Source organism: Albimonas marina, from assembly GCF_029223255.1.
Lineage (GTDB): Bacteria > Pseudomonadota > Alphaproteobacteria > Rhodobacterales > Rhodobacteraceae > Albimonas.
In genome coordinates, this window is the sequence record NZ_JARHUC010000002.1 from 557,945 (window position 1) to 782,255 (window position 224,311).

Genomic DNA, 224,311 nt, shown 5'->3' on the forward strand with positions numbered 1-224,311 from the left:
TGATGCCGTAAAGAGCGACTCGCCCGCCGGGGTCCAGGATCGCGAAGCGACTGTAGCGCGCAAAAATTGGTGGCGCAGGCGCGCAAGGAAAGTGTCAGCACTTTTCGGGGCGTTGAACGGGCCTTGAAACCCTCTCAGCCGTTGGCCTCCTGAACCCGGATCTCGAACTGATCGAGCATCTGAGGCTCGCCCCCCAGCTCCAGCCAGGTCTGCACCCTCCAGCGCCCGACGGCGAGCCCACCGGCGGCAAAGGCGGCGTGGATCGTGTAGTTGTCGCCCAGGCTCGCGGAGGCGTTGACCAGCTGGCCGCCGACGCCCCCGATCTTCTCGGCCGAGGCGGTGGGTGTGCCGGCGCTGATGTCGAAGGCGCTGCCCGCCTCGTCGACGACGGGGACGGCCCAGGCGTAGGCCTCGCCCTCAGTGATCTCGACGATGTCCGTCATGTCCAGGTGGCCTCCGGTCGGGTCTGCCGCATGCGCCAGGCGGCGGCGGGTCTACTGGCACGGACGCGCCAGGGAGCGGCTGATCGGGCGGCCCGGTCGCGCCGCACGCCCAGCACGATGCGGTCCGGGTCGAAGCCGCTGACTGGCCCGGCCGGCCAGATTGCGACGATTTCGTAAGGCGGGACGCCTCCGGTCGGGGCGAGCGTGCCGAGGTCGATCTCGGCCCCGTCGAAGTCGGTTGCGCCGACGAGCGGGGAAACCGAGATCATGAGACTTGCAGCTCGAAGAGGATATGGTTCGAGCCGTACAGGACCGGCCCGCTCGTCACGCTCCAGGCGAAGGCGACCGGCGTCGCCGGATCAAGCACGCCAAGCGCAGCCTGAGTCCTTCCGCCCCACGAGCTATTGCCACCGCGCGCCCAGAACTCCGTTGCCGGGTACGGCCCATCATACGGGCCAACGGTGATGTCGCCGGGAGGGTCGGTGAAGGTGATTTGAGACGAAAAGCCGTGCCCACCGGTGAAGTGCACGTAATTCGGATGCGTCCGAGGGCGCGCCATCGACCCCGTGTAGGACGCCAACCCCCCCAAAAACATGCTGTCGAGCCCGCCATCCACATCCGGCGTCGCAAAGGGCAGGACCGTCGCACCGGCAGATCGGAGCGTCATGAGAATGAACGATCCGGGCAATATGCTGACTGGGATCGTGTAACCCGCGGCGTTGCTGGACGTGACAGGCTGCGCGTAGACCACGCCAATCGGAAGGCGGTCGTCGGTCCTGTACATATCCCAGTCCGGGATCTCAGGTATTCCACCGCCGTTGTAGGTGTATCCCCTGTTGACCACGTGCAGATGCATCACGCGCAAATCGCCCGGAGCCGCCGCCGGGACTACAATATCGACAGACTGCTCACCGGAACTCGTCGTGGTGCCGTACACGTTGTAATCCTGCGCCACCACGATCGGCGGGCCATAGTCCGCGGTCACGTCCACCGCCGCGAGATCCGCGAGCGCCAGCGCCCCGCGCTTGTCGCGCACCAGGCCGCGGAGGCGGGTTTGCGTGACCCCCTCGGCCCACGCGCCGTCGCCGCCCTGCGGGTCGAAGAACACCCGCCGCGCCGGCGTGACGCGGAACAGCCCGTGACCGGCCGAGCCCGCGGACGTCTTGTCGGTCATGCCGCCGCCCAGGCGAGCGCGTCGCGCAGGGCGGCGGCCTCGGTCCGCAGGATCGACAGCTCGGCCGAGGTCAGCACCCGCGCCAGCGGCCGCCCGCCCGTCGACCAGGCATAGGCGGGCGTCACGGCCGGGTCGCAGGCCGAGCCCCCCACCTTCGCCACCAGCGCCGCCCCGGCCGCGTGCGCGCCGGCGATCGCGTCGCCGAGCGAGCCCGGCAGAGCGCCCGGCCAGCCCCGCTCGGCCGCGGCCGCGACCGCCTCGTCGGGATAGGCGGCCAGGGCGCCGACCGTCTCCCACCCAAGCTGCAGGCGGTCCAGGTGCGCCGCCATGTCGGCGACGCTGATATCCGGCGCGGTCGCCAGCGCGTCGGCCGCGTCGTGCATGGCGCCGGCGGCGTTCATCGCCGACAGCACGGCGCGGTCGATATGGGGCAGAGCGGGCATGGCGGGTTTCCTTGGCTGCGGTCAGGCGAAGGCGGTGAAGAGGAGATGAGCGGCGATTCCGGCCAGCACCACCAGGCCGGCGGAGGCCGCGAAGGCGGCCAGCGGGTACATCTTCGCGACGATCCGCAGCGGGCTGGATCGCCACTTCCAGCGGTAGTTCGGGCGGGAGGCGATGAAGCCCTCCGCCGTCCGCACCACCGGCGAGACGTTGTCGAAGCGGTAGGGGCCGCTGGTCGTCTGCAGCTCGCCGACCGCGTGGCCGTCGTCGGGCGTCTCGACATGCCACAAGGCAGCCTCGCGCGTGATCACCAGGGCGCGCAGGACGCCCCAGGCGCCGCCGTAGAGGTCGGCCAGGACGGTGAGCGAGAAGTCCTCGCAATCGCCCCGGAGCTTGCCGTCGGCGTCGGGCGCGAGGATGCGCCAGCGGTCGCGGCGACCGTCCGGCGTGTAGACGAAGGCCTCCTGCACGCGGGCGACGGCGGCTTCGAGATCGGCAAGGGCGATGGACATGGGTGGCTCCTGTTCAGAACTCGCCGGAGAGGGGGAGAAGTTCGGCCGCCAGGACGCTCAGGGTGTCATCGCAGGCGAACGTCGTGCCGATCTTGAGGTGGATCGAGATCCGCACCGTGCAGACGTCCCTCAGGATCAGCGCCAGGTCCTCGGCGAAGAACCGCGTGTCGTAGGTCTCGAAGGCCTCCTGCCCGTAGCCGGGCTCGCCCTGGAACGCGATGGCGCAGTCGTGGATCGCGTAATCCTCGGGCGCGGGCGGGTTCTCGGGATCTTCTACCGGCGATGGCGGCCGGTTTGGATCGCTGATCACGATCTTCGCGCCCGGGTTCGGGTGACTCGTGCCCTCGGTGAGCTTCAGCTGCGCGCGCGCCAGCAGCCACTGGCCCTTCATGTTGTTGAGGACCAGGTCCCGGTAGATCGTCATGTTGCCGGTGGTGCCGTCGCCGGTGATCTTGATCACCGCCTGCCCGGGCTGCATCCACGCCGCGGGGTCCGTTCCGGCGGTGAAGGTCGCGACGGCCGGCGAAGCCGTCCAGCCGGTGGTCGTGCCGTCCATCAGGTTCAGCTTCGACCCGGACCCGCGCCCCGGAATGATCGAGTAGCCCGTGGTCGACATCTTCGACTGACCGGAGACGAAGGCCCCCAGGGCGCCGCCGCCGGCGCCGTTCTTGTCCCGGCTGAAGTAGGCGTTCTGCTTCCCGGTCGTCCCGGCCGCGTCGTAGGTCAGGGCGATCTGGTCGCGGAGCGTCAGGCCGTCGGGGTAGAACTTCCCGGTGCCGTCGAGGTTCAGCCACAGGGTCGTGCCCGTGCCGATCGCGTGCTCGGGCTGAGCGCCCTGCAGGCCGGCGCCCTCGCGGTAGACGATGGAGCCGCCGGTGTCGGCCGCGAACACCCGCTGGGCGTAGTTGTTCGAGAACTTCCGGGGGCTGTCGATGACGATGCGGCCCTTGTTCGACGCATAGAAGGCCTGGGCGGCTCGACTGGAGTAGTTGCCGGCGTTGGGGGCGGCGTTCCGCAGGCCCGTGTTCTCCAGGTAGCAGTGCGAGAGGGTCGTCGCCTGGTTGTCGGTGAACTTGCCGGCGGCGTCGTGGCGGACGTAGCCGAATTCGCCGGCGTTGAGCCGCACGCCGATCAGCGAGTTGCGGCCGGCGTCGGCGAGGCTCGGGTCGCCGTTCGCCTCGTTCTCGGTGGAGGTGAGCCAGCACCAGCCGGGGACGCCGCCCAGCTTGCCGCCCACCATCTTGCCGACGGTATCCGAGCGGACGCAGGCCGGGACCACGCCGGCAGGGGTGGCGACCGGCACGGGCTCGCTCTCGCCCGGATCGGGGCCGTCCCAGCGGCGCTCGATCAAGGTCCCGGTGATCTCGAAGTTGTCCGCCTGCGAGTGGAAGCGGGCGCCGTAGCGCATGAAGTCGCGGATCTCGCCGTCGATCAGGCGGGTGCCGCCGCTCTGGGTCTGGTTGCCGGCGCCCGACCCCTTCACCCGGATGGCGTCCCAGGCGTTGCGGTCGAGGTCGAAGTGCGGCTTGTCCCAGGTCGAACGCGGGCAGTCGATCAGCTCGATCAGCGCCGAGTCCGTTCCGCCGGGGCCGATGTACTTCAGCCAGGCGGCGCCGAAGAACCGGACGGTGAGGTCCTCGTAGCCGCTCAGGGCGAGGGTCTGCGCCAGGCCGAAGGTCTGGTTGTAGATGTGGACCTCGCGCCCCATCGCACCGGCGTACTGGCAGGCGGCGAGCAGACCGGCGTGGGCGTCGAGGACGCCGCCGGCGGGGGCCTGGAACATGGTGGGCGTGGCGACCGGGACCTCCAGCTGCCACCAGACCGTGCCGCCGTTGCTGTGGAGCTTGCCGGGGTGGGCCGGCTCCGTAGGCGTCCAGCGGAACACCATCGGCGCGCCGACATCGCCGTGCGCGGCCGCGCCCATCACCACGATGGCGAAGACGTCGACGCCGGCGCCCTCGATCGTGTCGTCCATGACCTCCTGGAAGGTCCGGTACTGCCGATAGGAGGGCGAGACGTCGACGCCGAAGAGGCCGGCGACGGTCTCGTCGCCGCGCAGGGTGCCGAGCGGCGACCAGAAGGTGCGCGGGTCGTAGAGCGACATCAGCCCAGCTCCTCGTAGTGGACCGGGACGCCGGATGGCGCGGCGATCGGGGAGCCGTCGGGCGAGAGCAGCGCGCCCCACGCGAGGACCACCTCGACCTTCCGCACGATCAGCGTGGCCGTGACGTCGTCGTGGCTCTCGGTGGTCCACTCCAGATCGAGACCAGTGGCGAACTCGGCGACCACGGACCGGAACGGCCGAGGATCTCCGGGCACACGCAGGGGAACCCGGAAGAGATCGACGCCGACCTCGTCCATGAACTCGACGAGCTGGACCCGTTCGGCCCGCGTCAGCCGCCAGGTCACCTCGCAGGTCATCGGAAGGGTCGCGAAGAGGCGACGGCTGCGCACGACGCCGCCGGTCATCCCGGTGCGGTCGAGGCCGAGATCGAGGTCGACCCTGATGGCGGGCAACGGCAGACCGGCGGGAAACACCTTCATGCCGCGACCTCCAGCTCGGCGCGGCAGCGCCAGCCGTCCGGGACCGCGGTCATCGAGACCGACGACGTGAAGCGCGCGAGCGCCGGAGTGGTGGCGTCGGCCTCGCCGGGCATGCGCAGGCTCAGCTCGAACCATTCGTCGGCATGATCGCGGGCGAAGAGCACGAAGTCGCGCGCCTGGTCCCGCGAGAGCGCCCAGGACGCGACGAGAGACTGCGGAAGGACCGTCGCCAGCCGCCGCGGCGCCGCATAGCCCGTGCGGAAGTCCTGGCGCGCCGCCGGCAGCGAGAGCTTCGGCGCGTAGGGCTCGACGAGCGGGTGGGGAATGGTTGCGGGCCACGTCGCCATCAGGTTTCCAGCTCCTCGTAGACGGTCCCGTCGAAGGCGCTCTCCAGGTAGCGGCGGGCGGTCACCTTGGCCCGGCCGCGCTCGGTGCGCGTCACGGCGTCCACGACCAGGTCGAGGAGGAAACCGGAGCCCTTGCCGATCGCCACGTGGGTGGGATCGCGATCGCCTCCGAGCGCATGGAGGGTGATCCCGGGATCGGCCGCGAGGGTGATCTGGCGCGGACCGGTCTTGCTCATCTGCACGGGACCGATCGTCCGGCCGCGATCGTCGCGCAGCGCCGCCCAGCGGTTGCCGCCGACGTCCGGAACCGGCCGGTCCAGGGTGAGGACGAGGCCGTCGACCTCGACCACCTGCGCGGCGTCGCCCCAGCCGAAGGTGGGCCAGCTGAGGCCGACCCGTTCGCCGCTTCGCACGATGCGGCTCTCGTTCTCGATCTCGAACTCGGCCAGCAGCTGGGCGCCTTCCCGCTGCCGCCAGCGGACCTTCGCCATGTCCAGCGCCGCGTCGCCGTCGGTCAGGCCGTAGATCTTCAGCTCGGTGGGGCGGACCGCGTCTTCGGGCCAAAGCGCGGTCTGCTCGGCCAGGCTGTCGGGGTTGCGCCAGACCACCTTCACGCCATCCGGGTCGCCGGCGCTCCGAAAGCCGAAGCGGATCCGCAGGCTGCCCGCCCGCACGTTGAGCGGGCTGAACAGGAGCGTGCGGGCGACCTTGGGGCCTTCCTGCCGGATGGTGACCTTGCCGCCGACCACGAGAGGCTTGGCGAGCGCAGGCTGCAGGGCGAGCTTGACGGCATCCCAGGCGCTGCTGCGGTCGGTGACCAGGTGATCGAAGGTCAGGCCCGCGGCTGCGTGAAGGGCCCGCGCCGCCCGGATCTCGGCGAGTTCGAGGAACACCGCGGGATCGAGGCCGAGACCGTACTCCGGGTTGCAGAGCATGTCGTACATCGCCCGCACTGGAGAGCGCGACCGCCCCACCTCGCTGCCGCTCCAGGGAGTGCGGATCGCGGCGAGCCGGCGGTGGGCCGCGACGCGCACTCGGCTGATGGCATCCTGCGAGAACCCGGCGCTGGCCTTGAACTCGACGGCGAGCAGGGTGACCGGGCCATAGACCGGGGAGGCCTGCAGCATGCGGTAGCCTTTCAGCTGAGCCCAGACGCAGCGGCTCTGATCCGCGGCCGCCGTCGATTCGGCGGTGATGCGGCGGCCGCGGACCTGCCATTCGCCGCCGCCGACCTCGATGGCGTGCGAAAGCCGGATCGCCTTGTTCAGCGGAACGCCGGAGGCGAGGTGGTCGCCGGTGGCGACGGTCAGGTCATGGGTCTCCCACTCGCCGACGGGGTTCCCGTCCGCATCGATCTCGCGGATCTGGAAGCGCAGGTCGACGCTGGTCGCCTCCAGCTCGCCCGTCGACGTGTTCGCCTCGTAGAGCCCCGAGGGGAACTCGAGATCCAGTTCGATCTTCTTGATGCTCTGGCCCGGCTTGGCGACGCGGAAGGGGCCGAGCCAGCGCGGCACGCCGGAGGTGTCGAAGGTCGGCGGCGGGTCGGTCTCGTAGACCGAGACGTTCGCGTAGCCGCCGCCGATCAGGTCCCCGCCGAGGTTCTTCAGCCGGAGCTGGTGCAGGCCGCCGTCGCCGGCGCCGTCCCCGCCCTCGGAGTCGACGTAGTAGTTGTAGCTCTCCACCGTGCCGTACTGGTCGACGCCCGAGGCGACGACGCGAGCGCGGTCGCCGGTCGCGATGCCGAGCGCGCCGCCCGGCGCTTCCTCTTCAAGCGTCCACTGCTGGCGAGCGCCCCGCGGAGAGGCCGTCCCCAGGTCGAACGTCCGCAGCAGGGTCTCGGAGAAGCTCTCGTCGGTCACGCCCGAGCCGACGTTCAGGACGGTCTTCGAGCCGGCGCGATTCCTGGAGACGATGGTGAAGGCGGCGTCGTTCGATGTCGTGCCAGAGACCGTGACGGTCCCGCCCACTTCGAAGGCGTCCACCGCGTCGCCGGTCGCATGGAGCCGGATGGTGTCCGGGGCGACGAACTCGGCGCCGAGGACATGGGTCTGGTCCGCGGTCGCGGAGCGAAGGTCGAGCCCCCGGACGTCGGTGCTGGTGACCACGTCCTCCCAGATCCCGAACTTCGTCCCGACGACGCCGTGGTCGCGGTTGTGGTCTCCCGGCCCGAAGGCCCTCCAGCGGGCGGCGCCGTCCGGCAGGCCGTCGAGGTTGGTCTCGCCGGCGTAGACCGCGTTCACGTCGCACTCGCCGCAGGTGACCGTCAGCAGCACGACGACGTAGTGCTCGTTGTCGGAGTAGAAGCTGTAGGGCATCGACGCGACGTCGGGCGCGTAGGTGAGCCGGCCGTAGAGGATCGGGAGCGCCTCGTGGAGCCTCGGCGTGTTCTGCGGGTAGCTGACCGAAAACACCGGCGAGGGCTTCTCCGCCTGGGCGAAGGCGGGCTGGTCCGGGGCCGGGAACAGCAGCATCGTCAGCGCGGTGAGCGCGACGCTGACCGCGATGCTGATCAGCACGCTCTTGGCGAAGGCGGTGATCGCGGCGATGGTCGCGGGGTCGAGGCCCTGCGGGGGCTGGAACACGAAGACGATCTCGTCCTCGTCGGGCACGAACCCCCAGTCGCTCTCGGGAACCTCCTCCTGCCCGCTGCGGCGCAGGACGAAGCCCTTGAACGGCTCCTGAAACCGCCCTTCGAGCCAGGCCTTCACCGTCCCGTCGATCCGGTGATGCTCGACCCGCTCGGGCGCGGTGGGGTCCTCGATGTAGGCCAGGTGCGCGCCCATCAGGGCCTCCATTCCATGAAGGTCGGGCTGGGGAAGCCGCAGGCGGACAGCTCCGAGGCCGGGTCGGCGCGCACGCCGTCAGCCCGCGTCGCGTGAACCACGTAGCCCCGCCAGAAGACGCCGGCGTGGGTGGGCTCGAGCATCACCAGGCAGCGGTCCCGCGGTGCGGCGAGCCGACGCCAGCGCTCGTCGCGCCAGCCCTTCGCGAACGCCACGGCCAGCTCCATGCGGGCCTGCGCATCGCCCGCGTAGTCGGGCACGCCCGGGATGCAGAGGAGCACCACGCCCCAGCAGTCGATGCCGCCGAGCGGATCTCGGCCGCCGCGCAGCCAGGGCGCTCCGACCAGGGCGGCGGGATCCATGACGCCGTTCATGCGCGATCCAGCCCCGGGTAAAGATCGACGCTGCAGGTCAGGCGCGGGAACATCATGCCGTCGAGGTTGGGCATGGAGGCGACGCCGGAGATGACGCCGGCGCCGGGATCGACGTCGAGCCCTGCGAGTTCGGTGAAGACGACCAGGCGCGGCACGAGTTCGTCGGAGATGTAGACGCGGTCGATCAGCGTCAGCGGAGCCGAGGACAGGGCCGAGGCCGCGACCAGCTCCTCGCAGACCTGCGGCAGGGTCGCGATGCGGATCTGCATCTCGCCCCGACCGCTCTCGTCGAGCCCGGCGGGGACGATCGCGATGGGGCCCGGCTTGTAGATGATGGTGGCGCCCGCTCCGTCGTCCGCGCCCCAGGCGTCGGGTTCCGTGGTCAGGTTCCAGGCCTGCGAGAAGCCGGGATGGATGAGCGAGACGCCTTCGCGCAGGCGCTTGCCGACGACGGCGCTGGCCAGGATCCGCTGCAGTTCGGGGTCGGACGTCATACCAGGTCCTTCCGCTTCGCACCGCGCTTGGTCAGGGCGCCGTCGATGGCCGAACCGGGGCTCTCGATCAGGATGCCGATGTCGCGCTTCAGCTCCTCGTCGCGGCGATCGAGGATTGCCGGGAGCTGCGCCGCCAGGTCCGGGCCGCCCTGCACCTGGATGGTGGTGGAGACGTTCACGGCGTGGCCGCCTCGGCCGCCGCCACCCGATGGCGGGGTCGGCACGAGGGTGGGGCGGGTCGCCTGCGCCCGGGCGAAGTCGCCGGCGCCGCCGTTGATCGCCTCCAGCAGCGCCATGTGGCGGTTGGCGGCCGCGGCGTTGACGACGAACTCGCCGTTCGAGAGCAGCGCCGGGATGCTGTCGGAGGTGCCGGTCCCTGGGCCGACGACGCGACCGCCGCCCGCCAGGGCGACCGCCCCGGTTCGGCCGAGACCGTAGCTTGCATACTGGTTCGCGACGTCGGCGGTGCTGTAGCCCGAGTAGGGTGAGGAGATGCCGCCCGCGAGGGCCCCGCCGGCGGCGCCGGCCACCCCACCGACGACGGCCTTGGCCAGCATCCCGAAGAGCCCGCCCGACTCCTTCGTGCCGAAAGCCCCGGCGAGGCCGCCCTCGCCAAGCAGCGCCGCTTTCCAGGCGGCCTCCGCCAGGGCGGCGGTCAGGTCGCGGACGACGTCGGTGGCGTCCTCGCCCTTCAGGATCAGCCCCTCAAAGGCGTCGTAGGCCGTGTCCGCGAAATAGTCCGCCGTGCGGTTCGCCTCGGCCTCCTCCTCGCGCGCCCGGATCAGCAGCTCGACCGCCGCGCGCTCCTCGTCGGTGGCGCCTTTGAGACGGTCGCGCAGGCGGATCATCTCCTGTTGGACCGGGTCCAGCTCGCGCATGACGTCCAGCTCTTTCTGGAGGCCGTCGACCATGTCCTGGACGCGGGCGGCGTCCGTGGCGCGGATGCGGGCGGCGACCAGACCCTCCAGCTTGGTCCGCTCGGCGGCGGTGGCGGCGGTCATGCGGTCGGCGACCGAGAGCAGCTGCTGGCGGACGGGGTCGGTCTCGCGCAGGACCGCCAGGCGTGTGCGCTCCTGCGCCAGCAAAGTCTCCACCGCCTGGCGCTCCTGGTCGAAGTCCCGCGCGCCGGACCGCGAGGTCGACAGCAGCTTGCGGCGGGCTTCATCGGCGGCGGCGATCTCGGCTTCGACCGCGCCGTAGGCGGCCGCTTGGGCATCCAGCGCCGCCAGCTCGGCCGCCGGAGCCGTCTCGCGCAGCGGCGCTTGGGTGCGCTCCATGGAGGCCACGCCGAGGCGGCGCGCCATCTCGACCGGGTCGCCGGCGAAGTCGCGGCGGATCTTCGCGTCCTGCAGGCGTGCCTCGGCGCTCTGACCCATGCCGCGGATCTCGGCCGCCGCGCGCGAAATCTCGTCGGCCAGCGCCCGGGCACGGTCGGCGGCGCGGGCGACGGGGGTCTCCATGTCGAGGGCGATGAAGGCCCGGCCCGCGCTCTCGGCTCCGATGAGGCTTTTGACGAAGCGCTGCTGAGCGTCGTTGAGTTTTTCCAGGCCGCCGTAGGTCTGAAGGACCAAGTCGTACATCGCCCGGTACGCGGCGACCTTCTCTTCGACGCCATCGGCCGACTCGAGACGCCGGTAGGCGGCGTAGAGCGCCTCCGCCTGCTGGATCGACAGCCCCAGCACCTTGTTCAGCGAATACGTAAGGTCGGTCGTGTTGGTGAACGTCCGGCGAAAGGTCTCCCAGTCCGTCGTGACCTTGCCGAAGGCCTCGCCGACGGAGCCCGCCACCGCCGCCTGCGTCTGGTTGAGCGCTTTCACCGCGTCGAGCTGGGCGAGGGCGCGCTGGGCCTCGAGCATCGAGCGGACCTGGCGGGTGACCTGGCCGTACTTCTCCTGCAGCTCGTCGAGCGCCCCGACCGACAGGCGTCGGCTCGCGGCGGTGAGGGCGTCGACGCTCTTCTCGGCGTCCTCCAGCGCCTCGCCGAGGTCGATCGTCTCGGGCACAGCCTCGCGCAGCCAGGAGAACAGCGCGGCTCCGGCGGCGATCGTCCCGATCGTGATCAGCGACATGGGGTTGAGCAGCGAAAGGAAGGCGGCGCCCAGCGCCCGGACCGCGCCGCCGGCGCCCATCGGGCCCAGCACCTGGCTGATCTGGGTGCCCTGCTGCAGGGCGAGCTGCAGGGGCGACTGGCCGGCGGCGAGCATGACGCCGATGTCGTTGAACTGCGCGGCGAGGTTGCCCAGCTGGGCGGTGCCGGCCTGCGAGGCCGTCCCGAGCTGGCGCATGCCGGTCCCGAGCGAGAGGTACTGCGCCTCTGCGACCTGCATCATCCGGTTCGCCTCGGCCTGCGTCGCCGCGCCGATCCGCACCGCATTGGTCGCCGTCTCGACCGCCGCCTCGTACTGCTTGGAGCTGCGGTAGACCGGGTCCAGCGCCATGCGCAGGTCATGGAAGCCGCGCGCCTGACGGTCGATCTCGGCGGTGAAGACCGAGGCGGAGGTCTCGGCCGATGCCGCCGCGGCGCGGACGCCGCCATAGGCGTTGACCACCTGCAGGATGGCGGCCTGCTGACGGCCCGCGGCGGCGGCCTCCTCGCGGCGGGCGGAGACCAGGCGCTGGATCTCCGCGGCGGCGGCGGTGGAGGCGGTCCCCGAGGCGCGGGTCGCCTCGGTCGTCTTGGAGACTTCAGACGCGGTTTCGCGCAGCACGCCCTTGGCCTGGGCGGCGTCGGCCGTGACCAGCAGGCTTGCGCGGAACGCCATCTACCTCTCCCTCCTCTCCCGTTCCTCGGCGATCGCTTCGCGCGCGCCGGCCTCGATCACCCGAACCTCGCCCCAGAGCGCGGGGCCCACGTCGAGGCCGGCCAGCTCGAACCCGGCGCGGGCGCCGGCGTAGTCCAGGCCACCGTCCCGCCACTGGCTGGCGACGGCCAGGAAGGCCCGGAGCGCCGCCTCGTTCTCCGCCCAGATCCCGTCGTCGGGATCGGGGTCGAAGGCGTCTTCCGGCAACTCCAGGCCCCAGAGGGCGGCCGTGCGGGCGGCCTCGTCCCGCCCGTCGTCGCCGAGCCGGCCGGTCGCCCAGGCGCGACCGGCGGCCTTCAGTTTCCCAGGCGGGCCTTGAGCTGCGCCTCGAAGTACCCGTTCACCAGCGCGTAGCGGATGTAGCCCCAGCCCAGCAGCGCCTCGATCAGCTCGGGCGACGAGCGCAGCTCCTCGCCGTCCTCGTCCTGGATGTCGTGGACCTCGGCCACTACGGCGCGGAGAAAGGCCTTCTCGCCCTCGGCCGACGTGAGGTCGAAGGTGCGGGCCTCGTCGTCGTGGAGGCCGCGATAAACGGTGCGGATGGTCTGGGCCGGCTCGTCGCCGGAGGCGGCCTTGACCGTCACGACGTGCGCGAAGCGCGGCTCGCGGATGAATTTCAGCATCGGTGCGTCTCCGGTTCAGGTCAGGACGAGGGTCCACTGGTCGTTGCCTGAGACGGGCTGCGGAGCCAGGCGCAGGGGCCACTCGACGATCTTCTGCTGGTTCTCGATGCCGGCCGGCCGCTGCATCTGCGCGGCCGGGACGTTTAGGGTGGCGATCGAGCCGGCGGCGTTCCCGTGAACCAGCTCCACCTCGATCGCCGTGCCCGCGGCGGCGAGGGCGAAGGGGTTGAGCGTGGTCATCGGCACGGCCTCGATCGTCGCCTCGATCATGTCGGCGCGGTCGACGATGACGATCGCCTCGGAGCCGATCAGCAGCCGCTGCTCGACCTGGTTGGCGAGGTCGAGCTGGAGGGAGCGCAGCACGTAGTCGTCGCCGTTGATGGTGAAGGTCGGGGTGTTGGCGCTGGTGGCAATCTGCGGCTTCTTGAAGCCGGTCAGCACCGGCGTGACCCGGGTCTCCTCGGTGGGCTGGGAGAAGAGGCCGGTGAAGGCGAACTGCAGGACCGGGATGCCCTGGGCGGTCACGCCGATCCGGCAGGTGCCGCGGGCGCCCTTCAGCACGTAGCGGGTGCTGTCGATCGCGAAGTAGATCGTCGCCGACTCGTGCCCGTCGGTGACCGGGTTGTAGGTGACCGAGACGCCGGCATCGACCGTCTCCGCGACGGCGCAGGCGCGCAGCAGCGGCCCCCAGGCCGGGGCGGTCCCGGCCGTGCCGGAGCCCTGCAGCTCGACGTTGAAGGACAGGGTCGCGTGCAGGCCCGCCGACAGCGTGCCCTGGTGGCCCATCCACGGGATCTCCAGGCCACGGTCGACGTCCTGCCCCTCCATGGGGGCGAAGCGGACCTCGGAGGCCTGGATGCCGTTGGCGGCGACCGGGCTCGCGTCCGTGCCGTAGGTGGTCTCGATCTTCGCGAGGATCGTCTGGCGGCGCCAATAGAGGGCCATGGCTCAGTCCTCCGTCTCGCCGGCCGGCTCGGCGGGCGCGGGGTTCGGGGTGGGCGCGGGGGCGGCCGGGGCGGCGGCGGGCTTCAGCCCTCCGTCGGGGGTGCGGGTCCAGCTCCCGCCGCCCGAGGGCAGCGCCGGCCGCGGCGCGGGCTTGGCGGGCTTGCGGGGCGTCTTGCTCATGCGGGGATCCTCAGCTGGTCGGCGATCACGAAGTCGAGCTGGTAGACGAGCACGCCGTCGCGGTTGTGCAGGAGGGAGCCGCGGGCCAGCTCGAAGACGCCCATGGCCTCGTCGGGGCCCCAGCCGGCGACGGCGACCAGGACGGCCTGGATCAGCTCGTCCAGCTCGGGCAGGTCGTCGCCGGCGGTGCGGTCGTAGGTCCGCAGGGTCAGCACCACGGCGACCATCTCGTGCAGCACCTGGGTGAAGAGGCCGACGGCGGCATGCGCCCCGCGGCCCTGCAGGCCGAGGGGGATCACATGCGCGGCCGGGGTGTGCTGGGGCCAGGCGCCCTTGCGGCTCAGCTCGGAGAGATCGGCCGCGCCCTCGATGCGCCCCGCCAGGCGCGGAACCTGCGCCTCGAGCCGGGCCTTCAGCTCCGCGATCATCAGATCCAGCCCTTCATGTTCGCCTCGGTCATCGGCCGCTCGCGGTCCGTGATCCGCACGCCCGAGGCGCCCGAGCTGGGCGGCTCGACGCCGGCGACGGGCAGGCGCGCGGCGCCCGAGGCGATGTCCTTCAGGGTGGCGCGGGCGTCCTTGTAGTCGGCCTCGATCTTCTCGTCGGCGGCCGAGGTGTGGAGGTTCCAGATCGCGATCCGCTGGGCGAGGTCGACGATCAACGGCGGCGTCTCGGCGAGCGGCAGCGCGTAGCGGCCGGCCAGGTAGCCGTCGATCAGCGCGTCGGCGTCCGCCAGGGCGCGGTCGACCGTGTCGCCGTCGATCTGGCGGGTGGCGGTCTCGCCGCGGTCCGTCAGCATCACGAGCATGCGCTCGCCGTAGCGGTCGGTCAGCTGCTGGAGGGTGGCGTAGGACATGGCGGCGGCTCAGGCGGTGATGTGGCGGACGGCGCGCATGACGGCGTCCTCGGCGTGAGTGTTGGCGAGCGCCAGGTCGCGGCTGGCGAAGCGATCGCCGGCCGGGTCGGTGCCGCCGATCTCGTGGAGCTTGGCGATGAAGGCCGCGCCGAGATCCTTCACCTCGACCATCTGCGCCTTCTCGGCCTCGGTCAGGACGCGGTAGGCATGGCGCACGCCGCTGTTCTCGGTGCGCTGGTCGCTCTCGCTGGGGACATGGTCGGCCATGGGGCTCTCTTCCTCGGGTGAACCCCGGCGGCGACGAGCGTCGCCGCCGGGAGGGCCCCTACGCCGGGCCGAGACCGCCGGGACGCATCCGTCGGCCGGACGTCACGGGCGGCGAGAGACCTCCGCGACGGACACGATCAGGACGGGGTCGGCGAGCAGCGCGGCCTTGTCGTCCTCGCTCAGCTCCTCCTCCGGGATGCGGACCGGCTCGGCGCCGAAGTGGCGACCGGCCCGCCAGCGGCCCCGCTTCGGGCCGACCACGACCACCTCCAGGCCGGAGGGCTCGTCGTCCTGGATGGCAGGCTCGGGAGCGCCTCCGTCCTCCCCCGAGGCCGCCGGCGCCGCATCGGCCTCCGGCGCCTGCGTCCCTCCCTCGGCCGAGGCGGAGGTCTGCGCCCCCTGGTCCTCGGCCTGCCCCTCGGAATGGGTGGCGGAGACGGTCTCGGTCGCCTCCGCCGTGGCCGGCTTCGTCGCCGGCTCCTGCTCGGGCTTCTCGGCCGCAGCGGAGGTCTTCGCCTCCTCGTCCGCGGCCCGCCCCTTGGTATTGGTCTTGCGCGTCATGTCCGGGCCCTCGGTCAGGCGAGCCAGGGCACGACGAGCAGCTCGGCGGTCCCCTTCCACTCGTTGGTGACGCCGCCGGTCCCGTACTCGGAGTTCAGGATCTTGCGGCCGGCGCTCTCCAGGGCGGGCGGCACCGCCAGGAGGTTGGGCATCAGGCCCAGCGGGCGGCCGTAGTCGCCCTTCATGCCGGTCATCGCCGCGCGGGCGGTGGCATAGGCCGAGGCGTCCAGCGTCTGCTTGGAGCCGTAGGCGATCTGCCAGAGGCTGTAGCCCACGTTCGCGTAGCCCTCGGCGCCGTAGACGAACTCGGCCCGATTGAAGACGTTCTCGTCGGTCGGGTTGTCCTTGGCGACGAAGTTGAAGTCCTTGCCCACCTGGTGGATCACAGGCAGCAGGAAGTGGTTCGTGTCGATCAGGAACCAGTTCGTGCCGGAGCCGCCGCCCGAGTTCGAGACGGTGGTCATCGAGCCGTCCTCGGCGATCACCGGGTGGTCGGTGTCGAAGTAGAACTGGCCATCGTAGCACTCGGTGGTGAAGCCCGCCTTCAGCGCGCCCCAGACCAGCGTCTCCCACTTCGACCCGGTGCTGCGGCCGAACGCCGTGAAGCGGGCGTTGAAGGTCCCGAGGTTGTCGGTTTCGATGTTCCGGCGGGGGACGCCGAGCGTCAGTTCCCAGGGCTTCTCGCGGATCGCGTAGTCGTGCTCCTTCAGGCTGTGGACCACGCGCTCGCCGACCCACTCCCGGACGTCGGGCAGCTCGCCGAGCCAGCCGTACTTCTCCTCCATGTGGGTGGAGTCGATCCGGGTGGAGATGCGCTCGCGCATCTGCGGGGCCATGCCCAGGCCGGCCTGGAAGGCCGTCTTGAAGCCGACGCGCAGCGCTTCGAGGTTGGCGTTGGTGATGAGCATCTGGGCGACTCCTTAGGCGGCCGCGGTCTTGGTGAGGGCCTCGTCCAGGCGGACCCAGACGCCCAGGGCGTCGACGTCCTCGACGATCCCGGCGGGCGAGCGGCTCGACGAACCGTTCGTCTTGGCGACGGTCTGGTCGTCCACGACGAAGCAGACGTCGCCGACCTCGGCGATCGTGATTTCGTCGGTGGAAGCCGAGTTGGCGAAGCGGAAGACGCCCGGCCGGAAGGTCAGCGTCGCGTCGCCCGCCGAGCCGGACGAGTTGTCGACCCGCGCCTCGGCGCGACCGACCCCGACGGAGCCGGTGGCGGTGGCGCCCTTGGTCAGATAGCCGGCGGCGTTGCGCATCACGAGCGCTCCGGCGTGGATCAGGACGCTGGCGGCGACCGGGCCGGCGCGATCGCCGGGCAGCCGCTGGGGCGTGTTGCGGCCCTCGGTGAGCGCGGTCATCGGGTCTGCTCCTGGCTGTCACGCGCCTGGCGCTCGGCGGCGAGCGTCTTCGCGTAGTCGTCGCGGGGGATGCCCAGAAGGCGGGCGGCGTCCGCCTGCTCGGCGTTGAGGTGGATCTCGCCGTCCTTCGACGGCGGATCGGCGGGCACGATGGCGCCGGCGCGGATCTTGGGCAGACCGGCGACCAGCTCCTCGGTGCGGGCGGGGTTCTCCATGTGCATGGAGACGTAAAGCTCGCGCTTGGGCGCCACGCCGTGACGGCCGTCGCGGATCGCGCCGTCGACGAAGGTCTCGGCCCGGGCCTTGGCGCCGTCGCTCTTCAGGGTCTCCAGCTCGGAGGCCATCTCGGTCAGCTCGGACTGGAGCGCGGCGATCAGCTCGCCCTCCTTGCCGCCGCCGGCCTTGGCGGTCTTCGCCGCCGCCAGCACGTCCTTGGGCGCGGCGTCCTTGGGCAGGCCCAGGACGACGCCGATCTCGCCCAGCTGCGACTGCAGCTCGGCCGAGGTCGCGGCCTTCGCCTTCTCGGCGGCGGCGGCGTCGATCACGGCGCTCAGCGAGCGGTAGATCTCCTCCGTCTCCGCATCCTCGGCGAGGCCGAGCATCTTCTTCAGCTTGGCGAGCACCTCGTCCATGAGGGCCTCCTCGGAATTGAGCGCGGCCAGCCCGCGCAGGTTGGGTCGGTTCACCAGGCTCGCGTTGGCGATCGAGGCGACGGTCTTGGAGCGATCGGCCATCAGCACCGGCGAGATCGCGCGATAGGCGCGATCGGCGACCAGGCGGCGGCCCTCGGGGGTCCAGTCGACGCGGCCCCAGATCCCGTCCTCGCGGGCCTGCATCTCGACGATCCAGCCGACCGCGTCCGACCGGCCGCCGTTCTTCGCGGCCAGGTAGGTGGCGTGGTTGATGTCGATCTCGATCTGGGGAGCGCGCTCGAAGCTGCGGTCGATGATCGCCTGCAGCTCGGCGCGCTCCAGCCGATAGGGGCCGCGGTTGTCGGCGGTCTGCAGCAGACCGTCCGCCGGCGCAGGCAGCAGGTGGATCCACTCCGGCGCGTCGCCGCCCTCCGCGGACGCGGGGAGCGGCTGCTGGGCCATCATGGCGATATGGGTGTGCGTCGGCATGGGCGAATCATCGCGGATTTCGCGCGCCGGCATCATCCGCAAGCGCTTGCGGATGGGTCATGGAAGCTGGCTTGAAAGGGGCTTGAACGCCGGGTTCGGCGGGCCTGAACCGCGGCTACCTCCCGAGCCTGCGGCGCCCGCGGCGGGCGGTCAACGCCCGCGCTCGGCCACGCGCTCCAGCCACTCTTCGACCGTGTCAGCGATGTTCTGCCGGTCCAGCTCGGAGAGGCCGAGGAACGGGCGGGCCGGGATGTCGCCCCAGGGGATCGACGAGCCGCGCTTCGTCTTGCCGAAGGCGCCCTTCTTCGCGCCGAACTGCATCACCGCCGACTGGATGGCGTTGGTGCCGATCTCCACGAAGCTCGGGCCGAACACGGAATGGAAGCTCCGCGCCAGCCGGATGCCCTCGCCGGGCCCCCAGAGCGGCCGGCGGTCGGCGGGCTTGCCGCGCCGCACGTAGGCGTCGATCGTCGTCTGCGACTTCGGCGCCCAGGGATGGCCCTCGGGATCCGCGCCCTGGTCGAACCGCGCCTCCGTCGTCTCCTGCAGCTGCTCGCCGATCTCGGCCATCACCGGCGTCATGTCGTCGAGCGCGCCCGCCAGGCGGTCGAGGGCGGCGAAGGCCGCATCGGCGTCGAGCTGAACCCGCAGCATCGGAGATCTCCTGTCAGGGGGCGCCGTCGACATCAGGCGGCGAGGCGCCTATATTCATGCGGGGCGCATCGGGAGACCGGATTGAACACCCGGTCGTGCTAAGGGCGTTGGCTCCTGGGGGCCCCTCCAACCTTCACCCGCCACATGGTGATCAGCGCCAGCAGCCGCCGATTGGCGCGGCGCTCGAAGATCGCGTGGACCCGCTCTCCGCCGATCGTCCTGCTCACCTGGATCCGCTCGGGCTCCTCTCCCGCCTTCAATTCGTCCCACCCTGCCAGAAGCAGCGGCAGGAGCCGGTAGTCGGCGGGACCGATCGCGATCTGCCCGCGGCGACGCTCGGTCTCCGGATCGCCATGGCGGGCGCGGATGTGCTCGACCGCAGGGGACGTCATCACGAAGTCGAACCCCGCCACGTCGCCGAGGATCGCGCCGACCTCGGTCTGCTGGTCCGACGTGAGCAGGCCGAGCGTCCGGGTCTTCTCCTGCAGGACCGGCCCGGCGATCGGCGCGCCGTTCCGCTCGCCCAACGCGCGCTCGGCATAGCGGCGCAGGTCGTCGGCGAGAGAGGGAAGGCGGCGGTAGGCCTGGGAGAGCGCGTCGGCCTGCGCCGGCGGCAGGGAGGTCATGTAGGCCTTGCCGATCTCGTAGGGCCAGCGGACCACCTTCTCGGCCGAGGCGCGGATCTCCGCCTGGACCGAGGCGCCCGGCGCATAGTCCCAGCCCTTGCCCAGCCCCTTCGGCGCGCCGGTCTTCGGGTCGATCGCGTCCCAGCCCTCGGGCAGCGCCTTGTCGGGATCGCCGCCCACCCGCCGCGCGCCGCGGCGGGAATGGGCGCCCCGGACCTTGCAGCCGCAGCCCCAGCCGTTGGGCGGGTAGTGCTGGGCCCAGAACGGATGGTCCGCCTCCAGCACCAGCCCGTTCCAGGACAGGTGGTCGAGCCGCGGGTGCTCGGCGCCCGAGTGGCGGTAGACCCAGAAGTCGAAGCCGCCGGCGCGCAGCTGGGCGTGACGGCCCGCGGCGTAGCTGGTCAGCATGTTGGTCTTGTAGATGGTCCGCGTGCGCCAGGCCTCGCCCGCCGCCGTCCCCTCGCCGGTCCAGCCGTGCCAGCCTCGACGCTCGACGATGGCGCGGAAGTCCTTCCGGAACGCCTCGATCCCGGTCCCTTCGGTCACCGCCCGGTCGACCGCCGCGGCGAGGTCGGCGAGCAGGTCCGCCTTCGCCGCGCCGGCGACCATGAAGGCCCGGTCGTGGGCCTCGCGCTCGATGTCGTCCCAGCGCGCCGTCGGGACCAGCTCGCCGAGGCGGAGGCGGTAGGCGGCGACCTGTTCCTTGAACGGCTGCCGCAGGACGCCGGCGGCGTTAACCATCCTCGCCCACCACCTCGGCGCGCCCCGCGCCCTGGGCGGCGAGCAGGCCGAGCGCCAGCGCGTTCGCCAGGCCCGAGGCGTCGAGCTTCGGGAAGGCGGCGAGGAACATCTCGCGCAGCTCGTCCATGTCCTGCGCGGCCTCGACCATCGCCTCGATCCGGGCCATCATCTCGCCCATGGCGGGCTGCGCCTCGACCGCGAGACGGTCGGCCAGGAGCGCCTCCGGCGAGACCCCCCCAAAAACGGCCCCAGGAGCGCCGTCTTCCATCTGGGGCGCTTCGGTACCCGGATCGGCCGCACCCCCTTTAATTTCGGCCGAGACGGCTTTCATGGGCCCATCCTGACCCGGGGCGCCCGGCGCAGGCGCGGCCGGCGGGGCCGGAGCCGCCCTGGGCACGAGGATCTCGTCGTCCGGCCCGGGGTCGGCGAGGCCGAAGCGGTCGCGCACCTCGCTCATCGACACGCGCACGCCGAGCGGCACCAGGATGTTCAGCGACTCGGCCAGCTGCTTGAGGTCCTCGGCCTCCGGCCGGGCGATGCGCAGCCGCGGGTAGCGCGCCTGCGGCCCGTACTCCAGATCCACCCACGGCCGGATCAGGTCGCGGTTCAGGATGCCCTGCAGGACCCGCGCGTCGGCGCGCTCGATGTCCTCCTGGACGAGGCGGTGCTCCTTCGAGACGGCGTGCCCGCCGGAGACCGCGTCGGTGGTGGTGGTCTGGCCCAGCACCGCCTTCGAGATCTGCCGATCGAGCCAGTCCGAACGCTGCAGGTACAGCTCGGAGCCCGGCCCGACGTTCTTCGACTCGATGAAGTCGATGGTCATGCTCTCGGGCACGATGGCCGCGCAGTCGCCGGCGATGTTCGCCACGGCCCGGAACAGGGTGTCCTTGTCGCCCTCGGTCGCGCCGGCCCCGAACTTGCCGATCCGCAGCGGCTGGCCATAGGTCTGCGTGAAGATCGCCCAGTCCCGCTGGGTGTAGGCCTTGAACATCCAGCCCCAGGCGGCCACCCGCGCCAGGCCGGAGCGCAGGACCAGGCCGCTCTTCGCCTTCATCGTAGCGAAGATGAACTTGAAGGGCGGCAGCGGGACCTCCCGGCCGCCCTCCTCCAGCATCACCGGGGTGGCGAGGTCCCGGCGCTCGAAGCGGAACCAGCGCGGATCGCGCCGCTCCAGCCGGGCGGGGCGCCAGTGGCCCTCGGAGGTGTCCCAGATGATCTCGGTGAAGCTGTAGCCCTTCCCCAGCGCGTCGAGAATGTCGAAGAGTTCGTCGGCCAGCTCGTCGCGGTCGAGCCAGTCGCGGACCATGTCGGCGATCTCGATGTCGCGGGCGTCGTCGGAGCCCGGCTCGACGGTGATGTCGATCTGGCTCACCGAGCGCCTGCGCGTGCCGAGCACCCCGAGGTAGTGCGGGTCGCGCTCCTCGATCGTCTCGGCCAGCTCCAGGTAGCGCACCGGGTCGCCCTGGTCGGCCTCGCGAAGGATGCTCGCCAGCCGGACCGGGTTCAGCCCGTCGGCCGGATAGCCGGAGATCGGCTGGCGCACGCCGCCGATGGTGGCCGCGGCCACCTCCTGCGTCAGGACGGGGCGCTGCACCGGACTGCCGTAGGCATCGAGCAGGACGGGGGGGCGGGCCATGGCTGCTTCCTTCACTCCAGCGCCGCACGCGCCTGACGGAGCGTGCTGGCCACATCGACCAAGCCGTACTCTCGCTCGAGCGATCGCTCCATGAGGCGGAGGACGGCCGAGTACTCGAGTTCGATCCGGTCCAGGAGCGCCGCCAGTACAGCGGCCTGGTCATCCTGCAGCGTCTTCATGCTGTCCTCCGGTTTCATAGCTGGATCAGAGATTCCTCATGCCCAGCATAGCCATGCGGCTTGAACTAGACCCGCACCACGTTCGGGGGCGGCGGTGCGGCGGGCGTCAGAAGCCTCCTCTGAGACCGCCGCCCAGCGGCGGCTTCCACCAGCTGCGGCCGGGGCCGCGCTCGTCGGGCAGATCGTGCATCTCGCCGCGGCTCCGGTCCGGGGAGCGGCCGACGGGCGTGTAGCCGTACTCGACCCAGCGCTGGCGGCTGGCGAAGTGGGCAAGCGCGAGGCCGATGGCGTAGTCGCCGTGGCGCTTCTTGCCCTTCTCGCCCTCTCGAGTCGGCGGCACCCGCGGCACGCCGCGGATCAGCTTCACGGTCCGAAGGTCGGAGAGGTGATGCTCGTCCGGCGAGAGGGCGATCATGTCGTCCTCGAACGCCGCCTTCACGGGCGGCATATGCTGGCGATACCAGTCCTCGGTGAACTTGATCGCCATCACCAGGCCGGAGCCCTCCTCGCCCTCGCGCAGCCCGAAGAGGCGGCCCATGTCCTCGGCGACCGTCCAGCCCATGCCGGTGGCGTCGAAGGCGGCGCCGAGCAGGCGGGCGCGGACATGCTCCAGCACCATGCGCACGATCGCCTTCTGCTCGTGGCCCGGGACGCCGCGCAGCTCGATCGAGAGCGCCTCGCGCCGGCGCAGGTTCTGCTCGATCGCCAGCAGCACGGCGACGGTCAGGTCGGCGACGCGGCCGAAGTCGAAGCCGAAGGCGAACCGCGGCGACAGGTCGAGCGCCGCGAGCGCCGTCTCCAGCTCCTCCATGAACGGGGTCAGGAGCGACAGCCGCTCGACGGTGGGCAGCTGCAGGAAGTTCGCCGGCAACTCCAGGCGCAGGACCGGGGCTTCGGCCGTCATGCGCGCCTCGATCAAGGGCGCGGGCAGCCAGGCGCCCGAGCCCATGGAGGGGATGCAGAACAGCTCCTCGTCCGCGCCCTCGGCGTAGAAGTCGATGATGTCCTGGCGCCAGTCGGCCTCCGCCTCTGGCGACCATTCGGTCCCGGTGACCAGGCAGATGCGCTGGTAGAGCCCGTCGCGCAGCGCCTGGTCGAGGTCGATGCGCTCGTGGGCGTAGGGCTTGCGCCCCGAGAGCACGTCCTGGACCAGCTCGTTGAACGGGTTCTCCGCGCCGTTGTGGGTGGAGCACACCACCACCTGGCCGCCCCACATCAGGAAGGCGAGGGCGGCCTTCAGCAGCTCGGGCAGGCTCTCGACGAAGGCCGCCTCGTCGATGATCACCACGCCCTGCTTGCCGCGCAGCGAGCGCGGGGCGGACGAGAGGGCGATGATTTCGAAGCCCGAGGCGAAGCGGATGCGGAAGGCCTGGATCGAGCGGTCGCCCTCGGCGTCGCCGTCCGGGAACAGGAAGTCCTCGGTCTCGAACGAGGCCATGGCGAAGGCCCGGGCCCACATGGCGCAGGCGTCTACGAACTCGCGGGTCATCTCCTGGGAGTAGGAGATGTACATGGCGTCCATGCCGCCGGCGGGCTTCTCGCGCCCGGCGCGCAGGACGGCGTAGGCCGCCAGCGCCCAGGTCACGCCGACCCGACGGCTCTTCTCGATGACCAGGACGCGGTGGGCGGCGGTGTCCAGGAGATGGACGGTCTTCGCCTGATAGGCCAGGAGCACTTTCGGCAGGCCGACCTCGGCGACGAGGCTGGGCATCGCCTCGGTCGCTTCGCGCCGCTGGCGCTCCCAGTCCTCCCTGGAGATGGGCGCGTTCATCGAGATTGCCCCGACTCAGAGAACGACGCAGGATGAACGGGACGCCCGGTCTCGCGGCCGGCTGCCCGCCCCGGCGATATCGGCCGCGCCCTCACGTACCCGGACCGGGCGTCATCCTCATCCCATCGAACATGGCGCCCCGAGGCGTTCACCTCCTCGATCCGCCAACCGGCACGGGCGAGCGAGCGCCAGATCTGGGCGCGCAGCTCGTCGTTGCTGCAGGCGTAGCCGGCGGCGCGGCGCACGGCCTCCAGGCGAGCGTCCTCGGGCGTGGCGCGGGAGGCGCCATGCCAGGGGCGCGGATCGGGCGAGACGGCGCGGAAGACGGTCACGTCGCCACCCCGAGGATCTGGGCTTTGATCGCCTCGGCGGTCTCGGCGGTGAGGCCCTTGGCGCGGGCGACGGTTTCGACGGCCTGGTCGAGCTTGCCCGCGAACTCCTTCTCCAGCTTCGCGCGGCGCTGGGAGCTGACGCTCTGCGCCTGCACGGCCGACTTGAAGGCGGAGGCGAGGAACATGGCCTCCTGCGGGGCCATCGACCCGTCCGCGTCGCCCAGCATGTTGAACACGAGGCTCTTGATCGCCTCGCCCGCCATGATGGTCAGATCGTCCGAGTCCTTCGCGTTGTAGCGGTCGGCCAGTGCCGCGACGATCTCGCGGGTGCGCTCCTGCTGCCGGATCATCCGGGCGAGCTGGGTGGAGTAGCGGTTGAACCCCTTGAAGGATGGCTCGTCGATCTGGATTTCGCCGCGGTACTCGGCCTCCAGCTCGCGGCACTTCTCGACGAACTCGGCGTAGATCTCCGTCTGGGTGCGCTCGCGCTTCGCCAGTTCCTGGGCCGCCCAGGAGATGATGCCGTCCGCCTCGGGCGGCATCAGGTCGATCTTGGAGAGGCGCCCCCGGCCGCGGGACCGCGCGCTGCGCGCCATGTCAGGCGCCCGGGCGCGAGGGACGCTTCACGCCCTCGATGGCGATCTCGCGCTGCAGGTGCCGGTGGCCCTTGTCGGTCAGGGTGGCGACCTGGACCGTGCCGGCCTCCATGACGGTAACGGCGCCGCGCTCGGCGAGCCAGGCCAGCTCGTCGTGAACCCAGCCGCGATCCTTGCGGATGCCGAACAGGCGCAGATGCTCGACCAGGATGCCGGAGTTCAGCGACTCGTCGACCTGCTCGGCCAGCGCCTTCAGGATCACCAGGCGGGCGTCCTCGCGGATCAGGGTCTGCATGTCCATCAGCGCTTGCCCTCCGAAAGGGCCTGCTCCTGCAGGCGCTCGGCGATGGCCTTCACCGGCATGAGGCGTTCGTTGAAGACCTCCATCTGACCTTCCATCCGCGCCAGCGTGACGAAGATCTGCTGCATCGCCTCGGGCGTCGGGCCGCGGTCGAGCTTCGCCTTGACCAGCTCAATCTCGCGCTCGACCAGGTCCAGGCGACGCGCGTGCTCCTCCAGCGTCTTTGCGTTGGTCCGCGCGCCGGAGGAGACGATGTTCCAGACCGTGGTCCCCAGCGCGACGAGGTTGGAGACGCCCGCTGCCCAGACGATGATGCTCGCGATCTCGGGAGAGGCGGCCGTCACGCGGGCCTCCCGAACCGCGAGGCGACCTTGCCGACCGCGTCCTTGACGGTGTGCCCGCCCATGTAGAGGCCGAGGAACAGCGCGGTGAGGTTGAACAGCTCGCCCAGCGGCATCTGCGGCAGGGCGATCTTGAAGATCGCGTTCAGGACGTGGAGCACGATCACGTTCCAGAACCAGAGCGCGCCGATCCCGTACATGCCCAGCGGCCGCCACGCCCAGGTCCAGCGCGGCTCCCTCATCTCGGCGAGCAGCAGGGTGGTCTTCGACTCCAGCTCCGCCGCGTACAGGGCGATCAGCTCGGGCGCCTCGCGCTCGGCCGCGGCGACAGCGGCCTCGAGCTTGTCCGGCGCATCGCGCTGCAGGTCGGGCAGCGCCTCCGGCTTCACGCCGGCATGGGTCGCGATGGAGCTGACGACGCCGGAGACGAGGCCGGCGTTCTCGGCTCCGATCCGCCCGGCGAGCACCCGCTCGATCAGGGGCGCACCGACCTGAGCGGCGACGGTGGCGAGCAGCGGGGCGATGACGGGCAGCATGATCAGATCCTCCGCAGGCGGGCGGCGACGCCGGGAGCCTTGCCCTGGACCCGCGCGGCGAGCGCGTCGCGGTAGCTCCAGGCCAACCAGGCGAGGCGGGCGACGGCGAGCGCCACGACCGCCCAGGCGACCCATTCGGCCCAGGCGGGGAAGTCGGCCGCCGCCGCGGCGGTCTCGGCGGCGATCGGCGCGGTGGTCCCGGCGCCGCCGCCGGCGACCGCGGCGGTCGCGACCTTCCGGCGGGCGTCGATCATGCGCTGGACGGTGGAGAGCGTGGCGCGCCCGATGATGCCGTCGACGGTCAGGTCATGGTCGGCCTGGAAGGCGCGCACCGCCTCCACCGAGACGCCCGAGAGCCCCTCGCCCGGATCGTAGCCCAGCGACGAGAGCGCCTCGCGCAGGGCGGCCACCTCGTCCGGGCCGAGCGGCACCACCTCGCGGGCGACGAGCGAAGCCGGATGCGGCACGGGAGGTTTGCCGTGGTACACGCCGAAGCGCAGCAGCGAGTACTCCTCCTCGCGGCGACGCTGCAAGCCGGGCAGCACCCTGCCGCCGCCATTGATCCAGAGAAGCATCTTCTCGCGGACTAGGTCCCATTCGCCGAGAACCCAGGCGTCGACCCAGGAGGCCTTCGCGATGGCGCCGGTGTTCCAGTGGAAGCTGACGCCGGCATCGAACTCGTGCTGGTTCGCCATGGGCATCTCGGCCAGCACCGCGGGCTCGTAGTTCCGCGCCAGCGCCAGGGCGGTGAGGCGCGCCGATTCCTCGGCGGTGATCACCATGCCGGGCTTCGGATCGACCACCCCGGAGGCCTTCGTCAGGCCCGGGCCGATGGTCAAGACGCCGACGACGTCGCGATAGGCCTTGAGGACGACGCCCTCGTGCCGTTCCAGGAAGGTCACCCCTTCGGCGCTCGTGTGCATGTCGCCCCCGTCCGATGCGATCTCGAAATTCGGGGGTCAGTATGGCGATGCCGGCGCCGCAGCATCATCCGCAAGGGTTTGCGGATGAGCCTCAGATCAGGCGGGGCTGGCGGGGATCTCCGGCGGCGCGACGAGCGGCGCGGTCGAGCCAGCCGCGGACCGAGACGTCGGTGACGTGCAGTCTGCGGGCGATCTCCGCCTTGGGCAATCCCTGTTCGGCGAGGCGCTCGGCGAGCCAGGCCTTCGCGGTCGGGATCCGCCGCTGGCGATCGGAGCCGAGCGTCGCCGCCAGCTCCGCCGCCTTCTCTCGGCCGACGATCCGGGCGAGCCGAGAGGACCCGTTGGAGCTGGGCGAGAGGTAGACCTCGGAGCCGCCGAGCGCGAGAAGCACCTCGACGGTCAGGTCGACGCCCAGCACCTGCACGTATGGGGCGACCGCTGATGGAGTGCCCGCGGGGACCTCAGCCATCGGCCGCCTCCCGGAACACGTGGGCCTTCGGGGCCCAGATCTCGCCCTCGGCCCAGGGCTCCGTGGCGAACAGCTCGCAGGCCCAGGCGTGGGGCAGCAGCCGGCGCAGCATCGCGCGCGCCTCGGGCGGCTTGCGGGAGTGCTCTCGGCGAAGGGCGTCGATGTGGTTGCGCACCGCGCGGTCGCGGATCTCCGGCGAGCCGAGGCTCGCGACGAGGAAGGGCTCCGTCGAGCTGCGCAGCAGGTAGCCTGTCCCGATGGCGACGCGCCCGTTCTTCGCCCGCTTCGTCCAGGCGCCGCCGGTCTTGTAGACGAAGCCCCAGGCCTCGATCACCTCCAGCGCCAACGACAGGTGCGGCCAGGTCGACCACAGGAACAGCAGGCAGTCCGGCCCCGCCAGGCGATGCACCGGCAGCGCCTTGATCTCTTCGATCGGCATCGTCTCGTAATGCGCCTCGGGGGAGCGGCCGTGGCCGGCCGCCGAGCGCATCTCGTAGGGCCACGGCGGGTCCGCCAGGATGGCCCCGTACTTCATCGGGACGAGGGGATCGAAGGGCCAGTTCATCGGGGTTTCAACGGCCGTGAACTTGGGCGGAACGCTCGTCTTGACCATCGCTCTGAAGGTCGAGGTGGGCGGGCTCGGCCGCGGCATGGGCCTCGGCGCGGGCGAGGGCGCCGACGGGCTGGGCCATGCAGTGGGTGTAGATGGCGTGGGCGTAGAGGATGACGCGGATCGCGTCCTCGCGCTGGGCGGGGGTCAGCTGGGTCATCCCTGGCGCTCCTCGGGCTCGAGGGCGATGGGTCCGCCCGCCTCGCCGGCGGCGACCAGGCAGGCGCGGCCGTCCGGGGCAGCGGACAGCCAGGTCCAGCGGCCGCCCGGACTGGCCCAGGCCTCGGCCACGAAGCCGCGGACGTCGAGCCCGCGGAACACGGGCGCCTCGCCGTGCGCGCGCAGCGCGGCGGCCATGGCGACGTACTCGCCGCAGACGACGGTCGCCTGGGCCTTCGCCGGCTTGACGGCGCAGCCGACCATCGCGACGGCGACCACAGCGGCCTCGATGGCGAGCGTGGGGATCACCCACCACCCGGGGCGGAAGTCTCGGTCGCACATGGCTCAGCCCTCCTGCGCCGCGCCTGCGCCCGCGCGGATGCGGGCGCCCCAGGCGTTGTTCACCGCGCGCCAGTCGAGCCGGCGCAGGGCGTGCAGGCCGCTGCGCGGCCCGGTGATCTCGAAGAGGGCGGCCTCGAACTCGGGGGAGGGCATGGGGCCCTTCCACTCGGGCCGCAGGCGATACCACTGCGCGACGGCGATCTTCGCCCCGTGGTCCTTCAGCCAGTGCGGGCAGCTGGTCCCGTCGTCCCAGCGGACCCCGCCGTCGCGGGCGATCCAGGCCTTCAGGCCCTCGATCGCGCGTGCGGCCGCGGTGGCGTCGATCAGGAAGCGGGTGTGGTCGACGCGAGCCTGGCGCTTCACGAAGGCCAGCAGGGCGGCGTCCTCGCGGCTGCGCACCAGGCCGAGGTTCCAGGCCGCGATCCACAGCGCCTGCAGCTTGGGCGCGTAGGGCCCTTCCAGGCGCTTCCGGCCGCCGGCGGGGCGGAACCCCATCCGGCGCAGTTCGGCGACCACGTCGGACTTCTCCGAAGGGGTCATGTCGCGGAGCCGGCGCTTGCCGGTCACACGCTCGTAGAGGGCGCGGCGATCGTCCTCCTCGGCGATGCCGAGCGCCCGGATCCCCGCGTAGATGGACTTCACCGCGCTCATCGGCTCAGGCCTTCGCCAGGTCGATGGTCACGGCCTGCCACTCGCCCTCGCGGCTCTCGCGGCGGTAGCAGCGCACGTAGGTCTTCGAGCCGACCACCCGCATCGCGTCGCGGATCGCCACCATGGCCGAGAGCCAGCGCTCGTCCTGGATGTCCAGGCGCAGGAGCATGAAGATCTCGGCGCGGTTGATCTGGCCCGCCTTGTCGGTGTTGAAGGCGCGGGTGACGATGGCGCGGATCTCATCGCGGGCGTCGGCCGCCCACTCGTTGAGGCACTCGTCGACCAACTCCTTGGCGATCTGCAGCTGGGGGCCGAAGTCGATCCGGTCGGCGACCTGGACCACCACCTTCATCAGCCCGTCGTGGGTCATGAAGGTCTTGTTGCCCTTCGCGCCGCCCTTGGTCGCCTCGTACTCCTGCGCCAGCAGCGCCTCGAAGTCGCCGAGGTCCTCGAACGTGTGGGCCTTGAAGCGGGCGACCTGTTCGGAGAGGGCCACGGCATAGCCCATCACCTTGCGGACCGTCTCGTCCTCGAGCAGGTCCTGCGGCTTGATCAGCGAGACCGGGACGAGCTTGCCCTTCGCATCGGGCAGGTACTCGTCCGCGCCGACGCGCACGCGGCCGTCGGGGATCTCGGCGGGGGGCGTCGCGATGGCAGCGGCGGTGGGTTCGGGGGCCATGTCAGGTCTCCTTGCGGTCGGGGGTCTTGTTGCGGGGGCAGCGATTGCAGGCGCGGTTCATCCGCACCCACGTCGGGTTGACGGAGGCGAACTTGGTCGAGCGCTTGCGCCAGAGCTGGCACTCGTCCGTGGGCAGCCAGCCCAGGGTCGGGCAGTTCACGGCGTCGCCCATGAAGGCGCCGCGGACGGCCTCCTCGACGGCCGCCAGGTCGCCGGGGTAGCTGTTGCGCAGCACCCGGCTCACCAGGCTCGGCGAGCGCTTCAGGCGGTCGCCGACCATGCGCTGGCTGGCGGCGGCGCACTCGCGGGCCAGCGCCTCGATCCAGTCGGGCAGCGGGTCGCCCCAGTGCTGGCGGGCGACGTCGAGCGGAGAGGGCGGCACGCGGGCGTTCACGACACGGCCTCTTCGGTCTTGGGAGAGACGGTCTCGCCGGTGTTGGGGTCCTCGAGCGTCCCGTCTCGGCGGATGCGCGGCGGCCGGGGGCCGGTGTCGCGGACCAGGACGTAGCGGACCTCCCCGCTGCCAGAGCGACGCGGCAGCGGACGCAGGTAGCCGGCCCGGGCGAGCCGGAGGCAGTACTTCTGGGCGCTCGACGGCGCGACGACGACGGGCGGCACGCTCGAATAGGCGGCGAGGTCCGTCGTGCTGAACTCGCGTGCGACCCGCATGGACCGCCACATGTTCAGTTGCCCCGATCCCTGCGAGGCGGGCGTCCCGTCGGCCCGCAGACGCGGCGCCTGCGGGCCCGCCTTGTGGGTGAGGCGGAAGCGCAGGCCGCGCTCGCCCTCCTCCCGGGCCGCGTAGCCGGCCAGCACCAGGCGGTCGGCCAGGTCCTTCACCGTCCAGCGGGGAATATCGGTCGCGCGGGTGATGTCGCGCACCGACCAGTCGTCGTCGCCCTTCGCGCGCATAGCGGCCCAGATCGCCGCCCGGCGCTCCTCGGCCGTCATCTCCTGCGGCTTGCGCTGCGCGGTCCGCCGGCTCATCGCGCGATCCTCCGCGGCGCCGGCGCTTCGCCCGAGAAGAAGCGCTCGCCCGCGAAGTCGGCGAGGCCGACCTGCTTCTTGCCCATCCGCAGGCCGAACTCCCGCACCCGGCCGAGGTTGATCGCGATGCGGCGCATGGAGGCGCGGGACTCGTCCAGCAGGCGCTCCTGCAGGTCGACGTCGAGATCGACGCCGCGGCTGTAGATCGGAACCAGGTGGCCCACGTCGTTGAGCGTCGCGGGCTCCGCGGCGACCCAGTCGGCCATGCGGCCGTGGACCCGCTCCCACTGCAGGAGCTTGATCGGCAGCTGCTCCTCGCCGATCAGGATCACCGTCGCGGCCGAGGACTCGTGGATGTCGCGCACCAGCTCGATCTTCTTCTGGTCGACCAGGTGATCGGCCTCGTCGATCAGAAGCGGCCGGCCGGAGCGCAGCAGGGACTCGGCGATCTGGTCGACCATGTCGGCGATGGTGCGGGCCGGCTGGACGCCGATGTCCTTCAGGATCGCCTCGCAGAGCTTCTTGCGCGTCCAGCAGCTCTTCACCTGGACGTGGTGCGCCCCGAAGCGGTTGACGGCGAACGCCGCGGCGGAGGTCTTCCCGTAGCCCGAGGGCCCGTGGAAGCAGGCCATGCCTGGCAGTCCGTCGAAGCGCGCCTGCACCCGCTCGATCAGCTCCGAAAGCGCCCGCACGTTGCGCAGGGGCGCGATGCTTCCGTAGGTCGGTGTGTCGTCCAACATTGCTCTCGCCTCTTCTTGGTGCGCCGCCGGCCCGCTTGCGTCCCGGGCCGGCGGCTCGTTCACCCGCTTTGCCGGGCGTGGTTCGGGAAGACCCTGTCGAAGCCGTAGACCTCGACCATGCCGTCGAAGCTCCGGCACTCGGGGGTGCCGGCGTAGCCGTCGAGCCAGAAGCGATCGTCGGCGGAGATCTCGCCGCCGGCGGCGATCCGCCGGCGCAGGACGTGGGCGCGCAGGTAGCGCTCCTCGTCCGTTTCGGGGCGGGGCTTCGGCTTGTGCAGCGGAAAGGTCGCCACGAAGGCGGCCTGCCGAGCTTCTTCGGCGGGGTCCGGCTTCGCGGGCTCGAACGTCTGGCGGCGACCAGCGGCCTCGGCCGCAGCGTCCAGCGCCGGCGTGGCATGGGCCTCGCCTCGCTGCGGGAACGCGACCAGATCAGCCGAAGGTCGGCCGACGCCGCGCACCTCCAGCCGAGCCAGCTCCCGCAGCTCGCGCTTCTTGCCGCGGATCTCGGTCATGGCGCCCGCTTCGGCCGCCTTCTGCATCGCCTTGGCGCGCGCCAGCACCTCGGCCGGATCGAGCCCGCGCAGTTCGGGGCAGATCGCCTCGCCCAGGAACGCGTCGCCCGAAGGCGTGAACAGCATCGCCCGGCCGAGGTCGTGGGGGTCCATGCGGACCAGCACGTCCATGCCGGGCTGAGCGCCCATCGGCAGGTACTGATGATGGTCGATCCGGACGCCCTGCTTGGTGACCCGCCGCAGGCCCCCGTTCGAGGCGAGCGGCGCGAGCAGCACGTCGAGCATCGCTTCGTCGGTCAGCCAGCGAACCGGCCCCGCGTAGGCCGCCGCCATCATGAAGGGCGTCCGCCGCCCGAGGCCCTCATGGGGCGTGTGGGCGAAGCGGTTCTCGGTCCAGTCGTCCGCCCAGGCCTGGAACTGCGCCAGGTCGAGCTGCACGTCGAAAAGCTCGACGTCGCTGGCGCCGAGACGGGCGTGGAATGCCTTGCGCCCCTCGATCCGCTTCCGGTCGGCGACCGAATGGCCGATGAAGCCCGGCATCACCTGCAGGTCGCGTTGGAACGTGCCGATCGTGCGCTCGACGATGCCCTTGGACTTCGGGTTGTAGGGCGGCGACAGCTCAACGTGGATGCCGGCGCTGTCGAACAGCTGACGGGTCTGGTGCGCGGTGAAGTCGGAGCCGTTGTCGGTGTGGATGCGCTCCGGCCACCCCCAGGTTTTGATGCACTTCCGCACGAGCAACCCGACTGCGGACGCGCGGGGCGTCGGCGTGACCAGCACGATGGCCCGACGGGAGTAGACGTCGACCGCCATGTAGATCGAGGCGCGGCCGCTGGTGAGCATGATGTCCGCGGGCGAGGCGTCGATCTGCCAGACCTCGTTCAAGCGGTCTGCACGCTGCGTTCCGGTCGCGACGAACTCCACCTTCGAGCGGTAGCCGTCAGGGTCGGTCAGCCGCATCATCTCGTTGCGGTAGGTCTTCTTCCACTCGCCGACCGCGACCTGGAACATGCGCAGGCTGGGCAGCGGCACGCGCTTCAGTTCGCCCGTCGCCTCGTCCATCACCTCCAGCGAGGCGCCGTATTTCCGGGCGATCTGCTCGCGCAGCTGGCGGGCGTTGATCAACGGGTGCTTCGCCATCAGAGCCAGGGCAAGATTGCGGACCTCGCCGCCGTCGGCCCGGTCGAGAACGCCAGACCCTTTCGGTCGCCCCCGCCGCCCGGGCGCGGCGCCCTCAGCCGCGGCCTTGCGCCAGCGCGCCAGCGTGCGGGGCGAGAGGCTCTGCGCCTCGGCCCGCACCCAGCCGGGAAGGTCCACGCGGTCGCCGTTGAACAGCGCGCAGAATATCGAATCTGAGGCCGTCTGGGACAGCAGCGTCTGCCAGCGGAACTTGTCGGCCAGCCGCACGATCACCCGCCGCGCGTCGAGCGCCGCGTCGACCGGGCCGTCGATCACCTCCAGGCGGACGTCCTCGTCGGTGACCTTCAGGTGATGGCTCAGCCAGGCGAGCTGCGCGGCAGGCGGCAGGAGGTCGACGTGGTACTCGAGTCCACCGCCCCCCTCCCGACCGCCGCGCAGGCGCGCCTGCGGGGTGGTCGCCCAGCCCTTGCGGTCGGCGAGGACGTTCACGCCCCGCTTGGTGGCAGGCATGCCAGGCATCAGCCCGGCCGCCGCCGCCTCCGCGATCTCCTGGGCCGAGAGCCACATCATCAGATCCAGCCCTCCGCGCGGGCCAGGTCGAGGATCTCGTCCTTGTGGTTGCGCACGAAGAGCAACCGCTCGTTCCGGTGCATCCGGCCCCAGTTGGCGTTGAGCCGGCTCATCAGGTTCTTGCCGCCCGCAGGCTTCTCCTTCCCGCGGACCAGGAAGACCGCGTCGGCGACGCTGGAGGCCTCGGGCTCGTCCGCGAACAGCACGTCGCAGACCTTCGCCTGGATCTCGGCGTCGAGCTTCGCCAGCGCCAGCAGCTCGCCTTGGTGGTCCTCGAACCGCGTGCCACGGACATGCTTCTTGGACTCGGGCGTCATCTTGCGCGCGATCTCGATCGCGATCTGCAAGGCGCGCCTGGAAAGCCCAACAGTTTCAGAAACATCGGAGCAAAGCGCAAAAATTGCGTCTTGATCGGCGGCTTTCGCTTCCTCCTCCCGTTTCGCCCGGACATTAGCGCTCCGGCGGTCGCCGCCGTGGCGCGCGCTGGGGTTCAGCCGCTTCCAGACCGCGTCCAGCTCGGCGAGGAACTCGGCCCGCTCCAGCTTCGTCAGCTCCTGCCGGTCGACGTTCTCCATGATCTCGGCGAAGCGCAGCTGCGCCTCGTCGAGGTCGCGCACCACCGTCGCCGGGATCTCCGCCCAGCCCAGCTCGCGCACCGCCGCCAGACGGTAGGCACCCACCACCAGGACGAAGCGCTCGCCCGCCGGCGCCACGACGATCGGCTGCAGCACGCCCTGCATGTCGATGTCGGCCGCGAGCACCTCCACCCGCTCCGGCTTCACCGGACGCAGGCGGTCGCCCAGGTCGATCAGGTCGACGGCAATACGCTGAAGGTCGTTCACAGCAGGTCTCCGATGGTGAAGGCGACGAGGATCAGGAGGATCACGCAGGCCAGGCCGAGCGCGTCGGCCTCGGGCGCTTCCTCGAGGCGGCGCACGAAGGCGCGAAGGCGGGTCATCACGAGACCTCCGACGCGAGGCGCTTCAGTTCCGCCTTCAGGTCGGCCGCGGCCTTGTGCATCGCCGACATGCTGGCGAGCGTGTCCTCGACCTCCAGCCCCTCCAGCGCCGCCAAGATCGCGGTGCCGGCCGCGTCCAGCTCCTGCAGCCGCAGGTTCAGCTGGTCCCGGGCCTCGGCCGACCAGGCGCGGGCCTGGTCGAGGATCTCCCGCGCCTTCACGCGCTGGCCGACGCTCGCCTTGTCGTGCGCCAGCTCCGGGGCGCCGCAGACGCGGGCCACCTTCGTTTCAAGCCGCATGATCGCCCTCCGTCAGTTCGCGCACGGCCAGCTCCATGGCGCGCCACTGGATCTCGGCGATCCGCCGGCCGATCGTCGAACCGCCCAGTTCCATGCCGAGCGTCATCGCCGTCATCGCGTGGGTCACCGCCGAGGGATGGCGCTCGAACGCCTCGCCCACCGCGGCGGTGGTCAGGTGGCCGCAGCGTCCGGCGGCCGCGAGGCCCAGCCGCCGCCAGCGCGCCGGCTCGCCCCGGCCGTGGCCCAGGATCTCCGCCTCGGAGACGCCCGCGGCCTGCGCCGTGGCCGTCACGAAGTGCCGGGCCGTGACGTCCAGCGGGCGGCCCTGCCACCAGACGCTGGCGGCGGACACCGGGCGCGCGGCCTCGCCCAGGGTGGGACGGGGGGCGGTCATCGGGCGATCTCCCGGCGCTTGCGCGCGTGCAGGCGCTGGCCCGCCTCCTGACCCTCGTAGGACGAGAGCGCGATGGCGCGGAGGAAGGCGGACATCAGGACGCCCTCCGCACGGCTTTCGCTTTCGGCCTCGGAACTTCACGCGGCCACTCGAGGCCATCCGGCCAGTTCAGGGCGAACCAATTCAAAGCCCGGCTTGCCGTCTTCGTCCGGCAGTCGCGCCCGTCGATGAGCCCCTTGAAGAAATCGCCCTTTCCGAAGATCCGCATGGAGATGGCGAAGTGGGTGACGCCCTGATGGGCGGCCATTCGCTCTGCAAGCGAAACGATATGCTGGCGCTGATCCATGGGGCGTATGATAGCCTGTTTAGGCTATCTCGCAAGCCTCTTGTGGCTATTCATTTCCGCCTTAGCCATTTTTGGCTATGGTCCTGCATGGATCCGATTCTGGACGTCATCGACGACGCGCTCAGAGAGAAGGGGCTGACCGACGCGGCAGCCTCTCGCTTGGCTGTTGGGCATCCGTCTCTGATCAAGAACATGCGGCTGCCCCGCTCCGGCGAGAAGCGATACAACTTGCCGGCGCTGCAGAAGCTCGCCGCCGTTCTGGGGCTGGAATTCTACTTTGGACCGCCTCGGGCAGCATTGCGGGCCGATCTGAGTGCCCAAGGAGCGCAGCGCTCCAACCCCAGCGATCGCGATCTTGCGGCAGCGTTACAAAACCTGGATGCCCGCGAACTCCGTCGCCTCTTCGAGGCGGCTTACGGTCCCGACGTGGCGCCGCCAGGCGAAGCCCTTCGCCCCCTGAGCAAGGACGAGGACTTCGCGCTTGTCCCGCTACACGATGTGGAGTTGGCGGCCGGAACAGGCTTCACTAATGACAGCGAGGAGGCTGGCGCTCATCTGCTCTTTCGCCGCGACTGGTTGCAGAAGGTCGGCCTGGCGACAAAGGATGCTCGGCTCGTCCGCGTACGCGGCGAGAGCATGATGCCGATGCTGTTCGATGCGGATGTTGTCCTACTGGACACTTCCAAGACCGAAGTTCCGGCCGGCCGAAAACGCGCTTCGGGCGCGCACACGAGATACCTAATTGCACTGGAGCAGGATGGCGAAGCGAGGGTGAAGTGGGCTGAACGGCCGAATGACGACACGCTTGTGCTCTCGTCCGAAAACAGCGTCGCCTACAGGCCGGAAGTCTACACTCGCTCGGAAATCGACGGAATGCGCGTTATCGGGCACGTTGTATGGTGGTGCCACACGGTTCGGGATTAGCCACCCTACTGCGCTTCCTCCAGGAGATTTGATAGGAGCATTAGAAAGTCTATCCCCAACTTCTCGCAAGAATAGATTTTCGATCCGGCTGCACTCAGCTCGACAACCTCGGACTCTGAGATGACGTAGTAGGTACCCTTGCGCTCCACGACGACGCGGTCACCGAGCTGAACTACCTTCTTGTGAAGCGGCCACGCATCAAGCTCCAGAAGTCCAGCGCTGTCCTCGGCAAAGACCAGGTAGGCAGGCCGTAGCCCCTCGCAGTGGATGATCGTCTTGTCCGCGACTACATCGCCGAGCCGAAGCACCGTCTCCGGCTTCGTCGCCGCTGCCTCTTCGGCCCAGCAGGCGGGCACGCAAGCAAGCAAAGCGCAGGCGGCGAGCAGGGCGGATCTCATGGCGTTCGTCCTTCAATGAACTTCGCTTTCTCATGGCAAGGCGACCAGGAATGCGAGACCAAAGGTTCAACTAGTCAGGTTGGTCGCCAGCATTTTCTGGCTCGCGAAGTACGCGTTCGCGGCATTCCACGACATCACGCTTTGGAGCCCAGTGGTTGCGGCCAAACGTATCGCAGAAGCCGAAATTGTCCAACTCATTCGTTTCAAACCAACTCTTCTCAAGAGGGAAGTATACAGCGAACTCCTCTCCTACCGCCAGCTTCTTTGGAAGCCCGCCACCGAAAGGACCATCAGTATCAAAGCCATGCGGGTATCGATTGTATGGGTAGAGAATGCCATACTCTCGCGCATTTCGGAAAACACGGGGCCGCTTGCGCGCAATCGCATGCTTCAACGTGACCTCTGTCGGTCCATAATTTGTAGCACGGATCGTAACTGCGGGTGGAGTCTGTTCCCAGCCCGGACCAAAAGCCTGGACGACAGACATTCCCACTCGCAGCCTCGGCTTTGGGTAGATGAATTTTGACCAGATGTTCCAGAACAGACTCGCGAGCGCAATGGCGGTCGAGCCCAAGCTCACGATCAAGGCCCAATCTGCGGTCGTCATTCTTGGCCCATCGCCCATAGCGTTGACTGGAGCGGCACCGGATCACGCTAGTGATTATCCGAGCCTGCTCAACCTAGATCTAGATCGTAGCGACGTTGTTCGGGACTTATCTGGAACCGATGTTCTTGATATGTTCTGGACCGCCTTCTCCTGCTTAGGTTTCAAAATGACCAGTGGCTTCGCCTCCCGTCACGTCGATCCCATCCGCCCCGTCGCCCCCTGGCTCGGCGGCAAACGCAACCTCGCCAGGCGCATCGTGGCGCGCCTCGCCGAGATCCCGCACGAGACCTATGCAGAGCCCTTTGTCGGGATGGGCGGGGTGTTCCTGCGGCGCTCGGCGCGGCCCAGGGCCGAGGTGATCAACGACCGCGGCCGAGATGTCGCCAACCTATTCCGCATCCTCCAGCGCCACTACCCGCAGTTCTTGGAGACGCTCCGCTTCCAGCTCACCACCCGCGCCGAGTTCGAGCGCCTGGTCGCCACCCGCGCCGACACGCTCACCGACCTCGAGCGCGCCGCCCGTTTCCTCTATCTCCAGCGCACCGCCTTCGGCGGCAAGATCGAGGGCCGCACCTTCGGCGTCTCCCGCGGGCGCCCCGGCACGTTCAACTTGACCACGCTGGAGCCGATGCTGGAGGACCTCCACACGCGCCTCGCCGGCGTGATCATTGAGTGCCTGGACTTCGGCGACTTCATCCGCCGCTACGACGCCCCCGCCACCCTCTTCTACCTCGACCCGCCCTACTGGGGCTGCGAGGACGACTACGGCCGCGCGCTCTTCGGCCCCGACGACTTCGCCCACCTCGCCGAGCAGCTCGCCGGCCTCCAGGGCCGGTTCCTGATGTCCATCAACGACGTCCCCGAAATCCGCGAACTGTTCGCCGCCTTCGATCTTCAAGCGGTCGAGACGACCTACGGCATCAGTCGTCAGGCTGCCGCAAAGGCCGCCCCTCGAAGAGAGCTTCTCATTTCGGGGCGCTGAGCGAATGCCTCCCCGATTTGGCGAGGCCGGGCGATCGGCTTGTTCGGATCTGTAGTGAACTAACCCGATGCTTCGTTATCCACCGCCAATCGGATGCGCTGGATCTGTTCTTCGTCCAAACTATCGAACGTGGCATGATGCCAACTTAGATCTCGGGCAACCTGGGCGGCCAGGTAAGCCCACCAGAGAGCATAGAGCGTCGAGCCCAACGTCAAAGCTAGCGCAATTCTATCAACCCAGATCGGGATCCAACCGACAAGCAATATTCCAAGGGAAGCTATTGCCATCAGTGCCGCCGCCGTCTGGACGCCATGAATAAACCCTAAAATAAATAGATAAGTTGAGAGCACTCCAGAGTGTTGCAGAAAACTCGAAAAACTGGGCGCCGCCAAGCTGTCGTAGACTCGACCAATACCACTCCATGCGAGCGCCATCGTGAGCGCATTGAAGGCGAGCAGGCCAGAATAGAGGGTCACCGACACATCCCAGCGGCGCGGATAAAAGAATGATGCTTCGATGTTCTGAGATACTAGAAAGCCCGCACCGCAGCAAATTGCGACCCGCCATGGCAAAACATGGATGGGTCCTCGGTCCCAATTGGCCCTGATGTCTTTGAGCCAAGCTTCACGCAGTGTCGGCGGCTGTTTCATCGCTCTCAAACAGCTCTCTTAGAGCCCTCACAATTTGCAGCTCTTCAGCCTCATCGCTGCCCATTTTCTCAACGGAGACGAACAGAACTTGAGGCCGCTCTTCGGCGGCTTGGTCCTTCTCACGATCCCCTTGCAGCTTCTTCTTCTTGTAGACGACTTCAGCGCCTTCCGAAGTTGTTGCTTTCAGGCCGAGGTGACCGTACGATTTCTGAGTTAGACCGTCGACTTCCGACACGAGGCCGCCGGAGTCTGGGACCATGTGCCCACCATCAGCGGGGCGGGCTTTCCCCGTGAACTTATCGACTTTCGCGATCGAGAGCAACTTGTGAAGTTCATCTCCTGGCACGCTCGGGTGCGGGTTGAATGGCCGAACTTCGAAAGTTAGCTCAATCAAGCGTAGTTTCTTAAGCGCCTTCGATACATCATTCCTATTTGCAGTTGCGATGTAATCGAACGCAATCTCGCCGTGGTGCTCAAATATTGCCCGAACCCGCCCAGCGCCACCCGTCGCACTGAGGTCATCCCCCGAGCCATCCCGGAATGCGCAGACGCCGTAGGCGGGCACGAAAACCGCACGCGTGTAGCGCATATCGTTGGCATCACGGTATACGGGCGAGATCTTCTCGGTGCGTGGGTTGAGCTGCCGCTCCAGGCGCTCCGTAATCTGGTAGCCCACGCCAAAGGAAAAGTAGTCCAGCCCGGAGAGCTTACTATCAGAGATGTCGAACACAAAATGTTTCTCGTCATTTTTCTCTGGGTCGCGCACCCTGTACGGGGCTTTTTTTCCTTTTATGTTATCGAATTCTGCGAGGTGGTGGCTATGGTCAATTTCTTCGCCCTCACTGTTACTCATGGTGTAACGAAAGATTGCAAAATTAGGCATCGCCGCCCCACAGATATCCTACCCTTTATCGTGAAAATGTCGCCAGAAACGAGATTCGTCAAACTTGGTCGCACTGGACCAGTTCATCGTCTCAGCGCGTCGCTGGCGTTGTCAGAGTGTTCCCGGTGTGAAGCCAGAGAAGGGGCCGGAGCCGCGGCCAGCCCATGACGCGAGCTGCTGATTTCGCGCGGCGCTTGAAAGCCCGGTTCATCGCCCTTTCCGGACGGCTGCGGGGCGCTCCCGCGAGTTCCCACCTTGCAGCCCCGCCCAAAGGGGCCATGTTGGCGTTTCCCAAATGATTTCCGCCGGTTAGTCGAGGCGGGAAGAATCCGACGCCCCGGCGATTCCGTTCCCACCTTCCGAGGCCCTCGGACTGTTTTCATTGCGCTTTTTCGGGCAACCTCTGGCGGCCGAAGCGCTCTCGGCGAAGATTTCTTTGCGCAAACCTCCGGAGCGCCTGGGCATCACCCTGTCAGGCTGCTCGCGGTAAGGCGTTGCTGTGCAACGGTTCTCGCCAGAATTCGTCTCTCGACGGCTGTTCTCGAAAATAGGCCCTCACTGCCACCATTTCCTGCGCCTTACAGCGACCCCGCCTCTTGGCGGGGCTTGTCCTTGACCCCGGCGGGCGAGTCGCTCAGGCATCTTCAGCGAGAGACGGATCAGAAGGACAGGCGCGGCCCCTGTTCTTTGGTGAGTCAGGAGCCCGCCGGAGGCTCCCGCCCCCTGCCCTTCCGGGCGCGCCTCCCGCAGGGGGCCCAAGCCCGCCCGCAGGGCGCCCGTAGACCGCCCCTCCCCCGCTCCCCGCCATTGAGCCGGGCCGAGCCCCGGTCTAGGAAGGCCCCACGCTTTCCGCCCCCCTTCGTCCGCCGCGCCCCGGAGTCCGCATGAGCCAGTCCAGCCTCGAGGCCGCTTCGGTTCCCGTCGCGCGGCGGCTGCGCTTCGGCTCGCGGCGCGGGCCGCGGGCGGCCTCGGCGCGGGGGCTGACCTGGCCCGCGTGGCTGCTGGCCGCGCTCTGCGCGCTGCCGGCGCTCTCGGTGGCGGTCACGGCGGTGCTGGGCGACTGGTCGCTGTGGTCGCTGCTGATGTCGACGGTGCTGCCGCGCTACGCCTTCACCACGCTGCAGCTCGCGCTGCTGGTGGCGGCCGGGTCGCTGCTGCTGGGGGTGGGCTCGGCGGCGCTGGTCACCGCCTGCCGCTTTCCGGGGCGGCGCTTCTTCGAGGTGGCGCTGATCGCGCCGCTGGCCTTCCCCGCCTACGTGCTCGCCTACGCCTACACCTACATGCTCGACCATCCCGGCCCGGTGCAGGCGGCGCTGCGGGCGGCGATGGGCTACGGGCCGCGCGACTACTGGTTCCCCGAGATCCGCTCGCTCGGCGGCGCGGCGCTGATGCTGTCGCTGGTGCTTTACCCTTACGTCTACCTGCTGACGCGGGCGGCCCTGCTGCACCAGTCGGTGACCGCGGCGCAGGTGGCGCGCACGCTGGGGCTCGGCCCCTGGGGGGTTCTGTTCCGGGTGACCCTGCCGATGGCGCGGCCGGCCATCGTGGGGGGCCTCGCGCTCGCGATGATGGAGACGATCGCGGATTTCGGCGCGGTCTCCCACTTCGGGGTGCAGACCTTCGCCACCGGGGTCTACCGGGCCTGGTTCTCGATGGGCGACCGGGTGGCGGCGGCGCAGCTGTCGCTGTGCCTGCTGACGCTCGCCGTGGCGCTGGTGGCGCTCGAGCGCGCCCAGCGCGGCCGCGCGCGCCGTCACCAGGCCGGGCGGCGCTACGAGCGGCTGACCGAGGTCGAGCTTCCCGGCTGGCAGGGCCGCGCCGCGGCGATCGCCTGCGGGATCCCCGTGGCCTTCGGCTTCGCGATCCCGCTCGGCATGCTGGGGTACATGGCCTGGACCTCCTGGTCGGGCCTGGGCGTCGAGCGCTACTGGGGCTTCGCCTGGAACACGCTGACGCTGGCGGGGTCTGCGGCGGCGCTGGTGATGGGGGCGGCGCTGCTGATCGGCTACGCGGTGCGCCTCGCGCCCGGGCCGGGGGCGAAGGCGGCGCAGCTCGCCTCCTCGGTCGGCTACGCGGCCCCGGGCTCGGTGATCGCGGTGGGGCTGCTGACGCCGCTCGCCTTCACCGACAACGCCATCGACGGCTTCGCGCGGGAGTGGCTGGGCGTCTCCACCGGCCTGATCCTGACCGGGACCGTGGGGGGCATCCTGCTCGCCTATCTCTCGCGCTTCATGGCCGCGGGGCTGAACGCCGTCTCGGCGGGGTTCGAGGGGCTGGGCCCGAATCTCGACGCCTCCGCGAGGGTGCTGGGCTGCAACGTCTGGGGCGTGGTGGGGCGCGTGCATGCGCCGCTGCTGCGCGGCTCCCTGCTGACCGGCGCGCTGATCGTCTTCGTCGACGTCACCAAGGAGCTGCCGGCCACGCTGATGCTGCGCCCGTTCGACTTCGACACGCTCGCCGTGCAGGCCTACCGCCTCGCCTCGGACGAGCGGCTGGCCGAGGCCGCGGCCCCCTCGCTCGCCATCGCGGCGGTGGGCATGGCCCCGGTGCTGCTGCTCGCCCGCTCGATCAGGAAGAGCCGGCCGGGGAGCTGACGCCCCCGGCCCGCCGCCGGACCAGCGCCAGCGCGCCCAGGCCCAGCGCCAGCAGCCCGCCCGCCGCGGGAACCGGCACGGCGGTCGAGAAGGTCCCCGGCTCGCCCGGCAGGGTCGAGCCCCCGAAATAGGCGAGGCTGGCCGCGGAGAAGGTGGTGGGCGGCTCTTCGGTCGAGATGGAGGCCGCCATCAGGAAGCCGCTGCTCGGGGCCGTGTTGCCGTTCCCGTCGTGCGCCGCGCCCAGGATATGCCCGAACTCATGCGCGAGCAGCGCGGTGCTGAACTCCAGCGAATAGCTGCCCAGCGCCTGGACGATGCCGAAAGGCGTGGTCCCGAAGGGCGACCCCACGTAGGCGAGGCCGATGGTCGAGCCCTCCATCTCCGGCGTGCCGCCGATGTAGGCGGTGTGCGCGGCGGCGGGCGGCGACAGGGCGTCGCGGAAATCGGACAGGGTCGGGTTGGGATCGACCTCTCCGCCCCCCCCGATCGTGAAGGAGAAGTTCAGAAGCTGGATCGGCGCCGGCAGCACGATCAGCAGGCCGGCGGGGTCGAACATCTCCTGCAGCAGCGTGGCGTCGACCTGCGGCGTCCAGCAGGTGACGCCGGCGTCGGTGCAGACCGAGACGCGCTGGATCGCCACCTCGCCCGTGTAGGAGGGCAGCGCGCTCGCCGCGCCCGCCCCCAGCCCGAAGGCCACGACAGCGCCCAGCGCGGCCCCTCTCAAGACTTTCGCGAACCCCATCGTTCCGACTCCCCTTCCCCTCGCTTCCCCCTGCGGAAGGCGCACCATGTCCCGGGGCGCCTGCACGCAAGATGAACGGCCCCGGGCGCGGCCGGAGGGGATCCGGGCGCCCGGGGCCGCGAGGGCCTGGGAAAGGCTCGGCCCGCCGGCGCGCGCCGGCGGGCGTCGGGCTCACTCGTAGCCGACGGAGTCGTAGATCATCTGCGCCGCGGCCTGGTTGCGGCCCAGCTCGGCGAGGTTCAGCTCGTCGGGCTTGAAGGCGCCCAGCTTCTCGGTCGAGGGGGCCTGCTTGGCGCCCTCGACGGCCGGATACTCGTCGTTGCCGGCCGAGAAGTACTGCTGCGCCGAGTCGGAGGCGAGATACTCGAGGAACGCCTTCGCCGCCTCGGGATGGGGCGCGTACTTGGCCATCGCGCCGGCCGAGACGTTCATGTGCGCGCCGGTCCCGTCCTGGTCGGGGAACACCCAGCCGATCTGGTCCACGTGCTCGGTCACGCCCGAGACGTCGGTGCGCAGCGCGCGGGCGAAGTAGTAGGTGTTGGCCAGCACCACGTCGCACTCGCCCGAGACGATGGCGCGCAGCTGGTCGGTGTCGCCGCCCTGCGGATCGCGGGCGCGGTTCTCCCACAGGCCCTTGGCCCAGTCGGTCGCGGCGTCGGTCCCGTCATGGGCGATGCGCGAGGCGAGCAGCGAGAGCATGTAGATGTTCGAGCCCGAGCGCGTGCAGACCTTCCCCTTCCACTTGGGATCGGCGAGCTCGGCGTAGGTCTGGGGCGGCTCGGTCACGTCCTGCTTGTCGAAGAAGATGATCCGCGCGCGCTGGGAGAAGCCGAACCACAGGTCGTCGGGGTGGCGCAGATGCGCGGGGATGCGCGCGTCCAGCACCTCGCTCTCGACCGGGGCGAGGATCCCGGCCTCCTCGGCGCGCCACATGCGGCCGGCGTCGGTGGTCAGGAACACGTCGGCGGGGGAGTTGCGCCCCTCGGCCTTCATCCGCTCGATCAGCTCGTCGGCGCCGGCCTCGATGCGGTTCACCTTGATGCCGGTGGCCTTTTCGAAGTCGGTGTAGAGCCGCTCGTCCGTGTCGTAGTGGCGCGAGGAATAGAGGTTCACCTCCTGCGCGGAAGCGGCGGCGGCGGTCAGCGCCAGCGCGCCGGCCAGCGCGGCGAGACGGGGGGAGAGGCGGGGCATCAGGGGTCGCTCCTGCGTTCGAACCGTCGGGTCGGGCGCGGCCGGGATCCGGCGCGCTCCGACGCGCCCGCGGGGGCGCGCCGGAATACCTGACGGTTTCGCCCGGTCATGTCAATTCCTACGCGTTTCGTCAGGAATTGGCCCGCGCGACCGGGCGCTTGGGCCGCCGTCTCAGAGCTCGACGCGGGCCTCGAACCCCTCGAACTCCGGCGGACCGAGGTAGAGGGACCGGGTCTCGCCGGCCTGCGCATGGGCCGCGCGGAACTGCTCGGACTTCGTCCAGGCCTCGAAGGCCGCGCGGGTGGTCCAGGTGGTGTGGGAGACGTAGAGGACGCTGTCCTCCGTCTCGGGGCCGCGCAGCAGGCGAAAGGAAACGAAGCCGGGCACTTCGCGGAGGCGGCTGTCCCGACGACGCCAGACCTCCTCGAATTCAGCCCCGCGCCCCGGCGCGACTCGAAAACGATTCATAGCGATAAACATGGGGTGCTCCTGATAACGGTCCCGGCCGAGCCGGTCCGCCGTCGAGCACGCCAAAGCCACGCCCCCGGGTCAAGATTGACGCGAACGGCGCAGAGCCCTGTTGACGCGACGAAATCGATCCGGCGCGTCCCCGTGCGCCCCCACGCCGCGGACCGGCCCGCGCGCCGGCGCCGGTTTCCGCCGCTCAGATGCGTCCGTCGTAGCCGCCGGGCGGGATCTCCGCCGCGATCACGGTGAAGCGGTCGGCCGAGAGCGCCTGCGCGAAGGCGGCGCGCAGGGCGGGCGCGTCGCGCACCGTCTCGCCCCGCCCGCCCAGCGCGCGCGCCACCGCGGCGTAGTCGGTGCGCCCGAAGGCGACGCCCGCCGGGGCGCGCCCCTCGCCCCGCTGCTTCAGCGCGATCAGCTCCAGCGCCCCGTCGACCAGCACCACCACCACGACCGGCCGGCCGAGGTCGCGCAGGGTGGCGAGCTCGCCCAGGGTCATGTCCAGGCACCCGTCGCCGATCACGCACAGCACCGGCGCCTCGGGCCGCGCGAGCTTCGCGCCCACCGCCAGCGGCAGCGCGCAGCCCATGGTGCACAGGCCCGAGGACTGCAGCAGCTCCCTCGGCGCGGCGCAGGTCCAGATCTGCGACAGCAGGATGCGATGCGCGCCGCTGTCGACCGTGGTCACGCAGCCTTCGGGCTTCATTTCATTGAGCACGTGCAGCGCCTGCGCCGGGCCCCACGCCGCGTCCGGGGCGAAGGCCTCGCGCAGGGCGGCGCGGACGCGGGCCGGCGCGCCGTCCGGCCAGGCGGCGGCGGGGGCGAGGCCCGCGCCCAGCGCCTCCACCCCCGCCGCGATCCCGCAGGTCCAGGACAGCGTGGCGTGGTGCAGGTACTGGCGGTCGGGAGCGGCCGCGATCTCGATCGCGCGGGCGGGATCCCAGGGGTCGCGCCAGCCCGCGCGCATCTCGATCGGATCGTAGCCCGCGCAGATCACCATGTCCGCCGCCCCCAGCAGCGGCAGGATTTCGGCGTCCGAGCGGGGGGAGAGCCCGTGGCCGCCCAGGCTGAGCGGATCGTCCTCGGGCAGCGCGCCCTTGGCCTTGTAGGTCGTCGCGACCGGGATGCCGCAGCGGGCCGAGAGGTCGCGCAGCGCCGCCACGGCGCCGGGTTCGGTCAGCAGGTCGAGGCCCGCGAGGATCACCGGCCGCTCGGCGCGGGCGAACATCTCCCGGGCCCGCTCCAGCGCCGGCCCCGGCGCGGGGGCCGAGAGGGCGGGCGCGGGGCGCAGGGGGGCGCCCGTCGCGCCGGGCTCGAGCGCCGCGGCCACCGGTATCGGCAGGTCGATGTGGACGGGGCCCGGGCGCGGGTCCAGCGCCAGGCGCACCGCCTTGTCGATCATCGGCGCGCAGGCGCCGGCGCGGGCCTCGAAGCTCGCCTTCACCAGCGGGCGCAGCACCGCCTGGTGATCCATCACCTGGTGCGAGTAGGTCAGCGCCTGCGCCTCGGGGATCCGGCCCGAGAGGGCGATCAGCGGCACCCGGTCCTGCTGGGCGTTGGCGATCACGTTGACCGCGTTGGCGATCCCCGGCCCCACCGTCGCCACCAGCACCGCCGGCGCCCCGGTCGCGTGCCAGGCGGCCTCGGCCATGAAGCCGGCGGCGTTCTCGTGCCGGGCGAGGTGGAAGGCGATGCCGTTGCGCTCCAGCGCCTCGATCAGGGCCAGCACCTCGCCGCCGGGCACCCCGAAGGCGTGGCGCACCCCGGCCGCGTGCAGGCGCATCGCGATGGCGTCGGCGGAGGTCGGGACGCCCCCCGTCGCGGCGGCGGAGAGGTCGGCGGTCGGCTGGACGGTCATCGGCGGGCTCCGTTGCGGTCGCGGCGATCCTGCCGCGCGCGGGGCCGGCGCGCGAGAGGGGGCACGCAAAGGTGAGGCGGCGGGAGGCGCGCCGCCCGGCGGCCCGCCCCGGGCGCCCCGGCACCGCAGGCGGCCCTGCGGTGCCCCCTCCGCGGCATGAGGTCCGCTGAGGACGTCCCTCCAGATCGGTGCGGCGCCGGCCGCGCGGAGGGCGTATGGTCCCCTGCCCGGTCTCGCCGCCCGCGAGGCCGGCCGCGCCGTCTGCGCGACGCCCCGCCCGCGGGGCGGTCGCCCGGCGCGACCGTTCCATCCGGGCGCAGGCCCGCCGCCGCCCCCGCGCGCGGCCCGCCTGCGCCCCCCATGCCGGGAGAGCCGCGCCATGATCGCCGTGATCTTCGAGGTCACCCCCAGGGAGGGCCGCCGCCAGCCCTATCTCGACATCGCCGCCGACCTGCGTCCGATCCTCGAGGAGGTCGACGGCTTCATCTCGGTCGAGCGGTTCGAGAGCCTGACCACCCCGGGCAAGCTGCTCTCGGTCTCGTTCTGGCGGGACGAGGAGGCGCTCGCCCGCTGGCGCGCCATCGACAAGCACCGCGCGGCGCAGAGCATGGGCCGGCGCGCGATGTTCGCCGACTACCGCCTGCGCGTGGCCGGCGTGATCCGGGACTACGGCATGACCGACCGCGAGCAGGCCCCGGCCGACAGCCGGGCCCTGCACGACGCCCCCGACGCGGGATGAGCCGCGCCCCCCGGACGGCGGCGGACGGATCCCCGGGCCGACTCGCCTCCGCCCCGGGCGCCCGCGCCCGACCGCCCCGCGGATCGCCCCGCCGCGCCGCGGGCGACCCGCCCCCACGGCAGGGGCCCGGAAGCGACCGGCGACGCTTCGCCGCTCCTGCGGGGCCGTATCGCAGGCGGGCGCGCGCCCTCGGCCTGCCGCCGCCCCGCCCGCGGCGACGGGCCGGCGGCGCGCGGGGTTGGCTTGCCCCGCTCGCCCCCATATTTTCCGCGCCACGCCGGCCGAATCGAAACGTCGCGCCCAGATCGGGCCCAGAGGTCGCAGAACGCGGCGCCGGCGCCGGGAGGTTTCCCAGGCCCCGGCCCCACAACAGGAATGGACGATGCTGAGCAGCCTCTTCGGGATGTTCTCGGCCGACATGGCCATCGACCTCGGGACCGCGAACACGCTGGTCTACGTGAAGGGGCGCGGGATCGTCCTCAACGAGCCTTCGGTGGTCGCGTTCGCCACCAAGAACGGCAAGAAGGAGGTTCTCGCCGTCGGCGAGGACGCCAAGCTGATGCTCGGCCGCACCCCCGGCTCGATCCAGGCGATCCGGCCCATGCGCGACGGCGTCATCGCCGACTTCGACGTGGCCGAGGAGATGATCAAGCACTTCATCCGCAAGGTGCATCGCCGGGGCTCCTTCGCCTCGCCGAAGATCATCGTCTGCGTGCCCTACGGCGCGACCCCGGTCGAGGAGCGCGCGATCCGCGAAAGCGTGATGGCCGCCGGCGCCCGCAAGGCCGCCCTGATCCCCGAGCCGATCGCGGCCGCCATCGGCGCGGGCATGCCGATCACCGAGGCGACCGGCTCGATGGTCGTGGACATCGGCGGCGGCACCACCGAGGTCGCGGTCCTGAGCCTGGGCGACATCGTCTACGCCCGCTCGATCCGCGTCGGCGGCGACAAGATGGACGAGGCGATCATCTCCTACCTGCGTCGCCAGCAGAACATCCTGATCGGCGAGAGCACGGCCGAGCGCATCAAGTGCACCATCGGCACCGCCCGCATGCCCGACGACGGCCGCGGCCGCGCCATCGAGATCCGGGGCCGCGACCTGCTGAACGGCATCCCCAAGGAGATCGAGGTGACCCAGGGCCAGATCGCCGAGGCGTTGGCCGAGCCCGTCATGCAGATCAAGGAAGCCGTGATGTCCGCCCTCGAGGCGACGCCCCCGGACCTCGCCGCCGACATCGTCGACCGCGGCGTGATGCTGACCGGCGGCGGCGCGCTGCTGGGCGACCTCGACCTCGCGCTGCGCGAGCAGACGGGCCTCGCCATCACCACCGCCGAGGAGCCGCTGAGCTGCGTGGCGCTGGGCACCGGCAAGGCGCTGGAGCACGAGAAGGACCTGCTCCACATCCTCAACTACGACCGCTGAGGACCCCGGCCCCGGCCGGAGACGAAGAAGGCGCCCCGCGGGGCGCCTTCTCTCGTTCCGGCCGGTCGCGACGCCCGCCTCAGGGCGCGAGCCCCAGCGCCTCCGCCTCGGGGGGCAGCTCGTCCAGCGGCAGCGCCCGGTCGGGACGGTCGAGCGTGGGGCGCCCGTCGCGGCCCGCGCGCAGCAGCCACAGCGTCGGGCGGTTCAGCTCCGGCTCGAAATCCGCGCTGGTCCGGATTCCGCCCGGGCCGCGCGGGGGCAGCGCCACGGCGAGGGTCTCGCCCGCCTCCGCCTCGCCCTTCAGCACCCGCTCGACCCGGATCAGCCCCTCCTGCGGGACCAGGCCCCGCGCGTCGGGGGCGAGGCTGCGCAGCGCGACCATCTCGCCGGTCACGATCGTCTCCGCCGTCTCGGCCCGCTCGGCGAGGGTCATCGCCAGCCAGTCGGCCGCCGCCGGCCCCGCGCCGGAGACGGCGAGGCAGAGCCCCGCCGCCAGCGCCGCCGCCAGGGCCCGCACGGGCCGAAGGGCAGCGCCCGCCTTCACGCCGCGGCCGCCTCGCCGCGCCGCCGGCGCAGACCCGCCAGCGCCAGCGCGCCCGCGCCCAGCAGCGCCATCGCCGGCGGCAGCGGCACGGCGGAGGCTGGCGCCTCGCGCAGGCCCACCGTCTCGATCAGGTCGGCGAACTCGTCGTAGGCGAACTCCCGGTCCAGCACGCGATGGGCGTTGGGCATGAAGGAGGGCGAGACGCCGGTGGCCATCACGCTCCAGTCCGACTCGCCCGGGTTCGTGCCCGTCCCCTCGGGATGCGGCAGCCCCAGCGCGTGCCCGATCTCGTGCGAGGCGGTGCCCGCGATCAGGTTGATCAGCTGGTCGTCGGAGGAGGCGAGCCCCGCCATCCCCGCGATGTTGTCGGTGTAGACGCCCGCCACGATCGAGCCCGCGGAGTAGGCCGCCACGCCGTCCAGCCAGGCGAGCCCCAGATAGCTCTGCCCCCCCTGCGCGACGCCGATCGAGACGTAGTAGTAATCGAGGTCCCCGTTCGAGGGCGACGCGCCGAAGGCGCCCAGCTCGAAATGGATGTCCAGCTCGTAGCCGTCGGGCAGCGGGCTGAGCGTGTCCTGCGACAGGCTCGGGTAGTTCAGGTAATGGTCCTGCACCGCCGCCAGCACCGCCTGCTGCGAGCTGGTCTGGGTCAGGGCCGAGAAGCCGAAGGGGGCGGCGTCGTAGTCGCTCATCTCATCGCCGTAGATGTCCTCGGCCGGTCCGAAATCAAGCACGAGGGTCAGGGCGGAGGCGTTTTCGCCGACGAGGCAAAGCGCGGCGCCGAACAGGGCCGCGCGCGACCGGAACAGGTCGGTCATGGTAGTCTCCCGAAGCAACAATATGTGGGACGTAAAAGACGCTTGCCCCTCCTCCATACACCATCGGCCGAAGGGCGCGAGGGGTGTTCGCCCCCGCCGCGCCGGTGTCGTTGCGGCGCCCAGCGCCGGCGCCACGGCCCTCCCTCGCGCGCCCGCGAGCGTGTCGCGGTTGGAGCGGCGCGGACTTGGGTGTATGGGACGCGCGAAGGTCCCGGCGCGCCCGCCGGGCGCGTTGACCGCCCCGCCCGCGCGCGACACTCTGGCGACGGGCGCGGCCGACGCCCGCCGGGCCGGGACGCCCCCGCGAGGCGGGGACGCGCGGCGACGGGAGAGGCCCCCGACGCCCCCTCGACAGGAGTTGCGACGCAGGCATGGCCAGGGACGAGGGCATCGCGGAAGGCGGCGCGGCGCGGGCGCTGCGGCGGATCCTGTTCGCCTGCCTGTGCGTCCTGCTGCTGGCGGTCTTCGTCTTCTGGCGCATCGACAACCCGCGGGCCGAGCGGATGCGCATGGGCGTCGTCGACGCGATGGGCCCGATGCTGGAGCGGGTCTCGGGCCCGCTCGACTTCCTCTCCGAGGCGACCGTCGACTTCGAGAACTTCGTGCGCGTCTACGAGCAGAACGATGCGCTCCGCCGCGAGATCCAGCGGCTGCGGGCCTGGCGCGAATCCGCCCTCCAGCTCGAGCAGGAGAACGCCCGCCTGCGTGCGCTCAACCACGTGCGCCTCGCGCCCACGCTGGGCTTCGTCACCGGCGAGATGATCGGGGATTCGGGCGGGCCGTTCCTGGCGACCGGCCTCGCCAACGTCGGCGCGCGCGACGGGGTCGAGGACGGGGCCGCCGTGATGGACGGCTCGGGCCTGGTGGGCCGGGTCGTGGGGCTGGGCCGGCGCGCGGCGCGGGTCCTCTACGTCACCGATTATTCCTCGCGCATCCCGGTGCTGATCCGCCCCTCCGGCCGCCGCGCGATCCTCTCGGGCGACGGCGCGCGCGCGCCGCGGCTCGACTTCCTCGAGGATCCCGAGGGCGTGCGCCCCGGGGACCGCATCGTCACCTCCGGCGACGGGCAGGTGTTCCCGCCCGACCTCGCCGTCGGCATCGCGGTGGTCGGCCCCGACGGCACGCCCCGCGCGCGGCTGGCGGCGGATCTCGAGCGGCTCGAGTTCGTGCGCATCCTGCGCTACCGCCCCGACACCACCATCGACCGCCCCGGCGGCCTGATCCGCAACGGCCCGCTGGAGGAGCCCGCCCCCTCGATCGGCGAGGATCCCGCGCAGGGCGAGGCCGGCGAGGCCGCCCCCGACGGGGCCTCCCCCGCCGCACCAACCCCCGAAGCCGCCGCCCGCCCGGCGCCGGCCTCCGGCGACGCCCCCGTGGCGTCGGCCTCGCGATGAGCGCGCCCGCCTCGGGTCCCGTCGCGGCGCTGCGGCGGCTGGGCGCGATGGGCGCGCTCTCCGGGCTGACGCTGGGCGGGGTGATGGTGCAGGCCGCCCCCATGGGTCCCCTGCCCGACGCGCCGATGCCCGACCTCGCCTGGTGCGTGCTGGCCTTCTTCGTGCTGCGCCGGCCCGCCGCCGCGCCGCTGGGCCTCGTCGCCCTGCTGCTGGTGATGCGCGACGCGCTGCTGGGCGGCCCGCTGGGCGCGGGCGCGCTGTCGCTGCTGCTCGCCTCCGAGGCGCTGCGCTGGCGCGCGAAGGAGCTTCCGCCCCCCCGCTCGGTCTGGGGCGACTGGGTCTGGGCCTCGCTCGGCTACGCCAGCGCGCTGGGCCTGCAATGGCTGCTGATGGCGATCTCGCTGGGCCACCCGCCCGCGCTCCTGGCCCTCGGGCCGCACCTGGGCGCGACGGTGCTGGCGATCCCGGTGGTGGCGGGGATCCTGCGCTACGGGATGCGCATCGGCGCCTCGCCGCGCCAGGACGAGGAGGGCCGCCGCCTGCCCGCCCGCCGCCTGCCCCCCCGGCGCCTGGGCAAGGGCGCGTCATGACCCGCTGGCGCCCCGCCCCCCCGCCCCGCTCCGGCAAGCTCTCCCGGCGCGCGGCGATCCTCTTCGCCCTGCAGGGCGGGGTGATGGCCACGCTCGCCTGGCGGATGCGCAAGCTCCAGGTCGACGACGCCCAGCGCTACCGGCTGCTGGCCGAGGAGAATCGGATCAACATCCGCCTGATCCCGCCCGCCCGCGGCCAGATCTTCGACCGCGCCGGCCAGCCGCTGGCGGTCAACCGCCAGAACTACCGCGTGACCCTGGTGCGCGAGCAGGCCGGCGACGTCGAGGAGACGCTCGACCGCCTCTCCCGCCTGATCGAGGTGCCCGAGCACGACCGCGAGCGGGTGCTGCGCGAGATCAAGCGCAAGCCCGCCTTCGTCCCGGTGCCGGTGGCCGAGCACCTGTCGTGGGAGGATTTCGCCCGCGTCAACGCCAACGCCCCCGCCCTGCCCGGCATCGACGTCGAGGTGGGCCAGACCCGCTTCTACCCCCACGGCCCCGCGCTCGCCCACACGGTCGGCTACGTGGGCCGGGTGAACGAGCGCGAGCTCGAGGCCGACGGCGGGCGCACGCCGCTCCTCCAGATCCCCGACTTCCAGATCGGCAAGACCGGGGTCGAGACCAAGGCCGAGGACGTGCTGCGCGGCTCGGCCGGCCTCAGCCGCATCGAGGTCAACGCCCGCGGCCGCAAGGTGCGCGAGCTGAGCCGCGAGGAAGGCCAGCCCGGCGCCGACCTGCAGCTGACCATCGACCTCGACCTGCAGCGCTACGTGATGGAGCGGCTGGGGGGCGAGAGCGCCTCGGTCGCGGTGATCGAGATCGCGACGGGCGACGTGCTCGCCTCCGCCTCCTCGCCGGGGTTCGAGCCCAACCAGTTCGTCTTCGGCATCAGCTCGAAGAACTGGAACGCGCTGCTCAACGACCCCTACCGGCCGCTGTCGAACAAGACCGTGGCGGGGGTCTACCCGCCGGGCTCGACCTACAAGATGATCGTGGCGCTCGCCGCGCTCGAGAAGGGCGTGCTGGACCCGTCGGAGAAGATCTTCTGCAACGGGCGCTACCAGCTGGGCGAGAGCTACTTCCACTGCTGGCGCCGCGGCGGCCACGGGCACCTGCCGCTGCGCGACGCGCTGGGCCAGTCCTGCGACGTGTTCTTCTACGAGGCCGCGCGCCGGGTCGGGATCGACGCGATCTCGGACATGGCGCGGCGGCTGGGCGTGGGCGTGCGCCCCGACCTGCCGGTGCCGGCGGTGTCCGAGGGGCTCGCGCCCACCAAGGACTGGAAGCGCGCCTCCTACGACCAGAGCTGGCAGGTGGGCGACACGCTCAACGCCGGCATCGGCCAGGGCTACGTGCTCGCCTCGCCCATGCAGCTCGCGGTGATGACGGCGCGCATCGCCTCGGGCCGCGCGATCGAGCCGCGGATGATCCGCGCCCAGGACGGCCGCCCCCTGCCTGATCCGACGCCTGCGCCGCTCGACGTGAACGGGGCGCATCTGCGCATGGTGCGCGACGGGATGTGGGCGGTGATGAACGACCGCCGCGGCACCGCGCGCAAGAGCCGGATCTACGCGGACGGGGTGGAGTTCGCGGGCAAGACTGGCACCAGCCAGGTGCGCCGGATCACCGTGGCCGAGCGCGCCGCGGGCGTGTTCCGCAACGAGGACCTGCCCTGGAACCGGCGCGACCACGCGCTGTTCGTGGGCTATGCGCCCTACGACGCGCCCCGCTACGCGGTCTCGACGGTGGTCGAGCATGGCGGCGGCGGCAGCTCCGCCGCCGCCCCGATCGCGCGCGACGTGATGCTGCGCGCCCTGTGGAACGGGGAGCCGCCGCTGTCGGCCTATCCGCCCGGCGAGCGCGAGGCGGAGATGGAGCGACGCATCCGCCCCCCCGCGCCCCGGCCCGACGACGCACCGCCCGAGCCCGAGACCACCGGCTCCGCGCCCGGCGACGCCTCCGCCCCGCGGCCCGATCCGGCCGCCAGCCCCTCGCCCGCCGCCCCCTCCGCCTCCGGCCGCCGCGCCTGAGGCGCGTAGGCGCCGCGACCGCCCGCGCGCCGGTCGCCGCCCCCTCGCCCGCGGCGCGGCCCGGCGGCGGCGCGTGGGGCGGGCGGCGCCGGCGGCGGAGGTCGCCAGGATGAGGGAGGCCGCGCCGCGGGAACGAAGCCGCAGGCAGGGAGCCGTGGAGACCGGTCCTGCTTTCGCTCAGGCGCCAGCCGACCTGGGCGACGTCGCGACCCTGTCGCGTCCAGAACCAGGGAGGGGATGGCCTGCGTTGGTGGCAGCAGCCTGTCTGCGAGACCGCCCGCCGTCTCGATGGATCGGGGCATCTGCGCATCTGCCCGGAGTGCCATGAGGGAGACGGGGCCGAACGCGGAACCGGCTCCAACGCATCGGCCTGCGCCGGCAGGCGGGGCCTCCGGCCCGGCGCCCGGCGCAGCGCCGAGCCGCGGGCGGCGCGCGGCCGGGCCGCAGCCCGCTCCGCGCGCCGTCGCCGGTTCAGAAGTGCAGCGTCTTGCCGTAGGCCGCCAGCACGCCCTCGTGCATCATCTCCGATAGCGTGGGGTGCGGGAAGACCGTGGCGATCAGCTCGGCCTCGGTGGTCTCCAGCGTCTTGCCGACCACGTAGCCCTGGATCAGCTCGGTGACTTCCGCGCCGACCATGTGGGCGCCCAGAAGCTCGCCGGTCCTGGCGTCGAAGACGGTCTTGATCAGCCCCTCCGGCTCGCCAAGCGCGATGGCCTTGCCGTTGCCGATGAAGGGGAAGCGGCCGACCTTCACCTCGTGCCCCGCGGCCTTGGCCTTCGCCTCCGTCAGCCCGACCGAGGCGATCTGCGGGTGGCAGTAGGTGCAGCCGGCGATGTTCAGGGGGTCGGTCGCGTGCGCCTCCTGCCCCTTGATCAGCTCGGCCACCATCACGCCCTCATGCATCGCCTTGTGCGCGAGCCACGGCGCGCCGGCGATGTCGCCGATGGCCCAGAGGCCCGGGACGCCCGTGCGGCAATGCTTGTCGGTGACCACGTGGGTGCGGTCGACCTTCACGCCGGCCTCCTCCAGGCCCAGGCCCTCGACGTTGCCGACGATGCCCACGGCCGAGATCACCGTGTCGAACTCGAGCTGTTCGGTCTTGCCGCCCTTCTCGATATGCGCGGTGACCTTGCCCTTGCCGCGGTCGAGCTTGGCGACCTTGGCGCCCTCGAAGATCTTCATGCCCTGCTTCTCGAAGGCCTTCTTCGCGAAGGTCGCGATCTCCTCGTCCTCGACGGGCAGGATCCGCTCCATCACCTCGACCACCGTCGTCTCGGCGCCCAGGGTGTTGTAGAAGCTCGCGAACTCGATCCCGATGGCGCCGGAGCCGATGACCAGCAGCTTCTTGGGCATCCGCTTGGGCTGCAGCGCGTGCTTGTAGGTCCACACCAGGTCGCCGTCGGCCTCCAGCCCCGGCAGCTCGCGCGCCCGGGCGCCGGTGGCGAGGATGACGTCCTTGGCCTCGAGCGTGCGCTCGCCCTTGTCGGTCTTCACCGCGACCTTGCCTTTGCCGGCAAGTTTCGCGGTCCCCATCACCACCTCGATCTTGTTCTTCTTCATCAGGTGGCCGACGCCGCCCGTGAGCTGCCCCGCCACCTTGCGCGAGCGCTTCACCACCGCGTCGAGATCGAAGCTGGGGTTCTCGACCGAGAGGCCGAACTCCTTGGCGCGGTGGAACAGGTGGAACACCTCCGACGAGCGCAGCAGCGCCTTGGTCGGGATGCAGCCCCAGTTGAGGCAGATGCCGCCCAGGTGCTCGCGCTCCACCACGGCCGTCTTCAGCCCCAGCTGCGCGCATCGGATCGCGGCGACGTAGCCTCCAGGGCCGGCCCCGATCACCACGACGTCGAACTTGTCCCCGGCCATGGCGCTTGTCTCCCATGCGGTTGTGGTTGCTCTTCGCTTACCCTACGCACGGTCGCGGCGAAAAGCGAAACCCCGGCAAGCTTGTTGCGAAGTCGGCCGCCCCCGGGACCGGATGCGTCCCGCCCGTCGCGCGGGCGCGGGCCGCGCGGTCAGCCGCCGAAGCGGCGCACCTCGCCCATGTAGCCGACGTCGCGCAGCCAGGCGGCCTCCTCGGGGGTGGTCTCGCGGCCCAGCGCCTCGTTGCGGTAGGGGAAGCGGCCGAACTGTTCGATCACCGCGCGATGGGCGCGCGCGTGGGCGCGGTTGCGGGCGCGGTTCTTCACGCCCAGCCGGCGCACGAACAGGCCGACGGAGCGGTCCTGGTCGGTCAGCCGCTCGGAATGGGTGAAGGGCAGGTAGAGGAAGCGCCGCGCCTCCTCCGGCAGGGCCAGGTCCTGACCGCGCGCCAGCGCCCGGCGCGCCACCCGCAGGCCCCGCGCGTCGGTCGCGAAGCTCAGCCCCGAGCCGCGGTGCATGTTGCGCGGGAACTGGTCGAGGATCAGCAGCAGCGCCAGCGTCCCCTCGGGCGTGGCCTGCCAGCTCTCGAAGGCGCCGCCCCGCGCGGCGCGCCAGGCGGAGGCGAAGCGGCGGCGGATCAGGTCGTCCACCCGCGGCCCGCCCCCGAACCAGCCGTCGGGTCCGAGCTCGTCGAACCAGAAGTCGAGCACCTGGGCGGGGGTCGTGGTCATGGCCGTCTCCGTTGCGCGGTTGCGGGCGGAGGATCGGCCGGCGCGCACCCCGGGGCAAGGGGGCCCGCATGATCGCGACGGGGGCCGCGGCGCCCGCCGGCGCCAGGCGGACGCCCCCCCGCCGTCAGCACCGGACGACGAGGGTGGATCGGCTCAGCGCGGGGCGTCGTCTCCGGCGCCGGCGGGTTCGGGACGGCGCGGCTCGCCCTCCGCTTCGGCGGCCGCCTCGTCGGCGTCGTCCGCGGCGACGGCGGCGGCCTCGGTCTTCTCCTCGGCCAGCTCCAGCGCGTAGTCGGCCGCGACCGGCGTCGCGCCCGGCGCCACCAGCGTGTAGGCGAAGGTGTCGTCCGGCGCGACCGCGGGCCGGCGCGTCATCCGCCAGGCGGCGTAGCCGGCGATGGCCGCGAACATCGCGGTGACGAAGCCGAAGAAGGCCCAGGGGCCGAAGGTCTCCATCAACGCGCCCACCGCCAGCGGCCCGCCCACGGCGCCCACGCCGTTGAGGAACAGGATCCCGCCCGAGGCGGCGGCGCGGTCGTCGGCCTCGAGATAGTCGTTGGTATGGGCGATCAGCAGGGAATAGAGCGGGTTGGCGACGCCGCCGATCACCGCGGCCATGCCCAGCACCACCCACACGAAGCCGCCCGCGAGCGCGCCGGCCAGCGCGCCGGCGGCGCCGACCGCGGTCATGATCAGGATCAGGCGGCGGCGGTCCATCCGGTCCGAGAGCCACCCCACCGGGAACTGGCTGACCAGCCCGCCCACGTAGATCAGCGCCACGAAGATCGAGATCTCGGCCACCGACAGGCCCGCGGCCGTGCCGTATACCGAGGACATGCCGAAGATCGCCGAGAACACCGCCCCCAGGAACACCGTGCCCACCACGCCCAGCGGCGAGGCCCTGAACAGCGCCCGCAGGCTCATCGGCTTGGTGGTCTGGTGCACCGGCGCGGGCGAGACCGACAGCAGGATCGGCGCGAAGCTGAGCGACACCGCCACCGAGATCAGCACGAACAGCAGGTAGCCGCCCGGATCGGCCAGGTTCAGCAGCGCCTGGGCCGAGATCACCCCCAGCATCTGCGTGGTCATGTAGAGCGACAGCGCCTTGCCGCGGTTCTCGTTGGTGGCGCTGTCGTTGAACCAGCTCTCGGCCACCACGTAGACGGCGGCGAAGCAGGTGCCCACCACCACCCGCATCAGACCCCAGGCCCAGACGTTGGGGATCGCGGCGTAGAGGATGAACACCGCCGAGATGATCGAGCCCATGGCCGCGAACACCCGCACGTGGCCCACCCGCCGGATCATCCCCGGCGCCGCGCGCGACATGATCAGGAAGCCCAGGAAGTAGCCCGACATCACCAGCGACATCTCGCCGGCCGAAAAGCCCTCGATCGCGCCGCGGATGCCGAGCAACGAGCCCTGCATGCCGTTGCCCATCATCAGCAGCAGCATGCCGAACAGAAGCGCCCAGGTGTTGCGCAGAAGGCCGAGCATGACATCCTCCGATCGGCTTCGTCGCCCGGAACTCCGGCCCGGGCGACGGGCCCGGGGAATCGCCCGGACGTGCGGAGCGCGCAACCTGCGCGGGGCGGCCGCGCAGGTCTTTGCAAACCGCGACATGAAACGTCGCATTCTGGCGCCCGCGGCGATCCGGACGCGACGTCCCGCGCCGCCGGATCGCGCTTGCGTCGCGGGCCTCGCCCATGCCGCCGGCCGCGCGACGTCCCTTATTTAACTCTATAAACTGAGTTTAATTGTCATCGCCGCCCGCGGTCCGGCTCAATGGCGCCACCTTGGTGGGGAGGCGGCGGCCGGCGGATGCCGGCAGGCGGGGAACGCGACCGACGTCGCTCCACGGCAGGCGCCCTCCGTGCATTCGGAGCGACTCGCGATGAACCCGTCCTATCCGCTGTCCACCGTCACCGTCACGATCCAGAATCACTGGTTCGGCCCGAACTTCGTCAACGGCCTTGCGCTGAACTCGGCCGAGTACGCCATCAAGTCGTCGACCAAGGCGGTGCTGACCTTCAAGGGCGGCTTCGACGCCGGGGTCACCTTCAAGCAGACCCTGACCGGCACCGGCTTCGGCGTCGACCCGACCACCGGGCGGATGACCGGCGTGGTCACCTCCTGGACCGCCTTCGAGAAGGAGGCGCCCCAGAACCGCTGGACCTTCGACGGGCTGAACAACCCGCTGGCGCGGATGAACGACCTCGCCTCCAACCCCGACGTGACCTTCGACTCCCTGCTGCTGATCCCGCTGCAGTACAAGTTCATCGGCGATCGGTTCGAGGATTTCGACATCAACGGCTCCTTCGACGACGTCGCCATCGGCAAGGCCGGCGACGACTGGTTCTACGGGCTCGAGGGCGACGACACCCTGCGCGGCGGCGCCGACCACGACCATCTCGACGGCGGCGACGACGACGACCTGGTCAAGGGCGGCTCGGGCGACGACGACCTGCTGGGCGGCCAGGGCGACGACCTGCTGCTGGGCGGCCAGGGCGAGGACGAGCTGCGCGGCGACGACCGCGACATCCTCTACGGCGGCCAGGGCGACGACCTGGTCAAGGGCGGCAAGGGCTTCGACAAGATGTGGGGCGAGGCCGGCGACGATCGGCTGGTCGGGGGCGACGGCGGCGACCGCATGTTCGGCGGCGACGGCAACGACCGCGCCGTGGGCGGCGACCAGTACGACGAGATCTACGGCGACGCCGGCGAGGACCGCCTGAAGGGCGGCGCCGCGGGCGACGAGATCTACGGCGGCAAGGGCGACGACAAGGTCTACGGCCAGGGCGGCTCGGACCATGTCGAGGGCGGCGCGGGCGACGATCTCGTCAAGGCCGGCAGCGGCGTGAACTACGCCTACGGCGGCGCCGGAAACGACACGGTGATCGCGGGCGACGAGATCGACCAGCTGTTCGGCGGCGCGGGCGACGACGTGGTGAACGGGGGCGGCGGCGCCGACTTCATCTTCGGCGGCTCGGGCGACGACGTGCTCTCGGGCAACCTCAAGGGCGGCGAGGCGGACGCGGCGGTCGACAACTTCTTCTTCGCCGGCGCCTTCGGCGACGACGTGATCACCGACTTCGAGATCGGCCAGGACGGCATCGTCATCCTGGGCGGCGTGAACCCCGCCGACGTGACCGCAACCGTGGTCGGCGACGACGTGCGCATCGACGTGGCCACCGCCGGCGGCCAGACCATCCTGGTCGAGGGCGTGGCGGCCGAGTTCAACCTCGAGATCGACGTGCTGATCGCAGGCTGACCGACGAGCGTCCCTCCGCCGACGCCGAAACGACCCGCCGGCCGACCGCCGGCGGGTCGTCTCGTGCGCGCAGCCCCCTCAGGGGAACAGCAGCGAGGAATCCCCGTAGGAATAGAACCGGTAGCGCTGCGCGATGGCGTGGGCGTAGATCTCGCGCGCCCGCTCCACCCCAACCAGCGCCGAGACCAGCATCAGCAGGGTCGAGCGCGGCAGGTGGAAGTTCGTCATCAGCCCGTCCGCCACGCGGAAGCGGTGGCCGGGGCGGATGAAGATGTCGGTGTCCCCGACCCAGGGCTCGAGCCTTCGGTCCTCGGTCCCCGCAGTCTCCAGCAGGCGCAGCGCGGTGGTGCCCACCGGGATCACCCGGCCCCCGGCCGCTCGGGCGGCGTTCACCGCCTCGGCCGCGCTCTCGGGGACCTCGCCCCATTCGGAGTGCATCTTGTGGCTCTCCACGTCCTCGACCTTCACCGGCAGGAAGGTGCCGGCGCCGACATGGAGCGTCAGGCGGGTCGAGTTCACCCCCGCCGCCGCCAGCGCGGCGAGCAGCGGCGCATCGAAATGCAGCGAGGCGGTGGGCGCGGCCACCGCGCCCGGCCGCTCGGCGAAGACGGTCTGGTAGTCCTCGGCGTCCTTCTCGTCGGCGGGGCGGCGGTGGGCGATGTAAGGCGGCAGGGGCATCACCCCCGCGGCCGCGATCGCGGCGTCGAGCGCGGGACCCGACGCCTCGAAGACCAGCCGCACCGCCCCCGCCTCGCCCTTCGCCGCGACCGTCGCGCCCAGCTCCGCGCCCGGCGGGCCGAAGACCAGCCGGTCGCCCTCGCGCAGGCGCTTGGCGGGGCGGGCCAGCGCCTCCCACGCGTCGGGCCCCTCGCGCGAGAGGAGCGTCGCCTCGATCTTCGCCACCCCGCTGCCGTCCGCGCTGTCGCGCCGCCGCTCGCCGAACAGGCGCGCGGGGATCACCTTGGTGTCGTTGAACACCAGCAGGTCGCCGGGCCGCAGCAGCGAGGGCAGGTCCGAGACGCGCCGGTCGTCGATCCGCCCGTCCTGCGCCACCAGCATCCGCGCCGAGCTGCGCGGGCGCACCGGGCGCAGGGCGATCAGCTCTTCGGGCAGGTCGAAGTCGAAATCGTCGACGCGCATCGGGGCCTCGGGTCGCGGCGGAAGGGGGCGAGGCCCCTCTGGCCGCTCCCCGCCCGAAGGTCAAGACCGCCCCCGCGCCGCCCGCCTCCGGCGGTCGGGAAACCGGGCCCGCAGGCGCCCTGCGGGCGGGCTTGGGCGGGAGGGCGGACGGGCGCCCCCGGACGGCTGCGCAGGGGCCGGGCCGCGACCGCCTCGGGAGGCGCGTTTCCGAGGATCGGACCCGGGAAACCCGACGCGGAACGACCGGGAGGGGTGGCGAGCGGCCTGGCCCCGAGTCGCCGGGCCGCCCCCGCCGGCCCACGCGCCGGAGAGGAGCGCGCCGCCCTCTATTTCACGGCGATTTTGCGAGAATAGGCTAGGCCCCTCGCGGCACGGCGCGCGCGATCGGGCGAAGGCTCTGAGCGGAAACGAAGATCGCCGCCGCGGACACGCTCCGGCCGCGCCGCTCGAGCGCTCACGTCCCGTTCACGCTGGCTCTCCCGATCCGTCGCGGCGGATGACCATCCCGTCAGGCGGATGAAATCTGCGCTGCGGCCGCGGGCGGCAGGCGCCAGATCGGTTTCCGCGGCGCCCGGTCGGCGTCGCCCAGCCCAACCCAGAGGGATCGCCCAGATGACCGCCGCAGACCGCATCTCCGCCGCCGCTCCGTCCCCCGTCGCCTCTCCCGGCCTCGCCGCGGACGACCCGCTCTCCCCCGGCCGCGTCCTCGCCCGGCCCGGCCAGGCCGCGTTGGCCGTGCTCGGCGCGGGCGCGGCGGCGACCGTCGCCTTCGACCTCTACGGCCAGGCGATCAGCCCGCTGCTGGGGGGCGCGGCCCTCGCGCCCGTGCCGCTCGCCCGCCAGACCCTGCAGACCCTGTTCGGCTGGGACTCGGCCGGCGGCGCGCACCTGCTGCACTACATCGCGGGCCTTCTCGCCTACCCGTTGGGCTGGCTGCTGATCGCCCGCCCGCTGGCCCGCCGCCTGGTCCCCGCCCTGCCCGAGCTCGCCGCCGCCGCCCTGTGGGGCGTGGCGCTGTGGATCTTCGCGCTGGGGATCATGGCAGGGTGGGTGAACGGAAACCCGTTCATGCTGGGCTTCATCGGCATCACCTGGGTGGCGCTGGCCGGGCACGTGCTGTTCGCCCTGGTCTGCGCCTGGGCGCTGCGCCGGACGGCGGGCGGCGGCGCCTAGGGCGCCGCGCGGTCGAGCGGGGGTTCGACGCCCCCCGAGACCGCCCCCTCGCCCCCGGCGCGCCCCCCGAAACGAAGGAAGCCCCCGCGAGGGGGGCTTCCGGTCACGCCGCGGGGGCGATCACTTCTTGTCGGCGGCCACGTAGACGTCGACCATCTTGTCGGGGTTGCGCGGCGGCTCGCCCCGGGTGATCGCGTCGACCTTGTCCATGCCCTCGATCACCTGGCCCCACACCGTGTACTGGCCGTTCAGGAAGTGGCCCGGCGCGAACATGATGAAGAACTGGCTGTTGCCCGAGTTCGGGCTCTGCGAGCGCGCCATGCCCACCGTGCCCCGCTCGAACGGGACCGAGGAGAACTCCGCCGGCAGATCCTCGTACTTCGAGCCGCCGCGCCCGGTGCCCGTCGGGTCGCCGGTCTGGGCCATGAAGCCCTCGATCACGCGGTGGAAGACGATGCCGTCGTAGAAGCCCTCGCGGGCGAGCTGCTTGATGCGCTCGACATGCTTGGGCGCCACCTGGGGCAGGAGCTGGATGTAGACCGGGCCGTCCTTCAGCTCGATCACCAGGGTGTTCTCGGGGTCTTGCAGCTCCACGGCGTGGGCCTCCATCAGCGGCGCGGAAAGGGTCAGCGCGAGCAGCGCGGCGAACAGGCGTCTCATCCTTGCAGGGCTCCTCCCAGCCTGGGACGACGGCGGCCGCCCGCTTGCAGGCGCCGCCGGGCCGTCGGCCTAGCGCGGATGCGGATCGGGGTCAAATGAAGCCCGCGGGAGGGGCGCTCGCCCGCCCTCGGTCCGAGCAACCATGGGGCGAGCGCTTAAGCCATCGGAAACCTTCTGCCGCTACGGCTTGGGGAACGCGGCCGGCTCGTCCCGGCCGCGCAGGGCCCCCCGTCCGATCTCGGACGGGCGGGCGGAGCGGAAGGGAGGACGCCCATGCCGGCCGAGCCTCGCGCACGGATCGCGGGCCTGCTGCGCAGACTGACCGCGCCGGCGGCCGGTCGGCGTTTCCCTGCCCCCGCCGCCCCGGGTCCCGCCGTCCCCGGCCCCTCGGCGGAGGCGCCTCGCCCCGCCGTCCTCCGCTCCGGCTCCAGCTCCGGAGACGCCCCGTCCGCCTCGGCGATGGGTGCGAACCCGCCGGCCGACGTTCACCCGTTCCCCCTCGATCCGCCCTCGCCCCAGGCCGCGTCCCGGCCGCCCGCCGGCTCCCCGCCGCCCCTCCCGGCCGCTTTCGCGCCGCCGGAGGACGTCGCGGCCGGGCTCTCCCTCTCCGAGGCGGCGCGGGGGGACGCCACGAGCCTGCCCCTCGACCCCGGCCTCGCCGCGCTGCGCCGCCGTGCCAGCCTCGCGCCCCTGCTGGTCGTGGCGGGCGCGCTGCTGCTGGTCACCGGCGTCGGCGCCGCGATGGCCTGGTCCACCGCCCAGACCGTGCGCTTCCACGCCCTGCGCCTGGTCGAGAGCTGGGCCGTCTCGGTGACCGAGGCGAGCCCCACCCTGCCCCTCCACCTGCGCGCGGGCCGCCTGCCCGCCGCCGATCTCGACCCCCTGCGCCAGGTCGGCGCGCGGGCCGACGCCTTCGGCTTCCGCCTCTTCGATCCCGACGGCGCCCCCGTCGCCACCGCCTGGCGCTGGCGCGGCTACGCCGACGGCCGGCTCGAGGCCGCGGGCCCCGGGCTCGAACCCACGCGGGAGACGGCGGCCGACCTCGCCGCGGGCCTCCTGCCCCCCTCGGCGCTCGCCCAGGGCGCCTCCGCCGTCCGCGCCGCCCTCCTGCCGGTGGAGACGCAGCCCCTCCCCCGCCTCGCGCCCGAGGTCTGGCGTCGTCTGCGCGCCGGCGAGAAGGTGGTCGAGATCGAGGAGGCGCAGGCCCTCGCCCTGCCCGACGGTCCCGCCCGCGTGGCGGAGGTGTTCCTGCCCCTCCACGATCACCGCGGGGCGCTGGCGGGCTACGCCGAGGTCTACATCGACGTCGACGGCTTCGCCGCGCGGGTCGGGCGGGTGCAGGCGCTGGCCGGCGCGGCGCTCGCCGTCGCCGGGGCGCTCACCTTCGCCGGTCCCGCGCTCGCCTGGCTCGGCGCCCGGCGGCGCCGCGAACAGGCCGAGGCGCGGGTGCGCCACGCCGCCTATGTCGACGCGCTGACCGGCCTGCCCAACCGCGCCGGCTTCGCCTGCGCCGCCGCCCGCCTCGCCCGCGACGCGGGGCGCGATGGCGCGCGGCTGGCGGTGCTCGCCATCGACCTCGACCGCTTCCGCGCCACCAACGACCTGCACGGGCCCGAGGTCGGGGACGCCCTGCTCAAGGTCTCCGCCGGGATGCTGCGCGCGGGCCTGCGGGGGGAGGACCTGGTGGCCCGCGTCGGCCCCGACGACTTCGCCGCCCTCCTGCGCCTGACCGCGGCCGACGACCTGCCCGCCATCCTCGCCCGCCTCGCGGCCCGCGTCGCCCAGCCGATCGCCGACGACGGCGGCCGGCCGCTCGCGCTCAGCGCCTCGATCGGCGCCTGCCTGCTGCCGCCCGGGGACCTGGGCGTCGACGGCGCCCTGCGCCGGGCCGAGATCGCCCAGCGCGAGGCCCGGGCCGCCGGCCCCGGTCGCACCCGCCTGTTCGAGCCGGAGATGGAGCATCGCGTCCTGCGCCGCCGCGCCGTCGAGACCGCGATCCGCGAGGGCGTCGCCCACGGCCGCTTCTCGCTCAGCTACCAGCCCCTGGTCAGCGCCCGCGACGGCGCCACGCGGGGGTTCGAGGCGCTGATGCGCCTGCGCGACGGCGACGGCGCGCCGGTCTCGCCCGCCGAGTTCATTCCCGCGGCCGAGGACATGGACCAGATCGGCGCGCTGGGCGCCTGGGCCCTGCACGAGGCGACGACGGTCGCCGCCGCCTGGCCCGCGCCGCTCTCGGTCTCGGTGAACCTCTCGGTCGCCCAGTTCCGCGACGGACGGCTGGTCGAGACGGTGCGCTCGGCCCTCGCCGCCTCCGGCCTCGCCCCCGCGCGGCTGGAGCTGGAGGTGACCGAGTCCCTGCTGATCTCCGATATCGAGGCGGTCGAGCGTCAGCTCGCCCAGCTCCGCGCGCTCGGCGTCTCGATCTCGATGGACGATTTCGGCGCGGGCTACTCCAGCCTGGCCTATCTCTGGCGCTTCCGGTTCAACCGCCTGAAGCTCGACCGCAGCTTCCTGCTCGCCTTCGACGCCAACCCTGCCCGCGCGCGCGGCATGATCGGGGGCATCGTGGCGCTCGGCCGGCGCATGGGCATGAAGGTCACCGCCGAGGGGATCGAGACCCCCGCCCAGGCCGCCGCGATGGCCGAGCTCGGCTGCGACACCCTGCAGGGCTTCCACTTCGGCCGCCCGATGCCCGAGGCCGAGCTGCGAGAGGTGATGCGCTGGGAGGCCGACGCCGCCGACGAGGCCGCGGCCCTCGCCCGCGCCCCGCTCAGCGCCTTCGCCGACGCCGCGGCGGCCGCCGTCGCCGGCGCCCGTCCCGAAGGGATCGACCGGCGCTCCCGCCGCGCCGCGGAACCCGCCCCCCCGCCGCTGAACGCGGTTCGGGCCTGAGATGGAAACGGCCCGCCCCGGCGGATACCGGCGCGGGCCGCGAAACCGATCGTCGTGGCGCCGCGGGCTTCGCCCGCGAGGCCCGGCCGCAGGCCGGGCTCAGCGCCCCAGCCGCTCCATCAGGCGCTGCTGGATCTCGGGCGGCACGAAGTTGGAGACGTCCCCGCCCAGGCGCGCGATCTCCTTCACCAGCTTCGAGGCGATCGCCTGGTGATGGGCGTCGGCCATCAGGAACAGGGTCTCGACATCGTCGTTCATCGCCCGGTTCATGCCGACCATCTGGAATTCGTACTCGAAATCCGAGACGGCCCGCAGACCGCGGATGATCACCTGGGCGCCGACCTGCTCGGCGAAATGGATCAGCAGGTTCTCGAAGGGCTCGGCGACGATCTCGGCGCCGGTGGCCTTCGCGATCGGGGCGGTCTGCGCCTCGATCATCTCGGTGCGTTCCTCGAGGTTGAACAGCGGACCCTTGTCGCGGTTGATCGCGACCCCGATCACGAGCTTGTCGACCAGCGTCGCCGCCCGCCGGATGATGTCGAGATGGCCGTTGGTGACCGGATCGAACGTGCCGGGGTAAAGCCCCGTGCGATGTTTCGCAGCCGTCATGTTCCTCCCCGCGCATTCCGCGTTGGAGCCTGGCCGCCGGGCGCGGCAGGCCCGTCGCCCGCGCCGCCGCGTTCGTCGCGGCGATCGGCGGGCAAGCGACACCATCGCGACCTCAGGGTCAAGGTCACGCGAGGGGCAGCCCCGGGGAAACCGCCGCATTTCCGGCCCGGAACGGCGCCGGGACGGGCCTGCGCGGTCAACCTGCCGGCGGTCGGCGGCGCGCGGCCGCGCCGCCGCGGGAATCGGCCGCCGGTCGGCGCGCGCCGGCGGCCCGGGACGTCGGAGGGCCTGCGTCAGTAGCCCTTGATCATGTCGGCCAGCGCCTCGGTCTCGTGCTCGAGCTGGCTCATCCGGTATTTCACCACGTCGCCGATCGACACCACGCCCGCCAGGCGCCCGTCCTCGAGCACCGGCATGTGGCGGAAGCGGCCCTCGGTCATCCGGCTCATGATCTCCTGCACCTCGTCGGCGGGGGTGCAGGACATCACCTTCGCGGTCATCACGTCGGCCACCACCCGGCGCAGGCAGTCGGCGCCCTCGCGCCCCAGCCAGCGGACCACGTCGCGCTCCGACAGGATGCCCTCGACCGAGGATCCGTCGCCCGAGACCACCAGCGCGCCGATGCGTTTTTCGCTCAGCAGCGCGGCGGCCTCGGCCACGCTGCGCGTCGGGGCGATGGTGGCGACGTCGCTCGATCCCTTCTGCCGCAGGATTCTTGCCACGGTCATCGGATTCCTCCCGGATTTCGCCTTCTGGGAGAAAAAGCCTGACGCCGCCGCCGCCCTCGCGTCAAGCGCGATGCGCGGCGGATCCGACCCGTCCGCGGCCGGCCGTCACTCCGCCGCGACCCGCCCCTTGGCGCCCAGGATCTCGCGCAGGTAGCGCCCGGTGTGGGAGCGCGGCTCCTTCGCCACGTCCTCGGGCGTGCCCACGGCGACGATCTCGCCGCCGCCGTCGCCGCCCTCGGGGCCGATGTCGATCAGCCAGTCGGCGGTCTTGATGACGTCGAGGTTGTGCTCGATCACCACCATCGAGTTGCCCTGCTCCACCAGGTGGTGCAGCACCTCCAGCAGCTTGCGCACGTCCTCGAAATGCAGGCCCGTGGTCGGCTCGTCGAGGATGTAGAGCGTGCGCCCCGTGGCCCGGCGCGAGAGCTCCTTGGCGAGCTTCACCCGCTGCGCCTCGCCGCCCGAGAGGGTCGTCGCCTGCTGGCCGACCTTCACGTAGCTCAGGCCCACCTGCATCAGGGTGTCCATCTTCTCGCGGATCGCGGGAACGGCCTTGAAGAATTCCTGCGCGTCCTCGACCGTCATATCAAGAACGTCGGCTATGCTCTTGCCCTTGTAGAGAACTTCCAGCGTCTCGCGGTTGTAGCGCTTGCCCTGGCAGGTCTCGCAGGTGACGTAGACGTCGGGCAGGAAGTGCATCTCGATCTTGATGACGCCGTCGCCCTGGCAGGCCTCGCAGCGCCCGCCCTTCACGTTGAAGGAGAAGCGGCCGGGCTTGTAGCCGCGGGTCTTCGCCTCCGGCAGGCCGGCGAACCAGTCGCGGATATGGGTGAAGGCCCCGGTGTAAGTGGCTGGATTCGAACGCGGCGTGCGCCCGATCGGCGACTGGTCGATGTCGACCACCTTGTCCAGGTGCTCCAGCCCCGTCAGGCTCTTGCACGGCGCCGGCGTCTGGCGCGCCCCGTTCAGCCGCATCGAGGCGGTCTTGAACAGCGTCTCGATGGTCAGGGTCGACTTGCCCCCGCCCGAGACGCCCGTGACGCAAACGAAGCAGCCCAGCGGGAACTCCGCCGTCACGTCCTTGAGGTTGTTGCCCGAGGCCTCCTCGACCACCAGCGACTTGCCGTTGCCGGTCCGCCGCTCCGCCGGGATCGCGATCTCGCGCTTTCCGGAAAGATACTGGCCGGTCAGCGAGTTCGGGGCCGAAGCTATGTCGGCCGGCGTGCCCTCGGCGATGATCTCGCCGCCGTGGACGCCCGCGCCGGGGCCGATGTCGAGGACGTAGTCCGCCTCGCGGATCGCCTCCTCGTCATGCTCGACCACGATCACCGTGTTGCCCTGGTCGCGCAGGTTCTTCAGCGTCGCCAGCAGCCGGCCGTTGTCGCGCTGATGCAGGCCGATGGAGGGCTCGTCGAGCACGTAGAGCACACCCGTCAGCCCCGAGCCGATCTGCGAGGCCAGCCGGATCCGCTGGCTCTCGCCGCCAGAAAGCGTCCCCGATCCGCGCGACAGCGTCAGGTAGTCGAGGCCGACGTTCACAAGGAAACCAAGGCGTTCCCGGATTTCCTTCAGAATGGCCTTCGCGATCTCGTTCTTCTGGGCCGACAGGCTCTCGGGCGCCGCCTCGATCCATTCCAGCGCGTCGCGGATCGACTTCTCGGCCACCACCCCGATGTGGTCGCCGCCGATCTTCACCGCCAGCGCCTCGGGCTTCAGGCGGGCCCCGCCGCAGGCGCCGCAGGGGCGGTTGTTCTGGTAGCGCTCGAACTCCTCGCGCACCCAGTTGCTGTCGGTCTCCCGCCAGCGCCGCTCCATGTTGGGGATCACCCCCTCGAAGGGGCGCGAGAGGGTGTAGACCCGGCCGCCCTCGTCGTAGCGGAAGGCGATCTCCTCCTTGCCGGAGCCGCGCAGGAACACCTGCTGCACCGCTTCGGGCAGGTCGCGCCAGGGGGTGCGGAAGTCGAAACCGTAATGCTTCGCAAGGGCTTCAATGGTCTGCTTGAAGTAGGGGCTCTTGGACTTCGCCCAAGGTGCAATGGCCCCGTCCCAGACCGAGAGGTTCTCGTCAGGCACCACCAGCCGCTCGTCGAAGAACAGCTCCATCCCCAAGCCGTCGCACTTGGGGCAGGCGCCGAAGGGGGCGTTGAACGAGAACAGCCGCGGCTCGATCTCGGGGATGGTGAAGCCCGAGACCGGGCAGGCGAACTTCTCGGAGAAGACGTGGCGCTCGGGCTCGGGCGCCTCCTCCCCCTCCTCGGCGCGGGGCGCGGTCTCGACCACGGCGATCCCGTCGGCGAGCGCGAGCGCGGTCGAGAAGCTGTCCGCCAGGCGCTGCTCCAACCCCTCGCGCACCACGATCCGGTCGATCACCACGTCGATGTCGTGGCGGAACTTCTTGTCGAGCGCGGGGACGTCGTCGATCTCGTAGAAGGCGCCGTCCACCTTCACCCGCTGGAAGCCCTGCTTCTTCAGCTCGGCGAATTCCTTGCGGTACTCGCCCTTGCGGTCGCGCACGACGGGGGCGAGCAGGTAGGCGCGCGTCCCCTCCTCCATCGCCATCACCCGGTCGACCATGTCCGAGACCTGCTGCGCCTCGATCGGCTTGCCGGTGACGGGGGAATAGGGGGTGCCGGCGCGCGCCCACAGCAGGCGCATGTAGTCGTAGATCTCGGTGACCGTGCCCACCGTCGAGCGCGGGTTCTTCGAGGTGGTCTTCTGCTCGATCGAGATCGCCGGCGACAGGCCCGAGATATGGTCCACGTCCGGCTTGTTCATCATGTCGAGGAACTGCCGCGCGTAGGCCGACAGGCTCTCGACGTAGCGGCGCTGGCCCTCGGCGTAGATCGTGTCGAAGGCGAGCGAGGACTTGCCCGAGCCCGACAGACCCGTGATCACCACCAGCCGGTCGCGCGGCAGGTCCACGTCGATGGACTTCAGGTTGTGCTCGCGCGCGCCGCGGATGGAGATGGTCTTGAGGTCGGTCAATGGCTCGCTCCCGCCCGTTCTCGCGCCCAAGGGCCCTAGATAACGCGGTCGGGTCCGGGTGCGAGTCCTTCAGAGTGTAAACAAAACGCGAACACCGCCGCAAGGCGGCGCGGCGGCTGGTCGCTGCTGACGGGACGGTGGCAGCAGCCCTCCGGCCGGACCCCGGCCCCGGCGCCCTCGGACCTCGCCGCATTGCAGCGAAAAATCATGATGAATCCTGACCCAGCGTCATTCTTGCCGCAGGCGACGACGCCTCGTTAACCTCCCGCCTGCCCTTGGGGGAGGGCGGCGAGGGAGACCCGGGATTTCGTCTCGACGGCCCTCGTCCGGGATGCGGGCGCCGCGGCGGCGGCGCCGAACGTGGGGATGCCATCGATGGCCTTCTATTACACCGGCTCGAGCACGACGCAGTACGTCGCCTCGTCCAACGCCAGCACCTATTTCACCCAGGCGGGGGAGACGATCTCGATCTCCGGGTTCGTCAACGCCTTCCTGTTCGCGAACACGGCGGGCGCGGTCTACGTGCTCGCCGGCACGGCGATCAGCGAGGACGCCGACGCCGTCGGCGCCATCGGCTCCACCAGCGACCTCTACGTCCACGTGCTGTCGACCGGGGCCGCGCTGGGCGACAGCGACGGGGTCGAGCTGTCCGGGATCGGCGCCCGGATCGTCAACCACGGCCTGATCTCGGGCAACAACGACAGCGGCGCCCAGCTCCTGGACGCCGGCGGCGTGCTCGAGAACCACGGCACGGTGACGGGCGAGCGCGGCGCGGTGACCTCGGACGACGGCCGGATCGAGAACCACGGATCGATCACCGGGCGCGACGGCATCGGCGCGTCCTTCAACGACAGGGGCTACCTGCTGAACACCGGCACGATCGTCGGCAACACCTCCGGCGTCACCGGCGGCGGGTCCGAGGGCGGGCTGACGGTCATGAACTCCGGAACCATCGCCAGCAGCGAGGCCGCGTTCTACAGCGCCGTCCAGGGCTCGACGGGCGACGACACGGTGATCAACACCGGCGTTCTGCTGGGCGGCGTGAACCTGCGGCAGAGCTTCGACCTGCTGCGCAACCACGGCGGCGAGGTCCAGGGCGACGTCGACATGGGCGAGGCGGCCGACACGGTCCTCAACCGCGACGGCGCGATCTACGGCGACGTGGACCTGGGCTCGGGCAACGACCTCTACCGTGGCGGTCGGGGCTCCGTCGTCGAGGGCCGCATCATCGCGGGCGACGACAACGACACGGTCGTGGGGGGCGACGGCGAGGACACGGTCGAGGGCGGCGGCGGCTTCGACCTGATCAAGGGCAAGGGCGGCGACGACGTCCTCAAGGGCGGCGCCGGCCTCGACACGATCGTGGGCGGCGGCGGCGACGACGAGATGACCGGCGGCTCGCTCTCGGACCTGTTCCGCGTCGGCAAGCACTCCGGCGACGACGTCATCACCGATTTCGAGAACGAGGTCGACGTGGTCGACCTGCGCAAGCTGTCGATCACCGGGTCCGGCAAGGTCGCCCAGGTGCAGGCCGCGGCGCACGACGTCGACGGCGGCTCGATCATCGACCTCGACGCGCTGGGGGGCGACGGCAGCCTCGAGCTCCAGGGCCTCGCGGTCTCCCAGTACGGCGGGGCCGAGTTCCTGTTCTGACCGCGCCTCGCGCCGCCGCTCCCCCCGTCCGCCCGGGGTCCGGCGGCCCCCCGCCGCCCCCCGTCGCGCAGCCACGTCGCGCCGGGTCTTTCCCCAACCCCGGCGCCGCGCGGCGCCGCGTGGAGATTTCGACATGGCCATAACCCTTCTCGCCTCCGCCTCCTCCGCCGCCACGGTCCACACGCTGGCCTCCGGGGTCGAGGCGATCCTGCCGCGAACCGGCGTGCTGACGTCCTTCGAGGACAGCGGCATCGTGGGCCCGGTCGGCGGCACGGCCAACGTCTGGGTCGAGGGCGCGATCTACGCCAACGACTACGGCGTGCGCCTCTACAACGCCTCGAACCTGCAGCTGGGCGCCGAGTCGCTGATCGTCTCCGCCTTCCGGGGCGTCCGGATGGACCAGGACGACGGGACCGTCGGCGCCTATGGCGAGATCCAGGCCTGGCGCGGCATCTACGTCTACGGCAACCACGTCGAGGTGATGCACGCCGGCTCGATCCTCGCCCACGAGCGCGGGATCGAGATGGTCGGCAGGGGCACGGTCTTCAACACCGGCTCGATCGCCGCGCTCGACGCGTTCGGGATCGGGGTCGAGATCTGGGGCTTCTCAGGCACGCGCGCGCCGACCCTAGTCAACCACGGCACGATCTCGGGCGCCAAGTCCTTCGGCGGCGACATCGACGACCGGGACGTGGTGCGCAACTTCGGCACGATGATCGGCGACGTCGACCAGTTGGGCGGCGACGACCTGCTGCGCAACGGCGGCCTGATCGACGGCGACATTCACCTGCAGGACGGCGAGGACGTGCTGCGCAACGGCGGCGGCGAGATCCAGGGCGACGTCTCCATGTCCGACGACGCCGACCGCCTGCACAACGGCGACGGCCTGATCTTCGGCGACGTCGACATGGGCGGCACCGCGGACAAGGTCTTCAACCAGGGCGGCGCGATCCACGGCGACCTGACCCTCGGCGCGGGCAACGACCTCTACCGCGGCGGCAAGGGCTCGGTCGTCGAGGGCCGCATCATCGGCGGCGACGACAACGACACCGTCGTGGGCGGCGACGGCGAGGACACGGTCGAGGGCGGGGGCGGCTTCGACGTGATCCGCGGCAAGGGCGGCGACGACGACCTGACCGGCGGCGCGGGCCTCGACACCATCGTCGGCGGCGCCGGCGACGACCAGATGACCGGCGGCTCGCTGTCGGACGTGTTCCGCATCGGCAAGCATTCCGGCGACGACGTGATCACGGATTTCGAGAACGAGGTCGACGTGATCGACCTGACCCGGCTGTCGATCACCGGAACCGGCAAGGTCGCGCAGGTGCAGGCCGCGGCCCATGACGTCGCCGGCGGCTCGATCATCGACCTCGACGCGCTGGGGGGCGACGGCAGCCTAGAGCTTCAGGGGTTCTTCGTCGCGCAGTATGGCGGGGCCGAGTTCATCTTCTGACGTCCCCGTCCGGGCCGGACCGTGCCGAGCCGCTCTCGGCGCGGTCCAGGAAATCCTCGACGAAGCCCGCCAGCAGCTCGTGCTTCCCGGCCGCGCCGGCCTTGGCGTAGACCGAGGAGAGCTGCGCCTTCACCGTGCCCTCGCGGGCGCCGCGCAGCTCGGCGATGCGGGCGATGTTCAGGCCCTTGAGCGCGAACAGCGCCACCTCCCGCTCGGCCGGCGTCAGGCGCCAGTCCTCGAAGCGGCGGTCCAGCATCTGCTGGAAGGCGCCGGCGGCGAGCGCGATCTGGTCGTCCATCCGCGCCTGGTCGGACAGCACCCGGCGCAGCTCGGCCCCCATCAGCCCCACGCCCGCCACCAGCAGCGCCACCGCCGCCAGCTCGACCAGGGCGTGGGGGTCGGCCCCCTCGCCCGCGGCGAGATCGGCCGTGACGTCCGCCACGAAGAACAGCGCCGCCAGCGCCTGCAGGCCGATCAGCGCGACCAGCCCCAACGCCCGGCGGGCCCCGCGCCGTCCGGCGCGGGCCCCCTCCCACAGGGTCAGGAGCGTTCGCCCCGACCGATCAGCATGCGTTCCGCCCATGGGCCCAGCATATCGCCGATCACGTGCGTCCCGGAACGCAGGCATTCCGTCGCGACCCCCGCCACGTGGACCAGCACGCTCAGCGCGGCCCAGTTCGCGGCGGCCTCGTGCACCTCCTCGACCCACTCCACGCCCCAGAACGCGTCGGTGGTCATCATCACCCCGGTCGCGACGATCACCGCGAGGGTCGCGAGCAGGTTCCACACCATCAGCGCCCCCAGCGGGTTGTGCGAGGCGCCCCGCGCCTCCGGCCGCCAGCGCAGCAGCGCCCGCGCGTGGTCGGCCGCCGCCGAGAGCGAGGGCGGGAAGGACGCGAAGCGCGCCCGCCGCGGCCCGACCAGCCCGTAGACCAGCCGGAAGGCCAGCAGCGCGCCCACGCCGAAGCCCGCCCATTCGTGCAGGGCCGACTCCTCGTCCAGGATCAGGAAGTTCAGGGCGAACAGCGTGACGAGGCTCCAGTGGAAGACCCGCACGCCCAGGCTCCAGAAACCGCCCGCCCCCGGCGCGGCGGGCGCCGCGCCGGAGGGGGGACGGGGGGCGCCCTCGCGCTCCCCCGCCATCAGTCGTCGGCCTTCACGCGGGCGATCTTGCCGCCGGAGACGTAGATCTCCAGCCGCTCGCCGCCGCACAGCGCGTAGACCTCCAGCATGCCGTCCTCCTGGTCGGTCTTGCGCACCTCGCAGCCCTTCGCGACCAGGGCGGCGCGCACGGCCTCGGGCGTGTCGCCCACCACGTCGCCGACGGCGGGACGCGGGGCGGCCTGGGCCAGCGCCAGGACGGGCAGGACGGCGAGCGCGGCGGCGGCCGCGGCGGGGCGCAGCTTGCGGGAACGGATCATCGGGGGTCTCCTTCAATGGACGCCGACGACGCGCGCCGGCCCTTCCCACCTGAGCGCCGCGCCCCCGCGCCGCCATCCGCCGAAGGCCCCGGCCGGGCGGCATAGGCCGAAGGTTTATGCCCGGAAACAGCGGGTTGGCGCGCTCACCCGACAGGCGGACGCGGCGCCCGGGTCAGCCTCCGCGCGCCCCGCCCCCGTCATGCCCGACGCGGCCGCCTCAGCTCCCCGGCGCCGGCACGATCCGCCCCTCGGCCAGGATCTCGCGCACGATCGGCGTGGTCTGCGCCAGCGTCATGCCCGAGCGCAGGCGCGGGTCGTAGATCAGCCTCAGCATCGCCTCGTCGTGGTCGGTGAGGTAGAGGAACTCCTCGTCGTCGTTGAACATCGAGGGGCGCACCTCGGGGTGGTCGTACTGCGGCCCGAACATCTGCGTCACCTCCTCGTCGAGGCAGCTCATCCGCCAGTCCGTCGGCAGCTCCGAGCGGATCACGGTCACCGCGATCGAGGTCCAGCGCTCGTCGTCGCCCGTGTCCCAGCCGGTGCTGAACATGCACAGGTTGTTCTCGTTGCCATGGGTCTCGCCGATCAGCTCGTGGATTTCGGTCATGTCCGCGTCGTCCTCATCGACGTCGGCCGTGCGCAGCAGCGCCTCCCGCTCCTCGTAGTCGAGATGCAGGATGAAGAGGTTGGCGTCCTCCAGCTCCCGCGCCTCGCGCACCTCGAGGCCGGTCGCGGCGGAGATCCGGCGCGCGAGATCGGCCATGTGCGCCCGCTCCGCCTCGTCGGGCCCGGCGTCGCCGTGGTAGAAGCGATAGAGCGCCGGCACGCGCCACTTCCGCAGCGGCTGCTCCTCGCGGCGGGGATGGTCCTTGGCGTGCACCACGCGCGCGAAGTTGCGCGCCAGCTCCTCGGCGCCCCAGGGCGCGTCGGCCGGCGCCGCGTCCGTGCGGCCCAGGCCCTGCTGGCGCAGCGCGTCGAGCCGGCCGGCATAGGCCGTCGAGAGCTCCGCCGAGCCGCGTCCGCAGGCGCCCAGCGCAAGAAGCGAGAGAAGGAGGAGGGCGGGCGCGGCAATGCGGCATGAAGCAATCATGAACACTGCCTAGCCGCCCCCGCCGCGGCCGGCAATCGCGATGACGCTGGCCCCCGCCGCCGGCGCGCCGCGATCCGTCGCCGCCCGCGTGCCGCCCGCGCGCCGGCCCGCGGGGTCAGCCCGGGTCAGCCCGGGTCCGCCGCCGCCTCCCCCGCCGGGCCGGGCGCAGGGTCGTCGCGATGCACCACATGCGCCGACTGGCCCACGATCAGCGGGTCGGGCGCGCGCACCGCGGCGCGGTTCTTGTCCGGATAGGGCAGCCGCGACAGCAGGTCCTGCATGCAGTTGATCCGCGCGCGCTTCTTGTCGTCGGACTTCACGATGGTCCAGGGCGCGTCGGCGGTGTCGGTGTAGAAGAACATCGCCTCCTTCGCCTCGGTGTAGGCGTCCCACTTGTCGAGGCTGGCGAGGTCGATGGGGCTCAGCTTCCACTGCTTCAGCGGGTCGGTCTCGCGCGCCTTGAAGCGTTTGCGCTGCTCCTCCCGCGTCACCGAGAACCAGTACTTGAAGAGGCGGATGCCCGAGCGGGTCAGCATCCGCTCCAGCTCCGGCGCCTGGCGCATGAACTCGAGGTATTCGTGGGGCGTGCAGAAGCCCATCACCTTCTCCACCCCCGCGCGGTTGTACCAGGAGCGGTCGAAGAGCACGATCTCCCCCGCCGTGGGCAGCTGGCTCACGTAGCGCTGGAAGTACCATTGCCCGCGCTCGGTCTCGGTCGGCTTCTCCAGCGCCACCACCCGGGCGCCGCGGGGATTGAGATGCTCCATGAACCGCTTGATCGCGCCGCCCTTGCCGGCGGCGTCCCGCCCCTCGAACAGGATCACGATGCGCTGGCCGGTGTCCTTGGCCCAGCGCTGGACCTTCAGCAGCTCCACCTGCAGCTCGGCCTTGTGCGCCTCGTAGGCGGGGCGGCGCATCTTGGCCTTGTAGGGGAAGGCCCCCGTCTCGAAGGCGCGCCGGATCTGGTCGGGGTCGTGGCGCCGCTCGGCCAGGGTGGGGGGATGGTCGGGCGGCGCGCCGGCCGGGCCGGCCGCCGCCGCGCCGGCCTTGCGCCGCCGGCCCGCCGCGGGCGCCGCCGCGGCGGGATCCTGCGCGCCGTTGGGACGGGGCGGGTCGGACTTCGGCGTGTCGGCCATTCTCGATCCTCCGGTCTCGCCGCAGCCGGCCCGCGACCCTGTCATGACGTCATCCCCGGGCCGCGGGGTCAACCGCCCGCGCCGCCCATGGCCTCTTGGCCCGCGCCCCGTTAACGTCCGGCTAACCCGGATTCGACTCGAATGCGCCCACCCGGCGGCGCCGAGCGGCAGGCCGGAGAGGAGACGCGGATCGGGGCCTCGACCCCCGACGGACGGAGAGCGAGGGACATGGCGGGCAGCGTCAACAAGGTCATCCTGATCGGCAATCTCGGGCGCGACCCGGAAGTTCGGACGTTCGCGAACGGGGGCAAGGTGTGCAACCTGCGCATCGCCACCTCCGAGACCTGGCGGGACAAGAACACCGGCGAGCGTCGCGAGCGGACCGAGTGGCACTCGGTCGCCATCTTCAACGAGGCGCTGGCCAACAACGCCGAGCGCTTCCTCAAGAAGGGCTCGAAGGTCTACGTCGAGGGCCAGCTCGAGACCCGCAAGTGGCAGGACCAGTCCGGCCAGGACCGCTACTCGACCGAGGTCGTGCTGCGCCCGTTCCGGGGCGAGCTGACCTTCCTCGACCCGGCCGGCGGCCAGGGCGGCGGCGGCGACTTCGGCGGCGGGGGCGGCGGCGGCTATGACCGCGGCGGCGACTTCGGCGGCGGTTCGGGCGGCGGCGGCGGCTCCTACGGAGGCGGCGGCGGCGGCGGCGGGCGCTCCGGCGGCGGCGGCTTCGGCGGGGGCGGCGGCGGCTCCTCCGACATGGACGACGACATCCCGTTCTGAGGACCGCGCCCCCGGGCGCCGGACGACAGGACGGCGGCGCGCGCCCCGAAGGCGGCGCCCGCCCGAAAAGATCCCCCAGGGAGATCGCCATGAGCGGCATCATCGTGGTGGGCGCCGGCCAGGCCGGCGCCTCGATCGTCGAGACCCTGCGGGCCGAGGGCCACGCGGGCCCCGTGACGCTTCTGGGCGACGAGGGCGCGGCCCCCTACCAGCGCCCGCCCCTCTCCAAGAAATACCTGCTGGGCGAGATGACCCGGGACCGGCTGCTGCTGCGCCCCGAGGCCTTCTTCGCCGAGCGCGACATCGACGTGCGCCCCTCGGCCCGCGTCGCCGAGATCGACGCCGCCGCGAAGACCGTGACGCTGGCCGACGGCGAGACCCTGCCCTTCGACAAGCTCGCCTTCGCCACCGGCGCGCGCCCCCGGCTGCTGCCCGAGGCGATGAGCGGAGCGCTCGCCGGCGTCCACCCCGTGCGCACCCTCGCCGACGTCGACGCCATGCGCGCGGCCTTCGAGCCGGGGCGGCGCCTGCTGGTGGTCGGCGGCGGCTACATCGGGCTCGAGGCCGCGGCGGTCGCCGCAAAGCTCGGCCTTTCGGTCACCCTGATCGAGGCCGCCCCCCGCATCCTCGGCCGCGTCGCCTGCGCGGAGACGGCCGCCTGGTTCGCGGCCCTGCACCGCGCGCACGGCGTCGACCTGCGCGAGGGCGTGGGGCTCGAGCGCCTGGAGGGCGAGGCCGGGCGCCTGACGCGCGCCGTCCTCTCCACCGGCGAGACGCTGGAGGTCGACTTCGCCGTGGTCGGCATCGGCGTGCACCCGAACGTCGAGCTCGCCGCGGCCGCCGGCTGCGCGATCGACGACGGGATCGCGGTGGACGCGTCCTGCCGCACCTCCCTGCCCGACCTCTACGCGGCGGGCGACTGCGCCTCCTTCCCCTGGCGGGGCGCGCGGGTGCGGCTGGAGTCGGTGCCCAACGCCATCGACCAGGGCGCCGCCTGCGCCCGCGCGATGCTGGGAGCCGAGGTCGCCTACGACCCGATGCCGTGGTTCTGGTCCGACCAGTACGACGTGAAGCTGCAGATCGCGGGCCTCGCGAAGGACTGGACCCGGATCGTGACGCGCCCCGGCGCGCGCGAGGGCTCGATCAGCCACTGGTACTTCCGCGGGGCGGAGCTGATCGCCGTCGACGCGATGAACGACCCGCGCGGCTACATGACCGGCAAGCGCTGGCTCGAGTCCGGCCACTCCCCCGCCCCGGACGCCCTCGCCGACTCCGCCGCCGACCTCAAGACCCTCTGACGCCGCGCCTCGCCCGCGCCCCTTCGCAGGCGCCGCGTCCCCCGTCGCGCCCGCGGCCGCCCCCTCGCCCGCGGCGCCCCCCCGCGCCTGCGCCCGCGGCCCCCGTCTCCCCGCCTGCAGACCTCGCGCCCAGGCGCGCCCCCCGCGGCCCTCGCATAGCGCCTGTTCTCCGGAGCCGTCTCTCGCGGATGCCGGAAAGAGCGACTCGCGCCCCGGGGTCAGGGATCGCGAAGCGACCCGCGCCTGCGCGGGCTTGTCCTTGACCCCGGGGCGCGAGTCGCTCAGGCATCCATCAGCGAGAGACGGCTCCGGAGGACAGGCGCGGGCCCTGTTCTTTGGTGAGTCAGGAGCCCGCCGGAGGCTCCCCCCTCCGCGATCAGGCGCGCCGGCCTGCAACAGGCCCAAGCCCGCCCGCAGGGCGCCTCCTCTCCCCGCTTCCCCTCTCGTCATTCCTGTTGACAGCGCGCCCCTCGCAACGCGTATTTGAAACATGCGTTCGATTCAGTCCGCCAGCGACGCGCCGGGCACCCGCCAGCGCATTCTCGCCGCCGCCGAGCAGCTCTTCGCCGAGCGCGGCGTCGCCGGCGCCACCATGCGCGCGGTCACCTCGCTCGCCGGGGCGAACATGGCGGCGGTGAACTACCACTTCGGCAACAAGGACAACCTCGCGATCGAGGTTTTCCGCGACGTCGCCCGCCGCACCGCGCGGGCCCGTCTCGACCGGCTCGCCGCCGTCGAGGCCGCGGCCGAGGCCGAGGGCCGCCGCGCGCAGGTGGTCGAGATCGTGGACACGTTCCTCGAACCCTACATGACGCCGCGCACCGGCGACCTGCTCGCCCACCTGGTGCTGTCGCACAAGGTCCAGCCCTCGCCCTGGACCCACGCCGTGGTGCGCGAGGAGCTCGACGGGCTCGCCTCGCGCTACGTGGACGCGCTGCACCGGGCGGCGCCGCACCTGACCCGGGTCGAGGCGACCTGGCGCTATCACCTGCTGGTCGGCACGGTCCTGATGGGCGTGGCCGACACCGGCCCCGACAGCCGCCTCTCGCGCCTGTCGCAGGGCTTCTGCGACCCGACCGACCGCGCCGCCCTGCGGCGCGAGCTGGCGGGCTTCCTGGCCGACACGTTCGCGCGGCCCACCGCGGAGGCCCTCGCGGGCCTGACCGCCCAGTCCGACGGCCGCCAAGGCCGCGATCAAGACCAAGACGAAAACGTCGACCGGGAGGAACCCTCATGTCTCACGCCGCGCGGCCCCTCGCCGCCCTGAGAACGACGCTGCTCGCGTCCGTCTCCGCCGCCGCCCTCTCCCTGCCCGCCGCGGCCGAGGAGACCATTCCCCTGACCATCGTCGCCGGCCACGCGCCCGTGGCCATGGGGGTCGCGCTGCTGCGCGACCACTTCATCCCCGAGGTGGACCGGATCCTCGCCCAGACGGGCGACTACCGCATCGAGTGGACGCAGGCCTACGCCGGCTCGGTCGCCGACTACAACGGCGTGCTCGAGGCGGTGGAGGACGGCATCGCCGACCTCGGCTACGTCCCCCACCTGTTCGAGGCGGACAAGCTGCCGCTGGAGCAGATCACCTACATCACCCCCTTCGGCACGGCGGACCTGCCCAAGCTGATGAAGGTGATCGAGAAGCTGCACGAGGAGCTGCCCGAGCTCGACCAGGCCTGGGCCGACCACAACCAGATGGTGCTCGCGCCCGTGGGCATCGACGCCTACCACCTGCTGACCAAGTTCCCGGTCGAGACGCTGGCCGACATGGACGGCCACAAGATCGGCACCGCGGGCCTGGCGCTGAACTGGCTGAAGGGCGGCGAGGCGATCCCCGTGGCGCTGGCCCTGCCCACCTTCTACAACTCGATGTCCACCGGCCTGATCGACGGCATCATGACCTTCGAGACGGCGGTGACCCCCTACAAGTTCTACGAGGTCGCCCCCTACATCACGAAGGTGAACTTCGGGGCCCAGTACGGCTCGGCGCTCACCATCAACCTCGACGTGTGGGAGACGCTGCCCGACCCGGTGAAGGACGCCATCACCGAGGCCTCGCAGTCCTACATGGATGTGGTGGCGGAGGCCTACTACACCTCCGGCGCCAAGAGCCTCGAGGCCGCCGCCGCCGCCGGCGCCACGGTGAGCGAGTTCCCCGACGAACAGCGCAAAGCCTACGCCGAGAAGATGCCCAACGTGGCGATGGAATGGGCCAAGGCGCTGGACGCGAAGGGCGTCTCGGGCACCAAGACGCTCGAGGCCTACATGCGGCTCAGCCGCGAGGCCGGGATCGAGCACGCCCGCGACTGGTCGAAGGAATGAGCCGGGCGGCCGAACAGGCCGCCGCGGTCGAGGAGACCCCCTCCGCGATCGGGGACCTGGACGCGCTTCCGCCCCGCCCGTGGGCGGCGGCGCGTCTGATGTCCCGCGTCTCGGCGGCGCTCGCCGTCGTCGGGACGCTGGGCACGGTGGCGATCATGACCATCATCAACCTCGACGTGGGGGGGCGGTATTTCTTCGGACAGCCGTTCCCCGCGACGGCCGAGATCGTCTCGGCCGGGATCGTGTCGATCGTGTTCCTGCAGCTGGCCCACGCGGTCGGCGAGGGCCGCTCGATCCGCTCCGACATGCTGATCGGGCGCCTGCGCCGGCGCAGCCCGCGATGGGCCGACGGGCTCGACGCGGTCCACCACCTGGCGGCGGCGGCGATGCTGGCGGTGCTGGTGCGCTACATCTGGCCCAAGATCGCGGATTCCATCGCGGACGGGGAGACGGTGGGCCTCTACGGCATCCTCCAGCTCCCCGCCTGGCCCTTCGCGGTCTGCGTGCTGGCGGGCGCGGTGCTGGCGGGGCTGCAGTTCCTGCTGCTCGCCGCGGCCTACGCCCGCGCCGCCCGCCGGGGCCGCGCCGCATGAGCGCCGCCCCCGGGCGCCCCGACGCCCCCCGCCCCCCCGTCCGCCCCCGCCTCCTCGCCCGCCCCGGCCCCCTCTCCGGCACCCGCCCCCGGAAACGGCGCCCCCACGCGCCGCCCCCGCCGCGCGCCGCGGGCGCCCGTCCCGCCCCATGCACGTCGCCCGCCGCGGCGCCCCCGCCCCCGGCGTTCCGCCTGCCGCAGCCAGGCGCCGCGGCGACCGTCGCGCCCGGCCCGACGCCCTCGCCCGCGGCGCGCCGCACGGTCCGCGCCCGGACGCCCCGTCCCGCGTGGGCGCCGTCGCGCGCTAGGCCGCAGGCGACGACCGGGACGGCGGGCGCTCCCCCGACGGCGGCCCGGCGAGGTGCCCGCGACCGCGCCTGTCCCGCCCTCCGTCGCGGCTCCGTCGATCTTTGCGCCCCTCGCACGCCGCCCTGCCCGCCTCTCGCCCGGAAGACCCGCCCATGACCAACGTCGAGATCGGCCTCGCCTCCATCGTGGCGATCCTGCTGCTGATCCAGACCGGCATGCATGTCTCGATCTGCCTGATGGCGGTCAGCTTCCTGGGCGTATGGCTGGTGAAGGGCCGCATCGCGGTGGCCGGCGCCCTGCTCTCGCAGGCGGCGCTCGACTCGGTTGCGCGCTACTCCTTCGGCGTCATCCCACTGTTCGTGCTGATGGGCGTCCTGGTCGGCGTCTCCGGCATGGGGCGAGACGTCTTCGACGTCGCCGGCCAGATGTTCCGCAAGGTCCGCGGCGGCCTCGGCATCGCCACCGTCTTCGCCAACGCCGTCTTCGCCGCGGTCAACGGCACCTCCATCGCCTCGGCCTCGGTGTTCACCCGCATCGCGGTGCCCGAGCTGATCCGCCAGGGCTACACGCCCCGCTTCTCCGTGGGCGTCGTCGCCGGCTCCTCGGTGCTGGGGATGCTGATCCCGCCCTCGCTGCTGCTGATCCTTTTCGGCATCCTCTCCGAGTCCTCCATCGGCGCGCTCTTCACCGCCGGCATCCTGCCCGGCCTGCTGCTGGCGCTGCTCTACTCGCTGCTGATCCTGGGCCTCGCGACCTTCGCGCCCGGCTTCGTCGGCCGCCCCTCCAACGCCGACCTCCGGATCATGGGCCGGGGCGAGATGGCGACCCGCTCGCTCCCCGTCCTGATCCTGATCGCGGTGGTGCTGGGCGGCATCTACGGCGGCGTCTTCACCCCGACCGAGGCCGGCGCCGTCGGCGCGCTCGGCGCCCTCGTCATCGCGCTCGCCAAGCGCCGCCTCACCGCGCGCGGCTTCTGGGACATGCTGGTCGAGACCGGCCACGTCACCGCCTCGATCACCTTCCTGATCATCGGCGCGCACATGTACTCGCGCCTGCTGGCCCTCACCGGCCTGCCGCGGGCGATGAACGGCCTGCTCGAGGGGCTGAACCTCGGACTGAACGGGGTCCTGATCCTCTATCTCGCGATGATCGTCCTGCTGGGCACGATCCTCGACAGCGCCTCGATCCTCCTGATCCTGCTGCCGCTGATGCTGCCGGTGATCGAGTCCTTCGGCGTCGACCTGGTGTGGTTCGGCATCGTCACCATCATCGCGGTCGAGGTCGGCCTGCTGACCCCGCCCCTCGGGGTGGCCTGCTTCGTGATCAAGACCAACCTCGAGGACCGCACGATCACGCTCGGCGACATCTTCATCGGCGCCGCCCCCTTCGCCCTGACCATGGTGCTGGCCATCGCCCTGGTCTTCGCCTTCCCCTGGCTAGCCACCGCCCTGCTCTAGGAGATCCCCCATGGACGTGAAACGAGAGGTCGAGGACCTCGGCGACGGCCTCTACGCCTGGGTGCAGGGCGACGGCTCCTGGGGCTGGTCCAACGCGGGGCTGGTGACGTCGCAGGGCGAGACCCTGCTGATCGACACCCTGTTCACCGGCGCCCTGACCCGCGACATGCTCGACGGCTTCCGCCGCGCCGCGCCCGAGGCCGCGAAGATCGACACGCTGGTGAACACCCACGCCAACGGCGACCACACCTTCGGCAACCACCTGGTCGAGGGCGCCCGCATCATCGCCTCCGCCGAGGCCGCCCGCGAGATGGCCGAGCGCACGCCCGAAGAGGCCGCCGCCGCCTTCGCCGCCTGGCGCGAGCAGGGCGAGATGGGCGCCTTCCTGCACGAGGTCATGGGCTCGAAATTCGACTTCTCCGACGTCCGCTACGCGCCCCCGACCGAGACCTTCTCCGGCCGCCGCGACCTGACCGTCGGCGACCTGACGGTGGAGCTGCACGAGCTCGGCCCCGCCCACACCGCCGGCGACGTGATCGCCTGGCTGCCCGAGCGCCGCACGGCCTTCACCGGCGACCTGGTCTTCCACGGTGGCGCGCCGATCCTGTGGGCCGGCCCCATCGGCAACTGGATCCAAGCCTGCGAGCTGATGCTGAGCTGGTCGCCCGAGACCATCGTCCCCGGCCACGGCGCGGTGGGCGACGCGACGATGCTCCACGAGATGCTCGAATACCTCACCTACGTCCGCGACGAGGCGACCGCCCGCCACCACGCCGGCCTCCCCTGGCAGGAGGCGGCGTGGGACATCTCGATGGACGGCTTCCCGCACCTTTCGGACCGCGAGCGGATCGTGTGCAACGTGGCCCAGGTGTACCGCGAGCTCTCCGGAGGCCGCATCGCCCCCGAACGCGCCGAAATCGTGGGCCTGATGGGCCGCTGGCACTGGGGCTGGGAGACCCCGCACGAGAAGACCTGCGCCTGCGGCCACCCCCACTGAGCCCGCGCCGCCCGCCCCTCCGAAGAAGCGCCGCGTCCCCCGTCGCGCCGGACGCCCCCCGTGCGCCCGCGGCGCGTCCCGGCCCTGGCGCCCGTGGCCTCCGTCTCCCGGCCCGCGGCCCAGGCGCCCCGGCGCAACGCCCGAGGTCCTCGCAAAGCGCCTGTTCTTCGGAGCCGTCTCTCGCGGATGCCGGAAAGAGCGACTCGTCCGCGCCGGTCAAGGATCGCGTAGCGACCCCGCGCTTGCGCGGGGCTTGTCCTTGACCGGCGGGGGCGAGTCGCTCAGGCATCCATCAGCGAGAGACGGATCCGAAGGACAGGCGCGGCCCCTGTTCTTTGGTGAGTCAGGAGCCCGCCGGAGGCTCCCGCCCTTCGCAGAAAAAGGCGCGCCCGACCTCAGAGGCCCAAGCCCGCCCGCAGGGCGCCCGTAGACCGCTCCTTTCCCGGAAGCCGCCGCCCGGTCCTCAGGGCAGCGGGATCGAGACCAGCGTCCCCGCCTTGCCCAGCGTCACCCACAGCCGCCCCTCGCGCACGCAGCAGTTGGTCGGCTGGGTGGAGCGCCCGAAGTTCAGCACCTCGGCCACCGTCCCGTCGCGCTCGGCCACCACGAAGCGGTTCCCGGCCGAGCCCGCGCCGTAGAGCCGGCCGTCGTGGAACACCATCCCGTCGGGGTGGAAGCGGTCGTCCATTGTCACGAAGACCTCCGGCTCGCCCAGCGACGCGCCGCCCTTCCAGGCGTATTTCAGGTAGGTGTGCGCGATGGTCATGCCCGCCACCAGGCTGCCGTCGGGGTGGAACCCCAACCCGTTGGGCATCCCCTCGCACTGGGCCAGGATCTCGATGCTCCCGTCCTTCCGCGCCAGGCAGAGCTGGCCGCCGCGGTAGGGGGTCTCGGGGTTCTCGACGATCATCTCCCAGTTCTGGGGGTTGGTGAACACCACGTCCCCCTCGGGCGAGAACACCAGGTCGTTGGGCCGGTTCGGCGCCGGAGAGCCCGGGCCGTAGCCGTCCGCGAAGACCTCCCACTTGCCGTCCAGCGTCACCCGCTGGATGCAGCCCGGGTACTGGGGGTCGGCGAAATCCATCTTGCCCTTGCCCGGCCACAGCCCGCCGTTGTTGGCGACGTAGAGCGCCCCGTCCGGCCCCAGCCGCATCCCGTTGGGCGAGCCGGGCACGGTGCACAGCTCGCGCACCGCGCCGCCGTCCTCCCAGATGCGGATGCAATGATCCGCCAGGTCCACGAAGGCCACCGCGCCGTCGGGCAGCACCACCGGCCCCTCGGGAAAGCCCAGGCCGTCGGCCTCGATCCTCGCGTCCTCGATCATTCGATCCTGCATGCGTCTCCATCCCTTCGCTGACCGGTTGACCGGTATGCATTCCGCGCGCATTCAACCCGGGTCCCGGCGCTTTGCAAAGCGTCGATGTCATGCTAGCGATTTCGCCAAGCGGAATTGGCGGCTCGCCCTACGGCGCGAGCCCCAGGAATGACCGGCCCGTCAGAGGCCAGGCGACAGGAGGAGACGACGGATGCCGGCCGATGGCGCCCCCCGCCCCGTTCAGCCGCTGGAGAGCCTGGCGCCGCTGTTCGCCCCGCGCTCGGTGGCGGTGATCGGCGCCTCCGCCGACCCCTCGCGCATCGGCGGCCGTCCCATCGCCTACGCCCTGCGCGCGGGCTTCGCGGGCAAGCTCTTCCCGGTGAACCCCAACCGCGAGGAGATCCAGGGCGTGAAGGCCTGGCCCTCGGTCGCGGCGATCCCCGAGCCCATCGACTTCGCCCTCCTCGCCATCCCCGCCGCCGGCGTGCCGCAGGCCCTGCGCGACTGCGCCGCCAAGGGCGCGAAGGCCGCGGTGATCTTCACCGCCGGCTTCGCCGAGATCGGCGGCGAGGGCCCGGCGCTGCAGGCCGAGATCCTCGACATCGCCCGCACCCACGGCCTCCGCCTGCTGGGCCCCAACTGCCTCGGGCTCTTCAACGCCGCCACCGGCCACTGCCCGACCTTCACCTCGGGGATCGAGGCGGCGATGCCGGTCCCCGGCCGCGTCGGGCTGGTCACCCAGTCGGGCGCCTACGGCACCCACCTGCTGAACATGGCCCGCGACCGGCGCATCGGCGTGCGCCTGTGGGTCTCGACCGGGAACGAAGCCGACGTGACCGCGCCCGAGTGCATCGGCTGGATGGCCGCCTCGGACGAGATCGACCTGATCGGCGTCTACATGGAAGGCGTCAACGACCGCCCCGCCTTCTTCCGCGCGCTGGCCGCCGCCCGCGCCGCGAAGAAGCCGGTGGTGGTGATGAAGGTCGGCTCCTCGACCGTGGGGGCCGAGGCCGCCGCCTCCCACACCGCGTCGCTGGCCGGCTCCGACGCCAGCTTCGACGCGGTGCTGCGCCGCCACGGCGCCCTGCGCGCGAAGACGACCGAGGAGATGCTGGACATCCTCTACGCCGCCTCCCTCTCGCCCCTGCCCAAGGGGCGGCGCCTCGGGGTGCTGACCGCCTCGGGCGGCGCCGGCGTGCTGATCGCGGATGCGGCCGAGGAGGCGGGCCTGACCCTGCCTCCCCTGCCCCAGGTCGCCCAGGACGCGATCCTGAGCGCGAACCCCCTCGCTTCCGCCCGCAACCCGGTGGACGTCACCGCCGGCGTGCTCAACGATTTCTCCAAGGTCACCAACGCCACCCAGAACCTTCGCAAGGCGGGCGGCTACGACATGACCGCCGCCTTCTTCACCTCCTGGACCGCCTCGCCCGTCGTCGGGCCGAAGCTGCGTGCGGCTCTGCTGGAAGGCCTGGAAGGCGGCGTCGACCACCCGTTCGCGATGATCTGCCAGGGCGACTCCGAGGTCATGGCCTCCTGGGAATCGCAGGGCATGATGACCTTCGAGGATCCCTCCCGCGCCATCCACGCCATGGGCGCGCTGGCCCGCCTCGCCGAGGCCTTCGACGCGCCGGAGGAAGAGCCCTTGCCGCCCCTCGCGGAAGGCGTGACGCTCCCGACGGAACCCCTCTCGGAATTCGCCGCCAAGCAGCTGCTCGCCAAGGCCGGCGTCCCGATCCCAGACGAGACCCTCGCCACCACCCCGCAGGAAGCCGCCGACGCCGCCGCCCGCCTTGGGGCGCCCTGCGTGCTGAAGATCGTCTCCCCCGACCTCGCCCATAAGACCGAGGTCGGCGGCGTGCGCCTCAACGTCCCCCCGATGGAGATGGAGACGGCCGCCCGCGAGATGCTCGCCACCGTCGCCGCAAAAGCCCCCCACGCCCGCATCGAGGGCCTGCTGGTCGGCCCCATGGCCGGCGAGGGCGTGGAGCTGATCGTGGGCGCCCGCCGCGACCCGGTCATGGGCCCGGTCATGCTGATCGGCCTCGGCGGCGTCTTCACCGAAATCCTCAAGGACGTCGCCGTCGAGCTCGCCCCCCTCTCCCCAGCCCAGGCCCGAAAAGCCCTCGAGGGCCTCCGCGGCGCCGCCCTCCTGCAGGGCGCCCGCGGCAAGCCTCCCGTCGCGATCGACGAGGCGGCGCTCGCCATCAGCCGGCTATCGGTGCTGGCGGCCTCGGACCCCGACGGGTTCGAAAGCCTCGAGATCAACCCCCTGCTGGCCACCCCCACCGGCGTGCTGGCGCTCGACGCCCTGATCGAGCCCCGCGCCGCAACCCCGGAGACGCAGCGATGAGCGGAACCGACCTGATGGGCCCCGCCCTCAAGGACACCCCCTGGACCTTCGCCGACTTCCCCGAGGGCGAGCCCATGGCCGAGGTCGCGGTCGAGCTGAACGCCGAGCGCGCGGCCCTGTGGGCCGGCCTCTACGGCGGCCCCGCGGCGAAGCCGGGCGAGCCCGCGCCCCGCGGCCTCGCGGTCGCCGCGATGATGGAGGCCTACATCCGCGCCATCCAGCCCCGCCCGCCCGGGAACGTCCACGCCGGCCAGACCCTGACCTTCTTCGGCAAGCCGACCGTCGGCGCCGTCCTCACCGCCCGCTTCACCGTGGTGAAGAAGGAGATCAAGAAGGACCGCCGCTGGCTGACGCTGGGCGTCGAGATGTCCGACGGACCCTCCCTCGTCCTCTCGGGCGAGATCCTGTCCATCTGGGCCGCGTGAGGAGAGCCATCATGTCCCTTCCCGAGACCATCGCCCCCCTCGAGCTCGCCACCTCGCCCGAGACCGCGCAGGCCTACGGCGAGCTGACCTTCGACTTCAACCCGATCCACGTGGACCCCGAGTTCGCGGCGAAGTCCCCCTTCGGCCAGTGCATCTCCCACGGCACCATGGCGCTGAACCTCGCCATCGAGGCGGCCGAGCGCACCTTCGGCCCGGACGTGGACCTGACCTCGCTCCAGATCCGTTTCTCCCGCCCGATGCCCGTGGGCCAGACCCTGACCGCCGGCGGCAGGCTGACCGACGCCGCGACCGGGACCTACGACATCTGGGTGACGCTCCCCGACGGCACGCGCACGCTCGAAGGCTCGATCGCCGCCGCCCCCTCGGCGCCCCCGGCATGAGCGCGAGCTTCATCCGCGCCGCCAAGGTCACCCCCTTCGGCCGGCTCGAAGGCTCCTCGGCGATCTCCCTGATGGGCGACGCGGCCCAGGCCGCGCTGGATGCCGCAGGCATGGAGCGGGGCGAGATCGACGGGCTGATCTGCGGCTACGCCACCACGCACCCGCACCTGATGCTCTCGACCGTCTTCGCCGAGCACTTCGGCATCCGCCCCGACTACGCCCACGCGGTGCAGCTGGGCGGCGGCACCGGGGCGGCGATGCTGATGGTCGCCGACATGGCCATCCGCTCGGGCGAGGCGAAGAACGTGCTGGTGGTGGCGGGCGAGAACCGCCTCACCGGCATGACCCGCGACGCCGCCGTGCAGACGCTGGCTCAGGTCGGGCACCCGGTCGGCGAGGCCCCCCTCGGGGCCACCATCCCCGCCTACTACGCGCTGGGCGCGGCGCGCTACCTGCATGAGACCGGCGCGACCGAGGCCGACCTCGCCGAGCTCGCGGTGCTGATGCGCCGCCACGCCTCCGACACGCCGGGCGCGCACCTGGCGGACCTGTTCGGCGTGGCGGACGTGCTCGCCTCCAAGCCCATCGCCACGCCCCTGAAGCTGATGGACTGCTGCCCGATCTCGGACGGCGGCGGGGCGGCGATCCTCTCGGTCGATCCCGGCGAGGGGCCCGCCCTCAAGCTGATCGGCGCCGCCCAGGCCCACACCCACCAGCACCTCTCGGAGGCGCCCGACGACCTCGCCCTCGGCTGCCGCATCTCGTCGGCGAAGGCGCTGGAGCGGGCGGGGCGCACGATCGAGGATATGGGCTATCTCGCCGTCTACGACAGCTTCACCGTCACGCTCGCCCTGCTGCTCGAGGCGCTCGGCGTCTCCGCTCCCGGCCGCGCCGGCCAGGACGCGGCCTCCGGCCGCTTCGCCCGCGGCGGCGCCCTGCCGCTGAACACCCACGGCGGCCTGCTCTCCTACGGCCATTGCGGCGTGGCGGGCGCCATGGCCCACATGGCCGAGTGCTGGGCCCAGATGACCGGCCGCGCCGGCGCGCGCGCCATCGCCGGCGAACCCGCGCATGCCATATATCATGGCGACGGCGGGGTCCTGTCGTCCCACGTCACCCTGGTGATGGAGCGCCTGTCATGACCTCCGGCATCTCTCTGCAGCGCTGCCCGGCCTGCGCGAAGACCTGGGCCTTCCCGCGCGAGCGCTGCCCCGGCTGCGGCGCCGCGCCCGAGAGCTTCGAGGCCTCGGGCCGCGCCACGCTCTTCGCCGCGACCGTGGTGACCCGCGCCCCGGACGAGACCTTCCGCGCGATCGCCCCCTACCGCATCGCGCTCGCCGACCTGGAGGAAGGGCCGCGCATCATGGCCCACCTCTCCGCCGACGCCCCCATCGGCGCGCCCCTGCGGGGCCGCGTCCAGGAGATCGCCGGCCGCCGCATCCCGCTCTTCAAACCCGCCTGACAGACCCGGCGCGCCGATCCGCGCCAGACCGAAACCCCGGCGCGCCGACCCGCGCCCCTCAGCCACGAGGACCCGACATGCCCTTCGAAGCCGACCAGTACGACGACCTGCGCGACTCCCTCCGCGCGCTGTGCGCCGAGTTCACCGCCGAATACCACCGCGCCCACGACGAGAAGGCGACCTATCCCGAGGAGTTCATCGACGCGCTGACCAAGGCGGGCTGGCTCGCCGCGATGATCCCCGAGGAATACGGCGGCTCCGGCCTCGGCCTGACCGAGGCGACCATCGTGATGGAGGAGATCAACCGCTCGGGCGGCAACGCCGGCCACTGCCACGGCCAGATGTACAACATGGGCACCCTGCTGCGCGGCGGCTCGGACGAGCAGAAGGCCCGCTGGCTGCCCAAGATCGCCACCGGCGAGCTGCGCCTGCAGTCCATGGCGGTGACCGAGCCGACCACCGGCACCGACACCACCAAGCTCAAGACCACCGCCGTCAAGAAGGGCGACCGCTACGTGGTCAACGGCCAGAAGGTGTGGATCAGCCGGGTCCAGCACTCCGACCTGATGGTGCTGCTGGCGCGCACCACGCCGCTCGATCAGGTGAAGAAGAAGTCGGACGGCCTCTCGGTCTTCATGGTCGACCTCAAGGACGCGATCGGCAAGGGCATGGAGGTCAAGCCGATCCGCAACATGGTCAACCACGAGACCAACGAGCTGTTCTTCGACAACCTCGAGATCCCCGAGGAGAACCTGATCGGCGAGGAAGGCAAGGGCTTCAAGATCATCCTCGGCGGCCTGAACGCCGAGCGGACCCTGATCGCGGCCGAGTGCATCGGCGACGCCTGGTGGTTCATCGACAAGGTCTCGGCCTATGCCAAGGAGCGGATCGTCTTCGACCGACCCATCGGCCAGAACCAGGGCGTGCAGTTCCCCATCGCGCGCGCCTACGTGAACACCTCGGCCGCCGACCTGATGCGCTTCGAGGCCGCCCGCCGCTTCGACGAGGGCGTGGACATGGGCGCCCAGGCCAACATGGCCAAGCTGCTGGCCGCCGACGCCTCGTGGGAGGCCGCCAACGCCTGCATCCAGTTCCACGGCGGCTTCGGCTTCGCGGCCGAATACGACGTCGAGCGCAAGTTCCGCGAGACCCGCCTCTACCAGGTGGCCCCGATCTCGACGAACCTGATCCTGAGCTACGTGGCCGAGCACGTCCTGGGCCTGCCCCGCAGCTTCTGATCCCTGCGCGCCTCGGGGGCTTCCCGGGGCGCGCCGCCATCCCACAGGGACCGGAGCGGTCTACAGGCGCCCTGCGGGCGGGCTTGGCTAGGTCGCGCGTGGGTCTAAGGGCGCGAGGGGTCTGCGGGCGCGGCGGCCTCCGGCGGGCTCCTGACTCACCAAAGAACAAGGGCCGCGCCTGTTCTCCGGATCCGTCTCTCGCTTGCGATGCCTGAGCGAGTCGGGGGGAGGGGTCAAGGACAAGCCCCGCCCAAGGGCGGGGTCGCTTCGCGATCCCTGACCCCTCCCCCCGACTCGCTCTTGTCGGCATCCGCGAGAGACGGCTCCGGAGAACAGGCGCTTCGCGAGGACCTCGGGCGTCGCGCCGCGGGCGCCTGGATGGGCCGGGGCGGAGCGGACGGGGGCGAGGCCGGAGAACGAAAAAGGGCGGGGCCGTTCGCGCGGCCCCGCCCGGTCGTGTCGGGTCGTCCGTCTTCGGATCTTGGCCGGCGTGCCGGCGCGCCTCGCCGTCCCTCGGCCGCGGCGGCCTTACTCGGAGGCGGGCGGCGTCTGCGCGGGGGCCTCGGGCGCCGGGCCGCGGCCCATGCCCATGCCCATCATGCGGTCGGGCTTCATGAAGGCCTTCAGCTCGTCCTGGGTCAGGCCGCCGGAGCCGTCGGCGTCCATCGCCTTGAAGATGCGGGCCTGGATCTCCTGCATCTCCGTCAGCGAGACCTCGCCGTCCCCGTCGGCGTCGGCCACCGCGAACATCATCTTCATCATCATCGGCGGCGGACCGTGGCGGCCGCCCTTGCCGTGGCCCATCATCATCTTGTGGTGCATGCCCATCCCGTCGCCGCGGTGCATGCCCATGCCCTTGCCGTCGCGCGGGCCGCCCATCATCGGGCAGTCCATCTTCGCGGCCGCGGGCGCCTCCGTCGGCGCGGGGGCCGGGCTCTGCGCATAGGCGCCCAGCGCGCCGAGCGCGAGGGCGGAAGCCGCGAGGGCGGGGATCACGATGCGTCGCATGGATCGTCTCCTTGTCAGTCGTCCGTCGGACGTGGCGACCTGTCGGGGCCGCCGCCGACACTTAAACGCCCGGGCGCGCCGATTCCGTCTGCAAACGTTACGTCAGCCGCCCCGCGGCGCGCTCACGACCTCGGGAGCGCGCCTCAGGCCGGGGGCGCAGCAGCCCGGCGACGCTCGGCGAGCTCCAGCGTGCGGAATACCTCGTCCACGTCGACCCGGTAGCCCGCCTGCGCGCTCCCCTCCAGCACCACCGACGCCGGGATCACGCCGTTGGCCCGGCAGATGCCCACCTGGCGCAGTGTGAAGCGGTCGGGCTCGATCATCGCGAGCTGCACGCCCCCCTCGGCCACGGTGAAATGCGTGTGGTCGAGGTGGCTCCCGTCCAGCGAGACCACCACCTCGGCGTCCAGCGTCCGCTCGACCAGGGTGCGCGCGTCCGAACTCAGAACGTCCACCACCCGGAAGCCGTCGCGCGACAGCGCCTCGATCAGCGCGTCCTCGTTCTCGATCATCCGCCGCACGCCGCCCTCGCCCCGGCGCAGGTAGACCCGGCCGCCGCCCTGCGCGCCGTCGGCTCGCGCGCGCATCCGCGCCCGGATCCGGCGGTTGCGCTCGCGCTTCAAGCTGCCCTGGGAATAGTCCTGGTAGACGTGCAGCCGCTCCGCCAGCGCCGCCGGCGCGTCGAGCGGCGCGAGCCCCAGCAGCGCCCGATAGTCCCTGCAATGGCTCCAGGCGGGAGGGTGGGAGAGCCAGGTCGCCTCGTCCTCGGGCGCGAGCAGGCTGGCGGCGACGGCGTCGGTCAGCCAATGGCCGAAGAAGCGCCAGGAGACGAAGCCGATGCAGTAGTGCAGCGAGCCGACCCGCGCGAGCTCCCCCCGCAGGGGGTCGCTGAGCATGGCGCGGTCGTAGCGCTCCCCGAAGGCCGCGTTGGCCCAGCCGTGCGGGGTGGCGACCGCGCGCTCGAAGGTCCAGCGGATCACCGGGTCGTGGACCACGCGCTCGGCCGTGACGATGGCCCGCTCCGTCTCCAGCACCGAGAAAGGGGCCGGGGCGCGGATCCGCTCCACGCCCGCCTCGAGCAGGACCGGCGGGCGCACGCCCTCGACCTCCTCGGGCTGCAGCACCTCGCGCGCGGCCGCATGGGCGTCGCGCTCGGCCGGGCCGCCGCCGGTCCGGCGCCGCAGCGCGTTGAGCAGCGGAATGGCACGTTCGAACATGGATATGGCCCGGTTTGCGGTCGCCCTTATGGGCTTCATGAACGCCAGCCGACGGGGCCGCGCAACCCTCGCGGCGGCGCCTGCGCGGTTTCGCCCCTCGCCGGCCTCACCCCCAGATCCACCACACCGCCGGCCCGCCCACCGCCAGCACCAGCAGCTCCAGCGGCAGGCCCATGCGCCAGTAGTCGCCGAAGCGATAGCCGCCGGGGCCCATGATGATCGTGTTGTTCTTGTGCCCGATGGGCGTGAGGAAGGCGCAGGAGGCGGCGACCGCCACGCCCATCAGGAACGGATCCTCCGGCGCGCCGATGGCCCGCGCCACGCCCACCCCGATGGGGGCCGCGATCAGGGCGGTGGCGACGTTGTTGAGGAAGTCCGACAGCGTCATCGTCACCGCCATCAAGGCCAGCAGGATCGCGATGGGCGGCCAGCCCTGCGTCGCCTGCACCAGCGCGTCGGCGATCAGCTTGGCGCCCCCCGTCTCCTCCATCGCGCCCGCGATGGGCACCAGGCAGGCGAGCAGCACGATGGCCTTCCACTCGATCGACTCGTAGACCTCGCGCCCGCGCACCACGCCGCCCAGCGCGTAGGCGCCCACCACGCCCACCAGCGCCACCGGCAGCGGAAGCCAGCCCAGCGCGGCCACGGCGACGGCGGCGAGGAAGGCGAGGGCCGCGAAGGTCGCCTTCTCGCGCTGCAGGACCGGGGTCTCCCGCCCCTCCAGCGCCATCGCGCCCAGCCAGCTCAGCACGTCGCCCATCCGCTCCCGCGGGCCCAGCAGCAGCAGCACGTCGCCGGGCTGGATCGCCAGCCGGCCGATCCGTTCGCGGAAGCGCCGGCCCTGGCGCGAGACGCCCAGCAGCACCACCCCCTGCCGCGGCGCCAGCCGAAGCCCCGCCGCGGTGCGCCCCGCGCACCACGCGCCCTCGGGCACGATGGCCTCCACCAGGCTCAGCCGGCCCGAGACGACCGACTGCATGGCGGTGCGCCCCTCGCGGCCGGGCGCGGCCGCGCCCGCGGTCTCGTCGCCGGTCTCGCCCGCCTCGGCCGCCTCGGCGGCGGCGGGGTGGTTCAGTTCGGCGGCGGCCATGAAGCCCTCGATCGCCGCGGGCTCCCCCTCCACCGTCAGAACGTCGCCCTCGCGCACCTCCTCCCAGCGGGCGAGGCCGGGCAGGCGCCGCTCCCCCCGGGTCAGGCCCAGCAGGTTCACGTCATGCTCCTCGGCCAGCGGCGCGAGGTCGGCGAGCTTCTGGCCCAGCGCCTTCGAGCCCTCGCCCGCCTGCACCTCGGCGATGTAGAGGCTCGCCTCCGCCTCCTCGACCGGGGCGCGCCCGCCGCGGGGCAGCAGCCGCCAGCCGATCAGGGCGACGTAGAGGATCCCCGCCGTCGCCACGATCAGCCCCACGGGCGAGAAGTCGAACATCCCGAAGGGGGCGCCCAGCGCCTCGGCCCGGTACTGGGCGATGACGATGTTGGGGGGCGTGCCGATCAGGGTGATCATGCCGCCCAGGATCGTCGCGAAGCTGAGCGGCATCAGCGTCGAGGCCGGCGAGCGCCCCGCCTTCTTCGCCGTCTGGATGTCCACCGTCATCAGCAGCGCCAGCGCCGCCACGTTGTTGATCACCGCCGACAGCGCCGCCCCCACCGCCGAGAGCAGCGCGATATGCGACCACAGCGGCCGCTCGGGCCGGGCGACGCGGGCGGCCAGCCACTCGATCGCGCCCGAGTTCTGCAACCCGCGCGAGACGACGAAGACCAGCGCCACCACCGCCACCGCCGCATGGCCGAAGCCCTCGAAGGCGTGGTCGGCCGGCACCAGCCCCAGCGCCACCGCGGCGAAGAGGGCGAGGAACGCCACGAGGTCGTAGCGCAGCCGCCCCCAGATCAGCAGTCCGAAGACGACGCCCATCAGGGCGAAGAGCTCTGCCTGCTCGGCGGTCATAGGGGTCCCCTTCCGACGTGATCGCCGCACACCCTGCCCCGCCTCAGACGGCGAAGCCAAGGCGCAGTCACGACGAATCCGGGCGAAAGCGGGCCCGACCCGGGCGCGCGCGCCTCAGGCGGCGGCGGGCGCCGGGGTCGCGGGCGCGGCCGCGGGCGCGTCGACGGCCGGCGCGGCCTCGACCACGCGGATGCGCACGATGTCCCGGGAATAGTCCCGCGCCGGAGCGGCGCAGGCGGACAGGCCCAGGCAGGCCAGGATCAGAAGCGGACGCGACATGAGGAGGCTCCACGCAAAACGACGGACCCCCACCCGGGGCCCGCCGCGGAGCATCCCTGCGTCGGCTCAGGATTCGGTGAAGCGGCGTGGTGAACGCGAGGTTTCCCCGCCCCCTCCCCCGCCCGCTCTCTCTCCCGCCGCGCGCGCGGTCGGGCTCAGCGCCCGACGGTGATGGCGAGGATGGCGGTGAAGACGACCGCGACGCCGATCAGCGCGGGCACGATCAGGCCGGCGTAGCCGAACACGATCACGCTCAGGATCCAGAGCATGATGACGTTCAGCGCGAACCACAGCGGCGCATCCTCGCGCCCCTCGAAGGCGTCGCGGAGCATCCAGCCGAGGACGGGCACGCGGTAGAGGATGGGGAGCATGGGGGGCCTCCGGTTGCTGCGATGGGCCGGAGGTAGGGAGGCGAGGGGGCGGAGGGGATGCGGCAGGGGGTCCGGGTCACGGGGGCGTGAGCCATAGGGCACATTTCAGTGCGCCTTGGGACCGGTTGGCGAGCCTTGAACGGCGAATTGAAATGCGCCATACGCTCGCTGATATGAACGTTGAGACCCAGAAGCAAGCAGAGCGTAATCGGGCTTGATCCAAGCTGCAATCTAGAACCTACTTCTCAGCAAGTCGCTTCAAGCTCTATGTTGCGATCCGCAGCAGGCATTTCCCGGGGAGGCACGTATGGATGTGTTCATCAGCTGGTCGGGAAACCCCAGCAAGGCACTTGCTGAAACCTTCAGAACTTGGCTGCCAAGCGTCATTCAGGCGTGCAAACCGTACTTTACGCCGAATGATATTGAGAAAGGGGCCAAATGGAATTCAGAGATTTCCGCAAAACTCGACAGCTCCGACATTGGCTTAATTATCCTGACGAAGACCAACATACAGAGCCCATGGATCCTCTTCGAGAGCGGAGCGCTCTCAAAATCGCTGGAAAGCTCAAGGGTGTGCCCAATCCTTTTTGGCATTGAGCCTTCCGATGTTGCCGGACCGCTATCTCACTTTCAATTAACGCCATTCAATAGAGATGAGATGCGCAATCTCATGCACCTACTGAATAATAGACTAGGCGAAGGGAAGCTCGCCGAAAGCGTTGTCAACTCGGTATTTGAAATGTGGTGGCCACAACTTGATTCTAGTGTATCAAAGATACTTTCAGATTCAACAGAGCGGGCCAAGATCACAAAAAAGGATCGCCGCACAGAGCGCGACCTGCTAGAAGAAGTTCTTTCCATCTTGAGATCGCGACGCAATGATGCGGAGCATGCATCGATCGCGCACGCAGCGCTCTCCGATCTAGTTGGATACTGGCAATCAGCCTCCGAACAACTAGACATAGGCGACATTGAAGGGGCGACGCAGTCTCTCATGGAACTCGAAGCTCCGATTGACCACATCTGCCGCAAGTCAGGATATTCAACTTCTGACTTCCGGTCTTCTTTGAAGCGATCTAGCCATGAAATCAACAGATTGCGAAACCGCATCGAAGCCGTGAAGCGCAGAGGCGCAATACCCGAAGACTAAAACTCCTCCACCGTCACCACCCCCGGCGCCGCCTTGATCGCCCCCGCGATCTGCGGCGTCAGGGGGAACTCGCCGGGCAGCCGGACCTCCACCTCGCAGGGCAGGTCCGGGGCCATCAGCACCAGGTTCACCGGGCCGCCCTTGGGCCGCGCGCCCTGCCCGGGCGTGAAGGCGAGGCGCGCCTTCACCGCGCCCACCGCCTCGGGGTCGTTCACGAAGACCCGCAGGCCCGAGGCGCCGGCCGTCGCCACCGCCCGGTCGATGGGCTGGGCCGCGCGCAGCAGCAGCTTCACCTCGCCCTCGGACTGGGCCTCGGCCTCCACCGTGATCACCACCAGGGCGCCCGGCTCCAGGATCTCGCGGTACTGCTCCAGCGGCTCGGAGAAGCAGGTCGCCTCGTAGAGGCCGGTGGGGTCCGAGAACCCCACGAAGGCGAAGCGGGAGCCGCGGGCGCTCTTGCGCTCCTGGCGCGCGGTGACCACGCCCGCCAGCTTCGCCACCGTGCCCCCGGTGCGGCCGGCGCGGGCCTGAAGCTCGGCGATGGTCAGCACCCGCTGACGCTCCAGCGCGCCCTTGTAGTCGTCCAGCGGATGGCCGGTCAGGTAGAAGCCGATCGCGTCATGCTCCTGCTTCAGGCGCTCGGCCGGGAGCCAGTCGTCGGTGCGGCTCAGGCGCGGCTCCGGCAGGGCCGCGTTCTGCTCGCCGCCGCCGAAGAGGGAGACCTGGGCCGAGGCGGCCTCCTCGTGGGAGGCGGCGGAGTAGGCGACCAGCGCGTCCAGGCTCTCGAACATGCGCTTGCGGTTGGGGTCGAGCAGGTCGAAGGCGCCGGCGCGGGCCAGCATCTCCAGCGGGCGCTTGCCGATCTTCTTCAGCTCCACCCGGCGGGCGAAGTCGAAGATGTCCCGGAACGGGCCGCCAGAGGCGCGGGCGTCCTCGATCAGGCGCATCGCCTCGGGGCCCACGTTCTTCAGCGCGCCCAGCGCGTAGAGCACCGCGCCGTCCTTCACCATGAAATGCGCGTTGGTGCGGTTCACGCAGGGCGGCACCGTCTCGATCCCCAGGCGCTTCACCTCGCGCTGGTAGATCGCCAGCTTGTCGGTCAGGTGAAGGTCGCAGTTCATGACCGAGGCCATGAACTCCACCGGGTGGTTCGCCTTCAGCCAGGCGGTCTGGTAGCTGACCAGCGCGTAGGCCGCCGCGTGGGACTTGTTGAAGCCGTAGTTGGCGAACTTCTCGAGCAGCGCGAAGACTTCCTCGGCCTTGGCCTTGCCGACCCCGTTGGCCTTGGCGCCGTCGACGAACTTCGGCCGCTCGGCGTCCATCGCCTCCTTGATCTTCTTGCCCATGGCGCGGCGCAGCAGGTCGGCGCCGCCGAGGGAATACCCGGCCATCTTCCGGGCGATCTCCATCACCTGCTCCTGGTAGACGATGATGCCCTGCGTCTCGTCCAGGATCGGGTCGATCAGGTCGTGGAGCTTGTCGCGCTCCTCGCGCCCGTTCTTCACGTTGCAGTACTTGGGGATGTTCTCCATCGGGCCGGGGCGGTAGAGCGCCACCAGCGCCACGATGTCCTCGATGCAGGTCGGGCGCAGGCGGCGCAGGGCGTCACGCATGCCCGAACTTTCCACCTGGAACACCGCCACCGTGTCGGCCGAGGTGTAGAGGTCGTAGGTGCGCTTGTCCTCGAGGTCGATCTTGGCGATGTCGAGCTCGATCCCCCGCAGCTTCAGCAGGTTCACCGCGCCCTGGATGACGGTCAGCGTCTTCAGGCCGAGGAAGTCGAACTTCACCAGGCCCGCCTGCTCGACCCACTTCATGTTGAACTGGGTGGCGGGCATGTCCGAGCGGGGGTCGCGGTAGAGCGGCACCAGCTCGTGCAGCGGCCGGTCGCCGATCACCACGCCGGCGGCGTGGGTGGAGGCGTTGCGGTAGAGGCCCTCCAGCTTCTCGGCGTAGTCCAGCATCTCGGCCACCACCGGCGAGTTGGCGGCCTCCTCGTTCAGCCGGGGCTCCTCGCGCCGCGCGTCCTTGATCGAGAGGGGCTTCACCCCCTCCACCGGGATCATCTTCGAAAGGCGGTCGGTCTGCCCGAAGGGCATCTGCAGCACGCGGCCGACGTCGCGCACGGCGGCCTTCGAGAGCAGCGCGCCGAAGGTGATGATCTGGGCCACGCGGTCGCGGCCGTACTTCTCCTGCACGTAGCCGATGACCTCCTCCCGGCGGTCCATGCAGAAGTCGATGTCGAAGTCCGGCATCGAGACGCGCTCGGGGTTCAGGAAGCGCTCGAACAGCAGGGAGAAGCGCAGCGGGTCGAGGTCGGTGATGGTCAGCGCCCAGGCCACCAGCGAGCCCGCGCCCGAGCCGCGCCCCGGCCCCACGGGGATGTCGTGGTCCTTGGCCCACTTGATGAAGTCGGCGACGATCAGGAAGTAGCCGGGGAAGCCCATCCCCTCGATCACGCCCAGCTCGTATTCCAGCCGGTCCTCGTAGTCCTTGCGGGACCCGGCCATGATGTCCTTCTCCTCGAGGACCTTGAGGCGGGCCTCGAGGCCTTCGACCGCCTGGCGTCGCAGCTCCTCCTTCTCGTCGTCGGCGAACTTGGGAAGGATCGGCGCGCGGGTGCGGGCGCGGAAGGCGCAGCGGCGCGCGATCTCGACCGTGGTCTCGATCGCCTCGGGCAGGTCGGCGAAGCGGGCGGCCATCTCGTCGGCCGTCTTGAAATAGTGCTGGTCGGTCAGCCGGCGGCGGTCGTCCTGGCTAACGTAGGTCGAGCCGGCGATGCAGATCAGCGCGTCATGGGCGTTGAACATCTGGGGCCGGTCGAAGAACACCTCGTTGGTGGCGACCAGCGGCAGGTCGCGGGCGTGGGCCTGCTCGACGAAGAAGGGCTCGGTCTCGGCCTCGGGCTCGGTGCGCGGGTCGGCGTCGGTGGGGCCGTGGCGCTGGATCTCGACATAGAGCCGGTCGGGGAACAGCGCGTCGAGCTCCCCCAGCAGCGCCTCCGCCCGGTCCCGCTTGCCGTCGCGCACCAGCCGCCCGAGCGGGCCGTCGGCGCCCCCGGTCAGGCAGATCAGCCCGTCGGAGCGCCCGCGCAGATCCTCGACCGAGATCGAGGGGATCTCCTGCTCGGTGTCCAGAAAGGTGCGGCTGACCAGGTCCATCAGGTGCAGCCAGCCGGTCTCGTCCTGCGCCAGCAGCACGATGCCGGCGGGGTCGGGCGGGCGCACGTCGGGGCGCGGGGCGGGGGCGTAGCGCAGCGCCATCTGCGCGCCCAGGATCGGCTGCACCCCGGCCTTGGCCGCGGTCTCCGAGAACTCCAGCGCCGCGAAGAGGTTGCCGGTGTCGGTGATCGCCACCGCCGGCATCCCGTGCTTCTCGCACAGCGCGGGCAGCTTCTTGGGCTGGATCGCGCCCTCCAGCAACGAGTAGGCGGAGTGGAGGCGGAGGTGGATGAATCGGGGGCTGCTCATGGGCGCACGATAGGCGCTCCGGGGTCCTCTGCGCCAGCGGCGACGAGGCGGAAGCCGGCGCGCCGGCGCGATCCCCGACGACCGGGCCTGACCGGCGGGGCGGCCCGAAAAACCGGCCGATCGGTCGAAACTGTTGCCCGAAGATGAACAATAGCTTACGCTGCGTCCGCTCGCGTATGCAGCGCTTTTCCAATGACGTCGCGTTTTTCATCACGTGTTCCGCAGGGTCCCGCGACCCGCGGCAAAGACAGGGAGGCGAACATGCGTCTCACGCTCGCAGCGGCCGCCGCAGCGACGATCGCCACGCCGGCCTCGGCTCTGATCACCCACGACACGAACGTCACGCCGAACGTCCAGCTTCTGTTCGGCCAGGGCAACGCGAACACGGCCTTCGCCGTGGACCTGAACCACAACATCGAGGTCGGCCTGCGCGGCAAGCTGCGCTATCCCGACGGCCCGGTGGCCGACCGCTACAACAGCGACGGGAACGGGCTCTACACCTTCGCGCCCAGCAGCGCCTCGGCCCCGCCGGACCGCTCGATCTTCAATTTCGACTGGTCGGTGAACGTCGACCAGGACGGGACGTCGGGCGCCGTCCTGGCGGACTACACCTACCGGCTCTCGATCGACTACGACCCGAGCGCGGCGGTGGGCACGGTTCTGGGCACGGACCTGATCGAGTTCGATCCGATCGGCGTCACGGAGGTCGACTCCTGGGACCACGGCCTCGGCGACAACGGCGCGACCAGCCCCACGCTCGCCAAGCAGTACGTGGCGACCGACGAGGGCGGCCTGCTCGGCATGAACTACGCGCCCGCCCTGTCGACCTACTCGGTGGCGCAGAACTCGTGGAACCTGGGCTTCTTCGAGCCCACGGGCTTCGATCCGCAGACCCTGGGGCTCTACACGATCACCCTCTCGGTCTTCGACCTCGACACGTCGCCCAACGCCATCGCCTCCTCGAGCATCGACGTCCTGGTCAGCGAGGGGGGGACCCCTGTCCCGGTTCCCGCCGCGCTTCCGCTGCTGGCGGTGGGCATGGCGGCCCTGGGCGTCGCCGCGCGCCGCCGCCGCGCCTGACCGCGCACGCCCCGGAGCGACCGACGCGCCCGCCCCCGCCCCGGGGCGGGCGTTCTTCGTCCCGGGTGCCCCTCCGCCTCCCATCGCATTCGGCCGTCGCCGCGCCCCTCCGCGCGCCCCTCGCAGCGGCGCGCTCCGCGCCCTCGTTTGCCGCTGGCGCCCGACCGGCCGGCCGGCTAGGCTCCGCGCCGAAGCATGGGAGGAGAACGATGCTCTACGAGATGCGCACCTACTCGGTGAAGGTCGGCAAGATGGCCGAGGCCCTGAAGCTCTACACCGAAGAGGGCTATCCCGCGCTGGAGAAGGCGGGTCTGTCGGCGCGGCTGGGCGGCTACATGGTGTCCGACACCGGCCCGCTGCACCAGCTGGTCCACATCTGGCGCTTCAAGGACGACGCCGACCGGCGCGCCCACTGGAAGGGCGTCTACGCCGACGCCGACTTCATGGCCTTCGCCGGCAAGCTGCGCCCGCTGCTGGACGCGCAGGAGGTGCGCCTGCTCAACAACGCCCCCTTCGGCCCCGAGCTCTGAGCCGGGCTCCCTTCCGGGCTGGGGCGGGCGCGCCGAAGCCCCCGCTCCCCGAACGAAAAGCGGCGAGGCGGTTTCCCGCCTCGCCGCTTCTGGTTTCCGGATCCGGCCGCCTGCAGGCCCGTCGGGCCCGCGGCGCCGCTCAGGAGTAGGCGGGCGCGCCCTGCGAGGCGCCGCGCCGGCGCGGTCCGCGACGGCCGCGGGGCGCCTCGGCCCCCTCGCCGCGCGGGCCGCCGCCCTGGCCACGACGGGGCGCGTCGCCCCCCGCGGGCTTGGCCGGCTTGGGACCGCGCGCGGGACGCGCGGCGCCCGAGCGCTCGGCCCCGGCCTCGACCGGCTTGCCGGCGCCGCGGCCCGGAGCGCCCTGCCCCCGGCCGCCGACCTGGCGGCCGCGGCCGCCCTGGCCGCGACCCTGGCCCTGACCCTGGCGGCCGCGCGGACCGCGCTGGTCCTCGCCCGCCTCGACATGGCGCGAGCCGACCTCGGCCGCCTCGGCCGCGAACGCCTCGGGCAGCGGCGCGGTCGGCACTTTCTGGCGCGTCACCTTCTCGATGTCGCGCATGTAGGGGCGCTCGTCGTCGGCCACGAAGCTGATCGCGATGCCCTCGGCGCCCGCGCGGGCCGTGCGGCCGATGCGGTGCACGTACTGCTCGGGGACGTTGGGGATCTCGTAGTTGATCACGTGGCTAACGCCCGGCACGTCCACGCCGCGGGCGGCGATGTCGGTGGCCACCAGCACGCGGAGCGAGCCGTTGCGGAACGCCTCCAACACCCGCTCGCGCTCGTTCTGGCGCTTGTTGCCGTGGATCGCCTTGGCCTCGACGTTCGCCCGGCCCAGGTTCTTCACCACCCGGTCGGCGCCGTGCTTGGTGCGGGTGAAGATCAGGACGCGGTCGTAGTCCTCCTGGCGGAGCACCACGTTCAGCAGCGCCTGCTTGTCGCCCGCGCGCACGAAATGGGCGCGCTGGGCGACCTTCTCGGCGGTGGTGGACTGGGGCGCGACCGAGACCTTGACGGGGTTGTCGAGGTACTGGCCCGCGAGCTCGGCGATCGCCTTGGGCATGGTCGCCGAGAAGAACAGGGTCCGCCGCTGCTTCGGCAGCATCTTCACGATGCGCTTGAGGGCGTGGATGAAGCCCATGTCCATCATCTGGTCGGCCTCGTCGAGGACCAGCGCCTCGACCTTCGAGAGGGTCATCGCCCCCTGGTCGATCAGGTCCTCGAGCCGGCCGGGCGTGGCGACGAGCACGTCGGCCCCGCCCTTCATGGCGCGGATCTGCTTGTTGATCGAGACGCCGCCGAACACCGTCTCGACGCGCAGCTGGATGTGGCGGCCGTAGGTGCGGAAGCTCTCGGCGATCTGGTTGGCGAGCTCGCGCGTCGGCGCCAGCACCAGCACGCGGCAGGAGTGGGTGGGCCGCGCGATGCGGTTGCGCTGGATCATGTCCAGCAGGGGCAGCGCGAAGGCCGCGGTCTTGCCGGTGCCGGTCTGGGCGATGCCCAGGATGTCGCGCCCCTCGAGGGCGGGCGGGATCGCCTGCACCTGGATCGGGGTGGGCGTGGCGTAGCCTTCCTCCTCGAGCGCGCGCTTCAGGGGCTCTGCGAGGGGCAGGTCGGAAAAGGTGGTCATTCAGCGCCTTTCATGGGCGATGGGCGCCCGGGCGCGGCCATGACATGGCAGCGGGGCGCAGGGGTCCGTCCTCTGACGGCCCGCGTGACTCAGGACGTTCTTGCGAAGGGGCGTCCGTTGGACCGCCGGATCCTGGGGCGGGGCTTTTTTCGCCGCCCGAGCTTCACGCCATCCGGTCGGTCAGGCCGGGGCGAACCCGGCCGACGCTGGCGTGCATATGGCAGCGCATCTGACCGAAAGCAAGCCCGACGTTCACTTCACGCCCCCGCCGGCGCCCCCTCAACCCCCATCGCTCCGCCCGCAGCCTTGGCGCCCTGCGCCCCCGCCCGAGGTCCTCGCAAAGCGCCTGTTCTTCGGAGCCGTCTCTCGCTGATGCCGTAAAGAGCGACTCGTCCGCCGGGGTCAGGGATCGCGAAGCGACCCCGCGCAAGCGGGGCTTGTCCTTGACCCCGGCGGGCGAGTCGCTCAGGCATCACCAGCGAGAGACGGCTCCGAAGGACAGGCGCGGCCCCCTGTTCTTTGGTGAGTCAGGAGCCCGCCGGAGGCTCCCGCCCTCCGCAGGAAAAGCCGCGCCCGCCTCCACAGGCCCAAGCCCGCCCGCAGGGCGCCCGCAGACCGCCCCCTTTCATGCAGAACGCCGCCCCGAAGGACGGCGTCCGGTCTCGAGGATCCGCGGATCCCGTGCGCTTCAGCGCGGGGCCATGCGGATCGCGCCGTCCAGGCGGATGGTCTCGCCGTTCAGCATCGAGTTCTCGCAGATATGCGCCGCCATCGCCGCGTACTCGGTCGGATCGCCGAGGCGGGAGGGGAACGGCACCTGGGCGCCCAGCGACTTGCGGTTCTCCTCGGGCAGGCGCATCAGCAGGGGCGTCAGGAACAGGCCCGGCGCGATGGTGCACACGCGGATGCCCGAGCGGGCCAGGTCGCGCGCCATCGGCAGGGTCATGCCCACCACGCCGCCCTTGGAGGCGGAGTAGCACAGCTGCCCGATCTGCCCCTCGAACGCCGCCACCGAGGCGGTGTTGATGATCACGCCGCGCTCGCCGTCCTCGGTCAGCGGATCGGCGGCGGCCATGCCGGCGGCCGACTGCGAGGCGACGTTGAAGGTGCCGAACAGGTTCACCTTCACGATCTTCATGAAGTGGTCGGGGTCCAGCGGGTTCCCGTCGCGGTCGACCGTCTTCGCCGCGCCGCCGATGCCCGCGCAGTTGATCGCGATGCGCTCCTGCCCGTGGGCCTCGCGCGCCTTGGCCAGGCCCGCCTTCACCGCGGCGGGGTCCGACACGTCGGTCTTCACGTAGAGGCCGCCGATCTCCGAGGAGACCTGCGCCCCGCGCTCGTCGTTCATGTCGAACAGGGTGACCTTCACGCCGGCCTCGGCCAGGCGCCGCGCGCAGGCCTCGCCCAGGCCCGAGGCGCCGCCGGTGATGACCGCGCTGATGCCGCTCTGGAGCTTCATGTCTCTCTCCCTCTGGAGTTCTTGGGGTCTGTTGGCCCCCGTCGCGCGGCCGGCCGCCCGGGGCGTCCAGCGACGCCGCGCGCGGCCCGTCCTGCGGCGGGGGGCGGAGCTTCCGGCGCGCTCAGCGCTCCTTCGGCTTGATCTCCTCGACCGGGCCGCCGGCCTTCTTCCAGCCGCCGAAGCCGGTCTCGATATGGGCCACGGGGCTCAGGCCCATGTCCTGGGCGATCTTGGTCGCCAGCGCCGAGCGCATGCCGCCCGCGCAGTAGAGGACGAACTTGTTCCCCGACTGGAACTCCTCCTTCGCGTAGGGCGAGGTGGGGTCGATCCAGAATTCCAGCATCCCGCGGGGCACGTGCCAGGCGCCGGGGATCGCGCCGTCGCGCCAGCGCTCGCGCACGTCGCGGATGTCGACGAAGGTCACGCCCTCGGTTCCCAGCAGCTTGATCGCGTCCTCGGCGGGGATGACCTCCAGCTCCGCGTTGGCGGCGGCGACCATCTCCTTGGTGCTCTTGATCGGCATGGGCTTTCTCCCGGGTCTGGCGCGGGCGCGAGAGCGGGACTCGGACCGGCGCGGGTTAAGCGGATGGTTAAGGCCGAAGCGGCGCAAGAGCAAGCCGGCCGGCAGGGAGGACCCGCCTCCGACCGCCGGTTTCCTACGCCGTCCCGGCGCGTCCCCGCCTCGTCCGTCCCGCCGAGGCGGGCGCCGAGACGGACCCGCCGGGCCGCGCCTGCCACGGCGACGCGCTGGACGGCGGCGCGGGGGACGGCTCTGGATGAATGGATTTTCAGAATGCGCCCGGCACCGTCCCGGGCAAGGATCTTCCCGATGACCAGGGTCTCCCCCACGGCGCTCTGCGCGCGCCCAATCGGCCGCCGCGCGACGGTCGTGCCGCGCTCGATCGACGCGTCGCGGATCGGCGTCCGCCTGGCGCCGACGGCGCTGGCCGCACGGGGCACGCTCGCCGAGGCCCCCGCGGCCGTCGAGATGGAGACCAAGCGCAACCTCGCCGCCGGCTGGAACCTACTGAAAAGGGCCGCTCCGGCGGGCCTGTGCGCCTACGGCGCGCGGCACGGCCGCGGGGCCCTGGCGGCGGCGCTGGCGGCGATCTTCGCGATGCGGCTGGCCGACCACGCGCTGGAGCTGCACGCGCGGATCGGGCGTCGCCTCGTGGGCGGGCTGGCGCTCCCCGCCCCGCCGCAGCTGCGCGCCCAGGACCTGGGCGAGCTCCTTTGGCTATCGGTCGAGGGCTGCGCCCTGCTCGCCGCCCTCGCCTGGGCCTGGCGCAGGCGCGGGTCGCGGGACGCCGAGCCTCTTGCGGTCTTCGCCGCGCTCTTCGTGCTGCTGGGGCTGAGCGGGGTGGTCCTGGACCTCGCCCATATCGCGGCTCCGTGGCGGGGCCTTCGCCACGCCCTGGGGGTGGCGGAGGACGGCGGCGCGATAGTCGCCGCCTCCCTCATGCCGGGCTGCGCCTGGTCGATCCACGGCCCCGGGGCGCCCGCCCCGACGGCGGCGCGCCCTCCCGGCCGACCGCCGGCCGAGGCGCGGCCGGGCGCCTCGCTGCTCAGCCCAGCTCCAGCGCCACCGCCGTGCCCTCGCCGCCGCCGATGCAGATCCCGGCCATGCCGCGCTTCAGGCCCCGCGCCTCCAGCGCATGGATCAGCGTCACCAGGATCCGCGCGCCCGAGGCGCCGATGGGATGGCCCAGCGCGCAGGCGCCGCCGTTCACGTTCAGCTTGTCGCGCGGGATGCCCAGCTCCACCTCCGCGGCCATCGGCACCACGGCGAAGGCCTCGTTCACCTCCCACAGGTCCACGTCGTCCATGCCCCAGCCGACCCGCTCCATCAGCTTGCGCATGGCGGGCGCGGGGGCGGTCGAGAACCAGGCCGGCGCCTGCGCGTGGGAGGCGTGGCCCAGGATCGTGGCCTTGATCGTCAGCCCCAGCCGCTCGGCCTCCGAGCGGCGCATCATCGCCAGCGCCGCCGCCCCGTCGGAGATCGAGGAGCTGTTGGCCGGCGTCACCGTCCCGTCCTTGCGGAAGGCGGGCTTCAGCGTGGGGATCTTGTCGGGCCGCGCGTTGCGGGGCTGCTCGTCGGTGGCGATCTCCGCCTCGCCCTTGCGGCTTCTCACCACCACCGGCGCGACCTCGGCGTCGAACGAGCCGTCGGTCTGCGCGCGCAGCGCCTCGGCGAGGCTGCGGATGGCGTATGCGTCCTGCGCCTCGCGGGTGAACTGGAATTTCTCGGCGCAGTCCTCGGCGAAGGTCCCCATCAGGCGGCCCTTGTCGTAGGCGTCCTCGAGCCCGTCGAGGAACATGTGGTCCTTGACCTCGGAGTGACCCAGCCGGGCGCCGCCGCGCATCTTGGGCAGCAGGTAGGGGGCGTTGGACATGCTCTCCATGCCGCCCGCGACCATCACGGTCTGCGAGCCGGCCAGCAGCTGATCGTGCGCCATCATCACCGTGCGCATGCCCGAGCCGCACATCTTGTTGAGCGTCGAGGCCGGCACCTCCTCGCCCAGGCCGGCGGCGAAGCCCGCCTGGCGCGCCGGCGCCTGGCCCTGGCCCGCGGGCAGGACGCAGCCCATCAGCAACTCGCCGACCTGCCCCGGCTCGACCCCGCCGCGCTCCAGCGCCGCGCGGATGGCGACGCCCCCCAGCTCCGCGGCCGTGGCGCCCGAGAGCTCCCCCTGGAAGCCGCCCATGGGCGTGCGGGCCGCGCCGACGACGACGACGGGATCTTCGGAGATGGACATGGCGGAGGCCTCCCGGATGTTCTGTCGCTCCGGACTGTGGAATACCCGCCCCGCGGCCGCAACCCCGCGCCCCCTCGCCTGCCTCTCCCTCCCTGCAGCGTCCCAACTCCCCCGGCCGCGCCCCCCTCAAGCGCCTGCGCGCCTGCGCTCAGGCCTCTCCCGCCCAACGCCACCCGTCCTCGCCACCTCCCAGGCGTCGCGCACCTCCACCCGCGCCCGCCGGCGCGCGCTCCCCGCACCGCGCCCGCAACTCTCCCCTCCCGCCGCGCGCTCCGCACCCAAGACCCGGCTCCCCGCCCGCCCCAAGCGCCCCGGCGCGACGCTCGCAGGCCTCGCGGAGCGCCTGTTCCCCGGAGCCGTCTCTCGCTGATGCCGTGAAGAGCGACTCGGCGGGAGAGGTCAAGGATCGCGAAGCGACCCCGCGCTTGCGCGGGGCTTGTCCTTGACCCCTCCCGACGAGTCGCTCAGGCATCGTCAGCGAGAGACGGATCCGGGGGACAGGCGCGGGGTCCTGTTCCCTGGTGAGTCAGGAGCGTCCTCCCCGCTGGCCCCACGCGCCTCCGTTCCCAACCCGCAATCCCCCCGCCCCGCTCCCAAGCCCGCCCGCAGGGCGCCTCCGCCCCCCGTTCCCCGTCCCTGGAACGCGAAAGGGCCCGGCGTCGCCGCCGGGCCCTTCCTCGATCGCGTCGCGCGCGCCCTTACTGGTTGCGCTGGCGGTAGCTGATGCGGCGGACCGAGCCGGTGCGCGAGCGCATCAGGATGGTCTCGGTCTCCATCCACTCGCCGTCGCGGCGGGCGCCGCGCAGGATCGAGCCGTCGGTGACGCCGGTGGCGGCGAAGATCACGTCGTCGGTGACCATCTCGGTCAGCGAGTACTTCTTGTCGAAGTCGGTGATGCCGGCCTTCTTGGCGCGGCCGCGCTCGTCGTCGTTGCGGAACAGCAGCCGGCCCTGGATCTGGCCGCCCATGCAGCGCAGGGCCGCGGCCGCCAGCACGCCCTCGGGCGCCCCGCCCGAGCCCATGTACATGTCGATGCCGGTCAGGTGGGCCTCGGCGCAGTGGATCACGCCGGCGACGTCGCCGTCGGTGATCAGGCGGATCGCGGCGCCGGTCTCGCGGACCTCGCGCACCATCTCCTCGTGGCGGGGCCGCTCGAGGATGCAGCAGGTCACGTCCTCGGGCTTGCCGCCCTTGGCCTTGGCCAGCGCCAGCACCCGCTCGGTCGGGGTCATGTCGAGGTCGACGACGCCCGGCGCGTAGCCCGGGCCGATCGCGAGCTTGTCCATGTAGACGTCGGGCGCGTGCAGCATCGAGCCGCGCGGCCCCATCGCGATCACGGCCAGCGAGTTGGGCATGTCCTTGGCGCAGAGCGTGGTGCCCTCGAGCGGATCGAGCGCGATGTCGACGGCGGGGCCGCCGCCCTGCCCGACCTCCTCGCCGATGTAGAGCATCGGGGCCTCGTCGCGCTCGCCCTCGCCGATCACCACGACGCCCTCGATGTTGAGGAGGTTGAGCTGGGTGCGCATGGCGTCGACGGCGGCCTGGTCGGCGGCCTTCTCGTCGCCCCGGCCCACCAGCTTCGCCGCGGCGATGGCGGCGGCTTCCGACACGCGGGCCAGTCCCAGTGACAGCATGCGGTCGGCGAAGATGCCGCCGGGTTCCTTCTTGGCGTCGGGCATGGGTGCTCCTGAGGTCGCGCGATCTTGAAGAGGGCCTCCGGCCCCGTCGTTTCCTACGGGCCGGGGGCCGCGTGGGCAAGGGAAACTCCTGTGACGCGCGCGCGCGGCGCGGGTCGAAAGACTTTCGAAACGTCTCGGGTCTAACACGGCCGCACGAAGCTGGAGAGGATCACGTGCATGTTCGGAATCGGCCGTCCCGCCGCCAGCGGGGGCAAGGACCCGCTGCGACGCGCGCTTGATGACGCCTGGGCGGTCATCGAGTTCACGCCTCAGGGCGACATACTCGATGCGAACGACCGGTTCCTGAAGGCCGTGGGCTACACCCGGCAGGAACTGGTCGGAAAGCACCACCGCACGCTCTGCCCGCCCGAGGTGGTCAACAGCGACTTCTACCGCAGCTTCTGGTCCCGCCTGGCGGCGGGGGAGGCGATCGACGGCCGCTTCAAGCGCATCGGCAAGGACGGGGGCCTGCGCTTCCTGCGCGCCTCCTACATGCCGGTGCGCGACGCCGCCGGCAAGATCGATCGGGTGGTCAAGCTCGCCGCCGACGTGACCGCCGACGCCCAGTCCGAGATCGACGCCCGCGGCAAGCTCGAGGCGATCTCCCGCCTGCAGGCGGTGATCGAGTTCGACCTCGAGGGCAAGATCCTCGATGCGAACGACAACTTCCTGCAGACGCTCGGCTATCGGCTCGACGAGGTCAAGGGCCGCCACCACCGCATGTTCATGCCCGACGGCGAGGCCGACGGCCCCGCCTACGCGGAGTTCTGGAAGCGCCTGCGCCAGGGCCAGGCCTTCTCGGCCGAGTATCGCCGCCGCGCCAAGGACGGGCGCGACATCTGGATCCAGGCGTCCTACAACCCGATCAGCGACCGGTACGGCAACCTCATGCGCGTGGTGAAGTTCGCCCAGGACATCACCCCGCGGGTGGACTCGGTGCAGCGGGTGGGGGCGATGCTCTCGGCGCTCGCCTCGGGCGATCTCGACGTCTCCGACGACGGACCGATGGCCCCCGCCTTCGTGCCGCTGCGAGACGACGTGATCCGGCTGCGCGACTCCTGGCGCGATCTCGTCGGCCGCATGACCGACGCGATGGAGCGGATCAGCGCCGGCTCCGCCGACATCCGCGGCGGCGCCGACGACCTCAGCGAACGCGCCGAACGCCAGGCCGCCACGCTCGAGGAGATCGCGGCCACCGTCGAGCAGCTCTCGGCCACGATCAACACCACCGCCGACAACTCCCGCCACGGGGAGCAGGTGGTCCGCCGCGCCGCCGAGCGGACGGAGACGGGCCAGGAGGTGATCGAGAAGGCCACCAACGCCGTGCGCACGATCGAGGAAAGCTCCCGCCGGATCAACGAGATCAACGGCGCGATCGAGTCGATCGCCTTCCAGACCAACCTCCTCGCCCTCAACGCCGCCGTCGAGGCCGCCCGCGCGGGCGAGGCCGGCAAGGGCTTCGCCGTCGTCGCCTCCGAGGTGCGCAACCTCGCCCAGCGCTCCTCGGACGCCGCCGCCGACACCACCAAGCTCATCAAGCAGAGCGCGGCGGACGTCGAGCAGGGCGCGACCCTGATGGCCTCGGCCGTCGAGGTCTTCGCCGAGATCCGCACCCTGGTCGACGAGCTCTCCCGCCAGATCTCCGAGATCAACACCGCCAACACCGAGCAGGCCTCGGGCGTGAACGAGATCAATCACGCGATGAGCGAGCTCGACTCGAATACCCAGCGCAACGCCGAGATCTCGACCCGCAACGCCTCCGCCGCGCGCAACCTCGACGAGGAGCTGGCCGAGCTGCGCGAGATCCTGGGCTTCTTCCGCCGCTCCGGCGCCGGCCGGACCCCCGCCCGCAGCGCCCGCGCCGCCTGAGCGCGGCTCCGCCGGCTCCGGGAAAGCGCGGCGCGTCCGGCGCCCCGGCCTCGGGCGGTCGCCCGCGCCCGGGGCGCCCGGTTCGCCCGCCGCCCGGCCCGCCGCCCCGCGCGTCCGGAGCGTGCTCCTCTCCGGCGGCGTCGGACGCCGCCGCCCCTGCACCGGCGCCGCCCCGGCGCCGACCAGCTCCGGCGCCTCCCAGGATCGCGCCGGCTCCCTGGGCCCACGACCGCGCCCCGTCGCCTCCCCGACGCCGGCGCGGTCCGGGCCCCCGAAACCGAAACGGCCCCCCGGTCGCCGGGGGGCCGTCTTTCGTCTCGCCATGCGCCGTCCGCAGGCCTCGCGCGCCCGGAAGGCTCCGCGCGCCGGCGCGGCTCAAGCGCCGTTCAGAGGATCTCCACCCGGAGCGCCATGGGGGCGTCGATGCACTCCTCCATGGCGCCCAGCCGGCCCAGCGCGCCGTCCAGCGCCGCGCGCGGGGCGGGGTGGGTGACGAAGATCACCGGGGCCGCGTCGCCCTCGTGCTCGTACTGCCGCATCTGGCGGATCGAGACGCCCTCCTCGCCCAGCGCCGCCGTCACCTTGGCCAGCGTCCCCGGCGCGTCCTGCAGGGACATGCGCAGGTAATAGGCCGCCGCCCCCGAATCCGCCGCCCGCGGCGCCGCCGCCAGCCGCGTCGCCGGCACGCCGAAGGTGGTCCCGATCTGGCCCCGCGCGATGTCGAGCACGTCGGCCATCACCGCCGAGGCGGTCGGCCCCTGCCCCGCGCCCGGCCCCTGGAACACGGTCTGGCCCACGAAGTCGCCCTCGACCACCACCGCGTTGGTCACCCCGCCCAGCAGCCCGATCGAGCTGCCCGCCGGCACCAGGCAGGGCGTCATGCGCTGCTCCAGCCCGTCCGGGGTCATCTTGGCGACGCCCAGCAGCTTGATGCGGAAGCCCATGTCGCGGGCCTGCTGGATGTCGGTCAGGGTGATGCGGTCGATGCCCTCGGTCTGCACGCCCGCGAAGTCCACCCGCGCGCCGTAGGCGATCGAGGCGAGCAGCGCCAGCTTGTGCGCCGCGTCGATGCCGCCCACGTCGAAGGTCGGATCGGCCTCGGCGTAGCCCAGCTTCTGCGCGTCCTCCAGCACCTGCTCGTAGGGGGCCTCGGTCGCCTCCATCTCGGTCAGGATGTAGTTGCAGGTGCCGTTCATCACGCCCATCAGGCGCTGGATGGCGTTGGCCGCCAGGCCCTCGCCCAGCGCCTTGACGATGGGAATGCCCCCGGCGACCGCGGCCTCGAACTTCAGCGCGCGCCCGGCGGCCTCGGCGGCCTCGGCCATCGCCTGCCCGTGGTGGGCCAGCATCGCCTTGTTGGCGGTGACCACGTGCTTGCCCGTCTCCAGCGCCGCCTCGACGCAGGCCTTGGCGGGGCCGTCCTCGCCCCCCATCAGCTCGATCAGCACGTCGACGTCGTCGCGCCGCGCGAGCGCCACGGGATCGTCCTCCCAGTCGTAGCCCGAGACGTCCACGCCCCGGTCCCGGTTGCGCGAGCGCGCGCAGACCGCCGAGATCGACACCGGCCGCCCGCCGCGCGCCTCCAGCATCGCGGCATGGGTCTGGACGATCCTGACCACCCCCGCGCCCACGGTTCCCAGTCCGGCGATGCCCAGGCGGAGAGGTTCGGTCATGATGCCCCTTGCGTTCAGTATGGCGCGTTCAGCGTCGTGGCGGTCGGCCCCGCCGCGTCGGGCGGCCGGGCGGTCGGGTCGCGGCGCACGACGGCGCGCGCCCCTCGGAATCCGCGCCCTTGCTAGCCCCATGCACGCGGGGCCGCAACAGGCGCCTCGGCCGCGCCCCGCCCGCGCGGCCCCGCGCCCGGGATCGCTTCGGACCCCCGCCTCTCATGCCGTCCGGAGGATCCGCCCCCGACCGCGCCCCGCCTCGTCGGCGCAGGGCGCCGGGCTCTCTCCCCGGCGCCCCCAAGAAACGGCGCCCGGAGGCGCCCCGCCGGCCCCGCGCCGCGGGCGCGCGGCCTCGACCGGGCGCGCGGCCCGCCGCGGCGCCCCCGCGGCGGGCGCAGGCCTCAAACCTCGTCCTCGTCGGGCATGTCGCGATTCACGACCTTGTCGGTGCGCGGGGCCCCGGGCTCCTCGCCCGCGGCCTTGCTCTCCTCGGCCGGCGTCGCCGTGCCCTCGACCACCTCGGCCTCGTCGTCGCGCACCAGGTGGACCGGCGGGGCCGAGCCGTCCTTGAGCTCGCCGAAGTAGATCGTCTGGTGGGGGAACGGGATCTCGATGCCGCGCTCGTCGAAGATCTTCTTGATCTGCTCGTTCCACGCGCGCCCGAAGCCCCACTGGGAGCCCGGCTTGGTCTTCGCCCGCGCCCGCAGCACCACGGCGCTGTCGCCCAGCGCCTGCACGCCGAACCACTCGACGTCGCCCAGCAGGGCGGCGCCCTGGGTCTCGTCCGCCTTCACCGCGGCGAAGGCGTCCAGCACGCCCTGCTTGGCCTCGTCGATGTCCTCGCGATAGGCGATGCCCGCGTCCATCACGCAGTAGGCGAAGTCACGGGTGAAGTTCGACACCGCGTCGACCGAGCTGAACGGCATCAGGTGATAGGTCCCGTTCAGGTCGCGGATCGAGACCGAGCGCACGGTCAGCTTCTCGACGCCCCCGGTGATGCCGCCCACGGTGACCACGTCGCCCACGTTCATCGCGTTCTCGAGCTGGATGAACACGCCCGTGATCACGTCCTGCACCAGCTTCTGCGCGCCGAAGCCGATGGCCAGGCCCAGGACGCCGGCCGAGGCGATCAGCGGCGCGATGTCGATGCCCAGCTCGCTCAGCGCGAACATCAGGGTGATCACCGCCAGCGCGATGGTGGCCGCGTTGCGCAGCAGCGTCAGCAGCGTGGTCTCGCGCGGGGTCGGGATCCGGCCCACGTCATGGCTCAGCCGCCAGTCGACCCAGGCCGAGAAGGCGAGCCAGACCAGGAACGCCCCCAGCAGGATCAGCGCCACGCTGACCGCGGCGCCGGTCAGCCGCAGACCCAGGTCGCTCGACAGCCACCCCTCGGTGTCGAAGATCCCCGCCTGCTCCAGCGCCACGCCCAGCACGGCGAGCACCACGATCACCCGCACCGCCAGCAGCAGCTTGGGCACGAAGGCGTTCAGCCGGTGCTCCAGCAGCGGAAGCTTGGCGCGCAGCGTCTCGGGCAGATGCACCCCCTCGCGCATCCGTGCGGCGAGGAAGCCGTTGATCATCATGCCCAGCACGATCACCAGCAGGATGTTGCCCGATGCCTCGAGCACCGGCCACAACACGTTGCCGGGCCGGGTCAGCACGATCACGAAGAGCGCGCCCAGGTAGAGCAGCACCGGCACGTGCCACAGGCGCGCCAGCGCCGCGAAGACCTTGCGGCTCTCGGCGTCGTGGGGCGTCAGCCAGTCGGCCACCGCCCGGCGATGGCGCAGGGTGGCGATCAGCCCGATCACCACCACCAGCAGCCCCGTCGCCACGCCCACCGCCTGGCCCGCGCGCCAGCCCGCGTTCTGCGCCACCAGCGGCGAGACCAGCAGCTGCCCGTAGCCCAGGATCGCCGCCGCCAGGATCAGGCGGGAGGAGAGATACCGCGCCCCCGCGTCCGGCATCGGGATCAGCCGCAGCGCCCCCGTCTCGGGCCGCAGCAGCAGCCGGATCACGTTGCGCGCGATCTCCACCGCCACGAAGGCGTTGAGGTAAAGCGTCTGGCGCAGCGCCACCGAGCCCGGCGGATCCAGCAGGAAGGCGGCGATCGCATAGCCCGCCGCCCAGGCCGCCAGCACCGTCGCCGCGTCGAGCAGCGCCATCAGCAGGCCCATCCACAGCTTCTGAAGCGGCCCGCCGTCCTCGCCCTTGCGCCCGATGCGCCCGCGCAGGCTGCGCGCGCCCAGCCGCAGCAGGACATAGACCGCGTAGGTCCCCAGGATGGTCAGGCCCAGCTCCTCGAGCATGGCCAGCAGCACGCCCGGCTCCATCGCCCCGCGCAGGTCGAACAGCCGCTCCGGCGCCTGGGAGATCTGGGTCCAGGTCTCCGTCACCCAACCCGCGAGCGCGTTGACCCAGGCCTGGGTGGTCTGCGCGATCTGCGCGCCGATCCCCGGCTCGCCGGCGTCGACGCCGCCCGAGCCCGCCCTGGCCGCCTCGCCGGAGGCCGCGGCGTCGCCGCCCCCCTCGTCTTCCTTCGCCTGGCCGCCGTCCGCCTGCGCCTGCTCCAGCGCCTGGATCAGCCGGTCGCGGGCGTCGGCGTTCTTGAGCACTTCGAGCAGCGCCGCCGTGGGCAGGTCGGCGGCCGAAACCTCGCCCTCCCCCGAGCCATCCCCGGAGCCGTCTCCCGTACCGCCGCCCGAGGCCGCCTCCGCCGCCCCCGACAGCCCCTGCCCCCAGGCCGGCCCGCCCGGCGCGACGGCCGCGGCGAGCGTCAGCATCGCCAGCAGGAGGATCGGGGCCAGCCGTCGCAACGAAAGCGCCGCGGACGGGACCGCGGCGGAGGACGGGCGGGACGGTCGGGTCGCGAGGGGGGGCATGGGCGGCAAGGACGCCTCCGGCAGTCTCTTCAGGTCAGGCCCCGCCGGCGCCGGCGGGGCTCCGGCGAACCTAGCGCCTGCGGCGGCGTTGTCACCCCCGGGCGGCTTCCTCTGGGTCACCCCCCCCTCGCCGACGACGACCGCCCACGCCGGGGCTCCGTCGACGCCCCAATCGCACGACCGGGGAGGTCGAGAGACGCCGAGAGACGCCGAGACGTCCTCGCCCGAAGGACCCCGCGCAACCCTGGCGCCGCGCGGCCACGTCATCGCCTGAAGGGAAGCTCCCGGACGCCCGCCGCCCGGCCGCCGGTCTGCGTCCGGGTGGGCGAGGCCGGGCGTCGCCCGCGGGCGGGAGGCGCCGCGTCGACCGTCGCGCCTGGACCGACCGCTCCGCCCGCGGCGCACGGCTCGGGTCGGCGCCCGGCCCCCCCGTCTCCCGCGGCATGGGACAGGCCCGCCTCCGGCGCGGCGCCGGCCGCTCCGGCCCCCTGCGCCCCGCCCGCGATGCGCCGCGGGCGGAGCGGTCCGTCCGGGCGCCGCGTCCGACGCGGCGCCCGGCTGCGGAAAGGCCCGGATCAGAAGACCGAGTAGCCGCCGTCGATGCGCAGGCAGTCGCCGGTGTGCGCCGAGGCGCCGTTCGTCATCAGGTAGACCGCGAGGTTCGAGAAATCCTCGGGCGTGCAGTAGCGCCGGATCGGGGTCCGGGCCATCGTCGCCTTCACGAACTTCTCGTTGGCGAAGGCGGGGGCGGTCATCTCGGACTCGGTCCACCCCGGCAGGATCGCGTTCGAGGTGATCCCGAAGCGCGCCAGCTCCACCGCCAGCGCCCGCATCATCGAGAGCACCGCGCCCTTCGAGGCCCCGTAGGGCTCCGACGTCGCCGCGCCGAAGATCGTCGAGGTCGAGGAGGTGACCACCAGCCGCCCGAAGGCGTCGCCGCCCTTGGCGCGCTCGACCATGTGGGTCGCGGCCGCCTTGAAGCAGCGGTGCACGCCCAGCACGTTGGCCTCGAGCACCTTGCGCCAGTCCTCCTCGGTCCGCTCCAGGATCGAGACCTTGCGCGCCGAGATCCCGGCGTTGGCGAACATGCCGTCCACCCGCCCGAACTTCTCCAGCGTCTGCGCCATCGCCGCGTCCACCGCGCCCTGGTCGTTCACATCGACCGCCAGCGCCATGCACTCGCCCGGCGCATCCGCGAGGCGCGCCAGCGCCTTGGCGTTCTTCTCCTCGTTGCGCGCCCAGATGGCGACCTTGGCGCCCATCGTGGCCAGCCCCTCGGCCATGCCGAGGCCGATGCCGCCGTTGCCGCCGGTGACAACCGCCACGCGGCCCGTCAGATCGAAAGGATTCTTCACAGCCATCACGCCGCCCCCGCCTTCGCGTTCGCCCAGTATTCGTCCTTGAGATGCCGCTTCATCAGCTTGCCCGTCGCGGTGCGCGGCAGCTCGGCGCGGAAGTCGATCGACTTGGGCGCCTTCACGTGGCTGAGATGCTTCTTGGTCCACGCGATCAGCTCGGCGGCCAGCTCGTCCGAGGCCTCGGCCGGGTTCAGCAGCTGCACCACCGCCTTCACCGCCTCGCCCATCTCCTCGTCCGGCACGCCGAACACGGCCGCGTCGGCGACCTTCTCATGGGTGATCAGCAGGTCCTCGGTCTCCTGCGGGTAGATGTTCACCCCGCCCGAGATGATCGTGTAGGAGGCCCGGTCGGTCAGGTAGAGATAGCCGTCCTCGTCCAGGTAGCCCACGTCCCCCAGCGTGCCGACGCCGGGCTTGAGGAAGGACTTCGCGGTCTTCTCCGGGTCGCCGTAGTAGACGAAGTCGATGCCGGTGTTGAAATAGACCGCGCCGGTCTGGCCCTGGGGCAGCTCCTCCCCGTCGGGGCCCGCGATGTAGATCGAGCCGACGATGGGCCGGCCCACGGTGCCGGGGTGCTTCAGCCACTCGTGGCTGTCGGTGAAGGTGGCGCCGTTGCCCTCGGTGCCGGCGTAGTATTCCACCAGCACCGGGCCCCACCAGTCGATCATCCGCTGCTTGATCTCGCGCGGGCACGGGGCGGCGGCATGCACCGCCGTGCGGATGGTCGAGACGTCGTAGCTCAGCCGCACCTCCTCGGGCAGCTTCAGCATCCGCACGAACATCGTGGGCACGAGCTGCGAGTGGGTGACGCCGTATTTCTGCACCGCCTCGAGATAAGCCTCGGGGTCGAAGCGCTCCATGATCACGCAGGTCGCGCCCAGGTTCGCCATGGTCAGGCAGAAGCGCAGCGGGGCCGCGTGGTAGAGCGGCGCGGGCGAGAGGTAGACCGAGTCCGCGTTCGCCCCGCACTTGCCCTCGATCAGCAGCGACAGGAACGGGTTGATGTGCTCGATCGGCTCCTCGACCCAGGCCTTGGAGATGCCCTTGGGCCGGCCCGTGGTGCCCGACGAATAAAGCATGTCGGTGCCCGCGCAGCCGTCCGCGACCGGCTCTGCGGGCTGGGCCGCGACCAGCGCCTCCCAGCTGTCGTAGCCCTCGGCGGTCCCGCCCACCATCATCAGCTTCGTGCCCGGCAGGGTCTGGGCCGCGAACTCGGCCGCCCGCTCGGCGTATTTCTCGGAGGTGAGGAAGACCTTCGCCCCGCAGTCCTGGATGATGTAGCCGGCCTCCTCGGGCGTGAGGTAGCGCGAGACGGCGGTGTAGACGATCCCGGCCCGGTGGCAGGCCCACAGGATCTCCATGAACTCCAACCGGTTCTCCATCAGGATCGCGACGCCCTGGCCCTTCTGCACGCCCAGGGCGCGCAGCGCCTGCGCGCCGCGGTTCGACACGGCGTCGAGCTGCGCGTAGGTCAGCCCCTCCCCCGTGCCGGCCATCACGTAGGCGAGCTTGTCGGGCGTGGTCTGCGCGTGATGCGACGGGTGCTTCATCCAATCCTCCCTGGATCGTCCGGTCGGCGGCCACGGCCGCGCGCCCGGCTTCGTCTCCTCGTCCCCTGCGGGCCGGCGCGGGAGCGGGCCTGCGGGAGTCGGTGTTAATCATGCCATTAACGCGCCCCCGCCCGGAATGCAAAGCGCGCTTGCGCTGCGACCGCCCGCCGCATACGGTGACCGCGGCCGCCCCGGGAGAGCGACAGCACGCTCCAACGGGTCGGCGAACCAATGGCGACGGCGCGCAGACGCTGCGCCGGGAGGAAGCGCCAACCAAAGCCGGCCCGATCCGGTGGACGGTCCCCAGGGGCGGACGGCGGAGACGCCGGCCGCCCTTGGGTCAAGAGGGGCCCGGTCGTCTCCCGAAAAAACCTTGTTCCGCAGGCGCATCGCCGCTCCGCGCCCCCGTCGCGGGCCTGTTGCGCCGCGTCACGCCCGCAGGGCGAGCGGCCCGGCGCCGCGCTCGCGCCCGACGCCACGTCTCGTCGCTTCGGACGATCCCCTTGCCTGTCGGTCGGTTAGGGTGAGGTTGCGGAACGCTTGTTCCGCTCTGCGGCGCCATGCCCGCATTCACTGACCGATTAACAGGCTTGACCCCCTCCCTCGGCGAACGGCACTCTCCCGCGCGACGCGCGGCCGTCGGCGCCCGGCCAGAGGGGGTCGCCGCCGCGGACCCGGAGGAGACGCCCCATGGCCGAAGCCGCCTACATCTACGACGCCATCCGCACGCCCCGATCCAAGGGCAAGGCGGACGGCTCGCTGAACGAGGTCAAACCGATCGACCTCGTCTGCACCCTGCTCGACGAGATGCAGTCCCGCCACGACCTCGACACCGCCCGCGTCGACGACGTGATGCTGGGCTGCGTGGAGCCGGTGATGGAGCAGGGCTCGGTCCTGCCCAAGATCGCGCTCCAGAAGGCCGGCTGGGACGAGACCGTGCCCGGCGCCCAGGTGAACCGCTTCTGCGCCTCGGGCCTCGACACGTTCAACACCGCCGCCGCCAAGGTCGCCTCGGGGTGGGAGGACCTGGTCTGCGCCGGCGGCTACGAATCCATGTCGCGCGTTCCGATGGGCGCCTCCGGCGGCCCGATGGCCGGCGACCCCGCCACAAACATCCAGACCGGCTTCGTCCCCCAGGGCATCGGCGCCGACCTGATCGCCACGCTCGAGGGCTTCAGCCGCGACGACGTCGACGCCTTCGCCATGCGCTCCCAGCAGAAGGCCGCGGCCGCCCGCGACGCCGGCTGGTTCGACCGCTCCGTCGTCCCGGTGAAGGACGAGAGCGGGCTGGTGATCCTGCAGCGCGACGACTTCATCAAGCCCAACACCGACATGCAGGCGCTGGGCGGGCTCAAGCCCTCCTTCGCCGGCCCCGGCGCCATGGGCTACGACACCATCGCGCTGGCCAAGTATCCCCATGTCGAGCGCATCGACCACGTGCACACGCCGGGCAACAGCTCGGGCATCGTCGACGGCGCCTCGCTGGTGATGGTGGGCAACGAGCAGGTCGGCAAGGACCTGAACCTCACGCCGCGCGGCCGCGTCCTCGCCATCGCGCTGACCGCCTGCGAGCCGACGATCATGCTCACCGGCCCCGGCCCGGCCTCCAAGAAGGCGCTGGCGAAAGCGGGCCTCACCATCGACGACATCGATCTCGTGGAGATCAACGAGGCCTTCGCCTCCGTCGCCCTGCGCCTGCAGCGCGACCTCGACGTGCCGGAGGAGAAGCTAAACGTCGTCGGCGGCGCCATCGCCATGGGCCACCCGCTGGGCGCGACCGGCGGCTGCCTGGTCGGCACCATGCTCGACGAGCTGGAGCGCCGGAACCTCAAGCGCGCGCTGATCTGCATGTGCGTGGGCGGCGGCATGGGCATCGCCTCGATCATCGAGAGGGTCTGAGGATCATGGAAGACTTCCGCTACGAGAAAGACGCCGACGGCATCGTCGTGGTGACCATGGACATGCAGGGCCAGGGCGCGAACACGATGACGCCCGCCTACAAGTCCGGCATGACCGCGATCATCGACCGCCTCTACGCCGAGCAGGGCCTGACCGGCGTCGTCATCGCCTCCGCGAAGAAGACCTTCTTCGCCGGCGGCGACCTCAACGGCCTGCTCGCCACCACCGAGGTCGACCAGGCCTATCTCGACGATCTCGAGAAGAACAAAGGCATGCTGCGGCGGATCGAGAAGCTGCCCGTCCCCGTCGTCGCCGCGATCAACGGCGCGGCGCTCGGCGGCGGCTACGAGATCTGCCTCGCCTGCAACCGCCGCATCATCCTCGACAGCCCCGCCGCCATCACCGGCCTGCCCGAGGTCACGCTGGGCCTGCTGCCGGGCGCCGGCGGCGTGGTGCGCACGACCGCGCTCCTGGGCCTCGAGAAGGCCCTGCCCGTGGTGATGGAGGGCAAGCCCCACGCCCCGCGCAAGGCCCTCGCGCTCGGCATGGTCGACGAGATCGTCGCCACGCAGGAGGAGCTGGTCCCCGCAGCCAAGGCCTGGATCAAGGCGAACCCGGACGCGTGGCAGCAGCCCTGGGACCAGAAGGGCTTCCGCTTCCCCGGCGGCGACGCCAACTCGCCTAAGGTCCGTCAGGTCGCAGCCGTCGCCCCGACGCTTCTCATCAAGAAGACCCGCGGCCTGATGCCCGCGCCCGAGCGGATCCTGGACGTGGCCGTGAACTCGATGCGCATGGGCTTCGACAGCGCGCTGCGCAACGAGAGCCGCCAGTTCCTGCGCCTCGTGGTCTCGACCGAGGCGAAGGCCGCCATCACCACCTTCTTCTTCGGGAACCAGGCCATCAAGGGCGGCAAGTTCCGTCCCAAGGCCGAGAAGTGGAAGGCCGGATCCTCGGCGGTGCTGGGCGCCGGCATGATGGGCGCCGGCATCGCCAACGCCCACGCCGCCCGCGGCCTGCCCACCGCGCTGAAGGACACCGACCTCGCCAACGCTGAGAAGGGCAAGGCCTACTCGGCGAAGCTCGTCGAGGGCGCCAAGGCCAAGGGCCGGATGGACGACGCCAAGGCCGACGCCCTGCTCGCCAACATCCGCCCCACGGATGCGGACGACTACGACGGCGTGGACATCATCGTGGAAGCGGTCTTCGAGGACATCGACCTCAAGGAGAAGGTCATCCCCGCGACCTTCCCCAAGTTGTCCGAGGGGGGCATCTACGGCTCCAACACCTCGACCCTGCCCATCTCGATCCTGGCCGAGGCCGCCCCGGACCCGAGCCGGTTCATCGGCATCCACTTCTTCTCGCCCGTTGACAAGATGGCGGTGGTCGAGCTGATCCTCGGCGAAAAGACCTCGGACGAGACGCTCGCCAAGGCCTATGACTACGTTCAGCAGATCGGCAAGACGCCGATCGTGGTCAACGACAGCCGCGGCTTCTTCACCTCCCGCGTCTTCGGCACCTTCATGAACGAGGGCATGGCGCTGCTGATCGACGGCATGGCCCCGCAGATGATCGAGCGGGCCGCCTGGAAGATCGGCATGCCCGTCGGCCCCCTGCAGGTGCAGGACGAGGTCTCGATGGTGCTCAGCGAGCGGGTCCGCGAGACCCACCGCAAGCTCGACGAGCGCCTCGGCGTCAAGGACGGCTTCCCGGTGAAGAACGAGGCCTCCGCCGCCATCGCCCCCAAGATGGTCGCGCTCGGCCGCGGCGGTCGCCACTACGGCGGCGGCTTCTACGACTACGGCCCCGAGGGGCGCACGCTGTGGTCCGGCCTCAGCCAGTTCATGACCGGCAACGGCGGCGTGACCATGGACGAGGCCCAGGACCGGATGCTCTACCGTCAGGCCATCGAGACCCTGCGCTGCCTCGACGAGGGCGTCCTGCGCTCGGAGCATGAGGCCAACATCGGCTCGATCATGGCCATCGGCTTCCCGGCCTGGACCGGCGGCGCCCTGCAGTTCATCCGCGGCGTGGGCGTCGACGCCTTCGCCAGGCGGGCCGAGGAACTGGCCGACGCCTGGGGCGAGCGCTTCCGCGTGCGCCCCGAGGCCTACGACAAGCTGCGCGAGACGACGGCCAAGGCCGCCTGACCGCGACCCCGAACCACCCTTCCGGCCCCCCGCCCACCGGGCGCGGGGGCCGGTCCCGTCAGAGCGCCCCCGCAAGGCGCCCCCCCGTTGGGAGGACCCCCGAATGATCGCCCGCACGCTTTACGAACAAGACCACGAGATGTTCCGCGACTCCGTCCGCAAGTGGGTCGCGGCCGAGATCACGCCCCATGTCGACACCTTCCGCGAGACCGGCAAGGTCTCGAAGGAGCTGTGGAAATCCGCCGGCGCCCAGGGCTTCCTGTGCATGTACGCCGACGAGAAATACGGCGGCGCGGGCATCGACGACTTCCGCTACGACATGATCCTGATCGAGGAGATGGCGATGGCGGGCGCGGGCTCGGGCTTCGCCGCCTCGCTCCACAACCGCGTCGTGGGCCCCTACCTGCACAAGTTCGGCACCGACGACCAGCGCGACCGCTTCATGCCCGGCTGCGTCTCGGGCGAGACGCCGCTGGCCATCGCGCTGACCGAGCCGGGCACCGGTTCCGACCTCGCCGGCATGAAGACCAAGGCCGAGGACAAGGGCGACCACTGGGTCATCAACGGCCAGAAGACCTACATCTCCAACGGCCAGATCGCCGAGCTGATCGTGGTCGCGGCCAAGACCGACCCCGACAAGACCCACGCCGTGGGCCTGTTCCTGGTCCCCGCCGACACCCCCGGCTTCCAGCGCGGCAAGAAGCTGCGCAAGATGGGCCAGCCCGGGCAGGACACCTCGGAGCTCTTCTTCGACAACGTGAAGGTCCCCAAGGAGAACGTGCTGGGCGACCCGACCGGCGGCTTCAAGGTGATGATGAACAACCTCGCCGAGGAGCGGATCATCTCCGCCGTCGGCAGCCTTTCGGCGGCCGAGCGGTCCTTCCAGATCACGCTGCAGTACATCAAGGAGCGGACGGCGTTCGGCAAGCCCATCGGCCTGTTCCAGAACTCGCGCTTCAAGATGGCCCACCTGCGCACCCGGCTCGACGCCACCTGGGCCCTGCTCGACCACTGCGCGACCCAGCATGTGGCGGGCAAGCTGACCTCGGAGCTCGCGGCCGAGATCAAGCTCTTCGCCTCGGAGACGCAGGGCGAGGTGGTGGACGAGTGCGTCCAGCTCCACGGCGGCGCCGGCTACATGGACGAGTACGAGATCGCCAAGCAGTACGTGGACGCCCGCGTCAGCCGCATCTACGCGGGCTCGTCCGAGATCATGAAGGAGATCATCGGCCGCGGCCTGGGTCTCGACGACCGCAAGAGGAACCACTGACATGGCCGGACCGCTCGAAGGACTGAAGCTGATCGAGATGGCCGGCATCGGCCCGTGCCCGCTCGCCGGCCAGCTGATGGCCGACCTCGGGGCCGAGGTCATCGTCATCGACCGCAAGTCGGGGGGCGAGCGCCCCGCCGACGTCAACAACCGCAACAAGAAGTCGGTGGCCCTCAACCTCAAGACGCCCGAGGGCGTCGAGGCGGCGCTGGCCCTGATCGCCTCCGCCGACGCCCTGATCGAGGGCTTCCGGCCCGGCGTGATGGAGCGGATGGGCCTGGGTCCGGACGTGTGCCTCGAGAAGAACCCCGGCCTCGTCTTCGGCCGCATGACCGGCTGGGGCCAGGACGGGCCGTGGAGCCAGATGGCCGGCCATGACCTCAACTACCTGTCGCTCACCGGCGCGCTGGGCATGATGGGCAAGAAGGGCCAGGAGCCGACCCCGCCCCTCAACCTCGTCGCCGACTACGGCGGCGGCACCATGTTCCTGATCTTCGGCGTCCTCTCGGCGCTGTGGGAGCGCTCGAAGTCCGGCAAGGGCCAGGTGGTCGACGTCGCCATGATCGACGGCGTGGCGGCGATGACCGGCATCTTCCGCAACCTGATGGCCGCCGGCCGCTGGGGCCCGGAGCGGGAGAGCAACATGCTCGACGGCGGCGCGCCCTACTACCGCTGCTACGAGACCAAGGACGGCAAGTACATCTCGGTGGGCTCGATCGAACCCCAGTTCCATCGCGAGATGATCGAGAAGGCCGGCCTCGACCCCGCCGACAACGACACCCAGGACGACAAGTCCCTGTGGGAGAAGCGTCGCGCGGCCTACGAGGCCCATTTCAAGACCAAGACCCGCGACGAGTGGGAGGCGATCTACGCCGGCGGCGACAGCTGCGTGGCGCCGGTGCTGACCCCGCAGGAGGCCGAGAGCCACCCCCACAACCTGGCGCGCAACGCCTACGTCGAGGTCGGCGGCCAGACCATGCCGGTCCCCGCCCCGCGCTTCGGCCGCACCCCGGCCGCGACGCCCCGCCCGGCCCGCCCGATGGGCGCGGACACCGAGGCGGCCCTGGCCGCCGCCGGCGTCTCCGCCGAGGAGCTCGCGCGCCTCAAGTCCGCCGGCGCCCTCTCCTGACCCTTTCGGCGCGCGCCCCCGGGCGCGCGCCTCCGCCGCTCCGCGCCCCGGCGCGGGCGGCGGCGGGGGTCTCAGGCCACGCTCGGAAAGGCCGCGGTCCGCCGCGGCCTTTTCGCTTGTCCGGCGCCCCGCTCGGCGCGGATTGCGCGTCTCCGCCCCCTGCCCGCCCTGAACCCCCACGACGAGTCGACGCAGGAGCCGCCCCCCGCCGCGCCCCCGCTCATGCCCCTGAACGCGAGGGGCTATTTCCGCCTGCGGCAGGCGCAGACCGGCGCGCGGGAGGCCGGATCCGGGGACCGCGTGGAACCGAATTCCGCCGGGGCGGTTTACATCCGGGGACTCAGTTGCGACTCTTGGGAATGACCGACCGAGCCGGCCGCGCGTCTCGCGCGGGCTCGACACCCCAATCCCCCGCCGAAAGGACATGCATCATGACTCAGGCGAAACCGGGCGACACCCTGCACCTGCACTACAAGGGCAAGCTCGACGACGGCACCGTCTTCGACAGCTCCGAGGGGCGCGAGCCGCTCTCGTTCGAGCTCGGGTCGGGCCAGATCATTCCCGGCCTCGACGCCGGCGTGACCGGCATGGCGGTGGGCGAGACCCGCACCGTGCGCGTCGAGCCCGCCGATGCCTATGGCGAGCACGATCCCGCCCGCGTCCAGGCCGTCGACCGCGCCGCGGTCCCCGACCACATCCCCACCGAGCCGGGCACCCCCCTGCAGGTGCAGATGCAGGACGGCGGCACCATGAACGTGGTGATCGCCAAGGCGACCGAGACCGAGCTGTTCCTCGACGCCAACCACCCGCTCGCCGGCCAGGCCCTGACCTTCGACGTGGAGCTGGTCGCGATCGCCTGAGGCGCCGCCTCGGCGGACCGAAGATCCAGGGGGCGCGCCGGCCGGCGCGCCCCTTTTGCGTTCGGCGCCCCGCGGCGGCGCCCGCCTGTCCGCGCCCGGCCCCGCCGGCCCGCCGGCGCGGGGCCGCGCGTCGGCGGGGCGCCCCGGCTTTCCGGAAACCACCCGCGCGACGTCGTCGCCCGCCGGATTTTCGCGGAAGAACGTCACGGACCGGGTCGACCGATCCAGCGACGAGCGTCGGGAGCCTCGGCGAACCCCGCCGCGCCCCCGGCGCCGCAGGGTCGCGACCGGAGGGCGCGGCGAGCGTCTGTCCCAACCCGTCCCCGGTTGACATCCGCGCCCCCGCGGGGGAGCGATCGTCGCGCAGTCCCCCCAACGCCCCCGGAGGCCCTCCCATGTCCCTGATCGTCCTGACCGGCACCGCGCGCGGCATCGGGCTCGAGATGGCCCGCCAGGCCCGCGCCCGCGGCGACGAGGTGATCGCGCTGGTGCGCGACCCGGCCGCCCCCGTCCTCGCCGAGATCGGCGTCGCGGCCCTGCCCCTCGACGTCGCCGACCCCGCCGCCTTCGAGGCGCTGGCGCCGAGGCTGGAGGCCGCGCTGGGGGGGCGGGCGATCGACCTCGCGGTCTGCAACGCCGGCGTGCTGCTGGGGCGCGGCGGGCTCGCGACCGCGCCCACGCCCGCGCAGTGGGCCGAGAGCTTCGCGGTCAACGTGACGGGCGTGTTCCTCACCGCCACGACCCTGCTGCCGTTCCTGAAGAAACCCGGCGGGCGCATCGCCGTGATCGGCTCGGCCATGGGCAGCCAGGCCCGCGCGCCGGGGGGGACCTACGTCTACCGCGCCTCGAAGGCCGCCGTCGCCAACGTGGCGCGCAACCTCGCGGTCGACCTGCGGGGCGAGGGCGTCTCGGTCGGCGTCTACCACCCCGGCTGGGTGCGCACCGACATGGGCGGCCAGGAGGCCGACGTGGACGTGCGCGACTCCGCCGCGGGCCTGCTCGCCCGGTTCGACGCGCTGGGTCCCGAGACCACGGGCGTGTTCGAGGACTACCGCGGCCAGGCCATCCCGTTCTGAGACGATCCGACCGCGGCGGTCGGGCCCATTTAAATCAACCGATCTGATTTAATCCCGGCCGCTCCGGCGGCCTGCCGCGGCTACGGGCCGGGCTCAGGCGAGCCCGCCCTGCGCCGACAGCTTCGCCGGATCGACCCCGATCTTGAGCATCGCGCGCCGCCACTTGCCGGCGTCGTCCTCGCCGAAGACCAGCTCCGGGTCGGCGGGGCAGATCAGCCAGCCGTTGGCCTGCAGCTCCTGCTCCAGCTGCCCCGGCGCCCAGCCCGCGTAGCCCAGCGCCAGCACCGCCTGCCGGGGGCCCTTGCCCGCCGACATGTCGCGCAGGATGTCGACCGTCGCGGTCAGCGCCATGCCCTGCGCCAGCGGCTTGGTGGCGCCCGGCGCCTCCCAGTCGTCGGAATGCAGGACGAAGCCGCGCCCCATCTCCACCGGCCCGCCGAAATGGACCGAGAAGGCGCCCGCCCCCTCGCCCGGCTTCACCCCCACCTGCTTGAGCAGGTCGGCGAAGCTCAGCTCCCGTGCGCGCTTGTTGATGATCAGCCCCATGGCGCCGTCGTCGCCATGCGAGCACATGTAGATCACCGTCTGCGCGAAACGGGGGTCGCCCATGCCGGGCATCGCGACCAGCAGCTCCCCCTCGAGGGGACCGCCGGCGTCGGGGTCGGCCTCGGGGGCCGGGTCTCCGGAAGGGGCGATGGTCATGAGGGGAATGATGGACCTCCGGGGGGCCCGCTTCAACGGTTCGATGGCGAAATCCTTGCGCGGCGAGGCCCCCCCGCGGCGCTGCGCCGCGAGTCCCCGGGGCCGGGGCGAGGCCCGCAGGCCCGCGGCCGCCGCGCGCGCCCGGCGGAATCTGCGCCGATCACGGCGGCGCGCGCGGGGCGCGAGCGGCCGGCCGATCCCGGGAAACCGCTGGAGTCGTTCGATTTACGGGCGGCAGTCGGGGTCCGCCGGGACGGAGGGCGGCGATCCCTCCGCCCGCTTCGCCGGAACGTGACTTCCTGCAACGCGCCCGGCTCGCTATCTGGAAGGCATGAACTCTTCGCAGCCTCCCATCGCGCACCCGTTCCGCCGGGGCCTCCGCGCCGCCGCGCTTCTCGCCGCCGCGGCGCTCTTCGCCGCGCCCGGCGCGGCCGAGGCCGGCGGTCCCGCGCGCAGCCTCTCGGTCGCCTGGAGCGCCCGGGCCGAGGCCGGGCCGCCCACGCCCGAGGCCCGCGCCCAGCGCTCGGCGCTGGAGCTGCTGCCCGGCTGGACGACCGAGGGCGGCGCGCGCATCGCGGGGCTGACCATCCGCCTCGATCCCGGCTGGAAGACCTACTGGCGCGTGCCCGGCGACGCCGGCATCCCCCCCGATTTCGACTGGAGCGGGTCGGAGAACGTGGCCTCGGTCGCGGTGCTGTGGCCGCGGCCGGTGGCCTTCGACCTCTTCGGCATGACCACGCTGGGCTACAAGCACGAGGTCACCCTGCCCCTGCAGGCGACGCCCGTGGATCCGGCGCGGCCGATGGTGCTGCGCCTCAGCCTCGCCTACGGCGTCTGCGCCGACATCTGCATGCCCGAGATGGCCGAGGTGGCCCTGCATCTCGCCCCCGGCGAGGAGGGCGGGCGCGCCCCGATCGAGCGGGCGCTCGCCACCCTGCCCGAGGCCGCCGCCGTCTCCGGCGCCTCGCTGGCCGACTGCCGCCTGCAGGGTGAGGGCGACGACCGCCGGCTGGAGGCGAGCCTGCGCCTGCCGAGCCCGCCCCGCGGCCCGCTGCACGCGATCGTCGAGGCCCCGGCCCCGATGTGGTTCGAGCCGGGCGAGCTCTCCCCCGACGGGAGCGCCCTGCGCCTGAGCGCGCGGCTGGACCCGGCCTCGGGCGCCGCCTGGCTCGACCGGAGCGCGTTGCGGGTGACGGTGCTGGGCGCCGACCGCGCCGTGACCTTCGAGGGCTGCGGGGGCTGATCGGCCCCGGCAAGCCCCTGCGAAAAATCCGGTTTTCCTGAACGCGGCTTGCCGCGGGCGCCGACGTCGGCGCCCGCGGACTCGTGCCCGGCCCCCCGCGCTCGTCTCCGCAGGGGGGGCGGCCGAGGGCGGGCCGCCCGCTCGGCGAAACTCTGGCGCAACAAAATGTCCGACTTTCGCCTCAGTTCGCGAATTATATTGCGCAAGATAGTTGCGCACCCACGTCCCTTGCGCTAGGTGCAGTGCAGCGAGCCCGCCGTCGGCGGGCGAATCCGGCCCTGGGAGACCAGCCATGCTCGACAACCTGCCGCGCGGCACGATCTGCATCGAGGAAATGGAGATCGGCATGTCCCGCTACGTGCTGAAGACCATCACCGACCTCGACATCGAGCTGTTCGCCAAGGTGTCGACCGACCGCAACCCGGTGCATCTGGACGACGACTACGCCCGCGACACGATCTTCGCCGGCCGCATCGCCCACGGGATGCTGACCGCCTCGCTGATCTCGGCCGTGATCGGGGAGCAGCTGCCGGGCCACGGTACGGTCTACATGGGCCAGTCGCTGAAGTTCCTCGCCCCCGTCCGCCCCGGCGACACGGTCGAGGCGCGCGTGACGGTCGCGGACATCATCCACGCCAAACGCCGCGTCGCCCTTGATTGCGAATGCCGCGTGGGCGACAAGGTCGTCCTCAAGGGCGAGGCGCTGGTTCTGGCGCCCTCCAACAAGTTCGACTGATCTTTTCCCGGCAGGCCCCTGGCCGCGGCCGGGGCCTTCCAGGGGACGCGATGCGCCTCATCCAGTCCGGGACCGAGATCCGGCCCGAGGACCGTGGCGCTTCCGCCGCCATGGGCAATTTCGACGGCGTTCACCGGGGCCACGCCTCGGTGATCGATCTGGCGCGCAACCCCGGCGCGCCGCTGGGCGTGGTGACCTTCGAGCCGCACCCGCGGCAGGTCTTCGCCCCCAAAGCGCCCCCCTTCCGGCTGATGAACGCCGCCGCCCGCCGCCATAGGCTGGCGAAGCTGGGCGTGGATGTGTGCGTGGAGCTGGAGTTCGACCGTGCGATGGCCGCCCTCTCGGCCGAGGCCTTCGCGCGCGACATCCTCGCCGGGCGCCTGGGCCTGAGCCGGGTGGTGGTCGGCGAGGACTTCCGCTTCGGCAAGGGCCGCGAGGGCGACGCCGCGATGCTGGCCGAGCTGGGCGCGCGCTTCGGCTTCGAGGCGGTGACCGCCCCGATGGTCGAGGGGCCGGGCGGCCGCGTCTCCTCCACCGCGATCCGCGAGGCGCTGGGCGCCGGCGATCCGGTGGGCGCCGCGCGGATGCTGGGCCACTGGCACCGGCTGGACGGCGTCGTCAGCCATGGCGACAAGCGCGGGCGGGAGCTGGGCTTTCCGACCGCGAACGTGGTGCTCGAGGATCTGCTGCTGCCCCGCTTCGGCGTCTACGCGGTGGAGATCGAAGTGCTCGACGGCCCCCACGCCGGCAGATACCCCGGCGCGGCCTCGCTGGGCGTGCGCCCGACCTTCGGGATCAACGCGCCGAACCTGGAGACCTATCTCTTCGACTTCTCGGGCGATCTCTACGGCGCCGAGGTCTCGGTCGCCCTGATCTCCTACCTGCGGGGCGAGGAGAAGTTCGACGGGATCGAGCCGCTGATCGCCCAGATGCACGCCGACTGCGACCTGGCGCGCGAGCGCCTGGCAGATCGCATCGACCCCGCCGCCTGAGCGCGGCCGGCCCCACAGGCGCGCCCCGGGCCGGCGTCAGGATCGCCCGCGCCGCGCGATGGGCCCCCGGGCCTGCCCCGGGGCCTCTCCCGCCGCCTGCCCCCTGCGCGATCCACGCCTCCCCCGGATCGGGTTCCCGCTCCCGCCGCGCTTGCCCCCCGCCGCCCGCTCCGCTAGCAGCGACAGGCGAAGGAGCCCGCCGATGACCACGCCCCAGCCGCCCGTGCATTTCTTCCTGCACGTCCCCAAATGCGCCGGCACCACCGTCGAGCGGCATTTCGAGCGGACGCTGGGCGAGGGCTTCCTGCTCGCGCCCCGCTGGCGCAACCCGCTGCGCGACGTGATCGGCAACCGCTACCCCTCCCTCGCGCCCGAGGACGTGGCGGGGGTGCGGGCGGTCTCCGGCCACTCCCTCTCCCGCTCGCTGGCCGAGAAGTTTCCGGGGCGGGAGGTGAAGTGCTCGGTCCTGCTGCGCGATCCGGTCTCATACCTGGTCAGCTTCTACAACTACCGCTGGGCCCGGCACGAGGAGCGCGGCCAGCCCGCCCCCGGGGCGTTCGACGCCTGGCGCGGCACCCAGCGGCGCAACCCCATCACGCGCTTCCTGCTGCACCGCTTCTTCGAGGTCGGCTATCCCGGCATCTACCGCCTCTCGACCCGGGCGCGGTTCCTCTACCTCGAGGCCGCCTTCCAGGGCTTCCACTTCGTGGGCGGCTACCGGCGCTGCAACGAGGCGCTGGCGGGGATCTCGGAGGAGCTGGGCGTGGACCCGACGGTCGAGTCCGAGAACGTGGGCCACGTCAAACGCCTCTCGGCCTCGGACCTGAGCGAGGCGCAGGTCGCCGCGATCCTGCGGGAGAACGCCGCCGATGCCCTGCTGTTCGAGCGCTGGAAGGACCGCGGCTTCGAGCGCGCCGCCAACCCGCCCGACCCCGAGGCCGCCGCCCGCGCCCTGCCCGGCGCCGACCTCGGCGCGAACCTCGCCGCCGATCTGGAGAGCGCGGTCCGCCGCAAGCTCTGGCGCGGCTGAGGCGCGCGGCCCGCGGCCCCTGCCCGCCCGCGCCTCCGCCCGCCCCGCCGCGCGGGCGCGCCCTCGGCCCCGGCGCGACGGCCGACGCGCGGCTCCGCTCCGCGGCCTCGCGCCCCGCCCCGAACCCCGCGGCACGCCTTGCCCGCAGGACCGGCGCCGCTATGATGCCCGCCAGCCGACGCCACCCTTCAAGATGAGGCCCGAATGACCATCGAGGCGCCCGAGACCGAGATCGTCGAAAAATCCCGCATCGCCTGCGACGGCGGCGGCCCGGGCATGGGCCACCCCCGCGTCTGGCTGCAGATCCCCCAGGAAGACGGCTTCGTCGAGTGCGGCTACTGCGACAAGCGCTTCATCCTCAAGGGCGGCCCGGCCGACACGGGCGCGGCCTCGTAAGGCGAGCCGCCCCCGCGGGGGCGCTCCACGCATCGTTGACAGGAGGGCCCGATGGGACCCGGCGACCGCCTTGAGCTGATCGACGGCTCGGGCTTCATCTTCCGCGCCTACCACGCCCTGCCCGCGCTGACCCGCAAGTCCGACGGCCTGCCCGTCGGCGCGGTCGCGGGCTTCTGCAACATGCTGCAGAAGATCCTCGAGGAACGGGCCGCCAACAGCGCCGAGGCGCCGACCCATGCCGCGGTGATCTTCGACTATTCCGCGAAGACGTTCCGCAACGACATCTACCCCGAGTACAAGGCCCACCGCCCCGAGCCGCCCGAGGACCTGCGTCCCCAGTTCGCCCTGATCCGCGACGCCACCCGCGCCTTCAACCTGCCCTGCATCGAGATGGAGGGCTACGAGGCCGACGACCTGATCGCCACCTACGCCCGCCAGGCCGAAGCGGCGGGGGCGAAGGTCTCGATCGTCAGCTCCGACAAGGACCTGATGCAGCTGGTCACCGACGCCGTCTCGATCGTGAAGCCCGGCCTGAAGGGCGGCGCGGACGAGATCATCGGCGCGGACGGCGTGCGCGAGAAGTTCGGCGTGGGGCCCGAGCGGGTGGTGGACGTGCAGGCGCTGGCCGGCGACTCGGTCGACAACGTGCCCGGCGCGCCGGGCATCGGGCTGAAGACCGCCGCGCTCCTGATCAACGAATACGGCGACCTCGACACGCTGCTGGCCCGCGCCGAGGAGATCAAGCAACCCAAGCGCCGCCAGACCCTGATCGACAACGCCGACCAGGTCCGCGTCAGCCGCGAGCTGGTGACGCTCTGCGCCGAGGTCCCGGTCGAAGTCGGCCTCGACGACTTCGCCCTGCGCGACCCCGACCCCGAGACCCTGCTGGGCTTCCTGCGCCTGATGGAGTTCCGCACCCTGACCGCCCGCGTGGCCGAGCGGCTGGGCGTCACCGACCTGCCCGCCGCCGCCGCGCCCGAGGGCGCGAGCGAGGAGGCGAAGGGCGCCGTGGCCTCGACCGAGGCGGCCGGCGACTGGCGCGACCCCGCCCTGACCGCCCCCATCGACCCCGCCGCCTACGAGATCGTGCGCGACGCCGAGGCGCTGCGCGCCTGGGTCGCGAAGGCGCAGGACCGCGGCGCGCTCGCCATCGACACCGAGACGACCTCGCTGGACGAGATGGTCGCCGAGCTCGTCGGCGTCTCGCTCTGCGTCGAGCCGGGCGCGGCCTGCTACGTGCCGCTGGCCCACATGACCGGCGACGGCGACCTGCTGGGCGCGGCCGAGACGGCTCCCGGCCAGATGGACCGCGAGGAGGCGCTGGAGATCCTGCGCCCGCTGCTCGCGGACCCGGCGGTGCTGAAGATCGGGCAGAACCTGAAATACGACCTCAAGGTGCTGGCGCGACACGGGGTTCCGGTATCGCCCATCGACGACACCATGCTGATCTCCTACGCGCTGGACGCGGGCCTCCACGGGCACGGCATGGACACGCTGTCGGACAAGCACCTCGACCATCGCCCGATCCCGATCAAGGACCTGCTGGGGACCGGCAAGTCGGCGATCACCTTCGACCGCGTCGAGATCGACAAGGCCGCCCCCTACGCGGCCGAGGACGCCGACGTCACCCTGCGCCTGCACCGGATCCTGAAGCCCCGCCTCGCGCGCGAGGGCCTGACCTCGGTCTACGAGGTGATGGAGCGCCCGCTGGTCCCGGTGCTGGCCGAGATGGAGATGGCCGGCATCAAGGTCGACCGCCAGCACCTCTCGCGCCTCTCGGGCCGCTTCGCCCAGCGCATGGCGGGCCTCGAGGCCGAGATCCACGAGCTGGCGGGGGAGAAATTCAACGTCGGCTCGCCCAAGCAGCTCGGCGAGATCCTGTTCGAGAAGATGGACCTGCCCGGCGGCAAGAAGGGCAAGAACGGCGCCTGGGGCACCGGCGCCGACGTGCTCGAGACGCTGGCCGCCGAACAGGGCTCGGAGCTGGCCTCGCGGGTGCTGGACTGGCGGCAGGTCTCCAAACTGAAGAGCACCTACACCGACGCGCTGCAGGAGCATATCAACCTCGAGACGGGCCGCGTGCACACCTCTTTCAGCCTGGCCGCCACCTCGACCGGCCGCCTCGCCTCGACCGACCCCAACCTGCAGAACATCCCCGTGCGCACCGAGATGGGCCGCGAGATCCGCCAGGCCTTCATCGCCGAGCCGGGGAACGTCATCCTCTCGCTCGACTATTCCCAGATCGAGCTGCGCATCCTCGCCCATATCGCCGGGATCGACGCGCTGAAGCAGGCGTTCAAGGACGGCCAGGACATCCACGCGATGACCGCGTCCGAGGTCTTCGGCGTGCCGATGGCGGAGATGACGCCCGAGATCCGCCGCCAGGCCAAGGCGATCAACTTCGGCGTGATCTACGGCATCTCGGCCTTCGGCCTGTCGAACAATCTCCGCATCCCGCGCGAGGACGCGAAGGCCTTCATCGACGCCTATTTCGAGAAGTTCCCCGGCATCAAGGCCTACATGGACGCCACGGTGGCCGGGGCGAAGGAGACCGGCTACGTCTCCACCCTCTTCGGCCGGCGCATCCACACGCCCGAGATCGGCGCCAAGGGACCTCGCGCCGGCTTCGCCCAGCGCGCCGCGATCAACGCGCCCATCCAGGGCTCGGCGGCGGATGTGATCCGGCGCGCGATGATCCGCATCCCGGCCGTGCTGGCCGAGCACAAGCTGTCCGCGAAGATGCTCCTGCAGGTCCACGACGAGCTGCTCTTCGAGGCGCCCGAGGCCGAGGCCGAGGCGACCATCGAGGCGGTCCGCAAGGCGATGGAGACCGCCGCCCTCCCCGCCGTCGAGCTCGCCACCCCCCTGGTGGTCGACGCCGGCCAGGGCGCGAGCTGGGCCGAGGCGCACTAGCGCCTCGACCCCCGATCCGCCCTCCCCCTCCGCCGCCCGGCCCGTCCCGAGCGCCCCGGCGCCCCGCCCCCGGACCTCGCGGAGCGCCTGTTTCCCGGAGCCGTCCGTCGCTGATGCCGTGAAGAGCGACTCGCCCGCCGGGGTCCAGGATCGCGAAGCGACCCCGCCTCTTGGCGGGGCTTGTCCTTGACCCCGGCGGGCGAGTCGCTCAGGCATCTTCGGCGACGGACGGCTGCGGGAAGCAGGCGCGGCCCTGTTTCCGGGTGAGCTCCCGAAGCGACCTTCCGCGCGCAGCGCCCCCCGAGCGAGCCCCGCCTCGCGAGGTTCCCGCCTGACGCGATCGTGCGCCCCCGCCCCATGGCCCCGCACGGCCGGCCCCCTACCTCCCCTGCATGACCGCCCCGATCTCCCGCCGCGCGATCCTCGCCGCCCTCGCCACGCTGCCCGCGCTCGCCGCGCCCGCCCGCCTGCGCGCCCGCACGCTGGCCGAGGCCGACCTCGCCCCCGCGCTCGAGGCCGCCGCCGCCCTCGACCAGCTCCACACGCTCGCCGTGGCGCATCGGGGCGAGACGGCGCTGGCCCGCGCCTTCCGCGGGCCGTCGCCGTCGCAGGCGGTCAACGTGAAGTCGGTCTCCAAGACCGTGGTCGCCGCGCTCGCCGGCTGCGCCTTCGCCCGCGGCCTGCTCGCGGGGCCCGGGCAGACCCTGGGCGAAGCCGCGCCCGGGCTGATCCCCCCGCAGGCCGATCCGCGCGTCGCGCAGATCACGCTCGGCGACCTGCTGAGCCTGCGCGCCGGCCTCGCCCGCACCTCCGGCCCCGCCTACGGCGCCTTCGTCGAGAGCGGCAACTGGGTGAGCCATGTCCTGACCCGCCCGTGGGAGGCCGAACCCGGCGGGCGGATGCTCTATTCCACCGGCTCGACCCACGTGCTGGGCGCGGTGCTGGCCGAGGCCGCGGGCCGCGACCTGCATGCGCTGGCGCGGGAGTGGCTGGGCGGCCCGCTCGACATCGCCTTCCCGCCCTGGACCCGCGATCCCCAGGGCCGCTACCTGGGCGGCAACAACATGGCGATGTCGCCGCTGGAGATGCTGCGCTTCGGCGAGATGGCCCGGCGGGGCGGCGCGTGGGAGGGCACGCAGGTGCTGCCGCGGGACTGGATCGAGACCTCGTGGATCCCGCGCGGCCGCTCGCCCTTCTCGGGCGACGCCTACGGCTACGGCTGGTTCCTGCCCCGGCCGCGGGGCCACGCCGCCGCCTACGCCCGCGGCTACGGCGGCCAGGCGATCTACGTGGTCCCGGCCTTGGAGCTGACGGTGGCGATCACCTCGGACCCGACCCGTCCCGCCCGCAGCGAGGGCCATTTCGGCGCCCTCATGTCGCTGATCGAGGACCGGATCCTCCCCGCCGCCGAGCGCCTGGCCTGACGCCGGCCGGTCCGCGCCCGCGCCGCGGACGAGCCGCAGGCCACGGGCGCGCGCGTCGCGCGGCGCTCCCCTCGCGGGCGCTCGCTCGGGCCGATCCGAGGACGGGTCAGGGCTTGGCGAAATCCCGCGCGTTGGCGATCGAGGGCACCCGGCTCCGCGCCTCGGCGACCGCGGAGAGGTCGAGGTCGACCAGCGTCGCCCCCACCGCCTCGTCCGCGTCCGCCAGCACCTCGCCCCACGGCGCCACGGCGAGCGAGTGGCCGTAAGTCTTGCGCTGCCGCCCCTCGGTCACGGCGATCATCGGGTGGGTCCCGGTCGAGGCCGGGGCCAGCACGAAGCAGCCGGTCTCGATGGCCCGCGCGCGCATCAGCGGCTCCCAATGCGCCTTGCCGGTGGGCTGGGTGAAGGCCGAGGGAATGGTCAGGATCTCCGCCCCCGCCTCGGCCAGCGCGCGGTAGAGCACGGGGAAGCGCAGGTCGTAGCAGATGGTCATGCCGATCCGCCCCCAGGGCGTGTCGGCGACCACCGCCTGCTCGCCGGGACGATAGGCGGCGGATTCGCGGTAGCTCTCGCCCTCGCCCACCTCAACGTCGAACATGTGGATCTTGTCATAGCGCGCCACGATCCCGCCCGCGGCGTCGATCAGGAAGCTGCGGTTGACGAAGCGGCCCTTGGGGAACTCGGGCTCCGGCGGCGCCTTCAGCGCCAGCGAGCCGACCAGGATCCAGATCCCCAGCTCGGCCGCGAGCGCCCGGTAGCCCGCGAGGCTCTCGTCCTCGGCCTCCGGCTTCAGCACCTCCGCCTGCAGCTTGCGCGAGAAAGTCACCATGTTGGTGACCTCGGGCGTCAGCGCCAGCTCCGCCCCCTGCGCCGCCGCCTCGCGGATCAGGGCCGAGGTCGCCTCCAGGTTCCGCGCCGGAACGTCGGAGGCGCAGGTCTGGATCAGCGCGATGCGCAGGGTGGAGGGCGCCTCGGCCATGCCCGCGCTCAGGCCAGCATCGCGTCGAGCTTGCCGTCGCGCTCCAGCGCGTGCAGCTCGTCGCAGCCGCCCACGCCCTCGCCGTCGATGAAGATCTGCGGGACGGTGCGGCGGCCGGCGGCGCGCTGCATCATCTCCTCGCGCGCGCCGGGCACCGAGAACACGTCGTACTCGATGTAGGGCACGCTCTTGGCGTCCAGCAGGCGCTTGGCGCGCACGCAGAAGCCGCAGATGGGGCTGGTGTAGATCTCGACCTGTTTCATTCCGAACCTTCGCTCTCCGAGGGCGAGAATATGGGTCCGTCGGCCTCGGGCGCAACCCGGGCGAGGCACAGGGCGTCGACGCGGGCCGCGCCGGATGCGCGCAGCGCCGCCGCGCAGGCCGAGAGCGTGGCGCCCGAAGCGTAGACGTCGTCGACCAGCAGCACCGCCTTTCCCTCGATCCGCGCGCGCCGCCGCTGGGGGACCGCGAAGGCCCCGGCCTGGTTGGCCGCCCGCGCCTCCCGGCTCAGGCCCCGCTGCATGGGGGTGGCGCGGGTGCGCGCCAGCAGGTCCCCGCAATAGGGCAGCCCGGTGCGCAGCGAGATCCGCCGCGCCAGCTCCGCCGACTGGTTGAAGCGCCGCACGAGCAGCCGGCGCCAGTGCAGCGGCACGGGGGCGATCACGTCGGCGCGGTCGATCAGCTCGCGCCCCGCCCGGATCATCCAGGTGGCGGCGGGGCGGGCCACGTCCACCCGGTCGCCATGCTTGAGCGCCAGGGTCAGGTCCCGCCCCACCCCTTCGTAGAGCACCGCGGCCCGCGCCCGCGCGAACGCCAGCCGGCGGCCGAGGCAATGGTCGCAGAAGGGCGCGTCCTCGGCCCCCGAGATCGGGGAGCCGCAGCGGTCGCACAGCGGATGGGCGATGAAGATCGCCTCGCGCCAGCAGGCGGGACAGAGCGCGTGGGCCTCCTGCACCTCGGCCCGGCACCAGGTGCATTGCGGGGGATAGAGCAGGTCCGCGGCGTCGGCCAGCAGCGGGCGGAGGGCGCCCTTCAGCCCCGACCACCCCACCCCCGCCGCGCGCCGCAGGCGGGAGGGCGGCGCGGGCTCGGCGCGGGCGCGGCCGTCCGCACGCGCGGCCGGGCGCCCCCCGCGCTCGGAGGCGTCGAGCGCGCTGCGCGCGGGGTCTGCGGAGGGGGCGGACGTGAGGAGACGGGCCATCGGCGATGCGGCCTCCTTCCCCTGTCGTCCCGCAGTCAATATATCCCGCCGCAGGCGCGGCGCCAGCCCGCACGCGCCCCTGCCCCGCAGGCCGGCTGCGGACAGGCCGCCCCGATCCGACCGACCCCGACCGCCGCCCCCAGATCGCCGAGGACCGCGCAAGCGCATGAGCCAGCCCCCCGTCCTGACCGCGACCGCCTCCGCCGCCCAGCCGCCCGCGCTGTTCGATCGGGCCCTGTGGCTCGCGCGGCGGGCGCGCCGCGCCCTGCCCCGCCCCGAGGCCCGCTTCCTGCACGAGGCGGCGATCGACGGCGTGCTCGACCGGCTCGACATGATCGCCGACCGCGATTTCGCGAAGGCCGCGCTGATCTGGCCGGGCGCGCCGGAATGGGCGTCGGCGCTCTCCGGCCACCCCCGCGTCGGCGCGCTGGAGGTGGTTCCCCCCGCGGCGGAGGAGGTGCTGCCGCTGGCGCCCGGCGCCTTCGACCTCGCGGTGCTGGGGCTGACGCTGCACTGGGCGAACGATCCGGTGGGGGTGCTGATCCAGATGCGCCGGGCGCTGAAGCCCGACGGCCTGCTGATCGCCTGCGGCTTCGGGGGCGCCACGCTGGCCGAGCTGCGCGAGGCGCTGGCCGAGGCCGAGGTGGAGGCGACCGGCGGCCTCTCGCCCCGGATCTCGCCGATGGGCGAGATCCGCGCCATGGGCGCGCTGCTGCAGCGCGCGGGCCTGGCGATGCCCGTGGCCGACGCCGACCGGATCGAGACGAGCTATCCCGACAGCCTCGCCCTGATGCGCGAGCTGCGGGCGATGGGCGAGGCGAACGCCCTGCACGATCGCAACCGCGCGCCCCTGCGCCGCGAGGTGCTGGCGCGGGCCTGCGCGATCCATGCCGAGCGCCACCCGGCCGAGGGCGGGCGCGTCGCCGCGGCCTTCGAGATCGTGACCCTGACCGGCTGGGCCCCCGGCCCCGACCAACCGCAAGCCAAGCGCCCCGGCTCCGCCGTCGCGCGCCTGGCCGACGCGCTCGGCACGACCGAGCGCCCCGCCGGCGACAAGCCCGGCCGCTGAGCCCGCCCCCGCCCCCTCCGGGCGCCCCCGGCGCGACGCCCGCGGGCCTCGCGGAGCGCCTGTTCTTCGGAGCCGTCCGTCGCTGATGCCGATCAGAGCGAGTCGGCGGGAGGGGTCAGGGATCGCGAAGCGACCCCGCGCAAGCGGGGCTTGTCCTTGACCCCTCCCGCCGCCTCGCTCAGGCATCTTCAGCGACGGACGGATCCGAAGGACAGGCGCGGCCCCTGTTCTTTGGTGAGCTCCCGAAGCGACCTTCCGGGCGCGCAAGCGCCCCCGCGCAGCGGCCAGCCGACGAGCCCCGCCTCGGAGGCCCCCCCTCGCCATCCGCGCCACGGCCCCTTTCGTCGCCTTGACTTGGCCCTATGTCACGGCGACAACCACCCCGCGCTGCCCGAGGCCGCCCCCCGGCGGCCGCGGACGGGCGGCGCCATTCGAACGGACATCGACGGCATGACGGGCAGGACGAAGCGCATGGCGAAGGCGCAGAAGAAGGACGGCCTCTGGGAACTGGTGAAGACCGTCGTCTACGCGCTGCTGATCGCGGGCGTGTTCCGGTCGCTGCTGTTCCAACCGTTCTGGATCCCCTCGGGCTCGATGAAGTCGACGCTGCTGATCGGCGATTTCCTGTTCGTGTCCAAGTACGCCTACGGCTACTCCGCCCATTCCTTCCCCTTCGGCCTCGCCCCCTTCTCGGGCCGCGTCTTCGCCTCCCAGCCCGAGCGGGGCGACGTGATCGTGTTCAAGCATCCCCGCTCGACCGAGGATTACGTGAAGCGCCTGATCGGCCTGCCGGGCGACACGATCCAGGTGAAGGAAGGCATCCTCTACATCAACGGCGAGGCCGCCCCCCAGCGCCCCGACGGCGAGTTCCTCGAGCCGGTGATCCGCGGCCACTCCCTGCAGTGCAAGTCTTACCCCCGCATCGACGGGGAGATGATGTGCCTCAAGGAGCGCTTCATCGAGACGCTGCCGGGCGGGCGGGAGCACATCGTGCTCAACGCCGACGACAACACCTCGCCGCTGACCGACAACACCCGCGAGTTCAAGGTCCCCGAAGGCCACTACTTCTTCATGGGCGACAACCGCGACAACTCCAACGACAGCCGCCAGTCGGTGGGCATGGTGCCCTTCGAGAACCTGGTGGGCCGCGCCGACCTGATCGCGCTCAGCTTCGGCGGCGAATTCTGGGAGGTGTGGAACTGGCGCGCCGACCGTTTCTTCGTCTCGATCCACTGATCGAGGGGCGGACCGTGACCCGGACCGCCGAGGCGGCCCGGTGAGCCGCCGCGACCTCTCGCGCCATGCCGCCGAGCTCTCGGCCGCGCTGGGGGTGACGGTGCACGCCTCGGTGACGCTCGAGGAGGCGCTGACCCACCCCTCCGCCTCCTCCTCCGCGCGGCCCGACAACCAGCGGCTGGAGTTCCTGGGCGACCGGGTGCTGGGGCTGGTGATCTCCCAGGCCGTGTTCGAGGCCTTCCCCGACGCGCCCGAGGGGCAACTCGCCCCCCGCTTCAACGCCCTGGTGCGCAAGGAGACCTGCGCCGAGGTGGCCGAGACCCTGAACCTGGGCGCCATGCTGCGCCTCGGCCGCTCGGAGACGCTGGCCGGCGGCCGGCGTCGCCCCGCGGTGCTGGGCGACGCGATGGAGGCGGTGATCGCGGCCATTTATCTCGACAACGGCATGGACGACGCCCGCGCCGCCATCCTGACCGCCTGGGGCGACCGCATCCGCCGGGCCGAGCGCACCCGCGCCGACGCCAAGACCGCGGTGCAGGAGTGGGCCCAGGCCCGCGGCCTCGCCCCCCCGACCTACGTGGAACGCGGCCGCTCGGGCCCGGACCACGCGCCCCTGTTCACCATCGCGGCCCGCATGGCCGACGGCGTCGAGGCCGAAGGCGCCGCCGCCTCGAAGCGCGCCGCCCAGCAGGAGGCCGCCAAGGCCCTGCTGGCCATTCTGGAAACCCGCACATGATCCCCGATCCCGAGACGCCCGAGGCCGAAGAGCCCGACCCCGCGGCCGCCGCCGAAACCGACGCCGAGGCCGAGCGGGCCGAGGACGCCCCCGCCGGCCCCGACCGCTGCGGCTTCGTCGCCCTGATCGGCGAGCCCAACGCCGGCAAGTCGACGCTGCTCAACCGCATGGTCGGCGCCAAGGTCTCGATCGTCACCCACAAGGTGCAGACCACGCGCGCGCGCATCCGCGGCGTGGCGCTGGAGGGCGCGAGCCAGATCGTCTTCATCGACACGCCCGGCCTGTTCCGCCCCCGCCGCCGGCTCGACCGCGCCATGGTCGCCGCCGCCTGGACCGGCGCCGACGACGCCGACGTGATCTGCCTGCTGGTCGAGGCGCATCGCGGGATCACCGAGGGGGTGGAGGAGATCCTCAAGACCCTCGACGACCGCGCCCCCAAGGCCCCCGTGGCGCTGCTGATCAACAAGATCGACCGGGTGAAGCCCGAGGCGCTGCTGACGCTCGCCAAGGCGCTGAACGAGCGTCGCGACTTCGCGCGCACCTTCATGATCTCGGCCGAGAACGGCAAGGGCTGCGCCGACCTCAAGCGCTGGCTCGCCGAGCAGGTCCCGGTGGGTCCCTGGCACTACCCCGAGGACCAGATCGCCGACCTGCCCATGCGCGTCATCGCGGCCGAGTTCACCCGCGAGAAGCTGACCCAGCGCCTCCACCAGGAGCTTCCCTACCAGCTCACCGTCGAGACCGAGAGCTGGGAGGACCGCAAGGACGGCTCCACCGTGATCCGCCAGATCATCTATGTCGCGCGCGAAGGCCACCGCGGCATCGTGCTGGGCAAGAAGGGCGAGACGATCAAGGGCGTGGGCTCGGCCGCGCGCGCCGACATGCGCGCCTTCCTCGGCCATGACGTGCATCTCTTCCTCGAGGTGAAGGTGCGCCCCGACTGGGAGAACGAGCGCGAGCGCTACGACCAGATGGGCCTCGACTTCGACGGCCGGAAGGGGCGCTGAGCGCCATGGAAGCCCGCCTCGCCTCCGGCTTCTGGGTGCAGGCCTACCGCCATCGGCTCGAGATGGCGATGATCCCCTGCTACATCACCCACCGCGGCGACGCGACCGCGGGGGCGGTGCTGGTGAAGGTGGCGACCCTCGACGGGCTGGCCACGGTCTACGAGCGGCGGATGACCCTCGAGGGACGCGCCTGGATGGTGCTGGCCGAGGGGCCGGAGGCCGAGGTCGACGCCGCCATCGCGCGCCAGCGCGGCTACGATCCCGACCTGTGGGTGATCGAGCTGGAAGACGCCCAGGGCCGCACCCTGCTCGACGAACCCGGCCTGGAATAGGCCGCCGCCGGAGGCCCCGCCATGCGCCCGCTCCGCCCCGAGCTTCTGGCCGCCCTGCTCGCCGTCCCCGCCGCCGCGGCGGCGGATTGCGCGGGCGAGACCTTCCTCTCCTGCGCGATCGACGCCGAGCGGCGCCTCGAGGTCTGCATCGACGCGGACGCCGAGCGCTTCCGCTACGCCTTCGGCCCCGCCGACGCGCCGGAGCTGACCCTGGAGGAACCCTTCTCCGCCGGCACGGTCACGCCCTGGAACGGCGTCGGACGCGCGATCTGGGAGAGCGTGGCCTTCCGCAACGGCGCCTATGTCTACGAGGCCTGGCACGCCCTCGACCGCCTGACCGAGGACCCGGCCCTCGAAGGCGGCGTCGACGTGCTGAAAGGGGAGACGCTCGTCGCCTCGCTGACCTGCCGCCCCGGACCCGACGCGACCCTCGCCCCGATCTTCGCGCTGGAAGACGCGATGCACGCGGCCGGCTACTGCCGCGACCGCGAGGCGAACGCCTGGCGTCGGGAAGGCTGCGGGCGGCCGTAGCGCGCGCCCGAAGGGGCGCGCGGGGCGCGACGGCGCCGGGGGGCGGCGGGGGATCCCGGCGTCAGCCGGGGGCGGGCGGGCCGACGGCGCCCGCAGGGCGCCGAGGTCCGACACGCCCCCGCACGCCCGCCGCTTACTGGGCGACCGAGGCCAGGTAGGCCGCCACGTCCTCGCCGCCCTTGCGCAGCTTGAACGACATCGAGGACTTGGCCGACGTGTCGTCGAGGTAGGCCTGCAGGAAGGCGCGCGGGTCGGCCACGTAGGCCGCCAGCTCCTCCTCGGTCCAGGTCAGGCCCTTCTCGCCCGCCGCCACCAGGTCGGCCCCGTAGCGGAACCCGTCCACCGAGCCCGCCTTGCGCCCGATCACGCCGTAGAGGTTCGGACCGGTCTTGCCGCCCTTCTGGATCACCTCGTCGCCGTTCGAGACCTCGTGGCAGGCCTTGCAGCGGGCGAAGAGCTTCTCCCCCGCCGCGGCGTCGCCGGCCAGCGCCGGCAGGGCCGTCCCCGCGCCCATCATCCCGAAGACCGTCCCGATGGCTGCGAGCTTCGCAATCCGTTTCATGCCTTGGCTCCCTGGCTGTGCTGCGACGGCGATCCTCGCCGCGCCTCCCGTGGCGCCGCCCGCCGCACGCGGATCGACGCCCCCGGCGCGGCCCCCCGCGCCGGGCGTTCTCGTCTGTCGCGAACGTCTACGGACGCCGCCCCGTCATGGATCTTCCGCAGCCTGCGCCACGCCGCCGCCCCCCTGAGGGCGAGGCGGCGGCCGGCCTCAGGCGGCCGCCCGGGCCAGCGCGCAGCGGCTCCACAGCGCGTGCAGCGCCTGGGCCAGCTTCTCGATCTCCGTCTCCGTGTGCAGGGGCGAGGGCGTGAAGCGCAGCCGCTCCGTCCCCTTGGGCACCGTCGGGTAGTTGATCGGCTGGACGTAGATCCCGTAGTCCTCCAGGAGGATGTCCGAGATCATCTTGCACTTCACCGGGTCCTTCACCATGACCGGCACAATGTGCGACGGGTTGGGCATGTGCGGTATGCCCAATTGGTCCAATCTCGCGCGCAGGTGCGCGACGTTCTTGCGCTGCGCCAGCCGCTCGGCGTCCGAGGCCTTCAGATGCCGGATCGAGGCGCAGGCCCCCGCCGCCACCGCCGGCGGCAGCGCCGTGGTGAAGATGAAGCCCGAGGCGAAGCTGCGCACCCAGTCGCACATCGCCTCCGAGCCCGCGATGTAGCCGCCCATCACCCCGAAGGCCTTGCCCAGCGTGCCCTCGATGATCGTGATCCGATCCATCAGGCCCTCGCGCTCGGCGACGCCCCCGCCGCGTGGACCGTAGAGGCCCACCGCGTGGACCTCGTCGAGATAGGTCATCGCGCCGTACTGGTCGGCGACGTCGCAGATCTCCTTGATGGGGGCGATGTCGCCGTCCATCGAATAGACGCTCTCGAAGGCCACGACCTTGGGGCGGCCCGGCTCGATCTCGGCGAGCTTGCGGGCCAGGTCCTCGACGTCGTTGTGCTTCCAGATCTTCCGCTCGGCCTTGGAATGCCGCATCCCCTCGATCATCGAGGCGTGGTTGAGCGCGTCCGAGACGATCACGCAGCCCGGAAGCCGCGCGCCCAGCGTGCCCAGCGTCGCCCAGTTCGAGACGTAGCCCGAGGTGAAGATCAGCGCCGCGTCCTTGCCGTGCAGGTCGGCGAGCTCGCGCTCCAGCTCGACGTGATGCACGTTGGTGCCCGAGATGTTGCGGGTGCCGCCGGCGCCGGCGCCGCAGGTCTCGATCGCCTCGACCATGGCCGCGCGCACCGTGGGGTGCTGGCCCATGCCCAGATAGTCGTTCGAGCACCAGACCGTCACCTGGTGGCGGTCGTCGTTCACGCCCTCGCCCTCGCGCCGGCGCGTGGCGCGCGGAAAGTCGCCCACGTGCCGCTCGAGGTTCGCGAAGACGCGATAGTTGCCCTCCGCGCGAAGGTCGTCGAGCTGGGCGCGGAAAAAGCCCTCGTAATCCATCCGCCGGTCCTCCGTTGCGCGAGACGGTTCCTGGCGGGGGCCGCGTGACGGGGCCGCTCGCCCGACCTGAAGCGCGCGCGTACGTTCAGCGATCCTCATCGGGGCGACCCGTTTGCCACAAGCCGGGGCCGCGCGTCTCCCTCAAAAGGCGCGGCATTTGGATGCTGCAAGGTGAATGCGTTCACGTTGCGGCAGGCCCGGCGGCGCAGGAGCTGCGGCTGCGGCGCCGCGGCCGGGCGGATCGTTCCAGAGCAAAACCGGTCGCGAGAGGCCGATTTTCGCGTCTGAACGGGCGATAAACGGCGCTCGCGGGCCGAAAATCCCCCCGTCGCCGCTCCCTCGCCCTCATCCCGCCGTGTTCCACCTGCATATCTACACACGAAAGTTGCTTGATGCGTCGACCCGTCTCTGTTCATGTGGTCGCCTTTCGAGTAACCGTTTTGAACGCCTGCTCGCCGGCCCTCCGGTGCAGGCAGATGCAGTGAGTGACGATGACGACCGCTCTCGACAGCCGACCCGCGGACGACGCGGCCGCGAGCCTCGACGGCATGGAGGCTCAGGCCGAAGAAGCGACCGCGTTCCTGAAGGCGCTCGCCCATGAAGGGCGGCTGCGCATTCTTTGCGCCCTGATCGAGGGCGAGAAGTCCGTCACCGAGCTCGAACGTCTGCTCTCCGCCCGGCAGTCGGCCGTGTCCCAGCAGCTCGCGCGGCTGCGTCTCGAGGGGCTGGTCGACAACCGGCGCGAAGGCAAGATCATCTTCTACCGGATCGCCGACGACCGCGCCGCCCGCCTGCTGCAGGTGCTGCACGACATCTTCTGCGACGAAGACCAGGCTTCCCCGGCAAGCGCTTCCAAGATCTGAGGGCGTCGCCGGCCCGGCCGGCGCGCGCTTTCCCCGACCGCCGCCGCGCGCGACGGTCTTCGCCGGCGCGGGCCCGCGCCCTGCGCCCGTCCGCGCCCGCGTTCGCCGCGGCGCGGGGCGGATCGCCGATGCCGCGCGCCCCCGCACGGGCGGCGCGCACCCTTTCGTCGCCGCCCCCGCACGGGCGGCGCGCGAGACTTCATCGCCGCCGCATGGGCGGCGCAACCCGTCGTCGTCGTCGTCGCCCCCGCGGCGGCGTCGTCCCGCCCCGCCGCGCGCCCGTCCGCGCCGCCTGATCCGAGCCGCGCCCGATGTTCCGCATAGGACAGACCCTCGCCTCCGGCCCGTTCTTCGCGCTCGCCTTCGTGGTGCTGTGCGCGTGGACGCTGGCGGCCACCTCCGAATACGCGGCGCCGGTGGCGCTGTCGCTGCTGGCCTGGTTCCTGATCAACGGCCTGACCTCGGCGATGATGCGCAACCGCTTCCTGGGGCGCGCCTCGCGCGGGGTGGTGCGGGTGATCGCCGTGACGCTGCTGTTCGGCGCGCTGCTGATCGCGGTGCAGGGCGTGGTGCTGTCGCTGTCGAGCCTGACCGAGGACCTGACCCTCTACGGCAACCCGCTGTTCCTGCGCGCCTGGTACTGGCTGAACGGCCAGGGCCTGAGCGACCACCTGACCAAGGAGGCGCTGTTCGAGCGCTTCGCGGGCGAGGGCGGGCTGACGGCGATGCTGGACATGGCGCGCTCGGCGGTGTCGGACGCCTCGCTGATCTTCCTCTACACCGTGTTCCTGCTGACCGACGACCGCTTCTTCCAGCGCAAGCTGCGCAACCTGGTGAACGACCAGACCAACCTCGCGCGCCTGCAGGGGATCCTGGACGAGATCGGGCACGAGACCGGGCGCTACCTGTGGCTGATGACGCTGGTCAGCGCGGGCGTGGGCGTGCTGACCTGGGCGACCTGCTGGGCGCTGGAGATCAAGGGCGCGGCGCTGTGGGGCTTCGTGGCCTTCGCGCTGAACTACATTCCCACCATCGGCTCGCTGCTGGGGGTGGCGGTGCCGGCGGCCTTCGGCATCCTGACCACGGGCGATCCGGGGACGGTGATGCTGCTGTGCCTCGCGCTGGGCGTGATCCAGTTCATCGCCGGCAACGTGGTGGTGCCGCGGATGATGGGTGACCAGCTGAACCTGTCGACCTTCGTGATCCTGATCTCGCTGGTCGCCTGGGGGGCGATCTGGGGCGCGACGGGCATGTTCCTGGCCGTGCCGATCATGGTCGTGATGGTGATGATCTTCGCCAAGTTCGAGACCACGCGCCCCATCGCGATCCTGCTGTCGAAAACCGGCGAGGTGCCCCGCCCCGAGTGGATGGCCCCCGACCGCGAGCTGCACGTGGACCCCGAGACCGGCGAGGTCACCCGGCGCGAGGTGGTGATCCCCGCCTCCGTCGCGGTGACCGCCGCCGCCGCCCCGCGCGCCGTCACGGACGCCGGCCCCTCGCTGCACCGCGCGGGCGCCGAGCACGCGCCCGCCCCCTCCGCCGCGGGTCCCGCGCCGCAGGAGCCCGCGGGCGGGACCGACGACGACGCGGACGCGGGCGAGAGCCCGCCCGCGCCCCGCTCCGAAACCGGCTGAGGCGACGGCCGCGCAGGCCCGCGGCCTGCGGGCGGCGAGGTCGGATGAACGCCTCGCATCGCGCGCGCGGTCGCGGCCTTCGGCCGTTCGCCCCCCCGACGGAGCGCCTGCGCGCAGCCGCTTCAGGCGGCGCCGCGCGACGCCTTCAGCGGAAGCTCGGCCCGTGCGCCCAGAGCGTCAGCGACCAGCGGCGGCCGCGGGTGACGGGGGCGACGCGGTGCAGGGCGAAGGCGGGGAAGGCGATCGCGTCGCCCCGCGCGCGCCCGGCCGTGCGGGGGCGGCCGTCGCCGTTGATCTCCAGCTCGCCCCCCTCGTAGTCGTCGGGCTCGGAGAGCTGCACCACCACCGTCAGCTTGCGCCGCCGGGCCAGCGGCCCGTCGCCCACGTCGGAGTGCCAGTCGAAGCCCCCCTGCTCGGACCCGTCGTAGAGGGCGACCTGGGCGCGCTCCTCGAAGGCCTCGATCTCGAAGTCGAAGGCGGCGCGGTTGGCCTCGGCGAAGGCGCGGGCGAGACGGGCGGAGATCCACTCCGTGTCCGGCGCGTCGTCGATCCAGGCGATGCGGGCGCGGCGGATCTCGGACTGGCGGCGGCCGCCGACCAGACGAGCCTCGGCCAGCGAGGCGGCTTCGGCGAGCTCGATGATCCGCGCGCAGTCCTCGGGCGAGAACAGCGCGGGAAGCGGGTGGGGATGCAGCATGAAGATGGGACCGTCCGGGCGCCGGGACGCGGCGCGTCCGCGGTCCATGGGCGTTCCGGGGGCCGCCGTCTCGCCCGTTCGCGACAGGCGGCGGGTCGGGAACAGCGCATGACGAGGCGGGGCGCGGCGCCTCAGCCCGCCAGCATCAGGGCGAAGACCGGCCGCCCTCGCCCGTCGCAGGCCGCCCCCAGCCCGTGGCGCGCGGCCTCGGGCGCGAGGAGGTTGCGGCGGTGGGCGGGGCTCTCGACCCACAGCGCCAGCAGCGCGGCGGCGTCGGGGAGATCGCCCGCGGCCAGGTTCTCGGCCGCGAAGCGCCAGGCGACGCCGGCGGCGGTCAGCCGGTCGCCCACGCCCCGCCCCTCGGCGTCCCGGTGAGAGAGGCGCTCCATGGCGGCGAGCCGCCCGGCCCAGTCCTGCGCCGCCGCCTCGATCCGGGGGGCGCGGGGGACGGGGGCGAGGTCCTCGCCGCCGCGGAGGCGGTCGAGGGCGACGGCGAAGTCCGTCCGCAGGGCCTCGGCCGCGGCGGGCGTCGGGGGGCAGTCGAGGGCGGCGGCGGGCGCGGCCGGGAGCGCCAGCGCCAGCGCGGCGGCGAGCGCCGCGGCCCTCACGACAGGCCGCGCAGGATCAGGGCGGCGCCGGCCAGCGTCAGCACCGCCAGCACGCCGGTGCGGAACAGCCGCTCGGGCAGGCGCCGGCGCAGGGCCGCGCCGGCGCGCACGCCGGTGACCGACAGAACGATGCCGCAGAGCGAGATCGCCGCCGTCTCGACCGTCATGATCCCCAGCCGGGTCAGCGCCGCGCCCATGGCGAGGGTCGAGAGGGTGAAGGAGAGGTTGAGCGTGTGCAGGAACACGCCCCGCTCCATCTCCAGCGACATCAGGAACGGGGTGATCGGCAGCACCTGGCTGCCGGTCAGGCCGTTGATGACGCCGGTGACGAGACCGACGCCCGGGGCGAGCGGCCGCTCGAGCCGCGGGCGCAGGCGCCAGTGGGGGGTGGCGAAGGCGAAGGCGCACCAGGCGACCAGCGCGCCGCCCAGCGCCGCGCCGGCCACGTCGCCGTCGACCCGCCCCAGCAGCGCCGCGCCGGCGAGCACGCCCAGCGGGGCCGTCGCCAGCATCGGCCAGAAGCGCCGGATCGCGGGCGCCACCGGCCCCGCCCCCAGCATCACCGTGACGTTGGAGGCGAGCGAGGGCGCGAGCACCAGCGGCAGGCTCGCCTTCAGCCCCAGCGACAGCGCCAGGATCGGCAGGCAGGAGGTGGAATAGCCCAAGCCCGTGGCGCCCTTCACGAAGCCGGCGAAGAGCATCGCGAAGGCGATCACCGCCAGTTCGCCCGTGGTGTAGGAAAGCGTCATCCGGCCCCCTCGGCCCCTCGCCGCGCAGCGTCGATCCCGCGCGCCGCCCTGCCCCGGCCGTCATGCGCGCCCTCCGCCGGGCTGTCCAGCCCCGCCGCCGCCGCGGGGCGCGCGAGACCGGGGGAGAGGCGGAAGCCCCTGCGCCCTGCGCCCTGCCCCCGCCCCGGCCTCCCTCCCGCGACGGGGACCGCAGCCCGCAGGCTCTCCGGCGCGCGGGCGGCGCCGACGGCGGGATGGCGCAGGATCGGAGCCGCGGCCGCGGCGCACGCCCGGCGCCCGCGGCCCGCGCCCGGCGCCCGGGGCCGACCCGGGCCCGCCCGGAGCGCCCCTGCGACGCCCGCCACCCGCGCCGACGCCGGGGGACGGGCGCGCAGCCGCCCGGGTCTCCGCCCCGGCGGAGACCGCCGGCCGCCTGCGGCCGGGGGCGGGCCCCGGCCCGCGCGGGCGGCGGGGTCGGCGGCCGGCGCGACGCCCGGCGCGGCCTCAGCCCGCGACGCGGACCAGGTGGTTGTCCCAGGCCAGCCCCGGGGTCTCGCGGCGGCGCAGCTCGCGCCCGTCCTCGCCGATCCAGCGCAGCCAGCCCATCCCGTCCGAGAGCAGCAGCCCCGCCCCCGCCGGCGCCGCGCCGCAGACGTCGGGCTGGTCGATCTCGGCCACGAAGGCGCCGGTGTCGGCGTCGAAGAGATGCGCGACCCCGCCCCGCGGCGAGGTCGCCGCGACCAGCCGCCCGTCGCCCGAGAAGGCGACCGAGCCGCCGTAGCCCTTCAGCCGCGCCTGCGCCTCGGCCGGCGCCTCGAGCAGCCGCAGCGCAGGCTCTCCGCGCCGGTGCAGCGCCAGCACGGCGGGGGCGCGGGCGGCCTCGCCCTCCCACTGCATGGCGGCCGCGATCGTGCCGTCGGCGCGCATCGCGATATGGCGCAGCGAGGCCTGGCGCTCGGGCGGCTCCAGCGCCTCCAGCACCTCGCCGCGGGGGCACAGATAGGCGAGGTTGGGGCGCATCGAGGCGAGGTTGAGCTTCTGCCGCTCCATCGCCGGATGGGTGAAGATGCCGCCGTTGGCCACCGCCAGCACGCCGTCCGCCATCTCGATCACGTCGTGGGGGCCGAGGCCGCCCGAGGGCATCTCCCCGATCCGCCGCCAGTCGCGCACGTCCCAGACGCCCAGGATCCCCCGCTCGCGCTCGTAGTCGTTCTCGGGGGTGTAGAGCAGATGGCCGTCGGCGGAGATGCAGCCGTGGCCCATGAAATGCACGCCGTCGGGCGTCTCCAGCCGGGCGATCTCGCGCCCGTCGAGGCAGTCGACCACCACGCCGAAGGTGCCCGGGCGGCGGGCGAAGCCGACGGCGAGGGGGGCGGTGGGGTGCACGGCGGCGGCGTGGCCGCGGTCGGGGAGCGGCAGGCGGAAGACCTCGCCCCCCTCCGCGTCCAGTCCCACCAGCACGAAGTCGCCCGAGGGCAGCCGCGCGGCGCCGAGGTGGCAGGGCGCGCCGGCCGCGTCCCAGCCCGGGGCCTGCGTCTGCGTGAGGATGCTTCCGTCCATCTCCGCCTCCCTCAGTCGCCGTCCAGCGCGTTGAAGCCGGGCGAGATGCCGATGGCGGGCCCGGCCAGATGCTCGAACCGCTCGCGCGCCGTGTCGATGGCGCTCTGCACCGACTCGACGGCGAAGCGGGTGTTGGGGTCGGTCACCGCCCGGTCGAGCGGGGCGGGCGCGCGGCGCGCCACCTCCAGCGCCCGGTCCCAGGCGGCGCGCTGCTCGCGCTGGGCCTCCTTGGCGAGCGCCGGGGCGAAGCAGTCCGCGAGCTTCGTCAGCGCCTGGAGCGACAGCTCCACGTTGCGCAGGCTGCGGCCCGAGCGCCAGGCCTCGGCCTTCGTCGGCCAGGGGCGGTCGTAGCTGCCGAGCGGCTCGCCCAGGCGCTTCTCGGCGGTCATCCGCGCGCCGCCCATCAGGGCGGTGTAGAGAGCGCGGGGCGGCTCCTCGACCGAGCGGTAGATCGCGCCGTCCCCGGTCGCGGCCTTGCGCATGTCGGGGGCGTGGCTCTCCTCCCAGTCGCGGCGCAGCTCCTGCGCGGTGCGGGCGAGATCGGCGGTCACGGCGGCGAGCAGGCGGCAGGGGTAGCCCTTCACGCTGACGTCCGGGGCGTCGGCGTCGAACAGCAGACGCTCGGCGGCCATCAGCCCGCGGCCAGCGACCGAGACCTCGCGGAAGGCGTCCGCGTCGTCGACGGCCGGATCCTCCTGCGCCAGCAGCCCGTCGACCGAGCGGCGCACGAAGCCGCGGGGGTCGGGCCAGAACTCGATGGCCAGCGCCCGCCCCTCCGCCTCGGCCGGGCCGAAGCGCAGGTGGGAGACGCCCATCCACTCGTCGAAGGCGCGATGGAAGGCGGCGCGGAGCACCTTGCGCTCGGCGCAGCCCGCGGCGGCTTCGGCGAGCGCCTGGGCGGCGGTCGCGAAGCCGCGGTGGCCGGGGATCACCTGGCCGGAGAGGGCGGCGTCGGTGATCTTTGCCAGCACCTCGGTCGAGGTGGCGGCGGAGGTCTTCGAGGAGGCGATGAAGGGCGCGGCGACCATCGCCGCCCCCAGCGCCATGAAGCCCCGACGGCCCGGCCCGCGCAGGCGGCGCGGCGCGTCGCCGGGGGCCTCTGTGGGGGCCTCTGTGGGGGCGGCGGCCTGCGGGGTCTCGGCGCTCCCGGCGCCTTGGGGGCGGTCGCGGCGGGGGTCGTCGGACATCACAGGGACTCCAGGAAACGGATCAGGGCGGCGCGGTCCGCGGGGGGCATCTCGACCACGCGGTCGCGGGCGGGCTGCGCCTCGCCCCCGTGCCACAGCACGGCCTCCAGCAGGTCGCGCGCGCGCCCGTCGTGGAGGAACTCGGTATGGCCGCTGACGGTCTGCGTCAGGCCCACGCCCCACAGCGGCGGGGTGCGCCATTCGGCGCCGTCGGCGCGCGCCTCGGGGCGGTGGTCGGCGAGGCCCTCGCCCATGTCGTGCAACAGCAGGTCGGTGTAGGGCCAGATCAGCTGGAACGACTGCTCGGGCCGGTCCTCGAGCCGCTGGGTGACGAACTTGGGCGTGTGGCAGGCGGCGCAGCCGGCCTCGTGGAACACCCGCTTGCCGGCCAGCACCTGGGGGTCGTCCCAGTCGCGGCGGACGGGCACGGCGAGGTTGCGGGCGTAGAAGGTCACCAGGCGCATCGCCTCGGCGTCCGCCTCCAGCCCGTCTCGCTCGGGGTCGCCGCCATGGGGGGCGTCGCGGCACTCGGTCTGGGCGGGCGTGCATTCGCCCCAGCCGTCGGGGTGAAGCGGGGTGGAGATGCCGATGTCGCCGGCGAAGGCGGCGGCCGACTGCTCCTCGACCGTGGGCTTGCCGGCCTTCAGGCCGAAGCGGCCCAGCAGCGGGCGCTGGTGGCGGTCGGACCAGACCACGTTCGCCCGGCCCGAGATCCCGTCGCCGTCCGCGTCCTCGGGGTCGGCGTTGGCCAGGATGTCCTCGGCCGAGATCGCCTCGAGCAGGCCCAGCCCGATCATCTGCGGCGCGATGCGGGGCGAGAGCATCGCCCCCTCGGCCAGCGGGCCGTGGCCCAGGTCCTCGGCGGTCCAGGTCGGGCGGCGCAGCTCGGCCGTCTCGCCGCCGGAGAGGGCGACGGTCTCGTAGCTCCAGTCCACGCCCAGCCGGTACTCGGGCGTCATGCCGGGGAGGGCGAAGTCCTGCAGCTGCTCGCCGTAGGTCGGGTCGGGGAGGGTCGCGATGTAGCCCTCGATGGCGCGCAGCCCCGCGGGCAGATCCTCGGGCGCGGCGGGGACCGAGACGCGCAGGAAGATCGTGTTGGCCACGCCCTCGGCGTCCGTGCCCTCGGGCGCGGGGATGTGGCCGCGGCCGTCCTTGAGGTGGCAGCGCTGGCAGGAGCGGGAGTTGTAGTAGGGCCCCAGCCCGTCGGAGGCCTTGGTCGAGGAGGGCGAGGAGACCCAGAGCTTGCGGAACAGCCCGTTGCCCAGCTTGAAGTCCAGCTCCCGCGCGAAGGGCATGTTGGCGGAGGACTGGGAGAAGGCGTCCCGGTTCACGTGCTTGCGGGAGGTGGCGGCGCCGGCGGGCATCGCCTCGAACGGCTCGGCGGCGGAGAAGTCCGTGGGGGGCGCGGTCACGGCGCGGACCTTGGCGGCCTCCTCCGCGGTGCGGGGGATCACGGGGAGGGCGGGGTCCTGCAGCTCCGCCGCGCTCAGCCCCGCGGCCCCGGGCGGGGGCCCCGCCTGCGCCGCGCCCGGCAGGGCGGCGACGAGCGCCAGCGCCAGCAGGGGGATGCAGCGGGAGGAACGGTCGAGGGCGGCGGGGGGGGTGAAGGTCATGTCGACTCGGCTCCGGCGACTTCCCGAGCGGTATGGTCGGAATTGAACGGGGGCCGCAAGGCGTCGGCCGGTCACAGCCGCGCGCTTGGGCACGGCGGGGGGCGCGGGGGGGGGGGCGGTCGCGCGCGCGCAGGCGTGGCCGGGGGATCGCAGCCAAGCGCGCAGGCGCGGCCGGAGGGCCACAGGCCGGGGGCGGGCATGGCCGCAGGGGGGACGGGGCGCGCCTTTGCGGCTAGGTTGACCCTGCCCCTTTCGCCCGACGCCGCCGCCGGTGCCCATGACGACGCCCCCTGCCCGACCTCGCCCGCCCCGCGCCGCGCGGCGCCTGCTCGCCCTGCTGACGCTGCTCGCGGCCCAGGCGCTGCCCGCGGCGCCGGCGCTGGCCGAGGACGCCGCCGACGGCCTGCCGCGCACCGCCGTGCGGCTGCCCGACGGGGGCGTGCTGCGTCTCTACGGGCAGATCAACCGGGGGCTTCTGTATTACGACGACGGCCGCTCGCAGCGCGGTTATGCGCTGATCGACAACGCCAATTCGCCCTCGCGCATCGGGCTGAACTACCTGCGCGCCGGCGAGCGCACGACTTGGGAGGGGGTCTTCGAGGCGGGCTATTCGCCCTATTCGTCCGACCGCGCCTCGCAGAGCGAACCGCGGCCCTCGCGCGACGATTTCGAGCTGAGCCGCAACAACATCCGCAAGCTGGAGCTCGCCGTCTCCCGCCCCGTGCTGGGCAAGCTGAGCCTGGGCCAGGGCTCGATGGCGAGCGACGGGATCACCGAGATCGACTTCTCCGAGACCTCGGTTGCGGCCTATTCCAGCATCGGCGCCTCGGCCGCGGGGCAGTTCCTGCGGCTCTCGCCCGCCGGCGGCGGGGGCCTGAGCGGGATCCGCGTGACCGACGCCTTCGCAAGCTTCGACGGCGCCCGGCGGGCGCGGCTGCGATACGACACGCCGCCGATCGCGAAGGCGATCACGGCCTCGGTCTCCTACGGGCACAACCTGCTGAGCGACTCGGCGGCGGAGCGGGAGAAGGCGCTGCTCGACCTCGCCCTGCGGTTCGAGCGCAAGCAGGGCCATTACTGGCTGAGCGCGGGGGGCGGCTACCACGGGCAGGTCGGCGGCACGCAGATCCTGGCGGGGTCGGGCTCGGTCCTGCACGTGCCGACGGGGCTGAACCTGACGCTCGCGGCGGGGGCGGAGGACGACACCAGCTCCCGCATCCTCTACGCCAAGCTGGGGGTGCGGCGCCCGAAGCTGGCGCCTTGGGGGGAGACGGCCTTCTCGGTCGACCTCTACGCGGCGCGGGATCCGGTGCTCGACCTGGCGGCGGGGATCGCCTCGTCGTCCAGCCGCTCGGTCGGGCTGGCGGTGGTGCAGAAGATCGACGCCGCGCGGGTCGAGCTGTGGGGGACCTGGCGGGCCTTCCGCTACGCCGACAGTTCGGCCGACTACGAGGACGGCCACGCCCTCTTCGCCGGGGCGCGCTGGCGGTTCTGAGGGGCGCGGGCGCGCAGGGCGCCCACGCCGGAGGGCGCCGCGATCAGATCTCGCCGCCGAACTCGGTGGTCAGCAGCAGGCCGATGGTGTGGGAGGTCTCTCCCCCCTCGCGGCCCAGCCGGTAGGCGGCGGAGACGGAGGCCGCCTCGCTCAGCGCATAGTCGACGCTGACCGTGCCGAGGTGGTCGACAGGCGCGCGGTCGACGTCGCGCAGCGCGTAGGTCAGGGACACGCCCCAGTCGCCCCGGACCAGGCCGCCGCCCACGGTCAGGTAGCGCGCGTCGTCCACGCCGCCGCCGGCGTTGGAGAAGAACGCGCCCTCGCCCGTCAGCACGCCGGTGATCTCATCTGTCAGCGGCGCCTCATGCAGGACGCCGGCGACGAAGCCCCACTCGTCGTTCGGATCGCCCCGCCCGGCCGCCAGCCGGCGCAGGCCCAGCGACCAGGAGGTTCCCTCGCCCGCGCCGCCGGTCAGGGCGACCGCGAAGCTCTCCAGGCTCTCGGTGTTGCCGGCGCCGCCGTCGGACAGGCGCGTGCGGCCGCGGTTCGTGATCAGGCTCTCGGACAGGACGGTGGTGTCGGCGAAGAACAGCGAGCCGGTCAGCACCGCCTCCCCGCCCGGGAAGCCCGCCAGCGGCACGGAGGCGCCGAAGCCGATCTGCTCGGCGACCTCGTAGTCCTCGGCGAAGTCGGTTCCGTAGATGCCGGGCGCGAGGTCCCAGGCGAAGCCGAAGTCGGGATGGATCTTGCCGCCCCGGAAGCTGGCGCCGAGCGCGTCGACCTCCACGAACAGCTCGTCGAGATACAGGCCCTCGTCCCCGAAGAAGCGGTCGTTCGTGGGGTCGAGCACCGGCTCGAAGGTGACGTGGCCGGCGAGGCGCGCCCAGTCGGTCAGGTGCAGGACCGCGCCGCCTTCGAGCGTGGTGTAGACGTCGGTCAGCTCGGCCGCGTCGTCGGTCGAGGCGACGGTGGCGTCCATCTGCAGCTCGCCCAGCGCTTCCCACTCCAGGCGGGGGGCGACCTGGGCGGCGGCGGGGGCGGCGGCGAGCGTGGCGGCCAGGGCGGCGGCGCCGGACAGGACGGCGCCGCGCGCCCGCGACTGGGTCGGGATCATTCTCGGACTCCTCGAAGGACCGCCCGCGGGGAGGACGCGGGCGAGAAAAAAAAGGCCGCCCCGCGGATGCGGAACGACCTGGCTGGCCGCGACGCGTCCTCCCGTGGTGGAGAGGACGTCCCGGCTGGCGGCCCGGGCGCGCGGCCCGGGCGGATTTTGTTATGTTATATCATTTCGCCTTTCGCAAGGCGTGACGTCACTGGAAGACGGCGGTGGGGTTGTCGAGGCTGTCGGAGCCCTCGAAGGCGATGGGCTGGAGCTCCAGCGCGGCCACCGCACGCTCGACGGCGCGGGTCTGCTCGACCAGGGCGTCGACGGCGCCCAGGATCAGCGCCTCGCCCGCCTTCGAGCCGCGGGCGAGCATCTGGTCGTAGGAGAAGCCGCCCTCGGCCGCGATCTTGATCTCGCCCAGCGCCTGGACCGAGCGGTCCAGCGCCTCGCGCACCGCGGCGTCGGTCTCGGGGTCGGTCTCGGCCACCAGGTCGGAGACCGAGGGCCCCTCGACGATCGAGCCGTCCACCCGCACGTAGCGGCCGGTGTAGACGTTGCGCACGCCGATGCCGTCGTAGAAGTGCGAGTTGTGGGTGTTGTCGGAGAAGCAGTCGTGCTCCTCCTCCGGGTCGTTGAGCATCAGGCCCAGCTTCATGCGCTCGCCCGCCTGCTCGCCGTAGGAGAGGCTGCCCATGCCGGTCAGGATGGCGGTGACGCCGGCGTCGGGGTCGGCCATCAGGGCCTGGCGCGCCTCGCCCGCGTCGCCCCAGGCGCCGACGATGTATTCGAGGTCGGAGACCAGCAGCGCGGTCGCGGCGCTCAGGTACGCGGCGCGGCGGTCGCAGTTCCCGCCGGTGCAGTCCTCGCCCTGGGCGTAGTCGGTCCACGGGCGCGCGCCGGCGCCGTGGTCGGTTCCGTTCAGGTCCTGGCCCCACAGCAGGAACTCGATGGCGTGGTAGCCGGTGGCCACGTTCGCCTCGATGCCGTCGGCCTCGTGCAGGGTCTCGGCCAGCAGCTCGGGCGTGATGGTCGTGGCGTCGATCTCGGCGCCGCCCAGCTGGAAGCGCGGGTTGGCGACGACGTTGACGCCGGCATAGGGGTTCTCGTCCGTGGCGCCGCCGCCCTCGACGTAGTCGATCAGCCCCTCGTCCAGCGGCCAGGCGTTCACCTTGCCCTCCCAGTCGTCGACGACCGGGTTGCCGAAGCGGAACGCCTCGGTCTGCTGGTAGGGCACGCGGGCCTGCAGCCAGGCGGCCTTCGCGGCGGCGAGCGTCTCGGCCGAGGCGCCCTCGACCAGCGCCTGGACCGCGGCCTGGAGGCGTTTGGCGTTGGCGAGGCTGTCCTCGTAGCCGGCGCGGGCGAGGTCGGCGTAGGTCGCCAGCACCTCGGTCTTCTCCATCGCCTGGGCGGGGGCGGCGGCCAGCAGCGCGAGCGGCGCGGCGGCCATCGCCAGCGCGGCGAGACGGGAGCGGACGGGGCGGGCGGACGGGCTGCGACGGGCGGACATGAGGCGCCTCCTGCAAGCGGGGACCGGGGGGCGGTCGGGGATGGGCTCTCCCCGCTGATTAGCCGAGCGAAACGCTCAGGAAAAGGGGGCGACGCGATTCCCCGATGAAAAAACTCGGATTGCCGGAGCCGGCGCGAGGCCTGCCGCAGCGGCCCTCGGCGCCCCGCGCCTGTTCAGGGCGAGTTCACGAGCCGAAACGCCCGCGACATAAAATTGCTGATCGGCGGTCAATTCCGTGGCGGCGCCCGGCCTGCGGCAACTTGACGACCGCGTCGCGCGCCCCCTAGCGTCCTTTCCACAGCGCAATTTCGCGCGTCGGAGGCCGGCACGGGAGGGTTTCGCCGGCCCCGCGCGTTCAGGGAGGAATTCGACCATGAAGCTCATCGCCCGCCTCGCGGCGGCCGCATCCCTTGCGGCGCTCGCCGCCGGGACCGCCTCGGCCGAGATCAAGATCGCCCATGTCTACGGCAAGACCGGCCCGCTGGAGGCCTATGCCAAGCAGTCCCACACCGGGCTGATGATGGGGCTGGAATACGCCACCGGCGGCACCATGGAGATCGACGGCGAGAAGATCGTCGTGATCGAGAAGGACACCCAGCTCAAGCCCGACCAGGGCAAGGCCCTGCTGGCCGAGGCCTATGGCGACGACGAGGTGGACATCGCGGTCGGGCCCGTGTCCTCGGGCGTGGCGCTGGCGATGCTGCCGGTCGCGCAGGAATACGAGAAGATCCTGATCGTCGAGCCGGCGGTGGCGGACTCGATCACCGGCGAGAACTGGAACCGCTTCATCTTCCGAACCGGGCGCAACAGCTCGCAGGACGCGATCTCGAACGCTGTGGCGCTGGGCAAGGAGGGGACCAAGATCGCCACCCTCGCCCAGGACTACGCCTTCGGCCGCGACGGGGTGGCGGCGTTCAAGGAGGCGCTGGCGAACACCGGGGCGGAGCTGGTGCACGAGGAATACGTGCCCACCGACACCACCGACTTCACCGCGGCGGCCGAGCGGATCTTCAACGCGATGAAGGATCTGGACGGCGAGAAGAAGCTGTTCGTGATCTGGGCCGGCGGCGGCAACCCGATGTCCAAGGTCAACGCCATGGACCCCTCCCGCTTCGGGATCGAGATCGCCACGGGCGGCAACATCCTGGCCGCCATGCCCGCCTACAAGGAGTTCCCGGGCATGGAGGGGGCGACGTATTACTACTACGAGATCCCCAAGAACCCGATCAACGACTGGCTGGTGAGCGAGCATCAGTCCCGCTTCGGGAGCCCGCCCGACTTCTTCACCGCCGGCGGCATGGCCGCGGGGCTCGCGGTGGTCGAGGCGATCAAGAAGGCCGGCGGCACGGACACCGAGGACCTGATCGCGGCCATGGAAGGCATGAGCTGGGAGACGCCCAAGGGCACGATGACCTTCCGCAAGGAGGATCACCAGGCGCTGCAGTCCATGTACCACTTCAAGATCAAGGTGGACCCGAACGTCGAATGGGCGATCCCCGAGCTCGTGAAGGAGCTCAAGATCGAGGACATGGACATCCCGATCCGCAACTGAGGCCCCGGCGCTTTCTCGCGCCGGCCGCCCCACGGGCGCCCCGGGCCTGACCCGGGGCCTCCCGCGGCCCGCCCCCGGGCGACGTCCGCGGGGCCGAGGCGCGGGGAGGGGGCGCGACGAGCCTCCGTCCCCGGCCTCCGATGCGGGACGCCCAAGCTGGCGGGGACCGCTCGCCGGAGTCGCCGCCGCCGCGGGGCGGAGGCGATCCCGCCGCCCCGCCCGCCCCGGCGGGACCGCCGCCACCCGGCCTCCGGCGTCGCGCTCCGGGGCGGGCCGATCCCTCGCAGACCTCTCACGTCGGAGCTTGCCGTGACCGATCCCGTCCTCGAGACGAAGGACCTGACGATCCGCTTCGGCGGGCACGTGGCGGTGGACCACGTCTCCTGCGCCTTCGGCGCCGGCGAGCTGACCGCCATCGTCGGCCCCAACGGCGCCGGCAAGACCACCTATTTCAACCTGATCTCCGGCCAGCTTCCCGCGACCGAGGGCCAGGTGCTGCTGGAGGGGCGGGACGTCACCCGCGCCTCCGCCTCGACGCGCACGCACCTCGGCCTCGGGCGGGCCTTCCAGCTGACCAACCTGTTCCCCTCCCTCACGGTGCGCGAGAACGTGCGGCTGGTCGCCCAGTCCAAGGCGCGCAAGGGGTTCGACCTGTTCTCGATGGCCTCCCGCCATGCCGAGCTGATCGAGGCCGCGGATCATGCGCTGGAGCGGGTGCGGCTGACCCGGCTCGCCGACCAGACCGTCTCGGCGCTGTCGCACGGCGACCAGCGCAAGCTGGAGGTGGCGCTGCTGATCGCCCTCCAGCCCCGGGTCTACATGTTCGACGAGCCCACCGCCGGCATGTCGATGGACGAGGCGCCGGTGGTGCTCGACCTGATCGCCGACCTGAAGGCGGAAGGCGGCCACGCCATCCTGCTGGTCGAGCACAAGATGGACGTGATCCGCACGCTCGCCGACCGCATCATCGTCCTGCACAACGGCGCGCTCGCCGCGGACGGGGAGCCGGCGGAGGTCATGGCCTCGGCCGTCGTGCAGGAGGCGTATCTCGGCAAGGAGATCGCCGATGTCTGAGGCCCTGCTGCGCCTCGAGGGCGTCTACACCGACATCGAGCAGTACCACATCCTCCAAGGCGTCGACTTCGAGGTCCCCGCCGGCGAGGTGACCATGCTGCTGGGCCGCAACGGCGCCGGCAAGACCACCACGCTGCGCACCATCATGGGCCTGTGGCGGGCGCGGCAGGGGCGCATCCTGCTGGAGGGGCGGGACATCGCCGCCCTGCCCACCCCGGTGATCGCCCGCGCGGGCGTGGCGCTGGTGCCCGAGAACATGGGCGTCTTCTCCGACCTGACGGTCGAGGAGAACATGGTGCTCGCCGCCGTCTCGGGCCCGCTGGACCGCGCGCGGCTCGACTGGATCTTCTCGGTCTTCCCGCCGCTGAAGACCTTCTGGAAGCTGCCGGCGGGCAATCTCTCGGGCGGGCAGAAGCAGATGCTTTCGGTCGCCCGGGCGGTGTGCGAGGAGCGCCGCCTCTACCTGATCGACGAGCCGTCCAAGGGGCTGGCGCCGGCGATCGTGGGAACGCTGGTGAAGGCGCTGAAGGACCTGAAGGCCGCCGGCGCCACGATCCTGCTGGTGGAGCAGAATTTCTCGATGGCCCGCGCGCTCGGCGACCACGTGGCGGTGATGGACGACGGCAGGATCGTGTGGACCGGCGCGATGGCCACGCTCGCCGCCGACGCCGCCCTGCAGGAGAAGCTGATGGGTCTCAGCATGGAAGGGGGCCATTGATGACCGAGCTCGCGCCCGAACACCGGCCGACCTTCTCCAAGGTCTCGCTCGGCGACCGCCTGTCGCCCCACGCGCCGGTGCTGCTGCTGCTGGCGCTGGCGGCGCTGGGGTGGCTGGCGATCGACCAGAACTCCTCCTGGCTGACGCTGACCGTCTCCGGCCTCGCCATGGGCATGATGATCTTCACCATGGCCGCCGGCATGACCCTCGTGTTCGGCCTGATGGACGTCATCAACTTCGGCCACGGCGCGTTCGTCTCCGTCGGCGCCTTCGTCGGCGTCACCGCGCTGATGCTGATGCCGGGGATGACGGCCGAGGCCTCGATCTGGCTGAACGGCTTCGCGATCCTGCTGGCGGTGGCCTGCGCGATGCTGGCGACGGGCGTGATGGGCTACGCGTTCGAGCGGGTCATCGTGCGTCCCGTCTACGGCGCCCACCTCAAGCAGATCCTGGTGACCATGGGCGGGCTGATCGTGGTCGAGCAGCTGATCTACGTCCTCTGGGGCCCCGTCGAGATCTTCATCGAGCGTCCCGCCGCCTTCCAGGGCGCGATCACCTTCGCGGGCGCGGCGCTGGAGAAATACCGGCTCGTCGCCGTCGCGCTGGGCCTGATCGTCTTCCTCGCCCTGCGCCTGACCCTGAAGCGCACCCGCATCGGCCTGATCGTGCGCGCGGGCGTCGAGAACGGCGAGATGGTGCAGGCGCTGGGTTACCGGATCGAGCGGGTGTTCATCGGCGTCTTCATCGCGGGCTCCGCGCTCGCCGGGCTCGGAGGCGTGATGTGGGGCCTCTACGAGCAGGTGATCACCGCCCACATGGGGCAGGAGACGATGATCCTCGTGTTCATCGTGATCATCATCGGGGGGCTCGGCTCGGTCGAGGGCTGCTTCATCGCCGCCCTGATGGTGGGGCTCCTGCAGAACTACGTGGCGTTCCTGGCGCCCAAGGCGGCGCTGATCTCGAACATCGGGCTGATGGCCGCGATCCTGATGTGGCGGCCGCAGGGGATGACCCCCGTGGTCAAGGCGAAGTGAGGGCGTGATGCTGACCCGGATCCTCTCGGGGGACATGCCCCGCTCCCGCGCGCTGTCGCTGGTGCTGCTGGTCATCTTCCTCTGCCTCGCCTTCGCGCCGTTCCTGTTCCCGGGCACGCGCAGCCTGGAGACGGCGGCCCGCATCTCGGTCTTCATCGCGCTGGCGGCGAGCTACGACCTGATGCTGGGCTACGCGGGCATCGTCAGCTTCGCCCACACGATGTTCTTCGGCATGGGCGCCTACGGCGTGGCGCTGGCCTGCGAGAACATGGAGCGCGGCTTCCTGCCCGTGGTCGTGGGCGCCGTCGCGGGCGCGCTGCTGGCGGCGGCGGTGGCGCTGGTGATCGGGCTGTTCTCGTTGCGGGTCCGGGCGATCTTCTTCGCGATGATCACGCTCGCGGTCGCCTCGGCGGTGGCGGTGCTGGTCAGCCAGCTGAGCTCGATCACCGGGGGCGAGGACGGCCTCAGCTTCTCGATCCCGCGGGAGCTGACGCCCGCCTTCAAGTTCGCCGACGGCAAGCTGCTGGGCGTCAGCCTGAACGGCAAGCTGTTGAACTACTACCTGGTTTTCGGCGGCAGCCTGGCGATCTTCCTGGTGCTCCTGCGGGTGGTGAACTCCCCCTTCGGCCGGGTGCTGCAGGCGATCCGGGAGAACGACTTCCGCGCGGAGGCGATCGGCTACCAGGTGGTGGCTTTCCGCACGCTCGCCACCTGCCTCTCGGCCGCCTGCGCGGCGCTGGCGGGGTCGCTGTTCGCGATCTGGCTGCGCTACGTCGGCCCCGGCACGGCGATGGGCTTCGAGATCATGATCGACGTGCTGCTGATGGTGGTGATCGGGGGGATGGGCACGCTCTACGGCGCGGCCATCGGGGCGACGCTGCTGGTGCTGGCGCAGAACTACCTGCAGGCGCTGATGAAGGGCGCGGCCGAGGCGACCGAGGCCCTGCCGCTGGTCCCCGACCTGCTGAACCCCGACCGCTGGCTGCTGTGGCTGGGGCTCTTGTTCATCGCCTCGATCTACTTCTTCCCCTCGGGCGTGGTGGGGCGTCTGCGGCAGGGGCGGCGGACGGGGGCCTGAGCCGCGGCCCCGTAACCAAGCCTTAGAGGATTCCGGCGCAGAAGACGCAGGCCGGCGGCGCGCTCCCCCTCGCGGGGCGGGCCGTCCGCGACCCCGCGTCCGCTGTCGAGCCCCGGAGCCCTCGCCGATGACAGGTCCCCTGCCCGCCCTCCTCTCCGCCGCCGCCGCCCGGCTCGCCGCCTGGGCGACGCTCGTCGCGGCGCCCGCCGGCGTGATCGCCGTCGCCGCCGTCGCCGCCCTGGCCTCGCCGCCGGCCGCGGCCTCCTCGCTGGACCTCAGCGTCACCGTGCGCCCCGCGGGGCGCGAGGCGCAGGTGCAGTCCATCGCCATGTCCGACCTCGCCGCCATGCCCCAGCAGGAGGTGCGCGCGGTGACGCCGTGGACCGAGGGCGTGGTGGTGTTCGAGGGCGTGCCCTTCGCCGACCTCGCCGCCCGCGTGGGCGTGAGCGAGGGGCCCGTCGCCCTGATCGCGCTGAACGCCTACCAGATCACGCTCGACGCGGCGCAGGTGATCCGCGACGGCGGGGTGCTGGCGCTGAAGATGGACGGGCGCACCATGTCGGTGCGCGACAAGGGTCCGATCTGGCTGGTGTTCCCGTCGGAGGCGCGCCCCGAGCTCGCCGCCACCGACAACACCCACATGTGGATCTGGCAGGTCAATGCGATCGAATTCGGCCCGCGCTAGGCGCTGGCTGGATGTCCTGCCGGCCTCGATCGCGACGGCCGCCGTCGCGATCTTCGGGGTCATGGTCTGGCAGGCCAGCGTCGATTTCCGCGCCACGCGGGAGCTGGAGGAGAGCCGCGCCGCCATCGTCGAGGGCGCGGTCTCCTGGCTGGCCCACCAGGCGGAGATCGAGATGCTGCGCCTGTCCGACTTCGTCGCCCGGCAGGACCGGGACGGCGCGTCGCCGCCCGTCGCCGTGCCGGGCGCGCCGGCGATCCCCGACGACGTCGCGCTGCAATACGACATCATGTGGAGCCGGCTGGACCTGCTGACGACCGAGAGCTTCACCTCCCGCGCCCGGGTCGCCCGCGACGGGGCGGCGCACATCACCCATCTCGACGCGATGATCGAGGCGCTGCGCACGCTGGACGCGCGGCTGGGCCTCGCCCCCGGGGCGCCGCCGCCCGCCGATCCCTATCCCTCGACCGAGGCCGCGCTGGGCGCGATGGTGGACTTCGTCCACGCCTGGGTCGAGCCGCTGCGCCGCATGGGCCGCGCCGTCTACGACGACGAGCTGCGCCTGCGCCCGCAGCTGTTCCAGGCGCTGGGGGAGCTGCGCGAGCGTCAGCGCCGCCAGCAGATCCGCTTCGCCGCGCTGGCGCTGGGCACGGGCCTGGCCGCCGCGCTGGCGCTGCGCTTCGTCCTCCGCCTCGCGCGGCGGCTGCTGGCGGCGCGGGCGCAGTTCGACGCGGCGCTGGGCGCCTCGTCCAACGCCATCGCCTTCTTCGACGAGACCGGGCGCCTGGCGACCTGCAACGACGAGTTCCGCGCCCTGCACGCGGTCGCGGGCATTCCCTGGGCCGCGGGACGCACCGCGCGCGAGCATTTCGCCGCCGTCGCCCCCCACGCGCCCGAGGCGCGGGCCGACCCCGAGGCCTGGATCGCGGCCGAGGCCGCGCCCTACGCGCCGGTGCCCGCCGCCTCGACGCTGGGCCGCTTCCGCGACCGGCGCCTGCAGGTGCGCGCGGACGGGCGCAAGCTGCTGGTGGAAAGCGGGCGGCCGACGGGGGGCGGCTACGTGATCACGGTCGCCGACGTGACCGACCTCGTCGCCGCCCGCGACAAGGCCGAGGCGCTGTCGGCCGAACGCTCGGAGATGCTGGCGGTGATCGGGCACGAGCTGCGCACCCCCATCGCCGCCCTCGTCGGCGCGCTCGACCTCGCGGCGGAGGCCTCGGCCGAGGGCGCCCCGGCGGAGGACGAGGACAAGGACGAGACCGGGCTGCGCAAGCATCTCTCGAACGCCACCCAGGCGGCCGAGGTGATCGCCACGATGTCCGAGGACGTCTTCGAATTCGCCGCCGTCAGCGGCGGCACGCTGGAGGGGCGGCCGCAGGACTTCGACCTTCACGACCTGTTCGAGGCGGTCTGCCAGGCCACCGCGCCGCGCGCGCAGGCCCGCGGACTGGCGTTCCGGGCCGAGTTGGGCGCCCTGCGCGGCGCCTGGGTGCGCGCCGACCGGGTGCGGCTGCGCCAGGTGGCCGAGAACCTGCTGACCAACGCGCTGAAATTCACCCGCCATGGCCATGTCGCCCTGCGCGCCTTCCTCTCGGACCCGGAGCCCGACGGCCGCCGGCGCCTGATGGTCGAGGTCGAGGACAGCGGCCCCGGCGTGCCGCCCGAGGCGCGCGCCCTGATCTTCGAGCCGTTCCGCCAGCACTGGGGCGCCGCGCGCCGCCCCGCGGGCGAGCGCGGGACGGGGGAGCGGGCGGCCGGCGCCTGGTCCCCGCCCGCGCCCCTGCTCGCCCCGCCCGCCGCCGCGCCCGGGCGCAGCCCCTCGGCCGAGCGGCGCACCGCCACCCGCGGCCTGGGGCTGGGGCTGGCGATCTGCCGGCGGATCCTGGCGGGGATGGGCGGGGAGATCGACCATCGCCCGCGACCGGGCGGCGGCTCGGTGTTCTGGTTCGCGGCCCGGCTCGAGCCGGCGCGGCGGCCCGCGCCGCGTCCGCGCGCCTCGGCCGCGACGCTGGACGGGCGCGGCGTCTCGGTCCTGCTGGTGGAGGACGATCCGTTGCTTTCAGAAGTGACGCTGGCCCAGCTCTCGCGGGCGGGCTTCGCGGCCGACCATGCCGACAGCGTCGCCACGGCCTCGGCCGCGGGCGCGGCGCGCGCCTACGACCTGGTGCTGCTGGACCTTCAGCTTCCCGACGGGACCGGCGCCGACGTGGCCCGGGCCCTGCGCGCCGCGCCGGGCGGATCGCGCGACAGCCTGATCGTGGCCCTGACCGCCTATGCGGACGAGGAGGTGAAGGCCGAGGTCCGCGCCCAGGGCATCGATCACATCCTCAAGAAGCCCCTCGCGCCCGAGCGCATCGCCGCGATCCTGCACGAGAATCGCGGCCGCCCGGACGCGGAGGCCCCGCACGAGACCCGCCCCGACGCGGAGGAGGCGCTGCCGTGACCGCTGCCATGATGCCGGAGGCCATCGACCCCGACCGCCTGTCGGACCTGCTGTCGGTGATGGATCCCGACCGGCTGGGCGCCCACGTGGCGGGGCTGCGGGCCGAGATCGCGGCGCTCGCCGGGCCCGGCGCGCGCGCCCTGCCCGTGCCCGACCGGCCTCCCGCAGAGGCGGAGACGGGGCTCGCGGACGACTGGGTCGGCCTCGCGCGGCGCGCGCATTCGGCCGCGGGGCACGCGCAGCTGCTGGGCTTTCCCGGGCTGGGCGGGCTGCTGAACGCGCTGGAAGCGGCGGCGAAGGCCCGCGACCCGCAGGCCGCCGGCCTGGCGCTGGCGGAACTCCGCGCGCAGCACGCGGCCGGCGCGCCGCGCCTGCCGCCGCTCTAGCGCCGCCGCGCCGGGACCGGGCCCGGCGGGGAGGCGCTCAGTTGCGGCTGGAGGTGCTCCGGCGCTCGGCGCGGGCCTCGTGATGGGGCTCGGTGACCTCGCCCGCGTGCAGCAGCGGGGCCACGTCGGAGGCGGCGGATTCGTCGGCCGCCTCCATCAGCGCGGCCACCCGTTCGAGCGAGGCGACGAGCATCGACTGCTCCCAGTCCGCCAGCCGGTCGAACTTCTCGGCGAAGCGCGACTGCAGCGGGTCGGGGGCGGCGTCGAGCGCGGCCTGCCCCTCGGGCGTCAGCGACAGCCAGAACTGGCGGCGGTCGGTCTCGCCGCGACGGCGGCGGACGAAGCCGCGCGCCTCAAGCTTCTCGATCAGCGCCGTGGCGGTGGCCTGGGCCACGCCGACGGACTGCGCGATGGTCTTGGGCGTCGCCTCCGCCCGCTCGGCGAGGTGGTCGAGCACCATGAGCTGCGGCGTGGTCAGGCCGGTCTCGCGCGCCAGCGCCCGGGCCGAGCCCTCGGTCGCGCGAAGGATGCGCCGCAGCGCGACAAGCGAAGACTTCACGCGGTCCTGCATGGTGGGGCCGGTTCCTCGGGCAGGCGGCAGCGAAGCCGCGGCAAGCGTTCTCGCCGCATCATATTCGAAGGATCGTGCGTTTAAAGCCATGCCGTCAATTTCGTTCAGGCGCCGAAGGATTTCCACCCCATTGAGGCGAAATAAATTCGAGAAATGAAGTTTACTGGCGCGAAAATATGCATCCTGAAATCGCATAAGCTACTGTTTTTGCTATGTCGATTCCGCACCCGCCGCCCGGATGCGTAAAAAGTCCTTCGGGGTTGAAATTTCTGGGGTCCAACGTATGTTCTCCATCAACCGAAGCAAAAAACGATGGACGCATGCCCCGAGACGCCCTCCAGACCGACCTTCCGACTCTCCGCGAGCCCACCGCCGAGGATGGCGCGGCCGTGTGGGACCTGATCCGGAACTGCGAGCCGCTCGACCGCAACTCGCTCTACTGCAACCTGTTGCAGTGCGATCATTTCGCCGACACCTGCGTGCTGGCGGAGCGGGACGGCGAGGCGCTGGGCTGGATCTCGGCCTACATCCCGCCTGCGGAGCCCGACACGCTCTTCGTTTGGCAGGTGGCCGTGTCCGAGAACGCCCGCGGCATGGGGCTGGCCGGCAAGATGCTGGACGAGATCCTGGACCGCGAGGTCTGCAAGGACGTCCGCCGTCTGAAGACCACCATCACGCGGTCGAACGACGCGAGCTGGGCGCTGTTCCGCCGCTTCGCCGACCGCCAGGACGCGGGCCTCAGCCGCGCGCCCCACTTCACCCGCGACGACCACTTCGAGGGCCGTCACGACACGGAATACATGGTCACCATCGGCCCGTTCGGGGCGCTCGCGGCCGCCGCCGCCTGAGCCCTGGAGACCGACCGGAGCCCGCGACGTCCTCACCGATCGCGCGGGCTCCGGAAGGGCCCCGCACCAGACCATAGACAGATAAGGGAGGTTCTCCCATGACCTCGACCGAACATACGGCCGACTTCGCCATCTATGAGCGCCGCGAGTCCGAGGCGCGCAGCTACTGCCGCTCGTTCCCCACGTCCTTCGTGTCGGCGCGCAACGCGCACATGACCGACGCCCAGGGCCGCGAGTACATCGACTTTCTCGCCGGCTGCTCCTCGCTGAACTACGGGCACAACGACCCGGACATGAAGCAGGCGCTGGTCGAGCACCTGGCCGGCGACGGCATCGGTCACGCGCTCGACTTCCACACCGGGCCCAAGCAGGCGTTCCTCGAGACGTTCGAGCGCCTGATCCTCAAGCCCCGCGGCATGGACCACAAGGTGATGATGGTGGGCCCCACCGGCACCAACGCGGTCGAGGCCGCGATGAAGCTGGCCCGCAAGACCACGGGGCGCGAGAACATCGTCGCCTTCACCAACGGCTTCCACGGCATGACCCTGGGCGCCCTGGCCGCGACCGGCAACGCCGGCAAGCGCAACGGCGCGGGCATGGCCCTGTCGGGCGTCACCCGCCTGCCCTACGAGGGCGCCTTCGGCGAGGGCGTCGACACGCTCGGCCAGATCGAGGCGATGCTGGAGAACCCGTCCTCGGGCCTCGACCACCCGGCCGCGTTCCTGCTGGAGCCGGTGCAGGGCGAGGGCGGCCTGAACGCGGTGTCGGCCGAGTGGCTGCGCGGTCTCGACCGTCTCGCCAAGAAGCACGGCATCCTGCTGATCCTGGACGACATCCAGGCGGGCTGCGGGCGCACCGGCACGTTCTTCTCCTTCGAGGAGATGGGCGTCGAGCCGGACATGATCCCGCTGGCCAAGTCGCTCTCGGGCTTCGGCCTGCCCTTCGCGGCGCTGCTGCTGAAGCCGGAGCTGGACGTGTGGAAGCCCGCCGAGCACAACGGCACCTTCCGCGGCAACACCCACGCCTTCATCACGGCGCGGGTCGCGCTGGAGAAGTTCTGGGCCGACGACGCCTTCTCGAACGAGATCAAGGCGAAGTCCGAGATGCTGAACCATCGCCTGTCGGCCATCGCCGGCATGATCCCCGAGGCCCGCGTGAAGGGCCGGGGCATGATGCAGGGCGTGGACGTCGGCTCGGGCGAGCTGGCGGGCGAGATCTGCGCCGACTGCTTCGAGCGGGGCCTGATCATCGAGACCTCGGGCGCCCATGACGAAGTCGTCAAGGTGCTCTGCCCGCTGACCATCGAACGCGAGACCCTGACCCAGGGGCTCGACATCCTCGAGGCCGCCGTGGCCGCCCGCGTGTCGGGCGGCGCCACGAAGCTGGCCGCCGAATAAGGAGTTCCGACGCAATGATCGTTCGTGACCTGAACAAAGCCATCGGCACCGAGCGCGAGGCCGCCGCCGAGCAGTGGCGCTCGATCCGGCTGCTGCTGGCCGACGACAAGATGGGCTTCAGCTTCCACATCACCATCATCGAGGCCGGTTCGGAGCATACGTTCCACTACAAGAACCACTTCGAGAGCGTCTACTGCATCTCCGGCGAGGGTTCGATCGAGGACCTGGCCACCGGCGAGGTGCACGAGATCAAGCCGGGCGTGATGTACGCGCTGAACCTGCACGACAAGCACACGCTGCGCTGCAAGACCGAATGCGTCTTCGCCTGCTGCTTCAACCCGCCCGTGACCGGGAAAGAGGTCCATCGCGAAGATGGCTCCTATGCCTCGGCCGAGGAAGAGTCGGCCGCCTGAGGCGACCCTCGCGCCCCCCTCGGGGCGCGATCCAAGGGACCGCGTCCGCCCCACCCCGGGCGGGCGCGACCCGCCCCAGGCGACCCCAAAAAACAGGGACTTCCGTGACCTGCAACGATAACGCCCCGCTGCGCGAGCATACCGTCGAGAAGATCGGCGGCACGTCCATGAGCCGCACCTGCGAGCTGCTGGACGGCCTTTTCATCGGCGACCGCGAGGAGGACGCGCTCTACAACCGGGTCTTCGTCGTGTCGGCCTATGCCGGCATCACCAACCTGCTGCTGGAGCACAAGAAATCGGGCGAGCCCGGCGTCTATGCGCTGTTCTCCAACGCGGACCATGACCACGGCTGGTCCGACGGTCTGAACCGCGTGCTGAAGGCGATGACCGACGCCCACCACGAGATCCTCGACGACAAGGCCGACCTGCGCGCCGCCGACGACTTCGTGCGCGAGCGGGTGGAGGGCGCGCGCTCGGTCCTGATCGACCTGCAGCGCCTGTGCTCCTACGGGCACTTCCAGCTCGACACCCACCTGCTGACGGTGCGCGAGCTGCTGTCGGGCCTGGGCGAGGCGCATTCCGCCTTCGTCACCGCCACGCTCCTGCGCCGCCACGGGGTCAACGCCCGCTTCGTCGACCTGACCGGCTGGCGCGACGAGACGCATCCCTCGCTGGACGCGCGCATCGACCTCGGCTTCGAGGACATCGACCTCGCCCGCGAGCTGCCGATCGTCACCGGCTACGCCCAGTGCCGCGAGGGCCTGATGCGCGAGTTCGACCGCGGCTATTCCGAGGTCACCTTCTCCCGCATCGCCGCGCGCACCCGCGCGCGCGAGGCGATCGTGCACAAGGAGTTCCACCTGTCGTCCGCCGACCCCAAGGTCGTGGGCGAGGACCAGGTGAGGAAGCTGGGCCGCACGAATTACGACGTGGCCGACCAGCTCTCCAACCTCGGGATGGAGGCGATCCATCCCCGCGCCGCCAAGACCCTGCGCCAGGCCGGCATTCCGCTGCGCGTGACCAACGCCTTCGAGCCGGAGGACCCCGGCACCCTGATCGACGCCGAGTACGGCGGCGAGACCCGGGTCGAGATGGTCACCGGCCTGCCCGTGCTGGCGCTGGAGGTGTTCGAGCAGGACATGGTCGGGGTGAAGGGCTACGACGCCCGCATCCTCGAGAGCCTGACCCGCCACAAGGTGCGGATCGTGTCCAAGAGCTCGAACGCCAACACGATCACGCATTACGTGGACGCCTCGCTGAAGCTGGTGAAGCGCGTCGAGGCGGACCTGGCCGAGACCTGCCCCGGCGCCCGCGTGCGGGCCCGCAAGATGGCGCTGGTCTCCGCGATCGGGCGCAACCTCGAGGGGCTCTCGGTCGCCCGCCGCGGCCTGCAGGCCCTGGAGGACGCCGCGGTCAAGGTGCTGGCCCTGCAGGACAACGGCCGCGCGGTCGACGTGCAGTGGCTGGTCCCGGCCGAGCAGGCCGACGACGCGGTGCGCGCGCTGCACTCGGAGCTGGTCTCGACCGCCGAGGCGACGGCGAAGCCCGAGCTCGACGCCGAGCCGCTGGAGACCGCGGCCTCCGCCAACCTCCGCGCCGCCTGAGGCGCAAGGTCGGTCCGCGCCGCGGCGACGACCGCTTGAGAGACATCGACGAGCCGCCCGCCCCCGCGGGCGGCTTCTTCGTGCCGGCAGGCGGCGCGCGCTCGCTGCACGAAAGCGATGGCGAACGCGCCGGCCGCCCACCCTGCCCCGCGCCACATGTGCCGAGTTGACCGCCGCCTGCGCGGCGCAACCCGATCTCCGAAGGCGGTGGCCATGCGATGACCCTCCCGCCCCGCCCGCCACGATGCTGCGAAGGTCGTCTACTTGCTGAAGAGGAAAGCCGGATCCTCGCCGGCGCATCGCCGCCCGGCGCTTGCAGCGGAGCGGTCCCAGGCCGGCGCGCGTCTCGGCGACGGGGTCGGCGGGCGGGCGAGGCGCGGCCCGAAGGGCGCGCGAGCGCCGCTCCGCCGGCCCCGCAGGGCCTCAGTCGGCCTCGGACCAGATCCCGTCGCGACGCTGGAAGGCGGTCTCGGCGTAGCGCTCGAAGGCCTCGCCCTCGACGGTGACGGCGTGGCGCTCGATCTCCACCCGGTCGCGGGCGAGGCGCAGGAGGTTGAAGTCGTTCTCCTCCCCCCGCAGGCGAGAGCTGAGCGAGGTGCCCGCCTGGATCTGCAGCATCCGCCCGTTGAGGATCGGCATCGCCCGCCAGCGGTGCATGTGCCCGCACAGGACCACCTGCGCCCCCGCCTCGGCGAGGCGGATCGCATGGTCCTCGGCGTCGCGCAGCGGCGCCTTGGGATCGTCGGGGAGCTGTTCGAGCGGATGGTGCAGGGCCAGGACCGTCAGGTCCTCCCGCGGGGGTTCGGCCAGCGCCTTGCAGGCGCGCGCCATGTCGCCGGGATCGAGCCGGCCGCGCTGCCATTCCACCCGGCTGGCGCTGTTGGCGCCCACCACCCGCACGCCGCCCATCCGCAGCGTCGGCGCCACGTCCAGCGCGATGTAGCGCCGGTAGCGGCGCCAGGGGCTCAGCAGCCGGCGGGCCACGTTTTCCAGCGGCGCGTCATGGTTGCCGGGCACGCACAGCACCGGGCCGGGCAGCTTCTCGACGAAGGCGCGCGCCATGCGCCACTGGCTGGAGCGGGAGCGCTGGGTGAGATCGCCGGTGATCACCGTCACGTCGGGCGCGAGGCGGGTCACCGCCTCCAGCAGGCGATCGGCGACATGGGGGGGGACCCTGCCGAAGTGCAGGTCGGAGAGATGGGCCAGTCTGAGCATGTCGGGCGGTCAGGTCCCCTCGGCCGGAGCGATCACCTCCAGCTTGTCGTCCAGACGCAGGAAACGGAAGGGGGCCTGCATCTTCTCGCGCTCCCCGTCGCGCGCGACCAGCCGGCGGCTGCGGCGCGTGGCGACCTCGATGTCCTTGCCGTAGAGCATCTCGAAGTCCCGCCCCGGCTTCAGGGCCTTCAGCCCCAGGGCGGCGGCGAAGCGGATCAGGTCGAAGGCCTCGCGGTCGGGGGCGAGGAACAGGGCGAACTCGCCGCCGCGCACCCGCTCGGCCGCCTCGTGGAAGTCGAACTCCTCGAGCTGGAAGGCGTTGTTGGCGACGAAGGCGAGCGGCGTGCGCACCCGGTGCACATCCCCGTCCACGGTCACCTTGGCGTCGAGCGGCGCGCGGAACTCGGCCAGCGCGGTGATCACCGACCAGTGCGCCGCGACGCGGGAGCGGCCCCAGCGGCGATAGACGCTTTCGCGCGTCTCCAGGATCTTGGCGTAGGCGCCGAGCGAGGCGTTGTTGAGGAACACCCGCCCGTTGACCTCGCCCAGCGGCAGCGGCCGGGGGGCGCCGTTGGCGAGCACGCCCACCGCCTCCTCCGGCGTCTCGGGCAGGCCGAGGCTGCGGGCGACGTAGTTGAAGGTGCCCAGCGGGATCACCCCCAGCCGCGCGCCGGTGCCCGCGATGGCGCCGGCGACCGCGTTGATGGTGCCGTCGCCGCCGCCGGCGACGACGGTGCCGAAGCCCTCGTCGGCGGCCTCGCGCGCGGCGGGCTCCAGGTCGCGGCCCTTGCGGATCAGCCTCAGGCGGGCCGGCAGGCCGTAGCGGGCGAACTCCCGCTCGAGCGTGGCGGCGAGCTCCTCGGCCCGCTTGCGTCCCGAGCCGGCGTTGAGGATGACGCAGGTCTCCTCCGCGCGCCGGCGCGGCGCGCCGCCCGCCTCGGGCGGGTCGTCGGGTCTGAGGGCGTGGGCGCTGGACATCGTCGGGCTCCGTGCATCTCGGCTCAGGGGAATGTGACGCTCGATCAGGCGAGGCCTAGGCCGAAATCCAGCGATTTGCGGGCGCCGGGACGAAAACGGCCGCCCCCGGGCGGGGGCGGCCGCGGCATCGGGTCCCGCCCGCCCCCGGCCCGGGGGCCGAAGGCAGGCGGCGGGCGTCAGGTCACGAGGACTCGGCGTGCACCACCTCGCCGAAGCGCTCCCAGCTCTCGCCGTTGAAGCGCATCAGCTGCATCGCCTCGATGGGCGCGCGGTCGGTCTCGGAGGTGTTGATGGTGATGCCCGGCAGCAGCAGCGGCACCCGCAGGTCCTTCAGGGAGGAGGCCTGCTTGACGATGTTCTCCCGGCTCAGGTCGTCGCCGCAGCGCTTCAGCGTCTCGACCAGGGTGATCGCCGAGGCGTAGCCGAAGACGGTGAACGACGAGGTCTGGTCCCCGTCGGGATACCACTCGTTCATGAACTTCCGCCACTCGGCGACCTCCGGGTGGTCCTGCCACTGGGGATCGTCGACCTCCATCAGGTAGCCCGCGGAGATCAGGCCCTTGGACGCCTCGAGCCCCGCCGGCTCCAGCACCGAGCCCACGGAGATGGAGACGTTGTTGAGGAAGCGCTCGGCGTCCCAGCCGATCTCGACCGACTTCTTGATCGCCTGGGCGGCGAACTTGGGCGTGGCCACGATGAAGAACACGTTGGCGCCGGTGGCCTTGAGGTTGATGACCTCGGAGTCCACCGTCGGCTGGGCCACCTCGTAGGGCGCCTCGGCGACGATCACGTCCTCGCGCCCGGCCAGGCCGCGCTTGAGGCCCATGAGGTAGTCCTTGCCGTAATCGTCGTTCTGGTAGAGCACGGCGATCTTGGGATTCTCGATGTTGTCGAGGATCCACTGCGCGTAGATCGCGCCCTCGGTCGGATAGTTGGGCTGCCAGCCCGAGGTCCAGGGGAAGTTCTCGGGGTCGTTCCACTTCGACGCGCCGGTCGCCACGAACAGGTGCGGGACCTTCTTGGCGTTCACGTACTTGTGGATCGCGGTGTTGGTGGGCGTGCCCAGGGTGCCCATCAGCAGGTCGACCTCGTCCTGCTCGACCAGGCGGCGGACCTGCTCGACCGTCTTGGGGGGCGAATAGCCGTCGTCGTAGCTGATCCACTCGATCTGGCGGCCGTTCACGCCGCCCTCGGCGTTCACCTTCTTGATGTAGGCCTCGATGGTGCGCCCGATCTGGCCGTAGGCCGAGGCGGGGCCGGAGTAGGGGTTGGTGTTGCCCACCTTGATCACGTCGTCGGCGGCCAGCGCCGCGCCCGAGATCCCGGCCGAGGCGAGCGCCGCGGCGGCGACGCCCAGCAGGGTGCGTCTGTTCATCATGGTCTTTCCTCCCATCCGCGCCGGTTGGGTCGGTCGCCTTAGGGTTCGCGACCCTTAGTTTCGGGTCCCCCAGACGCCACGGGGCCCGATCCGGCGCGGTTGCGGATCGGGCCCCGTCGATGTCCCTCCCGCTTGCGGAGGGTCGGTCGTCGTGCGCCGCCCCGCCCCCCTGGCGGGGGACGGAGAGGCGGTCGGCCGCCGCCCGCGCGGGGCGGCGGCCGTCGTCAGGTCAGCTCGACTCGGCGTGGATGACCTCGCCGAAGAACTCCCAGCTCTCGCCGTTGAAGCGCATCAGCTGCATCGCCTCGATCGGCGCGAAGTCGGTGGGCGAGGTCTTGACCTGGATGCCCGGCAGCAGGATCGGCACGCGGACGTCCAGCGAGGTGGCCGCCTTCATGATCTCCTCGCGCCCCGCGTCGGGGCCCGCCTTCTCCAGCGCGTTCACCAGGGTGATCGCGATGGCGTAGCCGAAGGTGGTGAAGGACGAGGTCTGGTCGCCGTCGGGATACCACTCGTCCATGAACTTGCGCCACTCGGCCATCTCTTCGTCGTCCTTCCACTGCGGGTCGGTCGACTCCTTCATGTAGCCCGCCGAGATCAGGCCCTTCGACGCCTCGAGGCCCGCCGGCTGCAGCACGCCGCCGACCGAGACCGAGACGTTGTTGAGGAAGCGCGTGGCCTCCCAGCCGATCTCGTCGGACTTCTTGATCGCCTGGGCGGCGAACTTCGGCGTGGCCACGATGAAGAACACGTTGGCGCCCGTCGACTTCAGCGAGATGACCTCGGAGTCCACGGTGGGCTGGGCGACCTCGTAGGGGGTCTCGGCCACGATCAGGCTGTCGGCCTTGTCGCCGAGGCCCATCTTCATGCCGTGGAGGTAGTCTTTGCCGTAGTCATCGTTCTGGTAGAGGATCGCGATCTTCGGATCCTCGATGTTGTCCATGATGTACTTGGCGTAGATGGCGCCCTCGGTCGGGTAGTTGGGCTGCCAGCCGGTGGTCATCGGGAAATTCTCGGGGTCGTTCCACTTGGACGCGCCGGTGGAGACGAACAGGTGCGGCACCTTCTTGGCGTTCACGTACTTGTGGATCGCCGTGTTGGTGGGCGTGCCGAGCGTGGCGAACAGGATGTCGACCTCGTCCTGCTCGACCAGGCGGCGGACCTGCTCCACCGTCTTGGGCGGGGAATAGGCGTCGTCGTAGCTGATCCACTCGATCTTGCGGCCCGCCACGCCGCCCTCGGCGTTCACCTTGTTGATGTAGGCTTCGATCGTCTTGCCGATAGTGCCGTAGGCCGAGGCCGGGCCCGAATACGGCATCGTGTTGCCGACCTTGATCGTGTCTTCCGCGATCGCCGGGCCGGCGATCATCGCCGCCGCCGCTGCGGCCGCCATCCAAGTCTTGCGTCCGAACATTCGGAACCTCCCTTCGCGCTTTTCGTTACGTAAACCTTAGGGTAAGCGAACCTTATCTTTTCTTCCCCAGGACGTCTGGAAGCCCGGACCGGCGCGAGCGGGCCGGGCCCCTTGTCGCCCCGCCCCCCTGTCGAGGGGGCGGGATCTTGTGCGCGCCTTGCGCGGGGCCGCGGTCTTGTCGCCGCGTGCGCCCGCGCCCTCGGCGCCGCCGGGTCAGGAGGACTCGGCGTGGATGATGTCCCCGAACAGCTCCCAGGTCTCGCCGTTGAAGCGCTGGAGCTGCATCGCCTCGATCGGGGCGAAGTCGTTCGGGCCGGTGGTCATGGTGATGCCGGGCAGCAGCATCGGGTTCTCGACGTGATCCATCGAGGTGGCGGCCTTCAGGATCGCCTGCGCGTCCGCGTCGGGGCCCGCCGCCTGCAGCACGTGCTCCATGGTCTTGGCCACGCCGTAGCCGAACACCGTGAAGGAGGACGCCTGGTCCCCGTCGGGGTACCACTCGTCCATGAACGCGCGCCACTCCTTCATCGCGGGGTCGTCGGCCCACTGCGGGTCCGTCGCCTCCTTGAGGTAGGCGGCCGAGATCACGCCCTTCGAGGCCTCGAAGCCCGCGGGCTTGAGCACCGCGCCCACCGAGACCGAGACGTTCGACAGAAAGCGCTCCGCCTCCCAGCCGATCTCATGGCTCTTCTTGATCGCCTGCGCCGCGAACTTGGGGGTCGCGACGATGAAGAAGACGTTGGCGCCCGAGGCCTTCAGCGACAGCACCTCGGAGTCGACGGTGGGCTGGGCGACCTCGTAGGGGGCCTCGGCCACGATCAGCTGGTCGGCGCGCTCGCCGAGCTGCTCCTTGAGGCCGATCACGTAGTCTTTGCCGAAGTCGTCGTTCTGGTAGAGGATCGCGATCTTCGGGTTCTCGACGTTCTCCTCGATGTACTTGGCGTAGATCGAGCCCTCGGTCTGGTAGCTGGGCTGCCAGCCGGTGGTCATCGGGAACTTGTCGGGCATGTTCCACTTGGCCGCGCCGGTGGCGAGGAACAGGTGGGGCACCTTCTTGGCGTTCACGTACTTCTGGATCGCCGTGTTCGAGGGCGTGCCGAGGTTCTGGAACAGGATGTCCACCTCGTCCTGCTCGATCAGGCGACGCACCTGCTCGACCGCCTTGGGGGGCGAGTAGGCGTCGTCGTAGGAAATGAACTCGATCTTGCGGCCTTCGACGCCGCCGTCCGCGTTCAGCTTGTTGAAATAGGCTTCGATCGTCTTGCCGATCTGGCCGTAGGCCGAGGCCGGGCCGGAGTAGGGCATGGTGTTGCCGATCTTGATGGCATCCTCGGCGGCGGCAGGGCCCGCGGCCGACAGGACGAAGGCCGAAGCGGCCGCCATCATCATGGAACGTCGCGTAAACATCTAGAACGGGTCTCCCTAAATGGGGGGCTTTGGGTCGACGACGGCCTTTCTGTCGAGGCCGGTTGGGTCCGCCGGGGTCGGCGGGCCGGGAAGGGGCGCTCCCTGTGCTGCGCGGCTCTTCTTCGTCGGAGCCGCTCCGCTTCGCCCCGGGCCGGGCCGCAGGTCTCTCCCGCCTGCGCCGGCCTCAGCGTCGCGCGTCCGGGCCCGGGGGCCCCTGGCGCTCGTGGTCCGGGCCGGCCATCCGCCGGCGTCGGTCCCTCGGGGAGCGCGGCGGGGGTCAGGCCCGCGCCGCGCTCCGGGATCGGGTCGGCCTCAGCGGCCGAGCTTGGCCACCAGCCCGCGCAGCAGACCGCCCGCGCCCTGGGGCGCCAGGTAGATCACCGCGATCAGGAAGAAGCCGTAGAACGCGCCGGCCAGGCCCTTCGAGATCTCCTCCGCCACGTTGGGGATGAAGATGATGAAGGCCGCGCCCAGCAGGGCGCCGGGCAGCCAGCCCACGCCCCCGATCACCAGGCCCACCAGGATCGTGACCGACAGCGCGAAGGTGAAGCTATCGGGCGCCACGAACTGGATGACGATGGCGCCCAGGCACCCCGCGATGCCGGTGAACATGGCCGAGATCCCGAAGGCGGTCGCCTTGTAGACCGAGGTGTTCACCCCCATCGAGCGCGCCGCGATCGGGTTGTCGCGGATCGCCATCAGCGCCCGGCCGGTGCGCGAGCGCACCAGGTTGCGCGCCAGCCAGTAGAGGAACAGCCCCACCGCCAGGGTGAAGTAGTAGAGCCACTGGTCGGCGTTGAGCACCGCGTCGAGGCCGAAGGGCGCGTCGGGCTTGATGATGACGATGCCCTGCACGCCGCCCGTCCAGTGCTCGAACGGGGTCAGCTTCAGGAACTGGGGCGTCGCCACCGCCAGCGCGAAGGTGGCCAGGGCGAGATAGATGCCCTCGAGCCTCAGCGCCGGCAGGCCGAACAGGAACCCGACCACGAAGCACAGGATGCCCGCCACCGGCAGGGTCCAGACGTAGCCGATGCCGAGGTTCTCCATCATGATCGCCGCCGTGTAGGCGCCGACCGCGTAGAAGGCGCCGTGGCCCAGCGAGAACTGGCCGTTGATGCCGGTCAGCAGGTTCAGGCCCAGGATGGCGATGGCGTAGACCATCAGCATCGTCATCTGGAAGATGGTGAAGTTCTTGAACAGGAAGGGCAGCGCCAGGGCCCCGAGCAGCAGGACCACGAAGGTGATCTGGCCGATCTTCGAGGTCCCGCCCGCCGCGGCGGCCCGCCCCTTGGGGGCGGGGGCCGCCTTGGCCGGCGCGGCGGCGCCGCTGGTCATGGTTTCGTCGCTCATCGCCATCTCAGACCCTCTGCACCACGCGGCGGCCCAGCAGGCCCGCGGGTTTCACCAGCAGCACCGCGACGATCAGGAAGAGCGCGATGGGCAGTTTCAGCTCGCCCCCGATGACGGGGATGTAGGTGCCGGCCAGGTTCTCGACGACGCCGACGATGAAGCCGCCGATCACCGCGCCCAGCGGGCTCGTCAGGCCGCCGAGGACGGCGCCGGCGAAGCCGTAGAGCAGGATCGAGAGCATCATGTTCGGCTCGAGGAACACGACCGGGGCGATCAGCATGCCCGCGACCGCGCCGATGGCCGAGGCCATGCCCCAGCCCAGCGCCGTCATCATCGAGACGCGGATGCCGACCAGCCGGGCGCTCTCGGGGTTCACCGCCGCCGCGCGCATGGCCAGGCCCACGCGGGTGAAGGTGAAGAAGCCCCACAGCAGCGCCAGGACGATCAGAGTCACGCCGATCATGCCGGCCTGGTGCTTGCCGATCATCGCGCCTTCATAGAGCGGCCCGTCCCCGAAGGGCGACGGCACGGCCTTGATGGTGAAGTCCCAGATGAAGCCGGCGAAGCTGTTGAAGATCGCGAACAGCGCGATGAAGATCACGATGTGCGACAGCACCGGCGCGTTCTCGATCGGCTTGAACACGATCCGCTCGATGGCGAAGCCGCCCACGAAGCTGATCAGGATCACCAGCGGGAAGACCACCCAGTAGGGCAGGCCCCACTGCAGCATCTGCCAGGCGATGTAGGTGGAGAACATCGCCATCTCGCCCTGGGCGAAGTTCAGGTGGTGGATGGCCTGGTAGATCATCACGACCGCCAGCGCGACGCAGGCGTAGATCGCCCCCGTGGCGACGCCCGAGACGATCTGTTGAAGGAACAGTTCCATGTCTCAGTACCCCAGGTAGGCGGCGCGCACGCCTTCGTCGTCGCGGATCGCCTTGGCCTCGCCGGCCATGACGATCTCTCCGGTCTCGATCAGGTAGGCGTGGTCGGCGATGCCCAGCGCGAGGCTCGCGTTCTGCTCGACCACCAGCATCGACACGCCCGCCTCCTTCTTCACGTCGGCCAGGATGTCGAAGATCTGCTTGGTGATCATCGGGGCGAGGCCGAAGGAGGGCTCGTCCAGCAGCATCAGGCGCGGGCGCAGCATCAGGGCGCGGGCGATGGCCAGCATCTGCTGCTCGCCGCCCGACAGCGTGCCCGCCTGCTGGGTCCGCCGCTCCTTCAGGCGCGGGAAGAAGTGGTAGCAGCGCTCGATGTCGGCGGAGATGTCCTTGCCCATGGGCCGGGTCATCGCGCCGAGCTGCAGGTTCTCCTCGACCGAGAGCGTGGTGAAGGTGCCGCGGCCCTCGGGCACATGGGCGATGCCGCGCCGCACGATCGCCTCGGTCGACAGGCGCCCGATGGGCTCGCCGTCGAACAGGATCTCGCCCCGGCGGCGGATCATGCCGCAGATGGCGCGCAGCGTGGTGGTCTTGCCCGCGCCGTTGGCGCCCAGCAGCGTGGCCACGCCGCCCTGCTCGACCTCGAAGGAGATGCCGCGCAGAACCGTGAGGTCGCCGTAGGACGCCTCGAGGTTCTTGACCTCAAGAATGGGGCTCATTCGTCGCCTCCCAGGTAGGCCGCGATCACCTCGGGGTTCTTCTGGACCTCCTCGGGGGTGCCCTCGGCGATCTTGCGCCCGAAGTTCAGCACCACCACGCGGTCGGAGACCGACATGACCAGCGCCATGTGATGCTCCACCAGCAGGACGGTCACGCCCTTCTCGTCGCGCACCATCTTGATGAGCTTGCCCAGCTCCTCGACCTCGTCGTGGTTGAGGCCGCCGGCGGGCTCGTCGAGCAGCAGGAGCTTGGGCTCGGTCGCCATGGCGCGGGCCATCTCGACCCGCTTCTGGGTGCCGAAGGGCAGGCCCGAGACGGGAAGGTCGGCCACGTCGTTGAGCTCGAGCCAGTCGATCAGCTCCTGCACCCGGGCGTCGATGTCCCGCTCGCCCCGGCGCACCCACGGCAGGCGCAGCGCGTCCGAGACCGGGTCCGACTTCGAGGCCGAATGCGCGCCGACGCGGATGTTGTCGCGCACCGACAGGTTCGAGAAGCTGGCCACGTTCTGGAACGTGCGCCCGATCCCCAGCCCCGCGATCTTGTGGGCGGGCTCGCCCAGGATCGAGGTCCCGTTGAAGCGGATGTCGCCGTCGTTGGGCGTGTAGAGCCGGCTGAGGCAGTTGAAGAGCGTCGTCTTCCCCGCCCCGTTCGGCCCGATCAGCCCGAGGATCTCGCCCTCGCGGATGTCGAATTCGATGCCGTCCAGAGCCACGATGCCGCCGAAGCGGACGGTGACGTTCTCGACCGCGATGACCGGCGCGGCGCCGGCCGCGGCGGGACGCACGGGCGCGTTCATCGAGCCCCTCCCATTCGGTGGGCCGAGGCGCGAACGCTGGCGATGCAAAGGGTTACGGGCCGGATCGACGGCGCAGCCGTCATCCGTCCGCCCGAGGCGGTGGTGCCGATCATGTGTCCTCCCTGACGTCGCGTGCGGCGCGATCTTGTTGAGCTGGACCGCAGTCCAACAGATTTGCCGACGCTTATCAAGCGCCTGATTAACACGCGATTTCATGGGTTTCAGGCAGCCATCTGCGAAAATGTCAGCCTTGCTGAGCAATCGTTCAAGAGCTTGAAGATCATGGGCTTCCGAATTCTTTTCGGCGCCGCAAAATTACTTTTCCGCGCTGCACTCGGGCTTGCGCGGCCCGCGCGACCTGAGGTCAACTCTCGGCGAGGCTGAGCCGGACTCACGAATCATGAGTCCGGCTCAGTCCACCGAACCCGCCTCGTCCTCCGCCCCGGAGACCCCCTTGCCCAGACGCACCCAGAGCACCCGCCGCCAGCGCGTCGAGGAGATGGAGCGCCAGATCGTCGACGCGGCGCTGGACGCCTTCTCGACCCACGGGTTCGAGACCGCGCGCGTGGCCGACATCGCCCGCGCCGCCGGCGTGGCCGAGGGGACCGTCTACCTCTACTTCCGCGGCAAGGACGCGCTGTTCGACGCCGTGCAGCGCCGCTTCTACACCCGCCTGACGCGGGAGGCGCAGGCCGGCGTCTCGCGGCTGACGGGGGCGCACCCGCGCCTGGCGTTCCTCGCCGAGCACTGGCTGTCGGCGGTGGCGCCGGCATGGAAGATCTTCGCCCGGCTGACCTACCAGATCGGCTTCATCGAGGAGTACCGCTCCTCGGACGCCTACCGGATGCACCACGCCTACACCGAGGTCTTCGACCACGTGGCGCGCGAGGGGGCGACGGCGGGGGAGCTGCGCGACGACCTGCCCCCGTCGATGATGCGGGCGATGTTCTACGGCGGGCTCGGCTACGCCTGCCGCGCGGCGCTGACCAAGGGCGTGCCGGTGGACGAGATCCCCGCCGCCACCGCGGGCCCGATGGTCGACGCCTTCTTCGCCGGCATGGGCCGCACGTCCCTGGTCCCCGGATCGGAGGGCGACGCCCTCGCGCTGCGCCGCGCCGCCGAGCGGATCGAGCAGGCGGCCGAGCGGATCGAGGGTGCGCTCGCCCGCCGCGCCTGACCCCCCTCCCCTTCCCGCGCCGCATCGACGTCCGGACCCCTCTCCGTGCTTGCCGGCCGGTTACTTAATGGGTTAGTTAAGGGCTGCCGAAACGACCCCGCAGAGGGTCGGCCCGCCGGCCAACAAAAGATCATTCGGGGAGGAGACCAGCCATGCGGCTGACGGAAGAGCATCGCGCCATCCGCGATACCATGACCCGCTTCGTCGAGACGGAGGTGAACCCGCACGCCGACGAATGGGAGGAGGCCGGGATCTGGCCCGCCCACGAGGTTCTTGGAAAGCTCGGGCGACTGGGCCTGCTGGGCATCAACAAGCCCGAGGCCTTCGGCGGCCAGGGCCTCGACTACTCCTTCCACGCCTGCTTCCTCGAGGCGCTGGGCAACGCGCGCTGCAACGGCGTGAACATGGGCGTCTCGGTGCAGACCGACATGGCCACCCCTGCGGTCGCGCGCTTCGGCTCGGACGCGCTGCGGCGCAACTGGCTCAAGCCGGTGATCCGGGGGGAGATGGTCGCCTCGATCGCGGTGTCGGAGCCGCACGCGGGCTCGGACGTGAGCCAGATCAAGACGCAGGCGGTGGCGGACGGGGGCGACTACGTCATCACCGGCACCAAGATGTGGATCACCAACTCCACCCAGGCCGACTGGCTGTGCCTGCTCGCCAACACCTCCGACGGGGCCAAGCATTCCAACAAGTCGCTGATCCTGGTGCCGATGAACGCCAAGGGGATCGAGGTCTCGAAGCCCCTCCAGAAGCTGGGGATGCGCGCCTCCGACACCGCGCAGATCTTCTTCGACGGGGTGCGGGTGCCCAGGCATCACCTGATCGGCGAGGAGGGGCGCGGCTTCCAGATGCAGATGCAGCAGTTCCAGGAGGAGCGCCTCTCGGCCTGCTTCGTGAAGTGCCGCACGCTGGAGCTCTGCATCGAGGACACCATCGCCTACACCTCCGAGCGCAAGGTCTTCGGCAAGCCGATCCTCGACAACCAGACCGTCCACTTCAAGCTGGCCGAGCTGCAGACCGAGATCGAGGCGCTGCGCGCCATGGCCTGGCGCGCGGTCGACCTGATGCTGGCGGGGGAGGACGTGACCACGCTCGCCTCCATGGCCAAGTTCAAGGCCGGACGGCTGGCGCGCACGGTGCCCGACGCCTGCCTGCAGTACTTCGGCGGCCAGGGCTTCATGTGGGACAACTTCGTCTCGCGCTGCTACCGCGACCTGCGGCTGACCTCGATCGGCGGCGGCGCGGACGAGGTGATGCTGCAGATCATCGCCAAGCGGATGGGCGCCTACCCCCGCAACTGACCCCGACCGGGAGGGCGGCCCCCCGCCGCCTTCCCGCGGGGGCGCGGGCGCCGCCGCTCACCGGCGCCCGCCCTCCCCGCGGCGCGCGGTTCCTGTCGTCGCGCGCCGCGGATCCCCCCCGGTCGATCCGCCCCCGGCCCGAACCGTCGCGCAAGCGTCGTCTCTCCGACATCAAGGCGAGAACTCCGCGGATGACGGTGCGCGGCCGCGCGTGCATCATCGCGGCTGCGAACCATCGTCAGGGAGTCCCCTTCATGTCCCGGCCCGCCAAGTCCCCGCCCGTCGATCTCGGCCGCCGCCGCCTGCTCCAGGCCGGCGCCGCCGCCGGCGCGCTGATCGCGCTGCATCCGTTCTCGGCCCGCGCCGCCGCCAACCAGGCGCATCTGCGCGTGCTGTCGACGACCGACCTGCACGTCCACGTCTTCCCCTACGACTACTACGGCGACAAGCCCAACGACTCGATGGGGCTGGCGCGGACCGCGGCGCTGGTGGAGGGGATCCGGGCCGAGGCCACGAACTCGATCCTGGTCGACAACGGCGACTTCCTGCAGGGCAACCCGATGGGCGACTACATCGCCTATGAGCGGGGCATGAAGGAGGGCGACGTCCACCCGGTCATCAAGGCCATGAACGTGCTGGGCTATTCCTGCTCGACGCTGGGCAACCACGAGTTCAACTACGGCCTGGGCTTCATGGACAAGGTGCTGGCCGGCGCGAACTTCCCGTTCGTGTGCGCCAACGTCGCCCGCGGCAAGCTGGCCTCCGAGGCCCGCAAGGACGACCTGTGGCTGCCGCCCTACGTGATCGTCGACGCGCAGGTGACCGACGGCGCGGGCGAGGCGCACACGCTCAAGCTCGGCCTGATCGGCTTCACGCCGCCCCAGATCATGTCCTGGGACAAGCGCCACCTGGAGGGGAACGTCGAGACCCGCGACATCGTCGAGGCCGCCATGGCCTGGGTCCCCCAGATCCGGGAGGAGGGCGCGGACCTGGTGATCGCGCTCGCCCACACCGGCATCGGCTCGGACGCCTACGCGCCGATGATGGAGAACGCGGCCGTCCCGCTCGCCGCCGTCGAGGGGATCGACGCCATCGTCACCGGCCACAGCCACCTCGACTTCCCCGGCAAGAAGTACGAGGGGCTCGCGGGGCTCGACGTCGCCAAGGGCACGATCTCGGGCAAGCCGGGCGTGATGGCGGGGTTCTGGGGCTCCCACATGGGCCTGATCGACCTGATGATCGAGAAGGAGGGCGGCGCCTGGCGCGTGGTCTCGGCCGAGACCGAGGCCCGCCCGATCTTCGAGCGGGTGGAGCGCAAGAACGTCCCCCTGGTCGAGAGCGTCGCCGCCGTCGAGGCGGCCGCGCGCGAGGACCACGAGGCGACGCTCGCCTACGTGCGTCGTCCGGTGGGCGAGACCTCGGCGCCGCTGCATTCCTACTTCGCGCTGGTGGCCGACGACCCCTCGGTCCAGATCGTGTCGAACGCGCAGATCTGGTACATCGAGCAGATGCTGGCGGGGACCGAGCATGCGGGCCTGCCGATCCTGTCCGCCGCAGCCCCGTTCAAGGCCGGCGGCCGCGGGGGCCCCGAGTACTACACCGAGGTCGAGACCGGCCCCATCGCCATCAAGAACGTCGCCGACCTCTACCTCTACCCCAACACCGCGCGCGCCATGCTGATCTCGGGCGCCGACGTGAAGGAGTGGCTGGAGATGTCGGCGGGCATCTTCAACCAGGTCGAGCCAGGCGCGACCGACGCGCCCCTGATCAACCCGGGCTTCCCCTCCTACAACTTCGACGTCATCGACGGGGTGACCTACCGGATCGACCTGAGCCAGCCGGCGAAATACGATCGGGACGGGGCCGTCGTGAACGCCGGGGCCGGGCGCATCGTGGACCTCGCGTTCCAGGGCGCGCCGATCGACCCGGAGGCGAAATTCGTGATCGCCACCAACAACTACCGCGCCGGCGGCGGCGGGAACTTCCCGGGCGTGACCGAGGACAAGATCATCTTCGTCGCCCCCGACACCAACCGCGACGTGATCGTGCGCTACATCGTCGACAAGGGGACCATCGACCCCGCCGCCGACGCCAACTGGGCCTTCGCGCCGATGGAGGGCACCACGGTCGTCTTCGACACCGGCCCCGGCGGGCGCAAGTACGCGGCCTCGGTCGAGGGCGTGACGATCGAGGACGCGGGCGAGGGCGCCGACGGCTTCGCCCGCTACCGCATCACGCTCTGAAACCGGGGGGAGGCGGCCCGCCCGGCCGCCTCCCCTGCCCCGTCCCGCCGTCGCGTTCGCCTGCTCCCGAAGCGCCGTGGCGCCCGGCCGGTCTGCGCGCGTCTCCCGCCGTCGGCCCAAGACCGACCGGAAAGCGCGCGCCGCCTCGCCCATCCTTCCGCCGAGGCCCGCGAGAGGCCGACGCCGCGCCCTCCCCTGCCCGGCCCGGCCCGTTCGGCCCGCCCCGCTCGGTCCATCCTCGCGGCCCGGATGGACGCGGGCTGCGGCGCGGTCCATTCTCCGCGCCACCAACGACCAGACACGATCAGGGAGATCGCCCTTGGCCCGCCTCGCGCCCCCCGCCCTCGACGAGATGACCGACGCCCAGAAGGAGGTGGCCGAGGCCATCCTCTCCGGCCCTCGCGGCGCCATCGTGGGGCCGCTGGGCTTCTGGCTGCACCGCCCCGGCCTCGCCGCCCCCGCGCAGGAGGTGGGCGCCTACTGCCGCTTCGGCTCCTCGCTGCCGCCCAACCTCTCGGAGATCGCGATCTGCACCGTGGCGCGGGTCTGGAACGCGCAGTTCGAGTGGTACGCCCACAAGAACCTGGCGCTCGACGCGGGCGTGCCGATCGAGATCCTGGACGCGATCCGCGACCGCACGCCCCCGCCCTTCCGCGACGAGAAGGAGGCGATGTGCCATGAATTCACCCTCGCCGTGCAGACCGAGCGGACGGCGAGCCAGGCGCTCTACGACCGCGCGCTCGCGGTGCTGGGGCGCGACGGGCTGGTCGATCTGGTGGCGATCAACGGCTACTACTGCATGGTCTCGCTGACGCTGAACGTCTTCGACGCCGACCTGCCCGAGGGCGTCGAACCGGAGATGTGAGGGCGCGGCCTCTCCCGGCCCCGAATGCGGACGGGCGGCCCCCAGGGCCGCCCGTTCGCGTGTCCGGCGCGGGGCGCGCGCGTCACTTGCGGCGCGAGGGCACCGAGATCATGCGGCCCAGGAACTCGCCCCCGAAGATGTGGAAGTGCAGGTGCGGCACCTCCTGGTGGGCGTCGGGACCGGCGTTGGACAGGATCCGGCTGCCGCCCTTGCCGTCGATCGGGGTCACGCCGAGCTCCTCGGCGACCTTGCCGACGGCGCGCATGAAGTCGACGATCTCGGCCTCGGAGGCTTCGGCGGCGAAATGGTCGTAGGTCACGTAGGGGCCCTTGGGGATGACCAGCACGTGGACCTCGGCCTGCGGGTGGATGTCGTGGAAGGCGAGGCTGTGCTCGGTCTCCATGACCTTCTTGCAGGGGATCTCGCCGCGAAGGATCTTCGCGAAGATGTTCTGGTCGTCGTAGCTGTAGCTCATCGGGCGTTCCCTGGGCTTGGGTGGGCGAGTTCGGCCCAAGGGTTAGCCCAGCCGCCCGCCCCCCGTCCATCGCCCCCGGGCGCCCGCGCCAGGCGCCCCGGGCGCCCGCCCGCCCCACGCGCCCCCCGGGAGCGCCTGTTCTCCGGAGCCGTCTCTCGCGGATGCCGTAAAGAGCGACTCGTCCCCGCCGGTCAGGGATCGCGAAGCGACCCCGCGCTTGCGCGGGGCTTGTCCTTGACCGGCGGGGGCGAGTCGCTCAGGCATCCATCAGCGAGAGACGGCTCCGGAGAACAGGCGCGGGGCGCTTTGTTCTTTGGTGAGTCAGGAGCCCGCCGGAGGCTCCCGCCCTCCCCCACCCAGGCGCGCCGCACGCCACAGGCCCAAGCCCGCCCGCAGGGCGCCCGTAAACCGCTCTCCTAAGGATGATCCGGCCGGCCCCGCAGGGCCGGCCAGGCGAGTCACTCCCGCCACCACACGTCTGGCAGCCACCCCGGCCAGTCGCCGTAGAGCGGCAGCCGCTCGGGATGGTGCAGGTCGGCGCGGTAGGCGATGCGGCTTTCGGGGGCGTACCACAGCGGCACGAACCAGCGCCCCACCGTCAGCACCCGGTCGAGCGCGCGCACCGCCGCCCGCTGGTCCTCCAGCGTCGCGGCCGCCAGCAGGGCGTCGATCGCGGCCTCGACGGCGGGGCTGTCGATGCCGGGGTAGTTGCGCGTGCCGCCCTGGGTCACGCCGGCGCGGCCCCAGTAGAAGCGCTGCTCGGCGCCCGGGCTCAGGCTCATCGCCCAGGTGTTGACGATCATGTCGAAATCGTAGTCCGAGCGCCGCGCCTCGTATTGGGCCCCGTCGACCAGGCGCACCGAGGCCTCGATCCCCAGCGGCTTGAGCTGGCGGGCGAAGACCTCGGCCGCCGTCTCCCAGGCGGGGCCGCCCAGCAGGATCTCGAAGCGGAACGGCCGGCCCGCGCCGTCGACCAGCACGCCGTCCTTCACCGACCAGCCGGCCTCGGCCAGCAACTTGGTCGCCGCGCGCAGGTTGCGCCGGCTGCGGCCGGAGCCGTCGGTCTGCGGCCAGGCGAAGCCCTCGTCGAGCGCGCCGTCCGGCAGGTCCGCGGCGAAGGGGGCGAGGATCTCGCGCTCCCGCCCTTCCGCCGGCCCCTCGAAGCCCAGCGCCGAACCGCCGAAGGGGCTGCGGACCCGGGCGAAGGCGCCGCGGTTGAGGGTCTGGTTCACCCATTCGAAGTCGAAGGCGAGGCCCAGCGCCTCGCGCACCCGCATGTCCTTGAACAGGTCCCGGCGGGTGTTGAAGACGAAGCCGGTCATCCCCGAGGGGCGGCCGGAGGGGATCGTCTCCTGCACCACCTCGCCGCGCTGGGCGGCGGGGAAGGCGTAGCCGTCCTCCCACCGGGCGGGATCGCCGTCGCGCACCAGGTCGATGTCGCCGGCGCGGAACGCCTCGAACAGGGCCGAGCCGTCCTTGAACCACTCGTGCCGGATCACGTCGAAGTTGAACCGGCCGCGGTTCACGGGCAGGTCGGCGCCCCACCAGTCGGGATCCTTGCGGAAGGTCACCCGGCGGCTGGGGTCGACCTCCTCGATCAGGTAGGGGCCCGACGCGATGGGGGGCTCGAGCGAGCTCTCGGCGAAGTCGCGCCCCTCGTAGTGCGCCTTCTGCAGGATCGGGCGCAGGGCGAGGATCAGGGGCAGCTCGGGGTCCGGCTCGACGAAGTCGAAGCGGACGGAGAGCTCCCCGGTCCGCTCGACCTTCGCCACCTGCTTCCAGGTGGAGCCGAAGGCGGGCAGGCCCTTCTCGGCCAGCACCTCCATCGACCAGATCACGTCCTCGACCGTCACCGGGGTTCCGTCCGAGAAGCGGGCCCGGGGGTCGAGCGTGAACTCCACCCAGGCGCGATCCTCGGGCACGGTCACGGAGGCCGCGAGCGAGGGGTAGAGGGTGAAGGGCTCGTCGATCGATCGCATCATCAGCGATTCGATCATCAGCCCCCGCACCGCCCAGACCGAGCGGCCCTTGAGGATGTAGGGATTGAGCGAGTCGAATCCCCCGATCTCCCCCAGCACGATCCGCCCGCCCTTGGGCGCGTCGGGGTTCGCGTAGGGCAGATGATCGAAGTCCGCGGGCAACGCCGGCTCGCCCAGCATCGCAAGACCCTGCGTGCTCTCGGCCGCCGACACGCTGCATGTGGCGCCGAGCGCGAGATGCAGCGCCGCGAGGGCCCCGAGGGCGAAGCCGCGCCGTTCACGAAAAATCGACGCAAAACGCGTCAAACGCCCGACGTCGCGAAACTTTCGCTTGCCGAGCGAGGCCGCGACTCCGTATCCTCGCCTCACTGCTCGATAGGTTTCTTGCCTGTATGAAACCTGCCTCAACACTGGACGCCCTCCTCGGAGGGCGTTCTTTTTGTTTCCGCCCCCCGCATGATGGTTCCGACCGCGCCGGTCCGCGCCGCATCCCTGCGTCGCTTCGGCGCGCGCCGCTCGATTTTGCGCCTGCGAAGACTTAACGTCTCGGCGACGGCGCAACACGCCGATCCGTCCTGCGGAACGGGCCATGTTCGGGCCCGCGCAGGATCGGCCGCGGCGCCGGGCACCCTAATTCTCGCAGGAGCGAAACGCGACATGTCTCTCACCGGAAAAACCGCCGTGGTGACGGGTTCCAACTCCGGCATCGGTCTCGGCATCGCCGAGCAGCTCGCCGCCCGCGGCGTCCGGGTCGTGATCAATTCCTTCTCCGATTCCGACGACGACCATGCGCTCGCCGCCAAGATCGCCGAAGAACACGGCACGGACGTGGCCTACATCCAGGCCGACATGAGCAAGCCCGACCAGTGCCGGGCCCTGCTGACCAAGGCCGAGCAGAAACTCGGCGGCGTCGACATCCTGGTCAACAACGCCGGCATCCAGCACGTGGCCCCGATCGAGGAGTTCCCGGTCGAGAAGTGGAACGCGATCATCGCGATCAACCTCTCGTCGGCCTTCCACACCACCGCCGCGGCCCTGCCGATCATGCGCAAGGGCGGCTGGGGGCGGGTGGTCAACATCGCCTCGGCCCACGGCCTGACCGCCTCGCCCTACAAGGGCGCCTACGTGGCGGCCAAGCACGGCGTCGTGGGCTTCACCAAGGTCACCGCGCTGGAGACGGCGAAGGAGCCGATCACCTGCAACGCGATCTGCCCCGGTTACGTGCTGACGCCGCTGGTCGAGGCGCAGATCCCCGACACGATGAAGCAGTACGGCATGGGCCGCGAAGAGGTGATCGAGAAGGTGATCCTCGACCGCCAGCCCTCGAAGGAATTCGCGACCGTCGAGCAGCTGGGCGGCACGGTGGCCTTCCTGTGCTCGGACGACGCGGCCCAGATCACCGGCACCACGATCTCGGTCGACGGCGGCTGGACCGCGCTCTGACCCCGTTTCCGGCCAGGGGGCGGCGCCGACGCCGCCCCCACCCCGTCGCCCCGATCCCTGTGGGCGACGATTCCCCCCTTGATCGATCACGCCCGCCCGGCCCTGTTTCGTCGCCGATGAGAACCTGATTCCGAACCGGACCCGCACGAGCGAACGGAGGCGACATGGCGCGCCGCAAGACCAAGACCATCAACCTCGCCCTGCAGGGCGGCGGCGCGCACGGCGCCTTCACCTGGGGCGTGCTCGACCGCCTGCTGGAGGAGGAGGCGCTGGAGTTCGACGGCATCACCGCCACCTCCGCCGGGGCGATGAACGCGGCCGCGCTGAAGACCGGCCTGCTGCTGGGCGGCTCGCGCGAGGCGGCGAAGGCCTCGCTCGACAGCTTCTGGGGCTCGATCGCGCGCTATTCCTCCGGCCTGCCCAACCCGCTGCTGGAGTGGGTGCGCGCCTTCAACCCGACGACCGAGAACCTGGCCGACGCCATCGAGGCCGGCGCCTCCTGGGGCTTCGGGGACAGCCTGACGCGGATGTTCTCGCCCTACGACCTGAACCCGTTCAACATCAACCCGTTGCGCGACCTGCTGACCGAGCAGCTGCATTTCGACACGATCTGCAACGCCGAGCCCCCGCACCTGTTCATCTGCGCCACCAACGTGCGCTCCGGCAAGGCGCGGGTGTTCTCGGGCGACGAGATCAGCTCGGAGGCGATCCTGGCCTCGACCTGCCTGCCGAGCCTGTTCCAGGCCGTCGAGATCGACGATCCCACGACCGGCCGGCGCGAGGCCTACTGGGACGGCGGCTTCACCGGCAACCCGTCGCTGTGGCCGCTGTTCTACGGGACGACGTCGCGCGACGTGGTGATCGTCCACATCAACCCCATCGAGCGCGAGGAGCTGCCCCGCACCGCGCGCGACATCATCAACCGCACCAACGAGATCAGCTTCAACGCCGCCCTGCTGGGGGAGCTGCGCGCCGTCACCTTCGTGCGCCGCCTACTGGCCGAGGGCGTGATCCCCGAGGGCGCGATGAAGGACGTGCTGATCCACTCGATCGCCGACGACGAGACCATGCGAAAGCTGGGGGCGGCGACCAAGATGAAGGCCGACTGGACCCTGGTGCGCAACCTCAAGCAGGTGGGCCGCGAGGCGGCGGAGCGCTTCCTGCAGGCGAACTGGTCGAACCTGGGCGAGCGGCCCAGCGTCGACCTGCGCGCGCTCTATTCGGCGTGAGCGCGATGGCGCGCACGATCCATATTCTCGAGCACATGGACCTGCCCGGCCCCGACGCGGGGCTGAGCCACCTGCGCGCGCGCGGCGCGCACGCGCAGGTGCACCACGCCTGGAAGGGCGAGGCCCTGCCCGCGCTGGAGGGCGCGGACGGGCTGATCGTGATGGGCGGGCCGCAGATGGTCACCGACATCGCCGACCTGCCCTGGATGCAGGCCGAGATCGAGCTGATGCGCCAGGCGCTGGCCCGCGGCGTGCCGATGCTGTGCATCTGCCTGGGCGCGCAGATGCTGGCCCACGCGCTGGGCGCGGCCGTCGGCCCGGATCCCGACGGCCGCATCGCCTGGGGCTACCACCCCGTGCGCGCCCTGCCCGCCGCCGACAACCCGATCCCCGACGGGCTGACGGTGCTGTCGGGCAACTTCCAGGGATTCTCGCGGCCCGCGGGGGTCGAGATGCTGGCGACCGCCGAGGGGCCCTGGGCGAACCAGGCCTTCCGCACCGGCCGGGCGCTCGCCACCCAGTTCCACCCGGAGGTGACCTTCCCGATCCTCCAGGACTGGCAGAGCCACCTCGCGCCCCATGTCCACAAGCCCGGCGCGACCTCGGTCGAGCGGCAGGACGCGGACTTCGCGCGCCACGATCCGGCGCTGAAGGACTGGTATCGCGGCCTGCTCGACCGCTGGTTCGCGCTGGCCTGACCCCGGGCCGCCGAGCCTCGGCCGCGCGCGGGCCTGCGTCGGCACGTGCGCATATGATGAATTGACCTCCGCCCCCCGGCTTCCCACATTGACGCCATGATAAGCCTCGACATCATCTCCGACCCGATCTGCCCCTGGTGCTACATCGGCAAGGCGAAGCTGGACCGCGCGCTCGCGCAGATGCCGGACCATCCGTTCGACATCCGCTGGCGACCCTTCCAGCTGAACCCCGACATGCCGCCCGAGGGCATGGATCGGCGCAGCTATCTCGAAGCCAAGTTCGGCGGGAAGGAGAAGGCGAAGCGGGTCTACGACTCGATCGCCGAGGCCGCCGCGACCGCGGGGCTGGAGATCGACTTCTCCCGCATCGCGCGCACCCCGTCGACCGTGGACGCCCACCGCCTGATCCGCTGGGCGCGCAGCGAGGGCGTGCAGAACAAGGTCGTGGACCTGCTGTTCCGCGCCTATTTCGAGGACGGCGCCGACATCTCCGACCGCAAGGTTCTGGTGGAGCTGGCCGAGCGCGGGGGCATGGACCCCGCCGTGGTCGCCACCCTGCTCGACTCCGACGCCGACCGCGAGGACGTGGTCGAGGAGGACGCGGCGGCGCGCGAGATCGGCGTGGGCGGCGTGCCCACCTTCCTCGTCGGCGGCAAATACGTGATCCAGGGCGCGCAGGAGCCGGAGCTCTGGACGCGCGTCATCGGCGAGCTGCGCGAGCTTCAGGCCGCCCGCGCGCAGGAGGAGATGCAGGGCTCGGCCCCCGCCTGACGACGGGGGCGCGCGGCCGGCGCTCCGCCGGCCGACGGGAGCGGACGGAGAAGGATGGGTCCATGAACGGCCTTTCGAACATTCTCGACGTCATCGGTCAGGATCCCCTGACCCGCTGGCTGCTGCTGGCCATGGCCATCCGCACCGGGTGGTCCCTGATCTGCTGGCGGCGCTGCCCCAGCGCCCGCATGAAACTGACCAACGAGGCGCTGGAGGCCATCGAGGCCCGCCGCCAGGCGCTGTGGCGCCACTCGGCCCGGTTCCTGGTGGTGATGCTGGCGGGCATCGTCCTCGCGGTCGCGGGGCTCTACCAGCTCTCGCGCGCGGGCGACGGCGCGCCGGTGGCGCTGATCATGCTGGTCGGCGGCATGTACCTGTTCATGACCGAACCGGTGCGCCGCTCGATCGCCGACAGCGAGGAGCGCGTGCACGCCACCGGCCTGCGCGGAAACTCCGACGCCCACCAGGCGGCGCTGGCGATGCTGCGCGGCAGCCACACCTACCTCGTCGCCATCGAGGTCCTGGCGACCCTGGCGCTGGGGCTGGCGATGCTGGCGCTGAGCGGGTCCATGGGCGCCCAGCTCTACTGATCCCAAGCGGGACCGGAGAGGAGGCGCCCTGCGGGCGGGCTTGGGCCCCTTGCGGGCGGTTCGCATCAATTGGATCGGCGGGAGCCTCCGGCGGGCTCCTGACTCACCAAAGAACAAGCCCGCGCCTGTTCTCCGGAGCCGTCTCTCGCTGATGGATGCCTGAGCGACTCGGCCCCCGGGGTCAAGGACAAGCCGCGCTTGCGCGCGGTCGCCTGCGGCGATCCTTGACCCCGGGGGCCGAGTCGCTCTTTCCGGCATCCGCGAGAGACGGCTCCGGAGAACAGGCGCTTTGCGAGGGCCGTCGACCGCGCGCCGGGGCGCTCGGGGCGGGCGGAGGGATGGCTCGACCGAGGACGGGCCTGGGGCCTGCCGGGGCGCGGCTCAGGCGGCTTTCTTGCCGGCCTGGGCCAGTTTGGCGAGGTCGCGGGCGATGGAGAAGGCGCCCTTGAGGCGGTCGGCCTCGGTCGCCCAGTCGCGCCGCACCACCACCTTGTTGTCCCGGATCTTGGCGAGGCCGCGCTGGTCCTGCAGCCACGAGGCGAGGCCCGCGGGGTTCGCGTACTTGTCGTCCCGGAACTGCAGCGTCGCGCCCTTCGGCCCGCCGTCGAGCTTGGCGATGCCGGCGCGCTTGCACAGCGCCTTCACCCGGACCACGCGCAGCAGCATCTCGACCTCGCGGGGCGGCTTGCCGAAACGGTCGTGGAGCTCGGCGGCGAAGCCCTCGAGCTCGGTCTTGGTCTCGAGGCCCGAGAGGCGGCGGTAGAGGCCGAGGCGCACGTCGAGGTCGGGCACGTAGTCCTCGGGGATCATCACCGGCACGCCGAGGCCGAGCTGGGGCGACCAGTCGCCGGAGTCGATGGGCCCCTCGGTCTCCCCCGACTTCATGCGCGCGATCGCCTCCTCCAGCATGTGCTGGTAGAGTTCGAAGCCGACCTCGCGGATGTGGCCGGACTGTTCCTCGCCCACGAGGTTGCCGGCGCCGCGGATATCGAGGTCGTGGGAGGCGAGCGTGAAGCCGGCCCCGAGGCTGTCGAGCGAGGCCAGCACCTTCAGGCGCTTCTCGGCCCCGTCCGTCAGGCGCTTGCGCGGCTCGGTGGTGAAATAGGCGTAGGCGCGCAGCTTCGAGCGGCCGACCCGGCCGCGGATCTGGTAGAGCTGCGCCAGGCCGAACATGTCCGCGCGGTGCACGATCAGGGTGTTGGCGCGGGGAATGTCGAGGCCGCTCTCGACGATGGTCGTCGCCAGCAGCACGTCGAACTTGCCGTCGTAGAAGGCGTTCATCCGCTCGTCGAGGTCGCCGGCGGCCATCTGGCCGGTGGCGGTGACGAAGGTGATCTCGGGCACCTGCTCGCGCAGGAACTCCTCGATCTCGGCGATGTCGGAGATGCGGGGGACCACGAAGAACGACTGGCCGCCGCGGAAATGCTCGCGCAGCAGGGCCTCGCGCACCGTCACCGGGTCGAACTCGGCGATGTAGGAGCGCACGGCGAGGCGGTCGACGGGGGGCGTGGCGATCACCGACAGTTCGCGCACGCCGGACATCGCCAGCGACAGCGTCCTGGGAATGGGCGTCGCGGTCATCGTCAGGACGTGGACGTCGGAGCGCAGCTCCTTCAGCCGCTCCTTGTGCTTCACGCCGAAGTGCTGCTCTTCGTCGATGATCAGCAGGCCCAGGTCCTTGAAGCGCACCCCCTGCGCCAGCAGCGCATGGGTGCCCACCACCACGTCCACCGTCCCGTCGGCGAGGCGCTTGCGGGTGTCCGCGGCCTCCTTCGCGGAGGTGAAGCGCGAGAGCTGGCGGACGTTCACCGGGAAGCCGCGGAAACGTTCCTCGAAGGTCTTGGCGTGCTGGCGGGCGAGCAGCGTGGTGGGGGCGACCACCGCCACCTGCATGCCCGACATGGCCGCCACGAAGGCGGCGCGCAGGGCCACCTCGGTCTTGCCGAAGCCGACGTCGCCGCAGATCAGCCGGTCCATCGGCGTGCCGGCGGCGAGGTCGCCCAGCACGTCCTCGATGGTCGAGAGCTGGTCGTCCGTCTCCTGGTAGGGGAAGCGGGCGCAGAATTCGTCCCAGGAGCCGTGGGGCGGCTCGAACTCCGGCGCCTTGCGCAGGGCGCGTTCGGCGGCGACCCGGATCAGGCGGTCCGCCATCTCGCGGATCCGCTCCTTCATCTTGGCCTTGCGGGCCTGCCAGGCGCCGCCGCCGAGCTTGTCGAGCAGCCCCGCCTCGTGGCCGTAGCGGCTCAGCAGCTCGATATTCTCGACCGGCAGGTAGAGCTTGTCGCCGCCGGCGTATTCCAGCATCGCGCAGTCGTGGGGGGCGCCGAGCGCCTGCACCGTCTCCAGCCCCAGGAACCGGCCGATGCCATGTTCCACATGGACGACGAGGTCGCCGGCGGAGAGGGTCGAGGCCTCGGTCAGGAAATTCTCGGCGCGCTTGCGGCGGCGGGGGGCGCGGATCAGGCGGTCGCCCAGCACGTCCTGCTCGGCCACCACGGCGAGCTCGGCGGTCTCGAACCCGTGCTCCAGCGGCCAGACGGCGAGGTTCACCAGGCCCGGCTTCACGTCGGCGAAGCGGTCGGCGAGGCGCCCGGCGGGGGCCTCGTGGTCTTCCAGCAGGGTCTTCACGCGGTCTCGCGCGCCCTCGGAATAGGTGGCGAAGATCACCGTCTTGGCCTTCACCAGGCCCTTGAGGTGGGTCGCCAGCGCGTCGAAGACGTTCACGCCCTCCTGCGCCCGCTCGGCGGCGAAGGTGCGCCCGAGGCGGCCGCCCATGTCCACGCAGCCGGGGCCCGGGGGCTGCGGCAGGGGCGAGAAGCGGCGCAGGTGACGGCCCGACAGCGCCTCGAGCCACTGGGCCTCGGAGAGGTACAGCAGGCCCGGGGGGCACGGCTTGTAGACCGCGGCGCCCATGGCCGGCTTCGACCCCTGGGCGTTCCTGCGGGCCTCGTAGTGGTCATGGACCATCTCCCAGCGGCTTTCGCGCGCCTCCTCGATCTGGTGGTCGAGGGTGACGGGGGCGCCGGGGAGATAGTCGAAGAGGGTCGAGAGCTCCTCGTGGAAGAAGGGCAGCCAGTGCTCCATGCCCTGCTGCTTGCGGCCGGCCGAGACCGCCTCGTAGAGCGGATCGTCGAGGCCGGCGGCGCCGAAGGTCTCGCGGTAGGCCTGGCGGAAGCGGGCGATGGCGGGCTCGTCGAGGATCACCTCGGAGACGGGCGCGAACTCGACTCGGCGGATCTTCTCGATGGTGCGCTGGGTCTCGGGGTCGAAGCGCCGCGCGCCGTCGAGCGTGTCGCCGAAGAGGTCGAGGCGCACCGGCGCCTCGGCCCCCGGGGGGAACACGTCCACCACGCCGCCGCGGATGGCGTGGTCGCCGGGCTCGGTCACCGTGGGGGCGCGGTTGAAGCCCATCCGGGTCAGGTATTCGCGCAGCGCGTCGAGATCGAGCGGCTTGCCGACCTCCGCCACGAAGGAGGCGGCGCGGACCACCGGCTTCGCCGGCACCCGCTGGGCGGCGGCGGCGAGGGTGGTCAGGATCACCGCCCGGCCGGGCAGCCCGTCGGCCAGCGCCGCCAGCGTCGCCATGCGCGCGGCCGAGATGTCGGCGTTGGGGCTGATGCGGTCGTAGGGCAGGCAGTCCCAGGCGGGGAAGCGCCAGATCGGCAGGTCGGGCGCGAAGAAGCCCAGCGCCTCGGCGAGCGCGGCGAGGCGCGCGTCGTCGCGGGCCACGTGGATCACCGGGCCGTCGGCCTTCGCCGCGAGGTCCGCGAGCAGCTTCGCGTCGAAGCCCTCGGGGGCGCCGCCGGTGAGGATGGTTCCGTGGGAGAGGGGGGCCTTGTCCGCCATCTGCGCGGAGATAGCGCCGGGGCGCCGCGCGCGCAAGCGTTCGCGCAACGTTCAGGGGGCGCGCGGGCGGGCGGAGGCGACGGCGCCCGGCGCGGCCGCCGCTGGGGAAGGGCCGGAGGGTCACGATCCGGAAACAATTCGTGCGGATCAGACCCCCTAGTCTCCCGGCGTCATCACGGCCACCTTCCCGACGACGCCGCGCCGGCCCCCCGATCCTCCCACCCCGGGCGCGGCAGACAGATCGAAGGACGAGACGATGACCAAGGTTCTGGTGCTCTATCACTCCATGTACGGCCATGTCGAAACGATGGCCCAGGCGGTCGCCGAGGGCGCGCGCGAGGCGGGCGCCCAGGTGGACGTGAAGCGCGTCCCCGAGACCATGCCCGAGGAGGCCTTCAAGGCCGCCGGCGGCAAGTGGGACCAGGCGGCGCCGGTCGCCAAGCCCGACGACCTGGCCGACTACGACGCGGTGATCATCGGCACCGGCACCCGCTTCGGCAACATGGCCGGGCAGATGCGCAACTTCCTCGACCAGACCGGCGGTCTGTGGGCGCAGGGCAAGCTGATCGGCAAGGTCGGCTCGGTGTTCGTGTCGACCGCGACCGGGACCGGCAACGAGTCCACCGCGCTGAGCACCCACATCACGATGCTCCATCACGGGATGGTCGTGGTGGGCGTGCCCTTCTCGACCCCCGAGCTGGGCATGATCGACGAGGTCCGCGGCGGCTCGGCCTACGGCGCCGGCACGCTGGCGGGCGGCGACGGCTCCCGCCAGCCGAGCGAGCGCGAGCTGTCGGTGGCCCGCAAGCAGGGCGCGCATGCCGCGACCGTGGCCGCCAAGCTCGCCAAGGGCGAGCAGGCGCTGGCCGAGGCCGCCTGAGCCTCGCGCGCCTCGCGACGATCCACGGAAGGGGCGGTCCGCCGGGCCGCCCCTTTCGCTTGCGCGCGGCGGGGCGGCGGATGAGGGCCGCAGGCGGAGTCGCGCCAGCGACGCCTCGCCCGGCGCCTGCGGCCCCCACGCCTCCGGCGCCACATGCCTGTGATCCTCGCCCCCTCCGGCTCCCCGATGTCTCTGGCTACCGCCGCCTCTGGACCCCGGCGCCCGGGCGGAGGCAGGATCGCCGCCCTTCCGACGATCCAGGACGCCCCCCGATGACCTCCGAGCCCAGGCCCGCCTTCGACCGCTCCATGGCCGAGCGCTACGACGAACGGAACCGGCCCCTCGCCCCGATCTCGCAGGCGCTGCATTTCCTTTCCGGCCTCGCGCTGGCCGGCGCGCCGGAGGGCGCGCGGGTGCTGAGCGTGGGCGTGGGCACGGGGGCCGAGATCCTGGCGCTCGCGCAGGCGCGGCCGGGGTGGCGCTTCGTGGGGGTCGACCCCTCGGCCGAGATGCTGGAGGTCTGCGCCGAACGCCTGTGCGCCGCCGGCCTGGCGGAGCGCTGCACCCTGGTCCAGGGCACGGTCGACGACGCGCCGCAGGGCCCGTTCGACGTGGCGCTGGCGATGCTGGTGGCGCATTTCGTGCCCGACGCCGAGCGGGAGGGGTTCTACCGCGGGATCCACGCGCGCCTCGTCCCCGGCGGGCGCTACCTGGGGGCCGAGATCTGCGCCGACCTCGACGCGCCGGAGTTCCCGCGGATGCTGGCGGACTGGGCGCAGGTGCAGCGCCTGATGGGGGCGAGCCCCGAGTCGCTCGCCGCCCTCCCCCGCCAGCTCCGCGAGACGCTGAGCGTGCTGACCCCCGAGCGGACCGCGTCCCACCTGCAGGCGGCGGGCTTCTCCCGCCCCACGCCGTTCTTCCAGGCCTTCATGATCCGGGGCGTCCACGCCGACGCCTGAGCGGGGACGACGCTTGCGCTGGCGCGGGACGGGCTTACTCTCCGGCAGCCTCTCCCCGCGCCGCGGGGCCCCGAGCGTTCCGGCCGCCCGCCGGCGGGGAGGGCGTCAAAAAGGATGCGCCAAGATGAGCGACCCGGCCCGAACCGCGCCCTCCGAGGCCGGCCCCCACCCCGCAGGCCCGCCCTGGATCGACCCGAGCATCCAGAGCCGGATCGCCTGGCGCGACGGGGACGTGGTGATCTCGGTCCCGCCCAAGAGCGGCACCACCTGGACGATGAACATCGTCCACCAGCTCCTCGCCGGCGGTCCGGCCGACTTCCGCGACATCTACGAGGAAGTCCCCTGGATGGAGTTCATCGGCTATCCCGGCCAGCCGGTGCAGGAGGTGGCCGACCGGATCGAGGCGATGCCGACCACGGCCCGGCGCGCCTTCAAGACCCACTCCGCCCCGCCCGACGCGCCGTTCCTGGCCGCGGGCGAGGGACCGGACGTGAAATACGTGGTGGTCTTCCGCAACCCCGAGGAGGCGCTCGTCTCCTTCCGCCCGTTCCTCGACCAGCATTCCGACGAGTGGTTCGCCCTGTGGGAGATGCCGCGCGAGGCGGTGTGCCGGCCGGACTTCCCCTCGTTCTACGCCGAGGTGATCGACCCGATGGGCATGCAGGGGGCGTTCTTCGGCTTCCTCGCCGCCTGGTGGCCGCTGCGGCGCGAGCCCAACGTGCTGTTCCTGCACTTCTCGGAGATGAAGCGCGACCACGAGGGCTCGGTCCGCCGCATCGCCGAGTTCCTGGGCGCCGATCCCGGCGAGGAGGCCTGGCCGCGGGTGCTGGAGCACGCCTCCTTCGGCTGGATGAAGCGGCACGAGGACAAGTTCGAGGCCCGCACCGCCGGCCGCGTGCCGATCCTCGATCCCGGCGCGATGATCCGCAAGGGCGAGACCGGACAGGCCGCCATCGACGGCATGACCCCGGAGATCTCGCGCCATCTGCGCGAGGTCGGGATGCGGATCTGCCCCGACGCCGACGCCGTGACCTGGCTCTACGAAGGCGGCCCGCTGCCCTGAGGCGCGCCTGCGCCGCCCGCCCCCGGCTGCGGGGGCGGGCGGCGGACGGCCCGGCTCAGGCCGCGGCTTCCATCGCGGCCTTGCCCTTGGCCATGGCCGCGCCCAGCGCCGGGCGGGACATGGCGCGGTCCTTGTAGGCGGCGAGCTTTTCGGTCAGCGGCCATTGGAACATCCGCTCGCCCCAGCTCAGCGTGTGGGCGATCAGGATGTCGGCGATGGTGAAGGTCTCGCCCATAACCCAGGGCCCCTTGCCCAGCATCCGCTCCAGCCGCTTCTGGGCCAGCTCGAACTCGTAGGCGCAGGTCGGCTTCACGGGGGAGCGCTTGTCCTCGGGGTGGATGAACTCGTTCTTGGCGGCGGTCCAGCAGGCGCCCTCCAGCTCGTCCACGCAGAACTGAACCGCGGCGTCCTGGCGGGCGCGCTCGAGCGTGCCGGCGGGGAAGGTCAGCGCGCCGTGGCGGTCGGCGAGGAAGGTGACGATGGCCACCGAATCGGCCACCGGCTCCCCGTCGACCAGCAGCACCGGCGCCTTGCCGGTGGCGTTCACGGCCAGCATCCGCTCGGTCTGGGGGCCGACGAGCTCCATGCTCCAGTCCTGGCCCATCTCCTCCAACGCCCACATCACGCGCAGGCTGCGGTTCCGCGGGTTTCCGACGATCGTGTACATCCGGGTCTCCTCCCTCCGCGCGCCCGGCCGGGCGCGCCGTCGCGCGACACGGAACGGCGCGGCGCGGCCGAGGTCAAGCCGGCGCGCGGGGCGCCGCGGGAACGTGATCGCGCCCGAAGGGGCCCCGCGCCGGCGCGAGAGCGCCGCCCGCCCTTGCCCGGCCCCGCCTCCCGGCGCCATAAGGTCGGCGCACTGCAAGGGAGCCGCCGCCGCGTGACCCAGACCCCGTCTTCCCCGACCGCGGGCGCCCGCCTGCCGCACCGCCACCTGCTGGGGATCGAGCAGCTCGGCCCCGCCGACGTGACCGCGATCCTCGACCTCGCCGAGGACTACGTGGCGCTGAACCGGACGCGGGATAAGAAGAAGACGACCCTGCGCGGCCTCACCCAGATCAACCTGTTCTTCGAGAACTCGACCCGCACCCAGGCGAGCTTCGAGATCGCGGGCAAGCGCCTGGGCGCGGACGTGATGAACATGAGCGTGCGCACCTCCTCGATGTCGAAGGGCGAGACGCTGCTCGACACCGCCGCCACGCTCAACGCCATGCACCCCGACCTGATCGTGGTGCGCCACCAGCACTCGGGCGCCGTGGCGCTGCTGGCCCAGAAGGTGGACGCGTCCGTCATCAACGCCGGCGACGGGCGCCACGAGCACCCGACCCAGGCGCTGCTCGACGCGCTGACCATCCGCAGGCGGAAGGGCCGCCTGCACCGGCTGACCGTGGCCATCTGCGGGGACGTCGCCCACTCCCGCGTCGCCCGCTCCAACATGATCCTGCTGGGGATGATGGAGAACCGGGTGCGCGTGGTCTCGCCCCCCACCCTTCTGCCGCCCGAGATCGACCGCTACGGCGTCGAGGTCTTCCACGACATGGAGAAGGGGCTCGAGGGCGCGGACGTGGTGATGATGCTGCGCCTGCAGCAGGAGCGGATGGACGGCGCCTTCGTCCCCTCCCAGCGCGAGTATTTCCACCGCTTCGGCCTCGATCACCGCAAGCTCGCCTGCGCCAAGCCCGACGCCATCGTGATGCACCCCGGCCCGATGAACCGCGGCGTCGAGATCGACGCGCTGGTCGCCGACGACCCCGAGCGCTCGGTGATCGGCGAGCAGGTGGAGATGGGCGTGGCGGTGCGCATGGCGGTGCTGGAGCTGCTGGCCGAGGCGCAGGGGGCGCCGGCGTGAGCAGCCCCTCGCCCGAGCAGGTCCGCGCCGCCTGGGCCGCGACCCTCGCGCCCGGGGAGCGGCTGCTGTGGACCGGCGCGCCGGCGCCGCGCAGCCCGGGCGACTGGGCCGTCGGGGCCATGGCGCTCGTCTTCGCCGCGCTCGGGATCTGGCTGCCGGTGCAGGCGGCGCTGAACGGCGACGGCCTGGGCGACCTGCTGACGACGCGGGGCGCCGTGATCGCCGGCGTCGGTCTTCTGCCGCTCGGGCTGGGGGCGCTGATGCTCGCCGCCGCGACCGAGACCATCGTGAACCGGCCCCGCACCCGCTATGCGCTGACCGACCTGCGCGCCATCGTCATGACCTTCCGGCGCAGGCCGCGCGAGACCGCCCTCGCCTGGGCCGAGATCGGCCCCCCGCAGCGCGACGAGCGCGGCGCGCGGGTGCTGTTCGGCGTCCCCGCCTCCTCGCGCCGCACCGCGCCGCGCCCGATCCGCGGGCGCAGCCTGCGCCGGCTGGGCGACGGGTTCGCCTTCGCCGTCGACGACCAGACCGAGGCCGTGCACGACGCCGCCGTGCGCGCCTGGGCCGCCGCCACCACGCCCCTTCCGCTCCGATCCGGAGACCCTCGCCGATGACCTCGCTGCTGCTGCGCGACGCCCTGCTGATCGACCCCGAGGCCGGGACCGAGGCCCGCGGCGACCTGTTGATCGAGGACGGGCGCATATCGGCCGTCGGCGACGCAGCCGCCGCGAAGCCCGAGCGCGTGATCGACTGCAACGGCCGCGCCCTCGCCCCCGGCATCGTCGACATGTCCGTCTACGTCGGAGAGCCCGGCGCCCGCCATCGCGAGAGCTACCGCACCGCCGGCCTCGCCGCCGCCGCGGGCGGCGTCACCACGCTGGTGGTTCGCCCCGACACCGATCCCGTGGCGGACGACCCGGCGGTTCTGGAATTCGCCCTGCGCCGCGCCGCCGCCGTCTGCCCGGTGAACGTGAAGCTGATGGGCGCGCTGACCCAGGGCTGCGCCGGCAAGCGGATGTCGGAGATGGGGTTCCTGAGCGACGCCGGCGCCGTCGCCTTCACCGACGGCGACCACCCCGTCGCCGACCCCACCGTGTTCCGCCGGGCGCTGACCTACGCCCGCTCGCTCGACGCGCTGGTGATCCACCACCCGCAGGAGCCGATCCTCTCCGCCCAAGGCTGCGCGACCGAGAGCTTCTTCGCCGCCAAGTCCGGCCTGCCCGGCATCCCCGCCATGGCCGAGCGCATGCAGCTCGAGCGCGACCTCGCGCTGGTGGAGCTGACGGGCGCGCGCTACCACGCCGACCAGCTCTCCACCCGCGGCGCGCTGGAGGTGCTGGAGCGGGGCAAGCGGGCGGGCCTGAAGATCTCGGCCGGCGCCTCGATCCATCACCTGACGCTCAACGAGCTCGACATCGAGCCCTACCGCACCTTCTTCAAGCTGCGCCCGCCGCTCCGCGCGGAGGAAGACCGCCAGGCCCTGGTGCAGGCGGTCGCCGACGGGCTGGTGGACGTGATCACCTCCGCCCACCTGCCCCAGGACGAGGAGCTCAAGCGCCTGCCCTACGAGCAGGCCGCCCATGGCGCCGTGGGGCTGGAGACCTTGCTGCCCGCCGCGCTGCAGCTGGTGCATGCGGGGGCGCTGGACCTGCCCACGCTCTTCGCGCGCCTCAGCCTCGCGCCCGCGCGGCTGCTGGGGCTGGAGGCGGGGCGCCTCGCGCCCGGGGCGCCGGCGGACCTGGTGCTGTTCGATCCCGGCGCGCCCTGGGTGCTGGACCGGGCGACGCTGAATTCCCGCTCGAAGAACACGCCCTACGACCTGCGCACCATGCAGGGGCGTGTGCTGCGCAGCTTCGTGGCGGGCGTCGAAGTCTACGCGCGGGAGGCGCAGGCGGCATGACCCGGTTCATTCCCGAATGGCTGCGCGCCCTGCTGGGCGAGGCCGCGGCCCCCGGCCTCGACGCCGCCCTGCCGTACCTGCTGGGGGCGCTGGTCCTGGGCTACCTGCTCGGCTCGATCCCCATGGGGGTGCTGCTCAGCCGGGTGTTCGGCCTGGGGGACCTGACCAAGGTCGGCTCGGGCAACATCGGGGCGACCAACGTCCTGCGCACGGGCAACAAGACGGCCGCGGCGCTGACGCTGCTGCTGGACGCGGGCAAGGGCGCGGCGGCGGTGCTGATCGCGGGCATGTGGGGCCCGGACGCCGCGGTGCTGGGCGCCTGCGGGGCGATGATCGGCCACTGCTTTCCCATCTGGCTGCGCTTTCGGGGCGGCAAGGGGGTGGCCACGATCCTGGGCTGCACCCTGGCGCTGAGCTGGCCCGCGGGGCTCGTCTGCCTCGCCGTCTGGCTGGGGGCGGCGGCGCTGACCCGCTACTCCTCCGTCGGCGGTCTGGCGGCGGCGGCGGCCTCGCCGCTGGCGCTGTGGGGTTTCGGGCGGCTGGAGGCGGTGGGGCTGTTCGTGCTGCTCGCCCTGCTGGTCTGGGCCAAGCACCACGAGAACCTCGGCCGCCTGCTGCGCGGGCAGGAGACGAAGATCGGCGCGAAGTCGAAACGCTGACGGGCGGCGCGAGCGATTAACCCGCGTTTAACCCTGAGGGCGTCATCTGCCGGGGTCTTCCACAGGAGGCCCCATGCAGCCGCGCCTGGACCTGAGCCGTCCCGCGACCCCGGTTCCCGCCCCGCCCCCCGCGACGCTTTCGGAGGCGGAGGCGCTCGACGCCCTGCGCCTGGCGCGAAGCCGCAACGTCGGGCCCTCCACCTGGGTGCGCCTGGTGCGCCGCTTCGGAACCCCCGCCCGCGCGCTCGACGCCCTGCCCGGCCTCGCCGGCCGCGGCGGCGCGTCGGGCGTGACCGTGGCCTCCCTCGCGCAGGCGGAGCGGGAGCTCGGCGCCGGCCTCTCCGCCGGCGCGCGCCTGCTGGTCTGGGACCGGCCGGGCTACCCCGAGGCGCTGGCCCGCATCCCCGATCCCCCTCCGGTGCTGTGGGTGCGCGGCGATCCCGCGGCGCTGATGCGGCCCGCGGTCGCCATCGTGGGGGCGCGCAACGCCTCGGCGGTGGGCCTGCGCGTGGCGCGGCTGCTGGCGGCGGAGCTGGGGCGCAAGGGCCTGTGGACCGTCTCGGGCCTCGCGCGCGGGGTGGACGGGGCGGCCCATGACGCCGCCCTCTCCGCGGCCGGGGACGGCGGCGGCACGGTGGCGGCGGTGGCGGGCTGCGTGCAGGCGGTCTACCCGTCCGAACATGCCGAGCTGGCCGGGCGCATCGCGCAGGGCGGCGGCGCCGTCGTCTCCGAGGCGCCCATCGGCCTCGCCCCCCAGGGCCGCCACTTCCCCCGCCGCAACCGGGTGATCGCGGGTCTCTCGCGCGCGGTGATCCTGATCGAGGCGGCGGCGCGCTCCGGCTCCCTCATCACCGCCGAGTTCGCGCTGGAGCAGGGGCGGGAGGTCCTGGCGGTTCCCGGCTCCCCCCTCGATCCGCGCTCGGAGGGGGGGAACGCCCTGATCCGCCAGGGCGCGGCCCTCGTGCGCCACGCCGAGGACGTGATCGAGGCGCTGGAGGCCGCGGCCGCCCTGCCCGACCTCGCCCCCGCCCTGCCGGAGCCAGAGGCGGCCCCTGACCCGGAACCCGGGACGCCCGACGCGCCCGGCCTCGCCGATCCCGGCGCCGGGTTCGCGCGCCCGCCGCTCTCGGCCGCGCAGCGCGACGCGGCGCTGCGCGCGCAGGTGCGCGAGTTGCTGGGCCTCGCCCCGGTGGAGGAGGACGAGCTCGCCCGCCTCTCCGGCGCCCCGCTCTCGGCGCTGGCCGACGTGCTGCTGGAGCTGGAGCTCGCCGGCCGCCTCGACCGCCGCCCCGGCGGGCTGGTGGCGCTGCTGCCGGAGTGAGGGCGAGGCCCCGGCCGCCGACCGCGGAGGACCGGGCGCCCGCCGACCGGTGCCGCCCCGGGACGCCTCCCCTCTCCGACGCCCCTCTCCGACGCCCCTGTCCGACAGGGACGCCTCCGCTGTCCGACGGAAAGGCGTGGTTCCGCCCTGCCCCGTCTCCTCCCGCGCCCCCGTGAACACGCAAAGGCCCCCGCCGGGGCGGGGGCCCTGAGGGCCGCGCGTCTGCGCGGCCCGAGGCGAAAGGACTGCCCGCGTCAGCGGGCGCCGCATGACAGGCGCGTCAGACGAGCTCGGCGGCGCGGGCGGCGGCGACGCGCAGGCGCTCGGCCTCGGCCTTGGCTTCGGCGAGGCGCTCGCGGTTCTCCTCGACCACCTCCTCGGGGGCCTTCGAGAGGAAACCGGGGTTCGAGAGCTTCTTCTCGATGCCCGCGGCCTCCTTCTCGACCTTGCTCAGCGCCTTCTCGAGCCGCGCCTTCTCGGCCTTGCCGTCGACGATCCCCGCCAGCGGCAGCGCCAGCGCGCCGCCCGCCACTGGGATCGTGGCCGCGCCCTTCGGCGCCTCGGCCGCGCGAGAGAACCCATCGACGCGCGCCAGCCGCTCGATCAGCGGCAGGTCCTCGGCGATGGCGGCCTCGAGGTCCGCGTCGCCGTCCACCAGCAGCAGGGCGAGCTTGGCCGAGGGCGGCACGTTCATCTCCGCGCGCACCGAGCGGATCGCCTCGATCAGCGACACCAGCCGGCCCACGCGGGCGTCCGCCGCCGGGTCGGCCAGCGCGGCGTCGAGCGCCGGCCAGTCGGCGTGGATCAGCATCTTCGTGCGCGAGGCGATCTGGCCCCACAGCGCCTCGGTCACGTAGGGCATGAACGGGTGCAGCAGCTTCAGGCACTGGTCGATGGCCCAGGCGAGCGTCGCGCGCGTCTCGTCCTTCGCCGGCCCGTCCTCGCCCATCAGCAGGGGCTTGGCGAACTCGACGTACCAGTCGCAGACCACGCCCCAGACATGACCGTAGAGCGCGTTGGCCGCGTCGTTGAAGCGGTAGTCGGCCAGGGCCTGGTCGACGGTCGCGGCGATGCGCGCCGTCTCGCCCACGATCCAGCGGTTGACCGGCGCCTGCACGGCGGCGGGGTCGAAGCCCACGACCGGCTTGCACTCGTTCATCTCGGCGAAGCGGGCGGCGTTCCACAGCTTCGTCGCGAAGTTGCGATAGCCGGCGACGCGGGAGACCGCGAGCTTGATGTCCCGCCCCATCGCCGCCATCGAGGCCAGCGTGAAGCGCATCGCGTCCGCCCCGTACTCGTCGATCAGGTCGAGCGGGTCGATGACGTTGCCCAGGCTCTTCGACATCTTCTTGCCCTTCTCGTCGCGGACGAGGGCGTGGACGTAGACGTCGTGGAACGGAACCTGCGGGCGGCCGGCCTCGTCCTTCATGAAGTGCAGGCCCATCATCATCATCCGGGCGACCCAGAAGAAGATGATGTCGAAGCCGGTGATCAGGACCGAGGTCGGGTAGTATTTCGCCAGCTCCGGCGTCGCCTCCGGCCACCCGAAGGTGCCCTGCGGCCAGAGGCCGGAGGAGAACCAGGTGTCGAGCACGTCGGGATCGCGCGTCAGCTCGACCTCGCCCTCGTAATGGGCGCGGGCCGCGGCCAGCGCCTCGGCCTCGGTCATCTCGCAGAAGATCTTGCCGTCCGGGCCGTACCACACCGGGATCTGGTGGCCCCACCACAGCTGGCGCGAGATGCACCAGGGCTCAATGTTCTCCATCCAGTGGTCGTAGGTCTTCACCCAGTTGGCGGGGTGGAAGGTGGTGCGGCCGTCATGGGCGGCGGCCAGCGCCTCCTTCGCGAGCGTCTGGGCGTCGACGAACCACTGGTCGGTCAGCCAGGGCTCCACCGGGACCTTGGAGCGGTCGCCGTGGGGCACCACGTGCTGCTCGTCGTCGATGCCGTCGAGCCAGCCCTGCGCCTCGGCGAGGTCCACGATCGCCTTGCGGGCGACGAAGCGGTCGAGGCCGTCGAGGGACATCGCCTCGGGCGAGGGCGAACAGCCCTCGAGGAACTCGGCGTTGTCCTTCACCGTGATCGCGGCGCGCGAGGTCATGACGTTGATGCGCGGCAGGCCGGCGCGCTTGCCGACCTCGAAGTCGTTGAAGTCGTGCGCGGGGGTGATCTTCACCGCGCCGGTGCCCTTGGTGGGGTCGGCGTGCTCGTCGGCGACGATGGGGATGCGCCGGCCGACCAGCGGCAGGACGACCGACTTGCCCACCAGGCCCGCATAGCGCACGTCGTCGGCCGCGACCGCGACGCCGGTGTCGCCCAGCATGGTCTCGGGGCGGGTGGTGGCGACGACGATGTAGTCGCGCTCCTCCCACGCCTCGGGGTCGTCGTCGTCGGTCGTCCAGGGGCGCAGCACCGGCTCGCCGTCGATCTCCTCGCGCACCATCGGGTGGTCGTAGGTCTCGCCGTCGGCCAGCTTGTAGCGGAAGCGCCAGAGGTGGCCCTTCTCCTCGACCTGCTCGACCTCGAGGTCGGAGATCGCCGTCTCGAAATGCGGGTCCCAGTTCACCAGGCGCTTGTCGCGGTAGATCAGGCCGGCGCGGTGCAGCTCGACGAAGACTTTCAGGACGGCGTCGTGGAAGTTGCCGTCCTCGCCCTCGGGCGCGCCGGGCGCGCCGGACATGGTGAAGGCGTTGCGCGACCAGTCGCAGCTCGCGCCCAGGCGGCGGAGCTGGTTGAGGATGGTCGAGCCGCTCTCGGCCTTCCATTCCCAGACCTTCTTCGTGAAGGCCTCGCGGCCCATCTCGCGGCGGCCGGCGTTGCCCTCGGCGGCCAGCTTGCGCTCGACCACCATCTGGGTGGCGATGCCGGCGTGGTCCTGGCCGGGCTGCCACAGGGTGTCGTAGCCCTGCATGCGCTTCCAGCGGATCAGGATGTCCTGCAGCGTGTTGTTCAGCGCGTGGCCGATGTGGAGGCTGCCCGTCACGTTGGGCGGCGGGATCACGATCGAGAAGGCTTCCGCCCCCGGCTTGGCGTTGGCGCCGGCGGCGAAGGCGCCGGCCTCCTCCCAGCGGGCGTAGATCTCGGGTTCCGCCGAGGCGGCGTCGAAGGTCTTTTCCATGGGCATGGCGCGGGCGTCCGGGTCGGGAATTTCGCGAGGCGTCGAGATGTCCCGGCGCTTCTATCGTGCACGGACCATGGGGGAAAGACCGCAAGGCGCGCGGCGCGGCGGGCGCGCCGCCCCGCGTCCGCGGCGCGCAGGCGCGCCCGTCGTCAGCCGCGGGGCGCGGCGGGGGCGGCGGCGAGGGGGACCTCGGGCAGGCGCGAGTCGCGCACCATCAGCTGCTCGGAATAGCGGCTCTGCCCGTCCCGGCCGGCCCAGGCCTGGCCGAAGACGCCCTCGCCGTCGACCCAGTCGCAATGGCGCCAGGCGCCGAACCAGGGCGCGGCGCAGGCGGCGGCGCCCTCGAGCCCCGGCCCCGGCATCAGGAAGCGCGCGCCCGAGGCCGCGTCCTGCCCGTCGAGCGGCACGTTGGCGCCGGGGAAGACGAAATCGACCGGGGCGGGGGCGCGGGTCAGCTCGGCGGGCGTCGGCAGGCGCCAGCCGTCGGGGGCGACCCGCCCCAACTCCATCCCCGCCAGCGGCGCGGGCACCGGCGCCGCCCAGGCCCAGTCGAGCCCGTCGCGCGAGATATAGGCGTTCGCGGGCACCGGCGCACGCAGCGCCTCGCCCTCGGGGACCGGCTGGCCGGCGTCGGGCGCGCCGCCCGCGGTCGCGGTGGCGGCCGCGAGGGAAAGCGCGAGGGCGAGCGGCAGGGCGGTCGTCCGGGTCGGGATCATGGCGGGAGGCCTCCGGTTCGTGCTTGAAGCGGACAAGCAAGCGGCGGGCCAACACTTCGCACATGCAGCAAATCGAGACGGATCGCGCCGCAGCGCAGCATCGACCGCCGGCCGGACCGCGGGTCGTCTCATGCAGGGGAACGCGGGCGCGGGAGGGGGGAGTCGGCCCGCCCGGCGGCGTCGCGCGTCGGATCGATCTTGCCGCCGCTGCGTCAATATCCGATTAATCACTGCGCAGGCGCCCGCCCTCGCCGGCGCCGAACCCTTGGGCGCCGAGGGGACGGCGCCTGCCGCGAGGGCGGCCGCGGGGGCCATTTCCGGGGCGGCGGGACGCCGCGCCGAGGCCGGCGGAACGGATGCGGGTTCGCCCTTGCGCTTCACGGATTTCGGCGTATGTTCGCCGCTCGTTTTTCAAGCGGAGTCGGATCCCGTCCGACGCTCCGATCCGAGACGCGGGGATGACCCCCGCGGAGCGGAGCGGCGCGGATGATGGGTCCGGCCTTCACGCGCGACGGGCGGTTCGATAGGCCGGCCGCCCCAGAAGCTACGGAGGTCAGACCCATGGCGGTCCCCCAGAATCGCGTCACCAGCTCCAAGCGCAACATGCGCCGGTCGCACGACGCCCTGTCGCCCTCGTCCTACGCCGAGTGCCCGAACTGCGGCGAGCTGCGCCGCCCGCACCACGTCTGCGGCTCCTGCGGCCACTATGCCGGCCGCGAGGTCGTGAGCATGGTCGAGGACGTCGATCTGGACGAGGCGTCCTGATCGCCGCGCCGCGCCCCCTCGGGGGCGCGACCCCGGCCTGAGGCGCGCCGTCCCCCGAGGGGGAGCCCCGCGCCCGGCCGGCCAGGGCGGATGCGTCCGTCCCGCGGGTCCACGCCGGCGTCCGCACGGAACGACCCTCGCGGACCTGCCGCGCGGCGCCCCGCCCATCGCCCGGCGGAACGCCGCCTCCCGACCCGCCGCTCCGGACGCCCCGACACCGGATGACAGACCAGACGCGCCCCCACGAGTCCCCGTCCGCCGCGCCCGACCGCGCGGCGGCGCCGATCGAATTGCATGCGCACCGCGCCGCCGCGAGCGGCGAGGTCGGCCCGGACGCCCCGCCCCGGCGGAGGTCCAACGTGATCTCGGTCGACGCCATGGGCGGCGACCGCGGCCCCGGCCCGGTGCTGGCCGGCATGGCCATCTCGGCCAAGAAGAACCCCGACATCAGCTTCATCGTCCACGGAGACGAGGCGCAGCTGAAGCGCCTGATGCGCCGCCGCCCCGGCCTCGCCGAGCGGACCGAGGTGCGCCACGCCCCCGAGGTGGTGGCGATGTCGGACAAGCCCTCCAAGATCATGCGCCACAGCCGCGGCACCTCGATGATGAGCGCGCTGCAGGCGGTGAAGGCCGGCGAGGCCTCGGTCGCGGTCTCCTGCGGGAACACCGGCGCGCTGATGGCGCTGGCGATGCTGGCGCTGCGCCGCGCGCCCGGCGTCGACCGCCCGGCCATCGCGGTGTTCTGGCCCTCGCGCGGGCCGGCCGGTCACAACATCGTGCTCGACGTGGGCGCCGACATCCGGGCCGAGCCAAAGAACCTGGCGCAATACGCGGTGATGGGCGCCGAATACGCGCGCCTGGGCCTGAAGATCGACCGGCCGCGGGTGGGCCTGCTGAACGTCGGCTCCGAGGATTCGAAGGGCGGCGAGGATCTCCATGACGCCGCCGAGCTGATTTCGGCCGCCGCGATCCGTCCGGGCGCGGGATTTTCCTACATCGGTTTCGTCGAGGGCAGCGACATCCTGTCCGACCGGGTCGACGTGATCGTCACCGACGGCTTCACCGGCAACATCGCGCTGAAGACGGCCGAGGGCACGGCGAAGCTGATCTCCGACAGCCTGAAGGAGGCGTTCCGCCACACCTGGCTGTCGCGTCTGGGGGCGCTCGCCGCCTGGACCTCCTTGCGCCGGCTGTCGAAGCGCATAGATCCAAGACAGGTCAACGGCGGGGTGTTCCTCGGGCTGAACGGATCGGTGGTGAAAAGCCACGGGTCCGCCGACGCCACCGCCGTCGCCTCGGCCATCAAGCTGGCCGCGACCATGGGTCTTTCGGGTTTCCAGGGACGTGTGGCCGAACAGGTTGCAAACGCCTTCCCGGCCCGGAACACTGCCGGCGCGGATTCGGACAGGAGCGGAAAGACCACAGGATGACCGTAACTCGCGCCGTCCCGCTGGGCTGCGGCCACCACCTCCCCGAGCGGGTCGTCGAGAACGCCGAGTTCGCGAAGACCCTCGAGACCTCCGACGAGTGGATCAAGACCCGATCCGGCATCGAGCGGCGCCATTTCGCGGCCCCGAACGAGAAGACCTCGGACCTCGCCATTCCCGCCGCCCAGCGCGCGCTGGCGGCCGCCGGGCTGGAGGCGTCGGACCTCGACGCCATCGTGCTGGCCACCGCCACGCCGGACGAGACCTTCCCCGCCACCGCCACCCGCGTGCAGCACGCGATCGGCATGACGAACGGCTTCGCCTTCGACGTGCAGGCGGTCTGCGCGGGCTTCATCTACGCCGTGGGCATGGCCAACTCGCTGATCCAGTCGGGCCAGGCCAGGACGGTGATGGTGATCGGGGCCGAGACCTTCTCGCGCATCCTCGACTTCACCGACCGCTCGACCTGCGTGCTGTTCGGCGACGGGGCGGGGGCGCTGATCCTCTCGGCCGAGCCGGGCGCCGGCACGCTCGCCGACCGCGGGGTGATGTCGGTGAAGCTGCATTCCGACGGGGCCCATCACGACCTGCTCTACGTCGACGGGGGGCCGTCCTCGACCGGGCGGGCGGGCTGCGTGCGGATGCAGGGCCAGCGGGTGTTCCAGCACGCTGTGAACAAACTCGCGCAAGTGGCTCATGAAGCGATGGAAACCGTCGGCGCCACCGCCGACGACATCGACTGGATGGTGCCCCACCAGGCCAACAGCCGGATCATCGAATCGACCGCGCGCAAGACGGGCCTGTCGATGCAGAAGGTGGTGATGACCGTGCACAACCACGGCAACACGTCGGCCGCCTCGATCCCGCTGGCGCTGTCGGAGACGGTGCAGGCCGGGCGCATCCGGCAGGGCGACCTGCTGCTGATGGAGGCCATCGGCGGCGGGCTCGCCTGGGGCGCCGCGCTGATGCGCTGGTGAGGCTTCGCGCCTGAGCGGATTGAACTTCGGGTCGCGCCCGCCGCCGGAAACGGGGCGGGCGCTTCGCTTTCGACCGCCCGGCGACGGAGTTTCCGCAGGGACGCGGATGGCCTCCGCCGCGGGGCTGAGAGGCGTTCTGCGCGCCCCTCGCCAAGTCATTGACATTGACTCTGAAATCCACGGCGGCCTAGGCTTTGGAATTGCGCGCCACGGCCCGGTCCCACCGGCCCGGGGGCCGCGGTTTCCAGAGGGGCGCAGGAGGCGCGGATGGCGAACAAGACCCACACCCGGCTCGACCTGACCGAGGCCGTCTACCGCGAGGTCGGCCTGTCGCGGAACGAGTCCGCCGAGCTGGTCGAGAGCATTCTCGGCCATGTCTCCGACGCGCTCGTGAAGGGCGAGACGGTGAAGATCTCCTCCTTCGGCACCTTCCAGGTGCGCCAGAAGGGCGCCCGCATGGGCCGCAACCCCAAGACCGGCGAGGAGGTTCCGATCGAGCCGCGCCGCGTGCTGGTGTTCCGCCCGTCGCACATCCTGAAGGACAAGATCAACGACGCCCTCAGCGGCTGACCGGCCCGCCGGCGCCCGGAGGGCCCCTCCCGGACATGGACAAGTCCCCCAACGCGTTTCGAACCATCTCGGAAGTCTCCGAGACGCTGGATGTGCCCGCGCATGTCCTGCGGTTCTGGGAATCGAAGTTCACCGCCGTCCGCCCGATCAAGCGCGGCGGCGGCCGGCGCTATTACCGGCCCGAGGACGTGACGCTGCTCGTGGGCATCCGCGAGCTGCTCTACGAGGACGGCCTGACCATCAAGGGCGTCCAGAAGATCTTCCGCGAGAAGGGCCAGAAGCACGTGGTGCGCCGCGGGGCCGAGGTGCTGGGCGAACCCTTCGAGGAGGTCGCCGAGACGCCCGCCCCGCCGACCGCGCAGGCGCCCGTCGCCGCCGAGCCGGCCCCTGCGCTGGCCCCCGCCGGCGCCTCGATGGCCCCGGCCGCCCCGGCGCCCGAGCCGGATGCCGAGCCTGACGCCGCCGCGCCGGCCGAGCCCGAGGCCCCGGACGCCGAGCGGGTCCGCGCGGTGATCTCCAAGCTCGAGGCCCTGCGCAACCGTCTGCGTGAAGGCTGACCGCCAAGCGGTTGGTTCCGCTGGACGATCTTTTCGCGGCGCCGCGCGCGTCCCCCACCTGAAACCACTGCCGCCCCGGGCCTGACCCGGGGCCGCGTCGGGCGGCTCGGGCCTTCGGCTTACGCGACCTCGCCCGCGCCTCCGTCCGGCAGCCGCCGCCGCGCGGCCAGGGCCGCCTCGATGTGCCGGCGGCCTGCGGCCTCGGCCGCCTCCGCCTGCCCGGCGCGCACGTGGTCGAGGATCTCGCCATGCTCGCCGACCGCCTCCGCATGCCGTCCCGGCGCGGTGAAGGTGGTGGCGCCCAGCAGGGAGATCGCGTCGGCCAGCGCCTCGAGCGAGGCGTCGAGCCAGGGGTTCCCGGCCGCCTGCCGCAGGGCGTCGTGGAAGGCGCGGTTGAGCTCCGCCGCCTCCGTCGCGGCCTCCCCCGGCAGGACGGCGAAGCGGGCGTGCAGCCCCTCCAGCGCCGCGAGGTCCGCGGGGCCCGCGTGGCGGGCGGCGAGGCCCGCGGCCGCCCCCTCCAGCACCGCGCGCATGGCGTAGACCTGCTCGCGCTCCGCCCCGCTCAGCCCGCGCACCACGTGGCCCCGGCCCCCGCCCCGGCGCATCAGGCCGCGGGCCTGCATCCGGCCCAGCGCCTCGCGCACCGGGGTTCGGCTGACGGCGAGGGCGGCGGCGACCTCCTCCTCCCGCAGGCGGTCGCCGGGGCGCAGCAGGCCGCGGCGCAGCCCCTCGCGCAGGCGGGCGAAGACCGCCTCGCCCAGGCTCCCGCCCGCGCCAAGGGGGCCCAGCGCGGCGAGGCGGGCGAGCGCGTCCTGCGTCCCGGCCTGAGTCGTCCCGTGCATCGTCGGCGCCATCGGCCGCCCTCCCCGTCCGTCCCGCGACGGCGCCTTGGCGGGCCGTCGGTTTCAGTATACTGAGAATCCCCAACGGCCGGAAGACGGCGAGGGCGGGAGGAGAGCCGCGGATGTGGGACGTGCTGGTGGCCGGCGGCGGCAACGCGGCGCTGTGCGCGGCGATCGCGGCGCGCCGCGCGGGACGCTCGGTGCTGGTGGTCGAGGCGGCGCCGAAATTCTACCGCGGCGGCAACACCCGCCACACCCGCAACATGCGCTGCGCCCATGATGCGGCCACCGACACGCTGTCGGGCCCCTACCCCGAGGCGGAATTCCTCGACGACCTGATGCGGGTCACCCAGGGCAACACCACGCCCGAGCTCGCGCAGATGATGATCCGCGAATCGAAGGACATGCTGGGCTGGATCCAGGAGCAGGGGGTGCGCTTCCAGCCCTCGCTGGGCGGCACGCTCAGCCTGGGGCGCACCAACTCGTTCTTCCTGGGCGGGGGGCGGTCGATGCTGAACGCCCTCTACCGCACGGCCGAGGGGCTGGGGGTCGAGGTGCGATACGAGGCGGAGGTGGTGGGGCTGGACCTCGACGGCCCCCGCTTACGCGCCGCCATGGTCCGGCAGGGCGACCGCGAGGAGCGTATCGAGGCCCGCGCTTTCGTGGCCGCCTGCGGGGGCTTCGAGTCGAACTTCGAGTGGCTGAAGGAAGGCTGGGGCGAGCGGGCGGAAAATTTCCTGATCCGCGGCACCCCCTACAACCGCGGCACGGTCACGAAGATGCTGATCGAGGGCGGGGTGATGCAGATCGGCGATCCCACCCAGTGCCATGCGGTCGCCATCGACGCCCGCGCGCCGCGCTATGACGGCGGCATCATCACCCGGCTCGACTGCGTGGTCTTCGGCATCGTGGTGAACGCCGACGCGCAGCGCTTCTACGACGAGGGCGAGGACATCTGGCCCAAGCGCTACGCGATCTGGGGGCGGCTGGTGGCCGACCAGCCGGGCCAGATCGCCTGGATCGTCTTCGACGCCCCGAACCTCGAGCGGTTCATGCCCTCGCTGTTCCCCGCGATCTCCGCCCCCACGATCCCGGAGCTGGCCGAGAAGCTGGGCCTGGACCCCGCCGCGCTGGACGCGACCCTCTCGGAGTTCAACGCCGCCGTGGTGGGCGGCCGCCCCTTCGACCACACCGAGCTGGACGGGAACCGGACGCAGGGGCTGGCGATCGAGAAGACCAACTGGGCGCAGCGGATCGAGACGGCGCCCTTCTACGCCTACCCCGTCCGTCCCGGCATCACCTTCACCTACCTGGGCGTGAAGGTGGACGCGCAGGCGCGCATGGTGATGGCCGACGGGACCCCGTCCAAGAACCTCTTCGCCGCCGGCGAGATCATGGCCGGCAACGTGCTGGGCCAGGGCTACGCCGCCGGCATCGGCATGACCATCGGCGCCGTCTTCGGGCGCATCGCCGGCACGGAGGCCGCGAATGTCGTTTGATCTCCCCTCCCCCGACGCGGGCCTGCGCGATCCCAACCTCGCCGAGGCCGAGCGGCTGATGACCGTGTGCAACTCCTGCCGCTATTGTGAGGGGCTGTGCGCCGTCTTCCCCGCCATGGAGCTGCGCCGGGCCTGGTCGGACGGCGACCTGCAGTATCTCGCGAACCTCTGCCATTCCTGCGGGGCCTGCTACCACGACTGCCAGTTCTCGCCGCCGCACGAGTTCGACGTGAACGTGCCGGCTGTGTTGGCGAAGGTGAGGAACGACAGCTACGAGGCGCACGCCTGGCCGGGCGCGCTGCGCCCGCTGTTCCGCCGCCACGGAGCGGCGCTGGCGATCGGCGTGGCGCTGGCCGCCGCCCTGTTCCTCGCGGGCTTCATCGCGGCGGGCGATCCGGGGGCGCTGTGGAGCGCGCACCGCTCGCCCGATCTCTTCTACGCGCTGATGCCCCATTCGGCGATGGTCGGGCTGTTCGGCGCGGCGTTCCTGTGGATGCTGCTGGCGGTCTTCATGGGCGCGCGGTCGTTCTGGAAGGCGACCGGGACCCCGGTCGATGGACTGGCGTTGGGGCGCGCGGGGCACGACGCGGCGACGCTGCGCTATCTCGACGGCGGCGGCATGGGCTGCATGAACGACGACGACCAGCCCGACGACAACCGTCGCCTGTGGCACCACTTCACCTTCTACGGGTTCCTGCTGTGCCTGGCCTCGACCTCGGTGGCGACGGTCTATCACTACGTCCTCGACCGGCCCGCGCCCTACCCGCTGTGGGACCTGCCGAAGATCCTCGGCACGCTGGGGGGCGTCGGCCTGGTGATCGGCCCCATCGGCCTGTTGAGAGCGAAGGCCAAGCGCCTGCCCGACCTGCTCGACCCCCGCTTCCGTTCGATGGAGGTCGGGTTCCTCGCCATCCTGCTGCTGACCGGGGCGAGCGGGCTGGCGCTGATGGCGCTGCGCTCGACCCCGCTGCTGGGCCCGATGCTGGCGCTGCACCTGGGCGCGGTGCTGGCGCTGTTCCTGTCGATGCCCTACGGCAAGTTCGTCCACGGGCTCTACCGCTACCTGGCGCTGGCCCGCTGGCGGCGCGAGGATCCCTCGCGGGGATGAGCGGCGCGCCCCGGGCCTGACCCGGGGCCTCGCCCCGACCCGTCGCGGCCACGGCGGACCGCGAGAGGCCCAGGGTCGAGCCCGGGGCGCGCCCGTGCGGCGGGCGGCCCGCGCTCAGGCCAGCGCCTTCGCCGCCGCCCTGCCCGCCACGCGCCCCAGCGAGATCGCGGACAGCAGGCCGTTGCCCGACAGGTAGCCCTCGGCCCCCGCCCCGGAGACGCCGCAGGCGGCGCCGCCGGCGGCGTAGAGGCCGGGGATGACCGCTCCGTCCGGGCGCAGGACGCGGGCCTCGCCGTCCACCACCAGGCCGCCCTGGGTGTGGAACAGCGCGCCGGTCACCCGCACCGCCCGGTAGGGGGCTTCGAGGGGGGCCACGCCTTGCAGCGGGCGGCCGAACGGGTCCTCGGCCTCGCCCCGCTTGGCGGCCTCGACCTGGGCGAGGGTGGCGGCGAGGGCTTCGGGCGGAACCTTGATGCGGACGGCCAACGTCGCGAGGTCGTCGGCCTCGACGATGGCGCCCAGCGACTGGGCGCGGCGGAAATCCTCGAACTGCGCGGCGATGCCGGCGATGCGGGCGTCGAAGATCGTCCAGGCGAGGCCCTGGGCTTGCGTCAGCACCCGGGCGGCCTGTTCGGAGTAGCCGGTGGCCTCGTTCGAGAACCGCAGTCCTTCGAGGTTCACCTGGAACCCGCCCTCCATGACCGTCGCCCAGGTGATCAGGATGCCCGCCGGGTGCGCGACCGAGCCGTGGCCCTGGTGCCCGCCCAGGTGGCGGGAGGCGGCGCCCAGCGCCTCGCCCCACAGGATCGCCTCGCCCTGGTTGCCGGGGTGGCCGAAGTAGAGCGCGTCGCGCAGGCTGGGGATGTGCTCGGCCACCAGCGCCTTGTTCCCGCCGTAGCCGTTGCAGGCGAGGATCAGGGCGCGGCAGCCGACGTCCTCGGCACTCCCGTCCGGGCGGGTGAAGCGGACGCCGCGGAGGGTTTCGCCGTCGACGTAGAGGGCGACGACCTGCGCCTCGGTCAGGATGTCCACGCCCGCAGACTCGGCGGCGCGGGAGAGGCGGTCGACCAGCTCCTCGCCCGAGCGGGACGGCAGGCCGTGCATCCTGAGCGCCGAGTGGCCGGGATAGCGGAAGTTGTCGACCAGCGAAAAATCCAGGCCGTGGGCGTCGGCGAGCCATTCCAGCGCCGGGCCGACCTCCTCCGCCATCAGGGCGGCGAGGGCGGGGTCGGGCTCGTCATGGGCCTTGTGGAGGATGTCGGCGACGAAGGCCGCGGGCGCGTCCTCCACGCCCGCCGCCGCCTGCCAGCGGGTGCCGGGCGCGGGGATCAGGCCGGCGGAGAGGGCGGTGGAGCCTCGCGGAACCGAGTCCCGTTCCAGCACCAGGACCTCGACGCCCTCCCCGCGCAGGGCCAGCGCCGCGGTCAGGCCGGCGGCGCCGGCGCCGACGATCAGCGCGGGGACCTCGGTCTCGAACGAGGCGGGCGCGGGGAGGACGTCGGGCATCACAGGGCCTCGATTTCGGCGGTCATCTCGGCGATGGAGGCGACGCGGCCGACGGGGCGCAGGGCCTGGACGGCTTCGTCATGGGTCTTCTGGGAGAAGGCGGCGCAGCCGTCCTCGAGCAGGATCGCGTCGAACTCCCGCACGTGGGCGGCGCGGAAGGTGGTGGCGACCCCGCCGTTGGTGACGATGCCGGCGACCAGCAGGTGCTCGATGCCGAGCTTGCGCAGGGTCCATTCCATGCGGGTCTGGTAGAAGGCGGAATAGGCGATCTTCTCGACCACCACGTCCGCCGGCCCGAGCTCGTCGACCAGCTGGTTGCCCCAGCTGCCGGGGGCGAAGTCGCCGGCGCGCAGGAAGGGGCGCAGCTGCTTGAGGTGGGGGGCGATCATCGGCTCGCCCCGCACCGGGACCAGGGTGAACTGGGTCGAGACGAACCAGCCCCCCTTGGATTTCAGCAGGTCCACCAGCGGCTTGAGGCGGGCGGGAACAGCCGCGATCTCGGGCGCGCCCTGCCCCGCCCGGCCGTAGGCGCCGTCGGGATGCAGGAAGTCGTTCTGCAGGTCGACGGTCAGCAGGGCGGTCTTGGACAGGTCCATCACTTGCGCTCCACGATCACGTTGCCGAAGCGGTCGATGCGGGCGGCGAGGTCGGGGTCGACCACCACCGTGGCGTCCGGCTGCTCGAGGATCGCGGGGCCAGGGACCACCGCGTCGACGGGCAGGTCGAGGCGCGCGTAGATCGCCGCCTCGTGCCAGGCGCCGGCGAACCAGACGGGACGCGAACCGGTCTTCGCCTCCTCCGCAGTCTTCTCGCCCGAGGGCGCGAGGGCCGCGAGGTCGAAGCCCGGGCGCACGCCGATGGCCGAGGTGCGCAGGTTGACGATGCGCATCGGAACGCCCGGCAGCAGGCGCGAGAAGCTGGCCTGGTAGGCCTCCTCGAAGGCCTGGGCGATCATCGCCTCGGTCAGCCCCTCGGCGGTCTGGCCCAGCGAGGCCGGCAGGCGCACCGCCAGCGTGTGGGTCTGGCCGACGTAGTGCATGTCGAGCTCGAACACCGTGTCGATCCGCTCGACCGAGAGGCGGGCGGCCTCGACCACGGCGCGGGCCGAGGCGGCCTCCTCGGCCATGCGGGCGGCGAGCGCCGGGGCGTCGATCCCCTGCAGGCCGAGGTTCACCGTCTGCACCTGGTCGTGGCGGATGTCGGCGATCACGCAGCCGAGCGCCGAGGTCACGCCGGGGTAGCGGGGCACCAGCGCCGCCTTCAGCCCCAAGTCCTTGATCAGCGCCCCGGCATGCAGCGCGCCGCCGCCGCCGAAGGGGACGGCCGCGAAGCGGGAGGGATCGTGGCCCCGCTCGATGGACATCAGGCGGATGGCGCCGGCCATTTTTCCATCCGCAACGCGGACGATGGCTTCCGCGGCCTCCATGACGCCGAGGCCCAGCGGGCCGGCGACATGTTCTTCAATCGCGGCCTTGGCGGCCTCGACGTCCAGCCGGTCCAGCTTGCCGCCGATGGGCCGGTCCGCGTTGATCCGGCCGAGCACGACGTTGGCGTCGGTCAGGGTCGGGCGGTCGCCGCCCTGCCCGTAGCAGACCGGACCGGGGCGGGAGCCGGCGGACTCGGGCCCCACTTGCAGCAGGCCGCCCGCGTCCACATGGGCGATGGAGCCGCCGCCGGCGCCGATGGTGGTGATCTCGATCATCGGCGTGCGGATCACGAGGCCGAAGTCCACCGTCGTCTGCGCCGCCAGCGCCGTCTTGCCCCCGGTGATCAGCGACACGTCGAAGGAGGTCCCCCCGAGGTCGCCGGTGATCACGTCCGGAAAGCCCGCGGCCTCGGCGATGGCCGCCGCCGCGATCACCCCGGCCGCGGGGCCGGAGAGGGCGGTGCGGGCCGGCAGGCGCCTGGCGACCTCGGTAGACATCACGCCGCCGTTCGACTGCACGATGTGGAACTTGCCGGCGAAGTCCTCGGACTCCAGCGCCCCTTCCAGCTTGGCGAGGTAGGAGCCGACGCCGGGCTGGAGGTAGGCGTTCAGGGCAGTTGTAGACGTCCGCTCGAACTCCCGGATCTCGGGGAGGATGGCGGAGGAGCGCTCGAGATGCTCGTTCGGCCAGACCTCGCGGGCGGCCTCGATGGCGGCGATCTCGTTGGCGGGATTGGCGTAGGCGTTCATGAAGACGATGGCGAGCGCCTGCGCGCCCTTGTCGAGCAGGGCCCGGGCCGCGGCCTTCACCTCCTCGGCGTCCACCGCCTCGCGGATCTCGCCGGAGGCGAGCACCCGCTCGCCGACTTCCATTCGGAAATCGCGCTCGACGACGGGGATGAAGTCGCCGGTC

General features: G+C 72.1%; 207 protein-coding genes (1 of these 207 only partly in view). 88 read left to right on the forward strand and 119 right to left on the reverse strand.

The features are described 5' to 3' along the window. Positions 1-134 precede the first annotated feature (134 nt). The 46 genes from P2H44_RS06295 to P2H44_RS06520 form a co-directional block, all read right to left on the reverse strand. Positions 135-443: a hypothetical protein gene (locus tag P2H44_RS06295; RefSeq protein WP_275762607.1), complete on the reverse strand. Its 309-nt coding sequence runs from the start codon at positions 441-443 to the stop codon at positions 135-137. Next, positions 440-712, reverse strand: a complete 273-nt coding sequence (locus tag P2H44_RS06300; RefSeq protein ID WP_275762608.1) for a hypothetical protein — start codon at positions 710-712, stop codon at positions 440-442. The genes P2H44_RS06295 and P2H44_RS06300 overlap by 4 nt, the downstream gene beginning before the upstream one ends. Beyond that, positions 709-1,617, reverse strand: coding sequence for a hypothetical protein (locus P2H44_RS06305; RefSeq protein ID WP_275762609.1), 909 nt, complete (start codon positions 1,615-1,617; stop codon positions 709-711). Before P2H44_RS06305 ends, P2H44_RS06300 begins: the two co-directional genes overlap by 4 nt. Beyond that, the gene (locus P2H44_RS06310) at positions 1,614-2,060 is read right to left on the reverse strand and encodes a hypothetical protein (RefSeq protein ID WP_275762610.1); all 447 of its coding nucleotides are present in this window, start codon (positions 2,058-2,060) and stop codon (positions 1,614-1,616) included. Before P2H44_RS06310 ends, P2H44_RS06305 begins: the two co-directional genes overlap by 4 nt. Before the next feature lie 21 nt (positions 2,061-2,081). Then, positions 2,082-2,570 carry a transglutaminase-like domain-containing protein gene (locus P2H44_RS06315; protein ID WP_275762611.1) on the reverse strand — a complete coding sequence of 163 codons (489 nt, stop codon included), beginning with the start codon at positions 2,568-2,570 and terminating at the stop codon, positions 2,082-2,084. Positions 2,571-2,583: 13 nt separating this feature from the next. Beyond that, positions 2,584-4,674, reverse strand: a complete 2,091-nt coding sequence (locus P2H44_RS06320; protein ID WP_275762612.1) for a hypothetical protein — start codon at positions 4,672-4,674, stop codon at positions 2,584-2,586. After that, the gene (locus P2H44_RS06325) at positions 4,674-5,114 is read right to left on the reverse strand and encodes a hypothetical protein (protein WP_275762613.1); all 441 of its coding nucleotides are present in this window, start codon (positions 5,112-5,114) and stop codon (positions 4,674-4,676) included. The genes P2H44_RS06320 and P2H44_RS06325 overlap by 1 nt, the downstream gene beginning before the upstream one ends. After that, positions 5,111-5,461, reverse strand: a complete 351-nt coding sequence (locus tag P2H44_RS06330; protein ID WP_275762614.1) for a hypothetical protein — start codon at positions 5,459-5,461, stop codon at positions 5,111-5,113. The genes P2H44_RS06325 and P2H44_RS06330 overlap by 4 nt, the downstream gene beginning before the upstream one ends. Next, positions 5,461-8,244, reverse strand: a complete 2,784-nt coding sequence (locus tag P2H44_RS06335) for a host specificity factor TipJ family phage tail protein (protein WP_275762616.1) — start codon at positions 8,242-8,244, stop codon at positions 5,461-5,463. The genes P2H44_RS06330 and P2H44_RS06335 overlap by 1 nt, the downstream gene beginning before the upstream one ends. Next, complete coding sequence (locus P2H44_RS06340; protein WP_275762617.1) at positions 8,244-8,618, reverse strand: hypothetical protein; 375 nt, start codon at positions 8,616-8,618, stop codon at positions 8,244-8,246. Before P2H44_RS06340 ends, P2H44_RS06335 begins: the two co-directional genes overlap by 1 nt. Further along, on the reverse strand, positions 8,615-9,112 hold the full coding sequence (locus P2H44_RS06345; protein ID WP_275762619.1) for a hypothetical protein: 498 nt from the start codon (positions 9,110-9,112) through the stop codon (positions 8,615-8,617). Before P2H44_RS06345 ends, P2H44_RS06340 begins: the two co-directional genes overlap by 4 nt. Next, on the reverse strand, positions 9,109-11,874 hold the full coding sequence (locus P2H44_RS06350) for a phage tail length tape measure family protein (protein WP_275762620.1): 2,766 nt from the start codon (positions 11,872-11,874) through the stop codon (positions 9,109-9,111). The genes P2H44_RS06345 and P2H44_RS06350 overlap by 4 nt, the downstream gene beginning before the upstream one ends. After that, the gene (locus tag P2H44_RS06355; protein WP_275762621.1) at positions 11,875-12,120 is read right to left on the reverse strand and encodes a DUF1799 domain-containing protein; all 246 of its coding nucleotides are present in this window, start codon (positions 12,118-12,120) and stop codon (positions 11,875-11,877) included. Positions 12,121-12,209: 89 nt separating this feature from the next. Further along, positions 12,210-12,536: a hypothetical protein gene (locus P2H44_RS06360; protein WP_275762622.1), complete on the reverse strand. Its 327-nt coding sequence runs from the start codon at positions 12,534-12,536 to the stop codon at positions 12,210-12,212. A gap of 15 nt (positions 12,537-12,551) precedes the next feature. Further along, positions 12,552-13,481: a phage tail tube protein gene (locus tag P2H44_RS06365; protein WP_275762623.1), complete on the reverse strand. Its 930-nt coding sequence runs from the start codon at positions 13,479-13,481 to the stop codon at positions 12,552-12,554. A gap of 3 nt (positions 13,482-13,484) precedes the next feature. Then, the gene (locus P2H44_RS06370; protein WP_275762624.1) at positions 13,485-13,661 is read right to left on the reverse strand and encodes a hypothetical protein; all 177 of its coding nucleotides are present in this window, start codon (positions 13,659-13,661) and stop codon (positions 13,485-13,487) included. Beyond that, a complete protein-coding gene (locus tag P2H44_RS06375; protein ID WP_275762625.1) occupies positions 13,658-14,089 on the reverse strand; it encodes a phage tail terminator protein in 432 nt (143 codons plus the stop codon). Before P2H44_RS06375 ends, P2H44_RS06370 begins: the two co-directional genes overlap by 4 nt. Then, positions 14,089-14,517 (reverse strand): gp436 family protein, encoded by a 429-nt coding sequence (locus P2H44_RS06380; protein ID WP_275762626.1) that lies wholly within the window; start codon positions 14,515-14,517, stop codon positions 14,089-14,091. The genes P2H44_RS06375 and P2H44_RS06380 overlap by 1 nt, the downstream gene beginning before the upstream one ends. 9 nt (positions 14,518-14,526) lie before the next feature. Next, a complete protein-coding gene (locus P2H44_RS06385; RefSeq protein WP_275762627.1) occupies positions 14,527-14,784 on the reverse strand; it encodes an Acb2/Tad1 domain-containing protein in 258 nt (85 codons plus the stop codon). Between the two features lie 102 nt (positions 14,785-14,886). After that, the gene (locus tag P2H44_RS06390; protein WP_275762628.1) at positions 14,887-15,345 is read right to left on the reverse strand and encodes a hypothetical protein; all 459 of its coding nucleotides are present in this window, start codon (positions 15,343-15,345) and stop codon (positions 14,887-14,889) included. Between the two features lie 14 nt (positions 15,346-15,359). Continuing rightward, positions 15,360-16,253 carry a Mu-like prophage major head subunit gpT family protein gene (locus tag P2H44_RS06395; protein ID WP_275762629.1) on the reverse strand — a complete coding sequence of 298 codons (894 nt, stop codon included), beginning with the start codon at positions 16,251-16,253 and terminating at the stop codon, positions 15,360-15,362. 12 nt (positions 16,254-16,265) lie between these two features. Further along, on the reverse strand, positions 16,266-16,703 hold the full coding sequence (locus tag P2H44_RS06400; protein ID WP_275762630.1) for a hypothetical protein: 438 nt from the start codon (positions 16,701-16,703) through the stop codon (positions 16,266-16,268). Beyond that, complete coding sequence (locus tag P2H44_RS06405; RefSeq protein ID WP_275762631.1) at positions 16,700-17,824, reverse strand: phage protease; 1,125 nt, start codon at positions 17,822-17,824, stop codon at positions 16,700-16,702. The genes P2H44_RS06400 and P2H44_RS06405 overlap by 4 nt, the downstream gene beginning before the upstream one ends. A 150-nt stretch (positions 17,825-17,974) precedes the next feature. Further along, positions 17,975-18,478: a phage virion morphogenesis protein gene (locus P2H44_RS06410; protein ID WP_275762632.1), complete on the reverse strand. Its 504-nt coding sequence runs from the start codon at positions 18,476-18,478 to the stop codon at positions 17,975-17,977. Between the two features lie 98 nt (positions 18,479-18,576). Beyond that, a complete protein-coding gene (locus P2H44_RS06415; protein ID WP_275762634.1) occupies positions 18,577-19,845 on the reverse strand; it encodes a phage minor head protein in 1,269 nt (422 codons plus the stop codon). Beyond that, positions 19,838-21,481 (reverse strand): DUF935 domain-containing protein, encoded by a 1,644-nt coding sequence (locus P2H44_RS06420; RefSeq protein WP_275762636.1) that lies wholly within the window; start codon positions 21,479-21,481, stop codon positions 19,838-19,840. The genes P2H44_RS06415 and P2H44_RS06420 overlap by 8 nt, the downstream gene beginning before the upstream one ends. An 11-nt stretch (positions 21,482-21,492) precedes the next feature. Then, positions 21,493-21,660: a hypothetical protein gene (locus P2H44_RS06425; RefSeq protein WP_275762637.1), complete on the reverse strand. Its 168-nt coding sequence runs from the start codon at positions 21,658-21,660 to the stop codon at positions 21,493-21,495. Between the two features lie 106 nt (positions 21,661-21,766). Beyond that, a complete protein-coding gene (locus P2H44_RS06430) occupies positions 21,767-23,431 on the reverse strand; it encodes a terminase large subunit domain-containing protein (protein WP_275762638.1) in 1,665 nt (554 codons plus the stop codon). Between the two features lie 328 nt (positions 23,432-23,759). Beyond that, complete coding sequence (locus tag P2H44_RS06435; protein ID WP_275762639.1) at positions 23,760-24,359, reverse strand: DUF3486 family protein; 600 nt, start codon at positions 24,357-24,359, stop codon at positions 23,760-23,762. Between the two features lies 1 nt (position 24,360). After that, the gene (locus tag P2H44_RS06440; protein WP_275762640.1) at positions 24,361-24,660 is read right to left on the reverse strand and encodes a VpaChn25_0724 family phage protein; all 300 of its coding nucleotides are present in this window, start codon (positions 24,658-24,660) and stop codon (positions 24,361-24,363) included. Continuing rightward, positions 24,660-25,004, reverse strand: coding sequence for a hypothetical protein (locus tag P2H44_RS06445; protein WP_275762641.1), 345 nt, complete (start codon positions 25,002-25,004; stop codon positions 24,660-24,662). The genes P2H44_RS06440 and P2H44_RS06445 overlap by 1 nt, the downstream gene beginning before the upstream one ends. Further along, positions 25,001-25,537: a 3TM-type holin gene (locus P2H44_RS06450; RefSeq protein ID WP_275762642.1), complete on the reverse strand. Its 537-nt coding sequence runs from the start codon at positions 25,535-25,537 to the stop codon at positions 25,001-25,003. The genes P2H44_RS06445 and P2H44_RS06450 overlap by 4 nt, the downstream gene beginning before the upstream one ends. 2 nt (positions 25,538-25,539) lie before the next feature. After that, on the reverse strand, positions 25,540-26,460 hold the full coding sequence (locus P2H44_RS06455) for a glycoside hydrolase family protein (protein ID WP_275762643.1): 921 nt from the start codon (positions 26,458-26,460) through the stop codon (positions 25,540-25,542). A 91-nt stretch (positions 26,461-26,551) separates the two neighbouring features. Then, positions 26,552-26,929 (reverse strand): helix-turn-helix domain-containing protein, encoded by a 378-nt coding sequence (locus tag P2H44_RS06460; RefSeq protein ID WP_275762644.1) that lies wholly within the window; start codon positions 26,927-26,929, stop codon positions 26,552-26,554. Then, a complete protein-coding gene (locus tag P2H44_RS06465) occupies positions 26,922-27,494 on the reverse strand; it encodes an MT-A70 family methyltransferase (RefSeq protein ID WP_275762645.1) in 573 nt (190 codons plus the stop codon). Before P2H44_RS06465 ends, P2H44_RS06460 begins: the two co-directional genes overlap by 8 nt. Positions 27,495-27,501: 7 nt before the next feature. Continuing rightward, a complete protein-coding gene (locus tag P2H44_RS06470; RefSeq protein ID WP_275762646.1) occupies positions 27,502-27,699 on the reverse strand; it encodes a hypothetical protein in 198 nt (65 codons plus the stop codon). Further along, positions 27,696-28,040: a hypothetical protein gene (locus tag P2H44_RS06475; protein ID WP_275762647.1), complete on the reverse strand. Its 345-nt coding sequence runs from the start codon at positions 28,038-28,040 to the stop codon at positions 27,696-27,698. Before P2H44_RS06475 ends, P2H44_RS06470 begins: the two co-directional genes overlap by 4 nt. A gap of 3 nt (positions 28,041-28,043) precedes the next feature. Then, the gene (locus P2H44_RS06480) at positions 28,044-28,691 is read right to left on the reverse strand and encodes a regulatory protein GemA (protein WP_275762648.1); all 648 of its coding nucleotides are present in this window, start codon (positions 28,689-28,691) and stop codon (positions 28,044-28,046) included. A gap of 4 nt (positions 28,692-28,695) precedes the next feature. Next, a complete protein-coding gene (locus P2H44_RS06485) occupies positions 28,696-29,370 on the reverse strand; it encodes a DUF3164 family protein (RefSeq protein WP_275762649.1) in 675 nt (224 codons plus the stop codon). A 1-nt stretch (position 29,371) separates the two neighbouring features. Further along, positions 29,372-29,764, reverse strand: a complete 393-nt coding sequence (locus P2H44_RS06490) for a hypothetical protein (protein ID WP_275762650.1) — start codon at positions 29,762-29,764, stop codon at positions 29,372-29,374. Beyond that, the gene (locus P2H44_RS06495; protein WP_275762651.1) at positions 29,761-30,357 is read right to left on the reverse strand and encodes a hypothetical protein; all 597 of its coding nucleotides are present in this window, start codon (positions 30,355-30,357) and stop codon (positions 29,761-29,763) included. The genes P2H44_RS06490 and P2H44_RS06495 overlap by 4 nt, the downstream gene beginning before the upstream one ends. Beyond that, positions 30,354-31,097: an AAA family ATPase gene (locus P2H44_RS06500; protein ID WP_275762652.1), complete on the reverse strand. Its 744-nt coding sequence runs from the start codon at positions 31,095-31,097 to the stop codon at positions 30,354-30,356. The genes P2H44_RS06495 and P2H44_RS06500 overlap by 4 nt, the downstream gene beginning before the upstream one ends. 59 nt (positions 31,098-31,156) lie before the next feature. Next, a complete protein-coding gene (locus tag P2H44_RS06505) occupies positions 31,157-33,319 on the reverse strand; it encodes a DDE-type integrase/transposase/recombinase (protein WP_275762653.1) in 2,163 nt (720 codons plus the stop codon). Next, on the reverse strand, positions 33,319-34,161 hold the full coding sequence (locus P2H44_RS06510; protein WP_275762654.1) for a ParB/RepB/Spo0J family partition protein: 843 nt from the start codon (positions 34,159-34,161) through the stop codon (positions 33,319-33,321). Before P2H44_RS06510 ends, P2H44_RS06505 begins: the two co-directional genes overlap by 1 nt. 115 nt (positions 34,162-34,276) lie before the next feature. Beyond that, on the reverse strand, positions 34,277-34,576 hold the full coding sequence (locus P2H44_RS06515; RefSeq protein ID WP_275762655.1) for a hypothetical protein: 300 nt from the start codon (positions 34,574-34,576) through the stop codon (positions 34,277-34,279). Further along, positions 34,566-34,970, reverse strand: a complete 405-nt coding sequence (locus P2H44_RS06520; RefSeq protein WP_275762656.1) for a hypothetical protein — start codon at positions 34,968-34,970, stop codon at positions 34,566-34,568. The genes P2H44_RS06515 and P2H44_RS06520 overlap by 11 nt, the downstream gene beginning before the upstream one ends. 280 nt (positions 34,971-35,250) lie before the next feature. On the opposite strand from P2H44_RS06520, the gene P2H44_RS06525 reads away from it, so the two are divergent. Next, positions 35,251-36,240: a S24 family peptidase gene (locus P2H44_RS06525; protein ID WP_275762657.1), complete on the forward strand. Its 990-nt coding sequence runs from the start codon at positions 35,251-35,253 to the stop codon at positions 36,238-36,240. A gap of 5 nt (positions 36,241-36,245) precedes the next feature. On the opposite strand, the gene P2H44_RS06530 is transcribed toward P2H44_RS06525, so the two are convergent. Both P2H44_RS06530 and P2H44_RS06535 read right to left on the reverse strand, forming a co-directional pair. Continuing rightward, positions 36,246-36,638 (reverse strand): hypothetical protein, encoded by a 393-nt coding sequence (locus tag P2H44_RS06530; protein WP_275762658.1) that lies wholly within the window; start codon positions 36,636-36,638, stop codon positions 36,246-36,248. Positions 36,639-36,708: 70 nt separating this feature from the next. Next, complete coding sequence (locus P2H44_RS06535; RefSeq protein WP_275762659.1) at positions 36,709-37,245, reverse strand: hypothetical protein; 537 nt, start codon at positions 37,243-37,245, stop codon at positions 36,709-36,711. A gap of 166 nt (positions 37,246-37,411) precedes the next feature. Here P2H44_RS06535 and P2H44_RS06540 point away from each other — a divergent pair, with 166 nt between their 5' ends. Further along, complete coding sequence (locus P2H44_RS06540) at positions 37,412-38,227, forward strand: DNA adenine methylase (RefSeq protein WP_275762660.1); 816 nt, start codon at positions 37,412-37,414, stop codon at positions 38,225-38,227. Between the two features lie 59 nt (positions 38,228-38,286). Here the strand turns inward: P2H44_RS06540 and P2H44_RS06545 are convergent, their stop codons facing one another. After that, the gene (locus tag P2H44_RS06545; protein ID WP_275762661.1) at positions 38,287-38,877 is read right to left on the reverse strand and encodes a hypothetical protein; all 591 of its coding nucleotides are present in this window, start codon (positions 38,875-38,877) and stop codon (positions 38,287-38,289) included. Beyond that, complete coding sequence (locus P2H44_RS06550; RefSeq protein WP_275762662.1) at positions 38,852-39,760, reverse strand: hypothetical protein; 909 nt, start codon at positions 39,758-39,760, stop codon at positions 38,852-38,854. Before P2H44_RS06550 ends, P2H44_RS06545 begins: the two co-directional genes overlap by 26 nt. Positions 39,761-40,644: 884 nt before the next feature. Here P2H44_RS06550 and P2H44_RS06555 point away from each other — a divergent pair. Beyond that, positions 40,645-42,354 (forward strand): ABC transporter permease, encoded by a 1,710-nt coding sequence (locus P2H44_RS06555; RefSeq protein ID WP_275762663.1) that lies wholly within the window; start codon positions 40,645-40,647, stop codon positions 42,352-42,354. Here the strand turns inward: P2H44_RS06555 and P2H44_RS06560 are convergent. The 4 genes from P2H44_RS06560 to P2H44_RS06575 form a co-directional block, all read right to left on the reverse strand. Next, entirely contained in the window at positions 42,329-43,096 is a 768-nt protein-coding gene (locus P2H44_RS06560) for a M12 family metallo-peptidase (RefSeq protein WP_275762664.1), read from the reverse strand. The genes P2H44_RS06555 and P2H44_RS06560 overlap by 26 nt on opposite strands. A gap of 171 nt (positions 43,097-43,267) precedes the next feature. Next, positions 43,268-44,287: a Fe(3+) ABC transporter substrate-binding protein gene (locus P2H44_RS06565; protein ID WP_275762665.1), complete on the reverse strand. Its 1,020-nt coding sequence runs from the start codon at positions 44,285-44,287 to the stop codon at positions 43,268-43,270. A gap of 171 nt (positions 44,288-44,458) precedes the next feature. Next, positions 44,459-44,767 carry an antibiotic biosynthesis monooxygenase family protein gene (locus P2H44_RS06570; protein ID WP_275762666.1) on the reverse strand — a complete coding sequence of 103 codons (309 nt, stop codon included), beginning with the start codon at positions 44,765-44,767 and terminating at the stop codon, positions 44,459-44,461. A gap of 184 nt (positions 44,768-44,951) precedes the next feature. Further along, positions 44,952-46,610 (reverse strand): thiamine pyrophosphate-binding protein, encoded by a 1,659-nt coding sequence (locus P2H44_RS06575; RefSeq protein ID WP_275762667.1) that lies wholly within the window; start codon positions 46,608-46,610, stop codon positions 44,952-44,954. A 379-nt stretch (positions 46,611-46,989) separates the two neighbouring features. Here P2H44_RS06575 and P2H44_RS06580 point away from each other — a divergent pair, with 379 nt between their 5' ends. Together P2H44_RS06580 and P2H44_RS06585 are read left to right on the forward strand one after the other, a co-directional pair. Beyond that, positions 46,990-47,349 carry an antibiotic biosynthesis monooxygenase family protein gene (locus P2H44_RS06580; RefSeq protein WP_275762668.1) on the forward strand — a complete coding sequence of 120 codons (360 nt, stop codon included), beginning with the start codon at positions 46,990-46,992 and terminating at the stop codon, positions 47,347-47,349. Between the two features lie 382 nt (positions 47,350-47,731). Beyond that, positions 47,732-48,772 carry a rod shape-determining protein gene (locus tag P2H44_RS06585; RefSeq protein ID WP_092859888.1) on the forward strand — a complete coding sequence of 347 codons (1,041 nt, stop codon included), beginning with the start codon at positions 47,732-47,734 and terminating at the stop codon, positions 48,770-48,772. A gap of 79 nt (positions 48,773-48,851) precedes the next feature. Here the strand turns inward: P2H44_RS06585 and P2H44_RS06590 are convergent, their stop codons facing one another. Both P2H44_RS06590 and P2H44_RS06595 read right to left on the reverse strand, forming a co-directional pair. Beyond that, positions 48,852-49,316, reverse strand: coding sequence for a hypothetical protein (locus tag P2H44_RS06590; RefSeq protein ID WP_275762669.1), 465 nt, complete (start codon positions 49,314-49,316; stop codon positions 48,852-48,854). Beyond that, positions 49,313-50,134 carry a zinc-dependent metalloprotease family protein gene (locus P2H44_RS06595; protein WP_275762670.1) on the reverse strand — a complete coding sequence of 274 codons (822 nt, stop codon included), beginning with the start codon at positions 50,132-50,134 and terminating at the stop codon, positions 49,313-49,315. The genes P2H44_RS06590 and P2H44_RS06595 overlap by 4 nt, the downstream gene beginning before the upstream one ends. Before the next feature lie 371 nt (positions 50,135-50,505). Between P2H44_RS06595 and mreC the strand changes: the two genes are divergently transcribed. Genes mreC through mrdA form a run of 3 tightly spaced genes read left to right on the forward strand, consistent with a single transcriptional unit; the run spans position 50,506 to position 54,148 of the window. After that, on the forward strand, positions 50,506-51,528 hold the full coding sequence (gene mreC, locus P2H44_RS06600) for a rod shape-determining protein MreC (protein ID WP_275762671.1): 1,023 nt from the start codon (positions 50,506-50,508) through the stop codon (positions 51,526-51,528). Beyond that, positions 51,525-52,118: a hypothetical protein gene (locus P2H44_RS06605; protein ID WP_275762672.1), complete on the forward strand. Its 594-nt coding sequence runs from the start codon at positions 51,525-51,527 to the stop codon at positions 52,116-52,118. The genes mreC and P2H44_RS06605 overlap by 4 nt, the downstream gene beginning before the upstream one ends. Further along, positions 52,115-54,148 (forward strand): penicillin-binding protein 2, encoded by a 2,034-nt coding sequence (mrdA, locus tag P2H44_RS06610; RefSeq protein WP_275762673.1) that lies wholly within the window; start codon positions 52,115-52,117, stop codon positions 54,146-54,148. Before P2H44_RS06605 ends, mrdA begins: the two co-directional genes overlap by 4 nt. A gap of 471 nt (positions 54,149-54,619) precedes the next feature. Here mrdA and lpdA read toward each other — a convergent pair whose 3' ends face one another. The 3 genes from lpdA to P2H44_RS06625 form a co-directional block, all read right to left on the reverse strand. Further along, positions 54,620-56,014 carry a dihydrolipoyl dehydrogenase gene (gene lpdA / locus P2H44_RS06615; RefSeq protein WP_275762674.1) on the reverse strand — a complete coding sequence of 465 codons (1,395 nt, stop codon included), beginning with the start codon at positions 56,012-56,014 and terminating at the stop codon, positions 54,620-54,622. Positions 56,015-56,163: 149 nt separating this feature from the next. Next, a complete protein-coding gene (locus P2H44_RS06620) occupies positions 56,164-56,742 on the reverse strand; it encodes a DUF924 family protein (RefSeq protein WP_275762675.1) in 579 nt (192 codons plus the stop codon). Between the two features lie 153 nt (positions 56,743-56,895). Beyond that, on the reverse strand, positions 56,896-58,374 hold the full coding sequence (locus P2H44_RS06625) for an MFS transporter (protein ID WP_345798979.1): 1,479 nt from the start codon (positions 58,372-58,374) through the stop codon (positions 56,896-56,898). A 259-nt stretch (positions 58,375-58,633) separates the two neighbouring features. Here P2H44_RS06625 and P2H44_RS06630 point away from each other — a divergent pair, with 259 nt between their 5' ends. Next, positions 58,634-60,010, forward strand: a complete 1,377-nt coding sequence (locus P2H44_RS06630) for a calcium-binding protein (RefSeq protein WP_275762677.1) — start codon at positions 58,634-58,636, stop codon at positions 60,008-60,010. Between the two features lie 78 nt (positions 60,011-60,088). On the opposite strand, the gene queA is transcribed toward P2H44_RS06630, so the two are convergent. After that, on the reverse strand, positions 60,089-61,150 hold the full coding sequence (gene queA, locus P2H44_RS06635) for a tRNA preQ1(34) S-adenosylmethionine ribosyltransferase-isomerase QueA (RefSeq protein WP_275762678.1): 1,062 nt from the start codon (positions 61,148-61,150) through the stop codon (positions 60,089-60,091). 612 nt (positions 61,151-61,762) lie between these two features. Between queA and P2H44_RS06640 the strand changes: the two genes are divergently transcribed. After that, the gene (locus tag P2H44_RS06640) at positions 61,763-62,323 is read left to right on the forward strand and encodes a hypothetical protein (RefSeq protein ID WP_275762679.1); all 561 of its coding nucleotides are present in this window, start codon (positions 61,763-61,765) and stop codon (positions 62,321-62,323) included. A 120-nt stretch (positions 62,324-62,443) separates the two neighbouring features. On the opposite strand, the gene P2H44_RS06645 is transcribed toward P2H44_RS06640, so the two are convergent. Then, positions 62,444-62,932, reverse strand: coding sequence for a peptidylprolyl isomerase (locus P2H44_RS06645; protein ID WP_275762889.1), 489 nt, complete (start codon positions 62,930-62,932; stop codon positions 62,444-62,446). A 510-nt stretch (positions 62,933-63,442) separates the two neighbouring features. Here P2H44_RS06645 and P2H44_RS06650 point away from each other — a divergent pair. Then, positions 63,443-65,875, forward strand: a complete 2,433-nt coding sequence (locus P2H44_RS06650; protein WP_275762680.1) for a putative bifunctional diguanylate cyclase/phosphodiesterase — start codon at positions 63,443-63,445, stop codon at positions 65,873-65,875. Positions 65,876-65,974: 99 nt separating this feature from the next. Here P2H44_RS06650 and coaD read toward each other — a convergent pair whose 3' ends face one another. The 3 genes from coaD to uvrA form a co-directional block, all read right to left on the reverse strand. Continuing rightward, positions 65,975-66,484, reverse strand: coding sequence for a pantetheine-phosphate adenylyltransferase (gene coaD, locus P2H44_RS06655; RefSeq protein ID WP_275762681.1), 510 nt, complete (start codon positions 66,482-66,484; stop codon positions 65,975-65,977). A 293-nt stretch (positions 66,485-66,777) separates the two neighbouring features. After that, positions 66,778-67,212, reverse strand: a complete 435-nt coding sequence (locus P2H44_RS06660) for a CBS domain-containing protein (protein WP_275762682.1) — start codon at positions 67,210-67,212, stop codon at positions 66,778-66,780. Positions 67,213-67,317: 105 nt separating this feature from the next. Further along, the gene (gene uvrA, locus P2H44_RS06665; RefSeq protein WP_275762683.1) at positions 67,318-70,197 is read right to left on the reverse strand and encodes an excinuclease ABC subunit UvrA; all 2,880 of its coding nucleotides are present in this window, start codon (positions 70,195-70,197) and stop codon (positions 67,318-67,320) included. Between the two features lie 375 nt (positions 70,198-70,572). Here uvrA and P2H44_RS06670 point away from each other — a divergent pair, with 375 nt between their 5' ends. Beyond that, on the forward strand, positions 70,573-71,850 hold the full coding sequence (locus P2H44_RS06670; protein WP_275762684.1) for a calcium-binding protein: 1,278 nt from the start codon (positions 70,573-70,575) through the stop codon (positions 71,848-71,850). 133 nt (positions 71,851-71,983) lie between these two features. Continuing rightward, a complete protein-coding gene (locus P2H44_RS06675; RefSeq protein ID WP_275762685.1) occupies positions 71,984-73,303 on the forward strand; it encodes a calcium-binding protein in 1,320 nt (439 codons plus the stop codon). Here P2H44_RS06675 and P2H44_RS06680 read toward each other — a convergent pair. From P2H44_RS06680 to ppk2, 5 genes are all read right to left on the reverse strand, one after another. Further along, entirely contained in the window at positions 73,293-73,796 is a 504-nt protein-coding gene (locus P2H44_RS06680) for a helix-turn-helix transcriptional regulator (RefSeq protein WP_275762686.1), read from the reverse strand. The two genes, P2H44_RS06675 and P2H44_RS06680, sit on opposite strands and share 11 nt — an antisense overlap. A 47-nt stretch (positions 73,797-73,843) precedes the next feature. Next, entirely contained in the window at positions 73,844-74,446 is a 603-nt protein-coding gene (locus P2H44_RS06685) for a cytochrome b/b6 domain-containing protein (RefSeq protein ID WP_275762687.1), read from the reverse strand. Next, positions 74,446-74,724, reverse strand: coding sequence for a PepSY domain-containing protein (locus P2H44_RS06690; protein WP_275762688.1), 279 nt, complete (start codon positions 74,722-74,724; stop codon positions 74,446-74,448). The genes P2H44_RS06685 and P2H44_RS06690 overlap by 1 nt, the downstream gene beginning before the upstream one ends. Before the next feature lie 217 nt (positions 74,725-74,941). Continuing rightward, a complete protein-coding gene (locus P2H44_RS06695; protein ID WP_275762690.1) occupies positions 74,942-75,814 on the reverse strand; it encodes a DUF2927 domain-containing protein in 873 nt (290 codons plus the stop codon). A gap of 125 nt (positions 75,815-75,939) precedes the next feature. Continuing rightward, positions 75,940-76,950, reverse strand: a complete 1,011-nt coding sequence (gene ppk2, locus P2H44_RS06700) for a polyphosphate kinase 2 (protein ID WP_275762691.1) — start codon at positions 76,948-76,950, stop codon at positions 75,940-75,942. Positions 76,951-77,178: 228 nt separating this feature from the next. Here ppk2 and ssb point away from each other — a divergent pair, with 228 nt between their 5' ends. The 7 genes from ssb (at position 77,179) to P2H44_RS06735 (ending at position 84,699) form a co-directional block, all read left to right on the forward strand. Continuing rightward, a complete protein-coding gene (ssb, locus tag P2H44_RS06705; protein WP_275762692.1) occupies positions 77,179-77,727 on the forward strand; it encodes a single-stranded DNA-binding protein in 549 nt (182 codons plus the stop codon). Positions 77,728-77,816: 89 nt separating this feature from the next. Next, on the forward strand, positions 77,817-79,025 hold the full coding sequence (locus tag P2H44_RS06710) for an NAD(P)/FAD-dependent oxidoreductase (RefSeq protein WP_275762693.1): 1,209 nt from the start codon (positions 77,817-77,819) through the stop codon (positions 79,023-79,025). Positions 79,026-79,515: 490 nt separating this feature from the next. Next, a complete protein-coding gene (locus tag P2H44_RS06715; protein WP_275762694.1) occupies positions 79,516-80,292 on the forward strand; it encodes a TetR/AcrR family transcriptional regulator in 777 nt (258 codons plus the stop codon). Continuing rightward, on the forward strand, positions 80,259-81,344 hold the full coding sequence (locus tag P2H44_RS06720) for a C4-dicarboxylate TRAP transporter substrate-binding protein (protein WP_275762695.1): 1,086 nt from the start codon (positions 80,259-80,261) through the stop codon (positions 81,342-81,344). Before P2H44_RS06715 ends, P2H44_RS06720 begins: the two co-directional genes overlap by 34 nt. Continuing rightward, positions 81,341-81,937 carry a TRAP transporter small permease subunit gene (locus tag P2H44_RS06725; protein ID WP_275762696.1) on the forward strand — a complete coding sequence of 199 codons (597 nt, stop codon included), beginning with the start codon at positions 81,341-81,343 and terminating at the stop codon, positions 81,935-81,937. The genes P2H44_RS06720 and P2H44_RS06725 overlap by 4 nt, the downstream gene beginning before the upstream one ends. Before the next feature lie 460 nt (positions 81,938-82,397). Continuing rightward, positions 82,398-83,702, forward strand: a complete 1,305-nt coding sequence (locus tag P2H44_RS06730; RefSeq protein ID WP_275762698.1) for a TRAP transporter large permease — start codon at positions 82,398-82,400, stop codon at positions 83,700-83,702. A gap of 10 nt (positions 83,703-83,712) precedes the next feature. Next, positions 83,713-84,699 carry an MBL fold metallo-hydrolase gene (locus P2H44_RS06735; RefSeq protein ID WP_275762699.1) on the forward strand — a complete coding sequence of 329 codons (987 nt, stop codon included), beginning with the start codon at positions 83,713-83,715 and terminating at the stop codon, positions 84,697-84,699. Positions 84,700-85,162: 463 nt separating this feature from the next. Here P2H44_RS06735 and P2H44_RS06740 read toward each other — a convergent pair whose 3' ends face one another. Beyond that, positions 85,163-86,035 (reverse strand): SMP-30/gluconolactonase/LRE family protein, encoded by an 873-nt coding sequence (locus P2H44_RS06740; protein ID WP_275762700.1) that lies wholly within the window; start codon positions 86,033-86,035, stop codon positions 85,163-85,165. A gap of 190 nt (positions 86,036-86,225) precedes the next feature. On the opposite strand from P2H44_RS06740, the gene P2H44_RS06745 reads away from it, so the two are divergent. From P2H44_RS06745 to P2H44_RS06770, 6 genes are all read left to right on the forward strand, one after another. Continuing rightward, positions 86,226-88,364 (forward strand): acetate--CoA ligase family protein, encoded by a 2,139-nt coding sequence (locus P2H44_RS06745; RefSeq protein ID WP_275762701.1) that lies wholly within the window; start codon positions 86,226-86,228, stop codon positions 88,362-88,364. After that, complete coding sequence (locus tag P2H44_RS06750; protein ID WP_275762702.1) at positions 88,361-88,789, forward strand: hotdog family protein; 429 nt, start codon at positions 88,361-88,363, stop codon at positions 88,787-88,789. The genes P2H44_RS06745 and P2H44_RS06750 overlap by 4 nt, the downstream gene beginning before the upstream one ends. Before the next feature lie 11 nt (positions 88,790-88,800). Next, a complete protein-coding gene (locus P2H44_RS06755; RefSeq protein ID WP_275762703.1) occupies positions 88,801-89,190 on the forward strand; it encodes a MaoC family dehydratase in 390 nt (129 codons plus the stop codon). Next, a complete protein-coding gene (locus P2H44_RS06760) occupies positions 89,187-90,332 on the forward strand; it encodes a thiolase family protein (RefSeq protein ID WP_275762704.1) in 1,146 nt (381 codons plus the stop codon). Before P2H44_RS06755 ends, P2H44_RS06760 begins: the two co-directional genes overlap by 4 nt. Next, a complete protein-coding gene (locus P2H44_RS06765; protein WP_275762705.1) occupies positions 90,329-90,652 on the forward strand; it encodes a Zn-ribbon domain-containing OB-fold protein in 324 nt (107 codons plus the stop codon). Before P2H44_RS06760 ends, P2H44_RS06765 begins: the two co-directional genes overlap by 4 nt. 77 nt (positions 90,653-90,729) lie before the next feature. Continuing rightward, positions 90,730-91,890: an acyl-CoA dehydrogenase family protein gene (locus P2H44_RS06770; protein ID WP_275762707.1), complete on the forward strand. Its 1,161-nt coding sequence runs from the start codon at positions 90,730-90,732 to the stop codon at positions 91,888-91,890. 528 nt (positions 91,891-92,418) lie between these two features. Here P2H44_RS06770 and P2H44_RS06775 read toward each other — a convergent pair. The 5 genes from P2H44_RS06775 to P2H44_RS06795 all read right to left on the reverse strand — a co-directional run bounded on the left by P2H44_RS06775 (position 92,419) and on the right by P2H44_RS06795 (position 96,707). Further along, a complete protein-coding gene (locus P2H44_RS06775) occupies positions 92,419-92,898 on the reverse strand; it encodes an EF-hand domain-containing protein (RefSeq protein WP_275762708.1) in 480 nt (159 codons plus the stop codon). A gap of 143 nt (positions 92,899-93,041) precedes the next feature. Continuing rightward, positions 93,042-94,115 (reverse strand): glycosyltransferase 61 family protein, encoded by a 1,074-nt coding sequence (locus P2H44_RS06780; protein ID WP_275762709.1) that lies wholly within the window; start codon positions 94,113-94,115, stop codon positions 93,042-93,044. A gap of 106 nt (positions 94,116-94,221) precedes the next feature. Beyond that, on the reverse strand, positions 94,222-96,057 hold the full coding sequence (locus tag P2H44_RS06785) for an SLC13 family permease (protein WP_275762710.1): 1,836 nt from the start codon (positions 96,055-96,057) through the stop codon (positions 94,222-94,224). Positions 96,058-96,171: 114 nt separating this feature from the next. Further along, positions 96,172-96,336, reverse strand: a complete 165-nt coding sequence (locus tag P2H44_RS06790; RefSeq protein WP_275762711.1) for a hypothetical protein — start codon at positions 96,334-96,336, stop codon at positions 96,172-96,174. Between the two features lie 155 nt (positions 96,337-96,491). Further along, positions 96,492-96,707 carry a hypothetical protein gene (locus P2H44_RS06795; RefSeq protein WP_275762713.1) on the reverse strand — a complete coding sequence of 72 codons (216 nt, stop codon included), beginning with the start codon at positions 96,705-96,707 and terminating at the stop codon, positions 96,492-96,494. A 307-nt stretch (positions 96,708-97,014) separates the two neighbouring features. On the opposite strand from P2H44_RS06795, the gene P2H44_RS06800 reads away from it, so the two are divergent. Continuing rightward, entirely contained in the window at positions 97,015-97,857 is an 843-nt protein-coding gene (locus P2H44_RS06800) for a TIR domain-containing protein (protein ID WP_275762714.1), read from the forward strand. Here P2H44_RS06800 and dnaE read toward each other — a convergent pair. Continuing rightward, positions 97,854-101,327, reverse strand: coding sequence for a DNA polymerase III subunit alpha (gene dnaE / locus P2H44_RS06805; RefSeq protein ID WP_275762715.1), 3,474 nt, complete (start codon positions 101,325-101,327; stop codon positions 97,854-97,856). The two genes, P2H44_RS06800 and dnaE, sit on opposite strands and share 4 nt — an antisense overlap. 261 nt (positions 101,328-101,588) lie before the next feature. Here dnaE and P2H44_RS06810 point away from each other — a divergent pair, with 261 nt between their 5' ends. Beyond that, positions 101,589-102,407: a VPLPA-CTERM sorting domain-containing protein gene (locus P2H44_RS06810; RefSeq protein WP_275762716.1), complete on the forward strand. Its 819-nt coding sequence runs from the start codon at positions 101,589-101,591 to the stop codon at positions 102,405-102,407. A gap of 209 nt (positions 102,408-102,616) precedes the next feature. Next, positions 102,617-102,937: an NIPSNAP family protein gene (locus P2H44_RS06815; RefSeq protein WP_275762717.1), complete on the forward strand. Its 321-nt coding sequence runs from the start codon at positions 102,617-102,619 to the stop codon at positions 102,935-102,937. 139 nt (positions 102,938-103,076) lie between these two features. On the opposite strand, the gene P2H44_RS06820 is transcribed toward P2H44_RS06815, so the two are convergent. The 5 genes from P2H44_RS06820 to glpX all read right to left on the reverse strand — a co-directional run bounded on the left by P2H44_RS06820 (position 103,077) and on the right by glpX (position 110,458). Continuing rightward, a complete protein-coding gene (locus P2H44_RS06820; RefSeq protein ID WP_275762718.1) occupies positions 103,077-104,564 on the reverse strand; it encodes a DEAD/DEAH box helicase in 1,488 nt (495 codons plus the stop codon). A 688-nt stretch (positions 104,565-105,252) separates the two neighbouring features. After that, positions 105,253-106,023, reverse strand: coding sequence for an SDR family NAD(P)-dependent oxidoreductase (locus P2H44_RS06825; RefSeq protein ID WP_275762719.1), 771 nt, complete (start codon positions 106,021-106,023; stop codon positions 105,253-105,255). Positions 106,024-106,144: 121 nt separating this feature from the next. Next, on the reverse strand, positions 106,145-106,546 hold the full coding sequence (locus P2H44_RS06830) for a rhodanese-like domain-containing protein (protein ID WP_275762720.1): 402 nt from the start codon (positions 106,544-106,546) through the stop codon (positions 106,145-106,147). A gap of 1,042 nt (positions 106,547-107,588) precedes the next feature. After that, positions 107,589-108,779: an acetyl-CoA C-acyltransferase gene (locus P2H44_RS06835; protein ID WP_275762721.1), complete on the reverse strand. Its 1,191-nt coding sequence runs from the start codon at positions 108,777-108,779 to the stop codon at positions 107,589-107,591. A 698-nt stretch (positions 108,780-109,477) separates the two neighbouring features. Further along, positions 109,478-110,458: a class II fructose-bisphosphatase gene (glpX, locus tag P2H44_RS06840; RefSeq protein WP_275762722.1), complete on the reverse strand. Its 981-nt coding sequence runs from the start codon at positions 110,456-110,458 to the stop codon at positions 109,478-109,480. A 177-nt stretch (positions 110,459-110,635) separates the two neighbouring features. Here glpX and P2H44_RS06845 point away from each other — a divergent pair, with 177 nt between their 5' ends. Then, entirely contained in the window at positions 110,636-112,327 is a 1,692-nt protein-coding gene (locus tag P2H44_RS06845) for a methyl-accepting chemotaxis protein (RefSeq protein ID WP_275762723.1), read from the forward strand. A 386-nt stretch (positions 112,328-112,713) separates the two neighbouring features. Here P2H44_RS06845 and P2H44_RS06850 read toward each other — a convergent pair whose 3' ends face one another. From P2H44_RS06850 to P2H44_RS06865, 4 genes are all read right to left on the reverse strand, one after another. Then, a complete protein-coding gene (locus tag P2H44_RS06850) occupies positions 112,714-114,000 on the reverse strand; it encodes a homoserine dehydrogenase (RefSeq protein WP_275762724.1) in 1,287 nt (428 codons plus the stop codon). Between the two features lie 395 nt (positions 114,001-114,395). Further along, complete coding sequence (locus P2H44_RS06855; protein ID WP_275762725.1) at positions 114,396-116,810, reverse strand: mechanosensitive ion channel domain-containing protein; 2,415 nt, start codon at positions 116,808-116,810, stop codon at positions 114,396-114,398. A 641-nt stretch (positions 116,811-117,451) separates the two neighbouring features. Continuing rightward, positions 117,452-118,237 (reverse strand): SDR family NAD(P)-dependent oxidoreductase, encoded by a 786-nt coding sequence (locus P2H44_RS06860; protein WP_275762726.1) that lies wholly within the window; start codon positions 118,235-118,237, stop codon positions 117,452-117,454. Then, complete coding sequence (locus tag P2H44_RS06865) at positions 118,237-119,784, reverse strand: acyl-CoA synthetase (RefSeq protein WP_275762727.1); 1,548 nt, start codon at positions 119,782-119,784, stop codon at positions 118,237-118,239. The genes P2H44_RS06860 and P2H44_RS06865 overlap by 1 nt, the downstream gene beginning before the upstream one ends. A 690-nt stretch (positions 119,785-120,474) precedes the next feature. Between P2H44_RS06865 and P2H44_RS06870 the strand changes: the two genes are divergently transcribed. The 6 genes from P2H44_RS06870 to P2H44_RS06895 all read left to right on the forward strand — a co-directional run bounded on the left by P2H44_RS06870 (position 120,475) and on the right by P2H44_RS06895 (position 128,165). Then, entirely contained in the window at positions 120,475-121,683 is a 1,209-nt protein-coding gene (locus P2H44_RS06870) for an acetyl-CoA C-acetyltransferase (protein ID WP_275762728.1), read from the forward strand. Between the two features lie 5 nt (positions 121,684-121,688). After that, the gene (locus P2H44_RS06875) at positions 121,689-123,830 is read left to right on the forward strand and encodes a 3-hydroxyacyl-CoA dehydrogenase NAD-binding domain-containing protein (protein WP_275762729.1); all 2,142 of its coding nucleotides are present in this window, start codon (positions 121,689-121,691) and stop codon (positions 123,828-123,830) included. 103 nt (positions 123,831-123,933) lie between these two features. Next, positions 123,934-125,100: an acyl-CoA dehydrogenase family protein gene (locus P2H44_RS06880; RefSeq protein ID WP_275762730.1), complete on the forward strand. Its 1,167-nt coding sequence runs from the start codon at positions 123,934-123,936 to the stop codon at positions 125,098-125,100. A gap of 1 nt (position 125,101) precedes the next feature. Beyond that, a complete protein-coding gene (locus P2H44_RS06885) occupies positions 125,102-126,229 on the forward strand; it encodes a CaiB/BaiF CoA transferase family protein (RefSeq protein WP_275762731.1) in 1,128 nt (375 codons plus the stop codon). A 431-nt stretch (positions 126,230-126,660) separates the two neighbouring features. After that, positions 126,661-127,089, forward strand: a complete 429-nt coding sequence (locus tag P2H44_RS06890) for an FKBP-type peptidyl-prolyl cis-trans isomerase (protein WP_275762732.1) — start codon at positions 126,661-126,663, stop codon at positions 127,087-127,089. Between the two features lie 395 nt (positions 127,090-127,484). Further along, positions 127,485-128,165: an SDR family oxidoreductase gene (locus P2H44_RS06895; protein WP_275762733.1), complete on the forward strand. Its 681-nt coding sequence runs from the start codon at positions 127,485-127,487 to the stop codon at positions 128,163-128,165. A gap of 93 nt (positions 128,166-128,258) precedes the next feature. Here the strand turns inward: P2H44_RS06895 and P2H44_RS06900 are convergent, their stop codons facing one another. Beyond that, a complete protein-coding gene (locus P2H44_RS06900) occupies positions 128,259-128,867 on the reverse strand; it encodes a YqgE/AlgH family protein (RefSeq protein ID WP_275762734.1) in 609 nt (202 codons plus the stop codon). A gap of 331 nt (positions 128,868-129,198) precedes the next feature. On the opposite strand from P2H44_RS06900, the gene P2H44_RS06905 reads away from it, so the two are divergent. The 7 genes from P2H44_RS06905 (at position 129,199) to P2H44_RS06935 (ending at position 137,601) form a co-directional block, all read left to right on the forward strand. Then, positions 129,199-130,110, forward strand: a complete 912-nt coding sequence (locus tag P2H44_RS06905; RefSeq protein WP_275762735.1) for a protein-disulfide reductase DsbD domain-containing protein — start codon at positions 129,199-129,201, stop codon at positions 130,108-130,110. Between the two features lie 292 nt (positions 130,111-130,402). Next, positions 130,403-130,846 carry a MaoC family dehydratase gene (locus P2H44_RS06910; protein WP_275762736.1) on the forward strand — a complete coding sequence of 148 codons (444 nt, stop codon included), beginning with the start codon at positions 130,403-130,405 and terminating at the stop codon, positions 130,844-130,846. Between the two features lie 50 nt (positions 130,847-130,896). Next, a complete protein-coding gene (locus P2H44_RS06915; RefSeq protein WP_275762738.1) occupies positions 130,897-131,838 on the forward strand; it encodes a bifunctional riboflavin kinase/FAD synthetase in 942 nt (313 codons plus the stop codon). Positions 131,839-132,040: 202 nt separating this feature from the next. Next, positions 132,041-132,868, forward strand: a complete 828-nt coding sequence (locus P2H44_RS06920) for a sulfotransferase family protein (protein WP_275762739.1) — start codon at positions 132,041-132,043, stop codon at positions 132,866-132,868. Positions 132,869-133,072: 204 nt separating this feature from the next. Next, positions 133,073-133,264 (forward strand): zinc-finger domain-containing protein, encoded by a 192-nt coding sequence (locus tag P2H44_RS06925; RefSeq protein ID WP_275762740.1) that lies wholly within the window; start codon positions 133,073-133,075, stop codon positions 133,262-133,264. A 51-nt stretch (positions 133,265-133,315) separates the two neighbouring features. Further along, positions 133,316-136,177 carry a DNA polymerase I gene (gene polA / locus P2H44_RS06930; protein ID WP_275762741.1) on the forward strand — a complete coding sequence of 954 codons (2,862 nt, stop codon included), beginning with the start codon at positions 133,316-133,318 and terminating at the stop codon, positions 136,175-136,177. Between the two features lie 392 nt (positions 136,178-136,569). Further along, the gene (locus P2H44_RS06935; RefSeq protein ID WP_275762742.1) at positions 136,570-137,601 is read left to right on the forward strand and encodes a serine hydrolase domain-containing protein; all 1,032 of its coding nucleotides are present in this window, start codon (positions 136,570-136,572) and stop codon (positions 137,599-137,601) included. A 106-nt stretch (positions 137,602-137,707) separates the two neighbouring features. Here P2H44_RS06935 and P2H44_RS06940 read toward each other — a convergent pair whose 3' ends face one another. From P2H44_RS06940 to P2H44_RS06950, 3 genes are read right to left on the reverse strand one after another with little or no spacing between them, the layout of a single operon-like run. Next, positions 137,708-138,559, reverse strand: coding sequence for a carbon-nitrogen hydrolase family protein (locus P2H44_RS06940; protein WP_275762890.1), 852 nt, complete (start codon positions 138,557-138,559; stop codon positions 137,708-137,710). Between the two features lie 29 nt (positions 138,560-138,588). Further along, entirely contained in the window at positions 138,589-138,843 is a 255-nt protein-coding gene (gene grxC, locus P2H44_RS06945; RefSeq protein ID WP_275762743.1) for a glutaredoxin 3, read from the reverse strand. Beyond that, positions 138,840-139,781 (reverse strand): ComF family protein, encoded by a 942-nt coding sequence (locus P2H44_RS06950; RefSeq protein ID WP_275762744.1) that lies wholly within the window; start codon positions 139,779-139,781, stop codon positions 138,840-138,842. Before P2H44_RS06950 ends, grxC begins: the two co-directional genes overlap by 4 nt. Before the next feature lie 166 nt (positions 139,782-139,947). On the opposite strand from P2H44_RS06950, the gene P2H44_RS06955 reads away from it, so the two are divergent. The 6 genes from P2H44_RS06955 (at position 139,948) to P2H44_RS06980 (ending at position 144,692) form a co-directional block, all read left to right on the forward strand. Further along, entirely contained in the window at positions 139,948-140,850 is a 903-nt protein-coding gene (locus P2H44_RS06955; RefSeq protein WP_275762745.1) for a methyltransferase domain-containing protein, read from the forward strand. Positions 140,851-141,300: 450 nt separating this feature from the next. Continuing rightward, the gene (gene lepB / locus P2H44_RS06960; protein WP_275762746.1) at positions 141,301-142,086 is read left to right on the forward strand and encodes a signal peptidase I; all 786 of its coding nucleotides are present in this window, start codon (positions 141,301-141,303) and stop codon (positions 142,084-142,086) included. A gap of 40 nt (positions 142,087-142,126) precedes the next feature. Beyond that, positions 142,127-142,822: a ribonuclease III gene (rnc, locus tag P2H44_RS06965; RefSeq protein WP_462976263.1), complete on the forward strand. Its 696-nt coding sequence runs from the start codon at positions 142,127-142,129 to the stop codon at positions 142,820-142,822. Beyond that, a complete protein-coding gene (gene era, locus P2H44_RS06970; protein ID WP_275762747.1) occupies positions 142,819-143,829 on the forward strand; it encodes a GTPase Era in 1,011 nt (336 codons plus the stop codon). The genes rnc and era overlap by 4 nt, the downstream gene beginning before the upstream one ends. 5 nt (positions 143,830-143,834) lie before the next feature. Further along, positions 143,835-144,161, forward strand: coding sequence for a DUF1491 family protein (locus P2H44_RS06975; RefSeq protein ID WP_275762748.1), 327 nt, complete (start codon positions 143,835-143,837; stop codon positions 144,159-144,161). Between the two features lie 21 nt (positions 144,162-144,182). After that, on the forward strand, positions 144,183-144,692 hold the full coding sequence (locus tag P2H44_RS06980) for a hypothetical protein (protein WP_275762749.1): 510 nt from the start codon (positions 144,183-144,185) through the stop codon (positions 144,690-144,692). A gap of 133 nt (positions 144,693-144,825) precedes the next feature. Here the strand turns inward: P2H44_RS06980 and P2H44_RS06985 are convergent, their stop codons facing one another. Then, positions 144,826-145,254, reverse strand: coding sequence for a c-type cytochrome (locus P2H44_RS06985; protein WP_462976264.1), 429 nt, complete (start codon positions 145,252-145,254; stop codon positions 144,826-144,828). 207 nt (positions 145,255-145,461) lie between these two features. Continuing rightward, positions 145,462-146,691, reverse strand: coding sequence for a 5-aminolevulinate synthase (gene hemA / locus P2H44_RS06990; protein ID WP_275762750.1), 1,230 nt, complete (start codon positions 146,689-146,691; stop codon positions 145,462-145,464). A 491-nt stretch (positions 146,692-147,182) separates the two neighbouring features. On the opposite strand from hemA, the gene P2H44_RS06995 reads away from it, so the two are divergent. Both P2H44_RS06995 and P2H44_RS07000 read left to right on the forward strand, forming a co-directional pair. Next, complete coding sequence (locus P2H44_RS06995; protein ID WP_462976268.1) at positions 147,183-147,554, forward strand: metalloregulator ArsR/SmtB family transcription factor; 372 nt, start codon at positions 147,183-147,185, stop codon at positions 147,552-147,554. Between the two features lie 311 nt (positions 147,555-147,865). Then, positions 147,866-149,188 (forward strand): AI-2E family transporter, encoded by a 1,323-nt coding sequence (locus P2H44_RS07000; protein ID WP_275762751.1) that lies wholly within the window; start codon positions 147,866-147,868, stop codon positions 149,186-149,188. 145 nt (positions 149,189-149,333) lie between these two features. Here P2H44_RS07000 and P2H44_RS07005 read toward each other — a convergent pair whose 3' ends face one another. From P2H44_RS07005 to P2H44_RS07030, 6 genes are all read right to left on the reverse strand, one after another. Next, positions 149,334-149,885: a 2OG-Fe(II) oxygenase gene (locus tag P2H44_RS07005; RefSeq protein WP_275762752.1), complete on the reverse strand. Its 552-nt coding sequence runs from the start codon at positions 149,883-149,885 to the stop codon at positions 149,334-149,336. 131 nt (positions 149,886-150,016) lie between these two features. Next, the gene (locus tag P2H44_RS07010) at positions 150,017-150,493 is read right to left on the reverse strand and encodes a CAP domain-containing protein (protein WP_275762753.1); all 477 of its coding nucleotides are present in this window, start codon (positions 150,491-150,493) and stop codon (positions 150,017-150,019) included. Next, positions 150,490-151,242: a sulfite exporter TauE/SafE family protein gene (locus P2H44_RS07015; protein ID WP_275762754.1), complete on the reverse strand. Its 753-nt coding sequence runs from the start codon at positions 151,240-151,242 to the stop codon at positions 150,490-150,492. The genes P2H44_RS07010 and P2H44_RS07015 overlap by 4 nt, the downstream gene beginning before the upstream one ends. A gap of 483 nt (positions 151,243-151,725) precedes the next feature. Beyond that, the gene (locus P2H44_RS07020) at positions 151,726-152,781 is read right to left on the reverse strand and encodes a DUF1513 domain-containing protein (RefSeq protein ID WP_275762755.1); all 1,056 of its coding nucleotides are present in this window, start codon (positions 152,779-152,781) and stop codon (positions 151,726-151,728) included. Between the two features lie 11 nt (positions 152,782-152,792). After that, the gene (locus P2H44_RS07025; RefSeq protein ID WP_275762756.1) at positions 152,793-153,968 is read right to left on the reverse strand and encodes an imelysin family protein; all 1,176 of its coding nucleotides are present in this window, start codon (positions 153,966-153,968) and stop codon (positions 152,793-152,795) included. Then, entirely contained in the window at positions 153,968-155,581 is a 1,614-nt protein-coding gene (locus P2H44_RS07030; RefSeq protein WP_275762757.1) for a di-heme oxidoreductase family protein, read from the reverse strand. The genes P2H44_RS07025 and P2H44_RS07030 overlap by 1 nt, the downstream gene beginning before the upstream one ends. A 277-nt stretch (positions 155,582-155,858) precedes the next feature. Here P2H44_RS07030 and P2H44_RS07035 point away from each other — a divergent pair, with 277 nt between their 5' ends. Then, positions 155,859-157,076 (forward strand): porin, encoded by a 1,218-nt coding sequence (locus P2H44_RS07035; protein WP_275762758.1) that lies wholly within the window; start codon positions 155,859-155,861, stop codon positions 157,074-157,076. Positions 157,077-157,119: 43 nt separating this feature from the next. Here P2H44_RS07035 and P2H44_RS07040 read toward each other — a convergent pair whose 3' ends face one another. Next, complete coding sequence (locus P2H44_RS07040; protein WP_275762759.1) at positions 157,120-158,190, reverse strand: hypothetical protein; 1,071 nt, start codon at positions 158,188-158,190, stop codon at positions 157,120-157,122. A gap of 196 nt (positions 158,191-158,386) precedes the next feature. Beyond that, positions 158,387-159,628, reverse strand: a complete 1,242-nt coding sequence (locus P2H44_RS07045) for an imelysin family protein (protein ID WP_275762894.1) — start codon at positions 159,626-159,628, stop codon at positions 158,387-158,389. 433 nt (positions 159,629-160,061) lie between these two features. On the opposite strand from P2H44_RS07045, the gene P2H44_RS07050 reads away from it, so the two are divergent. The 8 genes from P2H44_RS07050 to P2H44_RS07085 all read left to right on the forward strand — a co-directional run bounded on the left by P2H44_RS07050 (position 160,062) and on the right by P2H44_RS07085 (position 168,655). Further along, positions 160,062-161,240 (forward strand): substrate-binding domain-containing protein, encoded by a 1,179-nt coding sequence (locus P2H44_RS07050; protein ID WP_275762760.1) that lies wholly within the window; start codon positions 160,062-160,064, stop codon positions 161,238-161,240. Between the two features lie 309 nt (positions 161,241-161,549). Next, positions 161,550-162,314, forward strand: coding sequence for an ABC transporter ATP-binding protein (locus tag P2H44_RS07055; RefSeq protein WP_275762761.1), 765 nt, complete (start codon positions 161,550-161,552; stop codon positions 162,312-162,314). Next, positions 162,307-163,032 carry an ABC transporter ATP-binding protein gene (locus tag P2H44_RS07060; RefSeq protein WP_275762763.1) on the forward strand — a complete coding sequence of 242 codons (726 nt, stop codon included), beginning with the start codon at positions 162,307-162,309 and terminating at the stop codon, positions 163,030-163,032. The genes P2H44_RS07055 and P2H44_RS07060 overlap by 8 nt, the downstream gene beginning before the upstream one ends. Continuing rightward, positions 163,032-164,066: a branched-chain amino acid ABC transporter permease gene (locus P2H44_RS07065; RefSeq protein WP_275762764.1), complete on the forward strand. Its 1,035-nt coding sequence runs from the start codon at positions 163,032-163,034 to the stop codon at positions 164,064-164,066. The genes P2H44_RS07060 and P2H44_RS07065 overlap by 1 nt, the downstream gene beginning before the upstream one ends. Before the next feature lie 7 nt (positions 164,067-164,073). Further along, the gene (locus P2H44_RS07070) at positions 164,074-165,144 is read left to right on the forward strand and encodes a branched-chain amino acid ABC transporter permease (RefSeq protein WP_275762765.1); all 1,071 of its coding nucleotides are present in this window, start codon (positions 164,074-164,076) and stop codon (positions 165,142-165,144) included. Positions 165,145-165,271: 127 nt separating this feature from the next. Continuing rightward, positions 165,272-165,829 (forward strand): putative pterin-binding protein, encoded by a 558-nt coding sequence (locus P2H44_RS07075; protein WP_275762766.1) that lies wholly within the window; start codon positions 165,272-165,274, stop codon positions 165,827-165,829. Then, positions 165,804-168,269 carry a hybrid sensor histidine kinase/response regulator gene (locus tag P2H44_RS07080; protein ID WP_275762767.1) on the forward strand — a complete coding sequence of 822 codons (2,466 nt, stop codon included), beginning with the start codon at positions 165,804-165,806 and terminating at the stop codon, positions 168,267-168,269. The genes P2H44_RS07075 and P2H44_RS07080 overlap by 26 nt, the downstream gene beginning before the upstream one ends. Continuing rightward, a complete protein-coding gene (locus tag P2H44_RS07085; protein ID WP_275762768.1) occupies positions 168,266-168,655 on the forward strand; it encodes a hypothetical protein in 390 nt (129 codons plus the stop codon). Before P2H44_RS07080 ends, P2H44_RS07085 begins: the two co-directional genes overlap by 4 nt. A 37-nt stretch (positions 168,656-168,692) precedes the next feature. Here P2H44_RS07085 and P2H44_RS07090 read toward each other — a convergent pair whose 3' ends face one another. Next, positions 168,693-169,214 carry a MarR family winged helix-turn-helix transcriptional regulator gene (locus P2H44_RS07090; protein ID WP_275762769.1) on the reverse strand — a complete coding sequence of 174 codons (522 nt, stop codon included), beginning with the start codon at positions 169,212-169,214 and terminating at the stop codon, positions 168,693-168,695. 332 nt (positions 169,215-169,546) lie between these two features. Here P2H44_RS07090 and ectA point away from each other — a divergent pair, with 332 nt between their 5' ends. The 4 genes from ectA to P2H44_RS07110 all read left to right on the forward strand — a co-directional run bounded on the left by ectA (position 169,547) and on the right by P2H44_RS07110 (position 173,488). Then, positions 169,547-170,074: a diaminobutyrate acetyltransferase gene (ectA, locus tag P2H44_RS07095; protein WP_275762770.1), complete on the forward strand. Its 528-nt coding sequence runs from the start codon at positions 169,547-169,549 to the stop codon at positions 170,072-170,074. Positions 170,075-170,172: 98 nt separating this feature from the next. Continuing rightward, the gene (gene ectB / locus P2H44_RS07100; RefSeq protein ID WP_275762772.1) at positions 170,173-171,471 is read left to right on the forward strand and encodes a diaminobutyrate--2-oxoglutarate transaminase; all 1,299 of its coding nucleotides are present in this window, start codon (positions 170,173-170,175) and stop codon (positions 171,469-171,471) included. Between the two features lie 14 nt (positions 171,472-171,485). Further along, complete coding sequence (locus tag P2H44_RS07105) at positions 171,486-171,884, forward strand: ectoine synthase (RefSeq protein WP_275762773.1); 399 nt, start codon at positions 171,486-171,488, stop codon at positions 171,882-171,884. Between the two features lie 104 nt (positions 171,885-171,988). Further along, entirely contained in the window at positions 171,989-173,488 is a 1,500-nt protein-coding gene (locus tag P2H44_RS07110; protein WP_275762774.1) for an aspartate kinase, read from the forward strand. Positions 173,489-173,911: 423 nt separating this feature from the next. On the opposite strand, the gene P2H44_RS07115 is transcribed toward P2H44_RS07110, so the two are convergent. The 9 genes from P2H44_RS07115 to P2H44_RS07155 all read right to left on the reverse strand — a co-directional run bounded on the left by P2H44_RS07115 (position 173,912) and on the right by P2H44_RS07155 (position 183,630). After that, entirely contained in the window at positions 173,912-174,703 is a 792-nt protein-coding gene (locus P2H44_RS07115) for a metallophosphoesterase family protein (protein WP_275762775.1), read from the reverse strand. 9 nt (positions 174,704-174,712) lie between these two features. Further along, positions 174,713-175,681 carry a diacylglycerol/lipid kinase family protein gene (locus P2H44_RS07120; protein ID WP_275762776.1) on the reverse strand — a complete coding sequence of 323 codons (969 nt, stop codon included), beginning with the start codon at positions 175,679-175,681 and terminating at the stop codon, positions 174,713-174,715. Between the two features lie 181 nt (positions 175,682-175,862). Then, positions 175,863-177,056, reverse strand: coding sequence for an ABC transporter substrate-binding protein (locus P2H44_RS07125; RefSeq protein WP_275762777.1), 1,194 nt, complete (start codon positions 177,054-177,056; stop codon positions 175,863-175,865). Positions 177,057-177,288: 232 nt separating this feature from the next. Next, positions 177,289-178,473 (reverse strand): ABC transporter substrate-binding protein, encoded by a 1,185-nt coding sequence (locus P2H44_RS07130; protein WP_275762778.1) that lies wholly within the window; start codon positions 178,471-178,473, stop codon positions 177,289-177,291. 213 nt (positions 178,474-178,686) lie between these two features. Beyond that, a complete protein-coding gene (locus tag P2H44_RS07135; protein ID WP_275762779.1) occupies positions 178,687-179,880 on the reverse strand; it encodes an ABC transporter substrate-binding protein in 1,194 nt (397 codons plus the stop codon). A 312-nt stretch (positions 179,881-180,192) separates the two neighbouring features. Beyond that, positions 180,193-181,230, reverse strand: coding sequence for a branched-chain amino acid ABC transporter permease (locus tag P2H44_RS07140; RefSeq protein ID WP_275762780.1), 1,038 nt, complete (start codon positions 181,228-181,230; stop codon positions 180,193-180,195). Positions 181,231-181,237: 7 nt separating this feature from the next. After that, on the reverse strand, positions 181,238-182,116 hold the full coding sequence (locus P2H44_RS07145; protein WP_275762781.1) for a branched-chain amino acid ABC transporter permease: 879 nt from the start codon (positions 182,114-182,116) through the stop codon (positions 181,238-181,240). A gap of 3 nt (positions 182,117-182,119) precedes the next feature. Beyond that, entirely contained in the window at positions 182,120-182,833 is a 714-nt protein-coding gene (locus tag P2H44_RS07150) for an ABC transporter ATP-binding protein (protein ID WP_275762782.1), read from the reverse strand. Further along, on the reverse strand, positions 182,830-183,630 hold the full coding sequence (locus P2H44_RS07155; RefSeq protein WP_275762783.1) for an ABC transporter ATP-binding protein: 801 nt from the start codon (positions 183,628-183,630) through the stop codon (positions 182,830-182,832). Before P2H44_RS07155 ends, P2H44_RS07150 begins: the two co-directional genes overlap by 4 nt. Positions 183,631-184,084: 454 nt before the next feature. Here P2H44_RS07155 and P2H44_RS07160 point away from each other — a divergent pair, with 454 nt between their 5' ends. From P2H44_RS07160 to P2H44_RS07175, 4 genes are all read left to right on the forward strand, one after another. Then, entirely contained in the window at positions 184,085-184,807 is a 723-nt protein-coding gene (locus P2H44_RS07160) for a TetR/AcrR family transcriptional regulator (protein ID WP_275762785.1), read from the forward strand. Between the two features lie 152 nt (positions 184,808-184,959). Then, entirely contained in the window at positions 184,960-186,111 is a 1,152-nt protein-coding gene (locus P2H44_RS07165; RefSeq protein ID WP_275762786.1) for an acyl-CoA dehydrogenase family protein, read from the forward strand. Positions 186,112-186,365: 254 nt separating this feature from the next. Next, positions 186,366-188,354: a bifunctional 2',3'-cyclic-nucleotide 2'-phosphodiesterase/3'-nucleotidase gene (locus P2H44_RS07170; RefSeq protein ID WP_275762787.1), complete on the forward strand. Its 1,989-nt coding sequence runs from the start codon at positions 186,366-186,368 to the stop codon at positions 188,352-188,354. Positions 188,355-188,673: 319 nt separating this feature from the next. Further along, the gene (locus tag P2H44_RS07175) at positions 188,674-189,219 is read left to right on the forward strand and encodes a carboxymuconolactone decarboxylase family protein (RefSeq protein WP_275762788.1); all 546 of its coding nucleotides are present in this window, start codon (positions 188,674-188,676) and stop codon (positions 189,217-189,219) included. Between the two features lie 82 nt (positions 189,220-189,301). Here the strand turns inward: P2H44_RS07175 and P2H44_RS07180 are convergent, their stop codons facing one another. After that, positions 189,302-189,694 (reverse strand): histidine triad nucleotide-binding protein, encoded by a 393-nt coding sequence (locus P2H44_RS07180; RefSeq protein WP_275762789.1) that lies wholly within the window; start codon positions 189,692-189,694, stop codon positions 189,302-189,304. A 458-nt stretch (positions 189,695-190,152) separates the two neighbouring features. Continuing rightward, entirely contained in the window at positions 190,153-191,853 is a 1,701-nt protein-coding gene (locus P2H44_RS07185; RefSeq protein WP_275762790.1) for an extracellular solute-binding protein, read from the reverse strand. A 477-nt stretch (positions 191,854-192,330) separates the two neighbouring features. Between P2H44_RS07185 and P2H44_RS07190 the strand changes: the two genes are divergently transcribed. From P2H44_RS07190 to P2H44_RS07210, 5 genes are all read left to right on the forward strand, one after another. Continuing rightward, a complete protein-coding gene (locus P2H44_RS07190) occupies positions 192,331-193,116 on the forward strand; it encodes a 3-hydroxybutyrate dehydrogenase (RefSeq protein ID WP_275762791.1) in 786 nt (261 codons plus the stop codon). Positions 193,117-193,280: 164 nt separating this feature from the next. After that, a complete protein-coding gene (locus P2H44_RS07195; RefSeq protein ID WP_275762792.1) occupies positions 193,281-194,345 on the forward strand; it encodes a patatin-like phospholipase family protein in 1,065 nt (354 codons plus the stop codon). A gap of 5 nt (positions 194,346-194,350) precedes the next feature. Beyond that, on the forward strand, positions 194,351-195,043 hold the full coding sequence (locus P2H44_RS07200) for a type 1 glutamine amidotransferase (protein ID WP_275762793.1): 693 nt from the start codon (positions 194,351-194,353) through the stop codon (positions 195,041-195,043). Between the two features lie 96 nt (positions 195,044-195,139). Beyond that, the gene (locus P2H44_RS07205; protein WP_275762794.1) at positions 195,140-195,814 is read left to right on the forward strand and encodes a DsbA family oxidoreductase; all 675 of its coding nucleotides are present in this window, start codon (positions 195,140-195,142) and stop codon (positions 195,812-195,814) included. Positions 195,815-195,876: 62 nt separating this feature from the next. Then, positions 195,877-196,404 (forward strand): hypothetical protein, encoded by a 528-nt coding sequence (locus P2H44_RS07210; protein ID WP_275762795.1) that lies wholly within the window; start codon positions 195,877-195,879, stop codon positions 196,402-196,404. 381 nt (positions 196,405-196,785) lie between these two features. Here the strand turns inward: P2H44_RS07210 and mfd are convergent, their stop codons facing one another. Further along, positions 196,786-200,250, reverse strand: coding sequence for a transcription-repair coupling factor (gene mfd / locus P2H44_RS07215; protein WP_275762796.1), 3,465 nt, complete (start codon positions 200,248-200,250; stop codon positions 196,786-196,788). 256 nt (positions 200,251-200,506) lie between these two features. On the opposite strand from mfd, the gene wrbA reads away from it, so the two are divergent. The 3 genes from wrbA to P2H44_RS07230 all read left to right on the forward strand — a co-directional run bounded on the left by wrbA (position 200,507) and on the right by P2H44_RS07230 (position 203,152). After that, a complete protein-coding gene (wrbA, locus tag P2H44_RS07220) occupies positions 200,507-201,130 on the forward strand; it encodes an NAD(P)H:quinone oxidoreductase (protein WP_275762797.1) in 624 nt (207 codons plus the stop codon). A 272-nt stretch (positions 201,131-201,402) separates the two neighbouring features. Next, on the forward strand, positions 201,403-202,089 hold the full coding sequence (locus P2H44_RS07225; RefSeq protein ID WP_275762798.1) for a class I SAM-dependent methyltransferase: 687 nt from the start codon (positions 201,403-201,405) through the stop codon (positions 202,087-202,089). A 124-nt stretch (positions 202,090-202,213) separates the two neighbouring features. Then, positions 202,214-203,152 carry a sulfotransferase domain-containing protein gene (locus P2H44_RS07230; protein ID WP_275762799.1) on the forward strand — a complete coding sequence of 313 codons (939 nt, stop codon included), beginning with the start codon at positions 202,214-202,216 and terminating at the stop codon, positions 203,150-203,152. Positions 203,153-203,207: 55 nt separating this feature from the next. On the opposite strand, the gene P2H44_RS07235 is transcribed toward P2H44_RS07230, so the two are convergent. Continuing rightward, the gene (locus P2H44_RS07235) at positions 203,208-203,819 is read right to left on the reverse strand and encodes a glutathione S-transferase family protein (protein ID WP_275762800.1); all 612 of its coding nucleotides are present in this window, start codon (positions 203,817-203,819) and stop codon (positions 203,208-203,210) included. 213 nt (positions 203,820-204,032) lie between these two features. On the opposite strand from P2H44_RS07235, the gene P2H44_RS07240 reads away from it, so the two are divergent. The 5 genes from P2H44_RS07240 (at position 204,033) to dprA (ending at position 208,884) form a co-directional block, all read left to right on the forward strand. Beyond that, the gene (locus P2H44_RS07240) at positions 204,033-205,001 is read left to right on the forward strand and encodes an aspartate carbamoyltransferase catalytic subunit (RefSeq protein WP_275762801.1); all 969 of its coding nucleotides are present in this window, start codon (positions 204,033-204,035) and stop codon (positions 204,999-205,001) included. Then, positions 204,998-205,618 (forward strand): hypothetical protein, encoded by a 621-nt coding sequence (locus P2H44_RS07245; RefSeq protein WP_275762802.1) that lies wholly within the window; start codon positions 204,998-205,000, stop codon positions 205,616-205,618. Before P2H44_RS07240 ends, P2H44_RS07245 begins: the two co-directional genes overlap by 4 nt. Continuing rightward, the gene (gene pyrC / locus P2H44_RS07250) at positions 205,615-206,904 is read left to right on the forward strand and encodes a dihydroorotase (RefSeq protein ID WP_275762803.1); all 1,290 of its coding nucleotides are present in this window, start codon (positions 205,615-205,617) and stop codon (positions 206,902-206,904) included. Before P2H44_RS07245 ends, pyrC begins: the two co-directional genes overlap by 4 nt. Beyond that, positions 206,901-207,563: a glycerol-3-phosphate 1-O-acyltransferase PlsY gene (plsY, locus tag P2H44_RS07255; RefSeq protein WP_275762804.1), complete on the forward strand. Its 663-nt coding sequence runs from the start codon at positions 206,901-206,903 to the stop codon at positions 207,561-207,563. The genes pyrC and plsY overlap by 4 nt, the downstream gene beginning before the upstream one ends. A gap of 73 nt (positions 207,564-207,636) precedes the next feature. After that, positions 207,637-208,884, forward strand: coding sequence for a DNA-processing protein DprA (gene dprA / locus P2H44_RS07260; RefSeq protein WP_275762805.1), 1,248 nt, complete (start codon positions 207,637-207,639; stop codon positions 208,882-208,884). A gap of 280 nt (positions 208,885-209,164) precedes the next feature. On the opposite strand, the gene P2H44_RS07265 is transcribed toward dprA, so the two are convergent. After that, positions 209,165-212,008, reverse strand: a complete 2,844-nt coding sequence (locus P2H44_RS07265; RefSeq protein ID WP_275762806.1) for a valine--tRNA ligase — start codon at positions 212,006-212,008, stop codon at positions 209,165-209,167. Between the two features lie 146 nt (positions 212,009-212,154). Beyond that, positions 212,155-212,721: a hypothetical protein gene (locus P2H44_RS07270; RefSeq protein ID WP_275762807.1), complete on the reverse strand. Its 567-nt coding sequence runs from the start codon at positions 212,719-212,721 to the stop codon at positions 212,155-212,157. Between the two features lie 561 nt (positions 212,722-213,282). Between P2H44_RS07270 and rpmF the strand changes: the two genes are divergently transcribed. The 5 genes from rpmF to P2H44_RS07295 all read left to right on the forward strand — a co-directional run bounded on the left by rpmF (position 213,283) and on the right by P2H44_RS07295 (position 217,017). Continuing rightward, the gene (gene rpmF, locus P2H44_RS07275; protein ID WP_275762808.1) at positions 213,283-213,486 is read left to right on the forward strand and encodes a 50S ribosomal protein L32; all 204 of its coding nucleotides are present in this window, start codon (positions 213,283-213,285) and stop codon (positions 213,484-213,486) included. Positions 213,487-213,776: 290 nt separating this feature from the next. Beyond that, positions 213,777-214,916, forward strand: coding sequence for a phosphate acyltransferase PlsX (gene plsX / locus P2H44_RS07280; RefSeq protein WP_462976269.1), 1,140 nt, complete (start codon positions 213,777-213,779; stop codon positions 214,914-214,916). Beyond that, the gene (locus P2H44_RS07285; protein WP_275762811.1) at positions 214,913-215,890 is read left to right on the forward strand and encodes a beta-ketoacyl-ACP synthase III; all 978 of its coding nucleotides are present in this window, start codon (positions 214,913-214,915) and stop codon (positions 215,888-215,890) included. The genes plsX and P2H44_RS07285 overlap by 4 nt, the downstream gene beginning before the upstream one ends. A 267-nt stretch (positions 215,891-216,157) precedes the next feature. Then, complete coding sequence (ihfA, locus tag P2H44_RS07290) at positions 216,158-216,460, forward strand: integration host factor subunit alpha (RefSeq protein WP_092861723.1); 303 nt, start codon at positions 216,158-216,160, stop codon at positions 216,458-216,460. Positions 216,461-216,495: 35 nt separating this feature from the next. Beyond that, positions 216,496-217,017 carry a MerR family transcriptional regulator gene (locus tag P2H44_RS07295; RefSeq protein ID WP_275762812.1) on the forward strand — a complete coding sequence of 174 codons (522 nt, stop codon included), beginning with the start codon at positions 216,496-216,498 and terminating at the stop codon, positions 217,015-217,017. 119 nt (positions 217,018-217,136) lie between these two features. Here the strand turns inward: P2H44_RS07295 and P2H44_RS07300 are convergent, their stop codons facing one another. Further along, positions 217,137-217,871: a GntR family transcriptional regulator gene (locus tag P2H44_RS07300; protein ID WP_275762813.1), complete on the reverse strand. Its 735-nt coding sequence runs from the start codon at positions 217,869-217,871 to the stop codon at positions 217,137-217,139. Positions 217,872-217,981: 110 nt separating this feature from the next. Here P2H44_RS07300 and tcuA point away from each other — a divergent pair, with 110 nt between their 5' ends. Together tcuA and tcuB are read left to right on the forward strand one after the other, a co-directional pair. After that, positions 217,982-219,358: an FAD-dependent tricarballylate dehydrogenase TcuA gene (gene tcuA / locus P2H44_RS07305; protein WP_275762814.1), complete on the forward strand. Its 1,377-nt coding sequence runs from the start codon at positions 217,982-217,984 to the stop codon at positions 219,356-219,358. Further along, positions 219,348-220,466 carry a tricarballylate utilization 4Fe-4S protein TcuB gene (gene tcuB, locus P2H44_RS07310; protein WP_275762815.1) on the forward strand — a complete coding sequence of 373 codons (1,119 nt, stop codon included), beginning with the start codon at positions 219,348-219,350 and terminating at the stop codon, positions 220,464-220,466. The genes tcuA and tcuB overlap by 11 nt, the downstream gene beginning before the upstream one ends. Positions 220,467-220,580: 114 nt before the next feature. Here tcuB and P2H44_RS07315 read toward each other — a convergent pair whose 3' ends face one another. The 3 genes in view from P2H44_RS07315 to P2H44_RS07325 are tightly spaced (each overlapping or abutting the next) and all read right to left on the reverse strand, a layout consistent with a single transcriptional unit that may run on beyond the window. Continuing rightward, positions 220,581-221,972: an FAD-dependent oxidoreductase gene (locus tag P2H44_RS07315; protein ID WP_275762816.1), complete on the reverse strand. Its 1,392-nt coding sequence runs from the start codon at positions 221,970-221,972 to the stop codon at positions 220,581-220,583. Next, the gene (locus P2H44_RS07320; protein WP_275762817.1) at positions 221,972-222,568 is read right to left on the reverse strand and encodes a cysteine hydrolase family protein; all 597 of its coding nucleotides are present in this window, start codon (positions 222,566-222,568) and stop codon (positions 221,972-221,974) included. The genes P2H44_RS07315 and P2H44_RS07320 overlap by 1 nt, the downstream gene beginning before the upstream one ends. Beyond that, a protein-coding gene (locus P2H44_RS07325; RefSeq protein WP_275762818.1) for a hydantoinase/oxoprolinase family protein crosses the window boundary here: on the reverse strand, positions 222,568-224,311 show its 3' portion. It continues 350 nt past the right edge of the window; only the last 1,744 of its 2,094 coding nucleotides appear in the window; its start codon lies beyond the right edge, outside the window; its stop codon occupies positions 222,568-222,570. Before P2H44_RS07325 ends, P2H44_RS07320 begins: the two co-directional genes overlap by 1 nt.

Bases quoted from the DNA above. Each gene is read 5' to 3' on its own strand.
- P2H44_RS06295 (WP_275762607.1), bottom strand. From the start codon at position 443: ATGACGGACATCGTCGAGATCACTGAGGGCGAGGCCTACGCCTGGGCC.
- P2H44_RS06300 (WP_275762608.1), bottom strand. From the start codon at position 712: ATGATCTCGGTTTCCCCGCTCGTCGGCGCAACCGACTTCGACGGGGCC.
- P2H44_RS06305 (WP_275762609.1), bottom strand. From the start codon at position 1,617: ATGACCGACAAGACGTCCGCGGGCTCGGCCGGTCACGGGCTGTTCCGC.
- P2H44_RS06310 (WP_275762610.1), bottom strand. From the start codon at position 2,060: ATGCCCGCTCTGCCCCATATCGACCGCGCCGTGCTGTCGGCGATGAAC.
- P2H44_RS06315 (WP_275762611.1), bottom strand. From the start codon at position 2,570: ATGTCCATCGCCCTTGCCGATCTCGAAGCCGCCGTCGCCCGCGTGCAG.
- P2H44_RS06320 (WP_275762612.1), bottom strand. From the start codon at position 4,674: ATGTCGCTCTACGACCCGCGCACCTTCTGGTCGCCGCTCGGCACCCTG.
- P2H44_RS06325 (WP_275762613.1), bottom strand. From the start codon at position 5,114: ATGAAGGTGTTTCCCGCCGGTCTGCCGTTGCCCGCCATCAGGGTCGAC.
- P2H44_RS06330 (WP_275762614.1), bottom strand. From the start codon at position 5,461: ATGGCGACGTGGCCCGCAACCATTCCCCACCCGCTCGTCGAGCCCTAC.
- P2H44_RS06335 (WP_275762616.1), bottom strand. From the start codon at position 8,244: ATGGGCGCGCACCTGGCCTACATCGAGGACCCCACCGCGCCCGAGCGG.
- P2H44_RS06340 (WP_275762617.1), bottom strand. From the start codon at position 8,618: ATGAACGGCGTCATGGATCCCGCCGCCCTGGTCGGAGCGCCCTGGCTG.
- P2H44_RS06345 (WP_275762619.1), bottom strand. From the start codon at position 9,112: ATGACGTCCGACCCCGAACTGCAGCGGATCCTGGCCAGCGCCGTCGTC.
- P2H44_RS06350 (WP_275762620.1), bottom strand. From the start codon at position 11,874: ATGGCGTTCCGCGCAAGCCTGCTGGTCACGGCCGACGCCGCCCAGGCC.
- P2H44_RS06360 (WP_275762622.1), bottom strand. From the start codon at position 12,536: ATGCTGAAATTCATCCGCGAGCCGCGCTTCGCGCACGTCGTGACGGTC.
- P2H44_RS06365 (WP_275762623.1), bottom strand. From the start codon at position 13,481: ATGGCCCTCTATTGGCGCCGCCAGACGATCCTCGCGAAGATCGAGACC.
- P2H44_RS06370 (WP_275762624.1), bottom strand. From the start codon at position 13,661: ATGAGCAAGACGCCCCGCAAGCCCGCCAAGCCCGCGCCGCGGCCGGCG.
- P2H44_RS06375 (WP_275762625.1), bottom strand. From the start codon at position 14,089: ATGATCGCGGAGCTGAAGGCCCGGCTCGAGGCGCAGGTTCCGCGCCTG.
- P2H44_RS06380 (WP_275762626.1), bottom strand. From the start codon at position 14,517: ATGTCCTACGCCACCCTCCAGCAGCTGACCGACCGCTACGGCGAGCGC.
- P2H44_RS06385 (WP_275762627.1), bottom strand. From the start codon at position 14,784: ATGGCCGACCATGTCCCCAGCGAGAGCGACCAGCGCACCGAGAACAGC.
- P2H44_RS06390 (WP_275762628.1), bottom strand. From the start codon at position 15,345: ATGACGCGCAAGACCAATACCAAGGGGCGGGCCGCGGACGAGGAGGCG.
- P2H44_RS06395 (WP_275762629.1), bottom strand. From the start codon at position 16,253: ATGCTCATCACCAACGCCAACCTCGAAGCGCTGCGCGTCGGCTTCAAG.
- P2H44_RS06400 (WP_275762630.1), bottom strand. From the start codon at position 16,703: ATGACCGCGCTCACCGAGGGCCGCAACACGCCCCAGCGGCTGCCCGGC.
- P2H44_RS06405 (WP_275762631.1), bottom strand. From the start codon at position 17,824: ATGCCGACGCACACCCATATCGCCATGATGGCCCAGCAGCCGCTCCCC.
- P2H44_RS06410 (WP_275762632.1), bottom strand. From the start codon at position 18,478: ATGCTGCGGGTTCAGCTCGACGCCGATGCGGCCTTCGCCGCCCTCGAC.
- P2H44_RS06415 (WP_275762634.1), bottom strand. From the start codon at position 19,845: ATGGTTAACGCCGCCGGCGTCCTGCGGCAGCCGTTCAAGGAACAGGTC.
- P2H44_RS06420 (WP_275762636.1), bottom strand. From the start codon at position 21,481: ATGGCCCGCCCCCCCGTCCTGCTCGATGCCTACGGCAGTCCGGTGCAG.
- P2H44_RS06425 (WP_275762637.1), bottom strand. From the start codon at position 21,660: ATGAAGACGCTGCAGGATGACCAGGCCGCTGTACTGGCGGCGCTCCTG.
- P2H44_RS06430 (WP_275762638.1), bottom strand. From the start codon at position 23,431: ATGAACGCGCCCATCTCCAGGGAGGACTGGGAGCGCCAGCGGCGCGAA.
- P2H44_RS06435 (WP_275762639.1), bottom strand. From the start codon at position 24,359: ATGGCGCGCAGCGCGCGGTCCCGCGGCCGGGGGCGCCTCTCCAAGATC.
- P2H44_RS06440 (WP_275762640.1), bottom strand. From the start codon at position 24,660: ATGGACATGCAGACCCTGATCCGCGAGGACGCCCGCCTGGTGATCCTG.
- P2H44_RS06450 (WP_275762642.1), bottom strand. From the start codon at position 25,537: ATGCTGCCCGTCATCGCCCCGCTGCTCGCCACCGTCGCCGCTCAGGTC.
- P2H44_RS06455 (WP_275762643.1), bottom strand. From the start codon at position 26,460: ATGCACACGAGCGCCGAAGGGGTGACCTTCCTGGAACGGCACGAGGGC.
- P2H44_RS06460 (WP_275762644.1), bottom strand. From the start codon at position 26,929: ATGGCTGAGGTCCCCGCGGGCACTCCATCAGCGGTCGCCCCATACGTG.
- P2H44_RS06465 (WP_275762645.1), bottom strand. From the start codon at position 27,494: ATGAACTGGCCCTTCGATCCCCTCGTCCCGATGAAGTACGGGGCCATC.
- P2H44_RS06470 (WP_275762646.1), bottom strand. From the start codon at position 27,699: ATGACCCAGCTGACCCCCGCCCAGCGCGAGGACGCGATCCGCGTCATC.
- P2H44_RS06475 (WP_275762647.1), bottom strand. From the start codon at position 28,040: ATGTGCGACCGAGACTTCCGCCCCGGGTGGTGGGTGATCCCCACGCTC.
- P2H44_RS06480 (WP_275762648.1), bottom strand. From the start codon at position 28,691: ATGAGCGCGGTGAAGTCCATCTACGCGGGGATCCGGGCGCTCGGCATC.
- P2H44_RS06485 (WP_275762649.1), bottom strand. From the start codon at position 29,370: ATGGCCCCCGAACCCACCGCCGCTGCCATCGCGACGCCCCCCGCCGAG.
- P2H44_RS06495 (WP_275762651.1), bottom strand. From the start codon at position 30,357: ATGAGCCGGCGGACCGCGCAGCGCAAGCCGCAGGAGATGACGGCCGAG.
- P2H44_RS06500 (WP_275762652.1), bottom strand. From the start codon at position 31,097: ATGTTGGACGACACACCGACCTACGGAAGCATCGCGCCCCTGCGCAAC.
- P2H44_RS06505 (WP_275762653.1), bottom strand. From the start codon at position 33,319: ATGATGTGGCTCTCGGCCCAGGAGATCGCGGAGGCGGCGGCGGCCGGG.
- P2H44_RS06515 (WP_275762655.1), bottom strand. From the start codon at position 34,576: ATGCGGCTTGAAACGAAGGTGGCCCGCGTCTGCGGCGCCCCGGAGCTG.
- P2H44_RS06520 (WP_275762656.1), bottom strand. From the start codon at position 34,970: ATGACCGCCCCCCGTCCCACCCTGGGCGAGGCCGCGCGCCCGGTGTCC.
- P2H44_RS06530 (WP_275762658.1), bottom strand. From the start codon at position 36,638: ATGAGATCCGCCCTGCTCGCCGCCTGCGCTTTGCTTGCTTGCGTGCCC.
- P2H44_RS06535 (WP_275762659.1), bottom strand. From the start codon at position 37,245: ATGACGACCGCAGATTGGGCCTTGATCGTGAGCTTGGGCTCGACCGCC.
- P2H44_RS06540 (WP_275762660.1), top strand. From the start codon at position 37,412: ATGACCAGTGGCTTCGCCTCCCGTCACGTCGATCCCATCCGCCCCGTC.
- P2H44_RS06545 (WP_275762661.1), bottom strand. From the start codon at position 38,877: ATGAAACAGCCGCCGACACTGCGTGAAGCTTGGCTCAAAGACATCAGG.
- P2H44_RS06550 (WP_275762662.1), bottom strand. From the start codon at position 39,760: ATGCCTAATTTTGCAATCTTTCGTTACACCATGAGTAACAGTGAGGGC.
- P2H44_RS06555 (WP_275762663.1), top strand. From the start codon at position 40,645: ATGAGCCAGTCCAGCCTCGAGGCCGCTTCGGTTCCCGTCGCGCGGCGG.
- P2H44_RS06560 (WP_275762664.1), bottom strand. From the start codon at position 43,096: ATGGGGTTCGCGAAAGTCTTGAGAGGGGCCGCGCTGGGCGCTGTCGTG.
- P2H44_RS06565 (WP_275762665.1), bottom strand. From the start codon at position 44,287: ATGCCCCGCCTCTCCCCCCGTCTCGCCGCGCTGGCCGGCGCGCTGGCG.
- P2H44_RS06570 (WP_275762666.1), bottom strand. From the start codon at position 44,767: ATGTTTATCGCTATGAATCGTTTTCGAGTCGCGCCGGGGCGCGGGGCT.
- P2H44_RS06575 (WP_275762667.1), bottom strand. From the start codon at position 46,610: ATGACCGTCCAGCCGACCGCCGACCTCTCCGCCGCCGCGACGGGGGGC.
- P2H44_RS06580 (WP_275762668.1), top strand. From the start codon at position 46,990: ATGATCGCCGTGATCTTCGAGGTCACCCCCAGGGAGGGCCGCCGCCAG.
- P2H44_RS06585 (WP_092859888.1), top strand. From the start codon at position 47,732: ATGCTGAGCAGCCTCTTCGGGATGTTCTCGGCCGACATGGCCATCGAC.
- P2H44_RS06595 (WP_275762670.1), bottom strand. From the start codon at position 50,134: ATGACCGACCTGTTCCGGTCGCGCGCGGCCCTGTTCGGCGCCGCGCTT.
- mreC (WP_275762671.1), top strand. From the start codon at position 50,506: ATGGCCAGGGACGAGGGCATCGCGGAAGGCGGCGCGGCGCGGGCGCTG.
- P2H44_RS06605 (WP_275762672.1), top strand. From the start codon at position 51,525: ATGAGCGCGCCCGCCTCGGGTCCCGTCGCGGCGCTGCGGCGGCTGGGC.
- mrdA (WP_275762673.1), top strand. From the start codon at position 52,115: ATGACCCGCTGGCGCCCCGCCCCCCCGCCCCGCTCCGGCAAGCTCTCC.
- lpdA (WP_275762674.1), bottom strand. From the start codon at position 56,014: ATGGCCGGGGACAAGTTCGACGTCGTGGTGATCGGGGCCGGCCCTGGA.
- P2H44_RS06620 (WP_275762675.1), bottom strand. From the start codon at position 56,742: ATGACCACGACCCCCGCCCAGGTGCTCGACTTCTGGTTCGACGAGCTC.
- P2H44_RS06625 (WP_345798979.1), bottom strand. From the start codon at position 58,374: ATGCGACGTTTCATGTCGCGGTTTGCAAAGACCTGCGCGGCCGCCCCG.
- P2H44_RS06630 (WP_275762677.1), top strand. From the start codon at position 58,634: ATGAACCCGTCCTATCCGCTGTCCACCGTCACCGTCACGATCCAGAAT.
- queA (WP_275762678.1), bottom strand. From the start codon at position 61,150: ATGCGCGTCGACGATTTCGACTTCGACCTGCCCGAAGAGCTGATCGCC.
- P2H44_RS06640 (WP_275762679.1), top strand. From the start codon at position 61,763: ATGACCGCCGCAGACCGCATCTCCGCCGCCGCTCCGTCCCCCGTCGCC.
- P2H44_RS06645 (WP_275762889.1), bottom strand. From the start codon at position 62,932: ATGGAGGCCCACGCCGTGGAGCTGCAAGACCCCGAGAACACCCTGGTG.
- P2H44_RS06650 (WP_275762680.1), top strand. From the start codon at position 63,443: ATGGGTGCGAACCCGCCGGCCGACGTTCACCCGTTCCCCCTCGATCCG.
- coaD (WP_275762681.1), bottom strand. From the start codon at position 66,484: ATGACGGCTGCGAAACATCGCACGGGGCTTTACCCCGGCACGTTCGAT.
- P2H44_RS06660 (WP_275762682.1), bottom strand. From the start codon at position 67,212: ATGACCGTGGCAAGAATCCTGCGGCAGAAGGGATCGAGCGACGTCGCC.
- P2H44_RS06670 (WP_275762684.1), top strand. From the start codon at position 70,573: ATGGCCTTCTATTACACCGGCTCGAGCACGACGCAGTACGTCGCCTCG.
- P2H44_RS06675 (WP_275762685.1), top strand. From the start codon at position 71,984: ATGGCCATAACCCTTCTCGCCTCCGCCTCCTCCGCCGCCACGGTCCAC.
- P2H44_RS06685 (WP_275762687.1), bottom strand. From the start codon at position 74,446: ATGGCGGGGGAGCGCGAGGGCGCCCCCCGTCCCCCCTCCGGCGCGGCG.
- P2H44_RS06690 (WP_275762688.1), bottom strand. From the start codon at position 74,724: ATGATCCGTTCCCGCAAGCTGCGCCCCGCCGCGGCCGCCGCCGCGCTC.
- P2H44_RS06695 (WP_275762690.1), bottom strand. From the start codon at position 75,814: ATGATTGCTTCATGCCGCATTGCCGCGCCCGCCCTCCTCCTTCTCTCG.
- ppk2 (WP_275762691.1), bottom strand. From the start codon at position 76,950: ATGGCCGACACGCCGAAGTCCGACCCGCCCCGTCCCAACGGCGCGCAG.
- ssb (WP_275762692.1), top strand. From the start codon at position 77,179: ATGGCGGGCAGCGTCAACAAGGTCATCCTGATCGGCAATCTCGGGCGC.
- P2H44_RS06710 (WP_275762693.1), top strand. From the start codon at position 77,817: ATGAGCGGCATCATCGTGGTGGGCGCCGGCCAGGCCGGCGCCTCGATC.
- P2H44_RS06715 (WP_275762694.1), top strand. From the start codon at position 79,516: ATGCGTTCGATTCAGTCCGCCAGCGACGCGCCGGGCACCCGCCAGCGC.
- P2H44_RS06720 (WP_275762695.1), top strand. From the start codon at position 80,259: ATGTCTCACGCCGCGCGGCCCCTCGCCGCCCTGAGAACGACGCTGCTC.
- P2H44_RS06725 (WP_275762696.1), top strand. From the start codon at position 81,341: ATGAGCCGGGCGGCCGAACAGGCCGCCGCGGTCGAGGAGACCCCCTCC.
- P2H44_RS06730 (WP_275762698.1), top strand. From the start codon at position 82,398: ATGACCAACGTCGAGATCGGCCTCGCCTCCATCGTGGCGATCCTGCTG.
- P2H44_RS06735 (WP_275762699.1), top strand. From the start codon at position 83,713: ATGGACGTGAAACGAGAGGTCGAGGACCTCGGCGACGGCCTCTACGCC.
- P2H44_RS06740 (WP_275762700.1), bottom strand. From the start codon at position 86,035: ATGCAGGATCGAATGATCGAGGACGCGAGGATCGAGGCCGACGGCCTG.
- P2H44_RS06745 (WP_275762701.1), top strand. From the start codon at position 86,226: ATGCCGGCCGATGGCGCCCCCCGCCCCGTTCAGCCGCTGGAGAGCCTG.
- P2H44_RS06750 (WP_275762702.1), top strand. From the start codon at position 88,361: ATGAGCGGAACCGACCTGATGGGCCCCGCCCTCAAGGACACCCCCTGG.
- P2H44_RS06755 (WP_275762703.1), top strand. From the start codon at position 88,801: ATGTCCCTTCCCGAGACCATCGCCCCCCTCGAGCTCGCCACCTCGCCC.
- P2H44_RS06760 (WP_275762704.1), top strand. From the start codon at position 89,187: ATGAGCGCGAGCTTCATCCGCGCCGCCAAGGTCACCCCCTTCGGCCGG.
- P2H44_RS06765 (WP_275762705.1), top strand. From the start codon at position 90,329: ATGACCTCCGGCATCTCTCTGCAGCGCTGCCCGGCCTGCGCGAAGACC.
- P2H44_RS06770 (WP_275762707.1), top strand. From the start codon at position 90,730: ATGCCCTTCGAAGCCGACCAGTACGACGACCTGCGCGACTCCCTCCGC.
- P2H44_RS06775 (WP_275762708.1), bottom strand. From the start codon at position 92,898: ATGCGACGCATCGTGATCCCCGCCCTCGCGGCTTCCGCCCTCGCGCTC.
- P2H44_RS06780 (WP_275762709.1), bottom strand. From the start codon at position 94,115: ATGTTCGAACGTGCCATTCCGCTGCTCAACGCGCTGCGGCGCCGGACC.
- P2H44_RS06785 (WP_275762710.1), bottom strand. From the start codon at position 96,057: ATGACCGCCGAGCAGGCAGAGCTCTTCGCCCTGATGGGCGTCGTCTTC.
- P2H44_RS06790 (WP_275762711.1), bottom strand. From the start codon at position 96,336: ATGTCGCGTCCGCTTCTGATCCTGGCCTGCCTGGGCCTGTCCGCCTGC.
- P2H44_RS06795 (WP_275762713.1), bottom strand. From the start codon at position 96,707: ATGCTCCCCATCCTCTACCGCGTGCCCGTCCTCGGCTGGATGCTCCGC.
- P2H44_RS06800 (WP_275762714.1), top strand. From the start codon at position 97,015: ATGGATGTGTTCATCAGCTGGTCGGGAAACCCCAGCAAGGCACTTGCT.
- dnaE (WP_275762715.1), bottom strand. From the start codon at position 101,327: ATGAGCAGCCCCCGATTCATCCACCTCCGCCTCCACTCCGCCTACTCG.
- P2H44_RS06810 (WP_275762716.1), top strand. From the start codon at position 101,589: ATGCGTCTCACGCTCGCAGCGGCCGCCGCAGCGACGATCGCCACGCCG.
- P2H44_RS06815 (WP_275762717.1), top strand. From the start codon at position 102,617: ATGCTCTACGAGATGCGCACCTACTCGGTGAAGGTCGGCAAGATGGCC.
- P2H44_RS06820 (WP_275762718.1), bottom strand. From the start codon at position 104,564: ATGACCACCTTTTCCGACCTGCCCCTCGCAGAGCCCCTGAAGCGCGCG.
- P2H44_RS06825 (WP_275762719.1), bottom strand. From the start codon at position 106,023: ATGAAGCTCCAGAGCGGCATCAGCGCGGTCATCACCGGCGGCGCCTCG.
- P2H44_RS06830 (WP_275762720.1), bottom strand. From the start codon at position 106,546: ATGCCGATCAAGAGCACCAAGGAGATGGTCGCCGCCGCCAACGCGGAG.
- P2H44_RS06835 (WP_275762721.1), bottom strand. From the start codon at position 108,779: ATGTCCATCTCCGAAGATCCCGTCGTCGTCGTCGGCGCGGCCCGCACG.
- glpX (WP_275762722.1), bottom strand. From the start codon at position 110,458: ATGCCCGACGCCAAGAAGGAACCCGGCGGCATCTTCGCCGACCGCATG.
- P2H44_RS06845 (WP_275762723.1), top strand. From the start codon at position 110,636: ATGTTCGGAATCGGCCGTCCCGCCGCCAGCGGGGGCAAGGACCCGCTG.
- P2H44_RS06850 (WP_275762724.1), bottom strand. From the start codon at position 114,000: ATGACCGAACCTCTCCGCCTGGGCATCGCCGGACTGGGAACCGTGGGC.
- P2H44_RS06860 (WP_275762726.1), bottom strand. From the start codon at position 118,237: ATGGCTGTGAAGAATCCTTTCGATCTGACGGGCCGCGTGGCGGTTGTC.
- P2H44_RS06865 (WP_275762727.1), bottom strand. From the start codon at position 119,784: ATGAAGCACCCGTCGCATCACGCGCAGACCACGCCCGACAAGCTCGCC.
- P2H44_RS06870 (WP_275762728.1), top strand. From the start codon at position 120,475: ATGGCCGAAGCCGCCTACATCTACGACGCCATCCGCACGCCCCGATCC.
- P2H44_RS06875 (WP_275762729.1), top strand. From the start codon at position 121,689: ATGGAAGACTTCCGCTACGAGAAAGACGCCGACGGCATCGTCGTGGTG.
- P2H44_RS06880 (WP_275762730.1), top strand. From the start codon at position 123,934: ATGATCGCCCGCACGCTTTACGAACAAGACCACGAGATGTTCCGCGAC.
- P2H44_RS06885 (WP_275762731.1), top strand. From the start codon at position 125,102: ATGGCCGGACCGCTCGAAGGACTGAAGCTGATCGAGATGGCCGGCATC.
- P2H44_RS06890 (WP_275762732.1), top strand. From the start codon at position 126,661: ATGACTCAGGCGAAACCGGGCGACACCCTGCACCTGCACTACAAGGGC.
- P2H44_RS06895 (WP_275762733.1), top strand. From the start codon at position 127,485: ATGTCCCTGATCGTCCTGACCGGCACCGCGCGCGGCATCGGGCTCGAG.
- P2H44_RS06900 (WP_275762734.1), bottom strand. From the start codon at position 128,867: ATGACCATCGCCCCTTCCGGAGACCCGGCCCCCGAGGCCGACCCCGAC.
- P2H44_RS06905 (WP_275762735.1), top strand. From the start codon at position 129,199: ATGAACTCTTCGCAGCCTCCCATCGCGCACCCGTTCCGCCGGGGCCTC.
- P2H44_RS06910 (WP_275762736.1), top strand. From the start codon at position 130,403: ATGCTCGACAACCTGCCGCGCGGCACGATCTGCATCGAGGAAATGGAG.
- P2H44_RS06915 (WP_275762738.1), top strand. From the start codon at position 130,897: ATGCGCCTCATCCAGTCCGGGACCGAGATCCGGCCCGAGGACCGTGGC.
- P2H44_RS06920 (WP_275762739.1), top strand. From the start codon at position 132,041: ATGACCACGCCCCAGCCGCCCGTGCATTTCTTCCTGCACGTCCCCAAA.
- P2H44_RS06925 (WP_275762740.1), top strand. From the start codon at position 133,073: ATGACCATCGAGGCGCCCGAGACCGAGATCGTCGAAAAATCCCGCATC.
- polA (WP_275762741.1), top strand. From the start codon at position 133,316: ATGGGACCCGGCGACCGCCTTGAGCTGATCGACGGCTCGGGCTTCATC.
- P2H44_RS06935 (WP_275762742.1), top strand. From the start codon at position 136,570: ATGACCGCCCCGATCTCCCGCCGCGCGATCCTCGCCGCCCTCGCCACG.
- grxC (WP_275762743.1), bottom strand. From the start codon at position 138,843: ATGAAACAGGTCGAGATCTACACCAGCCCCATCTGCGGCTTCTGCGTG.
- P2H44_RS06950 (WP_275762744.1), bottom strand. From the start codon at position 139,781: ATGGCCCGTCTCCTCACGTCCGCCCCCTCCGCAGACCCCGCGCGCAGC.
- P2H44_RS06955 (WP_275762745.1), top strand. From the start codon at position 139,948: ATGAGCCAGCCCCCCGTCCTGACCGCGACCGCCTCCGCCGCCCAGCCG.
- lepB (WP_275762746.1), top strand. From the start codon at position 141,301: ATGACGGGCAGGACGAAGCGCATGGCGAAGGCGCAGAAGAAGGACGGC.
- era (WP_275762747.1), top strand. From the start codon at position 142,819: ATGATCCCCGATCCCGAGACGCCCGAGGCCGAAGAGCCCGACCCCGCG.
- P2H44_RS06975 (WP_275762748.1), top strand. From the start codon at position 143,835: ATGGAAGCCCGCCTCGCCTCCGGCTTCTGGGTGCAGGCCTACCGCCAT.
- P2H44_RS06980 (WP_275762749.1), top strand. From the start codon at position 144,183: ATGCGCCCGCTCCGCCCCGAGCTTCTGGCCGCCCTGCTCGCCGTCCCC.
- P2H44_RS06985 (WP_462976264.1), bottom strand. From the start codon at position 145,254: ATGAAACGGATTGCGAAGCTCGCAGCCATCGGGACGGTCTTCGGGATG.
- hemA (WP_275762750.1), bottom strand. From the start codon at position 146,691: ATGGATTACGAGGGCTTTTTCCGCGCCCAGCTCGACGACCTTCGCGCG.
- P2H44_RS06995 (WP_462976268.1), top strand. From the start codon at position 147,183: ATGACGACCGCTCTCGACAGCCGACCCGCGGACGACGCGGCCGCGAGC.
- P2H44_RS07000 (WP_275762751.1), top strand. From the start codon at position 147,866: ATGTTCCGCATAGGACAGACCCTCGCCTCCGGCCCGTTCTTCGCGCTC.
- P2H44_RS07005 (WP_275762752.1), bottom strand. From the start codon at position 149,885: ATGCTGCATCCCCACCCGCTTCCCGCGCTGTTCTCGCCCGAGGACTGC.
- P2H44_RS07015 (WP_275762754.1), bottom strand. From the start codon at position 151,242: ATGACGCTTTCCTACACCACGGGCGAACTGGCGGTGATCGCCTTCGCG.
- P2H44_RS07020 (WP_275762755.1), bottom strand. From the start codon at position 152,781: ATGGACGGAAGCATCCTCACGCAGACGCAGGCCCCGGGCTGGGACGCG.
- P2H44_RS07025 (WP_275762756.1), bottom strand. From the start codon at position 153,968: ATGTCCGACGACCCCCGCCGCGACCGCCCCCAAGGCGCCGGGAGCGCC.
- P2H44_RS07030 (WP_275762757.1), bottom strand. From the start codon at position 155,581: ATGACCTTCACCCCCCCCGCCGCCCTCGACCGTTCCTCCCGCTGCATC.
- P2H44_RS07035 (WP_275762758.1), top strand. From the start codon at position 155,859: ATGACGACGCCCCCTGCCCGACCTCGCCCGCCCCGCGCCGCGCGGCGC.
- P2H44_RS07040 (WP_275762759.1), bottom strand. From the start codon at position 158,190: ATGATCCCGACCCAGTCGCGGGCGCGCGGCGCCGTCCTGTCCGGCGCC.
- P2H44_RS07045 (WP_275762894.1), bottom strand. From the start codon at position 159,628: ATGGCCGCCGCGCCGCTCGCGCTGCTGGCCGCCGCCCCCGCCCAGGCG.
- P2H44_RS07050 (WP_275762760.1), top strand. From the start codon at position 160,062: ATGAAGCTCATCGCCCGCCTCGCGGCGGCCGCATCCCTTGCGGCGCTC.
- P2H44_RS07060 (WP_275762763.1), top strand. From the start codon at position 162,307: ATGTCTGAGGCCCTGCTGCGCCTCGAGGGCGTCTACACCGACATCGAG.
- P2H44_RS07065 (WP_275762764.1), top strand. From the start codon at position 163,032: ATGACCGAGCTCGCGCCCGAACACCGGCCGACCTTCTCCAAGGTCTCG.
- P2H44_RS07070 (WP_275762765.1), top strand. From the start codon at position 164,074: ATGCTGACCCGGATCCTCTCGGGGGACATGCCCCGCTCCCGCGCGCTG.
- P2H44_RS07075 (WP_275762766.1), top strand. From the start codon at position 165,272: ATGACAGGTCCCCTGCCCGCCCTCCTCTCCGCCGCCGCCGCCCGGCTC.
- P2H44_RS07080 (WP_275762767.1), top strand. From the start codon at position 165,804: ATGCGATCGAATTCGGCCCGCGCTAGGCGCTGGCTGGATGTCCTGCCG.
- ectA (WP_275762770.1), top strand. From the start codon at position 169,547: ATGCCCCGAGACGCCCTCCAGACCGACCTTCCGACTCTCCGCGAGCCC.
- ectB (WP_275762772.1), top strand. From the start codon at position 170,173: ATGACCTCGACCGAACATACGGCCGACTTCGCCATCTATGAGCGCCGC.
- P2H44_RS07105 (WP_275762773.1), top strand. From the start codon at position 171,486: ATGATCGTTCGTGACCTGAACAAAGCCATCGGCACCGAGCGCGAGGCC.
- P2H44_RS07115 (WP_275762775.1), bottom strand. From the start codon at position 174,703: ATGCTCAGACTGGCCCATCTCTCCGACCTGCACTTCGGCAGGGTCCCC.
- P2H44_RS07120 (WP_275762776.1), bottom strand. From the start codon at position 175,681: ATGTCCAGCGCCCACGCCCTCAGACCCGACGACCCGCCCGAGGCGGGC.
- P2H44_RS07125 (WP_275762777.1), bottom strand. From the start codon at position 177,056: ATGAACAGACGCACCCTGCTGGGCGTCGCCGCCGCGGCGCTCGCCTCG.
- P2H44_RS07130 (WP_275762778.1), bottom strand. From the start codon at position 178,473: ATGTTCGGACGCAAGACTTGGATGGCGGCCGCAGCGGCGGCGGCGATG.
- P2H44_RS07135 (WP_275762779.1), bottom strand. From the start codon at position 179,880: ATGTTTACGCGACGTTCCATGATGATGGCGGCCGCTTCGGCCTTCGTC.
- P2H44_RS07140 (WP_275762780.1), bottom strand. From the start codon at position 181,230: ATGAGCGACGAAACCATGACCAGCGGCGCCGCCGCGCCGGCCAAGGCG.
- P2H44_RS07145 (WP_275762781.1), bottom strand. From the start codon at position 182,116: ATGGAACTGTTCCTTCAACAGATCGTCTCGGGCGTCGCCACGGGGGCG.
- P2H44_RS07150 (WP_275762782.1), bottom strand. From the start codon at position 182,833: ATGAGCCCCATTCTTGAGGTCAAGAACCTCGAGGCGTCCTACGGCGAC.
- P2H44_RS07155 (WP_275762783.1), bottom strand. From the start codon at position 183,630: ATGAACGCGCCCGTGCGTCCCGCCGCGGCCGGCGCCGCGCCGGTCATC.
- P2H44_RS07165 (WP_275762786.1), top strand. From the start codon at position 184,960: ATGCGGCTGACGGAAGAGCATCGCGCCATCCGCGATACCATGACCCGC.
- P2H44_RS07170 (WP_275762787.1), top strand. From the start codon at position 186,366: ATGTCCCGGCCCGCCAAGTCCCCGCCCGTCGATCTCGGCCGCCGCCGC.
- P2H44_RS07180 (WP_275762789.1), bottom strand. From the start codon at position 189,694: ATGAGCTACAGCTACGACGACCAGAACATCTTCGCGAAGATCCTTCGC.
- P2H44_RS07185 (WP_275762790.1), bottom strand. From the start codon at position 191,853: ATGCTGGGCGAGCCGGCGTTGCCCGCGGACTTCGATCATCTGCCCTAC.
- P2H44_RS07190 (WP_275762791.1), top strand. From the start codon at position 192,331: ATGTCTCTCACCGGAAAAACCGCCGTGGTGACGGGTTCCAACTCCGGC.
- P2H44_RS07195 (WP_275762792.1), top strand. From the start codon at position 193,281: ATGGCGCGCCGCAAGACCAAGACCATCAACCTCGCCCTGCAGGGCGGC.
- P2H44_RS07200 (WP_275762793.1), top strand. From the start codon at position 194,351: ATGGCGCGCACGATCCATATTCTCGAGCACATGGACCTGCCCGGCCCC.
- P2H44_RS07205 (WP_275762794.1), top strand. From the start codon at position 195,140: ATGATAAGCCTCGACATCATCTCCGACCCGATCTGCCCCTGGTGCTAC.
- P2H44_RS07210 (WP_275762795.1), top strand. From the start codon at position 195,877: ATGAACGGCCTTTCGAACATTCTCGACGTCATCGGTCAGGATCCCCTG.
- mfd (WP_275762796.1), bottom strand. From the start codon at position 200,250: ATGGCGGACAAGGCCCCCCTCTCCCACGGAACCATCCTCACCGGCGGC.
- wrbA (WP_275762797.1), top strand. From the start codon at position 200,507: ATGACCAAGGTTCTGGTGCTCTATCACTCCATGTACGGCCATGTCGAA.
- P2H44_RS07225 (WP_275762798.1), top strand. From the start codon at position 201,403: ATGACCTCCGAGCCCAGGCCCGCCTTCGACCGCTCCATGGCCGAGCGC.
- P2H44_RS07230 (WP_275762799.1), top strand. From the start codon at position 202,214: ATGAGCGACCCGGCCCGAACCGCGCCCTCCGAGGCCGGCCCCCACCCC.
- P2H44_RS07235 (WP_275762800.1), bottom strand. From the start codon at position 203,819: ATGTACACGATCGTCGGAAACCCGCGGAACCGCAGCCTGCGCGTGATG.
- pyrC (WP_275762803.1), top strand. From the start codon at position 205,615: ATGACCTCGCTGCTGCTGCGCGACGCCCTGCTGATCGACCCCGAGGCC.
- plsY (WP_275762804.1), top strand. From the start codon at position 206,901: ATGACCCGGTTCATTCCCGAATGGCTGCGCGCCCTGCTGGGCGAGGCC.
- dprA (WP_275762805.1), top strand. From the start codon at position 207,637: ATGCAGCCGCGCCTGGACCTGAGCCGTCCCGCGACCCCGGTTCCCGCC.
- P2H44_RS07265 (WP_275762806.1), bottom strand. From the start codon at position 212,008: ATGCCCATGGAAAAGACCTTCGACGCCGCCTCGGCGGAACCCGAGATC.
- P2H44_RS07270 (WP_275762807.1), bottom strand. From the start codon at position 212,721: ATGATCCCGACCCGGACGACCGCCCTGCCGCTCGCCCTCGCGCTTTCC.
- rpmF (WP_275762808.1), top strand. From the start codon at position 213,283: ATGGCGGTCCCCCAGAATCGCGTCACCAGCTCCAAGCGCAACATGCGC.
- P2H44_RS07285 (WP_275762811.1), top strand. From the start codon at position 214,913: ATGACCGTAACTCGCGCCGTCCCGCTGGGCTGCGGCCACCACCTCCCC.
- ihfA (WP_092861723.1), top strand. From the start codon at position 216,158: ATGGCGAACAAGACCCACACCCGGCTCGACCTGACCGAGGCCGTCTAC.
- P2H44_RS07295 (WP_275762812.1), top strand. From the start codon at position 216,496: ATGGACAAGTCCCCCAACGCGTTTCGAACCATCTCGGAAGTCTCCGAG.
- P2H44_RS07300 (WP_275762813.1), bottom strand. From the start codon at position 217,871: ATGGCGCCGACGATGCACGGGACGACTCAGGCCGGGACGCAGGACGCG.
- tcuA (WP_275762814.1), top strand. From the start codon at position 217,982: ATGTGGGACGTGCTGGTGGCCGGCGGCGGCAACGCGGCGCTGTGCGCG.
- tcuB (WP_275762815.1), top strand. From the start codon at position 219,348: ATGTCGTTTGATCTCCCCTCCCCCGACGCGGGCCTGCGCGATCCCAAC.
- P2H44_RS07315 (WP_275762816.1), bottom strand. From the start codon at position 221,972: ATGCCCGACGTCCTCCCCGCGCCCGCCTCGTTCGAGACCGAGGTCCCC.
- P2H44_RS07320 (WP_275762817.1), bottom strand. From the start codon at position 222,568: ATGGACCTGTCCAAGACCGCCCTGCTGACCGTCGACCTGCAGAACGAC.